We start from the raw sequence: 219,542 nt of genomic DNA on the forward strand, positions 1-219,542 counted from the left end.
GTAAATCAACGGGAACTTGATCACTAAGGTAATCAGGTTCAGGTAAAATAGTAATTTCGGTTTACCTGTAGAATAAGCTACTGTAGAAAGCGGGTACATCAGACAAGAAAATATCCCTGTAAAAACAAAGATCTTGATCAATGGAACTGTCGCATCCCATCCCGGGCCATAAATTAATGGGATCACGTTGGCTGACATTAAAAACAAGCCGGCCAGCAGCGGAATATTTACATAGGATAGAAAATCAACAATCTTCAGATAAGCGCCTTTCAGGTGTTCCAGATTTTCTTTCATTCTGGCCATGATCGGATAACAAATCTGTACAATAATCGGGCAGATCCTTGCCACCGGATAAATCGCAACCTGAGAAGCAATGGTATAATAACCTAGTTCTTTCACCCCTAATAAACCACCAATCAGGATGGTATCCATATTGCTGTTGGCAAAACCTAAAAGACTGTCCCCAATATTATAGATACCAAACATCAGGTGTTCTTTAATCTCCTTCAGCTTAAAATACCATACCGGTGAAAAATACACCCGGCCAATTACATTCTGAACGAGCATTTTAAGTGTCTGTCCGGCTAAAAGGCCAAAAACTAATGACTTGGCCTGAAATCCTTTATAGGCAAGTACTATCGTGATCGTGGTGGCCAATATCGAACATACAATTTCTGTTAAAGCCAGAGACTTGAATTTAAGTTCTTTTTCGAGCAGGATATTGTAAATCTGTCCAAGAAAAACGATAGGGAAATAAAAAGCAGAAATATGAAGGACTTCCAGCAACCGGGGCTCTTTATAATACATGACCAGCAGCGGTGCACCGCAGTAAATGATGACAAACATAGCGGCACCAATCATCAGGTTCAGGAAATAAATAGTAGATAAGACTTTGTTATCACTTTCCTGTTTATAAACGATAGAGTTGGAGAAACCAAAATGAGCGAAAATCCCTAAAAAAGTAATCACCAGCGTACTGATACTGACAATACCGAAAGAAGACGGCTCCAGCAACCGGGCCAAAATCGCTATCTGGACAAATTGAAGCACAGTGTTGACCACAGTTGAAATGGTTGTCCATTTTGCGCCGGAGATAGCTAATTTTTTATTACTCATAAGTTACTATTTATTCAGTACAAAAGATACCGTGTCCTTCATCAGTTTATATTTCAGATATGCCCAGTATAAAGGCTTAATATCTGCATAAGTTTTGGTCTTCACCTTATCCGGTCTGAAAAGACCAGGCTCATCCTCCGGATTATCATGCTCAAACAGTTCCTTATAATTTTTATAATAGAGTGCCTTGCCTTCATTTTTCAGGAAAGACCTGCACATTTTCATTTCTGTCACATCTCCGTTCGGTGCTTCGAAATACCTGCCGAATTTCTCCGTGAAACTTGCTCTTTTCAAATGCGGATGATCACTGTATACATGAAATTTAAGATGGTTGGTATACCATGGCCATAAACTAAATATCATTTTAGAAAAGCCCTTTTTATAAGGCTTTAAATAAGGATAGGGTGACCATGGAAAGGAGTAAAAACGGACAATATCCCATTGAGACTCCGTTTTCATGATTTCCAGCCCGTCTTTTAAGGCCGTAATAAAAGCAGCTTTAGGTACAAAATCCTCCTGTATATACAAAATATAAGGAGATTTCACCGCATCCATACCTTTGTTGATATTATTGCCCAGTCCCCTATTAACCGGGGTCGTGATTAAAGTAAAGCCCAATTGCTGCTGCATTTCTTTTAAACGATCCTGGTGCTCCATTTTACTGCCATCATCTGAAACAATAATCTGCTCAAAAGAGATGTCATGCCCGGCTATCGTTTTTAACAAACGCAGCAGAGATTCACTTCTGTTATAATGCGTAATGAGTAACGTAACACCAGAAATAAGCTGATTTGAATTCTTAGTCATTGAGCGCCTTATTAGAATAACAGTTTAATCTTTTCAAAGATATTATTTATCTTTTTCATATACCGGGTCGTTTCTCCGATAGGTTTAAAACCCTTCCATGCGGTTAAATTCAGGTAATGAAAGAATTCTTCCCGATAATTATAAGCGTAGGTTTTATAAATAGGCTTTCTATGAAAGTAATGGATCAGCTTGGGTTTTGGATCTGTACAAACTGAAAAGCAGTTCCACATCCGGTCAATCTCATGCCAGTTTCCGCACAAAGAAATATTCAGGCCATACTGATCACCCAAACCAGCGTATTTTTTATTTTTATTGATTGCATCAAAGGTCTTCTGCGTAATATCCTGCTCCAGCCAACGTTCTGTATTGATCAGCTGAAGACCTGCATTGAAGTATTTCTGAGTAGGATCAAGTCCTAATTCTTTATAATTTTCTATACCTTCTGCAATAGTTTTTTCATGATCACCGGCATTGTCATTGACCGCTCCGATCACCTTATCACCAATTTCAATATTCCACAAATTACTGATATCATCCAGCATAATCATATCTACATCCAAAAAGATGACCTTTTTGATCTCTTTAGGCATAAAATAAGGAATCAGCAGTCTGATATAGGTATTCAGCGGATATGAATTGTTAACCAGTGGCAGCTTAATCCCTTCAGGAATGATCTCACTCATTTTTAACCAGATCAGGTTAATCTTTTTTAAGACCAGTGATCCTGTAAGCTTGCTCTTATTTGTTTTAGAGATATGATCATCAACGATATAAATATCAACGATATGATCACTCAAATGATTCATTTCAATTGACTTCAATAAGGCCGCCATTAAGATGACATAGTGATTATCACAAGCCACTACAACAGATATGCGAGAATTAGTTTCCATAATTATTTGTGTCTTTTGAACCTGGTATTGAGATGAAGATCATAGTTGTACTTAATTTGTCTGTATACTAGTCTGACGAATGAAATTAATGGGTTTCCGCTTTGTCTCCAGTTACTTCTGGTCACTGTACTAGGCTCTGCCGAAGAATTCTCCTGCAGGAACAAACTATCGTACTGGTCATAAAACAATGCTCTTCCTTTATTTTGAATAAAAGATAAACACATTTCATATTCCGTTTTGTCAGACTTAATGCCCTCGGTATATTGTCCAAAACGCTCAAAAAATGATGAACGACGCAAATGAGGGTGGTCACTATAATTGTATATTTTATTTTTATCTGTAAACCAGGGCTTATAAACCATAGTAGAGAAACCTTTTTTATAAGGCTTTAAATAAGGATAAGGTCCGTAAGCGTAAAACCTGACCAGGTCCAGATCTGCTTCTGTATGCATCATGTCCATCGCATCCTTAAAATGTGCTGCAAAAACAGGCAGCGGAATAAAATCTTCCTGCACATACAAAGTATAAGGCGTTTTTACTTCCAACTGGCCTTTATTCAGGTTATTCCCTAATCCGCCATTGACTTTTGCTTTAATCAACCGGTAATCATACACCTGCGCCATCTTTTCCAGCTGGCCCAAATGAAAACTATCACTACAATCGTCAGAAACAATAATCTCCTTAAAACCAACCTGCTGCTCTTTAAAAGTACTCAGCAAACGTTCCAAAGAACTACTCCTGTTATAGTGGGTAATCAGCAGGGTAACATCATCAAACAGGTTTTCCTTCGCATTCACTGGCATCGTGGACATATATTAATTTCGCGTAATAAAATTATACTTAAATCTTTTAAGGTCTTCTTTGATTCTGGAAATTACAATATTATAAAAAGATCCGTTCTGGCTCAATGTTCTTACTCCTGTCCATACCCGGGCTTTTCTGGATTTTACCTGCTTGATTTTGCCGTAGCGCATCAAATCCATACAAAGTTGTCCATCTTCACCTCTCCTGTTGATCGTTATAAAGCCAATTTTGAGGCCAAATTCCTTCACATACCCCATACTGATCCCAAAAGTATTGAAATAAGGCTGTTTGATATGCCTGATTTCGGCCATGGCATCTTTTAATTTCTCCAATATCCTGAGTTTCCACCTCGGAAAACCAGGTTCTCCGATAAAAGAATACCTTCCATAAACGCAGACTACGTCTTTTTGTGTAAGCACATGCATCATCTCATTTATCCATACCTCAGGGTAAAAGCAGTCAGCATCAGCGGTTAAGATATATTTGCCTAAGGCATTTTCCTGTCCTTTTTGCCTGGCCGGCCCTGCACCTTGCGTCAGCTCATTAAAAGATTTCACATGCAGCTGATCGATCGTCTGCTGTGTTTTATCTTTTGAGTTATTATTCACCACAATAATCTCAAAAGGGATCTGAGTGACCATTTTAGACAAAGAAGCCACACAACGCAGGATATTTATCTCCTCATTCCATGCAATTACGACCACACTTACCAGCGGCGCTTTACTTTGTACTTTGTCAAGATCCTTGTTGATCGCCGAAAATACAGCAGGATCAATATCCTCATACTTCTCATAAGTATAAAGAAACTGATCTATCCAGACGGGATTATATTGTTGTTTCATAACGTTCGGCTTTGGAAAGGTAAACTCAGATTGATTTTACCTTTTCCCATATCTTATTTTCAAAATTATATACTTTGATTACTCTTGCCGGATTTCCAACCGCCACAGAATAATCAGGTATATCTTTAGTCACTACGCTCCCGGCACCTATGATTGCGTGTTTACCGATCGTAACCCCAGCTGTAATTACGCAGTTTGCGCCAATCCAGACTTCATCTTTGATCGTTATTTTTTTAGTAACCGTTTGCTGTTCACTTGGAGGAATATCAATTAATTCATACCCGTGATTCAGTCCTGAAATTACAATATTTTGCGCTAACATCACATGATTTCCAATCACGACCGGGCCAATAACTGTACAACCGATCCCAATTATAGTTTTAGTACCGATTACCACATCCCCAACACCATTATTAATCGTTGAAAAATCTTCAATCAGGCTGTAATTACCCAGTTCAAAATGATTGAAAGGAAAAACATCTATCCTGGTTCTGAATCTCACAATTGATCCTTTTCCTTTTTTATGTTTAAAAGGATTTATAAATAATCTAACCCATAATCTTGGCCTGAAATCGTTAGCAGGAATCAACATCCGGTGCGCTATCTTTTTCAGTACCGGATTTGCTTTTATTTTCGCGGATAATGACATTTATATTTTATATAACTTGATTAATAGCCTTATACAATTCACCTACACTGTTTTCCCAGGAATGCGAATGTGCAATTTTTACCCGGTATGCTGCTAATTCTTCCGTATTTTCCTGCAAGCCTTTTTCAATCAGTGTAACAAAACTATCTTTATTTTCGGCAAGATAAACCGTGTCTTCAAAAATCGTTACGGCCTCTGTATGGGTAGCAACCACAGGTTTCCCCATTGCAAGATACTCATCAATTTTCCTTGGATAGTTTCCTATTGTTACCTGGTTTACCAGTTGGGGATTAATACACAAATCAAATGCATTGATATATTGCGGTAAATCTTCAGGTTTCTGCGCACCCAGAAAATGGATGTTTGTAATTTCATGTAATTTACTACACCTAAATACATCATCCTCAGGCCCAACCAGGATGATATTCCAATCCGGTTTAGTCACTGCAATATGCGCAATCAATTCTATATCCAGACGGATACTTTGTAATGCACCCACATAGCCGATTTTAGGCCCTTTTAAACGCTCAATAGCAGGTATGGCAGGTAAAGCTGCGGAACTGGTAAAAATATCAAGCTCACAGCCCTGACCGATATAAAAAGAAACAGGGTTATATTGTTTACAGTAATTACTTAAGTAAGTGGAATTTGCAACGCACAGGTCGCTTTTTTTGATCAATGCAGGCTCAATTCTTGTCCCATGTTTTTTCCAGTAATCTACAGCCAGCATAAAATCTCTGGAATAATAAATACTTAACGAAGGATGCAGGAATTCTTTCAGGTAAAAACTCTTGAACATATCATTATCATTGAAGAGTATGATATCCTTAAACCCAAGTTTTGCCGTTGTTTTTAAAATTGATTTTGCAAAAAGCCTGTTATTGCGTTTATTTAACCAGTCGAAAAGGCTGAAATTATTAATCCAGTTGACAGATTCTATCAAGACATCCGGATATAAGGTCCATAAGTTATCAGCAACCGGAATCAGACCATTCGTTTCTCCTTTAATGACCGCTTTACGTTTGATAATTTTACTATCTTTTCTGTTGCGGAGTAAAGTTATTCTGTCCAGTGCAGAGTTCACATATAAAACACGGTTATGTTTAGCCAGTTCAATCGCTATATTTTTGCAATTGCTTCCAATATTAACATCCCATGGCTGCTGACCAACAATGACGATATCTCTTCCCGAAATGATTTCTTCCTGTGGTTGACTAATCATATAATTTATGAGGTAACATCATGTTTAGTAGCAACAGAGCGTTTATTAGCCTGCTTTGCGTGCACTAAAGATAACAATTGAAAAAATATAAACTTAGGAATGTTAATTAAGGATTTGTAAATTCTGGCATCCGTAGGATAACGCAGCAGTGCGATCAGGAAACCTGCCGCAAAAAATCCAAAAGCGATGAACCAGATCAAAGTATAAAAAGGGAAAATAAACAGATTGATAAAGGCGCAGCACATGGATAATAAGATGAACATAAACAACGGTGGCCTTAACAAAATCACGCCAAATAAAAACTGGTTCCAGTTTAATCCTTTAATACCTTTAAACAAGATGTCAAACCCATAGCCAAAATACTTAAACCAAGTATTGATCCATCTGGAACGCTGATTAACAAGTTGTGCAGAATTGGTAGTTTTTTCATCAAATACTATTGCATTTTCAGCAAATGCAATACGTTTTCCCTGCTTTAACAGCTGTGCTTGTAATACCTTATCAAATCCTGCCCCGGTAATATCCAGGTTTTCAAAACACGCTTTATATAAGTCTGTTTTGAAAGCCATTCCAGATCCGGCCAATGTAGCAGATGAACCCAGTTCAAATAAAATTTCCCCATCATAAAAATGATAATAGATATCTCTCGCTGCATCCAGACAGGCAAAAGTAGTATTCAGGTTTTTAGCCGCTCTTACGCCTTGCACAGCCTCAAATCCCTGGTCAAAAAACACATTTAATTCATTGATATATTCAGGATCTGTCAGGTTATCACTATCAATAATAGTCAGGATCTCATGCGCTCTCTTAAAATGGCTGATGGCATAAAGATGTGACCTGGTATTACTGGCCAAAACAGTCTCTGGTCTGAGTAAAATTACCTTTTCATTGTTAAAATGCAGGTTAGAGATGTCGCAGTTATCAGCCACGACGTAAATCAGGTAGTTTTTATAATTCAGCTGTAACAAAGAATCCACTACCGAGTGCAACAGCCCTGTTTGCTCATAAGCGGTCACAATAACCGCATAATCATAGTCTGTTTGATGCAGACTTTTCTTTCTTTCTTTTTTAAAGAGTTTATAAAACAGGAAAAGTACTATTGGAAGCACAAGATTGTAGCCAATAATGATTTGCAGAACTATCCAGAGCGTTATCTTCATGAGCAATCCTTTTTATTAATTATGTTCTTCTTTCGACTGCTGTTGCTGCTCAAAGTATTTTTTGGATTTATAAAATCCGTAAGCAAAGAAGAGTAAACCGGGAATAAGAAATATTTCAAATGGCATGACGGGTCTGATTAAATTGGTTTAACTACAATTAAGCTGTTGTTATCAAGGTTACTCGTATCAATTAATAAGTTCTCCTCTGCAATCTCTTTATCAAATTTCGGTCCCAGATAAACCAGCACAAACGAAATACAGACAATTAAAGACGAAGGCATATTATTGATGACCTCATTTCCATAACTGCAAAAGAAAATACCAGCACTGGCCGATAAGATTGCGATCAGCTTTACTCTCAATTTTTTATCCTGTATTTTCCAGATAATACCGCAGCATTTCCCCAGAATATACATCAGCATACTAAACCACAGCGTTAATCCTACAATGCCATACATAGCCCATATTTTAACCCAATAGCTATCCGGTTGTATGATGGAAAGGAATTTATCCTGATTATACTCCGAAAAGGCCCCTAAAACACCCAATCCACCACCAAAAGGACGCGAACTGAGGTATTCTCTCAAAATCCGCTGCGTATTGAAACGAACATTCAAAGACGGATCCTCAGGATCCAGGGAACTTCTGAAACGGTTAATTTCATAATAGTTACTCCCGATTGTCGTGTATTTCAAACCACCTAAAAAGACAGCCATGAACAAACCACCTAAAAACAATACCTTGAAGTTTTTAGTCAGAAATATCGCAAAAACAGCCGCGACAACCAAGGCAAAAAATGCCCCTCTTGTACCCGAAAGTAACATCGCATAGCCGTAAAAACCAGCAAGAGAGAATAAAGTAACTTTTTTCCAAAGCTTAGAAGAACCTAAAGCCAATACCACAGCCATCACCACAAATACAGCCTCAAATGCACCAAACTGTCCGGCATCATAAAAGGAGAATGCACGCAGTTTTCCGAAAATCAAATGGGTTGCCCCACCCGGTCCGTCGATAAACCGTTGTTCACCAGGAAATAAGCCAAAATGTATCTGTTTAATCCCGTTTAATGCCGCAACAAAGGCTAAACCAAGAATCAGTTTAATGAAAAGATCAAGATCGCTTTTCTTGTTAAAGACAATGAAACTCAAAGGGATAAGCAGTACCGGATATAAGGCAACAGACCGGATTTCCATCAGCCATCCCATTACACTTGCACCAGCAGGATTAATAACTTCAATCACACTGACAATAAACCAGATCAGGAATAACAAGCTCAGGTCATTGCGGATCACCAGCCAGTCTTCCTTTTTATAATAAATCAGGGAGGATAACCAGGTCAGGATCAGGAGCAGTTCAATCCCCATTCCATAAGACAGACCTCCTATTTCCCGCCCTAAAAAGCCTAATAAAAAACAATAAATGACTAAAGTTACCAGCCCCACCTTTGGATTTCTGAAAAGAAAGATCAGGTAAACAGTAAATACGGCCAGCAGCGCTAATACTACCGGAACTAATAATTCCAGTTTTGCGGTTGCAAAACTGGATATTCCCGCTATTAAAAGACCAAAAATTAAAAACTTTATTCTCGACTTCTTTAAAAACAGGTGATTAGAATCTCGCTGCATAATTAAATATCTACCACTAAATTAACCATCTATTCCGGCTAATTTTATTTTATTTATCACCCAGCCCATAAATCCAGGCTGTTTTTTAAGAAAAGCTATTAAATCTTTATCTGAATCAGTCAATGTTTTACCTGCTTCAAATACAGCTACGTTTTTCTCTGTAAATGAAAGCCATTCTTTGGCAAGGTTAATATTCAACAAGCTATTGACATCAATGATAATGATATCAAATTGTTTTTTAAGCACATCAAATCCAGCTCTCAGATTTCTTTCACTCTGGATTTCCAATAATGACCTGGTTTCATCTATCTTATTCAGACGGGTAATCATGTCATCAATCTGTATCTCTCTTTTAACCAAAAAGGTTTCAAAATTCTGACTGATCTGCAACTGTTTAGAATCTGACAATACAGGAGTTACCTGATCACCACCAATCAACAACACCTTTTTACCAGTCATTGCATAAGCATAAGCCAGGTTCGAAGCCAGGAATGTTTTTCCTTCCCCTACACCTAAACTTGTAATTCCCAGTACACGGCTATCTTCCTTCGCCATTTCATCACCAATCTCAAATCTTAATGATCTCAGTAAATCTTTATGGATCGTATAGTTATTATTCTTAGTATCATTCCAGATCGATTTGATATCTGTAACCTGCTCAGGGATATAATTCAGACTACCAAGTACGCGCATTTTAGTCGCTGCTTCCAACTGGTGAATCGTATTGATAGAATGGTCTGTTAAAAACAGCAATACTAAAAGAGAAAAACAAACTGCAAAAGTAGCAATACCCGATAAAGCGATATACACAATAGTTTTTGAAGCTTCGGCAGAACCAGGTAAACCAACTTGAGCAACCTGAAGTTTTAACCCTGTGTTTTGTTCTGTACGGCTTGTATTGGTACGTTCCAACGCTGCCATATAGTCTTTGGTCGCAATATCGGCATCACGCTCATAATTTTGTATCCCGGCATCAAAAGGAACCATCGTATTGTATTGTCCTTTCAATTTTGCCAGCTGTTTATCAATAGAGCTGATCGTATTTTTGATCTGTTCTGTTGAAATGTCCAGGTTATTTTTTTGCTGTATTAATCCTTGTTTTGCAATCTGCGGATCAACTACATTCTTATCAGAATTTCTTGCAGATTGTCTGGATATTAAAGTCTGCAAAGAATCTACTTTACGTTTATCAGACTGTCTGAAACTGTTATCTATATAACGGTCATTAGCAGCCTTTAATTCGCTTTTTAAATTCAGGATTGTATTGTTATCTTCTACTACAGTTCCACCCATGTACGGATCTCCTACCCCTCTGAGTTTACTGTTAATTGCAGAAAGTGCGCCCTGGTTTGCCTGAATATCACGGATCGCCTGTGCTTTCCTTTCCTCGTACTGAGAGATTTGTGAATAAACTGTAGCAGCCTGTTCATTCAGATTCAGTACGCCATTTTTCATTTTGAAGCCTTTTAAAGCTCCATTTTTAGCATTCATCTCTCTTTCCTTCTTTTTCAGTAAGGAATCAAGCACTGCTATAGAGTTATTCTGATTGTTATAAACATCAATACTATAATTACTGATAAATTCAGTAGCCAGTGTATTAACCAGGTAAGCAGATAATAGCGGATTCTCTGAAGTGAAATCGATATTTACAAAATCACTGTTATCAGGTCTGTAAATCATCATTTTTTTATTCAGCGCGGCCTCACCATATCCCATGGTCTGCAGGATATCATATAATTTGAACTTTCCTTTGTTATCATAAACGGTAACCGGGATCTTTTGCGTAAGTCTTTGCTTGTAAGTATCCAGTAATTCCAATTTCTGTGCAGCAGAAAGAGAATCCAGTTTAGGACTGTATTTTCTGAAAGTAGTTTTCGGATTTTCCAGGTCGTGAATGATCAGATTGTAAGAAAGAATACTCATAATCTTTCTCATTTTCATCTTCTCGATGATATTGCTGAACTGCTGACTTGTTTTAAAATAATCATTCTGTGTCTGCGAAGACAATTGCTTAGACTGATCTACCAGACCAGTAGAAATCTGAACCTGAGATTTATACTCTTTAGGAATATTTTTAGATAGAAAATAAGTGATAACAGCAGCGACTACAGGTACCAGTATCAGTATCCATATATATCTTTTGAGAAGCTTTAAAAATCTTTGAATGTCCATTTTCAGTAATAAACTTGAATTATTTTATTTAATGTCGGTAAGTTTGCTGCCAATTATCTCTTCCAATGCATCTTTAGCATTCAAAAAATTCACCTCAGTCTGTATTTTAGCAGAATTAGAATCTGACAATTGCACTCTGCTTCCATTATAAGCATCCAATGGAATCTCACCTTTTTCAAATCTGCGACGTTGATTTTCAGCTACCCCATTGTTATCCTGTGCAGTCTGAGTTTTAATTTTCAGCTCACTTAACATTTGAATATAGGTATAATATCTTTTTTTAACTTCATTTACTAACGCATAATCGTAATCAGCGGTTTGCAATTGAGCAACTTTATAGTCAGCTTTTGCACGTTTAACTAAAAACGGTTTCTGCAGGAAGGCACCCAGGTTTAAGCTGATACCATATTGAATACCATTTACAATATACGGATTTGCAGTCTCTCCAGGATTACTGATCGCTTGTTTATCACCCGGACGGTAAAAATAAGAAGCACTAAACATATCAAGGTAAGATATTTGAGCCACAGCTATACCCGTTTTAATTGCGTCTTCCTGTGCTTTAAGTATCTTACGTTTTGGATAGTTTTCTTTTGCAGCATGGATATATTTGTCCAGCATACCGTAATTGATGTCTCCGATAATCGAGTCCTGTGCAGATACGTGCAGGCATAGGAACGATAGTAAAAGAACTGTGAGAGCAGATACTTTTTTCATTTGATTATTATTTTAGTTGATTATTAATACGGTTGATTTATCTATTTATACTTTTTCTCTTTGAAACAAGGCAGGGAAGGTTCTCAGCATGATACTCATATCAAACCATACCGAATAATTCCTTGCATAAAAGTTATCCAGTTTTTTACGTTCTGTATCAGACATATCAGCTTTTCCTCTTTTGCTGATCTGCCATAGGCCAGTGAGACCTGAGGGGCCTAAAAACCGCATTGACCATTCATTCGAGGTTAACATCTCTGCCTCATATAAAGGCAAAGGTCTGTTCCCTACTAAAGACATATCCCCTTTCAGTACGTTCAATAACTGCGGAATCTCATCTATACTTGAACTTCTTAAGAAATTACCCAATTTAGTTACACGCGGGTCATTCTTAATTTTCACAAATGCATTGGTACCACTTCCATCATCAGCATACTGATTCAGCGCCGATAAATTTTTCAGTTCCTTATCTGCACCGGCTTTCATAGATCTGAATTTATAAAAGTCAAAGATCTTGTAACCTGTACCTACTCTTTTACTTTTATAAATCACAGGACCTTTGGAATCCAGTTTGATTAATAAAGCGACAAGCAGCAAAATCGGTGATAAAACCACCAATACTCCACCAGCAGCTACCACGTCAAAAATTCTTTTGGTAGTAGGTATTATATATTCTTTCTGTTTTTTAATTACGGAAAGCTGTTCAATGTTCGGCTTGATCAGTTTAAATTTGATTAAGAAATTCAACCTGTCTTTAAGGTCTTCCATTTGATAAGGAAGGAAATACAAATCGTGTATTTTAGCCTTGATTGCCCTGGCTCTTAACTTCACATCGTGCTGCTGTGCTAACAAGACAATGATCAATCCGCTGGTTAACGGATTATTCTTGATCTTTGCAATAATGGCAAAGACTGCTTCTTCTTCCTTTTCCCTGACCTCGATCATGATCACATCAGGTGTCGAGAACAACGATAAAGAACTTAAATATGCTTCTAGTTTAGAGGAATCATCCAGGCTGAAAACATTATACTCCTGCCCTAAAATTCCAGCCGATTCAGTTGAAAGTTCAGTACCGCAGTAAACTAATCTTATTCCTTTGTAATTATAATCCATTATTTCTTTAAATAGCAGTTGTTAATGTGGCTAAAACTCTGGCAATTTCCGTTTTTAAACTCTCCGGGTTAAATGGTTTTGGGAAATGTGCTTCTACTTTGAACGGCAAATTTGCAACAATTTTATCCAGATCTTCTGCTGCTGATAAAATTATAACAGGGATTTCCCGGTAATAACCACTGATCTTAATACTTTTCAGGAAAGAGGTACCATCGAAATGTGGCATGTGCAAATCCAGAATGATGATATCAGGAAAATTCCCTTCTTCCAACCATAAATGAGCCTTATATCCACTCTCCTTAGCGTGGACAGCGTATTGTTTTGACAGGATGAAGTTCAGTAATTTTAAGATACTTGGCTCATCGTCAACTATTAAAATTTGCTTTTTACCAAATGAGACATTTTCCATTTAAAGGGGAATTAAGATGTAGATTAATATTATTCAGAGATTTTTTATTTGACTAAATAACCGCGTTTTTGAATGTATCAAAAGCATTACAATTATTATGCAAGTTATACATCCTATCAACAATTACGAATTAAAATAAACATCAGTTTTATAATTTAATATGGATTGATAAAATAATTTCTAATTATCAATCCATATTGTATTTACATTCTATATTCCCAATATCTTGCCAAAATCAGCCACCAAATACAATTCATGATAGACTGTATTAAAAAAATCATAATTCAGGAATCAATCCCCCTTAATTTTTTTAACCTAAAGCCCGGATTATAAGCAATCAATCGATTCAACGCAATAAACAAATCCCAGTCATCCCCATTTGACAGGAACAATGTTTTATAAAGATCCCGCTTTTTTAATTTCCCCATTTCATCATAAAGATCCCGGGAGCACAATAATTAGGGGAATTATCTCAACTAACTGTAAAATTTATACCCCCGGTGCTCAAAATAGGGGAATTTCCAGGAATTAAAGCGTGCTGAATCTCAAAACAATATCTATTAATCTGATTTGTTAGCACATAATTTGCAGTTAATAAATAGATTACAAATAATTAACTTAATGATTACCCTGTTTTTATGAAATATATCTTTTTAAGCCTGGTTCTGTTCAGTACAATTTCTTTGACAGCTTCAGCACAAGACACTACCAGCGTAACAACTTCAGCAGTGCCTGCAAATGTTGCAGAAACAACGGTTCCAAAACCTGTAGTTAAACTGATCAAAACACCAGCTGCACTGGGCATCTCACCAAAAACACAAAAAAGGATTGCGGCTATTGCTAACCCGCCGATCAACCTTGCGCTTTTCGCAGTGGACAGACGGGATAAAAGCCAGGAAGGAAATTCTGATGTAATCATGATTATTACGATTGACCAGGTAACCAAAAAAATTAAAATGTCTTCTATCCTGCGGGACACTTATGTAAATATAGAAGGCAAGGGAATGGATAAAATCAATGCTGCATTTGCTATAGGAGGACCTCAGCTAGCTATTAAGACAATTAATCAGAATTTTGATATGGACATCCAGGATTATATCAATGTTGATTTTTTCGGAACGGCCAAAATGATTGATGCACTCGGTGGCGTAGAGATCAATGTTAAACCTGAAGAAATCCCTTACCTGAACAATTATCTGAAAGAGATTTCTATTATTGAGAATATCCCTCCGGTAAATGTCACCAATGCCGGTATTCAAGTATTAAATGGCAGACAAACCGTAGCCTATACCAGGATCAGAGCAGTTGGCCGCGGTGATTATGAAAGAACCGAAAGACAAAGAACAGTCCTGGTCGCGCTGTTTAACAAGATGAAAGGTGCAGGCCCGGCATTATATCCGGTATTTATGAATCAGATTTTACCAAATATGGAAACCAGTCTTTCAGGTATGAACCTATTGAAGATAGGCGGAGATATTCTGAATTCAAAAAGCAAAACTATTGAGCAAGCAAGATTTCCGCTGGATTCTTCGAGTAAAGGTATAAGAGTCAACAATATCTGGTACTTATCAGCCGACTTGAAAATTACGACAGCTGCCATTCATAATTTCATTTACAAGGGCGTTAGCCCCGCACGTTAATTCACTACTAATTAACACATTAAATAAAACAAATCAGCTTAACTTATTAAGCCAAGCAGTAATTCCGGCTCGTTAGTGGTGATAAAATCGATCTTGTTTTCCAATAAGGTTAGCATATCTTTTTTATCATTAACAGTCCACGCGTTGATTGTCATTCCCAGACTGTGGGCACGGTTAAACCAATCCCCGGCCTGGTAAATATTGAAGTCATAATCGGCTTGCTGGATATGATCTTTTTTTAAGGTTTCAACAGGAAGTTCATCATTGATTTCGGCCAGAAATGCAGTCTTTGCAGCTGGATGATGTTGTAATATCCGCAACAGTGCTTCATAGCTAAAACTAATGTATTCTACCCACGCTCCTGCCTGCATATTTTGCACCATTCCGAACACGGCATCAGTCAGTGCCAAAGTACGGGGAAGGTTCGCAGCAACTTTAATTTCCAGGATCAATTTCGTCTGATCTTGTTTCATACCTTCCTTCAGGTACGCTTCCAGAGTTGGAAGGTATTCCCCATTGTGTAGCGTTTTTTGCCTCAACTCTGCATAAGTGGAAGTTGCAATAGGGATCCCCTGAAAATCTTCGTCATGATTTACGACAATTAAATTATCTTTAGTGAGATGTACATCGAATTCAGATCCGTAACATTTTAACCTGATTGCCTCTTTTAAGGAAGCAACTGAATTCTCAGGCAGGTTATTCTTTTTAAAAGCACCCCGATGGGCAATTACTTTATTGTTGTTCCAGTTCATTGCGGGATCAGGCTCTTGTTCCCAAATAAAATTTATCCCGGTATTCGCTTGGTGTCATCCCTACTGTTTTTCTGAATACTTTTCTAAAAGCTTTAGGATCATTATATCCTGATTTATAAATTACTTCCGTCATCTGTTCAACGGTTTGCTCTAAAAGTTTTTTTGCGGCTTCAATACGGATCTGCTGCAAATATTCAATTAACGTAATTCCGGTAACCTGTTTAAAGCGCCTTACTATATTTCTCCTGCTTGCAGGGATATCTTTAATCATTTCTTCAATAGTCCCGGTATTATGATAAGCCATTTCTATTTTCTGCTGGGCCATGGCAACCAGATCGTCATTGTGTTTTCTGGAAATCTGAAAAGTATTGAAATAAGATTGTGTATGTCTGTCCATATCTATGGCAAATAGCTTTGCAATTTTAATGGCGATTGAGTTCCCGCAATGTATTTGTAACAGGTGCAACATCAGATGGAAACTGGAAGTTGCACCACCGCTTGTATATAACCTGCCGTCCTGGGTAACTGTTTTATCTGCCTGAAGGCTCACCTCAGGAAATGCGGCAGCAAAATCTGCACAAGCATCTACATGTGTCGTTGCAATCTTTCCATTGAGCAATCCTGTTGCGCCTAACAAGAAAGCACCAGTACAAAAACTGGCCAGCTCCGCCCCTGCTGCATATTGCTGATTTAACCAGGTAACTGCCGGATAGTTTTCAGCAATGGCATGCTGGATATCTTCATTGATAAAAGAAGGTATCAAAATCAGGTCTTGTTTGGGTGAGTTTTGAATAGCTATCGGCTCATAACCATAAAAATAGGTACCCGGATTACTCAACAAACTGTCGTCACTACAAAACAAATCAATTTGGAAAGGAGCAGGATGACCATCCTGAATATAAAGCTTATTGACTGTTTCAAAGACATCCAGTATAGCTGCTACGCTTAATAATCTGTATTGATTCGTTAGGAGAAGACCAAGTTTTATCATTTGATTATTTTTTTAATACCTAAATATAACATATAAAACCCAAATTCATTCATCCGCTTTCACTAAGGTTTGTTTGTTTTTCTTGTATACTGGAGAAGGTTATTACATTTGCAGAAGAAAAAATAAAAAATACTATGATAGCCCACCACGTTTTATTCTGGTTAAAAGCCGATACCACAGCAGATCAAAAAAATGCATTCAAAAAAGGTCTTGAATCTTTAGAAAAGATAGAAACCGTAACAAAAATTCATATTGGGGTTCCTGCATCTATTGACCGCGCAGTTGTGGATACAACTTATACCTTCTCAGAGATTGTATTCTTTGAAGACCTTGCTGGTCATGATGTTTACCAGGCTCACCCTATTCATATAGCCTTTTTAGATGAGTTCAGAGGCTTCTTCGAAAAGGTGATCATTTACGACGCTATCTAAGCATCAGTGAATTGCTTCTTCTTTAAAGATGCAAACGAGATATTTTCAACATACGCCTGCAAAATGATTCTCAGCTCAGGAGAATCATTTTGCAAGGTTACGCCGTTCTTTCTATGTTAAGTCTACAATAGGTCACTATTCAACGGGCAAATTAGTTTCATTCAGCACTGTCTTTCTCCAAAACGGATAATATATTACCGGATGGATCTTTAAACCAGGCTATTTTAGGACCACCGCCATGGAACACTCCCTGATCATCAGTTTCAAAGTCTTTTTCTTTGTAGATGATAAATCTGACTCCTTTTTTACGCAACTCATTCATCGCTTCCTGCAGGTTTTGAACGGGAAAATTAAGAACCGTAAAAGTTGCAGGGACATGATTAGGTTTGGCATAAACAAATACAGTTCCACCACCTGCAATATGCAGCACTAACTGTCCCATGGTCTGGGAAATCTCTAGTCCCAATATCTCCTTATAAAATTTCATCGCTTCGGATATCTCCTTTACAGAGAAACCACTGAATGCCTTAACATCTTTAAACATTGCCATAAGCTTAAGATTAAATTTATTGATAATTCATTAGTCTAAGATGAACATATTAACTGGATTATGCCGGGGTTGAACAGGGCAATTTAGGGGGGCGGCTGCGACATATTTAGTCCATTGCCTGCAAGTGAAGAAATGTGGTAAAGCAAAAGCAGTGCAGTCTATCGTTAAGTCAAATGGATCTATTACAACACAGGAAGAGAACAGGTAGAATAGTGTGTTAAACGACTTTAAAATGTTGTTACAATGAGGTTGGAATGACTGTGGTCATTTCAACAGGCTTTCAGACCTGCTTTCAACACGTATTCTATAAGCGAAAGCCATATTTTTTTTTATAGCCGGTTCCAGGCTTTGTAAGTCATAAAAATAAGAGTTCAGCAAAATGTTCAGTAAAGAATGACCTGATTGTTTTTTGTCTTGACAGCGCAGCCTGTATTCCGGCTGATTGCGGCCAGAACGGCTTCCAGAGATACATTTTTAATAGTCCCGGTCAACAGCCTGTTTTTTAAGCCTTTTCTACCAATGATAATATGACTGTTGTAGACTTCATTTAAAACTTCCACCATTTTCCATAATGGCACACCGTCAGCATTAAATCCGCCAGTCCGGTAATAAGTATACAGTTGATCAGTATTGTTTACTTTTATCAATTGAGATGAATTTTGTTTGATCAATACTTTCTCTCCGGCATTAAGCGTGTTCATTTGACCACCTTTGTTCACCTGAACTGTTCCTTTTTCAACAATGATCTCTATACTGCCTTTTCTGTTTTTCACATTAAAAGAAGCTCCGGCCACTTTGATCGTGGTACTGCTGATATGCATAACAAATGATTTTTCCTGTACTGGTGCAACCGTGAAGAAAGCCTCTCCTTTTGTTAACCATACCTGACGCTGCCCACCTCTGAATTTTTCGGGGTAACGCAATAAGCTGTGTTTATTCAGTACAATGACCGATCCATCAGTTAATGTATCTGCCTGCACTGTTCCTTTAGTCAGAAAAAGAAGTTCCTGTGTAGAAAACTGGCTGGAATACAACCATGCACCTGCGCCAAAGAACAGAAATACAGCTACTATTTTTAACCAGAACTGATAGCCCAAAAGGAACATTTTCTTCCTTTGCTGCAGCTCTTCTATTTCAAGTTTCAATTGATGTGAGGAAACCTGTGCCTCCCCTTCCCCTTCATCTTTCATATTTATAGCTGTAGGATTACTTGATACATATAGCCCACCAAAATTGATTGGTGATCAAACCTGCGATTTTTGCTAAGATAAAAGAATGAAGCTAAAATTCCGATGCTATTCCTCTGATAAATGATGATAGATGTTATTCAATTGATGGGTATGCCGCTGACTGTGGTAATTCACAAAATAAATAGCCTCAAACCGGGTTAAAAAACCATAACCGGGCAACTCAAAAGTCAGACATATTTTATCAAGTTCCATAGTTTCTATCAAATGCATCAAACTGCTTTTTATATTTTCCAATGTCCCCAGTTGCCTTTGTTTACTATAATCAATAGGCAACGGTAAGATAAAATCGGGAGATTTCATTTTAGTCTCAAAATTCAGGAAATCAGCCCTGATCTGTCCAACCTGCTGGTCTGGTTCCCGGTCGGCATCTTTGACAGGACCCTGCATAACTTCTATGAATCCTGTATTGGCCAGAATAAGATGTTGCGCCACTTGTCCCGCAGTCCAGCTCCCAGTAAAAGGAGTCTCATTTAACTGTTGCTCTTCGAACGAAGAGACGGCCTGTAATAGCGTAGTAAACGTACGGTCAGTGTCTAACAGAATTGTTTCCATAACTTATGCTTTAAATCCAGACTAAGATAAATAGATAATATGTATACTCTTGCTTGCCTAAAAAGTCAATTTCAGGGGGCATTTCAGACAAATACTACTTAATTGCATATCAATATCAGCTATAGTTATTCTTTTTATGCAATCTTTACAGCTGGAACCTCTTTTTATCAAAATGGATATAATTAAAAAGATCAATGAGATAGCTGTGAATTATTTTGAGGATAACAACTCAAAATTCGCAGCTGCCTTGGGAACAAACGAAGCTAACATCAGGAACTACAGGAGTAAAATCGTTCCTAAGGTAGATTTCATTGTGAAGTTATGCAATGATCTTGACATTAGTTTCGAATGGATGTTTAATGATTCGGGAGAAATGAAAAAGGTTAAAAAGGAGGCCGGTGTTTCTTTAGCCTATCCAATCTCTACTGGAAAAAATCCAGCAACAGCAGGAACATATCAACCCACAACAGCAGCAACTTATCCACCCACAACAGCAGCAACTTATCCACCTACAACAACAGCAACTTATCCACCCACCACAGGAATCAGTACCAATCTGCAACACCAACAGGGAATCCCGCTTTATGAAATGAACCCCGCAGGAAATTTGCTTGATTTTTTTAATCAGCCACCAAATATCATCGACCATATCTATATCCCCAAACTTCCAAAAAGTGATGGTGCACTTTATATTCTTGGAGAAAGCATGTACCCTGTTCTGAAAAGCGGCGATATTGTCATTTATAAAAGGGTAAATAACCTGAACGAAGGAATCTATTATGGTGAGATGTATTTGTTATCAATTAATATTGACGGAGATGACGCAACTATATTAAGATATGTCAATCATTCAGAAAAAGGAGAAGATTATATCAAACTAATCAGCCATAACAGCACACATGCTCCAAAAGACATCAGAATGGAATATGTTAAGGCAATGGCACTTATCAAAGCAAGTATCCGGATTAATACCATGATGTAATCATCAGTACTCTTACATGCTGCCCCAAGGCCAATGGCAGATTTGGTAATGTATCATAATTATGATACATTACTATGATTCATACTATTTTAATGAGACCAGCAGAAGACTTAATTTTGTCTTAGAAATTAAAAGATCTGCAAAATGGAAAATCAAAAAATATTTGTGATCAACGGAGGACAAGTTTTCGGACACTCCGGAGGTCGTTTTAACAACACAATTTTCAATGCGACATTAAACTTCTTTAAAAGTCAGCCTGGATTTGAAGTCAGGTCAACCGATATCAATGATGAATATGATCCAGCACAGGAAGTAGAAAACTATGTATGGGCCGATGTAGTCATTTACCATACGCCTATCTGGTGGTTTCAGGTACCCCATGGCTTAAAAAAATATATTGACGTTGTATTTACTGAAGGTCACCAGAAAGGGATTTACAGAAGTGACGGCCGCTCTTCGGCCAATCCAAACATTAATTATGGGACTGGTGGTTCTTTACATGGCAAAAAATACATGGTAACCTCTTCGTGGAATGCGCCAGCTACTGCTTTCACTTTGCCTGGCGAGTTTTTCGATCAGCGCAGTGTAGATAATGGCGTATTGTTTGGTTTTCACCGGATGAATGCTTTTACAGGCATGCAGCCATTAGCCGGTATCCATTTTCACGATGTAGAGAAGAATGCTGATATTATCAATGATATGAAATTATATCAGGAACATTTAACCAATACCTTCATTAATCAAAAACAAGAACATGAGTGTTTATCTAACAGCAATAATTAAAAGTACAACAGGAAACGCTGAGCAATTAAAAGCGATTTTAAAAACTTTGGTTTCAGGATCAAAAAATGAAGCTGCTTGTCTGCAGTATGATCTGCATCAGTCTGAAGAAGATCCGAATTTGTTTATTTTCCATGAAGAATGGGCAAGTCAGGAAGAATTGGATTTACACAATGTAACTCCTCATATTAAAAAATTCGCAGCAGATGCTGCACCAATATTAGATGGCGCACCCATCTTACACATCACTAAAAGAGTAGCTTAAACCCTGCTCCGACCAGTGATCATATTATATAATTATGGAATACAGAAAATTAGGAAATACAGAATTAAACTTATCAACAATTACCCACGGTGCTTTTGCGATTGGCGGAACCATGTGGGGTGGAAATGAAAAACAAGATTCAATTGATGCAATTCATGCTTCACTTGACCATGGAGTGACCAGTATCGACACGGCACCATTCTACGGGTTCGGGTTAAGCGAAGAGCTGATTGGTGAGGCCATCAAAGGAAGAGACCGCTCAAAAATCCAGTTGCTGAATAAATTCGGATTGGTTTGGGATGGTAGCAACAATGGCAAAGGAGAATTCTTTTTCGATGCAGGAGCAGATGGTAAAAGTATACCCGTTTATAAATATGCTTCCAAAAGTAATATCATTAAAGAAGTAGAGGAAGGTTTAAAACGTTTGGGTACTGATTACATCGACCTTTTACAGTTACACTGGCCCGATGCAACTACCCCGATTGATGAAACTATGGAAGCGCTTAATCAATTGATAGCACAAGGTAAAATCAGAGCAGCTGGTGTAAGTAATTACAGTCTTGATCAGTTAAAGGAAGCACAAAAAACTATCAGCCTTGCCTCAAACCAGGTTTCTTACAGTATGCTGAACAGAACAATTGAAAAAGAAATTGTTCCTTATACTGTAGAAAACAATATCGGTGTCATTGTATACAGCCCGCTGGAAAGAGGTTTGCTGACTGGTAAATATTTCAAAGATGCCAAACTGAAATCAAATGATCACCGTAACGGTTATTTTGGTCAGTTTGATCCTGAAAAAGTAAAAGCGCTTCTGCAAACCATTGCGCCTATTGCAGCTGGCAAAAATGCAACAGTTGCACAAGTAGTATTAAGATGGACTACCCTGCAGCCGGGCGTGAGCATTGTACTTGCAGGTTCAAGAAATGCTGCCCAGGCGATTGACAACGCAAGAACAATGGATATCACCTTAAATACTGATGAATTAAACAGCATTAATAAAGCAATTGAATTAGTCGGATAATACAAAAATATCTTCATCAGAAGCCGGTTCGAATGTTTATAAAAAGACAGGAACCGGCTTCTTTCGTTTGACTGATTATTATTTATATTTAAAGAAAACCTCTAATCAGACAATTATGAAGAATTTAAGCTTTATTTTCTCTTTTGTAGTGCTGTTATTGATTACCAGTGCTGCATCAGCTCAAAAAAACGACACCTACTTCGTAGGACAATGGAATATCTTAATTAAAGGACTTCCCAATGGTAATACCGATGTTTTGGTAAAGTTTGAGTTGAAAGATAGTCAGCTGGCTGGCAGTATCACGAGTATAGCAGATAAAAAAGAAATGCCTTTTAAAACGGTCACCTTAAAAGATTCTACGGTTACGGTTACATTTGACCATAGCAGCGGTCAGGTAGAAATGAACCTGCTCAAAAAAGATGACGATCATATAGTTGGTAACATCAACAATCAATTCGACCTTAGCGGCGTCAGAAAAAAAGAAGATTAAATTAAATGAGCTTATTAAAAGATATATATTCCGTTTCCTTTTACAATAAATTAGCCGACAGCCTGATTCAGCTAAATCCTGAATTCAATAAAAAAAGATTTATTGAACTGATCAATGTGGAAGGTTTTTCCGCTATGGAACTTAAGCAGCGCATGCACCATACCACATTGGTTATTCATCAATTCCTGCCTTCAGGGTATCCCGAAGCAATCCAGCATTTATCCTCTCTGATTGCTCACCTTAAAAAGCAGCAAACAGGAGAACAAATGCTGGCTTATATATTTTTGCCGGACTATATTGAAACGTACGGGCTGGAAGATTATGACACTTCTATTCCAGCTATCGAATCAGTTACACAGTTCATCAGTTGTGAGTTTGCAGTCAGACCATTTCTGGCTAAATATGGTCTGCAGATGATGCAACAAATGGAAAAATGGTCTTTACATGAAAACCATCATGTCAGACGGCTGGCCAGTGAAGGCAGCAGATCAAGATTACCCTGGGCAATGGCTGTACCCGGATTAAAAAAAGATCCGTTTATGATCCTCCCTATTCTGGAAAATCTAAAAAATGATCCATCAGAATACGTGCGCAGAAGTGTAGCTAATAGCCTGAATGACATTTCTAAAGATTATCCAGAAATTGTGATCGCTATTGCAGCCCGCTGGAAAGGACTGAGTAAAGAAACGGATGCAATCATTAAGCACGGTTGCCGCGGTTTATTGAAACAAGGCCATACCAAAATATTAGCACATTATGGATTGGAGAGTACCGCTATCGAATTAGTGAATTTTGAAATATTGACCGCAGTTGTACTGATTGGTGAAAGCCTTGAATTTACGATCTCTGTCAAGAACACAGCTACTGTTCAGCAGAAAATCCGCCTGGAATATGCAGTTTACTATAAAAGATTGAATGGGACTTCCTCTAAAAAGGTTTTCAAAATCAGTGAGCGTGAATTTCTGCCTGCAGAAATTGCTGTGATCAGCAGAAAACAAAGTTTTAAAATTATTACGACCAGAAAGTTTTATCCCGGTGCACAGCAGTTAGCTATTATTCTTAATGGCCGGGAAAGTGAACTAAAAGATTTTGAATTGAATTAGTTTTTATGGCACCTATTCACCAGGAAAAGCATCTGAAAAGTTCGGCGTTCATCTCTGATATTGTGATTGGGATGAGTGATGGTTTAACGGTGCCTTTTGCTTTAGCAGCGGGTTTAAGTGGCGCAGTGCAAAACAATGCAATCATCATTACCGCAGGGCTGGCCGAAATCGTTGCAGGTTGTATTGCCATGGGCCTTGGTGGGTATCTGGCTGGAAAAACAGAACAGGAACATTATGAGAGTGAAAAACTAAGAGAATATAACGAAGTTGAAAACTTCAGGGAACAGGAAATACAGGAAGTGAAAGAGATTTTTGCAGCATATGGTATTGACGAGCAAGGGCAAACGATCCTGGCCAATCAGTTAGCAAAGGATAAAACCAAATGGGTAGACTTCATGATGAAGTTTGAACTGGGTTTGGAAGAGCCAGATAGTAACAGGGCCAGAAACAGCGCCCTCACTATTGGCATTGCTTATTGCATAGGCGGATTATTACCGCTTTCCGCCTATTTTTTAACCTCAACACCTCATGATGGTTTGCTGCTTTCTGCAGTGATTACCACCTTTTGTTTATTCATTTTTGGTTACTTTAAAAGTAAAGTTACTGGTCAGCCACCATTAAAAGGTGCGATCAAAGTAACCGCAATCGGCCTTATTGCTGCTGCTGCTGCATTTAGCATCGCTAAACTAATATCTTAAGATTAAAAGACTTAAAATCAGTTGATTGATACAAACAAAAATTACACTAAATTGTTTTAGCTTAGAGTCATACCTCAGCCAGCAACCAAATCATAAACCTAATGATCAACTATGAAAACAAGACCTTTTATCCAACTTTACAAGGGGATTTTTATCCTTGTCATCTCAATTATTGCTTTCGGCTCCTGTAAAAAAATCACAGACGGCGCTGGTACATCAGGCGGTACACCGTCAGATGCAGATTATCTTAAAAACTTATTAGCCTATAAAAAAAGTGCACATCAACTATATCTGGGTTACCTGGTGGCTGATGGCAATGACCCAGCAGCTGCTTCTTCTATGTTAAATGTCCCAGATAGCGTAGATATTGTTGTCGCATTTGCCGGATGGGATAAAGATGCCTCACATTGGACTACTGTACAGGCAAAAGGGACAAAAATACTGACCTGTACTTTCCCTGGAAATGATGCCTATTATGATGGATCGGTGAAAGATACCACGACAACTCAAAAAACGACTTTATCAGCAAACAGTACTTATGATCACTGGGCCAAGGCCATGCATGACAAATTTATTAAAGGCATGGGATGGGACGGAATTGATGTCGACATTGAAACAGGTACTTTTGGTGGCGATGCACCAGCGAGTAATGCTAAAGCAGTATTAACTTCTGTAGCCAAATATTTTGGCCCTAATGCACAGGCTGGTAATCTGACTAAAGCGGGTGTAAAACCAATTTTTATTTATGATACTGACGTGGATGTTGCAGGTGGTAGTCTTGGATACAATACAATTTACACACCTTTCAAGAGCAACTATACCTATGTAAACTTTCAGTCTTATGTTGGTGGTAGCCGCCGCTGGAGCGGAAGCAAAACTTCAGATCTGACACCGTTGCTGACTGCATTTGATAAAACAAAACTGATTGTACTGACTAACGGGGATGAATTTAAATACCCAAATGGTACAGAAGACACTCCGGGTGGCGATGCCAAAGCAACGAAATGGCTGCTGGATATTGCTAACTGGACTAAAACAAACGGAACTGCCGGTGTAGGTACTTACCGCATGAGCAGAGATTACAACCATACCCCTGTTTTTAGCAGCACCCGTCAGGCGATTCAAATTATGAACCCGCATTTATAATAAAGAAATAATAGTCAAGGTTGCAGTCTGAGGTAAGAAATTCAATTAAAGGCAGGAAGATATAATGGCCACATCTTGCCTGCCTTTAACTTATTTATTCAATCTGCTAATTGGATTATACTGAAGAAACTCTGTTTCCGGTGCCAGGTAACCTGCTTTAACAGGCTCTTCTTTCATCAGATCTGTACTCAGATATTTTTTATTACTATCAGAAAATATAGTAACTACACAGCTATCCAGCCCTAATTCCTGTTGCAATCTGATTGCCCCGATCACATTTGCACCCGAAGAAATCCCTACGGCCAGCCCCAACTGACTGGCTAATTTTTGTGCCATTAAGATTGCGTCTCCATCATTTGCCTGTATAACCCGATCCAGTTCATCCAGTTTTACAATTGCAGGAATAAATTCATCAGAAATCCCCTGTATTCTATGACTCCCTACTTTGTAACCTGTGGTGAGTGTCGGAGATTCTGCGGGTTCAAGCGGATGGATTTTAATAGCCTTGTTTTTTTGCTTTAAATACTGTCCAACTCCCATAATAGTCCCCCCTGTCCCTACCCCTGCCACAAAAGCATCGGGTATTAAATTATTTAAGCTCAGCTGTTCCCAGATTTCGGCACCTGTAGTTTCCTCATGTGCTTTTGGATTATCTGTATTCTCAAATTGACGAGGCAAAAAAGTGTGGTCATTTGTTAAAGCCATAGTTTCAGCCAATTTGATACTGCCCAAAAATCCGCCTTCTTCTTTACTGACCAGTACCACTTCTGCACCCAGACTTTTGATAATATCAATCCGTTCTTTACTAAGCCATCCGGGCATAATGATTTTAACAGGATGTCCCATTGCTTTACCAATCGCAGCAAAAGCAATCCCGGTATTGCCACTGGTTGCTTCAATGATTTCATCACCGGGTTTGATCATGCCATTTTTGTAAGCATTATATAAAGTAAATAAGGCAATCCTGTCCTTGATACTTCCAGTCAGGTTATAGTGTTCACATTTCACATATAATTTCCCTGGTTTCCCTTGAAAAGTATAGTGTAATTCCAGCATCGGTGTATTCCCTACCAAGTGCCATAAATGCGCAAACTTACTTTCCAGCGCCGCTGTTAAACCATTTACTTTGCTTGTATTTACTGACATAACTTGGTTAAGATTATCTGATATTTCAGTAAAATTCAGTCATACCAACTTTAATAACAAGACATTTAAAAAAATCCGTAAATTTTATGGATAATAGAGAATAAAGTTTATATTTTTACGGATAAGCACTTTGATTCAGCACATTAACCGGTATTTTTTCACTCCTGATTTATAGCCAAAAATGCAAACAGATTTAGACCCGACAGACCTGGAAATTTTAAGGATTTTACAGCAGGATGCTACGCTGACTAATAAAGAGATCGCTTTTAAGTTGCACAAGTCCATTGCAACCGTACATGACAGAATAAAAAAGCTCAAAGAAAAAGGATATATCAAAAGAGTAGTAGCGATTCTGGACCGGCAAAAGATCAATAAAAGCCTGATTGCCTTTTCCCAGGTTTTACTGAAAGAACATACTGCGGAGTCTTTAGGTGAATTTGAGCAGGAAGTTGCGAAATTCAGCGAAGTAATGGAGTGCTTTCAAATGACCGGAGCCTTTGATTTTATCCTTCGCATTGCTACAAGTGATATGGATACTTATCATTTATTTTTAAGGAATAAACTAGCAAAACTATCAAATATCAGCACTGTTCAGAGCTTTTTCGTCCTCTCTGAGACTAAAAGTGAAACAGCCTATCCTTTGTAATTAAAATCTTATTCTTTAATCAACTGCTGCTGATCAACACGGTCTTCCACAGCATAAGGTAAATGATGTTTCTTTAATTTTCTGATCGGCAGGTAAGTAAAAAGAACAGAGAATACCGCTGCTGTTAATCCTAAGAGAACGGCCAGCACAGCTCCGTTATAATTATAAAGCTCAGGGAAGCCAAAATGCAGCACAAGCATCACTGCAAAAACAAAGGATACAGTACAAAAACCGTTAATACCTGCCATCTGAAAGATGAACTTAACTTTCTTGAAGCCTTCTGGCAAGATAATTTCTGAATGTCCTTTCTCTGAAAGTGTAATCGTCTTTTTCAGAATATCAAAAGTGATGATGAAGGGCAGAAAAAAGGCCATCGGCAAAATAAACCGGGCCAGGTTCTGCGCTCCATCAAATAAGTGGACAGCATTCAGGTCTGTAAAACTAAAATATGGAATGATCGTATTAAAAAACACATTCGGAATAATATAGTACAGTAAATTTTTACGCAAAAAACGCTTTAGCGTGACTTCATTTTTTTTTGTATCAGGTACAGACATATCAGGCAACGGATAATTGTTTTAAATCTTCAAATAACAGATTCATGGTGGCTGTTTTAACGAGCAGTGCTTCTTGTTCAGTCAAAAAAGTATCATTGGACATCAGTGTAAAATCCATTTTGTTTTTGAAAGTACTCGCAATCATCGTATTCGGATTCCTCCATGGAAAAGCCACTGTAGGGCTATGGATAGCCAGTACTTCAAAATTCTGATAGTTTTCTGCAATCCTGAGCCTGCCCATATTGGAAAGCGTGACATCATGTGTTCCATCTGTGGCTTTTAAAAACCTGACCATCCGGCTCACAATCGCATGAAAATACTCGCTCATCCAAAGCATTTCCGCAACTTTCAAAGCTTCTACTTTAGTATTCAGATCTGCTTTCAGCATTCTTGCTTTGCTCCAGAAATCTACCTCCGCATTCTTGTCGATCTCTAATTCGACAATAGGTGCAAAAGCAAACATAGTGTCATTTTTGATTTCAGGAATAAACTGCCTGATGTCTACCGGGCAGATTACTTTCCCATGTGCTTTTATACCTCTTACCTGCTCAAAGGCTTTCATGACTGCAATACACAAAGCTGCATGAACCGTAGTCCCCGCAGCTTTACTGCGTTCAACCAATTCAACAGTCTCCTGCTGATCCAGTCTCCAATGCAGCACGTAATTATTTCCGGCTGCAACTTTACGCTGAGTTGGCTTAAAATAGAAAAAGGCTTTACCCAGTAAAGAAAACAAGCGCGCCTTAAAAACCTTCGCCGGTGAAACCGAAAAAGAAGAAGACAAAAGCTCTTTTACGGATTGGAAAGAAGCATAGGGTTTAAGCTCCATACTGGGTTCATCCAGCAGAAATAATAATTCCTGCATCAACGTGACCAGCGTAGTCCCATCACAAATGCAGTGTGGCAGCACTAACAAAATATCCGAAACTTCCGCTGATTTTAACCAGACGACTCTGGCTAATGGCTCATTTTCACCATCAAATAATTTGTCCCATTCTGCTTTGGATTCATTGAGCCAGTCCTGTTCCCCTTTACGCTCAACAACCCTTATCGGGATTACTTTAAGCTGTTCATTCAAAATAAAATATGGGCCACCGACTTGTTGATCATCGATTTGCATCCTTAATAAAGGATGCTTATGTTGTATTTTATCAAGGGCTGCACGCAAATTTTCCGGCTCAATAGGCCCACGGATCTTTACTGTAAAAATGCAATTAACAGGGGTAAGTGCATCCACGTACATCACTCTTTCTCCAATGATCAATTTTCTTTTCATTTGTTATGCTGGTTGAAGCTGTGTTTTTAATTGTTCTTTGAGGATCGACATGATCCTTGTTTGTATAGCCTGACCTTCTGTATAAGGAATATATCCTTCACTGGCGACGAAGCAAAAGTCCATTTGCCCGCGGCAGGTAGATGTTAAGAGTGACGTTGTATTACCCAGAGGACCGATTGCAGTCGGTGCGTACATGGTTTCTATTTCAAATGTTTTATACTGATAAGGCATAGTTATCCTGCCCATATTAGAGAACATACAATCGTTACTTGATTTGCTGTGTTTTAAAAAGCGACTGAATTTATGGAGTACGGGATGTGCTTTTTCCAGTACCATCAGCATCAGGTATGGATCAATTTTTTTGAGCTTTTGCTTAATATCCTGATGTATAGCCCTCAGATTGCTCATAAAATCAAGCTCCGGATAAGAGCTGACAACGAACATAGAGCCAAAAGCAAAAATATTGTCCTTTTTTATATGCTGATTAATATTACGCAGATCAACTGGGCAGGAAATCTTATTATGTGATTTTTCTTTTCTTACCTCTTTAAAAGTCTGTAACAGCACTGCACATAAAAGCGTATTGACCGTTACCTTAGCACGTTTACAGAAACCGGAAAGTTGTGAGGTCATCTCTTCATCCATTTTCCAGTGAATCAAGTAATCCTTTTTTCTTTCTACAGCTTTTCTTCCCGCCGGCATCAGCCTTAAAGCTAGTACGGCAATATTACCGATCAGGTTCACTTTTATCTTTTCCTTTCTATTCTCCATAATCTCAGGCGGCACAATGTCCGCAAGTCCTTTAATGGGGTTTTCCTGACCAATATCGGCATCTCTATTATCTATTAATTCGAATAATGCAGTCAGAATAGTCATTATTGATCCGCCATCAATCAAACAGTGATGAAAGACCGTAAGCAGCTCAGAAACTCCATCTCCTTTTAACCATGACACGCGTAACATCGGTTCCAGTTCTGTTCTAAACGGAGTTTGCCATTGCCTGACTGTCTCCGCTTCCCAGTCATGATCACTGTACCTGGAAAGGATTTCTACTGGAATTTTAACTGGCTGTTCATTAGCTGTCGCAAAGTATGGGCGGTTATTTTTATCATAGGTAATTACTGCATTCAGCAAAGGATGTTTCTGTTGCAGTCTTAACAGTGCATAATGCAGGCTCGCAGCAGAAAATTCTCCGCGGATTTTAATTGGGAACACTCCGTTAAAAGGAGTTTTTCCATCACCAAGCATTAACCTTTCACCAAAAAGTAGTTTTCTTTTCATCTAATTTTATTTACTGTTCTTTTGTTAGATGAGTCTTTGATGATCAAAATATTTATTGCCCTGTGTGCCTAATACTTACTTTAACCATGTCGGGTTCATCGGCGCTTAATTATTCTTTTCGACTAATTGTTCCGCTTCAGCGAAATCTTCCAGCAACTGTACTGCTTTGTCATTCCCACCTGAAGCAATAAACGTTTCTTTTATTTTTAAAGCTGCGTTCCGGTATTGCGGATTTTCCAGCAATTCGAAAACAGCAATTTTCAAATCAGCAATTTTTAATCTTTTGTAACGGATACTAATTCCGCAGCCTGCATTCACAATAAGTTTAGCCGTATGAAAATGATCATAAGCAATAGGTGTGATCAGCATGGGTAAACCATTAATAAAAGTATCGTTGACGGTGTTGAAACCACCATGACAGATCACCGCATCCATATGCGGCATCAGTTCGGTTTGCGGAACAAAGCTGTTGACAATAAAATTATCAGGCCATACCTCGAAAATATCCGGATTCGTAGCTGCAATGATTGTGACTGGCTGATCTGCAAAAGCATCAATCAGTTTTTGGAAAAATGCAGCTCTGATATCTACTAATAAAGTTCCCAGGGACACGAATACCTTAGGTGTTTTTGCGGCTGCAAGTCTTTCCCAGTCAAAAGCAGCATGATTTGGCCTGCCTTTTACCGGGCCGACAAATTTCATATGCGGCGGGGTTTCTGTAAATCCTGCAAATGTCTGAGAGGTAAAAACAAGATTGAGTTTATGAGAATGAATAAAAATATCATCCCCATAGATACCGAGTTCTTCTTGCAGGCCTTTGATCAGCTGTTGTTGCCATTCAAATATTTTAGGGGCACTGGTCTGCGTATCTCCGATCACATCTGGTGGCACTGGTGTAGTGGTCACTGATGGAATACCTTTGATATGGGCACATAAAGCTCCTGCAAAAGTAATACAGTCATTTACAATTACGTCTGGTTTCCACTCGTCTACGAAATTCCCCAGACCTTTCATCATAATCTTTGCAAATGGAACATAAGTTTCTTCCAGTGCCAGTTTCATGACCTCCGGGCCAGAACAAGCTGGGCCATCATCCTGGCGCTTTAATATCCGGTCAATTTCTTCCTGATGCTCTGCAAGGTCTGCTTCAGGGTAAATAAAAGCTCCGCCTTCAGGGATATGTTTTGCAGCAAGTGGTGTAATTCCTATCCATTTCACTTCATGCCCGCGGGCAATTAAACTGGACCCTATGCTAAGGGTTGGGCTGATATGGCCAAAAAAAGGGGGTACGACAAATAAAAATCTAGACATAATTCCTGTTTTAATTATTTAATAAAAACAAAGGTTCATTGACACTAAACTGCTCTAGTAAAGTAGCGGCAGCTTCAGTACCACCAGCAGCTATAAATGAAGCTTTAATTTCTGCTGCTGCAGTTTTGAATGCTGCATCCTGCAATATTTGCTGAACAGTTTCCTGAAGATGTCTGGCTTTGAAACGGTTGAAATTCAAACGTAAACCTGCACCAACACGCACTACTCTTCCTGCCACGTGTGACTGGTCGTAGGCAATTGGAATAACAACCATCGGTAAACCATTCATCAGGGTTTCACAGACCGTATTGTGTCCGCCGTGGCAAACTACAGCATCCAGATGCGGCAGTAATTCCAGTTGCGGAACCATCCGCTGTACGATAAAGTTCTCCGGCCACAGGTCAAAAAGTGAGGGATCGGAAACGACCACTACGGTCACATCCTCAGTTTCAAAAGCTTCAATGACCTTCGCAAAAAAGTTCTTTTTATGCTCATGGTCAAAGGTGGTTCCGATACTGACTAATATTTTAGGCCTGTTATTTTTCTGCAATAAGTCCCAGTCAAAATAGGCATGGACGGGCTTGCGGTTAATGACCGGGCCCACGAAATGATAAGAGGCTGGTAATTCCAGTTCTCCAAAAAATTCTTTAGAAGTTAAAACCATCGTCAGAATACCTGAACAGGCTATAGAAGTAGATTTATCTATGCCCAGTTCTTTTTGCAAAGCCACAATCTGGTTTACTTCCCATTCATGAACTTTAGGCAGTTCGTCCATGATCTTGATGGCAGCGGGAGCGGTAACTGAGGTTGCATAAGGGATTTTGTGGTTTACTGCCGCAATAGCACCAGCAAACATCTGGTGATCGGTAATAACCAGGTCTGGTTTATATTTTTCCAGCCAGCTCACTATACCTTCATAGCTATGCCGGTTTAATGGAATTAATACTTCTTCGTATAAAAATTTGATACTATCAATTCCATAAACAATCTTTTTAGTGATTATATCAAGATACTTTTCGCTGTCCTGTTTCTCCTGATCACTTTCGTTATATTTAATCAATAATAACTCCCCTCTTTCAGGTAATTTTAAAGCCAGATCAGGGTCCAGTGTAATCCAGCCAACCTGATGTCCGCGTTGCAGTAAAACAGCTCCCATACTTAAAGTGGGATTGATATGGCCAGTTAACGGAGGAACAATAAATACAAATTTTGCCATAGTGCGCGTTTAAGGTTGAATTAGTTTATAAAAAACCCAGCTACAATGTTTGCAACCATTTCCGGTTTCTGAATCGGGATATTATGATCACCATCGAGCGGGATCAGATCGGATCTGCTGATCAGTTTATTCAGTTGTTTTCCTGCCTGTAAACAATTAGAACCTGATCCATATAATAAAAGCGTATCCTTTTCCAGTGCAATCATCTCCGGTGTGCTGAAAAATCCGCTTTCCAGAATCATATCTTCTTTGATAGTGGTTTGATAGAACAGGTATTCATACATCCGGTGGTTACGTTCCATTTGTCTTTTACCCATTTTCACCTTCGTCGTATCTGTAAAATTCTCTACATAGTGCTCCAGGAATTCTCTGCTGTAGTCATCAATAATGCCGCGGGTCTTTTCATCATTCGGATCAGGTGCTTCAATGACTACCAGTTTCCCTAATTTCTCTGGAAAACGCATCGCCATTTTTAAAGCAATGAGCCCTCCAAAACTATAACCTGCCAGATGCACTTTTTTGAGTTTCAATACATCCATTAGCGCACAGAGATCATCGGTCATGCTGTTCAGATCATAACCTTCCAGCACACGCTCACTCATTCCATGGCTTTTCAGATCGTACATCACCACATGGAAATGTGCTGCGAGTACCGGAGCGATATTAAAATAATAAACAGAAAGATTGCTGAACATGCCATGAATTAAAAGAACAGTTTCGGCCGCCCCTTTATTCAATTCCTGGATGTGCACTTCTCTTTGATTTACTTGGATGACTGGCATTCGTGTATATAATTAATGATCATTTCCAGGTTCAGGTTAATTAGCTGATCCAGATCCATTGCGGACAACCATCCTGTAAAGTCGATCTGTTCACCAAAGTGTGTTTTTATCTTTTCAGAGAAGGATACAATTTCTATACTGTCCATTTCAAGGTCTTTGGTAAAAGAACTTTGAGGGGTAATGTCCATTTCTTCCACAAATTCTTCCCCAATAACTTCTGTGATGAATTGTTTCATCAAGTCAAAGATTTCGTTGTTATTTAATTGCCGATTCGTTGCTATAGCGTCCATCCGATTATATAGTTATGGTGTTTAATGGTTTTTATAATTGTGTCTTTGATGCGTAATTCTTCACCTATGATCTCTTCTACGACATAGGCTTTTGGATTGCCTTGCAAGCCTTTGCCCAGGTACTTGCCATAAGCTTCTTTGGCAGTCCAGAAACGGGTTGCCCATTCTGCTTTGTCCCTGCCTTGCAGTAAGGCCATTTCTGTGCCGGCGAATGCAAGGTCAAAAAACCCTGCACTGCGTTCCTCAATACTTTCGATATCAATACCTACAGGTCTGCCCAGGCGGGCAACCCCCACGGCATCAGTTCCTTTATGTGCTAAAGAAACATGAATACCAGCAGTTTGACCACCGTGAGGGTAAGGTTTTTGCAGCTCGTCCGATTTAATTTCAAAGGTGATCGGATAGCAGGCATGCTGTTTTTCTTTGTTGAGCAGATCCCTGACGGCATCTTTTACGGCTACCCGGCTAATCATCCAGGTCTTTCTTTTATTAGGTAACAATGCGTTATGATACTTTTTCTCGTCCTGATTGAAATAGCGTTTCAGAATAAAGTCCCAGGAAACCACTCTGGAATAGGCATTATGAAACATAAAAATACCAGGTGCAATTTCTTTAGATAAGCGGTTGTGCAGTGGTGACATAGAAACACTCCACAAAGCGTCATCTATTTCCAGTCTCCTGTTTTGCCAGCCTGAGATTATTGCCCAAACCTGTTTATCACGCTTTATGATAAAATTACCTGTCGCAAATTCTTCATTTATATCGATGAGCACACAGGTACATTCAAACTCACCTTGCTGGTCATGCATATTTCCGAAAAACTCAATTTCCTGTATTTTCACTGGAAAGGCAATCCGGTCTTTGGTCAGGATCAGTTGCAACCACAAACCAAAAAGCTGGCCTGCATTATCCAGCAGCGAACCTTTTCCGGCACCACTTTCAATAATACCGGTAATCCCTTTTTCACCTACTGCTTTTAAATGTTTAATGCCCTGATAACCCGGTCCATGAAACATATGATTTTCATAGATCTGTTCTGCAGTCCGCTGGATGTCCAGGATTTTACCAATGTCAAAAGATTGATGCACAGGTGGTATACCCAGCTTTTCTGCCAGTAAAACTTCAGCATTTGCAAAACGCTCTAAGTTGAGGTATACCTTTTGCTGATCTTTCCATTCACCAGTAATGGTTTCCCGGAAAGGCTTGATCACATTCATCCACTGAAAAACTTTGATGTTCAATATTTTATGAACCTGTTCTCCAGGAGACTGTTCTTCTGCAATTTCTCCGAACAACTCAAAAATCATCGTCATCGGAATAACCGGATCCATGTCATCTACACAATGCCAGTCTTTAGGCTGTCTGAGTAAAGCATGGTCTTTCAGATAAGGACAGTTTTCGAGCGTAATATCTAATTGTTTGGAAAAAGGCATTCTGCTGAGTGGTGTTGCTAATACCTGAGGTGTCAGTGGCGTTGACACTTCAGGCGTAGCTATTACCGGTCTGGTTAACCGGTTCGTATCATTTGCAGGCTGTAAAACTCTGTCTTTAAACAATTGCTGTATTTCGGCCTGGATATTTGCCATTTCCAGTACATTTTCATTGAAAGCTTTCATAACCGGATCAGCTAGATCTTCCAATATCCCTTTGGCATATACCCCAGGATTTGGTTGTGCATGAACCGATGGTTTTACCGCGGCTGCCAATTCTTTCAGGGTATCCAGACCGGTAATAGTAGGTAAACCCAATTCTAATTTGATCCCCTTCCCTTTTAAAGCAGGGCTGGATTTAATTTGTCCGAGAAAGTTCAGCCCTGTCTCTTTACCTTCTACAAATAAAGCAGCAATTACACGTTGCAGTTGAGTGATTCCTGACCTGACAGGTACGTTAGAAGAAATCGTACTGAAGTTTTTTCCTTTCAGTGTATCATCAATAAAACCGACTAACCCACCCGATCCGATCTGTATAAATACTCTTGCACCCTGTTCATAAAGTTTTGCTGTCAATTCCCGGAAACGCACCGGTTTAATCAGGTGTTCTGCGCTCAATTGACGAATAGCTTCGAAGCCTTCCGGATAAAGTTGCAGCGTAGTTGCCGACCACAGTGGTGTGGTTGTTTTACGGAATTGCATGTCTTTCATTCCTTCCAGGATTACTTCTAGTTTATCTGCAATAAACGGAGAATGAAAACCAGACTGGAAAGGCAAAATCTGATGAAAAATCTGCGTTGCTTTCAATATAGGAGTTAGCTCTTCTAAAGCGTTTTTACTGCCACACAGAATAACCTGCTGTGGACAATTGTCGTTAGAAAGATAAACATCATTGATGTTGGCGATGATGGGTAAAAGCAGCTCTATTCCACATCCCACTGCGATAAATCTCGAATCTTTTAACTCAAAAGTTTCCGGATTCAGGACTTTAAGCAATTGTGAAACGGAACTTTCTTCAGCCAGTTCTGATGATCTTGCTGCCAGCCACTCGCCTAAGCTGTGCCCGGCGTTCATATCGGGTTTTACGCCTAACTGTTTAAGAGCAATATCCAGTACACTGCTTTTGTTCAGCGTTTTTAAGGCATCACTTAGTAAACCCTCCGCTTTAGCATGCTGAGTTTCTGCAATATTGAAATAATCAATTACGCTCGATACTTCACCACCTGCCAGACCATCCAGACCAGGAAATACAAAGGCTATTTTACCGCCATTGCTAATTAAAGGTTCGTTGGTATACCAAATATCTTGTTTATTACGCCAGGGATTATTTTTTGCGGCAATCTTAATTGCTTTTTTGATTCTTTCGGGGGTCGGATTGAAAAGTGCAATCCGATAATTTCCAATGCCAGCACTATAATCGTTGTTTTCCAAAGCATGAATCAACTCTTCATGTGTGGGGCGTGCCAGTAATAAGACTTCATCTTTTTTAGGTGCGTTAAATCCTTCCAAAACCACATGGGCATTAATCCCTCCAAAACCGAAGGCATTGACCCCCGCTATTTTAGGCAAACCGGATTTTTCCCAGCTTAATGGTTCCTGAACTGCTGAGAACTGTGTTTGAGCAAGTTGTGCTAAAGGATTTTCACAGTGTAATGTTGGCGGCAGGATATCATGGTATAAGGCTAAACAGGTTTTGATCAGCCCGGCAATTCCTGCTGCTGGCATGGCGTGGCCAATATTAGATTTCACGGTCCCGATTCCTGCTTTGGGTAGTTCAGCGTCATGGCCGAAAAACTGCGTCAGGGTTTCCAGTTCAGTTTTATCCCCTAAAGGTGTACCTGTTCCATGGGCTTCAATATAACCAATGTCTTTAGCGGACAATCCTGAATTGTCCCAGGCTTGTGTAATCGCTCTGAGCTGGCCTTTTACTGAAGGACTCATTACACTGGTACCGCTTCCGTCACTGCTTACACCTACCCCTTTGAGCACCGCATAGATCCTGTCTTTATCCTGAATAGCATCTTCTAATCGCTTTAAGACTACAAAGCCACAGCCTTCACCAATAATTAAACCATCAGCACCAGCATCAAAAGGTTTGATCATTTCTTGTTTAGAGAGTGCACCTAAATTGGAGAATATACTCCAGAAAGCCGCATTTTGCCCAACGTGTACGCCGCCAGCAATTACCATATTGCAGCGTCCGCTATTCAATTCCTGAATCGCATGGTCTATAGCAATCAGGGAGCTCGCGCATGCTGCATCCAAGGTAAACGCAACACCTCCAAGATTTAAACGGTTAGCAACGAGTGAGGCTACCAGATTTGGAATTAATCCCATCGCTGTATCCGGGCCGAAACGACCTTTACGTGCCTGGAATTCATGTTTTACTTTTTCTATTTCTGCGGTTCCCAGCTGTGGCAGCAAATCTTTCAGTACCGCAGCAATCTGTTCACCGGTTCTTACAATTTCAATAGCCCTTGTTGCACCGGGGCCTGCATAATTTCCTTTGCCAATGATAATCCCTGTATTTTCCAAGGAAGTATTTTTTTCAAATACACCTGCATCTTCCAGAGCACTATAAACCAAATCCAGCGTCAGTAAATGATCAGGTTCCGTGCCATTTACGGCTACAGGAAGAATACCAAAACGCTGTGGATCAAAGTTGTATTCAGGTATAAATCCACCCCTGTTGCAATAAAAACGATCTACTCCAGTTGAATCTTTATCGAAGTGCACCGGATCAATACGATCCGGTGGCACAACTTGAGTAGAATCAACCTTATTAATAATATTTTTCCAGAAGGTATCCAGATCTCCCGCTCCGGGGAAAATACAAGACATTCCAATCACAGCTACATCCGTTTTCTTCATTGAGTATTTCGTTTAAACAGATCAGCTACCAGTTATTTCCAGCCATAATTAATACCTGGCTTTCTTTTCCATATTTAAGTTCATTTAAGAACGTCTCCATACCGTCTTGCAATGGTATCAGGGCTATGCCTCTTCTTTCATATTCTTTTTCCAGTGTTGGAGAAACCATACCGGCTCCTTTCCACGGCCCCCAGTTGATAGCCAGTACCTTTCCATTAATCTTCTGTTTCAATGCCCAGGCGTATTTATCCATTACACTATTTGCAGCAGCGTAATCTGTTTGTCCGCGGTTCCCGTAAACAGAAGCGATACTTGAAAAAAGAATGACAAATTGAGTTTCAACTTTTAATTTTTCGGCAAGTACTCTTAAAGGAGTGACTTTGGTCTCAAATACGCGTTCAAAAGATTCTGATGTTTTACTGTGGAACAATTTATCTTCTAATAGACCTGCCCCATGTACCACGCCATCAATACGGCCATATTCTTTGTAGACGCTGTCTACAAAACGGCTCAGGCCTTCTTCATCACGCAGATCCATGGATTCATAAACCACTTTAGAGCCTCCGCTTTCGAGCATGGCAATGCTATGCAGGATTTGATTATTTTTATAAATCCGGGCCGTCTCCTGCTCTATTTCAGCTGGTTTTTTAAGTTCGCCCTGCTGAACCAGGAAGCTCCTGATTTCATCTTTTGTTTTTAAGGATGCAGCTACGCCCTGAACAGCTGATTTTGGATCAGCCGAACGGCCAACCAGGATATAGTTACAAGGGAAATCTTTTGCAAAGTGAATCATCAGCTCGGCTGTAATTCCCTGAGCGCCACCCAGAACCAGTACAACCGCATCCTTATCCAGCTGAATATGAGAATCTTCGAGTCCGGTAATCAATTCTGCAGGAATCAGTTCCATGATCTGTCTTTTTTGGTCATGGTAAATAATCTCCGATGGTTTATCAGGGTTTAAAATCTCATTCAGGGTAATGCTGGCAATAGCTTCACCAGACATTTTCGTTTCCAGGCTTACAATTCTGCACTTGGTATTTTCATACTCTCTGTCCAGACTTTTGAAGAATCCTGAATAGCCCTGGTAAAGTCTCAGCATTTCTACATCAGCAATTTCATTCAGGTGACTTTTGATGTCAGAAATCATATAAATCCATTTTACTGTTTCAAAATTCAGCTGTTTGATCATAGCAAAATGATCTATGATACTTGATTTCTTTTCTGTGGTAAACATATTCAGGATAATCAGTCCCTGGTAGCTTTCCAAATCATCACCTGATGATATCACATCTACCAAAGCACCGCTTTTTTTGAACAGGTTTTTAATCTTGATAGCTTGTCCATTACCGTCATCAGTGATGGCAAAACGCTGTCCTTTAAGGATAGCCGCTTCAATATCAGATACTGCTGCCGGGGTCAGTTCAAAACGTAATCTGGATAATTTTTCCAGACTCGAATTGTCTACTACGGTTTCTTCTATGATTTTTTTCGCTTCCGTAAGTACTTCATTGGTTTCTGAATCAATTTCAGAAATCCAGTTAACCAGTCCATTCAGTGTTTTAATGGCTGCTAGTTTCTCCATGATGTCATCGCCCTGCTCCTGTCCCTGGCTAAAACCAATTTTCAGTTTCAGTTCACCGATGATCTCCATTCTTTTGATGGAGTCAATACTTAAATCCGCTTCCAAATCAAGATCCATTCCCAGCATTTCTTCAGGGTAGCCTGTTTTTTCACTCACTACAGAGAGGATTGCTGCTCTGAGCTCTTCTGCTGAAAACTTAGGTTGATTACCTTTAACGGTAACTTCTATGTTGATGGTTGCAGATACATTAGTACTGGCTGGTGCTGCGTTTTCGGTGATCCAATTAACCAGCCCGTTTAAGGTCTTGATACCAGCTAGTTGCTCCATGACTGTATCTTCACTTTGCGTACTGCTGAAGCCTCCTAATTCGGTGCGCAGGGCACCTATAATTTCCAGACGTTTAATAGAGTCAATGCTCAGATCAGCTTCCAGATCCATCTCCATTCCCAGCATTTCCTGGGGATAACCTGTTTTCTCGCTTACAATCTGCAATAAGGCAAGTTTAACATCCTTTTGTTCTGCTGGCTGAAACGCTGCGGCTGCTGGTTGTTGTACAACTGCTTGCGGCGCTGCGGCTTCGTAATGAACAGCTTGTGGTACTGGTTGTGTAAAAACAGGCTGCGATAAAGCTACAGGATTAGCTAATCCATGATTAAAAGGAACATTTTGCCCTAAAAATGTAAGCATGACATCCCGCTGTGCCTGAATTAATAATTTCATACTGTTCAGATATTCCTGCATCATCAAATCACCGGCAGAGTGAGCGTTTTGTGAAGGTTCTGATCTTAATTCTGTGTTTTTCATTTGGATAGGTTGTATGATAGGTAACGCCCCGTTAGCTGGCAATTTTCCGTTTGAAGGGATTGCATGCTGGCCGTTAACGAACCAGACTGTAGGGCTTTTTTTATACAATGCCGGTTCATTAAGATTTAGTAATCTTGCGCCGCGGCCTTCAAATAATTTCTCGATATGGATGTTACGTCCGGTAGAGAGGTAACTGGCCAGCATTCCTAAAAGATGGGTCAGCTTATTCAAGCCGTTATCTTCAGCATGCATCAGAATTTCGTCTTTACCCAGGCAGGCTTTGGTGAGACCTGACAATACTTTACCCGGGCCAACTTCGATGAAAATTCTGGCTCCTGCAGCATACATTTCCTGCACCTGATCTACAAATTTCACTGGTTTGATCAGATGATCTGTCAGTCTTTCTTTAATCTGTGCGGCCTGCTCCGGATATTCTCTCGCCGTAGTATTAGACCATACCGGCAAATTCAAATCACTGAACTGCACATCTGCCAATACCTGCTGATAAAGTTCTTTTGATTTCACAACCAGCGGGCTATGAAATGCACAGGCAACTTCCAATGGTCTGAAAGATATTTTAGCAACTTTAAGTACTTCCATCAGCTGCTGAACTGCTGGCGTAGTTCCTGCCAGCACACATTGCAGTGGGGAGTTATAATTCACTGCATAGATATCAGTTAAACCTGAAATGATTTTCTGCAGTTCTTCTTGCTTAGCATTGACTGCAATCATTGCTCCGGTATCTTCGCCTTCAACAGCGTCCAGAATAGATTTTGCTCTTGCGGAACTTAATTGTACCAATTGATCTTCAGCAAATGCACCAGCAAAACATAGTGCTGGCAATTCTCCGTAACTGTGTCCGGCAACCATGTCAGGTACAATACCTAGTTCTCTCAGGAAGCTGGCGATAGCCAGGTTAACAATTCCCAGTATCGGTTGTGCCATACGGGTATCTTTAATAGCTTCTTTTTGTCCTTTGAGCAAAGCAGCATCAAATACTGCATTTGGAAACAGTACTTTTTCGTATTCAGGTAAGTCTTTTAATAAGCTGCGCATGGCCGGGAAGATGACAAAAAGATCTCTTGCCATATTAATCCGCTGACTGCCTTGTCCGGGGAACATAAAAGCTACTTTACCGTCTCTTTTTTTAGTGGCGTAAGTATCTTTACTTTCAATACCGGAAAGTGTAAGTTCCACCTTCATATTCAGATCTTCCTGACGATCTGCAACGATACAAAGTTGTATAGGTTTGCTATCGGCCATAGCCAGACTGTAGGCGATATCTTTTAAATCAACCTGCGCATTGCTGTCTAACAATGTTTTGACTGCTGTTAATTTATTTTTTGCTTCATCATAAGTGTCACCTCTGAAAACAAAAAGCTCTGAAGGCCACGTTTTCAAGGTCGGCAATGTTGTATTTACAGGGTTTTTATTCTCAATTACAGCGTGGAAATTAGTTCCTCCAAAGCCAAATGCACTGACACCCGCGTAACGTTTTTCTTCAGTCCACAATCCTGCTTCAGTATGGAAAGCAAAAGGACTGGTTTTTGCATTATAATAGCTATTCGGGTTTTTCAGATTGATAGTAGGTGGTTTAATTCCATGATAAACAGACAGCGATGCCTTAATCAGACCTGCAAGACCAGCAGCACATTTTGTGTGTCCGATCTGAGTTTTTACAGAGCCCAGGTGCGCTTGTCCGGCAACTGCGCCAGATTGGATAAATTTATCTGTCAATGCACTTAGTTCTGTGCGGTCACCCACTACAGTTCCTGTTCCATGAGCTTCAACCAGCCCAACTACTGAAGGAGTAATTCCTGCCTGGTCATAAGCACGTTCCAGTGCTTGTACCTGCCCATTTTTGCGCGGCGCAGTCAGGCCTAAACTTTTACCGTCACTTGAGCCGCCAACACCTTTGATAACTGAATAAATACGGTCGCCATCTCTCAAGGCATCTTCATGTCTTTTTAAAACAACCATAGCTATACCCTCACCCAGGGCAATTCCATCTGCTTCAGCATCGAAAGTTGCGCACCTGCCTTTACGTGAAAGTGCATGTGTGCTTGAAAACATCAGGTAATCATTGATCCCATTGTGTAAATCGGCTCCTCCTGCCAGTACCATATCAGACTTGCCCAAAAATAATTCCTGACAAGCTAAATCAACGGCCGCCAGAGAGGATGCACAGGCAGCATCTACGGTAAAGTTACGTCCACCCAGATTTAGCCTGTTGGCTACTCTTCCTGAAATTACGTTAGCCAGAATACCCGGGAAGGAGTCTTCCGTCATTTTAGGCAAAGCACGGTCAATTTCTTCAGGCATCTCTCCGAATACTTGTTTATAGAAACATCTGAATCCGTAGCTGTTTGCCAGATCGTTACCGCCTTCTGCACCAATGATTACAGATACATTTTCCTGGTCATAACCGCCATCCAGATAACCTGCATTTTCCATGGCTTGTTTAGCAACCATCAGCGTTAACAACTGGGTAGGCTCTATCGCTGCCAGTGATTGTGGCGGAATACCAAATTCAACCGGATCGAAATCTATTTTAGGAATAAAACCACCCCATTTAGAGTGTGACATATCGCCTGCTGTAGATTCCGGATCATAATATAATTCTTTGTTCCAGCGTTCGTCAGGAACTTCAGTTACACTGTCTTTCCCTAAAATAATATTACTCCAGTATTCTTCCAGATCTTTTGCTCCGGGGAAAATACAAGCCATCCCTACAATTGCAACATCCAGAGATTTACCTGTTTTTTCTGGTGGAACAGAAAGGGCCGCATTCAGCACATGCTGATAATTACCTTCTGCTACATCCTGATGCAGTTCAAGCAAGGAAACTACTTTATTTTGCAACGCGGCAATCTGGCCAATCATATACATACCCAGGGTAAGTTGTTCGGCTTCATTGATCGTAACCAGTTCATCTCCTCTGCGTTCTATTCCTTTGGCAGCAATTCTTAAACGACCTACATTCAGCGTTTCCAGTTTTGCCCATATTTCTTTTTTATCTATCCCTGATTGCTGAAGTTTGACCTTCTCTTCACTGAAGAAATCAGAGAATGGGGATTTAAGACATCTTGTTTCATGGCCAGGAGCTGTTTCCAATAATATTGTATCACTAGCTTGTACAGCCTGCTGCTGAAATTTCTCCTGAATAGCTCCAGTACTTACGGCTTCTTTGGTATACAAATATGCTGTACCCATCAGCACGCCCACTTTGACACCCCTTGCAGCAAGTGGGGCAGCCATAATAGAAATAAATGCGGTAGAGAAAGCATCATGAATACCTCCGGCAAAAAACACACTGATTTGTTCCGGGTTATCTTCTTTTAGTAAACGTTCAATTTGTTTTTCCCAAAGTACCATACTTGACAACGGGCCAACATGCCCCCCGCATTCGCGGCCTTCAAAAACAAACCTACGGGCTCCTTCTTTTAAGAACATGTCCAGCAGAGATGCCGAAGGCACATGAAGAAATGTTTTTATACCTGCTTTCTCCAGTGGTTTTGCCTGTGATGGACGACCTCCTGCAATTAAAACTACTGGCGGTTTCTCTTCCAGAATATATTGCATTTGCTCATCACGCAGTTCTTGCGGCGCAAAGCCAAGAATACCTACTCCCCAGGTCTTTTTACCTGCGAGCCTTTTAGTTTCCTTGATCAGGTTTTTTGCTGTTTCTCCTTTGAGTAAGGATAAAGCGATAAAAGATAAGGCCCCAGCACCAGATACGGCATCTGCAAATTGTGCTACATCGCTTACCCTTGTCATTGGACCTTGTGCAATGGGATAAGTCAGGTTAAGTTCTTTAGCTAATGGGTTCTCAGGACTGATTACGTTGAGTGATTTCGCTTGATTCAAATGTCCGTAAATAGCTTCTTTGATACCAAATACGAGTTTGCTTAGTTTTTTATACCTGCCAAAAAGATCTGCAGACAGCGTAATATCCTGCCCCAATGGGAGGTAGCTTTTTTCCAGATCGAAATCATTAAAATAAGCAGTAAGTTCTTTCGGGGTGATGTCCTGTGCGACAACAGGTGAGTTTGGACGTGATAACAACCGGTAATCGCCGAATAACCTGGTTTCTGTCCCACTTAATTTAGCACAAATATCTTTAATAGATTTAGGTGCGCCGCATTCTGGAAATAAGACCAGCTGACTATCGAGTATAATCCCGGCAGCTCCCTGAGCAACTAAAGCAGCAGCGGTATGTAGACCAACACCACCTTGTACCCAAACAGGAATGTCCTTGATTTCTTGTATCACACGTTGAAACAAAACGAAGGAGGATTCATGTCCAACTCGTCCTGCACCCTCATTTCCTTTCACAATAATTCCATCGGCAGCCGTAATTTTAGCTTGTCTTGCCGATGTCAGATCATAAACCTGGCGAATAAGCTTCACTCCTGCTTTACGCTGAAATTCTACGCCATCAGGAATTATAATCAGACTTACTTGTACAGGGAGTTCGATGGTTGTCAAATCAGAAGACGGAATAGATACTCCAAAATCTGTCACACCACTTTGCACTAATTTATTCAATGCCTGAATCGCTTCAGGTAACTGATAACCAAGATTTAGTACAGGAAATATTCCTGATTGATTTAAAGCAATTGCAAGTTCGGTATCTGGCTTCTCAAATGGGGTTATTCCGATTATCTTAAGATTTTCCATATTATTAGGTAGATAAAATATTAAACTTTATAGATATTATTCTGTCAAAAACTTCTATTACAAATTGATCCAGCATGTCAAAGAATCCGTCCCGCCTATCGCCCTAATAGTGACAATTAAGCCAATAAATTAGCTAAATCGAAAAAACTATAATCAAGGTGAGTCTTAATTCTTTCAATAGTACAAATTTACGACTCTGGTTATTGGTTTCTACCTCAGAAAGAGGAATGAACAAAAAGAATAAAACAGGTATTATTTATTCACAATATAATAACATGAAAGAAATAAAAACCGGAAAACCGGTAAAACAAAATGAAATGAAATAAAGCAAATAGCCGATAGTTAAAGTGGCTGAAAAGATTTTACCAGTGGTTGCAAGTATAAGTTCAAACCTTTACTAACTTGAAAAAAAAATATCTAACACACTATAAATGAGATATTTTAGAACAAAAATAGCCACTATAGAGTTATAGCAGCCATGTTTTTATGCTCAATACAATTTAAGCAATAGCGAATGTACACCCGGATTGGGTAAAGAAAAAGGTATTTTAAGATGATTTTATCTTTTATTTTTAGTTAATTTCAGACTTTACAGAATAATGAACAAGCTTTCGGAGCATAAGTTCTTAAACTGACGGTTCCCATCTGACTACGTCTCCCCACATGTCGTAAATATCTCCTTTTGAGATTCTTATATATTCAGCTTTTGCATTGTAAATCCCCTCTTGCCAGGTTTCATACTCCTCATCAATGACAGTTTGAAATAGCACCTGCTGGCCGTGTTGCGGCAGTGTGGTTTTGTCAAGTTTAACTTCCATGCTGTAAACATATAAACTTGTGATGACATTCCCTACAGGTTTAAGCGCATTCAAACATTCTGAAAATTATGTTGTTGTCTGTCAGCATCTAAAGAAATGGCGTATTTAGTTTATTTCATCCCCTGATTTGCAAACATTTATTTATCTACCTATTTAAAACAAACATTATGATTAAATCAGTTCACACATTAACTGATAAATCTCCTTTGGGATTTATCAGCCGTTTATCCTGGAGTGCAGTATTTGCCGGGGTATTTATTGCAATCGCAATTCAATTATTATTAACCTTATTAGGATTGAGCATTGGCTTTGGAAGCATTAATCCTGTAGAAGATGCCAAACCATTCAGTGGATTAGGGACAGGTGCATTGATCTGGTGGATCGTCACGATGCTTATCTCTTTGTTTGCAGGAGGTTGGGTAGCTGGCTGGTTCTCTAACCAGGTACAAAAAACAGATCTTATTTTACATGGTCTGATTACCTGGTGCCTGCTGACCTTTTTAAATATTTACTTAGTGACCTCTTCGGTAAGCAAAATTGTTGGCGGAGCAGGTTCAGTAATTACCAAAGGACTGTCGATGGCTGGTGAAGGAGTCAAGAGTGTTGCGCCAGAAGCAGGTGAGCTGATTAAAGATCAGCTGAATATAGATGGAGGCGCTCTGGAGAAAATGAAAAATGAGGCAGAATTATTGCTTAAACAGACTGGCAAGAAAGAATTGCAACCTGAAAACCTCAAAAACAAAGCAAACCAGGCAGCCGGTAAAGCAGAAAACACAGGTAAATCGGTGTTAGAAAATCCACAACAGGCCGGACAGAAGTTAGATTCATTATTTGCTAAGCTGTTTAGTTCTGGTGATGCTACATTTGAGGCAGCAGATCGTGATGCGCTGGTAAATATAGTCATGAACAGAACAGGAAAATCCAAAGTAGAGTCTGAGCAAATTGTTGACAATTGGGTAAGTACCATAAAAACAACAAAAGAAAAAATGAAACAGGCTAAGGACCAAGCGGTAGAGAAAGCAAAAGAGGTGGGTGACGATGTAGCATCAGGTCTTTCTAAATTCGCAATTTTCTCTTTCTTTGGCTTATTGCTAGGTGCGGTAAGTGCTAGTTTAGGTGCGGGTGCTGCTGCGCGTAAACGCGAAGCTGTTATTGTGCACACGGTTGATTAGTTTGTGCAGTCAGTTGATTCATAAAAAATCCCTTTCTGATTGTTGATCAGAGAGGGATTTTTTATTGTCTGTTCTATTTTACTAAGGATTAATCAGTTTAAAAAACTTAGGTACATCGTTTTGATTACTCGAAGTAAACGCCAAACTTTTATCTGCGTTGTATAGATAAATAGCAGGATATTGCTTAGGGTGGAATGCCATGATAAATACATGGTCACGATCCTGAACTACCTTTACATTTTTTTGCTGTAAAAATGGTTTCCCAAAATTGGTCATAAAGTAATCGATAGATCTGTACTCATCTTGTGAAATCATATAGACATTTACGTTTTTCAATTCCTTTATTCTTTTACTCATTTGCGCAACCACTTTCTGACAGTGTTCACAGGTCGCATCAAAAAAGATAATCAGTGACTTTTTCCCATTAGGGATATTGTAAGTAGAAAAAGGAGTATTATCTCTGTTGTAAAAGATAGCGTTAGGTATTTTTGAACCTATGTCCTGCGCTGAAGCAGAAAGAGAGAAAAAGATAACAGTAAGACAAGTTATTAATAATTTCATATGATGATTTAATTTTATACTCGCCACAAATATCGGTTTCCCAATTTTGCTTTATGTCAGCTCATTTACAGTTTTTAGAAACATAACCGTTATAAATGATCTCGCAAGGGAGGAAATTATAAAACAAAGCTGTCTGCTACTCATTTATTAATGAAGATGAAATGGGATTTGCTGCATATACTTAATCTTGTTCAAATCTCTTTTGTCCATACCAGGATAATAGATTGCACCAAAAGGTTGTTTCCTTCTGGGGTCATTATCAGGCACAAGCATCCTTGCTCCATGATCTCCCGAAATCACAATCGTTTTATTTCTCCAGTCCGGAATTCCATTTAACATTTCCAGTACTACTTTATTTCCGTAGTTGAGATAGGCTGTATATTGACTGGCTACCTTTGCAGGTGAAGAAGACTTAGTATCTAAAACCGGGTCTTTATTAAGCTGTCCATTTGCACCCCTGTAAAATGGTTCATGCGGTATTAATAAATGTGCCCAGATAAAAACTGGTTTGGCTCTTTTTTCACGAACCTTTAAATTAAAGGCACTAACTATTTTCTGATTGTACCGATCGGCAGGCATTTCTTCTTTAATCGCTTTATTTACCAAGATTGAAAAAACAGAACCTTCTATAAGCTGATCGATATAATTATCTGTAAAAAATCTCAGTAAATAAAATTTAGGATGCCCTCCGATGTTAAAAAAGTCAAGGTTAACAAATTCATAGCCCTTTTGCTGCAAGGATTTGATCCATAAGCTTTGATTTAAGCTATTCGTAGCATAGCTGTAATTTGGCATGGAAATACTATCATCAAGATTAAAAAGACTGTTAATTGAATGAACAGTTGCATCGCTGCGTGAGCAAAGCGTATCAAAAACAAAAAAACCTTTTGTTTCCAGAGAATCTACAAGATAACTATGAAATTTGAACTGAGTTTTCAAACTAGCAGGATCAGCATACTCATCAAGTAATATCCATATCAGATCCTTATTGTTCTTAATTTCAAAAGCGGGTAGTTTTCTGTTAGTCAAAGCAACAGTATGCTTTTTTTCCTGCTGATCAAGTCTTATCCCTGAAAGCAAAGTTAAACCGATGAGAATAAAAACAAAAACATTCAGAATGGGATTCAATTTCTTCAGTTTCCGTGAGCCCGTTTTCTTACTGATCAGACCTAGTATTAAACAAGGTATGATGATCAGAATGATGACATACTTCAGATGAAAAAACGATGGATCAATAAATTTACTCAGAAGATCTGAAACCCGGTCTATGAACAACACGATTATCCAGGAGAATATGAGCCACAATGTCCCATATTCATAAAGTCCCAGTTTTTCCTGGACAAACAGAATGACATAATTGATCAGACAATAAACTGCAAAAAAACAGATAAAAGTTAATGGCTCAAACGATGCAAAATAGAGCGTACTTTTATAAATGAGGAAAAACAAACCGAAACTATAAACAAATACTGCTCTGCTGAGCCAGTCTTCTATAATTTTTCCCATAAAAACAACTTTCTTAATGAGTTTTCAAATGGATGGCATGCTGCCAATTTAAAGTGCTGTTCAAACGAACTTATAAATTCTTTTTCTGTATAATATTCAAAAATATCTCCTTTATGCTGTAATAGCAGCTTGGATTTAGGATCTTCTTTTGGCACAAATTCAACAATTGCATACTGTGTGGTCATTTCAGAGAAAAGCCGTGCAACAAAAGGAATTGGCAAATTTCTGCTCAGACATAAATGATGAATTAAGGCAAGTGCCATTACCATCTCTCCTTTTAATCGCTTTAAAAGAGGTGATTTTTCATCATTATGCCAACCCAGACCTGGCGAAGGGTCTGCAAGATCTGCTAAAATTGAAGTGATATTGTTATCTTTTGTTTCAATATTGCTCTTATAAATCTCATCCACACAATAGATGTCGCTTTCTACTGCATAAACGGTTTTTGAAAACTGAGCAGCTAAACGAGAGAACTTACCTGTATTTGCACCCAGATCAATGGTCACACCGGGTCTTATTTCTGAAAGCCACCTGGTCATAATATCTACTTTAGCTACGATATATCTTTCGCTTTCAATGTCATTTTCATAGTAGTGATCCCATATACTATTTTTAAGTAAAGGTTGCTTCTTAGTGAGAATATTTTTAGCAATGGTATCAAAGAGAATCTTTAATTTCTCTTTATTCAGCCCCTGACTTGTCGTTCCTCTTTTACTTTTTTTATCATTGCTAAAGCGGGAATGTAAATGGATATGAATTAAACAGAAGGGATCAAACCGTGTTTTGAAGGGCAAATGACTACTCACAAAAGGAAGAGGCAGCCCGGTAATACTTCCTCTGTATAATTTTGACCACACTGGATCTTTATAATGCATAAGCAGAAATGGAGACAGCGATTCTTCACAAAACTGCCGGTAAGCTATCCATGGGTCTCCATCTTTATAGAAACTGAAAGACAGCGTATCAATTAATACACACTTATCATTGTGAAAAGTAAAATTATAGGGGGAGGCATCTTTTAGAATCATTCCATGTGCCAGCGAGAGCTGATTAATCCTGATGTATGCCAGTAACATTTGTTGCCATTGTGCATAAGACCACTCAAAGGGATAGGATATAAAAGCTAATTGCCGGGGAAATATTTTCTTATAATAACCTGGAAATTTATCATCCAGTAAAACCTCAGTATGGGGTATCATTAACTCCTGATCTATCAAAGTCTGATAGAGTCCTGATCTGGTCAGGTGATCAAATTCCATGGCATAATCAGGAGCAATATATCTATAATATCCATCCTCTAATTTAACGACAAAACCAGCAGGATCTTTATAGGAAATTGCTTGCAATAAACTCATTATTCTTTGCTTCCTTTCCTGGATTTAATGTTTCTGATGAAGTGTAAAACAAATAATTTCAATTTGCTCCCAAAAACAGATAGTGTAAGAATAGCTGACAAAATAGCTTGAAAGAACAGGCTCCCTGTCCCCGGGTCAATGTAAAGTAAATAACTGATCATAAGGTTATTATTTAGTAAATATCGTTTGAGACTTTATTTTTTTTTAAAGGTTTAATGTGTATTAAAAAAATTATGAAGCCTCATTTAAGAGTTGAAAACTACCTATTAATTGAGGCAATCAGATTGTTCAATTTATTCATTACCAGGAGGAAAAAAAATTATTTATCTGGTGCATTTTAAAATCGTTTTTGCTTCTTGAAAAATTCAAGGTCAATTTTTCGTGACGTTCACCTGGATGTTACCACTCCTAAAAAAAAACAGTACTTTAGGCCAGAATGTATCAGCAAATAAAATATTTAATTGACAAATTGATGACTAAAGGAGCCAAACCTTTAGCCGTTTTCTTATTGCTTTTAATTTGTTTATCTTCTTCGTGTACAATAAGAAAAGGTATTCAGTCTTTTTTTTCTGGTACAGTTTCTCAACGTACGGGTGCTCATAAATTAATGAAGAACTTACTAGCTAAGCCTGCTCAGTTAATTACCGGACAAGCTGATTGCCTGTCTGCGAATATGAATTCATCTGCTGATGAATTGAGTTTTAAACCAGCTTCTTTAAAGGCCAGCATGGGGATGCTTTTTGCATTTATTCTGCCGGGATTTATTCTTTCTCTTCCCCTTCCTTTAAAAAAATATACTGAGCTGCCAAGACCTGAGTCTCAGCTACGCTGGTCAGTAATCCCGCTGTTTCTGCAAAACAGCTTGTTGTTGATATAGAATTACATCCCCCTGTAATTTTTACCGTTCCGTCTGCGATCAGCCGGAAATACGGTTTCCTGATATCCTCAATTAGTTTCAACTATGATGAATTACAATCTTTATCTGATTGGCATATTTTCTATGCTGATTAGTGTAAGCACTTATGCACAGCAACCAACCGGGCTTACTTTAACCCACGCCTGGGAAATAGCTTATCAAAACTATTCCGGCCTTCTCGCAAAAAATGCAATGCTGGAGGAATCTCAGTATGCACAAAAAGAGATTCAAAGCCGCTCTTTACCACAAATACAGCTACAGCTGCAAAACTCTTATGGTACATTTGCAGGCAGTAATGGCGCATTTTTCCCGGTTCCTGGTGTATTTAATGTAAATGGTACCCAGGCTGGCCAGGAAAATACAACCACCTCAAATACATTCGGATCATTTCTAATGGACTGGAAGTTTTTTGAGTTCGGGAAACAACGCAAAACAATAGCCGCCGCTGGTTATAAAGTCCAGGAAGCTAAAAGTGACTATGATGCAGCCAAATTAGCATTGCAGGTAAAAGTAACCTCACTTTATGTAGGAATACTTTATGCAAATTCAAATCTTGGATGGGCAGACCAACAAGTAAAGAGAGTAAAAGAAATTCTTGATTTAACGGTAAGCCTTGCTGACGCTGGTTTGAAACCTGGTGCAGATACCGCATTGGCCGCATCCTCCTATTTACTGGCAAAAGCCTCAAAAAATGAATGGACTGGTAAGTATAATGCTGGCAAAATCAATTTTTCGGAGGTTGTACCTCTGGCAGAAATTAAATTACCGCAGCAATCTTTTATGCGTTATCAAGCGCTGCAAGTTTCTTCAGATTCCGTTTCATTGCATCACCCTTACTTACAGGTACTAGATAAACAGGTGAAGTATAATGAGGCTCAGGATGAGCTCTCTTCCAGGAAAACACTGCCTTCTTTTTCACTTTTAGGAGGTTTATCGGCCAGGGGAAGCGGCATCGCTGCGGATGGTAAAGTGAATAGGGATTTATCAGCGGGATATGCTAATTCTGCACGCAATTATCTTGTAGGTGTAGGATTAACGTGGAACCTCAGTAATATCTATACTGGTGTCCTGGAAAAGAGGAGGACAGCTCAGGTAGTGCAAGCTTCAAAATTCAGCTATGATTTGCAAAAACTGCAAATGAACAATGCTTTACAAGCGGTAAATAGCAGAATCAGACAGCAATTGAAACAGGTAGCCCATACCCGTCTCGCTCTGGAAAAAGCGCAGGAAGCTTACAATTTGTATCTGTCCAGGTATGAAAGCGGCCTTATTAATTTAACGGAACTGCTACAAATCCAGTCTTTATTACAACAGGTAGAGAAAAATGCTATTGAGGTTCAACAAGAGTTTTGGAGCCTGCTGATAAAAAAAGCCGAACTCTCAGGTGATTTTAGTGCACTGTCCAGTCAATTTTAATTATACAAATGAATATGATCCGTTTTGCATTAAAAAAACCATTAACAGTCATGGTCGCTGTATTGGCCATTGCTTATTTCTCTTTCACGGCAATCAAAAATATCAATGTCGACATTTTTCCTAAGGTCGAGTTGCCTGTCATTTATATTGCCATGCCTTATGGTGGGCTTAGTCCGGCCTATATGGATGGTTTTATGGCCAATGAATTTCAGAAAGTCCTGATTTTTGTTAGTGGGGTCAAAGGCATAGATTTTAAAAGTATACAAGGTTTTACCCTGATGAAAATCAATTTCTACCCGGGAACTGATATGGCACAGGCATCAGGAGAAGTAGCCGCACAGGTTTCCAGGGCAATGGGCTTTTTGCCTCCTGGCGCTGTCCCTCCACAGGTGGTGCGGTTTGATGGCAGTTCTCTTCCTATTGGGCAGTTAGTTTTTGAAAGTACGAAACGCTCTATTACAGAACTTCAAACGTTGGCCCTGACTAAAATAAGACCCATGTTCGTCGCTATTCCCGGGGTAACAGCTCCAGCCCCTTTTGGAGGAAATGTAAGAACAATGGTTGTTAAAGTCAATCCTGAACTCATGCAGTCTTATGGACTGTCTGCGGAGGAAGTAACTACAGCAATTGCCAAAAACAACTTTCCTTCGCCGGCAGGAAATATCAGAATTGGGGATCAAAACCTGATGAGCCCGGTAAACTCTATTGCAAATGGCCCGGAAGACTTCCTGAATATCCCTGTCAGAGTTGGTTCGGGGACAAATGTTTATGTGAAGGACATTGCAGTTGTAGAAGATGCCGCTGATATTACCACAGGTTATGCACTGATTAACGGGAAGCGGTCTGTTTACTTGCCAGTAATCAAAAAAGCGGATGCTTCTACGCTTAAAGTGGTAGAAAATTTAAAGGCATCCATTCCAATGTTAAAGGCCGCATTGCCAGAGGATGTGGATGTTAGATATGTTTTCGATCAGTCTGGTTATATAGAGAAGTCATTGGAGAATCTTGTGCATGAGGGAGTACTTGGTGCATTGTTAACAGGATTGATGGTTTTCTTGTTTTTAGGAGATTCCAGAGGGGCATTAATCGTGGTGCTCACCATTCCTATCGCTATTCTTTCTGCCGTAATTATGCTTTATCTGTTTGGACAGACCATCAATGTGATGACTCTGAGCGGCCTGGCGCTGGCTATAGGAATTCTGGTTGATGAGGCAACGGTAACCATTGAGAACATACATCAGCATTTTGAAATGGAGAAACCAAAACAGCGGGCTATACTGGATGCTTTACTTGAAATATCTGTTCCGAAAATATTGATCTTATTTTGTATCCTGGCTGTGCTTATCCCTTCTTTTTTAATGACAGGGATTCCAAAGGACATGTTTATGCCGCTTTCGCTGGCTGTTGCTTTTGCAATGATCGCTTCTTTTATTGCCTCGCAAACATTCGTTCCCATCTTAGCCAACTGGCTGATGAAACCTGAACAATTTCAACACCATAAAATCAGCTTGCATAAAAAGAAATTAACCAGGTTTGAAAAATTTAAACGCAGGTACTTGCTACTGATCAGATCTGGTCAAAATAAGACCGGGGCTGTAATTGGGAGTTATGCCCTGATTGTACTGCTGCTGATTGGCGCTGGTGGTTTTTATATCGGTACTGATATTCTGCCTGCGAGTAACAGTGGTGATCTGCAATTGCGTATTCTTGCTCCTGAAGGCAGCCGCCTTGAAGTGACAGAGGCGTATTTGAAAAAAGTTACGCAGCTGATCCATGAACAACTCCCTCCGGAAGCCGTTAAAATCAGCTCTGCATTTGTGGGCCTGCAACCCTCCGCTACAGCAATTAACCCTATTTTTCTATTTACTAGCGGCTCACATGAGGCTGTATTACAATTATCAATTGATCAACAGCTATTTAAAGGTTCAATTTCCGGACTTAAAGAAAAAATAAGAAAGGCCGTTCATCAGCAAATCCCGGTATTAAAGATTGGTTTTGAACCTATGGAACTTGTTGAAAAAATAATGAGCCAGGGGGCAATGAACCAAGTTCAGATTAAAGTGGCCGCGGGACAGATAAAGGGTGCAGAGAAATTTGCAAAGCAGCTTGAAGAGGGTTTGCTGAAAGTCCCTTTTTTGAGGGATGTACGTATAGCAGAACCAGTTAATTATCCTGGTGTGGAGATCAATGTTAACAGGGCTCTTGCTGCACAATTTGGCTTGACAATGGACGATGTAACCCGGACTTTGACTATCGCAACTTCTTCTTCGCGGTTTACCAACAAGAATCTCTGGGCCGATCCTAAATCAGGTTTGGTTTTCCAGGTTCAGGTACAAATTCCAGAAGCCGAGATGCATTCACTGGATAAACTTCGCTCTTTGCCTTTAAAATCAGGTCAGCCAAGGCCAGTGTTGGAAGATGTAGCCGAAATCAAGCTGGTTAAACTTCCTGGTCAGGTGAACCGTCAGGGGCCGAACAGGTATGTGACCTTACTGGCAAATATCCACCAAAATGATATGGGTGCAGCGTCAAAAGCAGTTGGGCAGGTGATTAAAGACGTTGGTACGCCACCAAGAGGTGTTATTGTTTCTACAGAAGGATTGGTGCAATTGCTGGAAGAAACACTTTCTGGTTTACAAACCGGGCTATTGGTAGCAATTGTCGTTATCTTTTTAATGCTCACTGCTTATTATCAGTCATTTGCAGTTTCAGGATTAATTTTATCTGTTGTCCCAGCCGTTATTGGGGGAAGCTTGATGTTATTGCTTTTATCTGGAAGTACCCTGAATCTTCAGTCTTATATGGGAATTATTATGTCTGTTGGGGTTTCTGTTTCTAATGCAGTATTAATGATTAACCAGGCAGAAACTAACCGGTTAAAACATGGCATGCAGGCCAGACAAGCTGTTTTTCTTGCTGCATCTTCCCGATTAAGGCCAATCATTATGACAACTATGGCCATGATTGCGGGAATGATCCCAATGGCGATTGGTATGGGAGAAGGCTCCGAGCAGGTTGCTCCACTGGGTCAGGCAGTTATTGGTGGTCTGATTCTGTCAACTTTAACCGCCCTGCTGGTTTTACCGCAGATATACACGCTGATCATGAAAAACAAAACCAGGAATAGTCCGACACTGGATCCTGATGATCCGGAAAATAAGAACCTATTGATTAACCCCGCTATTACACAGGCATAAAAGCCTTAATCAGATATTATATATGAAACTTAACAGTTATACCTTAACGATTTCAATAATGGCTTCTTTAATTTTTGCCAGTTGTTCTTCCGCTGACCAAAAAAAGGAGAAACAGCCACGAGCTCAAAAAGCGAAGACCGAAGCGATGCAATTTATTCACCCTGTTTCTGATCAGCCTTCTTATTCACTTTCTCTGCCTGGAGAACTTAAGCCTTATGAGGAAGTTGTCATTTATCCAAAAGTAAAGGGTTTTGTCAAAAAGATTTTTGTTGACAGAGGCAGCAAGGTTAAAAAAGGACAGCTAATAGCCATTCTGGAAGCACCTGAGCTCAGTCAGCATTATTTATCTGCCCGAGCAGATGAGAACAAATTTCATGAAGATTATTTATATAGTTTTCAAGCTTATGAACGCTTAAAGAAAGCAGCAACCAGAGCCGGAGCTGTTGCTGCGATAGAGCTGGACAAGGCAAGGAGCAAGTTCAGAAGTGATAGTGCTGCTTATGCAGCTGTAAAAGCTACCACAGGTGCTTCGGCACAATTGCAGCAGTATCTAAAAATCAGGGCTCCTTTTGATGGAACGGTTATCCATAAAAATATATCAACAGGGGCTTTAGTTGGCGATAATGCTCCTTTATTTTCAATTGCACAGACCAACCGCCTGAGACTTACTGTTGCTGTACCAGAAAAGCATGTACAGGCTGCAGGCAAAGACACGAAAATATCTTTTACGGTCAGCGATCATCCAGGTCGGCTCTTCTTCTCTGTCCTTTCCCGGAAAAGTGATTTACTACAGCAGGACTCCCGTTCTGTGACTGCAGAATTTGATGTATCAAATACGCAGCATATTTTAAACGGAGGTGAATATGCCCAGGTCAAGTTAACACTTAAAAGACCATATGCAACGCTCTGGGTACCCCTGAGCAGTATTGTAATGGCGCAATCAGGCATCTTTATTGTGAAAATAGAAAATAATAAGAGTAAAAGGATTAGCGTAACGCCTGGCACACGTAAAGGTGAGCTTCAAGAGGTATTTGGCCAGGTAAAGGAAGATGATCAGATTTTAGTTAAGGGTACAGAAGAGCTGGCCGACGGAACTGAGGTTAGCTTGAAATAAAAACAAACAGGGCTATAATTAGTTTATAGTCCTGTAAATAAAAATGAAGCCAATAGCTAAGTTAAATTTTGAATATTTTTATTCAAATTATGTAAATCTGGCAAAACAGATATGAGTTATATTTGTGCTATATGAAAATCCAGCGTTCCATCATGCTTAAGGCAGCCTTTCTGATCTTAGTATTCTTTTTGAATACGGTGGTAGGTTTTGCTTGCGCAATTGGGGCTGACATGGGATTTAACGGAATGCATCATCAGGAAAAGCCCGGCGTTCATCATCAGGTTGCCGGACAAAAGGAACATCATGCTGCTGCTAACCAAATTGCAGCGCACCAAAAAGACAATTGCTGCAAAGATGAAGTTTCAAAGCTGACAACTGCTGATAAAGAGGCACAATCTGTCCCTGGTTACAGTTTTCAACACTCAGTTTCAGCAATTTTTCCTGCACCTGTTTATTTTCAGGATAGTTTAAATTTTATTCCTGCAAATATTCCGAATACTTATTTTGCGAGGCATAGCCGTGCTCCCATTCCGGATGTACGTATTGCCATACAAAGTTTTCAGATTTGATTTTAAGGTTTTTTAATTTTTAACAGGCTTGTCCTGTTATTCTGATCATTCACCTTTAAAATCGATAAGAATGAAACCATCACGATTTTTCAAATTACACGACGAAATGAACCGAGCCTGCGGGCTCTTGAACACAAAAATCAAATCGATACTCGTGAAAAATATAAAATCATGATAGCTTCATAACCGAAGAAAACAAATATATACTAATGAAAAAGATATTTTATATGATTGCGCTTATAGCAGTAATCTTCATACACCCTGTTTCTGCACAGCAAAACACGGATCAATCTACCACATTGTTATCATCTTATTACAGTATTAAAGATGCACTTGTAGCAGACAACGCTAAATTAACTGCCAGCAAAGCGGCTGAATTTGTTAAAATACTGGCTAAAGACGAACTAAAAACAATTGATGCTGCTCAGCAAAAAGGTTTAGTAGCAGCTGCGGGTAAAATCGCTGCCAGCAATGCGTTGAATAGTCAGCGTGACTATTTTGCTGTTTTGTCTGCGCACATGATTTCAACGGCAAAAACATCAAAGCTATCCGCTGAGCCAATTTATGAACTTTATTGCCCAATGAAGAAAAGCAGCTGGTTAAGTAGTAAGCAAGCCATTCAAAACCCTTATTATGGAAGTACTATGCTAACCTGCGGTAAGGTAACAGAAACCATAAAATAACTTATATTTAATAACCTCTGACCTACTGAAGATCAGAGGTTTACAAAAGACTAAAAACATGAAAAATTTCTTGTTAAGCATAGCTATAGCCACTATTTTTTTAAGTGCCTGCACTAGCAACCCGAATCAAAAAACTGTACAGGACACTGCCCTTGCTAAAAAATCAGCAGTTCATGCTTCCTCTTCTCCGATTAACGAAGTAATTAATACCTATTTGCAGCTTAAAAATGCTTTGGCAACTGACAATGACCAGGCAGCTGCAGCAGCTGGTCAGACTTTAAAAACAGCAGTAGAAAAAATCACACCGTCTGCACTCAATCCCGCGCAGTCAAAAATCTTTAATGAGATTGCAGATGACCTTAAAGAACATGGGGAGCATATCGGGGCTAACGCCGGAAACATTAAACATCAGCGGGAACATTTCGAAATGTTAAGTCAGGAAATTTACGAACTAGCTAAAGCCGATGGAAAATCTGGTCAGAAGTTATATTATGACCACTGCCCGATGTATAATAATAAAAAGGGAGGAAATTGGATCAGCGAAACTAAAGAGATCAAGAATCCGTATCTGGGTAAAGAGATGGTTAGCTGCGGAAGCATCAAAGAAGAATTAAACTAGCCTGATGGACCGGGTTAAAGTCATACTGACGATCATGCTGATTTTCTTGATAGCGATACAATTTGTACCGGTGAGCAGCAATCAGGACAGCCAGCTAAAAAAAACAGGCTTTACAAAGATTTATCCTGTACCTGCTAAGGTACAGGCCATCTTAAAAAAGTCATGTGATGACTGTCATAGTAATTATACTCAATATCCCTGGTATGCAAATTTACAGCCGGTAAGCGGATGGATGGCATCACATATCAGTAAGGGTAAAAGAGAACTGAATTTCAGTGAATTCGGCAGTTATTCAAAATACAAACAAAAAAGTAAATTAAAGGCTATCACCAATAGTATTCAGGATGGAACTATGCCTTTAGCTAGTTATACCTTAATTCATAAAAATGCTAAGCTATCTCCGGCGGCTCAGACCTTAGTTATCAATTGGATGGAGCAAACGGAAGACAGTCTTTCCTTAACAAATCAGCAATGAAATCATTAATTATATATATACTATTCACAGGTTTCTTTGGTTTTGCATTCACGCAGGCCCAGGAGAAAAATCACCCGTCAAAGGTGGTTCGTTATGATCTTTATGTCAATGACACGACCGTTAATTACTCCGGGAAACCGAAAATGGCTATGGCGGTCAATGGAAGTATCCCCGGCCCCGCCCTTGTTTTCACAGAAGGTGATACTGCAGAAATATACGTGCATAACCTGATGGATATGGAAACCTCTATTCACTGGCATGGAGTATTCCTGCCTAATCACATGGATGGTGTCCCTTTCTTAACTCAAATGCCAATTAAAGCGCATACTACATTCTTGTATAAATTCCCTGTGATTCAGAATGGCACTTACTGGTATCATAGCCACACGATGCTGCAAGAACAGAGCGGGATGTACGGCGCATTAATCTTCAACAAGAGAAATGAACCTGCTATCCCTGCAATTCCGGTTGTGTTGAGTGACTGGACTGATATGAAACCCGAAGAAGTAGACCGCTCGCTCCACAATGCAAATGATTGGTTTGCTATACGTAAAGGAACTACACAAGGTTATGCAGAGGCGATACAAAAGGGCTATTTTAAAACTAAAGTTGCGAATGAATGGAAGCGGATGAATGCGATGGATGTAAGTGATGTGTACTATGAGAAATTTCTAACGAATGGAAAACATATCAATGAGCAACCTCAGTTTAAAGCCGGAGACAAGGTTAAACTCCGGATTGTTGGCGGTAGTTCATCTACTTATTTCTGGTTAACTTATGCAGGAGGTAAAATTACTGTTGTGGCTAATGATGGTAATGATGTTCAGCCTGTTGAAGTTGACCGGCTGATTATTGCTCCTTCTGAGACTTATGATGTAATTGTCTCTCTTGCTGAGGGAAAAAGTTATGAGTTCTTATCTACGGCCGAAGATCGTACTGGTTCTACTTCTTTGTGGCTGGGCAGTGGAATCAAAGTCGCTGCTAAACCTTTAGGAAAGTTAAAATACTTTGAAGGGATGAAAATGATGAACGGTATGATGAAGATGAATGGTGACATGGAGCCGATGGGTATGGAAATGAGCAATCAGCAAATGGACATGAACGCGGTCATGTATCCGGAAATAACAGGAGACAATTACGGAAAGAAAAAATCACCTGCCGCTAACCAGCCAATGGAAATGCCTGAAATGAAAGGGATGGATATGGGTCAAAAGACTGACCTGGTTACACTCAATTATGGCATGTTAAAAGCTATTGAAAAAACTACATTAAGAAAGGGGCCTGAGAAATTATTGCGTTTTGAGCTGACTGGAAACATGAACCGTTATGTCTGGACTATTGATAATAAAACAGTTTCTGAGTCCGATAAAATCCTGATTAAAAAAGGAGAAAATGTAAAGATCATTTTATACAATAATTCAATGATGCGCCATCCGATGCATTTGCATGGCCATGATTTCCGCGTCTTGAATGGACAAGGTGAATATGCACCTTTAAAGAACGTTCTTGATATTATGCCGATGGAAACCGATACGATCGAATTTGCGGCGACAGAAAGCGGAGACTGGTTTTTTCATTGCCATATATTATACCATATGATGAGTGGCATGGGCAGAATCTTTAGTTATGAGGATTCACCACCTAATTTACTGATCCCAGACCCTAAAGCTGCTATACAGAAATTGTATGCTGATGACAGAAAAATGCATCTGATGGCCAATATTGGTTTAGAAAGTAATGGTAGTGATGGTACAGCCCGGTTAGCGAATACCCGTTACAGTGTTTCTACGGAATGGAGATTGGGCTTAAAGGCAAGTCATGGATTTGAGAGTGAAACCTATTTCGGGCGGTATATAGGTAAAATGCAGTGGTTCATGCCTTTCATTGGTTTCGATTATCATTATAACAGCAGAGAGAATGATAGGGAGAAGAATATGCTTGGACAGTTGACCAATCAGAATAATAGAAAGGCATTTGTGATGGGTATGCAGTACACTTTACCTATGCTGGTAACTGCGGAAGCCAGATTAGATAGTAAAGGAAAATTGCGTTTTCAGTTGAAACGTGAAGATATTCCAATCACCAACAGGTTAAGGTTAAATCTATCCGGAAACACAGACAGAGAATATATGGCTGGTTTCAGGTACGCGATGACTAAATATTTCTCCTTATCTACACACTATGATAGTGATATGGGGTATGGTGGCGGAATAACGATAACCTATTAATAAATAAGGGGAGTGTAATCAATTACACTCCCCTTATTTATTAATAGGTACTTCTGTCTTTTCAACAGATCAAGCAATAAAGACGTTAAAAATTTCAATTTCACAGATAACATTTCTAATTTCACCATCTCAAAGCAATAAAAGATTTAAACAGACCAATATTAATCATGTATTCAAGTAAATGGAAGAAATAAGCTACAGAAATGCCACATTATCTGACCTGGAAACAATTGTAGCCATTTATAATTCAACAGTTTCTTCAAGAATGGTAACGGCTGACACCGAACCTGTAACTATAGAGAGTAAAATAAAATGGTTTGAACAACATACAGCAGATAAACATCCACTTTGGATAATTGAAAACAAAAATAAAGAGACTATTGGCTGGATAAGCTTACAAGCTTTTTATGGCAGACCTGCATATAATGGTACTGCAGAAATAAGTATTTACCTGGATGAGAATCAACGTGGCAAAGGAATGGGTAAAAGAACATTGGCCGATTCATTGAGTCGTTGCGCTGCGCTGGGAATAACTACTGTTTTAGGATTTATTTTTGCACACAATGAGCCTAGTTTAAGATTATTCAGACATTTTGGTTTTGAAGACTGGGGCACATTACCAAATATAGCTGTACTTGATGGCGAAGAGAAAAGTCTTAAAATATTAGGGAAAAGAACTTCAGCTTAATAAAAAGTAATTTTAAGAGCAAACAGGACGTGCCGGTTTATTGAGACGTCCTGTTTGTTCTTTTATTGAGCAAGAGAGAAACTGATCGGAATATTATACCTTACCCGAACCTTTCTTCCATTCTGAAAACCAGGGGTCCATACCGGGCTTGCTTTTAATACACGGATAGCTTCTTCATCAGTACCATACCCCAATTTCCTTTCTACCTTGATATCCGTCAGTTTACCGTTTGTTTCTACGATGAAAGACACGAAAACTTTACCCTGCACATTAGCTTCCTGAGCCGCTTCAGGAAACCTTATCGCCTTGGAGAGGTAAGTATAAAATTGAGCTATTCCTCCCGGAAAAGCAGGCTGAACCTCCAGATTTACAAAATCGTAAACCTTTGGATCGTCCTCAACAGCCGCTTGTTTTGCAAGTCCATCACCGGTTGGCCCTGTCACAACAACTTGTCCATCCGGATCACCAACAATGTCTTTCTGTCCCGGATTTGCATTCACAAGATCCTTAATCTGCACCGGATCTGTTTCAACCTCTTTGTCCACAACTATTGGCGGCGGGAATTTAACACTAGTCTCTTTAGCACGAGGCGGTACCACTGCAGCAGGTGGCGGAGTTTCATGCTTAACTACCGGAGGAGTAGCCTGAACGGTTACCACTCTGGTTATCTCCTGATGTTCATCTAATGTAGTATTGCCTTTAATCAAGCTAATAATCTTAGGGGATAAAAATAGCAGGATAAAAAGTGTTCCTGCAATAAAAAGTGCTTTAACTGTGTCAGAAGAACTTTGTCTGCGGAGCATATAAGCACCATAACTTTTGTTTTTCTGATCAAATACTACATCAAGCCACTCACTGCCAAATAAATCGATTTTTGAACCTAACATTGCTTTAAAATTTAGAGGTTAGCACTATACTATAAAATACTTCTTGCTCATTTATAATATGGATGCCGCTCCTTGTGTCTTTCCATAAGCTTAATCAATATTTCTTTTTTGGCTATAAAAATATTTTCAGACCACTGGATATTAAAATCATTCTATCTTTGGAAAAGATAAGTTCCATTTCGATGAAAAGCGCAATTAAAAATCTCTTAATACTGGGTTTTACCCTAATGTCAGCAGTCACCTTTGCACAAAACAAAATGCAAAGCCTGAATGAACTAATTAATCAAACAGATCCTGCCTGGCCCTTAGTTCAGAAGTGGATTGACTCTGCAAAGAATAAAGTTCAGGTGCTTGAATTTGATTCAGCTGAAGCAAAAAATGTATTGTTCAACACCCAGGTTTCCACCTACTCCACTTTGGGTGCAGTCATTTACAATAGCGGTGGAATTATGGTTGATGATGGCTGGTTAAGAATTCTGGGATCAGGAAGCAAAAAACTAAACCGGTCTGTTTCAGAATGGAACAAAGGAAAGACCATCCAGGAATATGGGGATAAACCAGCCTATCTTTTAGTAGCAGATGACGCTGCCGGTGGTTTTTTTGCGATAAACTATGGTGCATTTGGAGAAGACTTAAAGAATGTTTATTACCTGGCTCCTAACAGTTTAAAATGGGAACCGCTTGGTCTTGGTTATAGTGAATTTATCCGTTTCTGTTTTGACAGCGACTTGTCTGCGTTTTATAAAGGCTTAAGGTGGTCCACATGGAATCAATTCATTGCGAACCTGGATGGAAGTAAATCTTATAGTTTCCGCCCCTACTTATGGTCAGAAGAAGGAACAGATATAGAAAAATGCAAGCGGAAATTAGTCTCAACTGAAGATCTTTTTAAGTTTAATATGGAAAAACAAAAAGAACTGAGTGCTAAAGGCGCTACTGAATCGCAATAAAAACTATAAAAAGAAACTCAGCCTTGCTTTGCATAAGGTTTACCTTCAATTATAATTAAATAAATTAATATGCAATTTATATCAATAAGGTTTTCTGCCAACGAACCTGATTACAGCGCTTTTTCCAATATGATATTCTCCTTCATTTAAAAATGCTTCCGCTTCCTCCAAAATCAATGATTCATAATCTTCAAAATCAGCAGCTATTTCTGCTTTAGAGAACAGCATATCAATATCTTTGGGCCCGCCAACTTTAGGGTCTAGCGTGTTCAGTTCTAAATGCTTTTTACTGAAACCTTCCAGAATAATGATGCCTCCTGGTTTAAGATAGTTATCTAATTTTTTATGAAGCAGGGACTTCCTGTCAGCTGCAAAGTGTGCATAGATGAGTCCAATGGCATCAAATGATTCTTTTTCGAATCCAAGCTGTTCCAAATCTCCAACGATATACTCCATGGTGACGTGCTTCTCTTCAGCAAGTTTTAAAGCCTTTGATTTTCCTGCTGTACTCAGATCCAACGAAGTGACTTTTCCACCCAAGTTGAGCAGCAAATACTCCATTACGCCCTTCGCCGTCGGCAGGCATTAACATAGATCCGGGTTCAATTTTGTAAAGCCATTCTTTAAAAAACAAATTAGGGCCTTTTCCGTAAGCGTAATGCTCTTCCTGATAACGGTTATTCCATTTATTTTCAGCTTCTTCGTCTACAGACTTATTCATATATATTGATTTAAAACTTTCCGGTACTAAATTCTTGCTACAAAATTAACTTCTGATTTCATTCAGAAGACAGGACAAAAAAATAGTTTTACAGGATTTATTTTAAGTTATGTCTGAACAGTTGAGGCGAATACCCAGTATGTTTTTTAAAGAACCTGATGAAGTAGGAAACATCTTCATATCCTAAGTGACAGGCAATTTGATTGATTTGATTCGCTGTTGCCAGAAGATTTCTTTTAGCTTCCAATATCATATACGCATTAATGAGCGCTGAGCAAGTTTTGCCCAGCATTGACTTAGCGATTGAATTAAGCTGATAAGCAGAAAGATTTAGCATAGCTGCATATTGAGCTACTTGCTTATGTTCAAAAGCATGTCTTTCTAATAGTGCTGAGAATTTCTCCATTATTTCCTGCGAATAAAGGCTATGATGCGCTGAGATAACACTGGTTTGCTGTCTGACAAGCTCAATTAAGAAAATGTCCATGTTTGCTTTAATAACTTCCTGATAACGCTGTTCTTTACTGGCATATTCCTGAAGGATATCATTTAATATGATCTGAAGCTTTTGAAATTTATCAGGATTAAATTGATAACAATTGAGACTAGTTGCTTTTCTCAATAGCTGGCCTGATACTTTTTCGTTGGAGAAACAGAATTCATTCCCAAATTGTATCAGATAACCCGTACTTTCCGCTTTTAACTGGAATTGGTGCACCTGCCCCGGACGCATGAAGAACACCGAATGATCACAAACAGTATAAGCTGTGAAATCAATTTCATGATGACCAATACCTTTCTTTAAAATGAGAACATAAAAGAAGTCATGCCTGTGAAGTTCCTGTAGCATATCTTTTCCAGCAAGCACGTCACTGATATCCCTGATACTAAAGTTCCCGGATAAATCCGGTTCTTTTCTTGTTTCATTTATATGTCTGATTGGTATGGTTTCCATTTTAACGTAATTGACATCAAGTCAAATGTAATTACATTTTGTAAAACAATGCAGCTACACTTTTAAAGAAGACCTGATCTGGGAACCAGGGTAAGTATCAGCAAGTGTCGTCAGAAAATAGTCAAATAATTATAAAAGCAAGGAGTTATAGTACTGATCACAGGAAAAACAAATACATTTGAAAACATACTAACTAGTATCTTATGAAGAAGTCAGCGCAAACACGTTTCAGCATATTAGAAAAATCATTTGAATTGATTTATGTCAAAGGCTATCAATCAACCAGTATTGATGACATTCTTTCTTCTATGGAAGTAACTAAGGGTGCTTTTTTTTATCACTTTAAAAATAAGGAAGAAATGGGGCTGGCGTTAATTGCTGATATCCTCCATCCGCAGATGAAACACTTTTTGATAGACCCGCTGAATTCCTCAGAAGATCCGATAAAAAACATCTATCAAATGATAGCAAACCTGTTGAAAGATACAGTGAATTTCGATGTCAGATATGGCTGTCCAGCTGTTAACTTGATCGAGGAAATGAGCCCGCTGAATACTGCATTCCACAAACATTTAAAGGACATCGTAATCGAATGGACTGGCGCAATAGAAAAATGCCTCCTCAAAGGAAAAGAAAATGGAAAGATTGGCTTGATGGTAAACCCGGCAGATGCAGCTGCTTATATTGTATCGGGATATGCAGGGATTAGAAATATGGGCAAAATGTTGGGTACATCAGTCTACCAGGCTTACCTTAAACAGTTCAAACTATATCTTAACAGTTTAAACTAAAAAAATTTTGCCCTTTTAACATACCAACTAGTATGTTATACAATTCAATTATTCTTATGTTTTCAATTCTACTCCTTTTTCATTCCATCATCAGATGGCTGGTTTTAATCAGTCTAAGTGTCACCATTTACAGGTCAGCAACCTCCCTGTCAGCTAAAAAACAATTTACCAGGACAGATGACCTGTACAGGCATTGGACCGCAACAGTTGTCCATCTACAATTTATGCTCGGAATGGCTATGTATTTCAAAAGCCCTGCTGTAGCCCGTTTCAAAATAATTGGCATAGATACAGCCAGAGGAATTACTGAATCAACTTTTTTTGGGATCATACATATATCAATGATGATAGCAGCAGTGGTTCTTGTGACTTTAGGTTCAGCATTTGCCAAAAGGTATCAAGAGGATACCAAAAAATTCAACACGCTGCTTTTCTATTTTGGTATAGCACTATTGATCATTCTGGCTGCAATTCCATGGCCATTTTCACCACTGGCACAACGTCCATTCTTAAGAACCTTATAAAATATAATCACATGTTCAAACTATTCAAAACAAACATCGGTCGTTTAAGACTGATTGGACTACTAGAGGGTATATCTCTTTTAATTCTGGTGGGAATTGCGGTACCGCTAAAATATGGGCTCCATCAACCTGCACTTGTCAGTAAAATGGGCCCTGTACATGGTACTCTTTTCCTGTTGTTTGTCTTCAATACCTTTAGTGTTGCCATACAGCAGAAGTGGGACAAAACTACTACAGTTAAAATTCTTCTCTCCTGCCTCATTCCTTTTGGCACCTTTTATATAGATTATAAAATTTTAAGACCTGCCTATGAACAGGATATCAATATAAGTAAGGGTGTATGAGATCAAAGATCATTGTAGTGCTTACACTTGCCCTGCCCGTTTGTTATGTTTTATCCTGTAATAAGAATGCCAAAACCATAGCAAATAATCAGCAGGCATTTCCTCAATCCATCTCTTCATTGGAACTTTTTAAAGGCCGGCTGGATTCTCTTATACCTGCACAAGGTGTAGAAATTTATCAACTTTCCTCTACTCTGTTCACTGACTATGCGGAAAAACAACGTTTGATAAAAATCCCTTCAGGTAAGAAGCTGAGATTGAATGGTGATGGATTACCGGAATTCCCCGAAGGCACTATACTGGCGAAGACTTTTTTTTATCCACGTGCAAAGAGAGGAAAGACTATAGGGCGCCAACTCTTAGAAACCAGAATACTGCGTTTAAAAAACGGCAAATGGTCGGCGGGTACCTACAAATGGAATCAGGCTCAGAATGATGCCATATATGATCCTTCGGGCACTGACGTTAATCTAGAATGGGTAGACCGGAATAATGGTTCCCACCAGGTAAAGTATCATATACCATCCGCAAAGGAGTGCATTAGTTGTCATCAATCTTTTGATGAAATTGTTCCGATCGGCCCCAAAGGAATGAACTTAAACAGAGAGATCAGAATTGGGAAGAAAAAAATGAATCAATTGACCTATATGGAGGCGCAAGGAAAATTAACACCGGAAAAGAGCATCCACAAAATATCTCAACTACCAGATTATGAGGACAAAAATATTAATCTAGAACACCGGGCCAGAGCCTATATGGAAATCAACTGTGCACATTGCCATAACGCAGGCGGTATGGCTTACAGACAATCCATCTTGTTAAATTATCAGGTACCCTTAAAAGAATCAGGAATACCATTCAATAAGAACAACATTATTGATCGTATGGGTAATATGGGACAATTCCATATGCCAAAGTTGGGTACAACTGTCTTAGATAAGCAGGGTGTAGCGCTGATCAGAAAATATATAGCAAGCTTGAATTAATACAACAGCACTATTTGTTGTGATTATTTAACTAAAATTAATCTATTATCTATAAATTTTATTATATTTAATTTAAGCCTCTAGTAATTCGTGGCTGACTTAACAAAACTTAAAATAACTAGTATGAAAACTTTAAATGAAGTTCAAAAACTGTCAAGAAAAGACATGAGAGATGTTATGGGCGGAAGAAAACCAATTCCACCTACAGGTTGCCGTTGTTTTTGTTATGAAGGCAGTGTAAAAACACAGAACTCCTGCACTTCTTTTTGTCCGGACGGCACTATTCCAGGAATAGATTCTCTAGGAGATAACGGTGAAAGCTGCGGCAGTCCTGTTCATTAGTTGATTTGATTAACTAAAAGAATGCCTTCAGCAGATAGTTGACTGCCCCCAAAAAGTTAGATACTATTTGAGGCAGTCTATTGCCTGAAGGCATTCTTTTAGTGTTGATTATTCCGAGCTGATTTTTAAGTTTCTCCAATTCCCATCAGCACCATTTCCTACCCAGTAACCAATCATTTTTCCACCTGTACGGGTCAATGACTTCACTTTAAGAGCTGGCCGTTTACTGTTATTTACATAAACGCTGACCAACTCCCCGGCTACAATTATTTTTACATGAAACCATTGATTTGGATCAGGCGCAGGTAAAACCAGCTGTTCAAATTGATTAGGAAAACCAGTCCGAAGCTTTGGCCAGTCATATCCTGGCAGTGCAATGTACTGTACTGCATGAGACTTCCTGCCCAGATCGGTTGACCGGAAATTAAAAGGCCTGAAATAAACGGATTCATAAATACTATCATTTACTCCATGAAAGGCAATTCCCAGAAAACTGCCTTGAAACTCATCCTTTCCTTTAACATCAAATTCAATTACCCCTTTGTCAAATACCTGACCATTAATCCAGGCAATACCGGCACCCTCTGCTTTATTCAAGTGTACAACTCCGGATTTTCTGTCCAGACTAATTATCCTGTTGATCACTGTAAATTTCTTATTTAAATCCTGGGCCCTGGCAACTTTGAAGCCCCCCATTATGCAGCTCATCAGCAATAAAACAGCAGTTTGGTAAGTTCTTTTTTTCAAGAGACGAAGATGTCCTGATAAACTGGTTACTATTTTTGTCATAAATTATTATACTTTTAAATGAACAGATCCGGCAAATGTGAATAATAACTAAATAAAAGACGATTCAATGTCGCGCCAAGTACGCACAAACGCATGCAAGTTTATAATTGACTAAAATTAAAATGAATAACAGCCCGGAAATAATACCTATCAAAAAGTGTTTAGAACTAATAGAAAGCAAACTAAACCGTGGCAAAAGCAGTGAATGGACTAGCTATGATTTTGAAAAACTTAGCGATGATATCCAAAAAAACACAGGTATACTATTAAGTGTAACTACCCTAAAAAGATTATGGGGGAAATTAAAATATGGCAATATACCAACCACCACAACCTTAAATACATTAGCGAAATTTGCGGGGTATAGTGATTGGCGGGAATTCAAACAAAGAGCGGCTGTAGTGCATTTGTCAACTCCGGTTTCGGAAAACTTACCGTCAGAGACCACTGTAAAGAAAGCAAGTATAAAATGGAAGTATTGGTTGCCAGGCTTCTCCGTGTTACTACTTATAAGTTATGCAATATTTTTATCATCCACTAAAACCAAAGCTTCCGTTGATAATTCAAGCTATAAATTCAGCAGTGATAAAATCAAAACAACAGGTGTACCAAACTCGGTTATTTTTACTTACGATGCGGCGGCGGCTGGCGCAGATTCTGTATTTATTAGCCAATCGTGGGATATAACGCGGAAGATAGCGGTATCAAAGCAGCAAAATACTTTTTCTGCGATCTACTATAATCCAGGATATTACAGGGCAAAGCTGATTATTGGTAAACAGCTAGTAAAAGAGCATGATTTGATGATTTCATCAGACGGTTGGCTGGCCATGATCTATAATCATAAGGGTGTTCCATTATATTTCAAAAAAAATGAGGTACTAAAAGACAATAAGATAGAGGTTAACCAAGAAGTACTCTCCAGGTATAATGTTCCTTTACAGCCAATGTTGCCAGCCTTGCGCTTTTATAATGTAAGGGATATGGGAGATCTTAAGACTGATAATTTCAGGTTTGAGACTACACTAAAAAGTGATTTCCATCAGGGTAATGCCGCCTGTCAGCGCGTTGAAATACTGATTCTTTGTAAGGATGAAACGATCATTATTCCACTTTGTTCTAAAGGTTGTGCAGGTGATCTTTCTCTTTATGCAGCCGGTACCACAGTGGAGAGCAAGTCTGCAGATCTTTCAAAATTTGGCTGTAATCTGGATCAATGGGTACAACTGAAAGTAGAGAGTAAAAACAGGCATATGCGTTTTTTGATCAACGGCGAAGAGGCTTATTCACTTAATTTCTTCGGTAAGCCCGCTGCAATTGTCGGAGTCCAATACCGCTTCAATGGTACTGGTGCAGTGAAAAACACCAGGTTCAGCAATGGTGAAAAAACTATTGATTTGTAGAAGAATAAATTAAACACCAGCTATAATTGCTGATAGCTGGTGTTCTTTTTAAAGCTATTGAATAGAAGATTTAACTTTTAATAAAAGCTAAAAGATCTGCATTAATAGTTGCAGCTTCTGTTGTTGGCATTCCGTGAGGGAAACCTGGATAGGAAATAAGTTTTCCATTCTTTAAAAGCTTCACCGCTTTCGCCCCTGAAATAGGAAAAGGAACAATCTGATCATCCTCACCATGCAGAACAAGTACAGGGATGTCTACACTTTTAAGATCCTCAGTGAAATCTGTTTCTGAAAAAGCTTTAATACCATCATGATGCGCTTTTACTCCACCCATCATTCCCTGGCGCCACCAGTTATCTCTGACACCCTGGGATATTTTTGCGCCTTCACGATTATAGCCATAAAATGGAATCGTAAAATCCTGAAAATACTGTGCGCGCTGAGTTGCAGTTCCTTCACGGATCTCATCAAAAACAGCGGAAGGAACACCATCCGGATTATTTTCAGATTGTATCATTATTGGGGTAACAGCACTTATAAGTACTGCTTTTGCTACACGACCTTGCCCATACTTTGCTACGTACCGGATAACTTCACCGCCACCAGTGGAGTGGCCTATATGTATCGCATCTTTCAATTCCAGTGCTTGTGTAAGCTCGGCAACATCAGCCGCATAGGTATCCATATCGTGTCCGCCAGAAGCCTGACCTGATCTTCCATGTCCTCTGCGGTCATGCGCAATAACCCTGTATCCTTGTTTCAGGAAAAACATCATTTGTCCATCCCAATCATCACCGGATAAAGGCCATCCATGATGAAAAAAAAGTGGTTGCCCGGTTCCCCAGTCTTTGTAATAAATTTCAGTGCCGTCTTTTACTGTAATTTTACCCATTTCTTTTAATTTTAATTTCTGTATTTAATACAATTAAGAAGCTGTACTTGTTTGACCCTTTATTCATTATACAATCAGGATGTTACATAAAATACTTATCGCTGCGCTTTAAAATATGTAATTTGAATTTTCAAAACCTTGATTGCTTATGGGATACAACCGAAGACATTTTATAGGAAATAGTCTTGCGGTAACAACTGCACTACTTTTACCTGCATTGGATATATTCGGATCGTCCAAAATGGTCACCGATAAGCTGGAAAAAGGCTTTTCATTAAAGATTATGGCACCTTACTGGGGCTTTAACGGATCTGTAACCGATTTTTGTAAAAAAGCAAAAAACGATGGATATGATGGGATAGAAATTTTATGGCCGGCTGATTTCAGCAAGCAAAAAGAATTATTTACAGCCTTAAAAGAGCATCAGTTGGCTGCGGGCTTTCTATGCCGGGGAGACGAGCCAATTCCGGACAGCAATTTTACAACTTTTAAGAAGGTAATTATAGCAGCAGCTGAAAACAAATACCAGTCGCCACTATACCTCAATGTACATTCAGGAAAGGACTTTTTTACTTACGAGGAAAACAAACGGTTTATCGATTTCACGGTTAATTATTCAAAAAAGACGGGGGTTCCCATTTATCATGAAACCCACAGATCGCGTATGCTCTATTCAGCACCCGCAGCGCTCCCTTATTTACAAAAAAATCCTGAGTTGAGACTCACACTGGATATCTCTCATTGGTGTAATGTTAGTGAAAGCCTGCTTGAAGATCAGCCAGCTACCGTTGAACTGGCTATTTCCCGGACAGACCATATTCACTCCCGTGTTGGACATGCTGAAGGCCCTCAAGTCAGCGATCCCCGTGCCCCAGAATGGAAAGCTGAGGTGGCGGCTCATTTTGCCTGGTGGGATAAAGTTGTTGCCTTCAAAAAAGAACAAGGCAAAATGCTCACGATGTTAACTGAATTTGGCCCTCCTTCTTATATGCCAACAATTCCTTTTACGAATCGTCCTGTTGCCGATCAGTGGGAAATAAATGTGTATATGATGCAGGCCTGGAAAAAAAGGTACCTCTGAATCATACCAAAATAAAATAGGAATTTCATGTCACTATTAACCGTTGCAAAAACAACCCTGTCAGCCAATGAATATCTTTCAAACATTCTACGATGAACTAACCGGTTTCTTTGGTATTGGTGGTCTTATAAAGATGGTACAAACCGGAAATTACGGGTCGCTATCAACATTTGAAGGCATACAACATCTGCTCGCCCCTATTATACCTTTGTTATTATTACTAGAAATAATAAGAGCCTTTTTTTACAAACGTTTTAAAATAGATGAATACCGGATCCCATTTTTTGTATTTGTAGTCAATCGGTTTATATCCAGGTTTATCTCAATTGCTGCTGTAGCATTCTGTATTGGGATACTTGAAAAACACGCTATTTTCACCGCAACTTTTACCTGGTACTGGTTAATTTATGGTTATATCATCTGGGAATTTTCTCATTTTGTTTACCATGCTTTAGCACATAAAGTCAGAATTCTATGGTGCCTTCATTCTACACATCACGCACCACAGCAAATGAATCTGTCTGTCAATTTTGCCCATTTCTTTTTAGAAGCACCTTATGCAGATGTAGTCCGCACTTCAATTTGTATACTTTTAGGCGTTAACCCAGCCCTATTATTCTTCATTATGTTTATCGATGGGTTCTGGGGATCCTTTATACACATCGGAGAAAACGTGATTAAAGATGGAAGACTAGGGTTCTTAAATAAAATTTTGCTTACACCATCACATCACCGGGTACATCATGCAAAAAATCCATTATATATGGACACCAACTTCTGTAATCTTCTCAATATCTGGGACCATATTTTCCATACCTATCAAGATGAAAGAACAGATATCAGGATAGAATACGGCATCACCAGGGAGATGAACCCCAATAGTCTGTGGGATGTTTATTTCGGCGAATTTATTTGTTTAGGAAAAGATATTGTTGCAGCACCTGGTTTAAAAAATAAGATATTATATATCATAATGCCACCGGGCTGGAGTCATACAGGAGCTCATAAAACTGCCAAAATTGCAAGACAATCATTCATTGCAGAAGAACAGCAACTCAATCGCTCCCCATTGAAAATATAAGTACTGAGCTTCCTGACGATTGAACTTTGGACTTTTCAACAAAGCAGAAGTTCAAATTAACGCTCATCTTTGTATCCTGATTTCATTATTATGATAAAGGAAAATAATCAAACATTGGTTTTAGTAACAGGAGGTACAGGCTTCGTGGGTATTCACGCTATCCATCAGTTGTTGCAAAAAGGCTACCAGGTAAAAACTACAATTCGTTCTTTAGACCGTAAAAAAGAAATACTGGCCATGCTAAAAACAGCTGGCATTATTCAATTTGATAAGCTTAAATTTATAGAAGCAGATTTAACCAGAGATGCAAATTGGGATGAAGCAGTAAAAGACTGCGATTATGTTTTACACATTGCATCCCCTATTCATTTAAAAGTACCTAAAGACGAAAATGAAATGATAAAGCCTGCAGTAGAGGGAACATTTCGTGTATTGAAAGCCGCAAGAAATGCAGGTGTAAAACGCGTGGTCATGACTTCCAATTTTGGAGCTGTTGGCTATAGCAATAAAGACAATACTGCCCTGATTACAGAAGAGAGCTGGACAGATCCTGCTGAAAAAGGATTATCAGCTTACAATAAATCTAAAGTCTTAGCCGAACGTGCCGCCTGGAATTTCATCAAAACAGAAGGCCGCGGTTTAGAACTTGCGGTGATCAATCCAATGGGAATTTTTGGCCCTTCATTTAATGCTGATTTATCAAGCGGATATGAATTATTGAAAAGCATATTAGATGGTACTATGAAAACCATACCTGATTTGGTTTTAGGTATTGTGGACGTTCGTGATGTAGCAGACTTACACATTCGTGCGATGACAAATCCTGCAGCTAATGGACAACGTTTTATTGCACTGGCAGGCGGCACCATGTCTCTGCCGCAAATCTCTTTATTCTTGAAACGTGAGCTGCCAGAGGCTGCAAAAAATGCATCAACAAAAATATTACCGGACTGGCTTGTTCGCCTGGCTGCTATAGTCAGTCCGAAAGCAAGAGCTATTGCACCAATGCTGGGCATCAATCGCAATGCAAGCAACGAAAAAGCAAGGAAACTTTTAGGCTGGCAACCCAGAACCAATGAACAGGCGGTTCTGGCTGCAGCAGAAAGTTTATTAAAATATAACCTGAATAAAATTTAAATCTACAATGAAAATAATACTAACAGGGGCCACGGGAATGGCCGGACAGGGCGTTCTATTAGAATGTCTGCAAAATAATGCCATTACAGAAATATTGATGGTCAATAGAAAACATTTAGAAATTGTACATCCTAAACTAAAGGAACTGCTAGTCCCTGATTTTTTGAAAATAGAAGACTTTAGCAATTCGTTAAAAGGTTATGATGCCTGCTTTTTCTGTGCCGGTATCAGTTCATTAGGGATGAACGAAGAAAAATACACGCTAATCACCTACGATACAACCATGCAATTTGCGAAGACACTAGTAGCGATTAATCCGGCTATGGTTTTCAATTACATCACAGGTGCCAGTACTGACAGCACAGAAAAAAGCAAAACAATGTGGGCGCGGGTAAAAGGTAAAACTGAAAACGATCTGATGAAACTACCTTTTAAAGGTCAGTATAATTTCCGTCCCGGTGGTATGTCTCCTGTAAAAGGGCAAAAAAACGCCAAAATGCTTTATGTAGTTATTGTAAGTATCATCAAAGTTTTTTCACCTAAAAACATTATCAGCCTGAATGAATTGGGACAGGCCATGATTAATGCAGTACGCAATGGCTATGTTAAACAGGTTTTAGAAATCAGTGATATTAAAAAACTGGCCAAAGGATAGGTTAATGAAAAAAGTCTTTAAAATTTTAAAACGAACCATGCAGATGCTATTGATGCTGATCATATTGACAGCAATTATTACATTTTTCTATATGCGCCAGGCCAAATTCGGAAAATTACCAGCTGGCGGGCGCTTAACAAGGATTGAGAAATCAGCACACTATAAAGATGGCACCTTCCGGAATTTAATTGAAAGGCCAACACTAACGCAGGGACATTCCATATTGGGGGAATTGTATAAAACGCTTTTCATCAAATATCCTAACCGCAGCCCTGTTGATTCTCTCCCTTCGGTGAAAACTAATTTAAAGAACTTGTCCATTGACAGCAACCTGATTGTCTGGTTTGGACATTCTTCTTTTTACATGCAGCTTGATGGAAAAAGGTTTTTAGCAGATCCGGTATTCAGCGGGGCAGCCTCTCCTGTTTCGGGTTCAGTTAAAGCCTACAAGGGAAGTGACATTTATACAGCAGCCGACATGCCGCAAATTGATTATTTACTGATCTCTCACGATCACTACGATCATTTGGATTATGAAACTATTGTTGCTTTAAAAAGCAAGATAAAACATGTTGTCTGTGGATTGGGGGTTGGGGCACATTTTGAGCATTGGGGTTATTCTCCTGAACAAATTATCGAAAAAGACTGGTATGAAAAAGTAGAAGTAGCTCCTGGTTATACCATTTTCACAGAATCAACACATCATGACTGTGGCAGAGGATTTACACATAGTAAAGCATTGTGGGTATCTTTTTTGATCCAATCTCCAACACTTAAAGTCTATTATAGCGGTGATGGTGGTTATGATGATCGTTTTGCAGAAATCGGCAGGAAATATGGTGCAATAGACTGGGCAATTATGGAATGTGGACAATACAACCAGGCCTGGCAATCTGTACATGAATTACCGGAAGAAGTGGCAAACGCAACAGTACAATTAAATGCAAAAAACATGCTGCCAGTTCATCATTCTAAGTTTACATTGGCAAATCACCCCTGGAATGAACCCTTGAATAAAATAACGGAGTTTTCGAACCATAAACCTTACCGTCTGGCTACACCTATGATTGGGGAAGCTGTACATCTGAATGATCAGACACAAGTATTTACAAAATGGTGGAAGACTGTAAATTAACACCTTCTTGATTGGAACAATATGAAAATTACAGCAATAACATCCTGCTATCTGGGCCCGCAGATTTCACCAGAGCAATTTGTTCCGGAACACATTTTCATCTTTATGCTCAAAGGTAAAATGAATGGTTATGATGGTACTAAACACACAAAAATAGGCCCTGGAGAATGTTGTATGGTGCGTAAAAACAGGTTGGCAAGATATAATAAGCAAAAAGACCAGAATGAATTTGAAAAAGTTGTAGCCATATTCGATGAAGAATTTCTGAAGAAATATCAAAAGACATATGCGATTTCATCAGCCGGATACTTTGTCTCTGATGTTTTTATTCCACTGGATAGTACTTCTGCCATTACAGATTTCATCCTTAAACAGCTACCTGCATACGAAAGTCAGGAAGCAACAGTACATCGTACAGACGAGATCAGAGAAAAGCTCCTCCGGCTCTTGTTAGTTCTACAGCCAGAATTGGTCAACTTATTCTTTGACTTTGGAAAACCTGGCAGAATTGATCTGGAAGCTTATATGCAGCAGCACTACAAATTTAATGTCAGCCTTGAAAGATTAGCTTACCTTACAGGACGCAGCCTCTCTGCATTTAAAAGAGACTTTAAAGACATATTCAAGCAAACACCCAACCGCTGGCTTGTACAAAGACGATTGCAGGAAGCACACTTCCTGATTGAGAAAGAAAAAAAATCATCCAATGAAATTTATCTTGACCTGGGTTTTGAGGACTTGTCACATTTTTCATTCGCATTTAGGAAACATTTCGGTTATACCGCAACAGCACTCGCAATATAAAATCACTGCCAGGCTATAATAGTTTTCAGATATCATCTGGACTTCTTACACAATAATATTAGGGTTCTTAAACAAATTGAACTCAATTTTTGGAAGATCGCTTTAAAAAGGAAAATGAATATTTGCGGTTACAGGTAATCATAGATTGACTGGTTTATGGATTTATCAAAAGATTACATTGATATTAAGGCTATTAAAAATGGTCCTTTTAGATTTGGGCTTGAAGATCTGCCTTATTGTATTTCTATGCGACAGGTAGTTTAAAACTTGATTCACCTATGCTTTATAAGCGGAATTTTATAATTAAAAAACTCATAACAAACTCAGGATGAAAATGAAAACCTTTAAAATATATCAAGTAGATGCTTTCACCAAAGAGAGATTTAGAGGAAATCCGGCAGGGGTAGTTGTCAATGCCGACGGATTGAATGAGACTCAAATGCAGCAGATTGCAAGAGAATTAAACAATTCTGAGACAGCTTTTCTTTTCTCTCCTGACGACAATGATTCTGATGGCCTGATCAGATATTTTACGCCAACATCGGAGGTTCCGATTTGTGGACACGCTACAATTGCCGCGATGTATGCAAAAGCAATTGAGAACAATTTAGATTCTTGTATTTTAAGATTTAAAACCAAAGTTGGTACGCTTCCTTTCGAGATTGTTAAGGCGGACGAAGATTACCAGGTTATTATGACCCAGGGTAAATTCGAACTTAGTCCTGCGTTTGATACCAGGACAACTCAACAGATATTGGCTGCCTTAGGACTTGATCATTCGGATACTGATGAAAGATGTCCGGTGCAGATTGCATCCACAGGACATTCAAAGGTTATGATTGGGATAAAAAGCAGGCAAAAGCTAAATGAGCTGAACCCAGATTATAGTAGTTTGATTACACTAAGTAAACAGCTTAATTGCAATGGATATTTTGTATTCACATTTGACTCGGATGATAAGGACATATTCACACATGGAAGAATGTTTGCTCCAGCAATCGGAATCAATGAAGACCCGGTTACAGGTAATGCAAACGGGCCATTGGGTGGATATCTGATACAGAATAAACTTGTCGGTTTTCAGAAGAATTTATTTGAATTTAAAGGTAAACAAGGGGAAAAACTAAACAGGCCGGGGGTGATAAATGTCAGCGTTAGAATTGAGAACGATTTACCAGTACTGATTAAGATAAAAGGTAACGCTACCGTTGTCTTTAAAACCGAAATTGAAATATGATTATTAAAGGCAACTAACGTTATCTATCTTCTTCCTGCCAAAGGTGATAAAACTTGCAAGGGATAAAATCCAGACCCCAAGCCCACCATATAGCATGACCCAGTCAAAACCTTGTACGAGTGCTGCATGTACGACAGTTCCGGAAGGATCTAAAACAATTAATTGAGGAAAATCATGTTTAAGCGTATGAAAACTTCCAGAGGCTATTTTTTCAGCCAAAGCACGTAATGGCAGACTATAGAGCGCTTGATGAGCTAATGTAGTTTTCAAGTAAGACAAAATTCCCTCGACCAGAATAAATCCCATCAGTGCAATATTAACAGCTAATGTAATCAACCTGGCACTCATATCTATGCCAGATGCCATTCCTGCCCGATTGCTTGAAACAGATCCTGTAGTGGTATTGGTTACAGGTGTATTGGTTAAACCCAATCCAATACCAGCCAATAAAGAACCAGGGAGCATGGCAAACCAGCCGGGGTGCTGTGCCAAACTTCCATATCTCATCACAATAAATCCCAGGCCTATCGTAAACAGCCCTAAAGGAATAACAATACCCGGGCGATACCGAACTGAAAGACGTTCAGCCAGTGGAGGTATAATTAAAGTGGGGAGTGTATAGGCCAATAGAGAGAGGCCAACAGAGATCACATTGTAACCCAAACAGCCTTGAAAATAAATAGGCAGATAAATAATAAATGGCCAAAAGCTAAAGTTCATACCAATAGACCCAAAAATAGCGCCCGAAAAATTACGTATTTTAAATACTGAAAAATCGAACATGGGGTGGGTATTGTTCTTTTCGATCCACACAAAAATGATAAAGCTTATTGCTGTGGAAATAAGGATACAATTGGCAATCATACTTGTAAAACCAATATCAGTACCTTGTGTAATATAATAGGTTAAGCCGAAAACAGCCAGAGATAATGTAACCATTCCTAAAATATCGAGTCTCTTTGCCTGAGGATCTCTGGATTCTACCACATTGCCATATACAAGAATTGAAGCAAGAACAGCAATTGGTGTGTGTATCAGAAAAACCCATTTCCAGGATAGTAAACCGACAATACCACTGCCAATAATAGGTCCAAAGCCCAATCCAAGCCCAAGGATAATACCCCATATACCAAAAGCTTTACTACGTTCCTTTCCTTCTTGGAATTGGTACGAAAGAGCAGATATTTGACAAATTAGCATGGCCCCTCCGCTTATTCCCTGGAAAAAACGACTTATAATCAACACAGATGCATTTTGTGCCAGGCCACAAACTAAAGAAGCAATACCAAACAAGACCAAGGCAATTATGAGTATTCGTTTACGGCCATATTTATCAGCCAATGTTCCTGCTGCCATGAGTACTGTTGTACAACCAATTGTATAGCTATTCATTATCCATTGCATATCCTTAAGGTTAGCGCCTAATACTTTTTCAAGAGTAGGCAGTATGACTGGTACACTGGAAATTTCTAATGAAAACATTAGCGTAGCCATACAAATTGCGATTAGCGCAATGGTGTTTTTACTTAAGTAGTTTTGATTTTTCATTTTTACATCAATAATATTTAGCAAAAATAGACCGAATATTACACACATATCAGTACATTTTAATGATTAAAACGTACTTTTACAGTATGAAAAGAGAGAATATGCACCAATCTTTCGAAATTGTTTACCGCAAGGTGGATGAGTGTCCCGCCAGGGATTTACAGTTTAGCTTTTTCCAGATGGTATATGTTATCACCGGAAATGGATTTCTTCACGTAAATGGCAATTGTATAGCCTACCAGGCTGGCAACCTGATGTTAATGACGCCTAATGATTCTCATAACTTTGATATAGTTGATATCTCAGAGTTCTTACTGGTCAGAATCAATAGCGAATATGTTAAAGAATACAGTTCTAAAAACATAAACTGTATCGAATGCCTCTTATACTATGCTTCGCACTTGTCTGGCTGTATTTTAAAGCAGAAGGAGGATGAATTTCTCGTAAAGTCAATAGTCGGATGTCTGCTGCATGCCCTTAAACATAAGGACATTTATAATGAAGATTTAACTGCACATTATGTGAATGCATTAATTGTAATAGCCGTTCGAAATATTTCTAAGATGAAACCAGTGGGGATTAAGGAGAATGCAGATAAACGTATATTAGAAATCATCAATCATATACAATCCAATATTTTTTCGCCTCCAAGTTTAAAGGCATCATTCATAGCAGCAAAATTCGATATATCACCTACTTATTTAGGAAGCTACTTCAAACATCAATGTGGAGAAACTATTCAGCAATTTATTGCACACTATAGAATGCGTTTGATAGAACATCGGTTAAATTTTAGTGACAGGAGGATCAATGAGATTGTAAATGAATTCGGTTTTTCTGATGAAAGTCACCTGAATAAATTTTTCAAAAAACATAGAAGTATAAGTTTGACAGGATACCGAAAAACAAAAAAGCCTCCGATTTTGCAGTCCAAAAGTTAGACACTTTATGAGGGCACTGCAAAATCAGAGGTTTTCAGACCGTGTTCCATAAGCAGGAACAAAAAAACTAGCTTTGTTCGATTTCTTTTAAGCTAGCCATTTTCTTATAGGCCAAGAACTCTTTGATACCCGAAAAGTGCTCGCGAACGCGTTTATTTCCAAATTCGAATACTTTTTCCGCTAGTCCATCCAGGAAATCCCTGTCATGGGATACCAGGATCAAGGTACCATCAAAATCCTTAAGCGCATCCTTGATAATATCTTTAGTCTTCATGTCCAAATGGTTGGTTGGCTCATCCAGTATTAACACATTTACAGGTTCTAACAGCAACTTGATCATGGCTAAACGGGTTTTCTCTCCTCCAGAAAGCACCTTAACTTTTTTCGTAGTATCATCACCACTGAACATAAAGGCACCCAAAAGGTCTTTAATTTTTATAGAACCATCACTTAATGGAATCTGGTCAATGGTTTCGAATACTGTTAAGTTCCCGTCAAGCAACGCGGCCTGGTTTTGGGCAAAGTATCCAATCTTAGCATTGTGACCTACTTTTAAACTTCCTTCAAAATCAATCTCGCTCATAATGGCTTTGATCATGGTCGATTTACCTTCACCATTTTTACCGACAAAAGCAACTTTCTCTCCGCGCTCGATTACCATGGCTGCTTTTTCGAACACCACATGATCTCCGTAAGTTTTAGTTAAGTCTTCTACAATCACTGGATATTGACCAGAACGCGGTGAAGGTGGAAATTTCAATCGTAATGCTGAAGTATCTACTTCATCGATCTCAATAACTTCGAGCTTCTCGAGCATCTTTACACGCGATTGCACCTGCAGAGTTTTAGAGTAAGTTCCCCTGAACCTATCTATGAACTCCTGGTTATCTGCAATAAAACGTTGTTGTTCTTCGTAAGCTTTCAATTGGTGTACACGACGGTCAGCACGCAACTGGAGATAATGGCTATATTTTGCTTTATAATCGTATATTTTACCCATGGTGACCTCGATAGTACGATTGGTAATGTTATCTACAAAAGTACGATCGTGAGAGATGACCATGACCGCCTTTGCCGAGTTGATCAGGAAATCTTCCAACCATTGTATACTTTCGATATCCATGTGGTTGGTAGGCTCATCAAGCAAGATGAGATCAGGTTTCTTTAACAGAATTTTGGCTAATTCGATACGCATGCGCCATCCACCTGAAAATTCAGAGGTTTGGCGGGTAAAGTCCTTGCGCTCGAAGCCCAGCCCTTTCAATACCTTTTCTACCTCTGCATCATAATTGGTCTCTTCGATTGAATAAAATTTCTCGCTCAGTTCCGACATGCGTTCAATCAGCTTCATATAGTCGTCACTTTCGTAGTCGGTACGAATGGTAAGCTGCTCATTCACCTCATCAAGCTCTTTTTGCATTTGGTTTACTTCTTCAAAAGCTTTCATCGTTTCTTCAAAAACGGTAACCTTATCCTGGGTAAGCAAATGCTGTGGCAAATACGCTATTACCGCGTCCTTTGGACCGGTTACATTACCAGAAGTAGGTTTAGCCGCATTGGCAATGATCTTTAGAATGGTCGACTTGCCTGCACCATTTTTGCCCATCAGGGCAATCTTATCGTTCTCGTTTATCGAAAAGGTGACGTCACTGAACAGGACGGTTCCACCAAATGAAACGGAGATGTTATTTACATTAATCACAGTATGAGAATATTGAGTTACCGGCAAAGATAAGGGAAAGACATCGGATTCCAGAGATTCAAAGCGCAAATTCTGATCAGAATCGGAAGCCTGTGAATTGAACAACTTTCGGAATTCTAAGGGAGAATGATCTGTTTTACTTTTAAATAATTTGCTGAATGACTGAACATGTTCAAACTCCAGCGCTGAGAAGTAATTTCATAGCAGCTGTTGCGCCCAGAGTTTCAATGTCTTTTTTCTCTCTGGATGACTATTAATAACAATACCTTATGCCCATTTTTTAATAATTGTTTAGCTAATGAACTACCAATGTCTCCTAATGAACCTGTTAAGGTGATTTTCATTTTGTTTAGTGCTTAGTCTTATGGAACAAATTTAAGCAATGCCGGATCCATAGTATTGGAATAGTAATCGTAGATATTCATTCCATTGGGATCTGTACTATTGGCTATACGTGTTCCTTTTTTAACTACGATAAAGTTAGACTCATAGAATTTTTTACCATCTTTTGCAAGTTGGTTCTGCTGATAAAAAATAATCCATGCCTGATGAGCGGGTATATCCCACAGGAAAGATTCTCCGTCTCCTCTTGCTGCAACCTTTTGAAATTTTGGATACTTTGTTTTAAGATCAGCCATAATTCTCCTGCTTTCTTCCTGATCCACAGAACTGTATTTAAAACCCAAATAGTTAACCTCGCCATTAATATAGAAAAGTAACTTATTGTGGTTCTCAGAACCCGGATGCGTATAAGAACTGAGTTTTATCCCATCGATAGTATAATTATCCGGGTCATTATCGGTATATCCCCTTAAACCAAAGAATTTATCCCTACCGGTTTTCAATTGTTTATCACCTTTAAAAAGTTTCGATATATCCTGGTCAAATTTTAAGGATAACAGTTCAGTTTTTGACTGACAGGCGAGAAAGAACAGGGCAAAAGCAAAAATCAGAAGAACCCTGATACTTACCTTTAGCGCTGAATTTAATTTTAATATTATCATCTTAAGGGTTTTAGAATTTATTTAATAAAAGAATTACCTAATAGTACATCCGATATAAGATAAAAGATAACATAAAGCTAATTATCGATAATATACGCAAAAAGACAACACATCAGGTTAAATATAATAACCTGACTTGCCTGGTCTTCTGTAATACCTACAGATTAATTGGAGAAAGACCACAATTGAGTTCGGTGGGTGCCATACCGAACTTCTTCTTAAAGGAACGTGAGAAGTGTGACAGGCTTTCGAAGCCCAGGTCAAGATAAATGGCTGAAGGTTTTTGGTGTTTGGTTTCGATAAGATGTCTTGCTTCAGCCAACCGCTTATCCTGTAGCCAATGACGCGGTGGTAAGCCAAAAGTTTTTTGGAAATCACGTTTAAAAGATGCCAGGCTGCGACCGGTCAGTTGTGCAAATTTTTCGACAGGAACGTTGAAATGAAAGTTACTTAACATGAACCTTTTCAGATCAATTTTATAAGGTTCTGAAAAGTCGAATAAAAAGTTGCGAAGCCCAGGAAGGGCGAGTAGCAGCAATTTAACTCCTTCTTTCACTTTAAGGATGCCCATCGCGTCTGTCATGGTCGCTCCCGAACTACGTGCATACGGAACTATAGATTGAAAATACCCCTGCAGGAATTCGTTAGATGGAATTAAGATATTTGGCGGACCGATGTATTTACGGTCTGCTTCGAACTTTTCTTCTAATACGATTTTACGTAACAAATCTTCCTGCAATGATATGACGATTGTTTCATAATTCCCCCCGGGTAGTGGTGTTTTGGTAAGTGTACCCAGCTGATTTTTGCCGATCAGCAACATTTCGCCTCCGTTCATCGAAATTTTTTGCACAGAGGTTTCCAGGATAAACTGCCCTGAAACCTGAAATACTAAAGTATGGTAGTTCCATAAACATACTTTCTCCTTCCGCTCAGCAGAGAGGTAAGAATAGAAGATCACACCAGGGAGGATTTCTGCCGGACTTGTCATTTAGCGTTGTAAGTAAGTGCTGCCAGATATAGCGCCAATTGTAAATGTAGTGTTTAAGATACTCATTTCTTCTGGCGTAAATATAATATTCATCGCTGCGATATTTTCTGGCAAACGCGACCTGCGGCTCATGCTTACTAAAGACATCGTATGATCTCCTTGCTCCTTCACCCAGGCAATCGCAATTTGTGTTGGTGTAAAACCTTTGTTGCTGGCTAATTGCTTTAAGACTTCTACTTTTTCCAGGTTATTAATTAAATTTTCGCCTTGAAAACGAGAGAAATGGTTACGGTAATCTTTTGCTGGAAGTGGCGCTTTCATTTCACCTGTCAATAAGCCTTCGGCAGTATTAGCGAAGGCCACTATACCAATGCCTAATTCTTTTGCTGTTGGAAGCAGTTCACTTTCTATTTGACGGTCGGCCAGGGAGTAGCCGATCTCCAGCGCGCTTATGGGATGAGTGCCGTTAGCGTTACGAAGTTGCCCGGCTGTAATTTCCGATACGCCAATATAACGAACCTTACCTTCTTTAACCAGGTCGGCCACCGTTCCAATGATATCTTCTACCGGCACACTGTTGTCCATTCGGCTTGGCTGGTAGAGGTCAATGGTTTCAATACCTAAACGGGTCAGAGAGTAGTTTATGAAATTCTTGATAGCGATTGGCCGCAGATCCATCCCTATGGGCCGGCCATTGTGAAAGATGGCCCCGAATTTTACGCTGATGAAGGCATCGTCGCGTCTTCCTTTAATGGCTTTGCCTACCAGCATTTCATTATGACCGGCACCGTAGAAGTCTCCGGTATTCAAAAAATTAATACCACTATCCAAGGCTTCATGAATCGTAGCGATACTTTCTTTTTCCTCAGGTGCAGAGCCGCCCCAGATAGAAGACATACGCATACAGCCTAAGCCAAGTTTGGAAACGAACGGGCCATTATGACCCAACTGAATTTTTGTGATGTTTTTCATGATACAAAGATCAACCTTCAAAATACATAGTAGTTGTTTCCACGGCTCAAAGAGTTTGTCTGTATGGCTCAGTAAACTGATTATATTTCAATGTTTAATTGGTAATACTTAGATTTTAAGTGGATCAATTCATAAACTTATGGAGCAGGCTTTTTTAAGCATAAATTTTGACACGCTAAACAGAAAGTCTTTGCGATCACGGATGCGCTTATGCCTCTGGAAGTTGCGCTGAAAACTTTCAATTTGCATGGGAATGACTCAGGGGAAACAAGGCCGGGCTGTTCGTAAATAAATTCTAAATAGCTAAATAATAAATCTATGTCGGCCGGATACTGTCCGGGTACTGCCTGAGTACTGTCCGAGTACTCGTTAGGGTAAGAGCAGTGCTAAAGTAACGCGAGAGCATGGCAAGTCCAAGTCAAAACAACTAGTTGAAATGACTTAGAGTTGCTATGCTTAAAGGCTGTTTACAACCTGCTGTCACCCCGACCACCACTCAGGCACAACCAGATCATAACCGGATGAAGATTAATGAAATTATAATTTTCCCTTTGACTAACCCACGGACAACTGCGGACAATTGCAGACAGCTGCGGACAATTACGGACATTTTTTACGCATCAGGATAATCTTTAACGCTAATAGCCTACATTGGTGGAAAGGCATTTATTTATTATGGGAAGTTTAACGGGTAAATTTTCAAAGGGAATCCTGGGCGATTTCATTTTTAAAGCAGCAGTTTGGAGTACAGGTTGTTTCAAAAGTTCTGTAAGGGGCACAATGAAACAATCAATGGAAACCGAAAGGCATCAGAGACCTTTCGTCAAAGTAGCAAGCCTGGAAAATCAGGATCTTTCCTCCCCTGAGAATTCCGCTGAAGCGTTGACCGATCTCTGATCAAAGTAATCAGGAGCGTTTAATAAGGATAAATTGAACTATAAAATCAGGAAGTAATTAGCTGAGTAAAGAAGCGTAACCAGCTGCTTTGAACTCAGAAAATATCAAACCCAAAACTTGAAATTTAATCCCTGATCCACAAGTTGATGACTTGATCCCTTTTAAGTTTTGTATACCTGGTCTACACCGCTGGGAATTGAACAAAAGATTTATTTCCGTTCTGTAAACGGACATTAGAAAATTAATAATAACCAAAAAAGCCTTCGATGAAAATCGAAGGCTTTTGAGTCGTACCCAGTGCCGGAGTCGAACCGGCACGGTTTCCCACAGGTGTTTGAGACCAGCGCGTCTACCAATTCCGCCAACTGGGCATTGCTATTAAGCGGGATGCAAATCTATATATTCAAGCCAATATATCCAAGACTTATTTTCAAAATAATCCCTTCTTTTACGCTTTAACCTGACCCACAGGCTCTTCCTTTAACTTTTTATCTACATAAAAAGGTGCAAAAGGCAATAATGAAGCTAAAAACACTAAAATCGTCTTTCCAATTTTCCATTTATACTCCATCCAGCACATGATCACCATCACTACATAAAACATGAACAATACACCATGCGCCCATCCAGTATACTTTACAGCCAGTGGCATGTCCGCAAAGTACTTCAACGGCATTGCGATAAAAATCAGTGCGATATAGGAAATACCTTCAGCAACTGCTACTTTTCTAAAAAGGGATAAAGTGCTCATAAATTCATGATTTGTCCAAAAATAGAAAAACCGGGACAGCAATGCCCGGTTATCTTTATTTTTTACATTGGCGGGACACCTATCCCAGCTTAAGCAAGCTATCGTTGATCCTGTTCAAGTATTTCTTTCTGTAGTATAAATCCTTAATCGCAGCTAAAGAAGCCGCTTCAGCGTCCTTATTCTGCGTATCAAATACAGCTATCAGTCTGTCCAGCTCCTGCTGCATTCCTCCAGCAATAGTATCAATCTCTTTTTTGATTTCTTCCAGCTTTACCGCATCAGGTTCAAACTGCAAATCCATCAAAGCTTCATTCACATCCATCATTTCCATCAGAAAATCCTGAGGAAGAGAATAATTCTCCCCTTCTGCCAGCATCCCCTTTAATTCAAGAATATAATGAAGACGCTTCTGCGGATCATTCAATACCTGATAAGCCTTATTATTCAACGTTGAGAACTCTAAAACCTCCTCTTGCTTTTCGGCAGACTCATTGATATAGAAATCAGGATGGTACTTTTTACTCAATGCATAAAACTGCTGTTTCACCAGCTGAGCATCCGGATTAAAAGATACAGGCAGCTTATAAAACTCAAAATAGTCCATATAGCGCTACTGAATAAAGGCTTTGAAAATATCGTTTCCGAGCACAAAGACCATCAAACTCAACAAGATTACGAAACCTACCATCTGGGCACCTTCTAAAAACTTATCACTTACAGGTTTGCCTTTAATCATCTCCACAATCAGGAATACCACATGCCCACCATCAAGTGCTGGTATCGGCAATAAGTTCATGAATGCAAGAGCGATAGAAATTAATGCTGTAGAAGCCCAGAAATGTGACCAGATCCAAACACCACCATAAACCTTCTGTGCCAAGGCAACAGGGCCAGCAAAGGCTTTATTTGCCTTTATTTTACCCGTTAATACTTTCCAGATCCCTTTACCATTATCAGTGAAAGTAATCCAGGCCTGGTTTGCACCAATTGGTAAAGCTTCAAAGAAACCATAGTTAACTGTTTCCAATTTGATTTCGTTCGGATTGAAGCCCATTCCAATGGTACCAACACTGTCAGTACTGACCTCAAAATTAAGTTTTTCATTTCCGCGGTAAGCTTCAACAATCAATTTCTTGTTTTTTTCTTTTTTCAACTCTCTGCGGATATCAGCATCGAATTTCACAGGGACTCCGTTAACGGCAACAATACGGTCACCTTTTTTCATCCCTACTTTAAATGCAGAACGACCAGCAACCACTGTATCTACTACAGTACTTAGCAATGGCGTACGGCTGATAAACTCTTCCAGACCAAGATCTGCAACCTTATTTAAAAGATTATCAGGAACTTTGATATCTAAAGTTTTACCCTCACGCACAATCGTAAGATTCGTATTATCCAATAATACTTTTGAGCTGGTTAATTCATCAAAACGGATAACTTTTTTACCATTTACTGCGATAACATGGTCACCCTGTTTCAAACCGATCTCTCGTCCAATACTTCCAGGATTAATTCCATTTTTAACAGAACTGTTTGGAATAAAAGTCTCACCGAATTTAAAAGTAAGCATCCAGAAAATAAAGATACCTACAACAATGTTCACAAAAATACCTGCAAGCATCACGATTAAACGCTGCCATGCTGGTTTAGATCTGAATTCCCAGGGCTGAGGTGGCAAAGCCATCGCCTCTTTATCCATAGACTCGTCAATCATTCCGGCAATTTTAACATAACCACCCAATGGCAGCCAGCCAATACCATATTCTACATCACCACGTTTGATACTGAATAATTTTACACCCCATGCATCAAAAAACAGATAGAATTTCTCAACTTTAATACCAAAGGCACGTGCCGCAAGAAAATGTCCTAGTTCGTGCAAGATTACTAATATTGATAATCCCAATAACAATTGGGCAACCATAATTAATCCGTTCATATTTTATATAGTGTTTTTACTTTTGAATATTAGATCGCTAAATGTTTTTTTGTTACTAACTGACGGGCAAATATACGCGTATGCTGGTCAGTTTCTAAATAATTATTCAGGCTGGGTGCTTGAATAAAGGTCAGATCAGACATACATTGCTCAATGACATCGCTCATTTCGAGGAATCCAATGCGGTCATTTAAGAAGGCTTCAACAACCACTTCATTAGCCGCATTGATGATACAAGGCATATTACCACCTTTTTCCAGGGCCGTATAAGCAAGCTGAAGGTTACGGAAAGTATCCATATCAGGCTTATAGAAAGTCAACTCAGGATAATCCATGAAATTAAAACGGGGAAATTGGCTTTGTATTCTCTTCGGATAAGCCATCGCATAGTGAATTGGCAATTTCATGTCCGGAACCCCCATCTGAGCCTTCATTGATCCATCGTTAAACTGCACGATAGAATGCACTACAGATTGCGGATGCACAATAACATCTATCTGACTGATGTCCAGATCGAACAACCACTTGGCTTCAATCACTTCAAGGCCCTTGTTCATTAACGAAGCAGAGTCAATAGTGATCTTTGCGCCCATCACCCAGTTTGGATGTTTTAAAGCTTGTTCTTTCTTAACTTTAGCTACAAAATCCCGGTCTTTTCCTCTGAATGGTCCACCAGAAGCTGTGATGTATATTTTTTCTATCGAACTCAGTTCCTCCCCTACCAGGCATTGAAAAATTGCAGAATGCTCAGAATCTACCGGGATAATTGTTACTCCATTTTCATCTGCCAGTTGTGTAATCAGCTCTCCTGCCACCACTAAAGTTTCCTTATTAGCCAGGCCAATCTTTTTCTTCGCTTTAATGGCTGCAATAGTTGGTCTTAAGCCAACAGAGCCCATAATTGCAGTCAGTACAAAGTCGGCAGCTGTTAAAGAAGCCGCTTCGCACAAAGCATCTTCCCCGCAAAGAATATTCATTCCCTGACCAGAAAGTGCATTTTTCACCTCTGCATATTGGCTTTCATCACCGATCACAACCAATTGAGGTTTAAATTCCATTGCCTGCTGAATCAGTAAGGCAGCATTCGCGTTTGCCGTCAATGCACAAACCCGGTATAATTCAGGATTCGCACGAATCACGTCAAGGGCTTGGGTGCCTACAGATCCAGTGGACCCCAGTATAGCTATATTTTTCAAATCGTGTTTATCAAATTAATCAGGCTATCTGCAATCTTTCTATCATTAGACAGACGGGGAACTTTATTCTGCCCCCCCAGCTTACCTTGTGAACGCATATAAGTTACAAATGCGTCTTTTTGTAAGGTCCGAATAACCAGCGGCTGCAAAATTTTGCCTTCAATAAGGTCAAAGTAGTAAATATTTTTTTCTTGTAAAGCCTTATCTACTTTTTTACTAAAAGCAATCAGGTCTTCAGGAGCTTTGGAAAACTCAATAAACCATTCGTGGTAAGGCAGTTCTCCATCGCCAGGATTCACCTGAGGTGCCACAGTAAATTCTGTAATTCCAACGCCCTGTTCATTCGCCACACTCAATAATGCTTGTTCTACCTCTTCCCCGATTACATGTTCACCGAAAGCCGAGATAAAATGTTTAATCCTGCCGGTTACAAGAATTTTATAGGGGTTTTTAGAGACAAATTTAACAGTGTCGCCAATGCTGTAACCCCAAAGTCCCGCATTGGTATTCAATATCAAAGCATAGTTTTTATCCAGTTCTACTTCTTCCAGACTCAAACGGGCAGGGTTATCATTATAGTATTCATCCGCAGGAATAAATTCATAAAACATCCCGGCTTTAGCCAGTAGCAATAAACTTTTATCCAGCTGACTATCCTGATAAGCTATAAATCCTTCTGAAGCAGGATAAGTTTCTATTGAATCAATTTTTCTGCCAATACTAGTCTCAATTTTCGCACGGTAAGGTTCGTAATTTACCCCACCGTAAACAAACAACTGGAAGTTTTTAAAGATATCCTTGATCTGTTTACCATTAGATTTCTCTACCAAACGGTCAAAATACATCTGCACCCAGGGTGGTATCCCCGAAATCAAAGTCATATCCTGATGATATGTTTCTTTGACTATTGCGTCAACTTTTTCTTCCCAATCTTCAATACAATTGGTTTGATAAGAGGGTAATCTGTTTTTTTGCAAGTAAGCAGGTACAAGATTCGCTACAATACCTGATAAACGGCCTACTTTGATACCATTCTTCTCGGTCATGACAGGGCTGCCCTGTAAAAAAATCATTTTTCCATTTACAAAATCAGCATTGCCTGTTTCATGAATATAAGTTAGCAACGCATTACGTGCTGCTTTCAAATGCTCGGGCATTGATTCTTTAGAAATCGGAATATATTTTGCACCTGAAGTTGTACCGGATGTTTTTGCAAAGTAAGCAGGTTTACCTTTCCACATTACATCTTTCTCCCCGGCAACTACCCGGTCAATATAAGGCCGCAGTTCTTCGTAATCCCTGACTGGAACTTGTTTTTTAAAATCTTCGTAGTTCTTAATGGAAGAGAATTGATGGTCTTTGCCGAAAGCAGTATCCTGAGCAGCATCGATCAGCTGCCTGAAAGTTTCCTTTTGTGCAGCTACCGCATCTTTTTTCCATCGGGTTACCCCTTTTACAATAAAGGCTGCAAACGGTTTACTTAATGCCGCTTTTATTCCCATAAACTGGTTTTAAACTATGTTGTGAATAATATCATTTTCGTCCCCTTTATAAGCACCCATCATCATTCTATAAGCGATCGTTAAGGCTACACTTGATAAAGGAACAATAATAAATGAACTCAATATATTAACGAAAAATGCAATTACGGGCCACTGCAGGTAATTCAGGAATAAATACAAGACATGAAATCCACCGAGTACCAGCAATAACATTAATATTTTTGTAAAATTCCCTTTAGTGATCGCTAAACTGAATTTTAATGAACCAAAAGGAGGTTGGTTTTTATCGATAATAAAGAATGGGAAAAAGGAAATTCTTACCCAGGTGATAAATATAGCTACAATACCAACTGACACAGCGATATTCGTAATTACATTCATTTTTATTCCAGTATAAATGAAAGGAAACGCGACGAAAATCACTATAGCATAAACGCCGATAATGACCAGCATAAAATAAAGCATCCCAACAATAAAGCGGATGATTTGCTGACGGGTGGGCAGTGTGCTGACAATACTAACATCATGCTCCTCGTTATCAAGCAGATGAAAAATATATTTCAGCAGCGAAAGATTAATGGTAAAATACAATAAGGCGAAAAAGAACGCCATTAGTATACTTAACCCTTTATTCACGTCTTTCAGGAAAAATGCCATTAAACTTGATGCATTAGATGTGATGAACATCAGAAAGCATAAAGTAGCAATGGAAAAATAATTCCTTTTGGTTACTTCCCAGGCTTTGCGGATCACTACATTCACTATAAATGTGCTCTCCTTTAAAAAGTTTATCATTGTTTTTTAAGTACTATTCTTTTGAAAAAATCTTGTATAAATCCTAATCCGTAAGCTGTCAATTGTATGAATGAGGAAATAATACTCAAAAATGCAACTTTCAACGATTTATTTAGCACCAGGGAATGAAAAAATATCAGCATAAAGTATACCAGAAGAAATATATTCCCCAAATAAGCCAGAGGCGGATAAAAAAAATTCAATATTAACAGCGCAATGACCCCTAAAGTGAATACTGCCGGAAAAAAATGTACCAATTTCAGCTCGGAAGGAAAATGTTTATAGATATTGATCCTGGCACGGCCAAAAAAATGAATCTGCTTATAAAACTGGAACATACTCGTTCTTCTTTTATGAAAAACTTTCGCTCCGGGAATCAAACCAATCTTAAAACCATGCTGATGGATACGGATACTATATTCAATATCTTCTCCCAGCCTGGTTAGTTTAAATCCGCCAACTTTTTCCCATACTGCTCTGGAAACTCCCATATTAAAGCTTCTGGGATGAAATTGTCCTACATGTTTTTCGTTTCCACGGATTCCGCCAGTGGTAAAAACCGAAGTCATTCCATAACTGATTGCTTTTTGAACCGGGGTAAAGCTATCATGTGCCGCATCCGGGCCTCCATAAGCATCCAGATGATGGTCAGATAAATAATCCTTTACTGTTTCCAGGTAATCATGCGGGATAAGACAATCAGAGTCAAAGATGACAAAATAATCGCCTTTTGCTCTTTCAAAGCCATAATTACGGGCAAAGCCTTGTCCGCCATTTGGCTTGAAGAAATATTTAATATCCAGTTTATCCGCATACCTGTTTACAATTTCCTTTGCAGTGAGCGAAGAACCATCTTCAATCACCACAACTTCAAATTGCGTGTATGTTTGCAGACAAAGTGTGGCCAGAAGTTCGTCTATCTCCTGCGGCCGGTTATATAAAGGGATAATGATTGAAAAAAACATGCTTAAAGTATTTCTTTTTCTATCAGATAGTCGTTGCGTTCAGGTGCATTACGGGTAACCAGTTCAGCTACAAATCCAGTAAGAAAGAGTTGTGAACCTACAATAATGGCTACTAATGCAATATAAAATCCAGGCTGCTCAGTAACTTCTCTTTTGATAGGCAGGTTCATCGAGATATGATATAATTTCTCACCGATAATCCATAAGGCCATAATCGTACCGACCATAAAGCTCAATACGCCAAGCGAACCAAAAAAATGCATGGGTCTTTTACCAAATTTCCCAACAAAAAAGATCGACAGTAAGTCCAGGAAACCATTGATAAAACGGCTGAAACCAAATTTGGTTACCCCGTATTTGCGTGCACGGTGTTCTACAACCTGCTCTCCTATATTTTTAAATCCTGCCCATTTAGCAATGACGGGGATATAACGGTGCATTTCACCATAAACCTCTATCGTTTTCACTACATCAGAACGGTATGCTTTTAAGCCACAGTTGAAATCGTTCAGCTGTATGCCCGACATTTTACGGGTTGCAGCATTGAATAATTTAGTAGGAATAGTTTTGGTAATCGGGTCGTAGCGTTTCTTTTTCCATCCGGAGATGATATCGAATTTCTCTTCCTTTAGTCTGCGGTATAGTTCTGGAATTTCGTCAGGACTATCCTGTAAATCCGCGTCCATGGTAATAATCACATCGCCCTGCGAAGCTTCAAAAGCTACATTCAGTGCGGCAGATTTCCCATAGTTACGTCTGAACTTAATCGCTTTGACAGCCGGATAAGTCTTTTTCAATTCCTCAATTACTTGCCATGAGGTATCAGTACTGCCATCATCAACAAAAAGGATTTCGTAAGAAAAATTATTGTCAGCCATTACCCTGGCAATCCAGGCAGTCAGTTCGGGCAATGATTCGTCTTCGTTAAACAGGGGAATGACAACAGAAATGTCCATGCAGTATAAATTCAAGTAAAAATAACGTGCAAATTTTATCAATTAAAATGATAAAACCTGCACGTTTGCTATTTATCTTCTGTTTCAGGCTATGATCACCCAAGAAATTGCGGTTACAATCTACTAAACAGCAGGATTCTCTTTTTTCAATACCGCAGCACCAATAAGACTTAATATCAGTCCAAAAAGAGTATAAGTAATTGCAGCTCCAAAGCCTATAAATATAGCCAGATAAGGTTTCATCATTTCTACTCCCTTAACTGCTTTAGGATCGTCACCAGCTTTTTCAAGTGCCATCTCAACAGAGTGGTCTAAAGCCGAAGTATCCAATACTTTATAATATAAGACAAACAACAGAGCTATAAATAAACCCGAATAAGCTGCAACTTTAAAGCCGGCAGAAAATGCCTTGCCGAAACTCATATAACCGCCAAGCTCAGTTCTGTATTTAGTCTGCGCATACAAAATTGCCAGTATAAAAGGAACATAACTGCAGACCATACTAATAATCCGCGTAGGCACGCTGATGTGCTCATCCTGTGTGTCAATATTCAATAATTTGAATATAAATACCAGCGCCAATGTATACAGCGAGAAGGCAATAGCAGCCTGAAAAGCAATTTTATTCGGTTTAATCTCTATTTCTCTTAATTGTTGTTCCATAAAACAGCTTAGTTTTTTTCGTTAAAAACAGCAATTAAAGTATATACAGCAGTATCAAATTCCTTATTTGCACTGAATTGCTCTAAATCTTTAAATGCCTGCTCATTTGCTTTTGGCTGATTGAAGAAACTCATAAAAGGAACAAATAGTTCTTCCATTTCTTCTCCAAGCTCAATCATTCCTTTATGACTGATGATATCCTCAATACTGCTTTCTGCCAATTGCTGATTGCTGATCAGATCTTCATAAATATGGAACTCATCCTGGAATTCATCTTCCTCTACCAATAGGAATTCTCTTAAGAAATCTCCCAGTTCAGGTTTAATCTGCTCATCATGACACTCATTGATATATAGCAATAAGTTTAACAACTCAGTTCCACGGTCAATGGTATCTTCTTCGATATCTGCCCACTCATCGGTGTCCAGATAATCTTCTTCCAGCTTCTTAATATCGCTTGCAAAGAAGTTGATCATTAATAAATCAAAATAAACTTCTCTTAGCTCATCAAAAGCAGGGTATTCATCAAATACGCCATCAAATTCTTCTACCTTCTCTAAAAAGCCCAGGTCCTTATTGAAAACATCCAGTAAATCCTGTTGTAATGTCAAAGAATCATTACCTGAAAGTGCTGCAAATTTATCTAATGAGGCTACAAGAGCACTCTGTACTTTACTATCCATATACTTGAAATTGATTGTTGTTATAAACGAGTTGAACTTTTCCGGTCATTGTACGATCCAATAAAGGTGTATTTCTCGACTTCGAAAAGTTAGTGGTGCTATTGTATTCCCATTTTTCTGCCGGGTTGAATACTACGAAATTCGCATTTTCACCAGCCGCGATTACAGGAACAGGAAGTTTAAGTAATTTACGTGGATTAATAGAAAGCTTCTCTACAATCTGAGCAGCATCCAGACCCGCTCTCACCAATAAAGGCAATACTGTCTGTAAGGCTATGATTCCATAAGCTGCAATTTCAAATTCCACATCCTTAAACTCAGGCTCATGCGGGCGGTGCTGTGAAGAAATCGCATCAATAGTTCCGTCCTTCAGCCCGGCCATTAAGGCTTTAATATCTGCTCTGCCACGCAATGGTGGTTTAATCTTATAATTGCTATCGAAATCGTTCAGAAGTTCCTCTGTGAAGACTAAATGATGTGCAGCAACGTCACAGGAAATCTGCAAACCATCTTTCTTTGCTTTTTTAATCAGTGCAACGGAACCCGCAGTAGAAATACTGGTAATGTGTACCGGTGCCTGGTGGTAAGTAGCCAGGAAAATATCTCTTGAAATATGCATTTCTTCTGCGAGTGCAGGCATGCCTTTCATTCCAAGTAATACACTGGTCTTGCTTTCATTCACCTGCGATTTACCTGCGATTGCTTTATTTTCAGGATATACAATCAGTAAACCATCAATCCCTTTACAGTATTGCAGTGCACGGCTCATAAACCCATCGTCTGTGATTGGTTTATTTCCATCCGTAAAAGCGATTGCACCTGCATTTTTCATATCAAAAAGCTCAGCCAGCTCTTTTCCTTCCAAATCATGACTGATTGCCCCCAGCGGATAAACATCGACCAGGTTATTTTTAGCTTTATTGATAATATATTCAACTTCTCCTTTCGAGTGCACCACAGGTTTGGTATGCGGTAAAACGGCAAGACCAGTAAATCCTCCTGCCTGTGCCGCAGCGGTTGCTGTTTTAATATCTTCTTTAGTTTCAAAACCAGGATCTCCAATAGAACAGTTCAGGTCAAAAAATCCTGGCGCCAGAAAAGCACCCTGACCATTAATCACCTGCTCATTTTCCAATGGCTTTAAAGTACGCTCTATCTCTGCGATTTTTCCCTGTACCACACGAACATCACAGATTTTCTGATTGTGCTTGCTATTCGGATCGGTAACGGTTACGCCTGTGAGGAGAAGGTTCATGTCTTTTTATATTTTTAATTTGTTAAAAAATCGAATCAATAGGGCTTCAACGGCTAAAAAAACAGCACACAAAACTAGGCAAAGTTTCCATAACTCTGTGTGGTTATTTTCCACAGCTTTAAATGATAAATCATCCCCTGGTTTCGTTAAGTTTACTTTTTCAGCTCCAAAAATTGCCTGAAGCGCTTTATCATCAGCATAATGCAGATCTGATTCTGCACGGCTTTGGTTAAATGCATAAGTGCTGATTAATGCATCAGCTTTATACAATTCGTAAACTCCGGGCATTTTAATCTGGTCGGCAACATACAATAAAGTCTGACCAGGCACCTGCCTGATTTCCGGTATAACCTCCTGTTTTCCAGAAACTAAACGCAGTGATTGATTGGGGTTAAGGGTAATAGGTGCCGAGCTCAGGTAATTACTTTTTCCGACCGTATAATACAAAGGCTGCTCCTGGACACTGGTCAAAGCAATTTTGTAAAGTAAAGGAACAAATACCGGATGCTGAGGCAAATTACTATCCTTGATATCCAAAGAGGTAGCACACAAATACAATTGCCCTGATCCTGACCGGTATTTACTGAAAAATGGCTGATTTAGTGGTAGCCCCATTAAATCTTCCCTCCCGCTGCTATTATTCCCTGTATAAATAAAATGCTGGTTTACTTTGGGCAGGTCTAATTTGGCAGGTATCTCTTCAAACACATCATTAAATACCTTGTTTTTGAGTGCAATTGTATTCACAGTAACCGTATCCTTGCTTAAAGAAACGGTCTGCGGAACAGCTAGAGCTTGTAAAAAAGAAGAATAAACAGCCGCTCCGGCTTCCATATCAGGAAAAATAACAACTGTTCCCCCATTCTTCATATAAGTTTTAAGTTCTTGAGCCAGGCCACTTGACGGTGCTTTTAAACCAGCGAGTACGATCAGGTTATATTGATGAAAACCAGCATAAACTATAGTTGATTCAAGCATAGTATTCAGCTTAAAATAAGGATCTGCTCCAAAAAGTGCATTTATATATTTTCCGGAATTCTCTCCGCTTAGTTGTAAGACCTTCAATTCAGTACTGACTTTAAAAGTGAAAGCCAGGTTATCATCAAAAGTGACAGGGAAATCTTTAATGCTGACCACTCCTTTTTGCCATCCGGCAGATAAACCACTAAAGCTTAAAGTATCACGTACTGCTTTTCCTGCAGGAATGTTTAAAGTTGCTAATGCTTTTTGCTGATTGTTAACCGTCAGTTTCAAGGGAATTCCAGTACTGGCATCAGCAGAATAATTGCGTAGCTGCACTACAAATTTCTCCCGGTCACCAGGTTTATGTGCCGGAGATAAAGACCAGATACTATCTACAGCAACATTAGGAATGGTATTTGCATTTAACCTGATCAGGTTGAGCGAATTATTTTTTTCAGTATGAATAGCTGATTTCCCTGCAAACTGCTGCTGAAAATCGGAGATCACATAATTGTACTGATTTCTTTTTCCTGCAGCAGTTGAATTTTGTCTGTTAATGACCTGTTGTAAACTGCGCACTACAGGAGAAACTTTAACTTCATCAATCAAGTTTGCCAGTTCCTCTGCATTGACCTGACGCTGGTGCCTGCCTTCAAAATCATTAGTCGTTAATTGGAATTTATCATTCAGCTGGAATTGTTTAGCAAGTGTCTTTGCTTTACGTTTTGCTTCATCTAATAAAGAACCCTCTTTATTGACGGCTTCCATACTATAAGAATTATCAATATAGATATTCACGAGATTTCCATTTTCTGGAGAGCCTGCTGTTCCTGATGACCAGTATGGACGTGCAAAGGCAAGCACCAGAAAAATGACGGCAAGTATCCGGCAAGCCAGAATTAATAAGTTACGGAGTTTTTCGCGGGAAGAATGTTGTATGGTAACAGCCTTTAAGAAAGACACATTGCTAAAATATACCTTCTTAAATTTCCGAAAATTGAATAAATGAATAAGGATAGGTATAGCTACCGCCAGCAGTGAAAAAAGAAAACCTGGGTAGAGGAAATTCATTAAAAACCAAAGGTATAAATTTAATTACAATCATTCGGTAAAAAACAGAAAATTCAAAAGAATAGAATTTCAGCCTGCAAAAAACAAAGCTCCTTTTTCGTAAAGCAGAACTCTCATACACTAGTCAACTATACAGTGATACGGCCCGCTATAAAAGCAGGCCGTAAAGTATTCACTAATAAATTTTTACAGGTATTTTTTCATTGCGGCATACAATGCATCATCCAGGCCATAAACATCATTTCGATATTCTATTCTTCCGTTTTCGGCCCACGCAGTTTTATAATTGATAAATACAGATATATTTTTTCTGGTTCCAAACCATTTCGGTTTCAATTGAAATACATTTAAGGTATCTGCCTTTTTCGCCAGTTTTTTTCTGTAAATGCCCATTTTAGTAGTATCTACAGGTGGCAGGTTGACTTCCATCCTTAATTGATCATATTCAGCGCCGTTGTGTACCATTTTCTGTGCAAACTCCAAAGGTCTCTCTACGCGTACACAACCATGGCTGATTGCGCGGCTGGCTGAATTAAATGCTGATTTATTATTGGTATCATGCAAATAGATGCTGGCTCCGTTATCAAACATAAATTTGAACTTGCCTAATGCATTTCCTGAACCTGAACCTTGTTTGAACTGGAAAGGCAGATTTTCTCTGGAATATTTCTCCCATTGAATCGTATCTGTATCGTTAACGAGTTTCCCTTTATAATAAACCCTCATGTTATTATTTGATAAATAATAAGGATCTCTTCTGGCCTGGTTATAAATTTCATTCTTGGCGATGCTAACCGGGATGTTCCAGACAGGGTTTACCTCAATTGCACTGAATTTACTCAACAGGATTGGGGTCTGGTGATTTTTAGGTTTATCATCCAGCGAATGCGTCTTTGAATAGATTTTCTGCTTTTCTTCAAAAGCTTTTTCCCTTCTTGCTCCCACACAAACCTTCATATGCGTTACTGTATCCTGCTCTTTGAACCAGGTTAGTGAGAAATCAGGAATATTAACTTCCACATATTCCGAGCTTAAGCCTGGTATTTTCCATCTGGATCTTTCCATATTCACCTCAATAGCTTTAATGGCTACTGCATTGCGGGATGGATCTTTTTCAAGGTTAGCCAGTGCTGCCTGCAATACTTTATAGTTTTCACCAGCAGGCTGAATATCTTTTAATAACTTAACCAGACTTTTCGTCTCCAGAACTTTGTTCATCGCTGCGCTGTCTGGTCTGCTGGTCGTCACATAATATCTGTTTAATACTTTTTTTGGATTGACACTTCCATAACCAATAAAAGTATCATACTTCAGTAAAGAAGAAGCGGCATAAAGTTCCAGATCAGCTAGTACTGGGTATACTTCATTGATAGTTTTGAATTTATTAGCGGTTAATTCAGCTAAAGCCCGATCCAGATCTTTATGTCTGAATATTTCGGGATTAAATCCATGTACTCTACTATTTTCGAGATAACTTTTAAGGGTATCTAATTCCCCATTCCCATAAAAACGGGTAACCAGCAAATTTTTACGCTCATCATTTGCATAAAAATTACTAATTACTTTAGGATTACTTAATTTAGACTGTAAAGAATCAAAGTGACGGTTAAAAACTACATGATAAGCCGCAGTATCAAAATCTTTATAAAGTTTATTCTTGAAATGTTCTGATAAGATAACACCGATCTCCGGTGTGGTCTTAAACCAGTTGCAGGACGATAAAAAGAGGCAAAGGGGTAAAATAAGGGTTAATGCTTTTTTCAAAATGAGCGTTCTTTAATTAAATTCAGCTTTGTTATTCTGCTGTATACCCATCTCGATCAAATAAAATGCCATATATTTTTGATTTGTCAATTCTATCTATATATTTGTGCTACTCAGTGTGCAACGCATTATTGAATAGAGACATATATTATGAACAATATTTTGAACCATCACTCACATTTGTACCATCGCCAGTTATGGCGATAGATATGTAATGTTTTGTACTTCAAAACTTGTTTCCGAATTATTTTCCTGTTTCATTCAATAATTTCAATCAATTGAAAACACTTAAAATTGCTATCCAGAAATCTGGAAGGCTAAACGAAAAATCCGTAGAGATTCTTAAAAATTGTGGTCTATCATTCGAAAACTACAAAAGCTCCCTGATATCAACTGTTACCAATTTCCCTTTAGAAATTCTATTTCTGAGAGATGATGACATTCCTGAATATGTTCAGGATGGCATTGCAGACCTGGGTATTGTTGGTGAAAATGTAATCACAGAAGTGAACGCTGATGTTACCTATCTTCAAAAATTAGGCTTCGGAAAATGTACACTAAAAATTGCTGTTCCAAACGAAAGTGACATCACTGACGTAAGCGGACTCGAAGGCAAGGCGATCGCTACTTCTTACCCGGTAATCCTTCAGAAATATCTGGATGACAATAACGTAAATGCAGTTGTCCGTACCATTTCAGGATCGGTAGAAATTGGTCCTGGTCTTGGATTAAGTGATGCGATCTGCGACATCGTCTCTACAGGCGGAACGCTTAAAAGCAATGGCCTGAAACCTTTCGGTGAAGTGATGAAATCTGAAGCTGTACTGATTGCGAGTAAAGGCATGGAACTGAACGAAGATGTCATCGAATTACTGCAAAGAATCCGTTCGGTATTACGTGCCAAGGAAACAAAGTATGTAGTACTGAATGTTGCAAAATCAAATCTTGAAAAAGTAGTGAGCTTGCTTCCGGGAGTTAAAAGCCCTACGATTGTTCCTCTTTTCGAAGAAGACTGGGTAGCAGTCCACTCGGTTATCGCAGAACAGGATTTCTGGGAAAAGATCAACAGTCTGAAAGCTGCTGGTGCCGAAGGAATTGTGGTGATGCCAATTGAAAAGATCATCTCCTAAGCCACGCTTTTAATTCATATCAATCTTTTTAATGTTAACCATCATGTTAACACAAAATATAAGACATTGAACCCTGCATGAGCTTACAGCTACCAAACAACAATGCACAAGCTCATGCAAGCTTCATCACCATTGAAAAAAATATTTAACTGATGAAACTCTATAAGTATACTGATTTATCTGAACAGAATATTGAAGAACTCTGTTTGAGACAACTAGCTGACGATGCGAGTATTGCAGAAAGGGTAAAAGAGATCATTGCGCAGGTCAAAGCAGACGGAGATAAAGCACTAACAAGCTATGCTTTACAATTTGACAAAGTAAACCTGGAGCAGCTTTTCATCGAAAAGGAAGAGATTGGAAAAATCGCCTCCACTATTCCTGCTGATGCAAAATCTGCCATTGACACAGCTTATGCAAACATCAAAAAGTTCCATGCAGCGCAGCTTGATCAAGAAGCTAAGGTTGAAACTATGCCGGGAGTATCCTGCTGGCGTGAGTCCAGAGCAATAGAACGTGTGGGTTTGTATATTCCAGGTGGGACAGCAGTTTTACCCAGCACTTTTTTAATGCTTGCTACACCAGCAACTCTGGCAGGCTGTCAGGAAATTGTGGTTTGTTCCCCTCCGCAAAAAGATGGAAAAACCAATTGTTACCTGGCTTACTGTGCACAGCTTTTAGGCATAGAAAGAATCTATCTGGCGGGTGGTGCACAAGCGATCGCCGCAATGGCTTTCGGTACAGCTACCGTCCCTAAAGTTTACAAGATCTTTGGCCCTGGAAACCGTTATGTGACCCAGGCAAAACAGCAGGTACTGGCTTCAGGAATCACCGCGATTGACATGCCGGCAGGCCCTTCAGAAGTATTGGTTTTTGCTGATGAAACTGCCAACCCGGCTTTCGTCGCTTCCGATCTTTTAGCACAGGCAGAACATGGCATTGATAGTCAGGCCATACTGGTCTCTACATCAAAAACGCTCATTACTGAAACGCTGAGTCAAATTGAGATACAGCTCAATGATTTACCAAGAAAAGACATCGCTGCTCAGGCTATTGAAAATTCTTATGCGGTACTGGTAGCGGATAAAACACAAGCGATGGCTTTCAGTAACGCTTATGCGCCAGAACATTTGATTCTGGCTACGGATACCTTTCAGGAACTGATTCCGCAAATTATCAATGCGGGCTCTGTGTTTTTGGGGAACCTGACTCCTGAAAGTGCCGGAGATTATGCTTCAGGTACGAATCACACCTTACCAACCAGTGGTTTCGCTAAAGCTTATTCAGGTGTTTCAATTGATTCTTTTATTAAAAAAATCACTTTTCAGCAGATCAGTCCGGATGGATTAAAGGCCATTGGCCCGACTGTAGAAATCCTTGCGGCCGCAGAAGGGCTTCAAGCACACAAAAATGCAATCACTATTCGTTTAAAATCATCAGATGGATATTAAAAACCTACAACGCGAAAACATCAAAACCCTTCGCCCCTACTCTACAGCAAGAGACGAGTACAAAGGTCAGGCGAGTGTGTTTTTAGATGCCAATGAAAATAGTTATGGCTCACCATTACCAGAGAATTTCAACCGTTATCCTGATCCTTTACAATTGGATCTGAAGGATGCGCTGAGTAAAATAAAAGGTGTCCCGATTGAAAATACATTCCTGGGAAATGGCAGCGATGAGGCTATAGATCTTTTATTCCGGGCATTTTGTAACCCGGGAAAAGACAATGTGATTATTCTTCCGCCTACTTACGGAATGTATGAGGTTTCTGCAAATATCAATGATGTAGAAATCCGTAAGGTGAATTTATTGCCAAATTTCCAGTTAGATCTGGAAGGAATAGCAGAGGCAATTGATGCCAATACAAAGCTGATCTTTATCTGCTCTCCTAATAATCCTACTGGAAATTCTATTGTCCGTACAGATATCGAAACTATCCTGGCCAATTTTAATGGGCTGGTAGTGATTGATGAGGCTTATATCAATTTTGCAAAACAACGTACTTTCATACAAGAATTGACTGAATACCCGCACCTGGTAGTTTTACAGACTTTTTCGAAAGCTTGGGGACTGGCAGGATTACGCTTAGGTATGGCTTTTGCATCCAGCATTATCATTGATATTCTGAATAAAGTTAAGGCACCTTATAATATCAGTCAATCTACGCAAGACCTGGCTTTAGCTGCGCTGCAGAATATTGGACAGGTGAATGAGTGGATTAAAACGACAGTGACAGAAAGGGAACATTTAGCAAAATTATTGCTGGATTTACCGATGGTACAGAAAGTTTATCCTTCTGATGCAAACTTTATCCTGGTCGAGGTAGCTGATGCCAATGGTACTTATGATGCTTTGGTAGACCGTGGCATTATTGTCCGTAACCGGGCAAAAGTAACCCTTTGTGAGGGCTGTTTAAGAATTACTGTAGGTATACCTGCAGAAAATGAGATACTAATATCCGCTTTAAAATCGTTAACCAACTAACCATGAAGAAGATACTTTTCATAGACCGTGATGGCACACTGATCACTGAACCAGAAGATGAGCAAATAGATTCATTTTCAAAGCTTAAGTTTTATCCGAAATCTTTGTACTATATGGCTAAAATAGCTGCCGAACTGGACTTCGACTTAGTGATGGTAACCAATCAGGATGGTTTAGGAACTGATTCTCATCCTGAACCTAATTTCTGGCCGGTACACAACTTCATCCTGGATACTTTTGAAGGCGAAGGCGTAGTTTTTTCCGAGATTATCATTGATAAAACTTTTGCACATGAAAACGCACCTACGCGTAAACCAAATACAGGTTTGCTACAGCATTTTTTTACTGATGAATATGATCTGGCTGGTTCTTTTGTGATTGGCGACCGGATCAATGATGTCGTACTGGCTAAAAACCTGGGCGCAAAAGCCATCTGGTTAAGGAATAATGATTTGTTAGGATCGGCAGAAATGCTGGATAAAGCAGAGACATTAACTGAGGTAATAGCCCTGCAAACACAGAACTGGGTGGATATTTATACTTTCCTGAGCGCAGGCAGCAGACAATTTCACCATATCAGAAAGACCAATGAGACGGATATAGAGATAGAAATCAACCTGGACGGAACTGGAAAAGCGAAAATAGAAACCGGTTTAAATTTCTTTAACCATATGCTTGACCAAATTGCACGTCATGGAGGGATAGATTTAAATATCAGTGCTAAGGGTGATTTACATATTGATGAGCACCATACTGTTGAAGATACCGGAATTGCATTGGGTGAGGCTTTTGCCAAAGCTATAGGCAATAAACTGGGTTTGGAACGCTATGGTTTCTGTTTACCTATGGATGATTGTCTGGCACAGGTGGCTATCGATTTTGGAGGGAGGAACTGGATTGTTTGGGATGCAGAATTTAAAAGAGAAAAAGTAGGTGATGTACCAACCGAAATGTTTTACCACTTCTTCAAGTCTTTTAGTGACGCAGCGAAATGTAACCTCAATATTAAAGCTGAAGGCGACAATGAGCACCATAAAATTGAAGCGATCTTTAAGGCTTTCGCAAAAGCGATTAAAATGGCTATCAAAAGAGATGCGGAAAAATTAGTTTTACCGAGTACCAAAGGAATGTTATAAAATGATAGGAATCGTTAATTACGGTGCAGGAAATATCTTCTCTCTGACTTCTGCTTTAGCCAGACTGGGACTCAGTTATGGAATGATTAATACGGAACATGATTTTGAGCAGTATTCTCATATCATTATTCCCGGTGTAGGACATGCGGGGGCAGCGATGGAAAAACTGAACCAAACTGGACTGGTAGACTCCATCAGACAACTCAAAAAACCTGTTTTGGGTATTTGTGTGGGAATGCAATTACTTACTGCGCATTCGCAGGAAGGTAATGCGCAACTGATGAATATTATACCGCTGGAAACGAAACTATTTGATAAAGATCTGGGTATTAAAATTCCTCATATGGGATGGAATAATATAGAGATTAAAAACAATTTACTATTCGAAGGTGTTGAAAATCAGACACAATTTTACTTTGTGCATTCGTACTTTATTGAATATAACGCTATTTTTGAAATAGCAACAGCGACTTATGGTCTGCAATATGCTGCAGCTATACAAAAAGACAATTTTTACGGGGTGCAATTTCACCCTGAAAAGTCGGGCGCTGCAGGCGAACAATTATTATTGAACTTTTCTAACTTAAAACAATAAAATGTACATTATCCCCGCTATAGATATTTTAGATGGTAAAGTTGTCCGCCTCAGAGAAGGTGACTATAACCAGAAGACAGTATACGATGTATCAATTGCCGAAATGATTGAGACTTATAAGTCTAACGGAACTGAATTCATACATATTATTGACTTAAATGGTGCTAAAGGAGATTTCAGTAATCAAGCTGAACTTTTTGATATTATCAAAAAAACGGAAATGCGCGTACAATACGGCGGTGGTATCCGTACCATTGAACAGGTGACTAATTTGCTTGATGCAGGTATCCACCGGGTTATTGTTGGTACACAAGCGATTACCAATCCTGATTTTCTGGCCGATTTAAGCAAAGAAGTAGGTAAGAAATATGATTACGCAAACCGTATCGTCATTGCGATTGATGTACTGGATGAAGTAATCAAATATTCTGGATGGATGGAAAGCTCGCCTATCAAATTAATGGATTACGTTGATAAATGTTTGCAGTTAGGCTTTTTCAGATTCCTTTGTACTGATATTAACAAGGATGGTAAGTTGGGTGGTGCTGCTGTAGATTTGTATAAAAAATTACTGGAACATTCTCCGTTTATCAAATTGATCGCATCTGGCGGAATCAGCTCAATGGAAGATATTGAAGAACTGGCGAAGCTTGAAATCAGATCTTGCGTAGTTGGGAAGGCTATTTATGAAAACCGTATTTCTATCGAAGAGATTAAGGAGTGGAATCTTAAAGCCCTGACTTCTTTATAATCGATGTTAAGCAAACGTATCATTCCATGTCTGGATGTCAAAGATGGCCGGACCGTAAAAGGCGTTAATTTTGTGGATCTGAAGGATGCCGGAGATCCGGTAGAACTGGCCTGGCAATATGCTCAGCAAGGTGCAGATGAACTGGTATTCCTGGATATTACCGCTACCCATGAGCGTCGTAAAACGATGATCGAAATGGTGAAGTCGGTTGCCAGACAGCTCAACATCCCTTTTACCATTGGTGGAGGAATTACAGAGATTGCCGATGCAGAAGCTTTATTGAATGCCGGTGCTGATAAGATTAGTATCAATTCTGCAGCAGTTAAAAATCCACAGCTCATTGCAGATCTGGCTAAAGTATTTGGCGTGCAATTCGTAGTAGTTGCGGTAGATACTAAATTAGTAGCGGGCAGAAATATGGTGCATTTGAACGGAGGCCGGTTAATTACGGAGATCGAAACAGAACACTGGATTAAACAGGCAGAGGATTTGGGTGCAGGAGAAATCCTGTTGACTTCTATGGATCATGATGGTACTAAACAGGGTTTCGATTGTAAACTGCTGAATAGTATCAGTAAAATGATCAATATCCCTGTCATTGCTTCAGGCGGGGCTGGGAAAGTTGAACACTTCACAGAAGTTTTTACCACAACAGGTGTGGATGCGGCACTAGCTGCTTCGGTTTTTCATTTCGGTGAGATCCCTATCCCCCACTTGAAAAATGAATTAAAAAAATACAACATACCAGTTAGGTTATGACTATAGATTTTGAGAAAACCGATGGATTGGTTCCTGTAATCATTCAGGATATACAAACATTGGAAGTGTTAATGTTGGGTTATATGAACCAGGAAGCCTGGTCAAAAACACAACAGGAAGGGAAAGTAACATTTTATTCCCGCTCTAAAAGCCGTTTATGGACTAAAGGAGAAGAAAGTGGCAACTTTTTATATGTAAAAGAGACGCATATTGATTGTGATCAGGATACAATCCTGATTAAAGTTACCCCGGTAGGTCCAACGTGTCATACAGGAAGCAGAAGTTGCTTTAAAACTAACTTCAACCAGAATTTCATCTTTGAACTGGAAAAAATTATCCATGACAGATATGATCATCCTTCGGAAGAATCTTATGTCAGCAAATTACGCAAAAAAGGATTAAACAAGATTGCGCAAAAAGTTGGAGAAGAAGGTGTGGAAACTGTTATTGCAGCATTAAACGAAACAGATGTTGACTTTGTGAATGAGAGTTCTGATCTAATCTTCCACTTATTAGTCTTGTTGAGAGAGAAAGGTAAAACACTGGCCGATATCGGGGTAAACCTGGAAGGCAGACACCGTTAATTATGCTGAAACATTTAAGATCGCTTAGCGGCCATCAAAACCCTATTTATGCCTTAACCAATTCCAGCACAGCCGGCATTTTTTTTACGGGTGGAAATGATAAAGGTGTGGTAGAATGGTCATTGGAAAAGATGTCCTTTGTAAAGGTTTTAATGCCGGTAAAAACCTCTGTTTATAGTCTTCATCAATTTAATGACTTGCTTTTTGTTGGTCAGAGAAGTGGTGAGGTGAGTATATTCGACCTGAACAATCAAATAATTACAACTACTTTTCAAGCCCATGAAAAGCCTGTATTTGACCTGGTAACCATTCCGGCAAAACAGGAATTTTTAACCGCGAGTGAAGATGGGACTGTTGGGGTATGGTCATTGACTGACTTCTCTTTACTTTACCGGATCAGGGTTTCTGCGGATACAGTAAGAGCAATCGCAGTAAGTACGGATGGTTTACAGGCTGCTTTTGGTTGTAAAGATGGTGTTATCCGTATTTATGATTTGCATGATTATAGTTTGCTGCATATATTACAGGAGCATACTTTACCAGTCACTTCTGTTCAGTATTCGCCCGATGGCAAATACTTGATTTCGGGCGGAAGAGATGCACAGCTAAATTTCTGGTCATTGCCAGGTTATCAGTTGCAGCATACCATTCCAGCACACTTATTTAGCGTTTATGGAATTGCATTTCATCCTTCGTTACCTTATTTCGCCACAGTGAGCCAGGATAAGAGCATTAAATTATGGGGTAGTGATGATTTGAAGCTCTATAAAATTCTGAGTATTGAAAAAAACACCCATGGTCATACCCATTCTATCAATAAGCTAATCTGGAGCCTGGATGGTAAATACTTATTAACCACAGGTGACGATAAGTTAGTTATGGTGTGGGAATGGGATTTATAAATCTTTTAATAATCCTGAGTTTGTGACTATAACGTCCAAGTTCAGGATTATAAATCCCCTGATCATCGATAGGGTCAATTCTTACTTTGCCTGAAGCATGAATAATCTGATTTGCATTTAGCATAATACCTACATGTATGATTTTGCCCCCTGCATTATCAAAAAAGGCAAGATCTCCGGTTTGCGCTTGTGGTAAAAAGTTAACAACGTCCCCTTGCTCTGCCTGTTGAGAGGCATCTCTGTGAAGTGCAATCCCATATAGCGCAAAAACAGCCTGTACATATCCAGAACAATCAATACCGAAAAGTGTACGGCCTCCCCATAAATAAGGTGCATTCAGATAAAACAAGGCTGAACTGACAAGTTCCAAGCCAGTAGTTTGTCCTGATACAGTATGAGGCTCAAATAAGACCTGGAATTCTTCTTTACCCAATTTGCAGTATCCATTGCGATAAGCTGGCAGATTACTGGATGCAGCTAAGTAATATGTACTTCCATCGGCCGCAATTACGTGATTACTGACTGCTGCCGGCACTAATGCAGTCCGTTGTTTACAGGCCTCGTATTCGGCTTCGGTAAGCGTCCCGAGCTGTTTAAAGTCTATCCAGCCTTCGTAGCCATCATAGGCATTACGGATCCGCCACCAGGGTTCTGCTTTTTCCAATACCTCCACCTGATCTCCAAATAATAATTGCGTTGTTATTTCGGCCTGATCAGCTGATGATGCTCTGATTGGTGCTACGGCTACCCTGCAAATTGCGAATGTCTGTTCCATAATGAAATCTAGTACTCAAAAGTAAGAATAGTGATTTAGAAAACGACAGGATAAACATTTGATTGATTAATTTGTTATACAAGTATTACATACATTAACGCCAGATATTACATTCCTTAACGCCAGAAATTATGAACCTCCAAAAGATATTAATCGCAGTAGATAACAGCACCTGCTCAGAAAAGGCAGCGAAAACTGGCTACGAACTGGCTAAGACCTTTAATGCAGAAGTTGCCTTAGTCAATATCATTGAGCCGATGCCGGCAACAATCAATCAAGACCTTACTTTAGCGCCGGTTTTTTTGGAAAGTTATGATAACAGTGAAGAGAACAGCCATCAGCTGCTTAAAGAAATAGAAGATACTTATGGTAACGGTATTAAAACTACGTATTTAAGCGTAGTAGACACCGCAGCACATGGAATTATCCAGCAATCTGACGAATGGGGATCTGATCTGATTGTGATCGGAACTTACGGCAGAACGGGATTATATCACTTTTTAATGGGAAGTGTGGCTGAACACGTGGCCAGGAAATCTGCCTGCCCGGTATTGATTATTCCGAACAAAGCAGAAGTATAAAATCTATATAACAGAAAAAGACAAAAGGACGCCTGGGCGTCCTTTTGTCTTTTTCTGTTATATTCAATTAAAGAATTAGTTCTCCTGGTGCAACCAGGCCTTTTTCTTTAATAATTCTTCTTCTGTTTCACGGATATCTTCATCATCCACACAACAATCTACCGGGCACACTGCCGCACACTGAGGTTCGTCATGAAACCCTTTACATTCTGTACATTTATCTGAAACGATATAATATACTTCATCAGAAACTGCTTCCTGAGACGCACCAGCATCTACTTCCTGATCGCCAAAATCAATGATACCATTTAAGTTGGTTCCATCAGAAAATCTCCAGGCTGTGCCTGCGTCATAAATTGCATTATTTGGGCATTCAGGCTCACATGCTCCGCAATTAATACATTCGTCTGTTATTTTAATAGCCATGTCTTCGTATAAATCTATTTGCTAAAGTTACCTTTGCATTGCAAATATAACATTTATACTTTAAAATTACTTCAAACATGTCAATCCTTACCGCTGAAAAGTTAATTATTGCATTCCATAAACTAAGTGATTTCTTAAATCACCCGGGTGATGAATTTAGTAATACGATCGATTCAGCACCTAATCACAATGCCTGGTTTACTGTGGCTGAAGTGCGGAGATCTTTAGCTTCTTTTCAGGAAATGCTTAATCTGCCTGCTTTGGAAAAATGGTTTGAACAAATTAAGGTCAGCCAGCATCCCAAAAAAGTAGGCTTGATCCTGGCAGGAAATATTCCCCTGGTAGGTTTTCATGATATTTTGTCTGTCCTTGCGACAGGAAACATAGCTATTATTAAACTTTCTTCTGCTGATAGCCAGTTATTACCGGCTTTATTGAAACAGCTTATTGAGTTTGAACCTTTATTAGCTGATAGAATCATTTATGCAGAAAGATTGAAAGATTTTGACGCGATCATTGCAACAGGCAGCAACAATACTTCCCGGTACTTTGACTACTATTTCGGTAAAGTGCCTAATATTATCAGAAAAAACAGGAATAGTGTTGCGGTATTAGATGGTAAAGAAAGTATTGCTGAGATCGGGCAGTTAGGCCATGATATTTTTGATTACTTCGGACTGGGTTGCAGAAATGTGTCTAAAATCTATGTTCCTGAAGGTTATGAGATCAAAAACTTCTTTGAACCGCTGGAGCAGTATCAGGACATTATCAATCATTTCAAGTACAATAACAACTACGATTATAATAAATCTATTTACCTGGTCAATACAGTTCAGCATTTTGACAATGGCTTTTTGCTATTGAAAGAAGATGAAGGGTTATCTTCCCCTCTTGCTGTTTTATACTTTGAACACTATAAAAATCTGGATGAATTAAATGAAAAACTGAAAGGGATGCAGGATAATATCCAGTGTGTGGTCACTAATACGGCTCTAAAACTGGATGTGGATTCGGTAACTTTTGGCCAAAGTCAGCATCCTCAGTTATGGGATTATGCGGATAACGTGAATACAATTAACTTCCTGAATAAGTTATAAGTTTCCGCTACAAATTTAAACAGGCGCTCATTTTATCATTTTGAAACACTATTTTTGAACAAAATGTATGTAATCAAAGTAAAAGGTATTGCCAAAATCCCGGATTATGTCCAGCTGAGAGATGATAAATTCACTTTACTGGCTTATTTCAGGGTAGACCGGCCTGATAAATCTCTGGAAAAATTAGGTCTGGGTGACAAGTTGCCTTATATTATGGATATGGTAAAAGATTTACCATTTGGTCAGATTGCAAAATTAGATATTTAAGACATGGCAGGAAACGCAGTTATAAATTTAAAGAACGTAGATGTATTTCAACAAAAACACCTTGTACTCTCTGATGTTAATCTTAACATAGATAAAGGTGAATTTGTATTTCTGATCGGACAGACAGGATCTGGAAAGAGCAGTTTATTGAAAATCATTTACGGTGAACTTCATATCGGTAATGGTGAGGGGGAAATTGCAGGCTTCGACCTTAAAAAGCTGGCCGAGCGGGATGTTCCTTATCTGCGCAGAAAGTTAGGGATCGTATTCCAGGATTTCCAGTTGTTAACAGACCGTACAATTGAAAAGAATCTTGATTTTGTATTGAAAGCAACTGGCTGGAAAGACAAAAAGCTAATTGAAGAACGGATTAAAGATGTACTGGAAAAGGTAGGTCTGCGTTCAAAAATCAGAAAAATGCCACATGAGCTTTCTGGTGGTGAGCAGCAACGTGTGGTTATTGCACGTTCGTTATTAAATAATCCGGATATCATCCTTGCGGATGAGCCTACAGGAAATTTAGATCCTGAAACATCCGAAGAAATCGTATTGTTGCTGAAACAAATCAGCCAGAGCGGTACTGCTGTATTAATGGCTACGCATGATTATCATATCATCCGTACCCTGCCTTCACGTATTATTAAATGTGAAGCAGGTATCGTCCATGATGATGCAACAATCAACTAAGTGTCTGTTTCAAAAAACTGACCATTCCTGACAAAATAATTTCTTTTCAGCCATTCTGTACAGTGTTGTTCAAACAAAACTGACAGCATGGCTGATATACTTCATTGGCAAACCTTTTGAGTTTGCATCATAAAATTCTACTATACCATGTTTAGCAAGAAGAAAACAAACGATACAGAAAATCCTATTACGGAAAATACTGCTGAAGAGCAGTTAAACAAAGAGCTTACAGATGACGCAAATGCGGATACTATCACTGAACCTGTAGAGGAAATCTCTGCTGAAGAGCAATTAAAACTTGATAATGCAGCGTTGAATGATAAATATCTACGCCTTTTTGCTGAGTTTGATAATTTCAAAAGACGTACACAAAAAGAACGTGTTGAGCTTTTACAGACTGCTGGTAAGGATGTAATTATCTCTATGCTTCCTGTACTGGACGATTTTGACCGTGCAAATAAAGCGACTGAAAATGCTACTGATGTGGCTGCGATCCGTGAAGGGATTCAGTTGGTACATACTAAGCTGAAAAGCATTCTGAATCAGAAAGGATTAAAAGAAATGGAATGTGCGAATACTGTTTTTGACACAGACCTTCATGAAGCAATCACTAAAGTTCCTGCCCCAACTGAAGAGTTGAAAGGAAAAGTTATAGATGAATTAGAAAAAGGATACACTTTAAATGACAAAGTTATACGCTTTGCAAAAGTAGTTGTAGGTAGTTAATTATGAGTAAGAGAGATTATTACGATATCCTTGGTGTAAGCAAAGGTTCTTCTCCGGAAGAGATCAAGAAAGCTTATAGAAAGCTGGCTATAAAGTTCCATCCGGACAAAAATCCTGATGACCATACTGCTGAGGATAAATTTAAGGAAGCTGCTGAGGCTTACGAGATATTAAGCAACCCGGAGAAGAAACAACGCTATGACCATTATGGACATGCAGGTGTTGGCGGAGCTTCTGGTGGCGGTGGCGGCTATGGCGGCGGCGGCATGAACATGGAAGATATATTCAGCCAGTTTGGCGATATCTTTGGTGGCGGCGGTGGCGGTGGCAGTCCTTTCGATAGCTTTTTCGGCGGACAGCAACAACGCAGCAGTGGCAGACGCGTAGCTAAAGGCTCTAACCTTCGTATTAAAGTCAAACTTACCCTTGAAGAAATAGCGCATGGCGCAGAGAAAAAAATAAAGGTTAATAAACAGATTGTTTGTAAAACCTGTGATGGTTCGGGAGCTAAGGACAAATCATCTATCAGCACTTGTAAAACTTGTGGTGGCAGTGGTTCTGTTCGCAGAGTAACCAATACCATTTTAGGCCAGATGCAAACTACTTCTACCTGTCCGACTTGTAATGGTGCCGGCTCACAAATTACTTCTAAATGTACATCATGTCATGGTGAAGGAACAGTTCGTGGTGAGGAAACAATTACAATCAATATTCCTGCAGGTGTGAGTGACGGTATGCAATTGAGCATGAGCGGAAAAGGTAATGCAGCCCCTAATGGTGGTATTCCTGGTGATCTGATCATCCTGATTGAAGAAATCCCTCATGAAACCTTGAAACGTGAAGGAAACAATATCGTTTATGATTTACATTTAAGTATCATTGATGCTGCTTTAGGTTACAGTGCCGAAGTACCAACGATTGATGGTAAAGCTAAAATTAAAATCGAGCCCGGTACTCAAAGCGGAAAGTTATTGCGCCTGAAAGCTAAAGGTATTCCTGAAGTAAATTCTTATCACCGTGGTGATCAGATTATCCATGTGAATATCTGGACGCCTAAAGCCCTGAGCAGTGAAGAACGGAATATGCTGGAGAAACTACGTGAATCTCCAAATTTCAAACCTCAGCCAGGTAAAAATGACAAGAGCTTCTTTGAAAAAATGAAAGAGTATTTCGAATAATCGATTCTTGAATATAATTATAAAACAGGCTGTATCTGAATGGATACAGCCTGTTTTTTTATGTGAAAACTTTAGCCGGGAACCGTTGTTTAATTTAAAAAAGGGCTTATGGATGGAATAGCAATAGCAGATTGGAGGATTGGCTGCTCCGGATTTTATTATAAGGAATGGAAAGAAATATTCTATCCTTCCGGCCTTCCTCAAAAGGACTGGTTTAGCTATTATTGTCAACATTTTAATACGATAGAGATTAATTCTTCCTTTTACAAACAGCCTTCTTTAAAAAGCTTTAATACCTGGTACGAGACCAGTCCTGCTGATTTCTTATTTACGGTTAAAGCACCAAGGACAATTACGCATTACAATAAATTTAATGAGGTGGAAGGCCTGGTTACTGATTTTTATGAGGTAATTTCTTCTGGCCTGCGGGACAAATTGGGCTGTGTATTATTTCAAACTCCTCCTTCTTTCACTTATACTGAAGAAAGACTAGCCTTACTATTAAAAAATCTAAATCCGGTCTTTAAGAACGTAATTGAATTCAGGCATGTCAGCTGGTGGAATAATACGGTGATGGACGAGTTTAAAAAACATCACCTGACTTTCAGCGGACTAAGTTATCCTTCTGCCCTACCAGATGGGATTGTTCTATTTAATGATCCAGTTTATTACCGTTTTCATGGCAAGCCAGTCTTATACAAATCGCTGTATACCGGACAGGAAATAATTGCCTTTGCTAAATCAATAATGCCCGGGCCTAAACAAGTATTCGTATATTTCAACAATACCTGGGGCACATCGGCATTAACCAATGCAAAACAATTGATTGCATTGACAGATACAATACGCTGAATCTGTAACATTTTGCCTGATTTTAGTCTAAAGGATAACTAAGAACTAATAAAAGACTAAATGCTTAACGTAAATAATATTGTCAAACAATATGCTACGCATCTTGCACTGGACGACGTCAGTCTGGAAGTGGAGCAGGGAAAGATATTCGGGCTCCTGGGCCCCAACGGTGCAGGCAAAACATCACTCATCAGAATTATTACGCAGATTACAGCGCCAGATAGTGGTGAAGTCATCTTTAACGGCGAACGCCTGAATTCTTCTCATATTGCAAGGATAGGATATCTCCCGGAAGAGCGTGGTTTATATAAAAAAATGGAAATTGGTGAGCAGGTGTTGTACCTGGCCAAGCTCAAAGGTATGCGTACCACTGAAGCTACTAAAAAAGTCAGATACTGGTTTGAGAAACTGGAAATGGGAAGTTGGTGGAATAAAAAGGTAGAAGACCTGAGTAAGGGCATGCAGCAAAAGGTACAATTTGTAGCAACTGTATTACATGAACCTGAACTGATTATTCTGGATGAGCCTTTTTCTGGTTTTGATCCGGTCAATGCAGATATCATCAAGAATGAAATCCTGGAATTGAATAAGAAAGGAGCAACTTTTATTTTTTCTACGCACCGGATGGAATCTGTAGAGGAGTTATGTGATAGCATTGCATTGATTCACCGTTCTAAAAAGATACTGGATGGTTCGGTATCTGATATTAAGGAGCAGTACAGAAATAATACCTATTGGGTTGAGTATGATGGGGAGTATCCTGCGGAGCAGGCAACTGATCTGTTTAAAATACTTCATCAAGAGATACTGCCGGGAAAAACAAGGATTAAGGTTCAGATCAGCGCAGGTAAAACTGCCAATCAGCTTTTATCAGCCTTGCTGCCTGTAGTGAATATTCATCGCTTAGATGAAGTAATCCCTACAATGAACGATATTTTTATTGACCAGGTAAAACTAAAAGATTAACGCAATGAACAAGATTTTACTCATTATACAAAGAGAATACCTAAGCCGGGTCAGAAAGAAATCATTTATCGTCATGACGTTATTAACGCCGATCATTGTCGCAGGATTTTATGGAATGATCATCTATTTTTCTATACAAGGGGCTACCTCGGCCAATAACAGGATTGCAGTAGTAAATGACAATAAAACACTGACTGAAAAAGTCGCTTCTACTAAAAATACAACTTACGTTTATGTCCATAAATCATTGGCGCAAATGAAGGCTAGTCTTAAAGACGAAGACTATGACTACATTCTTTACCTGCCTGAGTTTAGCCTGGACAATCCTGCGGGAATACAACTTTTAGGAACTAAACAGGCTGGCTTTTCCATGAATGGAAAAGTTGTTGACGATGTGGAGAATACCATCAGAATCCAAAAGCTTAAGGAAAGTGGTATTGCGCAAGAAGACCTTGATAAATTAAAAGCTACTGTCAACATTGATAACAAGAAGATAAATCAAGCGGGACAGGAAGAAGATTCGAGTGCCGGTGCAACGACAGTTATTGGCTATGCATCCGGTATCTTGATGTTTACTTTTATTCTGATTTATGGCATTCAGGTAATGCGGGGCGTGATTGAAGAGAAAACAAGCAGGATTATTGAAGTGATGATTTCTTCTGTCAAACCTTTTCAGCTGATGATGGGAAAAATCATTGGTATTGCCTTGGTAGGATTGACACAGTTTGTACTTTGGATCTTATTGACAGTTACGATTTCAACCGTAGCGGTCCAAGCTTTTACAGGCAATAAAGAATTGCAGCAAAGTACTGTTTCTGCAGTACAATCAAAGACGGGAACTTCTATCGGAAAAAAGGTGGCAGACGATGGCCCGGTTGCTTATATCCAAAAGAGCATGGCAAATCTTGATCTGACAAAAATCCTGCTTGTTTTTGTATTCTTTTTTATTGGTGGCTATTTATTTTATAGCGCTCTTTATGCGGCAATTGGATCGGCTGTGGATAGTGAAACAGAGACACAGCAGTTTGTGATGCCAATTATGATGCCGCTTACTTTGAGTTATGCGCTATCTTTGAGCGTTGTGGTGAATGATCCTTATGGGCCTCTTGCTTTCTGGTTATCGATGATACCATTTACTTCTCCTATTGCAATGATGGTCAGGTTACCTTATGGTGTGCCCGACTGGCAGCTGGCTTTGTCTATGGGTTTATTGATTACTGGCTTTATAGGGACTGTATGGGTAGCTTCAAGAATATACAGAGTGGGCATATTAATGTACGGCAAAAAAACCAGTTTGAAAGAAATGTTAAAGTGGTTTAGTTACAAGAATTAAAAATTCAGCTACCAGAATTAAAAATTAACAAGAAAAGACAGGATTAACGAAACGGATGAAAGCAGCGGTTATTGATTTAGGAACGAACACTTTTCACTTAATTATAGCTGATCTTACACCTTTAGGTGTAGAGGTCATTTACAAAACTAATTTACCTGTCCAATTGGGCCAGGGAAGGATCAATGAGAACTTGATTATACCTGAAGCTTTTGAACGCGGAATAGAAGCACTAAAGGGCTTTAAAAAAGAAATAGACGCGCAACAGGTCACTATTGTCCGCGCAACTGCAACTTCTGCGGTACGCAGTGCTGGAAACGGAAAAGATTTTGTCATTGCCGCTCTTAGAATAGCCGGAATAGCTATTGAGGTGATTAGTGGGGAGGACGAGGCTGCTTATATATTTAATGGTGTAAAAGCAACAGGCGTAATCAATCAGCAGTCGTTGATTATGGATATTGGCGGAGGAAGTACGGAGTTCATTATTTGTAACCAGGATGGCCCCTTATGGAAGAAAAGTTATAATATAGGAGCCGCAAGATTATTACAGGCTTATTTCCATTCTGATCCGATTAGCAGTGAAGACCAGTCTGCGATACAAAAGCATCTTGATCAGGAGCTGGCAGATCTGCTGGCTGCCTGTCAAAAGTATCAGCCGCATGTTTTGGTGGGGTCTGCTGGTGCATTTGAGACTTTCGCAGCAATGTTGCTTGAAGGTATTGATCTGAAAACAATAAGTTCGGCTTCTTTTGACATTGAACAGTACCGAAGCCTTGCTGAAAGGCTGATTGCTTCTGCACATGCAGAAAGGGTTTTAATGCCAAACCTGATTCCACTCAGAGTGGATATGATTGTCATCGCCGCCATCCTGACCAATTATATGCTGGACCAAACAGGATTAAAAGCAATCAGCTTATCTACTTATGATTTGAAGATGGGTGTATTATACCGGATCTGGGCAGATCAGAAGTTTGAAAGTTCTAAGTAAAGCTTTTCTGTTGGTAGTCCCATTACATTGGTATAAGAGCCTTCAATACGTTCTACTGCGATAAAGCCCAGCCAGTCTTGTATGCCATAAGAGCCTGCTTTATCCAGTGGATTATAGTGCATGATATAATGTTCTATTTCTTCTGTGCTGAGGGTTCTGAAACGCACTTCTGTTTGATCAAAAAAGGTTTTAAGCTTGTCTTTATAAGCCAGGCTTACTCCTGTATAGACCTGATGACTGGTGCCTGATAGCTTTTCGAGCATAACTTTAGCATGTAATGCATCTGCCGGTTTACCTAAGATCTCTCCATTGCAGGCAACGATAGTATCGGCAGTAATGACCAGGCTTGTTAAACGTTCTTCCACAAATGCCATTGCTTTCTTCTCCGAGATGTAACAGGCAATTGCATCCGGGGAAAGCTGTTCAGGATAACTCTCGTCTACATCTTTTAATAACACCTTAAAATCAAGCCCCATTAATTGCATCAGTTCTTGTCTGCGAGGTGATTTGGAGGCTAGAATAAGGGGAGTCGTTTGCTTGTACATATGAATATATTTTGGGCAAAAATAATAAAAGCGGCCCAAAGCCGCTTTTATTATTTTCTTTATTTGAAAGCTGATATAAATTCAGCTATCGAATTTATATCACTATTGGTTCTCTGCTGGCTGACCGGTCCCCTGGCCTCCCATTCTGTTTTTCATTGCTGTTCTTCTTTCTTCCAGAAAAGTATCATAAGCTTTCTTTTGATCATCAGTTAATACTGCTTTAATCTTTTCATTGTTACTTTGCATCAGCGTCATCATTTTAGTACGCATAGCTTTTCTATCGTCACCAGCATCTTCGCGGGCTTTGTTCATCTGCGTATTCTGATCCAGCAATATATCATGAACTTTGGTTTGCTGATCAGCAGTCAAAGTTAATTTCTCAGTTAACTGCGCAGTAGACTTTGTTGCTCTTTCTTCTGGTGTTCCGTTACGGTTACCGCCTTGTGCATGTGCAAAAGTTATTACACTGAATAACATTCCGCAAATCATCAATAATTTCTTCATATCTATTCTTTTTTTAGAGATAGAGTCAAAAGTAAAAGGAAGGTTTAAAATTCTTGTGTAACTTATTTACTGGAATCGGCAGCAGAAGGATTGGCATCAAACCATTTCCCCTGTATTCTCAATACTTTTTCAATGACATCTCTCGCCGCTGTCTGACCACCTTTAAATGGGGAGATATATTCGGAGATTGCTTTGATATCTGAGCAGGCATCTGAAGGACAGGCAGGAATACCGACCAGCTTCATTACATTCAGGTCAGGAATATCATCTCCCATATACAGCACTTGTCTGGGTTTAATATTATAGATTTCCAGATAATCGTTGAAGATCTCAACTTTATCGGATACGCCTAAAAACACATCTGGTATCCCCAGACCTTCAAAGCGTTTTTCCATCGCCTGACCACGGCCTCCGGAAATGATACATACATGGAATCCTTTTTTAACGGCCAGCTGTAAAGCATAGCCGTCTTTAATATTGAAAGTACGCATGAGCTCTCCGGAATCGGTTGCTATAACATCACCGTTGGTTAAAACGCCATCGACATCAAAAACAAATGTGGTAATTCCTTTAAGTTTCTGCAGTAACATCTAGTCTTGGTTATCTCTCCATTCATAAACCCAGGCAGACTGGATTTGCTCCAGGTGACCTTCATTGCTTTCTTCTCTTGTACCTTTGAAATTAGGCAGGGAAAGAACCCAGTCCACTAATTCAGTAAACCTGATCCGGTAGATTTTAGATTCATTAAAATCATCTCCAAACTTTTCATATAATTCCTGAGCAATATCCTCGTGATCCTGCCAGTGAATAGGTAAAGCAAACTTATCCTGCATGTTTTCTTGTTTTATAATTTATTAATGGCCTAAAAATTCTGATTGGTTAGGAATAGTAACCTCGATATTTCCGTTGATCACTATACACTGGCAACCTAATCTGGAAGAGATCTTCGGACTTACTGCCCTGTCAATGAAATCTTCTTCTTTATCAGATATTTCCTGAATGTTATCCATTCCCTTAGTCACATATACATGACAGGTACTGCAACCGCAAACACCGCCGCAGTTATGTTGTAAATCTATTCCATTATCCAAACAGACTTCCAGCACTGATTCTCCGCCTGCAATTGGCAACTGAATTTGTGCTTTACCCTTTTCTTCAAAATTGACTGTTAATTGATAAATATTCATAATTGTTTTCAAAAATAAGCAGCAAAAACCGCAATCCTGTTATAGATCAGTTTTTTTAATGCTATTACTTAATGTTTGGTAGATTTTCTGCAATCCGGGCGTGCCGCTCAGTAAATCAAGATGTCTTTTTATAGTTTCCTGGTCATTTCGGATAGCCGGGCCGGTTTGTGCTTCAGCTGGCGCCGATGACTGCACTTTTTCGGCTGTTTCCAGGATTAATGGTTTCAATAAATCAAAATTCAGCTGATGCTGCTCCAGCAATTCACTGCTCAGTTGATAGAGGTGATTGGTGAAATTAGAAGCAAAAACGGCTGCAACATGTAAAATAGCGCGCTGCTGAGAGGTAACTACGGAGACCTTTGAGCTTAATAACTGAGCGATGATTTTAATCTTCTCTAAGGTATCTTCCCGATCTGCTTCAATACATAAGGGCACACGGGTCATATCTACTGCTTTTGATTTAGAGAAGGTTTGCAAAGGATATAATACACCGTAACCATTTTTTACTGCAGATAATACACGCATTGGGGTTGCCCCTGAGGTATGTACGACAACGCCCTTTACCTCTGTTAAGTGCGCCGCAACTGAAGCGATCGCACTATCTTTTACGGCAATCACATAACAATCAGCAGAACGATCCAGTTCGTCCCAGTTGCTGATTGGCGTTGCTTTAGTTAAAGCGGCAAGGATTTCTGCATTTCTGCTATCCTGACTCCAGACTTGAACAATATCAGCTCCGATAGCTTTGAAAGCGATTGCGAGATGCGTCGCCACATTTCCAGAGCCTATACAAACAATATTCATGGAGAGTCAGTTTAAATTTCCCTGGTAAAAATACTTTTAATTAAACCGATTTGATCTCTTTTTGTCTTCTGATGATAGAAATTACAAATCCAATCACCATGACAATTAAACCAACCCAATATAAATTGATATAAGGGAATTCGATAGATTTAAACACGACCCAGTCTTTGGATTGTTGTGGTTTTTCAAATACTTGCAACTCCACTTTTTTCTGATCAGGTAGTATTTTGGTAAATCTCAGTCTTAAACCTAATTCAGGAATATTACGTGCAAAATCGAATGTGTTATTTCCCTTAACCAGGAAGATTGGTTCAGTTTTATAAATCTTACCATTCAGGTTGATTTCCAACGGAAGCCCTACTGCAATATCGCCTTCTGCTAAAGCCAGGCTCTTTGCTGTTGGTTTGAAGTTAAGATCCTTCACAGTGATAATGCCACTGCTGGTATGCAAGGTATCACCCGTACTTACGGTAACTACCCTTGGTTTTTTATAATTCTGCTCATCACTCTGTGCATCACTATCTGCATGCGCATCCTTTTTATCAGGAGCACTGGTAATGTGCGTGTACACATCATAAGTCAGGTAATGTTTCGTATCCGGAGATGCAATCAGACCCATTTTCTCATTGATCTGAACACGTGGGTTCAAGTTGAAGTCTTCTTTAAGTTTGCCTGTTTTCTCATCAATCACTTTAAAGTTCAGCGTATAATAAGTATTAGGGGCTATCGTAGTGTCGTTTGTATAAGTTACTGTAAAACGTCCCATTTTTTTAGGTTCGTTTTTGTACAACACCATATTCTCACCTGGTTTTTCTACTTTTTCAAAGTCTTTTACCGGGATAAAGTTTGTTGCATTGATAGATACCGGTTTACTTGTTGCCGCAGCAACCAGTGCACCTACTAATAGCAAGGCAAAACCGATATGTGCAACTGCTGCTCCTACTAATTTACCTTTACCACTGAATCCTTGGGTTAGCACACGTGCATTGGATAAAATAGCGAACATGCAACTGAATGAAAGTAAAATATAAATCAGGTTGTTATAGACATTAGTGATATAAACAAACCCTGCTGTAACCACAATTGCAATGATCAGTGTAGCCACCAGACTGCTGTAGAATTTACGGGTATCGGTACGTTTGTATTTTAAGAATTGGGAGAAACCAGATATCATAGTAATCAGGATAGCAAACGGAGCCTGCCATTGATTGTAATACTTGATTGCATCAATTGGGGGTGCAAAATTAGTTCCGAAAGCTTTATTGAATACAGGAACAGAGGTAGAAAAAATAACCTGGATACAGGCAACAGTTACCACAAGCGCACCAATGAACATCCAGAATTCTCTTGAATAAGTTTCTTCGTCTTTATTGGTAATTGGCAATTCTTTCCAGCGTAAAACAATCAGAACTACCGGAATAGCCAGGAATACTACGTTGTAAAGGATCAGATGACCGAACATCCCCAAATCTGTGAACGAGTGTACTGAGGTTTCTCCAAGAATACCGCTTCTGGTTAAGAAAGAAGCGTATAATACCAGGATAAAACTTACCAGAACCAATGCGATAGAAGTAAAGAAAGCATGACCAGTATTTTTGAAAGCAATCATGACATGGACTGCGCCAATTAAGGTTAACCATGGAATTAATGATGCATTTTCAACCGGATCCCATGCCCAGAAGCCACCAAAGTTCAACGCTTCATAAGCCCAGAAAGAACCCATGATAATTCCTGTACCTAAAACCATTACAGCAAACAGCGCCCATGGCATAGCAGGTTTTACCCATTCTTTATATCTTTTTTGCCATAGACCAGTGATTACATAAGCAAAAGGAACAATCATACTCGCAAAACCAAGGAATAAGGTTGGCGGGTGAATTACCATCCAATAGTTCTGAAGAAGTGGGTTTAAGCCTCTTCCATCAGTAATGAATTTAAGATAGTTTTTATAGTTTTCAGCATCGGCAAATACAACCGGTGCCATGTCTTTCAGGTTTACAGCATCTCTTAACAGGATAAAAGGAGAACTTCCGATACGTTCACCGAAGATTTGAACGCCTAATAGCATGGAAGTTAAAAATACCTGTGAGAAAGCAACAACAGTCATTACCCCAGTTTCCCAGGTTCTTGCTTTCCAGATCAGGATTGTTCCTAAAATAGCTTGCCAGAATGCCCAAAGCCAGAAACTACCTTCCTGCCCTTCCCAGAATGCGGAAACGATATAATATACAGGGAGCGTTTTTGAAGAGTGAGAATAAACGTAATAGTATTCGTTGTAATGATTCAGGATCAGATAAAACAGTGTAACCCCAATTCCAATTACACTAAAGAGATTAGTTAAAAATGCTATTCTCCCCAAACGTTGCCAGGATTTATCTGCAAGGTCTTTATTGCGGGTCGCAAAGAAATAAGAAATCGTTGAAAGTAGTGCAGCGGCAAACGCTAAAACAATAAAAAACTGCCCAACTTTGCCGGGGAGGAGGGTTTCTCCTGTGAATTGTATGTCCATTAAAATTATTTGTATTGTTTAACCTGTCCGTCCTGCTTTATCTCTACTAGGTCGTTATTATATTTAGAGGGGCACTTCATTAATATTTTAGAGGCGTAAAAAGTGCCTTTATTCATCTTACCGATCAGTACGAGCTTTTCAGAACGTTCAAAGTCTTGTGGTTTGGTCCCACTATAAATAACTTTCTCAATATCACCTTTTTCATCTTTCATGTAGAAAGAGAAATGGTTAGCATCTTTTAAGGCGTCATAATAAGTTCCCTTTTCTTTTGCCCAATGGCCCATTACGTGAAACTCTCTGGAGTCTTTAGCCGCTTCTGTAAAGGTCGAATAGTTACTGGTATCAGCATTTAAGCTGACCAGGAAACAAACACAGATAGCAATTGTAATTAAGCCAATAATTGCACTTTTTTTCATGAGAATATATCGTTTTTTGTCAAAATTGATGTTTGCAGCTATACGTTATTAAAAAAATGTATTTGCTGCCTTTTCATGGTTAAAACATAAACTGGCTCCGCCAATTTAAACAGGACATAGCTTGCTTACACGAGCCTCCTCTCCTAACCCATTAAAAGAGTACACAAAGATAAAAAATATAAGTACCTAAAGCCCGTTACATGCCGGCTAATACTTTAGATGACAAAATATTGATAGTTGGCTGACAAATAAACGACATAATGCCAGAAAAAGTAATTGTACTGGCAGGCATTCTGCTACTTAAGGTACTCGTTCTTAATTAATTGAGGCAGTTCTTTTCTGACATGCATGACTTTTGGTTTAGAGACACTTCTGATGTAAGGATCCCATAAATTACGTTCATAATAATCCTGATGTGAACTTTCTGCGGGATAAAAGACCTGAAATGGTTCCAGTTCTGTAACAAAACTATCGGCATAGTATTTGGCTGCTTGCATCTCTGCCATAACTTTGGCAATTGTCTTTCTTTCTTCAACGCTGCGATAAAAAGCAATCGACCGGTAATCATTTCCTACATCCGGCCCCTGCCTGTTTAATTCAGTAGGGTCATGCGCGAGGAAAAAAGCATGAAGGAGTTGGGTATAAGAAATTACTGCTGGATTGTAATAAACCTGAACTGATTCTGCATGACCAGTATTTTTACTCAAAACGTCTTCATAGGCAGGATTTACAGTACTCCCCCCCGCATAACCACTGATGACTGTATTTACACCTTTCAACTGAATCATACTCTCCTGCATTGCCCAGAAACATCCTCCGGCAAAAGTGGCTACAGCCTCATTTGATTTACGTACAGGTAAAACGGCAAACCCGTTACTACTTGCTATTTGCTGCTTCCTGTCTGAGCAGGAAACAAAAAACAAACTGATCATTGCTAAACATATGGCTGTTCTCATAGCTGGATGATTATAAGAATCATTCCTCCATACTAATATACGAAAACCCGGTTGTGCAGATTTCAATCAGAATGTCATATAAACGGGAAACAAAAAATCCGCAACGTTTTACACGTTGCGGATCAAATATTAAGTTAGTCGCGGCTTATGGCCAGATACCTAAGTTCATGTAAGAAACAGCAATTTTGTCGATTGAACCAACAAAAGCAGCAGTTCTTAAAGTCTGGATACCAGGTTTAGTCACAAGAGTCTCTCTTATTTCATGGTAAGAATGAATCATTGTATCCTCTAATCCTGAATTTACTAATTCTAATTCAGAAGCACCTTTAACAATCATCAAACGGTGTTCAGCAGGGATACTCTGACCTGTCAGGCTTTCCAGTGTATTGATCAGATTAGCATTTGAGTTTTCTGCATAACGTTTCTCCATACGGCCAAAAGCCACGTGAGAAAGGTTTTTCAACCACTCAAAGTAAGAAACAGTTACACCACCTGCGTTACAGTACATATCAGGAATGATAATACCACCCATTTCAGTGAAGATTTCTTCAGCTTCAGGAGTACATGGTCCGTTTGCACCTTCAGCGATAATTTTCGCTTTGATGTTTCTGATGTTTTCTGCAGTGATTTGATTTTCTAATGCCGCAGGGACAAGGATATCACATGGTTGCTCTAATCCTTCCATAGAATTTTTAAATTCTTTGGCTCCAGGGAAACCTAAGATTGAACCTGTCAGTTTACGGTGTGCAAACACTTCATCAACATTCAGTCCGTTCTCATTATAAATAGCACCTTCAAACTCACAAAGGCCAACAATGGTAGCACCAAATTCAGTAAGGAATTTTGCAGAGTGATACCCTACGTTTCCTAATCCCTGAACGATAACTCTTTTATCATCCAAACCAGCTTTAAGACCGATTTTGTGCATGTCTTCTGTTACTCTTACACACTCTCTTACTGCATAAGCAACACCACGGCCGGTAGCTTCCTTACGTCCGCGGATACCATGTAAAGCAATTGGCTTACCGGTAACACAACCTAACGCATCCAGCTGACCTGGGTTCATTGTCATATATGTATCAGCAATCCAGCTCATTTCACGTTCTCCGGATCCATAATCGGGAGCAGGAACGTCAATACCAGGACCGATGAAATTCTTTTTAATCAATTCTGTAGTATAACGACGGGTGATGTTTTCCAACTCACCTGTTGTATAGTTTTTTGGCGTAATTTTAATTCCACCTTTTGCACCACCAAAAGGAACATTCACGATTGCACACTTATACGTCATTAGTGCCGCCAATGCCATTACCTCATCTTCATTAACCATTTCACTGTAACGAATCCCTCCTTTGGTAGGACTCATGTGGTGAGAGTGTTCAACACGCCATGCATCAATTACTTCGAATCCATTTCCTCTGCGGATTGGAAACTGGAAACGATAAACACTGTTACAAGCTTTAATTTGGGATAGTAAACCCTCTGGGTGACCGGTGAATTGTGCTGCGTTATCAAAGTTTTTACAGACATCTGTAAAAAAATTTGTCTCGTTTGCTGTAGTAGCCATTATTTGATTTTTATGAATTTGAATTATGTTCTTATTCTTATACCTGCAAAATTGCACTAAAAAAAACGATTAATACAAATTAATAATTGCTTAGTGTAAGTGAAACACCTCATTAAAAATCACTCAAAAACCTGTGTCAAAGGCTTTAAAATAATTTTTTACCTTAAGATTTTTTTTCTAGTTTTTTTAATCTGCGATCAATTGAGAACAGGAAAAAGATCAGTCCCAGTAAAATAACTGCCACGCAAACAACAACAACGTAAATTTTTTCTGATCCCGCAAGTGTATCGGTGATCGCAGAAGTCTGATCCTGTGCAAAGAGTTGCAGTGTAACCATTAACATCAGAACTGTAGTGATAAGTTTTTTCATCAGATTATATTTGTTTTTTTCGAAGTCTTTATTGTTTTTTAATTGAACTCAAGAGCACTTCGTGGTTTAACGGTTATGAAGCTATCATGATTTTATTTACATTTCGTTGTGCGATTTGAAAAATCATGCTGGTTTCATCAGATTATATTTTATACTGTTTTGTTTTTTTCTATAGCAGATACCCTGAAAAGTAAGGTATATATCCAGTAACCGATTAATATCCAGCCTAAACATGCAGGGTAAAAAACCATTCTCATATGGCTGTCAAGGTCATAAGCATTAAATCCAGGATTCCCTCCGTTACCCGGATGCAGTGAATCTGATAATCTTGGCAATACAAAAAGCAGTACTACCATCATCGGGAAGGCAAAAATATTATAGATTGCAGCAATCTTAGCTCTTTTCTGATCTTCATCAATTGCATTTCTCAGTACCAGGTATGCAAAATACAATAAGAGTGCAATCGCAGCAAAATTCTGTTTCACATCAAAGCTCCAGGCTTGTCCCCAGGTAAATTTAGCCCAGATAGCACCAGTGATAATACCAAGTATACCAAATAACACACCCGCATTTACACTTTGCACCGCTTTCATGTCATGCTCCTCGTTATTATTGCTCAGATATTTTATACTATGATATACAGAAACACTAAAAAGAACGATCATACTAAACCACATTGGAACATGGAAGTACAGATTTCTGATACTTTGATGCAATATAGGTAAAGCAGGAACTGAAGCCAGGAAGCCAGCTACTGTAGAATAAACTACCAGTACCGCTCCCAAAATTTTCCACCAGGATTTATACATTTATTTCAGATTTAAGGTCGCTTGTTAAACCAATTACAACTCAAAACGATCGGCTCAATTTTGCGAGTTCAAAGGTAACAAAGCTTTATATATTTTAGTTAATTTTTTAAATGCTCCACAGCCTTCTTAGTCCCGCCATAAGTATGGGAACAACATCAATGAAAACACGGCTACCAGCACATTGATAATCAAAAGAATCCCTATTTCATCCAGACTCACACTTCTGTCAAGTCCGTCAATTGCATTTTTACTCAGCTTGATTAATACAGTAATCACTGGTATAATTACCGGAAAACTTAAAATTGCCATCAACATTCCGCCATTGCCAGCTTTCGAAGCTATCGCCGAAATCATAGTAAAAATGGTCGAAAAGCTCAGACTTCCAAGAACCGTAGCGACCAGATAGAGCCCCATATCTTCTGGCACATAGTCAAATACAAGCGTATAAAAGCCCAAAGCAATCAACGTAAGCAGCAACATCAAAAAGATATTGTAAATAGTTTTGGAGATAATCAATGCCAGCGGACTTGCAATCGTATAGATATACAACTGCCTCCCCTTGCTCTCCTGAAGAAAACTCTTGGAAACCGCATTAATAGAAGCAAACAGCATGATGATCCAGAATAAAGCATTCCAGGTTACCCCTCTTAAAGAAACAAAAGAAAGAAAACAGACAAATACAGTAGATACGACATAAAGCACTACCCCATTTAATGCATACTTTGAGCGCCACTCCAGCAACAACTCTTTCCCAATTAAAAACTTAACTTCCTTTATTAACTGCATTCCGGCACAAATATAATTTTATGGATTGTTTTTTCACCGAAGGAGCGGCATTTACCGCTCAAATATTAATTATATTGTACTTCTATGATAAAAGGGAGAGTTTTAAACCTCTGAAAGCGGAACTTCCGGTATCTCCTGAATAATAATAACCTTCTTTCTTACCGTAATTAAAGGCAATACACCTGCTAAAATTACAAACCAACCCCATTTATACTTCACCATACCCGAAGCAAGGTTGATTAATTTCCTGAAATGTATAAAGCTAAAATAATCATGCGATTTAAACCAGACAGCCGATAGTGTTAAGATAACCATTAGTATAGCTGCCCAGCCGCAGGCCCTTATTAATCCCGTTTTATTAAAAAATGCACCTAAGAAAGCCATGACAACAATCAGATAAAAAACAGTTCCCAAAGATTGATCTATACCGAAATAGTTCCAGTTTCCAATAACAGGTACGTGTACCAGAGGGCACATCCCTCCTGCAGCGAGTAATAAGGCACCAATAACACCTTGAATCTTCATAAAAAAAGCGTATTTTAAATAAACAGCTACAAAAGTATCATCTATTTACTGAATTCGGTCTAAGATATTACACAAATACTTCTTTTGGCCCATGAAAAGTTAATTGTTCTTTCAATGGATATGGTAAAAACGAGAAAGGCCAGGTTTCCTGACATTGGCCACCTCTTCAGGTGAGCACCGACAGGAAACCTGGCCTTTCTCATTTTTTATAATTCTTACTTTCCTGGATCAATTCCCATTTTATCTGCAAAATGTGCACAATAATCTCTTAAATCTTCGATAATCAAAGTCTCGCCGGTTGCCTTTAAGAAACTATCACCCATGGTCTGCAAAGTCTCATAAAAGAACCTTTTCATCTCATCTACAGGCATATCCTTAGTCCAAAGATCTATCCGCATCGAATTCTTATAATTATGGTCCCACAGCGCTAACATCATAGATTTCACAGGAACTTTTTCCTGCGTTTCCGCGTCTGTAGATTCCCACATCAAATTTTCCGGGACATTATTATCATCAAGCTCAACCGTTATTTTAATTTCTGCTGTTTTCATTCCAATGTAATTCTTGTTTTCGTTTTCTATTAATTCAAACCTCTGCTAAATATTACCCTAAACTAACCCTTAGAATAACCATCAATACCACAGTGAAGATGATCAAAGCACACTCCACTATCCATAGTTTGCCGAGCAAAGGTATAAACTTCCGGAAAATCAGATCTGAAATGAAAGCAATAATTGCAGTTAAAACACAAAGACCTATTAATAATCCATTCACTCCCTTTTGTACAGGAAGCTGCTTATCCGGGCTAAAGAAAAGCAGTAAAGCAAATACAATACAACCCGAGCTCACAATATTTAAAGGCGTTAATTTCAAGGCTAGGTTTTTTTGAATTTTCTTTTCTTCCAGGCCGGAGTTTTATCCATCTTCTTTTTTGCAGAAGCCGCAGCGGCCGCAGCAATTGCAGCAGCATGTTTCTTCTCATGGAAAGCGCCCTTGAAATCAGGGTCATCTTTCCTTTTCTGATTATCGATTTCCCTGGCAATATACTGACGCTCTTCATATGGAGTCTCCTCTACAAAAACCTCTTTCGGAAGTTCCAGAACCGGGATAGTCTGACGCATCAGTTTCTCAATCTTTTTAACATAATACATTTCTGCTTCTGTACAGAAAGTAAGTGCATCTCCTTTTGCATAGGCTCTTCCGGTACGGCCTATACGGTGAACATAATCCTCAATAATAATTGGAACATCAAAGTTGATTACATGACTAACCTCAGCTACATCAATTCCACGGGAAGCAACATCCGTAGCTACCAGTACACGAATATTACCCTCTTTAAAACTATTAATCGAATTAATTCTTGTATTCTGACCCTTATTCGCATGGATTACCCTGACCTCGGCAGCACCATACCTGCGCTCAATAAAACTAAAAATATTATCAGCTACAGTTTTGGTCTTACAAAAGATAATCAGACGCTTAAAATCTATCTCATTCTTCAGTAAATGCTGTAAAAGGTTGATTTTGGTCTTGAAATTCGGAACCTCATATAAGCCCTGCGTAACAGTTTGTGCCGGAGTAGCCTGCTGGCCGACCTCAATAATCGTAGGGTTTTTCAGGAAATCACCAGCAATCTTATGAACAAGGTCACTCATGGTAGCCGAGAAAAGTAAATTCTGCCTTTTACGCGGTACAACTTCCAAAATCCTGTGAATAGAGCCAATAAAGCCCATATCCATCATTTTGTCTGCCTCATCCAATACCAGGAATTTCAGATATTGTGTATTAATATGTCCGGCAAGATAAATATCCAGGAAACGGCCCGGAGTAGCGATAATAATATCTACACCAGCTTTTACCTGTTCTATCTGCGTTTTCGGACCAATTCCCCCGAAAATAACTACGGAACGTAAATCTGTATATTTTGAAAATATTTTGACATGCTCAGCAATCTGCATCGCTAATTCGCGTGTTGGCGCAAGAATTAAAGCACGCGCTGCATCGCCCTGAGCATATTTAAGCTGCATTAATATAGGCAGCACATAAGCTGCCGTCTTTCCTGTTCCCGTCTCGGCAATCCCAAAAATATCTTGTCCCGATAAAACCGGTGCGATTGCTTTTTCTTGTATTGGAGTAGCAACCGTAAACCCTGCATCAGCGACAGCATTTAAAATCTGTCTGTTAAGGTTGAACTCTTCGAATGTTTTTGGCATTTTGCAAATATAATATAATTAATAGGAAGCTAATTAAGAGCTTCTTTAAATGTTATTTCTATAAATAAAGGGGGAAGGAGAAACTGACACTAATTTCTCACAGAATGGCTTATATTTTTTCATACGTTCCTTTTCTAAAAGGAACGTATGAAAAAATATAAGCCAGAAGTAATTGTCTATCTTAAAAACACGCAGACAGGTACCTCAAAAAATTATAAATTGAAAACTGGTTATGCTTCAACAGCAGCAACCTGTACTCTTGCCTTTAAATTTTTGAATTGGTAATCAGGAATTAAATCTCTTTTTTCATGTACCTGGGTAAATTCAAAAGATTCTTCAGTTTCTAAAGCTGTGATTGCATCCTTCGCTTTATTGTAAGAACATCTGAATAACTCACCAGAATCAGTTGCTTTTCCACTTTTCTCTACCAGGTAGTTTACTTTGTTTTCACTTAGTTTTTGCTGAATCTTACGTTCGCTTCTTCCTTGTGTAGTCGTTCTTGCATCAAATAAAAGAACCCAGTCATCAAAACCTGCATATCTGGTTTTAGGCATGTTTAAGCTTTTGATTCTGTCAATGATATTACTTGTAGAACCCACCTTAATCAAAGTTCCTTTTCTTGAACCAGCAATGTAAATAAAACCAGCTTCATGCTCTCTCAATAAAATTGCAATTTTTCCTGTTTCACATTGCGGACAATGACCCCCGATAGTTTTGAAATTATGATTATCATCTTTAGTACAACCAACAGTGTTGTATGCGAAGACGGTATTTGTCTCAGACATACGCTGCTTTAGCTCTTCTGTCATCCCCTCTCCTTGTGCGTCAAACAGCAAATCCGCTGGGATTTTGTGTTTTTTTATAAAGCTTTCCTGTGTCTTGGTTAATACGTGTTTAATAGTCATTTCCAAAATTAGTCATATTAATTGGTTTTAAATCAGTTAAGACTATAACTAGTATAAAAATAATCGTATATTTAACACTGCCTTTCACTTTGGCAATCGTAATGATGGCTAAAAATATTGCTTCAAAATTCTTAGATTTGGCAACATGAACACCATCCTTATAAAAGCCGCAACCTTAGTTAACGAAGGAAAAATTTATGTTGCGGACGTATTTATCAAAGACGGATTAATTGAAGAAATCAGTCCGGTAATAAACAGATCCGCCGATCAGGAAATCAATGCAGAGGGGTTACACCTTTTACCAGGTATGATTGACGACCAGGTCCATTTCAGAGAACCGGGTTTAACCCACAAAGCAGATATCTTTACCGAGAGCATGGCGGCAGTTGCCGGAGGGATTACCTCCTTCATGGAAATGCCGAATACAGTCCCGAATACACTTACACAAAGCCTGTTAGCTGACAAATATAAGATTGCTTCAGAAATGTCACTGGCCAACTATTCCTTTTTCATGGGTGCTTCCAACGATAACATCGAAGAAGTCCTGAAAACTGATCCGGCACAAGTATGTGGTATTAAAGTATTTATGGGTTCATCAACAGGAAATATGCTGGTTGACAATGAACAAGTGCTGGATAATATTTTTAGAGAAGCCCCAATGCTGGTTGCTACACACTGCGAAGATGAGCAGACTATCAGAACCAATATGGCTGCCTTCAAAGAAAAATACGGAGAAAATATTACCATAGACATGCATCCGCTGATCCGCAATGATGAAGCTTGTTATATTTCTTCGTCAATGGCTGTTTCTCTGGCTAAAAAACACAATACCAGATTACATATCCTGCACATTTCTACGGCAAAAGAAATCGCTTTATTCGATGCTGTAACCCCATTAAAGGATAAAAGGATTACTGCCGAAGCCTGCGTTCACCACCTTTGGTTCAGCGATCAGGATTACGCAACTAAAGGAAATCTGATTAAATGGAATCCAGCTGTTAAAACTGCAGCAGACCGTGATGCTATATTGAAAGGTGTATTAGATGGCCATATCGATGTGATTGCCACCGACCATGCCCCCCACACTATTGAAGAAAAAGCACAAACTTATCTGAAAGCCCCTGCTGGAGGTCCGCTGGTACAACATGCACTTTCTGCACTGCTGGAAATGTATCACCAGGGAAAGATTTCACTGGAGAAAATAGTGGAGAAAACTGCACATAACGTAGCCACCTGCTTTCAGATTGACAGAAGAGGATTTATCAGAGAAGGTTACTGGGCAGATTTAGTCCTTGTTGCACTAAATGATCCTGTTAAAGTAACTAAAGCCAATATTCTATATAAATGCGGCTGGTCTCCTTTTGAAGGACAAACTTTCAAAGCCGACATTACTCACACCTTTATCTCTGGAAACCTGGCTTACCAAAAAGGAAAGTTCATGACCAATGAAACTGGAAAAAGATTAACTTTCAACAGATAAATGAATTCCGGGATCAAGTCAAAAATACGCCGCCTGGTTATACTAAGTTGCATTGCTTTACTGATTTTCCTTTTAGGATTGAACAGTCAGCTGACAGAGACTATTTATTCCAGCGGCCTCTATCGGTTGACTTCGGTCGTTCAACGTTTCATCAGCTCACCGTTCCCTTTTGCGGTGGGCGATTTTCTTTATCTGCTTTTAATTCTTTATTGCCTCTGGTCTGTAGTTAAAGCGATCAGAAAAATAAAAGTCAGGATACCGGGACAGCAATTGCGATTTTTCTTCCCATTACAACTGGCTAACTTTATACTGATCTTGTATATAGTCTTTAAACTACTTTGGGGCCTGAACTATTCCAGACCTTCTATTTCTAGTCAATTAGGACTCAGTAATCAAAAATATACCACAAAAGACCTCGTGTTATTGGGTGACTTCCTGATTAACCGGGTGAATACCACTAAACAAAAAATAAAACAGACTGGTGCCCAGAAAGAATTCAATATTAAAGAACTGGAAAGCGGTTCTAAATCTGCTTACGATAAATTAGCGAAAACTAATTCACTGTTTACTTACAGCGTGCCAGCTGTTAAAGCCGTAATCCTGGAACAGACCATCACTAAATCAGGTATAGAAGGTTATTATGCTCCCCCATCGGGCGAAGCCAATGTCAATATGCTTATTCCTGCAATAGATTTACCCTTCATTACCTGTCATGAAATCTCTCACGAATTAGGTGTAGCGCGTGAAGATGAAGCTAACCTTGTAGGTTACCTCGTCAGCATTAATAGCTCCGACCTTAATTTCCAATACTCTGGTTACTATAACATCCTTCGGAACGTTCTTTTCGAGATCAGGATTAAATCACCCGAAGATTATGAAATCCTCTTTAAAAAAATAAACGAAGCTACGTTGGCAGATTTTAAGAACGAGCAGGAATTCTGGAGAAAATATAACTCTGAAATGTCAGGATAATTCGGTGTTGCCTTCGATAAATTCCTTAAAATTAATAACCAGAAAAAAGGTACAGACAGTTATCAGGATATCGTTTTATGGGTATTTAACCTGCATAAAAAGGAATTGCATAAAACATTACAACCCTAATACATTTAAAATCTTAAATTTGCCCTGATTATGGCAAAGATATCCATCAACCTGGCAACAGGTTCTTTACAAAAAGAAGAAATCATTGTAGGAATTGATTTAGGAACGACCAACAGTTTAGTTGCTTTTATTGATCCTGATAAGAACCCTAAAGTTATAAATGATACAGGAAAAGGGCTCTTGGTTCCTTCTATTGTACATTTTAATGCAGCAGGAGATACCTTGGTGGGTAATGAAGCTAAAGAATTTCTAATTACTGATCCGGCCAACACCATATTTTCGGTTAAACGTTTATTAGGCCGGTCTTATAAAGACATCGCTGGTCATCAGGACACCTTCTCTTACAAACTCATAGACGAAGGCAACGATTCGCTGGTTAAAATACAGGCTGGAGATAAATTCTACACCCCAATTGAACTGTCAGCAGAGATTTTAAAAGAACTTAAAGCCAGAGCAGAACATGCTTTAAAAACACCTGTTAACCGTGCTGTAATTACTGTTCCTGCTTATTTCAATGACAGCCAGCGACAAGCAACCAGAGATGCAGGCCGTTTAGCCGGACTGGATGTTTTAAGAATTGTCAATGAGCCTACCGCCGCAAGTTTAGCCTATGGAATAGGACTCGATCCGACTGAGCAGAAAACGATTGCTGTTTACGATTTAGGTGGCGGGACATTTGATGTTTCAATTCTTGCTATTCAGAACGGCATATTTGAAGTATTATCAACCAATGGAAATACTTTCCTTGGCGGAGATGATTTTGACCGCGCTATTGTTCATTACTGGATTGAGAAAAACAAACTCGATGCAGCAGCATTAACTGCAGATCCGGGATTAATGCAGACGCTTCGTTTAAAAGCCGAAGAAGCAAAAAAAGCACTCAGCACGCAAAATCTGTTTAATGAAAAACAAGGAGACATCTGGTATACGCTTGACAGACATACCTTTGAACAACTGATAAATGCAAAGGTTACGGAAACTTTAAACTCTTGTCAGCAAGCGCTGAAAGATGCTAAATTAACCATCAGCGCTATTGACGAAGTAGTTATGGTTGGCGGATCTACCCGCACACCTTATGTAAAAGCACAGGTTGCCGCATTCTTTGGCCGTCAGCCACACGATCAGATCAATCCTGATGAAGTAGTAGCCTTAGGTGCTGCGATACAAGCAGACATCCTTGCAGGTAACCGGTCAGACATTCTGCTGCTCGATGTTACGCCACTTTCTCTGGGTATTGAAACGATGGGTGGTTTAATGGATGTAATCATTGCGAGAAATGCGAAAGTTCCAACCAAAGCAGGCCGTCAGTACACCACTTCAATAGATGGTCAGGTCAACATTAAAATCTCTGTTTACCAGGGAGAACGTGATTTGGTTAAAGAAAACAGGAAATTAGCTGAATTCGATTTAAAGGGTATCCCGTCGATGCCGGCTGGAATGCCCAAAGTAGATATTAATTTCATCCTGAATGCCGATGGAATCTTAACTGTTCAGGCGGTTGAATTGCGTTCAGGCGTGAAACAGGAAATAGATATTACCCCTAGTTATGGCCTTACGGATGATACCGTAGAGAAAATGCTGATTGACAGTATCACGCATGCAGAAAGTGATGTTGCGCAAAGAATGCTGATCGAAGCCCGTGGCGAAGGAGAACAACTGGTTTATACTGCAGAGCGGTTTATTGATAAAAACGGCTTTGTTTTAACTCCTGAAGAACTGGAAAACACGAAGTTGTATATTACTGCTTTGAGAGCAGCCCTGACCGAAGGGAATAAAGACACTATCCTTAAAAAAGCTGATGAACTGAATGAATTTACCCGCCCTTTCGCAGAACGATTAATGGACATCGCTGTTTCTAAAGCGATGAAAGGAAAATCAATCGATTAAGTAAAACCGGCTGAAAGATTCATTACCACAATACGTCAGAATAGCATTAAATTTACGAAAATGAAAAGACCTTTCATTTTCGTGTTTTTTTCAGCACTTACCTTGCTCACCTGTTCCTGGGGCTTCTTCGCACATATGCGCATTAACCGGCTGGCTGTATTTACGCTTCCTACGGGGATGAACAGATTTTATAAATCCAATATACAGTATCTCTCCGATCATGCCGTAGATGCAGATAAAAGGCGTTATGCGGATACTGCTGAAGCTCCCCGGCATTACCTTGATATAGAAGTTTATGAAGTGGAAACCGATAGTATCCCCCGCAAATGGGATGATGCCGTCAAAAAGTATGGACTGCAAAAACTGGCTAAAAATGGCACATTACCCTGGCAGATCCAGCGTACCTATTATCAATTAGTCAAAGCTTTTAAAGACAGGGATTCTGTAAAAATACTGTTCCATTCTGCTTATTTAGGACATTATATCTCAGATGCGCATGTGCCGCTTCATACTACTGAAAACCATAATGGCCAGTTGACTAACCAACACGGCATCCATGCTTTCTGGGAAAGCCGTTTACCAGAATTGTTCTCCGGAAAATATAGTTTTTTAGTAGGCGGAGCACTTTATATTGATGACCCTTTAAAGGAAATCTGGAAAATCATCTCCCATACTCATCAGCTCGTTGATAGTGTTTTATGGATTGAGGCGCGTTTAAATCGTGATTTCCCAGCCTACCGGAAATACAGTTATTCTAAAAGAAATAAACAGGTGATGAAACAATATGCTGTGGAATATGCCGGGGCTTACCATACCCAAATGAATCAGATGGTCGCCAGGCAAATGCGGGCATCCATTCTCGCTACAGGTTCTTTTTGGTATTCTGCATGGATAGATGCAGGACAGCCAAAACTCGAAAAGATGATTAAAAGACTGCCTGATCCGGCGGCAGAGAAAGAAATAAAGGAGCTGAATATTAAATTCAGCTCCGGAAAAATTATGGGCAGAGAGAATTAGTTCTCTATGATATCTTTTGTTTTAAATCTTGATTTTACTGCTGCAAAGATTACAGGCGCAAACGTAACGACTGCGATGAAAAGGATTACGATAGAGAAGTTATCTCTGACAATCGGAATCTGTCCCAGTAAAAAGCCTGCGAAAAGTAAACTGGCAATCCAGCCTATTCCACCAATGATATTGTAATAAGTAAACCTGCCGAACGGCATTTTTGCTACACCAGCAACAAAAGGAGCTATAGTTCTGAAAATTGGCAGGAAACGGCTGAAAATTATCGCTTTACCACCATGTTTTTCAAAGAACATATGTGATTTATTATAATATTCCAGCTTTAAGATTTTATTTCCTTCCTTGAATACTTTTACGCCAAAGAAGCTACCCAGGCGGTAGTTCAGACTGTTACCCAATATAGCTGCAATAGCGAGGATAAGAAACATAATCCAGATATCAAGACCAGTGTTACCTTTAGCAATCAAAGCTCCTACTGCAAACAGCATAGAATCACCAGGTAAAAACGGTGTCACTACAAACCCGGTTTCGGCAAAAATAATTAGGAATAAAATTAGATAGGTCCAGGTCTGGTAATTGCTTACCAGCTTAACCAATTCTACATCCGTGTGCAGAATAAACTGTATCAGCTGATTGATGATGTCCATAGTGTATCATAGCAAACGTCATTATAGCATGTTTATTTCGCGTATAATGACGTTCAGATAAGTTATTTATATAAAATTAATTATAGTTGTTCAGCATAACCGGCATAACCAGCATCAGGACATCTTCGTTTTCGTCGTTGGTTTGAGGGATCAATAAGCCAGCACGGTTAGGCGTAGAAAGTTCTAAAGTCACTTCTTCACCAGAAAGATTGCTTAACATTTCGATCAGGAAACGTGCATTGAAACCAATTTCAAGATCTTCACCTTCATATTGACAGCTTAAACGCTCATGAGCCTCATTTGCAAAGTCAAGATCTTCAGAAGAGATATTTAATTCACTTCCGTTGATTTTTAACCTTACCTGGTGCGTTGTTTTATTTGCGAAAATAACTACGCGGCGTAAAGTATTCAGGAATAAAGCCCTGTCAATAATTAATTTATTAGGATTGTTAGCAGGAATTACTGCTTCATAATCAGGGTAACGCTCATCGATTAAACGACATACCAGGTTGATATTCTCAAATTTGAAGAATGCGCTGGTTGCGTTATAATCAACTGATACATTAATATCCGTTGAAGGTAAAGCTGCTTTTAATAAAGTCAGTGCTTTTTTAGGCAGGATGAACGAAGCTGTTTTATCTGCTTTGCTGTCCATACGTCTGTATCTTACCAATTTGTGTGCATCAGTAGCTACAAAAGTGATAAACTGATCAGATAACTGGCAGAAAACACCTGTCATTGCCGGACGCAGTTCGTCATTACTCACTGCAAAAATAGTTTTGGTAATTGCTTCTGTTAAAACTGAAGCTGGCAAGTTTACAGAAGAAGCATTTTCCACTACTGGAATTTTAGGGAAATCATCTCCATTTTCTCCGCTCAGTTTATACTTTCCGTCACCTGCACTAATTTCAATAGAAAATGTAGCATCATCAATATTGAAAGAGATTGGCTGATCAGGAAGCGTTTTCAAAGTATCTAATAAGATTCTTGAAGGTACAGCAACTTTTCCGCCCTCTTTTGATTCAACAGGTAAAGAAGTAGTCATACTGGTCTGCAAATCTGTAGCGGAAATCGTTAAACTTCCGTCTTTAATCTCGAAAAGGAAATTTTCCAGTATCGGCAAAACAGTACTGCTGCTTGAAGCACCATTAACCGTTTGTAAATGTTTTAATAGCGTTGATGTGGATACAATAAATCTCATAATATGATTATGTCAGTTCTCAAAAATATAAAAATTACCTTGCATACTTATACTTGCGGTAATAATGTTGAAAAATTGCGAACGATATTAACAGTAATAATGGCAATATAAGGTTAATAAACTGCCATTTAGTTTTTGATTGTCTGAGCAACTGTTTATCCAGCAGCCTGATCTTTACCTCTTTATTCCTTAATTCAATCAAATTATCGTCACTCGACAAATAATCTGCAACATTTAGCAGAAAAGCCTTGTTTCCAAAATTCCGCTGCGTGTACCTGTCAAAACCAAGTGGAAAAACTGAACCATCTCTGCTGCTTACCTGGTTCAGGAAAATATCACCATCACCAATCACCATCATTTTAGTCTTTTTACTTTGCGCAACAGCGCCAAAATTTTCCGTGATCCCTGCAGGAACCGACCGGTTTAAAAATACAGAAGGAAATACACCTTCCAATAATACCGCTGCATTTTGAACAGGGTTGGAATACAATTTCTGATCTGGTGCTTCAGCAACAATCCCTAATGACAAAAGTTTAGGCGTATTGTAAGTGATATGATAAGGAGAAGTACGAAGGATTGCTGTTTTGCGGATTCCCTTTACTCCAATGGTATCCACCGTACTCAGGAATTCTGTTTTTACCCCATCAATATTTCTAACGATATTGTTTGAGTTATCTGGAATCAATACCGGATAATAAATCCACGGAGCCATTTGAATATCCCGCCCCGATCCACCATTCATCGCAATAGGAATCTCTGCACAATTTAAATCAGCAACCAGGTTATAATTAACCCGCGCTCCATACATAAACAGCATATCATCCAGATTCAGTTTATTGTTAAAAGCCAGCTGTTCTCCTTTGCCTTGTAAACTATCCAGGCTGGCGCTCACCTGGTCTATACTCCAGACTACACTGCCACCATTCATCACAAAATAATTGATCTTATATTTTACGGCTTCTGAAAGCTCGCGCTGAGGCTTGGTTACAAAAAGAATTTTAAGTTTATCCAGTCCTTGTTTACTAATCTGATTCAAATCTACCCGCCCTACTTCATAATTATCAGACAAGGATTTCATCGCATCACTTAAATAAAGATCTGATGGTTCGCCATTTCCTTCCGTAAATCCTATCCGGGGATTCTCTCCTGTGCTTACTTTTTTGATTGCCGAGGTAAATACATATTCCAGGTTTTGAATGGAATTATTGATATTATCTTCATAATTACCTCCGGCATCAAGATTTTGAAGTAGTCGCACAGGAATTTGTCTTCCCCCAGCCTGTACAATAGCCATCGGGAATACCATTTTCTGCGTAAACCCTGCATCTTTTTTGATATTCAGGTTTGTAGGCTCAATACCAATATTGTAAAGCTGATGCAAAACAGTGTCTTGGTCTTCTATTGGTAATCCACCAATCGGATCCGTAAATACAACTTTGATTTTTACTGAAGAATTCGATTTGTAGTCATTCAGTAAATCTGCAGTAGCATGTTGTAAACGTTTAAAAGCGGCAGGTAGTTCTCCATCTAAAAAGACGGTAATGGTAATTTGTTGCTGTGCCTTATTTAAAACTGCTTTCGATTTTGGATTTAAGGTGAATCTTTTTTCCTTCGTAAAGTCAAAACGCGTGTAAAAGTAATTTGCCACGATGTTTAATACCACAAGTAAAACGGCGAAAAGTATTATTTTAATTTTCTTATTTACCATTTTCTACCTCCGATCACAATCCGGGTTAAGCCCAGAAATAGTAGAATAAAAGTGATAAAATAGACGACATCCCGTGTATCAAGTACTCCTCTGCTCATCGATTGAAAATGTGTATTGATACTCAGCCAGCCAAATATATCTTCCAATGCTGTGGAAGCAAAAATCTTTCCGAGTGAATCAAAACCACTATAAGCGATAAATGAGAATAAAACAGCAACTGCAAAAGCAATCACCTGATTTTTGGTTACCGATGAAGAAAAAATACCAATAGCTGCAAAAGTTGCACCCAATAGTAAAAGGCCAATATAGGAACCCGCAACCGCCCCACCATCAATATTACCTTTAGGCAGACCAAGCTGTACGATAGAATAGTAATATAATAAAGTTGGAATCAGCGCAAATAAAACCAGCGTGAGGCAGGCAAAATATTTAGCAAAGATAATTTGCCAATCGGTCAATGGCCTGCTGGCCAATAACACATAAGTTCCCTCTCTGCGTTCTTCCGCGAAGGAACGCATGGTGATTGCAGGAATCAGAAACATAAATAGAAATGGGGTCAGGCTGAAAAAGCCATTCAGTTCAGCGTAGCCATATTCAAGAATAGAAGTATCCGGAAAAAACCATAAAAGCAGGCCGGAAACTAATAGGAATACACCGATGGTGATGTAAGCCATTAATGAATTTAATAAACTGAATAATTCGCGTTTAAATACTGCGTACATGAAAAATGATAATGATGCCGAAGTTAGTAAATATCGGGGGAATGGAAAACAGATTACATTTTTGCCTAATTTAGTATCAGTTGAACATTGTTTTTTATTAAAAAATACAGACTATGGGAGAACGTGATAACCGTATCGATCTATACATTGATAACGCCGCCGTTTATGCACAGCCTATATTACACCATCTCAGGATGCTTGTACATGAGGCTTGTCCTGAAATTATAGAAAAAATAAAATGGGGCTGTCCGCATTTCGATTACAAAGGCCCGGTATGCCATATGGCTGCTTTCAAAAATCACTGTGCTTTCGGTTTTTGGAAAGGGGCCTTGCTCCCGGATCTGCATCATCTTGTGGGGGAAGATAAACAACATGCGATGGGTCATCTGGGGAAAATTGAAACTGTTGAGGACCTGCCTGGTGATGACGTTCTGATCACTTATATCCAAAATGCTGTAATTCTGAATAAAGAAGGAATTAAGTTACCAAAGAAAGAGACTGTCCCTAAAACAGAGTTACAGGTTCCTGATGACTTTATTGAAAGACTGGTACAGGTTCCTGCTGCCGGAGTTAATTTCGAGAAGTTCACTGCTTCAAAAAGGAAAGAGTATCTGGAATGGTTTAACGAAGCTAAAACTGAAGCAACAAGACATAAAAGGATGGATAATGCGATAGAATGGATCGCGGAGGGTAAATCCAGAAACTGGAAATATGACCGGTAAATAACAAGCTATATAACTTATTAAAAGCAATACCTTAATGTGAGAAAAGCGTCTTAAATTAAAATTTAAGACGCTTTTCTTATAAGAATCTAATTGTATAATCTTAAGAAAGAATTAAAGACCGAAGTTATAAGCTACTCTGAGGCCAAAAAATCCCAACGCACCATCTTGATTCCATGATTCATATCTTACACCTAAATCAAGTGATTTTTTATTGGCAAAAGGAAACTCAATACCAACACCTGGAGAATAAATAAAAGCAGTTCCGGATCCTTCTCCTGTTGCGAAAGCAGCACCCACTTCACCACCTGCGTAAATGTTATCGGCCACGAAGTATTTTACCCCAATTTTAACGGGGATAACACCTGCACTACCACCTTCTTCCCAACTATAAGTACCTGGATAATAGCTTGTCAAATAATCTTTCCCCTTGAATCTCAAATAACCGGCCGATGCTGTGAAATTTAATTTGTTAGCAATCGGGGTTTGGAATTGTAATGATCCACCATAACCAAATTTAACACCGTTACTTAAATCACCTACAGGAACAGCAAATTCAGCTCCTATACCTAACCTTGACCCTTTAACAGTTTGAGCACAAACATCCGAAAATGCAAATACCCCGGCGATAGCCGCTAATAGAAATAATCTTTTCATAATTTTTATTTAATTCTTTAGATATTAAAACTTCCGCAAGGTTAAATAAAAAATAAATATAACGCAAGTAAAATTAACTACAAACAATTTAAAATTTCACAAGAAAAACTATTTTTCAGTTTGAAGAATATAGTGACCTAAAAAAAACGCCTTAAAGTAAATTTAAGGCGTTTTGAATATCAGGCTTTTATAAAACGATTCGGCTATTTCTAATTATATTCCGAAGTTAAATGCTAGTCTCAAACCAACGAAACTTTTAACTGGTACAATTATTGAATTGTCTTTTCTATCACCTGACCATCCTTCATAACGTGCACCTAATTCGATAGTTGATTTGTCAGCAACAGGGAATTCAACACCTAGTCCTGGAGAATATACAAATGAAGTTCTTGAACCATCACTAGTTCCAATTGCCGCACCTAATTCACCACCTACATAAAAATTCTCAGCTAAGAAGTATCTTAATCCAGCTTTTAATGGAATTGCGTTGTATTTAGGGTACTTCAGATTTCCAACAAGCTCTTTACCTGTAAAATTCAAATATCCTGCACTACCTGTAAAATTCAGACTCTGAGCAATTGGAGTTTGAAACTGCAATGAACCACCAAATCCTAATTTATACAAATCGTTTGTACCGCCTGTAGGCAAAGCAAAATCAACACCTATACCTAATTTCTGACCTGACATTGCAGGGTCTTTTTTCTGAGCTGAAACGTTTGAGACTGCAAAAATTCCTGCTATAGCTGTTAGTAAAAATAACCTTTTCATGATTTCTAATTTAAGTTAGCGGATATAATCCTTACTGGATTAAACAAAAAGTCTGCCAAACCTAAATAAGTTTATTAAAAAGCTATATATCAAATAGTTAAAAGCCTGAACAATTCCTCTAAAGAGTCAGTTTTATGTTGGCTTTTCAGCTCAATTAATGAGGAATCTGCTACAATTTTTCCTTTATTGATAATTACAACCTGCTCACAAAGCGCTTCAACCTCCTGCATAATGTGCGTTGAAAGCACTACAGTCTTATCCCTGCCCAAATTTCTGATCAGTTCCCGGATATCAGTCAATTGATTAGGATCCAATCCCGTAGTAGGCTCATCCAGAATTAATAACTGAGGATCATGAATAATAGCCTGCGCTAACCCTACACGCTGTTTATAGCCCTTACTCAACATGGCAATCTTTTTATGCTGTTCCTCTCCCAGACCTACCCTTTCAATTACATCCCTTACTTTTGCCCCCGTTTGAGAAAACTGATAAGTATCCGCTACAAAAGTCAGAAACTCGCGCACATACATATCCGTATATAAAGGTGTATTTTCCGGTAAATAGCCTAGAATACGACGCATTTCCAAACTCTGAAGCTGCGAATCAAAACCACCCAGACTGGATTTTCCAGAAGTTGGCTTCAAATAGCCTGTCAACATACGCATCGTTGTAGACTTACCCGCACCATTTGGCCCTAGAAAACCAAGTATTTTACCCGGCGAAGCCTGGAAACTGATACTGTCTACTGCTTTTTGCTGACCGTATATTTTGGACAGTCCTTCTACCTTTATACTCAATGGGCTAATTTTAATTGTGATTGATAGCTGATAACTATCAATTCAAAAGTAATAATTCGTATTTAATATAAGGTAAAATTACCCTCCAAATTCTATATTTGCAGTATTATGGCCAAAACGAATAACGACGAACAATTTAAAAATGTGATCTCCCACGCCAAGGAATATGGTTTCGTATTTCAAAGCAGCGAAATTTATGATGGCTTAAGTGCCGTTTATGATTATGGTCAGTTAGGGGCTGAACTAAAAAACAATATCAAAACATATTGGTGGAAATCAATGGTTCAGATGCATGAAAATATCGTAGGAATTGATTCTGCAATTTTTATGCACCCGAAAGTATGGAAAGCCAGTGGTCACGTAGATGGGTTCAGTGATCCAATGATCGATAACAAGGATTCGAATAAACGTTACCGCGCAGACCAGTTATTAGAAGATAAAATTACCCGTTATGAAAAAGACGGTAAAACAGATAAAGCAGCAAAATTACAGGCTGATATGGATGAAGCCCTTAAAGCTGAAAACCTGCCACAGCTTAAAGTGCTGATCGAAGAACATGAAATTGCCTGCCCTGTAAGCGGAACAAAAAACTGGACTGATGTACGTCAGTTTAACCTGATGTTCAGTACACAGTTTGGTGCAATGGCCGAAGGTGCTGAAGAAGTTTATTTACGTCCTGAAACTGCACAAGGTATTTTTGTAAACTTCCTGAATGTTCAGAAATCAGGAAGAATGAAAATCCCTTTTGGTATTGCTCAAATCGGTAAAGCCTTCAGAAATGAAGTAATTGCACGTCAGTTCATCATGCGTATGCGTGAATTTGAACAAATGGAGATGCAATTCTTTGTACGTCCGGGTGAAGAAATGAAATGGTTTGAATACTGGAAAGAAGCACGTCTTAAATGGCATACTGCTTTAGGTACAGACCCTGCGAAATATAAATACCACGACCATGCTAAACTTGCCCACTATGCAAATGCAGCAACAGATATTGAATTTGAATTCCCATTTGGTTTCAAAGAAGTTGAAGGTATCCACAGCCGTACAGATTTCGATTTAACGCAGCACCAGGAGTTTTCTGGTAAGAAAATGCAATATTTCGACAATGACCTGAATGCAGAAGGTAAGCCATATGGTAACTACATCCCATACGTAATTGAAACTTCCATCGGTTTAGACCGTATGTTCTTATTGACTATGATCGGTGCTTTTGAAGAACAGGATCTAAGCGAAGGTGAAAAAACTGACAGCCGTATCGTTCTTCACTTACACCCTTGTCTTGCTCCAATTAAAGCAGCAATCTTACCATTAACTAAAAAAGATGGTTTGCCAGAGAAAGCGAAAACGATCATGGATAACCTGAAACTGGATTACAATGTCGTTTACGAAGAGAAAGATTCAATCGGAAAACGTTACCGCAGACAAGATGCCATCGGTACACCTTTCTGTATCACTATTGATCACCAGACATTGGAAGACGATACAGTAACTATTCGTCACCGTGACAGTATGGAGCAGCAAAGAATTGACATCAAAGATCTGGAAGAGTTAATTGCAAACAAAGTAAGCTGGAAAAACCTGTTGAGACAATCTTAACAAGATTACAGTATTAAATATAAGGGCCTGCTCAATAAAAGCAGGCCTTTTTATTTTCCCATTTCTCTAAACTGGTTTCATTATTGTTAGTCAGAGATAATTAAATTCATCTTCCTGACGTTTACCTTAACATGAAATTCATCTCTATAGCATTCCTTCTATTTTTTTTCAGCACCTATGCTATAAAAGCGCAGTCTTCTGCAAAAATCTGGACACCTGAAGAACTCGAAAATGCCAATACCGCTAAAAACACGAGTTACCTCAATGATGAAGAAAAGAAAATCATCTTTTATATGAACCTGGCACGTACTGACGGAGAAAAGTTTTTTAATACTTATTTCCAGGACTTTGTACAAGCCTATAACGTAGACATGCAGCAATACAGGAATTATGAGGAGCTGAAAGTCAATCGTAAAGACAAATACTACAGAGGTTTGGAAAAGGATCTGAAAACGATAAAGGGCCTGACCCTGTTCAGCCCGGATGAAACACTGACCTGGATTTCACAGCAACATGCCAAAGACATGAAAAAACACAACCTGGCCGGGCATAACTCCAGTGACGGCAGATCGGTATCAGACCGGATCTGGAAATATTATCCAGGAAGGGCCGTTTCAGAAAACCTTGCTTTTGGCTTCTCTAAAGGACTGGCAAATGTCTGCATGTTATTATTGGACAAGAATGTTCCGGATCTTGGACACCGGAAAACAATTTTAGGGACAAGTTATAATTTAAGTCTCGTTGGTGTCAATATCAGTTCACATCCAGGATACAAATATTGTGCAGTCATTGATTTTATTTCCGAACCTGCAACCCGTTAATATGAGCTGTTATTTTCGATATCGGATATCAATTCATAAATTGCCCCCCTATTATACATTTCTAAACCCACATGCGTAAAGCCGTACTCAGATTTATAGACTTTTTTTATCCTCCTTTTTCACGTTGGGTATCTCCTCACACTTTCAGATATATTATTTCTGGTGGAACGACTGCCGCAACAGGGATTATCGTTTATTATATAGTCTATAATTTTATTCTTCACCAGCAACACGTAGATCTGCCTTTTCCTCCAGGCATGATTACAGCTCCTGTTGCTGCCCTGATTATTGAGTCTGTTATTACTTTCATTATTGGGTTTTCTCTGAATAAATACCTGGTATTCACACAGTCAAAGCTAAAAGGACGAGTTCAGTTATTCCGATACGGTACTGTCGTAGCAACGAATATCCTGCTCAATTTTGCGATGCTGAAATTACTGGTAGAAACCTTTCACCTTTATCCAACAGTTGCCAAGATTATCTGTACAGTCATTCTTGCTGTATTTAGTTATTTTAGTCAAAAGCACTTTTCTTTCAAGGTAAAACAATAAATCATTTAGAAGTAAAAGGGTCACGGTTTTCTTGATAAATCGTATAGTCAACCTTATCTTTAGACAAACACAAATACAAAAGGCAATGAGCGATTTTAATGACTTTAACAACCCCCGGGTAGCCCAGCTCCCGAAGCATCTTAGGCAATTTATCGTAGATCAGAACTATGCTAAATATACGCCTGTTGATCAGGCGGTATGGCGTTATGTAATGCGTCAGAATTACAGTTATTTAAAAGATGTTGCCTATTATCCATATATCAAAGGTTTACAACGCGCGGGACTAAGCATTGAATATATCCCGGATTTGCAGACAATGAATGATAACCTGGGTAAATTAGGCTGGGGTGCAGTTACTGTAGATGGGTTCATTCCACCTGCGGCATTCATGGAATACCAGGCTTACCATGTACTGGTTATTGCTGCAGATATCCGCCAAATTAACCATATTGAATATACTCCAGCTCCGGATATTATCCATGAGTCGGCTGGTCATGCGCCTATTATAGCGGATGCTGATTACAATAGTTACCTGAGTTATATTGGCTCTATTGGGGCTAAGGCTATGTTTTCAGCAAAAGATTTTGAATTATACGAGGCTATCCGTGCTTTATCGATTTTGAAAGAAGCAGTAGATGTTCCAGAATTTGAGATTACTAAAGCTGAAGAGCAGCTACAGGAGATTTCAGCCAATATGGGTGAACCCTCAGAAATGGCTTTATTGAGCAGACTGCATTGGTGGACCGTAGAATACGGTTTAATCGGCAGTTTGACTGCTCCTAAAATATATGGCGCCGGCCTGCTTTCTTCGATTGGGGAAAGTTCAAGCTGTATGACAGAAAATGTTAAAAAACTTCCTTACACTATAGATACGCTTAATTATTCGTACGATATTACCAAAACACAGCCACAGCTTTTTGTTACAGAAACCTTTCAGAATCTGATTGATGTGCTAGAACAATTTGCCAATACAATGGCCTTTAGAAAAGGTGGTGCTGAAAGTATACGCAAAGCGATGGATTCTAAAAATCCGGCAACGGCAGTTTATAGTTCAGGTCTGCAGGTAACCGGTGTATTTAGTGATATGGGAATAAATGACGCTGGAGAACCTACTTTTATAAAAACTACAGGTCCATCTGCGCTTTCGGTAGCGAACACCCAAATGGATGGCCATGGCAAAGCTTACCATAAGGATGGTTTTTCATCGCCGGTAGGTAAGCTTAAAGATAAGTCTTTGCCGCTTGAAAACTTTGGCAGTGATGAGCTTTTCGCTTTTGGAATTATCGAAGGAAATACGACCGAGCTTATTTTTGAAAGTGGTATCCAGGTAAATGGGGTTGTCAAAGCTGTTTACAAACACGAAGGTCAGGTAATTCTGATTGCTTTTGAAGACTGTACAGTTAAAGAACAAAATGGAAATATTCTTTTCCAGCCAGAATGGGGCACTTATGATATGGCTGTCGGAAACACAATTGTTTCTGTATTTAATGGCGCTGCCGATAAAGATGCTTATGAGGAAATCACTTATATCAGTGAAAAACAAACTGAAAAGGTTGTTTACGATGAGGTTACGAATCAACTACACGCTATTTACAGGGCAGTAAGACAAATCAGAGAAGAAGGTACTGGTGAAGAGCGCTTACCTGCTTTATTTGAGAATTTAAAGACGGCTTATCCTCAGGATTGGCTTTGTGCTTTGGAGATCCTGGAAATAGCACACTATAACCAAACGGGTCATGACCTGGAACACGAAATAAGGGTTTACCTGGAAACCAAAGCATCTGCTGAACCACAACATCAAAAACTGATTCAGGATGGCTTACATGTAATAGAGAATCCTGTTACACAATTAATTACGGAAGAAGACTAAACATGAATATTGTATTAACAGGAGCAAGCAGCGGAATCGGTTTCGAAGCTGCTTTAGAATTTACGTTACAAACAGAAAATAAGGTAGTTTGTATTGCCAGATCTGCCGATAAACTGAGAAAATTATTAGAAATCGCCAAAGGTATCAATCCGGACTGCACTTTGTTGCCAGTTGAATTTGATATCGTAAACGATGATTACGCGGCTTTAGTCCCTTTTTTGAAAGAAAGACTAGGCACGGTGGATATTCTGATCAATAATGCGGGTGCATTGATTAATAAACCATTTTTAGAGCTTTCTGCAGAAGATTTAAATGAAATGTTTCAAAGTAATGTCACTGGTCATTTCAATATGATCCAGAATTTACTGCCATTGATGCATAGTGGAAGTCATATTGTGAATATAGGAAGTATGGGTGGTTTTCAGGGAAGTGTTAAATTCTCCGGACTTGCGGCATATTCTTCAAGTAAAGGTGCACTACATACGTTAACGGAGTGTTTGGCCTTTGAATTGGCTGATACCGGTATCAAGGTGAATTGCCTGGCTTTAGGGTCGGCACAAACGGAAATGCTGGAACAAGCTTTCCCAGGTTATCAATCTCCTGTAATGGCTTTTGAAATGGGTAAATATGTAGCTGATTTTGCAAAAACTGGTCATAAGTTTTTCAATGGAAAGGTACTACCTGTAGCAGTAACTACTCCTTAGTTTTTTAAGGGAATAAAAAAAGACCCCCGTTATATTTCTGACATCAGGCCTTTATAGAGGGAACTCACGTCGGAAATATAACGGGGTCTCTTTTTTTATTGCTTTGTGAATTATTTTAATAACTTAGCGGACGATATATGAAGAAAAGCCTGTTATTATTCTGCTTCGTAGTTCTTTTTGCCGCTTCCGGCAAGTCGCAGACAATTCCTGTTAAGTATCAGGAATTACTCAAAAAAATGGTTGCCAATAAGACCTCTGATCAATTGATCGGTTTTGCAAAAACACTCATCGGAATTCCTTACAGATATGCATCAAGTAACCCGGCTACCGGATTTGATTGCTCAGGTTTTGTGAGTTATGTATTTCATAACTTCGGGGTAAATGTTCCGCGTTCTTCTACCGAATTCAATCAGGCAGGAACTCCGGTTAAACTGGAAAATGCAAAGGTCGGTGATGTACTTATTTTCACCGGAACAAACCCAAGAAAGCGTGTGGTGGGACACGTTGGCATTATTGCAGACATTGAAGGAGATACGATTAAGTTCATCCATTCTACTTCTGGTAAAGCACATGGTGTAACCGTTACCACACTTAACCCTTATTACAAAAGCCGTCTGATGAGAGCAGTTAGTATTCTATAATAATCTACTATACTTTTAGCTTTCCAGCAAAACTACTTTCAAAGCATCAGGCACTTCGCCCCTGCTTAACATTTCTTTAGCGAGTTCATGTAATTCACGCTGACGGTTTACTCCATCGCCTATAGTAGCATCCAATACCTCTTTAACAGCAGGATGATTTCTGATCAGGTCAATTTCTTCTTCTGAAGGGACTTTTTCTATATTCCCCAGCATCCCAAGATCGTTACCACTCAATACATAAGAATTTCTTACACCATGAGGCAAAGCATCAATACCAATACCTAATGTGGTTAATGGTTTTGCAACTTTAAATAGATTATCTGCCGTTACCCGGCAATACCAATCTCCCCCTAAACGGGCTACCAGATCTATTTTCGCCTGATCAATTTTACCATCTTCATCCAGAATCTCTTCTTTGATGTGAATCAGTTTTATTTCAGCCAGGATCAGATTTCCGGCGCCAGGATTATCTCCAAGATGAATTACCTCAGTTACGATACATTCCATCTGAACAGGAGCTTCAGCAACACGTGGTGGCTTTACCAGTTGCGAAGGAAGCATGGTAAAACCAGCTTTTTCAAACTCATTAATCCCCTTTGCATATTCGGTACTCGCCAGGCTGGTTTGCTGAACCATTGGATAATTCACAATATTAATCACGCATTCTTTAACTTCCAGGATATTTTCAAGCGTATGTTTAGTGGTATTGTCACGTACCCTTCTCGCCGGTGAGAACACACACAGTGGTGGATTGGTGCTGAACATGTTGAAGAAACTAAAAGGGCTTAAGTTGATATTTCCTTCCTTATCAATCGTGGTAGCAAAGCATATAGGTCTTGGCGCAACTGCATATTGCAAGTAGTTTTGCAGTTGCGCCGGACTCAAATCTGAAGTTTTAACTGTCAGCATTATTTTTTAAGGGCTAGAATAGAAAAATCAGTATCCACTTTACGGATGGTATTGCTTAAACGGCCAAGACCAGTAATTTCCATCTCTACCACATCACCATCCTGTAACCACTGTGGTTTAAAGTTCGGATCATTGAACAAACCAGTACCATTCAATTCCAGGAAGCAACCAGTACCTACCGTACCTGAACCGATCACATCGCCTGGTAAAATATCCACACCATAAGCACAACGCTCAATAATTTCAGCAAATGTCCAGTCCATATCAGCTGTATTGCCTGCCGAAACTTGTTTTCCGTTCACTGTACATGTCATTTCCAGGTTATAGCTGTTACCAATATGACCTGCTTTAGGGGCAGTTTTATATTCTTCCAATTCATCCGGAGTCACTAACCATGGTCCAATAACCGTAGAAAAGTCTTTTCCTTTTGCCGGGCCCAGATTCAATAACATTTCTTCCATCTGCAACGTTCTGGCGCTCATGTCATTCATAATCATATATCCTGCGATATAAGCATCTGCTTCAGCAGCTTTGATATTTCTTCCTTTTTTACCAATAACCACTGCCACTTCCAGTTCAAAATCAAGTTTCTGGAAATGGTCAGGCATACATTCAATTTCTCCAGGTCCCTGAATTGCGTTATGGTTGGTAAAATAGAATATAGGGTACTGATCAAATTCTGGAATCATGTCTACTTTACGGTTTCTGCGTGCGGCAGCAACGTGCTGACGAAAAGCATAACCGTCTCTGCAAGAGCTTGGATGCGGAACTGGCGCTACAACTTCATAAAAAGCTTCTTCTTTAGGTTCGATTTCACCTGACTTAATTTTGGCATCAATCGCTAATGCGCGTTCCATCAGTACTTCGGAATCTTTTAAAAACTCGTTCATATCATTTGGGATCTGCTTATCGCATGAATTCAGATTATAGATATGTCCGCTGATGAAAACACCAAGGTGTTCTCTGTCTTCTGTTTTGTAGGATACTAATTTCATATAGTTTTATGTTTGGTAGCACAATGTATAGTACAGCGCTTCAAAGCTAGAGAATTTAGGCCACAATGAACAAAAGCCTGTGAAATAAATGACAATAGATTATATGGCATAAATTTGATAGCTAACAATATAATTCTTAATTTAGCCTTCGCAACAATGACAAAGCGCAAATTAAAATATCAGGATCGTATTGCCAGCCAAGTACTGGCCGGATTCAGGTATGCTATGCTCTCTAAGCTCATTTTTGCACAATACTCCATTTAAGCTTTTTTCTAAAGCTATCGCATATTAAACGTTCTCACGTTTTTTATTCATCCTACATTTCAACCAATTATAACCTATAGATATGCCTATTTATCATACCTTAGGAACCATTCCCCCTAAAAGACACACGGTTTTTAGAAAACCAGATGGTGAACTTTATGCAGAGGAACTGGTATCCACCGAAGGATTTTCGAGCCTGTATTCGCTTGTCTATCACTGTCATCCGCCAACGATCGTTAAAGCGCTCGGAGAACCTTATTCTGTAGAACCTAAAATTGCCAGGGAGAAACATTTAAAACATACCTCCCTGATCGGTTTTAACGTTGCTCCTGAAGACGATTATCTGAAAAGCAGAAAACCTGTACTGGTTAACAGCGACTTGCACATTTCTCTCGCTGCCCCAAGAAAATCCATGACCGATTATTTCTATAAAAACAGTCAGGCAGATGAAATAATTTTTATTCACCAGGGAACAGGAACGTTAAAAACAGGCTTTGGAAAGATTCGTTTTGCTTATGGTGATTACCTGGTTATACCCCGTGGTACTATCTACCAGATGGAATTTGATGATGAAAAGAACCGCTTATTTATCGTAGAAAGTTTCAGCCCGGTAAGGTCTCCAAAACGTTACAGAAATGAATATGGCCAGCTGATGGAACATTCTCCGTATTGCGAGCGTGATATCAGAAGACCAGCAGATCTGGAAACAATAGATGAATTCGGTGATTTTAAAGTATTGATCAAAAAACAAGGTTTAATGTACCCTTATACTTATGGTACACATCCTTTTGATTTTGTAGGCTGGGATGGTTTCCATTACCCATGGGCTTTCTCTATTCATGATTTCGAGCCGATTACCGGACGTCTTCATCAGCCGCCACCTGTGCATCAAACGTTTGAAGGTCATAATTTCGTGATCTGCTCTTTTGTACCGCGCAAATTTGATTACCATCCTTTATCTATTCCTGCCCCTTATAACCACAGTAATGTAGACAGTGATGAGGTGCTTTATTATGTAGATGGTGACTTTATGAGCAGAAAAAGTGTCGTTAAAGGTCAGATTACACTCCATCCGGGAGGTATTCCTCATGGACCACACCCTGGTACAGTAGAGAAATCAATCGGCAAAGAGAGTACAGAAGAACTTGCGGTTATGATTGATCCTTTCCGTCCATTAATGCTCACTGAGGATGCATTGGCGATTGAGGATGAGAATTACCACAAGAGCTGGCAAATCAATGTAGAATAATCAAAAACTAACTTATTATACCTGAATAATTTTTTTAATTAAATAAAAAGACAAAGACATGCAAACACTAGTTGTAGAAAAAGACACAGAAGTGCTTGATTTCCTGCCACTTAATGGTACAGACCATTTAGAGCTTTATGTAGGTAATGCAAAACAATCTGCACACTTTTATAAAACAGCCTTTGGGTTCGAGACTGTGGCGTATGCAGGCCCGGAAACCGGCCTGAGAGATAGAGCTTCCTATGTATTACAACAAGGAAAAATAAGGTTAGTCCTGACTACCCCTATGGGTTCGGAAGGCGTAATTGCAGAACATATTAAAACACATGGTGATGGGGTTAAGATACTTGCATTATGGGTAGATGACGCCTATAAATCGTATGAAGAGACTATCAAACGTGGTGCAGTTTCTTACCAGGAGCCACAAACTTTAACAGATGAATTTGGTGAAGTCCGTACTGCGGGTATCTATACTTATGGTGAAACTGTCCATCTATTTGTAGAACGCAAAAACTATACAGGCGCATTCATGCCTGGTTTTGTTGCTGTAGAAGGTGGTTATCAGCCAGGAAATACTGGTCTTTTATATATTGATCACTGTGTTGGAAATGTAGGCTGGAATAGAATGAACGAGGCTGTGAAGTGGTATGAAGATGTAATGGGCTTCAGAAATATCCTTTCATTTGATGATAAACAGATCAACACTGAATACTCTGCTTTAATGAGTAAAGTGATGAGCAACAAGAATGGTTACGTGAAATTCCCGATCAATGAGCCTGCTGAAGGTAAAAAGAAATCACAAATTGAAGAGTATCTGGAGTTTTACAATGGTGAAGGTGTTCAGCATATTGCTGTAGCTACGCATGATGTTATTCAAACTGTAAGAGCAATGAAAGCACGCGGGGTAGAGTTTTTGAGTCCGCCGCCAAAGGCTTATTATGATACTTTACTGGAACGTGTTGGTAAAATCGATGAAGACATCGCGCCTTTACAGGAACTGGGCATTTTGGTTGATCATGATGAAGAAGGTTATTTACTTCAGATTTTCACTAAACCTGTTCAGGACCGTCCAACTTTATTCTTCGAGATTATTCAGAGAAAAGGTGCGCAATCTTTTGGTGCAGGAAACTTTAAGGCTTTGTTTGAATCCTTAGAACGCGAACAGGAATTAAGAGGTAATCTTTAATTGATTACTCTTCAAATCGTATAAAAAACAGGTGTTATTGATTGGCCGCGTTCCGCTGTCTGAGGGGGTAGCGAACGTTAAGCCATCTTGTTAACACTTGTTTTTTATAAAAAGATGATTTTTTTGCATAGGGGTATTACCCCTTCTGCACGTTTGATCAGTCAGTACTTTAAACCCTTAATGAATTTTATTGGTTTAATTTTCAAACTTATTGAGCTTTAAATGGTTATGTATAACCTGTAAGCTTATTAATTCTATAGACTTATGACTATAGGGTGTGTTGTTTAGTTAATTATGTGGTGTGTTTAGCTAAATTGTTTACAAAAACCAGGTATAACCCGTGGGATGACCTTTAAGTCTCCCGCGGGATTTCCCTGGTAAAGTTGTTTTTTTCTACCCTTCCATTCGGAAAATTTAATTACTTTCGGGCTTCACCGGCAATCAGAAAGGCATGTTTAATATTACTATCCAGAGAATCCAAATTTTCACAGTGCATTTCCGGAAAGCATTTAAACTCTTTCAAAAGAATGATCCGCTAAGATTAGCTGGAGCAACCGCTTTTTTTGCCAATTTTGCTTTACCCCCCATTTTATTGATCCTGATTAGATTATTTGGTTTTTTCATTGACCGTAAGACCATGGTAAACCGGATTTTTGAGCGTCTTGGAACTATACTGGATGACAGCAGTACTCAGCAAATCAGACAGACGTTAAGAAATATCAGGGGAATGGATCATAAATGGTATGCTACACTGCTGAGTTTTGTATTTTTCCTTTTTGTTGCGACCACACTTTTTGCAGTCATCAAAAATTCCATGGATCAGATCTGGTCTATCGGGATGAAAGAGCATACAAGTTTTCTGTTTAAGCTTAAAATAAGGGCAAGATCTATGGTTATTATTCTGCTGGCAGGTTTACTATTCTCTATAGGCCTGCTCACAGACAGCGTCCAGGCCTTCATTGGTGTTTATATCAATACAGCCTCTCCTACTTTTGGAAGGGTATTCCTGATGCTCTTAAATCAATTGCTGTTTGTTGCGATAGTAACGACCTGGTTCAGCGTTTTATTCCGTTTTCTAACCAGCGGAAGACCGACCTGGAAATCTTCAATCAGGGGTGGTATTCTGACTGGTATCCTTTTCACATTTGGGAAATATATTCTACGTATTGCCTTGCCAATGAGTAACATCGGCAATATATATGGTGCATCCGGCTCAATTGTGCTGATCATGCTTTTTGTATTTTATTCTTCTTTCATTTTCTATTTCGGAGCTTGTTTTGTAAAAGTGCTGAGTGACGCCAAAGAAACTCCAATACGCCCCATTAAAGGAGCGTTTAATTATGAAATAAAAGAAGTTTTAAAGCCATCTTAAGTCAGTTCCTGCAAAGCAGTCCGCTCAAATCCCTGCATTTCAAATACAGCTAATTTGTTCAGAAGATTATAATGAAGTGTACCAAAAAAATTGATAATCCCATCTTTATTTTTGCCTTCAATACAAATGCTCTCTTTAGAAACCTCGGGGTGTTGTAAAAACTGTACAGCAATCACCTCTTCGTCCTTTATTTTAATATCGGCGATATCGATAGCATACTCTTTCATCAGCAATAAAAAGCTGGTTCCATTCAATAATAACTCTTTGATACTCATAGCGTAAGAATTTAAGGTTAGGGAAAATTATTCCAGCAAATTTAACGCCAAAAAAAAGGAGTAAACGCGATCCGTTTACTCCTTTTTCACACAGCTTAACTTTAAAGCTTTGCTAATCGTTTTACTATGGAAATTCAGTGCTTAAAAAAGTTTAAGTGCCAGTCCTAAAGTAAATAAGTTTAATCTCTGGCCGTCATAGTTTTGTTTCCCTAATTTGGTAATACCAGCTTCATATCTAAGGTCTACGCCTATTTTACCAATGTCTAAACCAGCACCAAACTGCCATGCAACAGCTTGTTTTTTGAAGTCACCACTAAAGATATTTGTTGTAGCAGCACCGAAAGATTGTTTATCATCTAAAATAAATGACACTACAGGCCCTGTATTTAAACGTAATCCAATACCAGCAGCACCGATTTTAGTACCAATCAATAAAGGTACGTCAAGACTTGTAAATTTAACCTTGTTTTCCTGACCAGCAAATGCAGGATCATTGCTCACCATTGTCGTGTTTTTACCTGACAAATAAAGCTCTGGTTGAAAATGTATGCCCGCTGCTCCGATTCTGGCCCACACACCTGCATAATAACCTGCTGAGTTATCACTGCTAAATGTATTGTGACTGCTTAATTTAGAAAGATTCGCTCCTCCTTTAACACCAAATTGAAAAGATGGCAGTATCTGGCCAAAAGCTACTGCGCTAAAGCAGATAAACAATGAGAATAGAACAATTTTTTTCATAAGTTTTTATTTGTTTGTTATTTTTAAAGGTAATCAAGCACAATAGGGCTTTTATACGGAGTAAAATTAGGAATATTTTTTTTGCAAACTAAATTACGTCAATTTAAATTAATCACACCTTATTTCATAGATTTGTTTATGCTCCCGAACCTTATGCTGCAATCAGTTTTCTAATGGATTTAGATTTTAACCTCTATGCATTAAGCCTGATTATTTCTGGCATCATTACCCTTCTCCTTTCCGGATATATCTTAAGCAATGAAAAAGGTACAGTACGTTGGGTAGGATATCTGATGTTGTCTAATTCAATCTGGTCTATGGCTTATGGTTTTGAGTTGTCCAGCAGAACATTAGAACACATGAAGATGCTCATTAATGTCGAATATGTGGGTATTGTAGCCGTTCCGTTTTACTGGTTTCTATTCTGCCTGGACCTGGCCGGAAAAGAAAAATGGTTGAAGAAAACAGGAAATCAATTGCTGATTACTGCTGTTCCTGTGCTGTACCTGCTTTTAGTATGGACTAATGACCTGCATCATTTGCATTATAAAAAGGTCAGTATTGACTATAGCGGAAGCTTCCCAATGCTTAAAATCGTTTCTGGAATTGCTTACTACTTTTTTGTCTGTTATTTTTATGCTTTGCTGATTGTAGGAAACTATTTTCTGATTAAAAAATTCAGACGTTCTGACCGGGTTTATAAAAAACAAAACAGAGTTATCTTAACCGCAGCTATGCTTCCCTGGATAGCGAATTTCTGTTATTTAATTGGCTTAAGGCCTATTCCAAACCTGGACATCACTCCTTTCGCTTTTCAAGTCTCTACTTTTTTGATCTTCATAGCCATCTATAGATTCAAATTATTAAATGTGCTGCCTGTTGCCAGAGAAAAAGTTCTGGAGCTCATGGGTGATGGATTCATGGTGCTGGATCACCGGAACCGGGTTATCGATTATAATTCCGCATTTAAAAAATATATCAGTGTCTACCATGCAGATAAAATTATTGGTAAAGACGTCAATGAATTGCTGCAATACCAGCCAGAACTTCTGGATTTACTCAATCAACAAGAATCCGGGAAAGTAGAATTACTGGTACATACAGCAAATGGCGTATTTGACCTGGAAGCTGATGTCTGTTTTCTGAATGAGAACAAGCTGAACAGAAATGCAACGATCATTAAGCTTCAGGATTTAACAAATGCCAGGCAGGAAGCTTTAAAATCTCAACGTCAGGCAGAAGAACTTCAAAAACTAAATCAGCTAAAAGACCGGATATTTTCTATTATGGCACATGACCTCAGAGGGCCATTACTCAATCTGGCTGAGGTCTTAAAAATGACTTCTGATGATACAATCAGCGCGGAAGAATTTAAAGAACTTTCCCCTACACTCACTAAAGACATCTCTTATACGACAGATTTATTGGAGAATATCCTGCACTGGTCAAGAAGTCAGTTAAAGGGATATGGAATTAACAAAGAACTTTTTGATCTGAAAAATCTGATTAACTCAGAAGTCAGTTATCATCTTAAAGCTGCTTCAGTAAAAAAGATAGAAATTATTCTGCAATTAGCAGATAATCTGGTTGCTTACGCCGATTTGCTAATGATGCAGATTGTGATTCGGAACCTGATTATTAATGCCATCAAATTCTGCCACGAAAATTGCCAGATCAATATTGTGGCCTCCTATATTAATGCAGAATATATAGGATTGCAAATTCAGGACAACGGTGTAGGTATTGCACTGGAGAACATTCAGAAGATCTTTAATGGAGAGAATTTCTCCAGCCGTGGCACACAGAATGAAAAAGGTACCGGAATTGGTTTAATGGTTTGCTGGGATTTTATGGAGCGAAATGAAGGAAGTATTGCTATCGAAAGCGAATTAGGTGCCGGAACTTTGTTCAATTTGCAAATCCCGAGACATCAGGCATAAAAAAGGGCCGTTTTAGAAAAAACAGCCCTTTTTATCACACAACAAATAGCTACACTAACCCTTCGTTGCATCATTGATGATTTGCTTTTCTTTAAGCACTTCAACATTATTCTTATTACCAAAGTTTTGGGTTTTATCAGCAAAATAAGCTAAGATCTCTACAATAGTATCCAGGTTATCAGCAACACGCTGATGCATATCTGGTAAATCTTTATCAAGTTTTTTATCTCCCAATTCAATATTATCTACTTCAATCTTCCCGATTTTTTGAATAATTGCTTGCTGCGAATGTTGTAAGTCTTCTAATTCTCTTACAATCTTCTCCATTAATTCAAACTTTTTTAAAGTATCCATATGACTAAATTTTATATTCTTCTGTAATTATTTACAATTAAGAGTAACCAATTACCTTGCCATAGATTTCAAATCTGCCTGAAAAACAACATAACCACAAGATAAACAACCAGATACCTGACTTTAAACCAAAAACCAGGTATCTGGTTATTAATTATTTATGAAGTAACCTTGCTACATACTTACCAATAATATCAAATTCAAGATTCACCGTATCCCCAGTATTTACCTCTTGTAAATTGGTATGTTCAAAAGTATAAGGGATAATAAATACAGAAAATTCATCGTCGGCAGAATTAACCACAGTCAAACTAATTCCGTTAATACAAACAGACCCTTTTTCAACAGTTACATTCCCTTTGCTGCTATCATATTTAAAACGGTATTCCCAGCTCCCATCCAGCTCTGCTCTGAGTATACATACCGCAGTCTGGTCAACATGCCCCTGTACAATATGCCCGTCCAGGCGACCGTTCATCTGCATACAACGCTCCAGATTAACTTTCATACCCTGCCTGAGGTGTTGCAGATTACTTTTCTCCAGCGTCTCCTGAATAGCTGTAACAGTATGGGTCGTATCATCCAATGCTACCACAGTTAAACATACGCCATTATGGGATACACTCTGGTCAATTTTCAATTCATTACTTAGTGCAGATTCAATTGTAAAATGAAGGTTTGTTCCTTCTTCTCTGATCTCTTTTACTGTACCTAGTGTTTCAATAATTCCTGTAAACATAAATTCTAATATTTTGTCCGGTTTTTAAGCCAGTTACCCGATGTTTTTTCTGCCGTCTTTATTATAGCAGAACTTGTTTTTTTCTTCAGGCTTTTCAACGCAACTATCGCCGCAATCAGGGCCTCATCTTCGTCTGTATTTTCCTTGTTTTCGGGATTGAAGTATTTACCTACGAAATGGGTATCAAAATTTCCGGAAGTAAATGCCTCATGCTCCATCACAAATTTACCAAAGTTCAAAGTAGTTTGAATGCCCGTAATGTCATATTCTGAAATCGCCCTGTGCATTCTTGCAATAGCTTCTTTGCGGTCTGCACCAAAAGTAATCAGCTTGGCAATCATAGGATCATAATATACAGGAATTTCCATCCCCTGTTCAAAGCCATCATCTACCCTCACCCCATTTCCTTTTGGTGTACGGTAAGTTTTCAGTACACCAATATCAGGAAGGAAATTATGCTGAGGATCTTCTGCATAAACTCTGAGTTCTATTGCATGGCCATTAATTTTTAAATCTTCCTGACTATAACTTAACCTTTCGCCTCTGGCTATTTTAATCTGCTCTTTAACCAGATCAAGTCCTGTAATAAGCTCTGTAACTGGATGTTCTACTTGTAAACGAGTATTCATTTCCAGAAAAAAGAAATCAAGATTCTCATCCAGAATAAATTCTACTGTACCTGCTCCCGTATAATTTACAGATCTGGCTACATCAACTGCACATTTACCCATTTCCGCCCTGATTTCAGGACTAAGTACGCTGGAAGGTGCTTCTTCAATCACCTTTTGATGTCTTCTCTGAATGGAACATTCCCTTTCAAATAAATGGACAATATTCCCATAGTTATCCCCCAGAACCTGTATTTCTATATGTCTGGGAGAGGATACATAACGTTCTATAAATACGGCACCATCACCAAATGCTGATTTCGCTTCACTGACTGCCAATTGCATCTGTTCTTCAAAAGCAGTAATTTCCTCTACAATCCGCATTCCTTTTCCACCACCACCTGCAGCAGCTTTGATCAGAATCGGAAAACCTACTTCCTGTGCTCTTCGCTTTGCTTCTTCAATATCCGTAATCGCCTCTTCGGTTCCCGGAACCATGGGGATCTGATATTTCAACGCAGCAGCTTTTGCAGATAATTTGTTTCCCATAATGGCCATTGCCTCAGGTGTGGGACCAATTAAAATCAAACCTGCATCCTTCACCATTCTGGCAAACTCAGCATTCTCTGATAAAAATCCATAACCCGGATGTATCGCTTCTGCACCTGTCAGCAAACAAGCGTCGATTATTTTCTGACCAACTAAATAAGACTGACTTGCCGGGGCAGGCCCTATAAAAATGGCCTCATCTGCATAACGCACATGCAAGGCTTCTCTGTCAGCCTCTGAAAATACAGCGACTGTCAAAATCCCCATTTCCTTTGCAGAGCGCATAATACGCAAAGCAATCTCACCCCTGTTGGCAATTAAAATCTTCTTCATAGCAATCTGTTTAGGATTTCTTTACTGGTTTCAGTTCTTTAATCAGCTGGACAGCCTGTGCGATCTGATTCGCACCGGTATTCAAATGAGTCACAAATCTTAAAGTATCAGGACCGGTAGCACCGCATAAAATCCCATTCTTCTTTAAACTGTCCAATACACTTGCTGTTGTATACTGCTCAGCTATTTTAAAAATTACAATATTTGTTTCAACAGGCATCACATTGGCTACAAAATCAGCAGCAGTCAGGGCATCTGCCAATAACTGTGCATGCAAATGATCTTCAGCAAGCCTGGTTATGTGGTGGTCTAAAGCGTAAATACCTGCAGCAGCAAGAAAACCCGCCTGGCGCATGCCACCACCAAATGCTTTACGGATTTTATTTGCCTTATGGATAGTTTCTTTAGTACCTAACAGAACAGAGCCTACTGGCGCGCCCAGTCCTTTGGAAAGACAGATTGAAATACCATCAAAATACTGTCCATAATCTTTTGCAGCATCGCCGGTTTTAACCAATGCATTAAAGATCCTTGCCCCATCTAAATGGAGTTTCAGCCCTTTTCTTTTACATAACTCCGCAATAGGTGCAATCTGTTCTAGCGTATAACAGGCTCCTCCCCCTTTATTCACCGTATTTTCCAGTACGACTAAGCTCGAGTTCGGATAATGAATATTGTCTTCATTAATTTCCGGACCAATCATTTCAGGGCTTAAAATCCCTCTTGGACCATTTAATAACCTCACTGAGGCTCCGGAATGAAATGCAATTCCCCCGCCCTCATACCGGTAAACATGTGCCGTCTGATCGCAAATCACTTCATCCATAGGCTGAGTGAAACATTTAATTGCAATTTGATTGGTCATAGTTCCCGAAGGGCAGAAAAGGCCTGCTTCCATATTAAAAAGCCTTGATAGTTTACTTTCAAGTGCAGCTACGGTTTCATCTTCTCCATATACATCATCACCAACTTTTGCGTTCATCATCGCAGCGATCATTTCTGGTGTGGGTATGGTTACAGTATCACTTCTAAAATCTATTTTATTTTGCATAGAAAAAACAGGACAGCACACAATTTAGTTTTTTGCGCTTCTTTTAATCCTTAAAGGTGAAATTATCACAATTACAGCTCACATCAAAGTATTTTTATTCGTGTGTTCGTTAAATACCACATAAAATTCTTTAATTGCTCTTTATGAGTGTTTTAAAATTGAATGATTGGGTATTTTAAAAGAATATTATGACATTTGTCCTCCCTAATAAAATATTAAAATTTGGAATTTAAAATAACTAGTGTAATTTTATCTTAGTGTTAATTTAACAATATCTTAATTACGAAGGCTTAATACCTGAATATTTGCGGTTTACGAAGAAGCATCGAGCGGAAGATATTTGAATTGGGAAGGCTAATAGCCAGCAAATAGAAGGAATAATAATAAAATTGAAAAATAACTTACAAGGATAAACGCAGGAATCAGAAAAAAAAACTGAAAATGGAAAAAAACATGTTTGAAGTGTCAGGAATATTTACTTTTACCCCAAAAAAAACAAATTAAGATGATAGTTATTGCAGATGGTGGTTCAACCAAAACCAATTGGTGCTTAATTAATGAAGCTGGTAGAAAAATTCATTTTAATACCGAAGGTTACAATCCGTATTTTTCCCGTACAGATTATATCGTTGAATCTTTAAAAAAATCTTTACCAGATCATTTAGAGGCAGATAAGCTAACAGAAGTATATTATTATGGCGCAGGTTGTTCAACTGACGCGAATAAAAAAATTGTAGCAGATGCTATGGGACAGGTTTTCCCTAATGCAATCATCTTTATTGGACATGATTTACTGGCTTCTTGCAGAGCATTACTGGGTGATGAGCCGGGTTTTGCCGCAATCTTAGGCACAGGTACAAATTCATGTCTTTATGATGGAAGTGATATCTCTTTAAACATTGACTCTTTAGGCTATTTCTTAGGAGATGAAGGTAGCGGATGTTATATTGGTAAACGTATCCTGGGTGATTATATGAAAGGCTACATGCCTAAAGGTTTGAGAGAAAGTTTTTATGATAATTTCGCTTTGACGAATGAAGATATCTTCGATCATATTTACAACAAACCTCTTCCAAATCGTTTTTGTGCAGGATTCAGTAAATTCTTATACGATTTCAAAGACAACTACGAGGATTATGCATTCTCTACAGTTGAATATGCTTTTACAGCATTCTTTGAAAATCTGGTTATTCACTATCCGAACTATAAAGAGTATACCTTGAACTGTGTAGGTTCAGTAGGTTACAGCTTCAGAGATATCCTGAGTATTGTTGCAGACAGATACGAAATGGGCGTAGGAAAAATTATCCGTTCTCCTATAGATGACCTTGTTGATTACCATATGCAACCAGCAAGAAGTTTGAAATAGAAAAAAAACAAGCGCTATAAAAAATCCCGGTTACTCATAACCGGGATTTTTTTTATTAAAATATGACGGAAAGAGATTTAAAAGGAGATTTCTTTTCCAAATAACTTCCCATATTTTCTTTTATCAAAACGATATAAGGTCGCTGCCCGGAAGGAAACCCCTTTTTGCTTCTCATTCAGATCTTTCAAGACATTAAAGCTCAGCATCTTTTTCCTGAAATTCCTTTTATCCAATTTCTTACCCAAAATCACTTCATACACATTTTGTAACTGTGTTAAAGTAAATTTCTCAGGAAGTAATTCAAAAGCAATTGGCTGATGTTTGATTCTTCTTTTTATTTTTTCAAGTCCCTGATCAAAGATTTTCTGATGGTCAAATGCCAGCGGAGGCAAATCTTTGACGTTAATCCAGTGTGCTTGTTTTGCATAATTACTGATCGGTTTAAGGGCTTTATCACCTCCCAATCGCAACATTGCATAATAAGCCACGGATATAATCCGTCCCTGAGGGTGACGGCCAACATCACCAAAAGTATAGAACTGCTCCATGTAAACATTCTCTATTCCTGTGAGTTCGTGCAAGATACGGGCCGCGGACTGATCCAGACTTTCGTTCTCATTAACAAGATACCCCGGAAGGGCCCACCAATCTTTAAAAGGTTCCTCGTTCCTTTCAATCAGCAGAACTTTTAATTCTCCTTCATCAAATCCGAACAAAACACAATCAATTGAGAAGGTGGAATTAAGCTGTGGTAAGACTTCTTTCAAAACATTAAATTTTTAAAAACTAAAGCAAATTAATATACTTGTTTGCGATTTACATAAAATAAATCAAAATAAATTACTTAGTGTAATATCTACACGGTATATTCGTAATATAAACAGATGAAACCAAATATCAAAAATATCGCTGTATTGACATCTGGGGGTGACGCTCCCGGAATGAACGCATGCATCAGAGCAGTAGTACGTACCGGTATTTACAATGGTATAAATATGTTTGGAGTTTTGCAAGGTTATCAAGGATTAATAACTAACAATATTATTCCTATGGATGCCCGTTCAGTAAGCAATATTATCCATTTAGGCGGAACAGTACTTAAAACAGCACGTTGTTTAGAGTTTAAAACCGACGAAGGAATGGATCTTGCCTACGAGAACCTTAAACTACACCAAATAGATGCACTTGTTGTGATTGGCGGAGATGGTACTTTTACCGGAGCCCGTCGTTTTGCACAAAGACATCATATCAATGTAATTGCCATTCCTGGTACGATCGACAATGATTTATACGGTTCTGATTTTACTTTGGGCTACGATACTGCGATTAACACAGTTATTGAAGCTATAGATAAAATCAGGGATACTGCAGATTCGCATGACCGTTTATTTTTTGTAGAAGTAATGGGCCGGGATTCGGGTTGTATCGCTTTAAGAAGTGCTATTGCCTGTGGAGCTGAAGCTGTATTACTGCCTGAGAAAGCAACGAGTCTTGATGAACTGATTAAACAATTAGAAGTCGGAGCAGCAACAAAAAAATCTTCCAGCATTGTAATTGTGTCTGAAGGGCATAAACAGGGTGGTGCTTACGACATTGCGAAACATGTTAAAGAAAAGTTCAATCATTATGACACAAAGGTCACTATATTAGGACACTTGCAACGCGGCGGAAGCCCGAGCAGTTTTGACAGGATTTTAGGAAGCCGTTTAGGTTATGCCGCTGTAAATGAGTTGCTGAAAGGCAGTACACAACAGATGGTAGGCTTACGAGGTAACGATATCAGGTTAACCAGCTTAGATGAAGCGTTGACAGAGCATAGTTTTAAATTAGAAAGTGATCTTTTGGAAATGACTAAAGTTTTATCAATTTAACATGATAGCGGTAGTATATAGTGGCTCAAAAACTGCCCTGTGGAAAATAGCTAAAGACGGTAAAACCATTGCAGAATGTAGTATGCCTGGTATAAATCCGTTTTTTGTAGATCAAAAATCGTTGTTGCAGCAGTTGAATAAGAAATCTATTTTAATCAACAATGCAGAACAGATTAAGAAGATCCATGTTTTTGCTGCCGGAGCAACTTCTTTAGACCGCCGGAATGAACTAGTGGCTTCTTTAAGGATATTCTTTAAACATAGCAAAATCACTGTTCAGGATGATTTATATGGTGCTGCTATCGCTGCTTGTTTTAATAAAAGCGGAGTTGTCGGTATCCTGGGAAGCGGCGCTAACTGCGCTTATTTTGACGGCACAAAACCTGAACCTAATAACTTCGGCCTGGGTTTTATCCTCAGTGATGAGGGTTCTGCTACCTACCTTGGCAAAATGATCCTGAAATATTATCTTCAGGAGAAGCTGCCAGCAGACCTGATGAAGAAATTCAGTAAAAAATATGACCTGAACAGGTCAGAAATACTGGATAAAGTATACAAGAAAACTATGGCTCAGCAGTTTCTGAGCTCTTTCCTGGACTTCTTTATAGAAAACAGGGAACATGAATATATTCAGCAGCTACTAGATAACGGATTTCAGCGTTATATAGATAGTTACCTGTTACCGACCATTAAACTTCATCCTGGGGAGGAAGTACATTTTGTAGGGATAGTGGCAGGGAACTTTCAAGACCGTTTGCGCGCTGTGGCAAAGAAAAATGGTTTTGAAATTACTACGATTACCAAAGAACCAATATATAATTTACTTAATTACTATTCAAATTAATAATAATGACAAAGATTGGAATAAACGGTTTTGGCCGTATCGGCAGATTAGTTTTTAGAGCTGCGTTAAAAAGAGGTCTGGACATCGTTGCAATAAATGATCTTGTAGAGCCAGATTACATGGCCTATATGTTGAAGTATGATTCTACGCATGGTCGTTTTGATGGAACTATCGAAGTAGTTGACGGACATTTAGTCGTTAACGGAAAAACTATCCGTATCACAGCTGAGAGAGACCCAGCTAACTTAAAATGGAATGAAGTAGGTGTTGAAACTGTTATTGAGTCTACAGGGTTATTCTTAACTCAGGCTGATGCAGAAAAACACCTTACTGCAGGTGCAAAAAGAGTTGTTCTTTCTGCTCCGGCTAAAGATGATTCAATCCCTACTTACGTAATGGGTGTAAATCATGATAAATTAACAGCAGATCAAACTGTTGTTTCTAATGCTTCTTGTACTACGAACTGCCTTGCACCAATTGCTAAGGTGTTAAATGACAACTGGGGTATTGCTGAAGGCTTAATGAGTACTGTACATGCAGTTACTGCTACACAAAAAACTGTTGATGGTCCTTCTGCGAAAGACTGGAGAGGTGGACGTGGTGGTTTCTCTAACATTATTCCTTCTGCTACAGGTGCTGCTAAAGCAGTAACTAAAGTTATTCCTGAATTAAAAGGTAAATTGACTGGTATGGCTTTCCGTGTTCCGGTTGCTGATGTATCAGTAGTAGATTTAACTGTACGTTTAGAAAGACCAGCTACTTACCAACAGATTAAAGATGCGATGAAAGCAGCTTCTGAAGGTGAATTAAAAGGTGTGTTAGGTTACACTGAGGATGAAGTAGTTTCTTCTGACTTTATTGGTGATGACCACGCTTCTATCTTTGATGCAAATGCAGGTATTGCATTGAATGACAACTTCGTAAAAGTTGTTTCATGGTATGATAACGAATGGGGCTATTCTTCAGCATTAGCTAAATTCGTAGAGTACTACGGAAACTTAAAATAATATCTGTTTATACAGATTCATAGGTAGTTAGAACAGGGATTTTCCGCAAGGAAGATCCCTTTCTGGTTTTAAGCATTAAACTCGTCCAGTGAATAAGGCATTTCTATGCACAAGAATCCTTGTTCCAGCAATAATTGTTCTATTTCGATCGTACATTTTAACGGACTTACAACCCTCAGAATTTTATCTACATCTTCTAAATCGAATGTCCAGTTCTTTTCTCCCAGAAAGGCATTGAGTGCTGGCCTTAAACAATCCAGATCATCTTTGCCCTGGACTGATGTTTTAAATATAATTACATTCATCATTTATAGTTAAATTAGTTCAGGATTCAGACAGCACTTGCAAATATTTCTTTCTATTGCACGGCAGAAACCTCTAAGCTAAAGATGAGGTAACAAATCAATTATCTAAAGGGGTTTGAGGCCGAAACGCACAAAATTGGCGGTGAACGGTCAAAAATAACCGGTAAACCCATACCTATTTTCTGGCCAGCCAATCCAGAAACGGAGGAGTCTTTTCCTTACTGATTGTGATTGGTTCTTTGAAAGAAACCGAAAGATTAACGACCAGCTTACGGGAAAAAAAATGAGCCGCGTCCTTTACAGCTTTCCGGTTGACCAGATATTGACGGTTTACTCTGAAGAAATCATCACCAGACAGCTTTTCCAGCTCTTCAAGTTTCTTATTCAGCACGTAGCTCTGCTGATCAAATGTTAACAGCCGCGTTTCTTCATTCGCGATGTAAAACAAGGCAATATGTGCTGTTTTAATGGGGATAATTTTGTCTTTATAAGCGACCAGTATAGACGATGTTTTTTGTGGTATCTTGTTCACAAAAAGGTCAAAGAGCGCATCGTATGATACACGCTGATCAGAAAAGCCTCTGCGTAAAGCGTGGTATTTATTCAAAGCTTGTGCAATAGACGCTGCTGTAAATGGCTTTAAAATGTAATCAATACCATTTGTTTTAAAGGCGTTTAAAGCATATTCATCATAAGCAGTACAAAAAATTATAGGCGCAGTGACATTTACAGCTTTAAAAATATCAAAGCTCACCCCATCCCCTAACTGAATATCACTAAAAATCAGGTCCGGCGCTGGTGCATTTTGAAAATAAGCCACAGCTTCTTTAACGGATTTCAGAAAAGTGACCAGCTGCGCATCCGGCTGCAACTTCAAAATCACATCCGCAAGATCCTCAGCCGTTAATTTTTCATCCTCTATAATTATGATCTTCATTCTCTAAAATTTTTAAACGCACTGAAAAGAATTTGCCATCATCTTTGATATCAATCTCATCGCCAGAGAGCAGCTTATACCGCTCTGCAAGATTTGCCAAACCACTCCCAGTAGAGTATTCTGTTACAGCTCTTAACTTCACATTGTTAAGCACTGTAATATAATCACCTTCCTGCCTGATCTCAATAACCAGCGGATCTTCATCAGTAAGCTCATTGTGCTTAATCGCATTTTCCAATAGCGGCTGTAAAGAAAAGACAGGTAAGAATCTATCTGATTTTGTAAGTGCGAAGGAGAATTGCAAAGCTTCACCGAAACGGACTTTCTGCATCTCCAGATAATCTATTCCTAGTTTCACTTCTTCATTTAAGGTGGCCAGTCCGCGTTGATTTCCAGACACCGATACCCTTAAAAAGTCTGACAACCGCAGCAGGTAATCCTCTGCCCCTTCCGGGCTTTTTTTGATCAGGGACTTCAAAATATTGAGTGCATTAAACAAAAAATGTGGTTGAATCTGTTGCTGTAACAATTGATAAGCTGCCTCTGAGCTGGCCGCATTTAAACGGGAATTTTCTATCTGCGCTTTATTATTGGCATCCTGTATAATAATAAAATTTTGCAGTAGCAGTAATATACTATTGACAAATAGACCCTGCAGTAAAATATAAAGATAGATGATATCCCCTTTAACCCTGACCACAATCATTTTTGCCGAGATTCCTTGTTGAACCAGGTAATTTTGAAGATTATACACCGTCCACATCACCAGTGTACTAATCAGGAAACTTGAAATATAAAACCAGATCGAACAATTCTGTCCCGTTGTATCACTCTCTGTTCTGAAAATCAGGAGCAAACAAGTATTCACGATACTGATCAGCATCAGCAGAAAGAAAGATATAAATGACCGGTATAATGCGCCTTGAACAGCCTCCCCTTCCATAAAAGCAGAGCTAAAAGAGAACAGGCAAATCACCAGAGAAATGCAACAGCTTACTTTTAATAGATTTTTGGTGGGAAGCGTCGTTTTCATTGAGGCAAATATAGTCAGGATAAAAAAAAGGTTTCTCATTTATTTTATGCGAAAATGCAGCTTTAGTTCAACTTGATAAAGCATATTCCCTCCGAAGCGGACAACATCATACCCGAAATTGATAAAACGCTTTAATATGGGTATATTTGCGGTATATTAAAAAAGCCTAGTCGTTGAGAAGATCGGTCTGCATTTTATTACTCGTTATCATTGCCTCACAATCCTTTAATAAATTGTGGGTAACGCTATCTTTTAAGATGAATGAGCGTTATATTTCAACGGTGCTTTGTGAGAATAAAAACAGGCCTGAAATGCATTGTAACGGCAGGTGTATTTTAGCTAAAAAACTAAAACTGGCCGAAGACAACGAACAAAAGCAAAGGAATCAGAATCAGGAAAACACAAACGTCTTATTTTTCTGCAAACTGAACAAACTTAAATTTACAGGTTTTCCTGCAGCAGCACAAAAAGATAATTTCAACCGGTTTTATCTCCATTTCAAGCCCTCCTCTTTTCATAACGATATCTTCAGACCACCACAGGTGGCTTTCGCTTAATCTTATTGGTATACCCTGTCTGTCTCTGTATCACGTGAATTAATCCCGTTGTCCGGATACGGGTTGCTATGCGCTGCATTTCAAACAGCAAGAAAGCCGGCTTTCTTCCGGTTATAGGTCCGAATTTATACAATGCTATAGGCCAGCCCAGATGCTGATCCTAAAGCAAAACCATTAAAAACACATGAAAATCAAGGTTTTCCTCTTTATATTTTTACTTTTCACCACCCATAAACTCGCTGCCCAATCCCTTTCAGGATCATTACATGGCAATATCATTACTTTTGACAACGAGCCTATTCCGGGCGCAAACGTTGTCTTTCAAAACACTAAACTCAAAACTGTAACCGATGCGCAAGGGAATTTCAACTTTAAGAACGTTCCAGCGGGAACCTATGTCTTAATTGTTTCTAACGTGGGCTATACTGCGACCAGACAAAACCTGGTTATTGAACCCGGTAAAAAACTGAAGTTTAATTTCCAGCTTTCAAAAAGCAGGCAGGAGCTGAATGAAGTTGCAGTTAGCGGAGTTAAAAACCGCTATAAAACTACAAACTCCAACACCTCTACCAGGATGGATATTCCATTGTTAACGACCCCCCAATCTGTACAGATCGTTTCCAATCAGGTAATTAGAGACCGCCAGGCCTTTACCTTAAATGAAATTTCCAACTCATTTACCGGCATGAAAGCCAATAACGGAAGCGGCTCTTTTAGCATCCGTGGTTTTACAGCCTACTCCCCCACTGATGCAAGTTTCCTATTATACAATGGCATCCGTGGTAATTTATTCCTGTGGAGTCAGCAGCCCTTATTGTATAACATTGAAAGTGTAGAACTACTGCGTGGACCATCAGGTGCATTATTTAGTGAAGGTTCGCCAGGTGGTGTCGTCAATTTCGTGACTAAAAAACCTCAGGTTAACCAACGGTATGAATTTGATGTCGCTATAGGCAGCTGGGATTTCAAGAGACTATCGGCCGATTTTACAGGTTCCTTGTCTAAAAACAAGAAATTGCTTTACCGCGCAATCATCGGATACGATAAATCAAAAAGCTTCAGGGACTATCAGGATAAAGAAAACATCTTCATCGCACCTTCGCTTACCTATTTGTTCTCTGCCCGTACTGATTTGAATTTAGAAATTAATTATGCACATCAAAAAACGAATCAGCAATATGATAATGGAACTTATATCCGGACCAATCCTGACGGAACTTTTGATTTCAATTATTACCCGGATAACCTGACCATACAAAGTCCAACCGATTATGGAAAAACTGACAATGTATCCGCTACACTGACCTTTAACCATCAATTCAGCGATAAATTAAAACTGACAGCAGTACACCGCGCAGTGAACAGCAAACTGGATTATACAGATCACATACCAGTAGGTAAAATAAGAAATGATTCGATCAGCCGTGGTTATCAGGATTGGGAAACCAGTCGCTTCAGCCTGCAGACGACAGCTTATTTAGCTTATCAAACCAATACGGGATCGCTTAACCACCATATCATTACAGGAGTTGATTATAACCGCTATGGCTGGACTAAAAATGATTATCAATATAAGCCCGCTACCCGCATTTCTATCTTCAACCCTGATTACAGCCTCGATCCACCTGCCGGATCTGTTAAAGCACAGGAATCAGACGATAATAAAAGAATTACTAACCTTATCGGAGTATATGTTCAAGATCAGCTCAGCATTGGTGAAAAGATCAAAGCATTGTTATCCATCCGCTATGATTCTTATAACGCAAAAGAGACCCCGCTTTCAGCCAGAGATAACAAACAAGGGGATGAACTGCAGGCTTCAGGATTGATTCCCCGTGCTGGGTTAGTCTATTTACCTGTAGCCAACATTTCAGTTTATGCCAGCTTTTTAAAGTCATTCAATCCACAAACGTCTAATAATGTATTATCTGGTGGGCCTTTCCCTACCCGCAGGGCGACACAATATGAAATTGGATATAAAGGTGATTTCTTTAACAATACACTCGCAACCAGCGTGGCCCTTTACCAAATCAACTATGCTAATATTCTCGCCTCGGCACCTACAGAAGAGAATTCTCATCGTCAGGAAGCCTTAAAAGGAACAAGAAGCAATGGAATAGAGTTGTCAGCCACGGGTACGATTCAGAATTTCAATATTATAGCCGGATATGCTTATAACGACCATGTGATTTTAAGTACAAGTACATTTGGTAAAAAGGGTGATCGCTTTAGCAATGCCCCAAAGCATATTGCCAATTTATGGCTTAAATATAATGTGTCAAAAGGTTTGGTTAAAGGAACTGGGATAGCTGCCGGCGCAAGGTATGTCAGTGACCAGGTAGGTCAGATTACGAATCAGAATTTTATATTCCCTTCTTATACGGTTTTTGATGCCGCGCTGAATTACCGCAGAGGAAAATACAATATCCAGCTGAATGCTTACAATTTAACAGATAAACGTTATTTCACGGGCAGCAGATCAAGCACCGTTACAGGTGGCTTAGGTGATCCACTGAATTATAGATTAGGCATAAGTTACCTGATTCAATGAAAAAGCTGAATCTCACACGGGTTGTGGTGTTTTCGATACACAGCTGGCTGGGCCTGGTTACTGGCTTATTCCTTCTTTTACTGGGAATAAGCGGGTCTGGCCTGGTATTTTTAAAAGAAATAGATCAGACAGTTCATGCCAGGCTGTTAACAGTAAAACCTACAGGGAAACGTTTGCCGCTGGATAGTTTTTACCAGACAATTACCCGCAGCTATCCCCATATCAAAGGAATAGCCTGGCTTAATCCGGGTGCTGCTCCAGACAGAGCTTATGAATTCAGATTATATCAGAACGATGGTAAAATCAGTACTTATGACCTGGGAATGGTCAGCATGGATCCTTACTCTGGAAAAGTATTAAGAGCAGGAAACCTGAAGGATTTCAATACTGGCCTGCTGCATTGGCTGATCCAGTTTCACTGGAGTTTCCAACTGGGCTTACCTGGACTGCTAATGGCCGCAGTATTTGGGATTACGATGCTGATTTCTATTTTAACTGGTCTGATCGTTTACAGGAAGTATATCTGGAAGGTGCTGACTTTCAGGGTCGGAATTAAGTGGAAAAACAGGAGTACCATAACTTCAGGTTTACACCGTATAGTTGGCGTATGGGCGCTGGCCTTTAACCTGATCATTTTTTTTACTGGATTCTGGATGAATATGTTTGCGTTTGACCAGCGCTACTGGCAAAAACAAATGACTCCCTGCCCTGCTAATACTTTAACAAAGCAGTCTTTAGAAAGCTTGTTAAATCAGGCTTATCAAAAAATGCCGGAATTAATTCCACTAAGTGTTTATTTACCCACGCAACCTGGCAGCGATTTCAAAGTCAGTGGCACTTTAAAGGAACAAAATCCGCTTTTTCAAGGTGGAAATTCCATTTCCTTTGATGCAGTTACCGGTCAGCAGACGGCGCTGAAAACTATAGGTGAAAAAAGCTTATGGGAGAAAACAGAGCTTACCTTTTTTCCTTTACACACGGGTAACTTCGGCGGCATCATTGTTAAATTGTTGTATGTATTGATAGGATTATTGCCCAGCTTATTATCAATTACCGGTTTTATGCTATGGTGGAGAAAGCAGAATTTCAAGTATTTCTCTCGTAGACGAAAGTATCCCTGACTCTTCCTTTCATCTCAAAATGTTTTTTGATCAGCTTGATCCTGAAAAACCCGCAATGCTTTAATACAGCCTGAGAGGCCAGGTTTAAAACATCACAAGTTGCATCAATAGTCTTTACACCTAATTCGGAAGCTACAAATTGAATCAAAGCATTTGTAGCTTCTTTAGCATATCCGGTTCTCCAGTATAATGGATTAATAATATAGCCTAAGTTTCCTTTATGGGCCTCCATTAAATCAAATCTGAAACCACAGCCTCCAATCAACCTGTTTTCTTCTTTTAATATAATGGCCAGTTCAAAGCTCATTCTGGGTACAGCTTCTTTCAACTTCAAAGCTTCCTCAATAAATTTTGAGGTATCAGCCTCCGTATTAGGCCCCCAGTTTTCGTAAACCAGGATTTTTTCCTGGCTTGCGTATTCATGGACGGCCTTCCAGTCTGCTGCTACATATTCTCTGAGTATTAACCTTTCCGTCTCTATCCAGATCTCCATGTGTCAGACCGTTTTTAATATCATCGCGCCTAAAGGTGCAATATTGATCGAAATAGAATAATCTCTTCCATTCGCAGAAAATGCTTCTGGTACAAAAGCAGCCGTATTAAGTTTACCACTACCAAAATATTCAGTAGCATCACTGTTAAAGATTTCTTTCCAGGATGCTTTAAATGGCAAACCTATTTTGTAATTCTGCCTGTATACAGGCGTCATATTTAAAATTACAATCAGTGTATCCTTTGCTTTATGCCCTTTACGTGTGTATACATAAATAGAGTGGTCGCTATCATCTGCACTGATCCATTCAAACCCTTCAGAAGAAAAATTAAAATCATACAGTCCCGGCTCTGTCCGGTATAGCTTATTAAGTGCTTTCACATAAGTCTGCATCCCCAAATGAGACTTATAGCGCAGCAAATCCCAGTCCAGCGAATTTGTAAAGTTCCATTCTCCGTTCTGTGCAAATTCATTGCCCATAAAAAGAAGTTTAGTTCCAGGCTGGGTAAACATATAAGCATATAAAAGACGCAGGTTTGCATGCTTTCTCCACTCATCACCCGGCATTTTATAAATCATAGATGACTTACCATGAACCACCTCATCATGAGAAAATGGAAGCATAAACTTCTCAGAAAACGCGTAAGTAATGCTGAAAGTAAGCTGATGGTGATTATACTTTCTGTCTATCGGGTCAGTTTTGAAATACTTCAGCGTATCATTCATCCAGCCCATCATCCACTTCATTCCAAAACCCAGACCTCCTTCAGCTACCGGATGTGTTACGCCCGGATAGGTGCTGCTTTCTTCGGCAATCGTATGTACGCCTTTAAAATTCGTATAAATGGATTCATTCAGGTCTTTTAGAAACTGGATAGCACCCAGATTTTCTGATCCGCCAAATTCATTGGTTGCTGCATCCCCAGCTTTCCGGGAGAAATCAAAATATAACATAGAAGCAACTGCATCTACACGTAAGCCATCTGCATGAAACTGATCCAGCCAGTACATCGCATTGCTAATCAGAAAAGACCTGACCTCATTTCTGTCGTAGTTAAAAATATATGATTTCCAGTCCGGATGAAAGCCTTTACGCATATCAGCATGCTCATATAAATGGGTTCCGTCAAAATGGAACAACCCATGCGCATCTCCGGGGAAATGTGAAGGTACCCAGTCCAGAATTACCGCAATGTCATTTTTGTGAAACTGCTCAATCAAATACATCAGTTCCTGAGGAGTTCCGTGTCTGGAACTGGCCGCAAAATATCCGGTAATCTGATAGCCCCAGGATGGATAATAAGGATATTCCATAATCGGCATCAGCTCGACATGGGTAAAGCCCATTTCCAGCACATACGGAACTAAGCTTTTCGCTATCTCTTTATAAGTTAAAATACGATCAGGCTCTGAAGGATCACGTTGCCACGAACCCAGATGGACTTCATAAACAGACATTGGTTTGTCCAGTGCATTTAATACAGGACGTTTTTTAAGCCATGTTTTATCTTTCCATGCGTACTCAGTATCCCAAACTACTGAAGCCGTCTGCGGCGGATGCTCCCAACGCGTGGCAAAAGGATCTCCCTTTTCGTAATCTTTACCGTCAAATCCTTTAATAAAATATTTATAGACTGTCCCTTTTCCTAATGCGGGAATAAAGCCTTCCCAGATCCCTGATTCATCCAGTCGTTTATATAAACGGTGCGAATTTGCCTGCCACTGGTTAAAATCTCCAGTTACATATACATCATGTGCATTAGGCGCCCATACTGAAAAATAAGTTCCTTCGGTATTCTTTACATTTAAAAGATGCGCTCCCATTTTTTCATACAAACGAAAGTGTTTACCTGAAATAAACAGAGCGACGTCAAAGTCTGTCAATAAACTAAAAATCCAGACCGGTGCAGCTGCAGATACGGCAATATTTTCTTTAACAGGTTTACCCTGATTCGCTTTAGCCATTATTTTAAGGGATTATATTTCGAATCTGTTTCAACTTAAACAGACTCATGGTTCAAAATGCTTCCTTCTGGAAAATGCCCGCTCTTATTCCTTGACAAACGGGCTTGAGCAAGCTATACAAGCCTGCTCAAGCCCGTTTCCTAATCTCCCTGATCTCCTTGAATTTGTATCACAGAGAAGTTTTTATTGCTCTTAAAACGTAAGCAGTTTCTATCGTCAGTAAAATAGTCTTTAATTTCCAATCCGTCTACAATGACTTTCTTAACTCCAAAAGGAATGCCAATTAAGTTATAATTATAAGTTTCATAGTTCGGCGTATACAAACCTTCCAGTTTCTGCTGGATCAGCAGGCGGCGGTCGTTTCCTTTAACCGTGAACTTTTTCTCCGAATAAATATCCTGCTCATACGCAAAAGTGTCCCCATGATCTTCAAAGAAGAATGAATTCACTTCATAGTTCGCATAGAAGATATTCAACAACACCTCGTCCACATGTTTTTCTCCCACGTACTGCATCACGGGATACTCTGGAATAACAGCTCCCGCTTTGATGAAAATAGGCATGCTTTCTAATGGTGCATCTACTAAATGTTCTTTTTCTCCGGCAAGTAATTCATGCGTCCAGATATTGTACCATTGTCCTTTTGGCAAATACACCGTCCTTGAAACGGCCCCTTGCTCTAAAATCGGGCAAACCAGGATTTTATCCCCATAGGCAAATTCATCTTGCCTGAAATGATTGCTCACATTTTCCTGCTCCAACATGACCAGAGGTCTCAGGATTGGGAAACCATAACGATGATGCTCCCAGAATACAGAGTAAAAATATGGCATTAAACGGTATCTCAATTCAATAAACTTACGGTTGATTGCTGTATAAGGCTCTCCAAAACTCCATGGTTCTCTTTCAGCCGTATCACCAGCAGAGTGTGCCCGCATAAATGGAGAAAATGTACCTAACTGAATCCATCTGGTAAATAATTCTCCATCCGGCTCTCCACTAAATCCTCCGATATCAGTTCCGCAAAAAGGAACTCCTGAAACGGACATCCGCTGGCATTGTATATTTCCTATTTTTAAATGTTCCCAGCTCGCTACATTATCACCTGTCCAGACGCAACCATAACGCTGCATCCCAGCATATCCCGCACGGGTAATTGTAAAAGGACGTTTATTACGCATCAGCTTCTTTAAGCCGTCATAAGTTGAACGTACCATTTGCATCCCGTAAACATTATGTGCCTTACGGTGTGAACCTCTATGCCCATCGTAATTATGACGTACATCGTTTGGAAAAGTTCCTGCACCGAATACCGCCGGCTCATTCATATCATTCCATACTCCAGCAACGCCCATATCTACGAGCTCTTTATATAATCCACCCCACCATTCTCTTACCGTCGGATTCGTGAAATCAGGGAACTGGCATCTGCCCGGCCAAACATGACCTTCCATAAAATAGTCATCACTTCTTCTGCAGAAATAGTTATTTTCTTTTCCTTCTTTAAAAACCCAGTAGTTATCATCTACTTTAATCCCAGGATCAATCATCACAACGGTTTTAAATCCATCGTCAGCTAGTTCCTTGATCATTTTCCTTGGATCAGGAAAATGCTTTTTATTCCAGGTAAAACAGCGGTAGCCATCCATATAGTCAATGTCGAAATAAATCGCATCACAAGGGATATCTCTGGAACGGAATCCATCTGCAATTTCTTTTACCTTCGTCTCCGGATAATAACTCCAGCGGCACTGATGATAACCTAAAGCCCATTTAGGGGGCATAGGATGTGTTCCTGTCAAAGTTTGATAACGTTTCACCACATCCATCATGTGTGGCCCGTGGATATAATAGTATTGTAATTCGCCACCATCCGACCAGAAACTGGTCTTATCATTGTCTTCTTTACCAAAGTCAAAATAAGAGCGGAAAGTATTGTCAAAGAAAATACCGTAAGCAGATTTTTGATGTACACCAGTATAAAACGGGATTGTTCTGTACAAAGGATCCTGATCCCATCCAAAAGAATAAGCATCCGTGTTCCAGTTTTGAAAATGCCGGCCCCGCAGGTTCATATTTCCCGATTTATCACCAAGGCCAAAAAAGTTCTCTTCCGGAAAACATTTTTTAGTCGCAAAAACATAATAACCACCAAAGTCTGCATTTTCTTCCCAGTGCATCGGAGAGGCGTCTTCACTCATCACCAACTGGGACAGATTCTCCGTAAATGAAATATGAAAATCCTCTTTCCTGATTTTACAAGTCACCGTATTGGTTGCAATTGCATAATAATCTTCTTCTTCATCGAACCTGAAAGTACTTACTTTCTGATCCACAACCGGAACAGCATACGAGAAGTCTTCCAGAAAAACACTGTGAGGTGCGAGCCTGACCCGTATAATTTCATTACTTACTACTCTTACCTCTACGCTGGCTTCTCCGTCTGAAAAGAAAAATTTATTCCCATCCTGACGAACTTCCTGAACTCTGGTCAGATATTTCTTAACTATCGGTTTTAAAGCTAATACAGGATTATTTAAATGTTGAATAGTGGATTCAACTATTTCCTTGATATTTTCGTTGTCCGTTATTTCATTTCCTTGCTCTTCGAATTCTTCCATAAAAAGGTTTTCGTAATCTGTTTGTGTGTATAAACTGTCTGATTGACCTAGCTAAAGTGTTAATTATTATGCCAAAACACAAGATTTTTCAGATATAATTCTAACAGAAATTTCACACGTCCAGATCAAAATAGCGTTTGCTGAATCTATTTAGCATTTTGTTGAACAAACCAGCGACCATCTTCAGCCGAAAATCACAAAGATGATTAAGATTAGCAATCAATCCAGTTTTATATTAAATTGCCATAGGATACCAAATTCTCTAACCGGTAATTCAATCAAATATGAAGAACAAATTTAAAGCATTCATTTGCGTCATTATACCTATACTGCTAGCCTTTGTGTTAAACACAAAATTTGGTCCCCTGCCCCCACTTTTAAAATTCCTTAATCCCTTTACTGGTTTCTGGCAGAATGCAGAGAAAATGACTGTTGCGAAAAATAGTGCAATTCGTCTTAAAGGGACCAAAGAGGCTGTGGAGGTCGTATTTGATGACCGTATGATCCCTCATATTTTTGCTAAAAATGACCATGATGTTTATTATACGCAGGGATATATCACGGCAATGAACCGTTTATGGCAAATGGATTTTCAGACACGCTTTGCAGCCGGCAGGCTCTCTGAAGTAGTAGGTGCTAAAGCAATTGAAGTTGATAGATATCAACGCCGGATGGGTATGGTTTACGGAGCCGAAAATTCTTTAAAAGGAATGATGGAAAACCCTAAATCAAAAGCTATGATTGATGCTTATACCGCTGGAATCAATGACTATATCCACTCCCTTTCCACTGCACAACTTCCTTTAGAGTATAAGATCCTGGATTTTACACCCGAAGACTGGACACCACTTAAATGCGCGTTGCTGCTGAAACAAATGTCTGCAGTGCTGGCTATGGGCTCAGATGAATTTTACATGACCAACATTATGAAAAAATATGGCCCTGAAGTAACTGCTGATTTATTTCCTGATTATCCTTTCCGTGAAGATCCGATTATTCCAGCAGGCACAAAATGGGATTTTAAACCACTGCAAGTTCCGCAAACTCCTGGCGGTTACAATGAAGCGACCACAGGTAAAGTAAAAACCAAGGTACTGGAAGATGGAATTGGCAGCAATAACTGGGCACTTTCTGGTGCAAAAACAGCCTCAGGATATCCTATTCTTGCCAATGATCCACACCTGAATTTAACATTACCCTCCATCTGGTACCAGATCCAGTTAAACGCACCTGGGCTTAATGCCTATGGAGTATCCCTTCCAGGCGCTCCGGGTATCACCATCGGTTTCAATAAAGATATTGCATGGGGCGTAACCAATGTTGCCGCAGACGTACTGGACTTCTATCAGATCAAATTCAAAGATGAAACGCACAAACAGTACAAATATAATAACGCGTGGAAGAACACTACAGTAAGATTGGAAACGATAAAAATCAGAGGTGCTAAAAACGAAATAGATACCGTTTTCTATACCCACCATGGCCCGGTTGTTTATTTTCAGAAACCTGAAAAGTTCAGTATGGCTAACAATGTGCCTACAGGTAATGCACTACGCTGGATCGCTCATGATAAATCAAATGAGCTGATGACTTTCTATTTACTGAACAGAGGTAAAAACTACAATGACTACCGGAAAGCACTCACTTATTATACCGCGCCTGCCCAAAACTTCATTTTTGCTTCTTCTGCGAATGATATTGCCATTACAGCAAATGGAAAATTCCCTTTGAAATGGAAAGATCAGGGCAAGTTTATCCTCGATGGATCTGATCCTGAGAATGACTGGCAGGGATGGATACCTTATGCACACAATCCGACCGTTAAAAATCCGGAAAGAAACTTTGTAAGCTCAGCAAACCAGTCCTCTACTGATCCATCCTATCCTTATTACATCAATTGGGAATTTGGCTCCTACGAACGCGGCAAGAGAATTAATGACAGGCTAAAAGCAATGACAAAAGCAACTGCCGATAGTATCCGGATTATGCAAAGCGACAGTTACAGTATTCTGGCGCAGGATCTGCTGCCAACACTGCTTTCAAAAATTGACCCTTCAAAACTCAATGCAACACAAAAAGAAGCATTGGAGATCACTGCTAAATGGGACAAATTCTTTACCGCAAAAGCAATTGGAGGAAGTATTTTCGACCTGTGGACTAAACGTTTATTTATTGATATCTGGGATGATGAATTTACGATTGCCTCGGTACCCATGCGTTACCCCTCCAAAGACCGGACTGTAGAATTGATTTTGAAAGACCCCGGTTCAAAATGGTTCGACAACGTAAATACCCCACAAAAGGAAACCCTGAATGACCTGGTTAATGAAGCTTTCAAATATACCTGCGATAGTCTGGAAAGAAAATACGGGCCGATTGGTAAAAGATGGCAATGGGCAAATGTGAAACAGACCCATGTACCTCATTTAGCCAACATACCGGGAATGGGCTCGGAAACACTCATGATCGGAGGAGCAAAAAGTACAATTAATGCTTTGAGTGAAAAAAATGGTCCTTCGTGGAGGATGATCGTTGAGCTTGGAAAAATTCCCAAAGGTCACGGCGTATATCCAGGTGGACAATCTGGTAATCCGGGTAGTTTTTTCTATGATGACATGCTCAATACCTGGGCAGATGGTAAATTATATGACCTCTATCTGATGCAATCAGCTGAAGATACTCAGGGCAAAGTTCTTTCTCGTTTAAAAATTTCTAAAAAATAGCACATGGTCTTTCTCGTTATACTTATCGCTTCTTTTTTATTACAAATGATTTTACCCTGGTGGATCATTGTAATCCTTTCCTTTGCTACCTGCGGGTTAATTGGTAAAACAGCAAAATTATCATTGTGGCAACCCTTCTTTGCAATTGCACTGTTATGGACAAGCATCGCTTTATATCAGAGCCTGCCGAATAATAACCTGCTGGTTTCGCGCGTGGCTGAGATGTTTGGTCTTCATGCCTGGTGGTTAGTCCTGTTAGTTTCAGCATTGTTAGGCGGTTTTGTAGCTGCGGTAAGCGGTTACTGTGGTTACCAGTTCAGAAAAGCAGTACTGGTTAAAAAAACGACCGCATAAAATTTATCTAATGATCTGTTTATGTATTTTTGCGGCGTGAAAGCTTTAATTCCTCAAATATTTTCAATCCGCGACGAACAACAGTTTAATGAAACTGCGCTGGCCGTGTTCAAACACCAGGCGGAGTTTTGTGTACCCTATCGTCAGTTTATCACTCACCTGAATATCAAACCTGAACAGATCACCCGGGTTGCCGGCATCCCTTATCTGCCGATCAGCTTTTTTAAAACCCATCGGGTAGTCAGTAATACTGATCCGGAGGAAATTGTTTTCAGCAGCTCTGGAACTACAGGAATGGTGCAAAGCAAACATATGGTGACCAACCTGAGTGTATACGAAAAAAGCTTTAACAAAGCATTTGAACAATTCTACGGTCCGGTTGCAGACACTTGTCTGCTGGCTTTGCTTCCTTCCTATCTGGAAAGAGATGGCTCTTCGCTCATCTATATGATTGATGCATTGCTGAATCAAAGTAAACATCCTGATAGTGGTTATTTCTTACATAACCACGAAGAGCTTTTCCAAAAGTTAACCGCCTTAAAAAATGCAGGTCAGCCAACACTGTTAATTGGTGTTACTTATGCCCTGCTCGACTTTCTTGAAACCCACCAATTAGACTTTCCCGAATTAATCGTGATGGAAACAGGCGGTATGAAAGGAAAAAGGAAAGAAATGGTCAGAGAAGAACTACACGAAATATTAAAAAGTGGATTTGGAGTTAATGCCATTCACAGTGAATATGGAATGACTGAACTGCTTTCACAAGCTTATTCTTCTGGAGAAGGTGTATTTGATTGTCCAAACTGGATGAAGATTGTGCTAAGGGATACGAATGATCCCCTAACACTCCTCAATTCTAATCAGACAGGAGGCATCAACATTATAGATCTTGCCAATATTAACTCCTGTTCGTTTATCGCTACACAGGATCTGGGCCGGTTATTGCCTGGCGGTTCCTTTGAAGTACTTGGCCGTTTCGACAATGCAGACATCAGAGGTTGTAACCTGCTGGTTCAGTAAACTATTCCGCGATTAACAGGAAATAGTTCTTTTTACCTTTCTGAACGATAATATATCTATCATTAATCAGGTTGCTGACAGTATAACTGGCAGTAACCTCTGCTACTTTTTCTTTATTAATACTCAATCCACCACCCTGGATAGTTTTCTTCACTTCTCCTTTAGATGGGAATACCGTAGTTTTCTCTGCCAGTAAAGTAGCTACATCAATACCTGACGCTAATTCTTCACGGCTAATTACAAACTGAGCCACACCTTCAAATATCTCCAGGATATGCGCAGGACTCAGGCTCTCTAAAAAGGACAAAGAACCATTACCGAACAAGAATTCTGAAGTTTTTACCGCTGTTTCTAAAGCAGCTTCCGAGTGTGTTCTGATGGTAATATCAGTAGCCAATGCTTTCTGCAAGATCCTCAAATGAGGTGCTGCATCATGTTCTGCTTCTAGTTTCTCCAATTCTTGCTGCGTCAGCAAAGTGAAGATACGTATCCATGATCTGGCATCCGAATCTGTAGCATTTAACCAGAACTGGTAATATTTGTAAGGAGAAGTCTTTTCAGGATCTAACCAGATCGCGCCGCTTTCCGTTTTTCCGAATTTAGTACCGTCCGACTTTTTGATCAGTTGTGTAGTCAATCCATAAGCGGTTCCCCTATCTTTTCTTCTGATAAATTCTGTTCCGGTCACAATATTGCCCCATTGATCAGAACCACCCATCTGGATCGTACAATTATTATTTTTCCATAAATAATAAAAATCATAACCCTGGATCAGCTGGTAACTGAATTCTGTAAAGGACATACCAGTATCACCTTCTAAACGTTTTTTCACGCTATCCTTCGCCATCATGTAGTTCACAGTGATGTGTTTACCTACATCTCTGATGAAATCAAGAAAACTGAATCCTTTAAACCAATCTGCATTGTTAACCATCACCGCACCATTACCTTCAGCGCTGAAGCTTAAGAATTGATTCAACTGTTTTTTAATTCCATCCAGATTATGAGCTAATGTCTCTTCAGTCAGTAAGTTTCTTTCCTCAGATTTACCTGACGGGTCGCCAACCATACCAGTAGCGCCACCAACAAGTGCATAAGGCTTATGCCCAGCGCGTTGAAAGTGGATTAATGTCATAATCTGTGTCAGGTGACCAACATGTAACGAATCAGCCGTAGGATCAAAACCTATATATCCTGAGCACATGCCTTCATTTAATTTATCTTCTGCATTGGGCATGATATCGTGTAACATGCCTCTCCATCTTAATTCATCAACAAAATTGGTCATCGCTTTATAATTTCGGCAAAGATAAGAAACCGTTTAAACTTAGCGGCTCCTAAAAGATCATCTTGGACAGATTCTTGTCAGGTATAAATAATTATGGGTTATTTGGGCCATTTTTCCAGCTCCCTGATAAAAAAATCCTATTTTGTAAAACGATGAACTTTCTTTCGCACTTTTATTTTGAACGGCAAAACTCCAATGATTATATGGTGATGGGAGTTGTGTTGCCAGACCTGATTAAAAATGCAGACAAAGACTGGAACCTCAATCCACAAAAAGACGAATACCTTTTCAGAGATGTGCCTGACTATGCATCCTTACTTAGCGGATGGAAAAGACACCTGGAAGTAGATCGTTTATTTCATTCGTCTGCATTTTTCAAGGAACAGACTGCTATACTCAAACAGCTGATCCTGCCAGCCTTACAAACCGGCCCTGTAAAGCCTTTTTTTTTAGCACATATTGGTCTGGAACTTATCCTTGATCACCTGCTTTTAACTCAGAAAAAAGTAGATACCGCTCTTTTTTATCAGCAACTAGCTGGTGCACACACCGAATCCTTAACCGGATTTTTAAAGTATGCAGGCTTAACGGATCAGCCACGTTTTGCTCACTTTCTGGATAACTTTATCTCCAATGAGTATCTGTTCAGCTATGAAAAAATTGAAAATATCACCTATGCACTGAACCGCATTTGTATGCGGTTATGGCTCAATCCATTTGCAGAAAAGCAACTTGAAATTCTGACACTGAAGCTTGAAGAGTTTAAGCAACAACTGGACAAGCAGGGTTTTCTGACCATATTCGATCAGATCGAGCAGGAACTGGCCGGACAATCCTTCTGATTACAAAAAAAACCATTAAAATAAACAAGCAAATCAGCCGATTTAGTAACTTCGCCTTATGTCGCAATCCACTATTAAAGACACTATGGACGCGTTGGTTCATGAACTTAACCAACACAGTTATAATTATTATGTACTCGCAATGCCAACTATTGCCGATTACGAGTTTGACAAGAAACTGGAAGAACTGGGGAAACTTGAAAAAGAACATCCCGAATTCGCAGATCCTGATTCTCCGACTTTAAAAGTTGGAGGTGATATCACTAAAAACTTCGTCACCGTTAAACACAGATGGCCAATGCTGTCTTTGGGTAACACCTATAATGAACAGGATTTGCGTGATTTCGACGAACGGATCAAAAAATCAATAGGTGATAACTTTGAGTATGTATGCGAATTGAAATTCGACGGACTTTCTATTAGCCTGACTTACCAGGATAACAAATTATTAAGAGCAGTTACCCGCGGAGACGGAACCAAAGGCGATGATGTCACTGCCAATGTAAAAACAATCAGTAATATCCCCCATCACTTAAAAAAAGCAGACACACCTGCATTATTTGAAATCAGGGGAGAGATATTAATGCACAGTGCAGCTTTTGAAAGACTGAATAAAGAAAGAGAAGAACTCGGAGAGATACCTTATGCAAATCCACGAAACTTTGCTTCAGGCACAATAAAGATGCAGGATCCTAAAGAAGTTGCCAAAAGACCTCTGGATGCATTCTTTTATTTCTTACATACTGAAAAAGAATACGCTAAAACACATTGGGAAAGCTTGCAGCAACTCAATAAATGGGGCTTCCATGTTTCAGAACATACTAAACTGAGCAGCAATATTGAAGAAGTACTCGAATTTATTCATTACTGGGAAAATGAACGTTTCAAACTCAGCTATGACATCGACGGTATCGTGATCAAAGTAAATAGCTTTACCCAGCAGCAGGAATTAGGATTTACAGCTAAATCTCCACGCTGGGCAATCTCTTATAAATATAAAGCACAAGAGGTAGAGACGATCCTGGAAAGCGTGAGTTACCAGGTGGGACGCACTGGAGCAGTAACTCCGGTAGCCAACTTAAAACCAGTACAACTTGCCGGAACAACGGTTAAGCGCGCTACTTTACATAATGCCAATGAAATTGAAAGATTGGATCTTCATGTTGGAGATAGTGTATTTGTAGAAAAAGGTGGTGAGATTATTCCAAAGATCATCGAGGTGAACCATGAAAAGAGAAAAGAAGGTTCACAACCCGTTATTTACCCGGTTACCTGTCCTGAATGCGGGACTACGCTGGTTCGTAAAGAGGGCGAAGTTGTTTTCTATTGCCTGAATGACGAAGGCTGCCGTCCGCAGATTGTGGGTAAAATCCAGCATTTCATTTCCAGAAAGGCGATGAACATTGATGGACTAGGTGATGAAACTATAGAATCTTTTTACCAGAGAGGTTTATTAAGTCATATCAGTGACTTATATACCTTAAAAGACAGAGCTGAAGAATTAAAAAACATAGAAAGATTCGGTGAACGTTCTATTGAAAACATGCTGAAAGGCATAGAATTGTCCAAGCAGGTGCCTTTTGAAAAAGTACTTTTTGGTTTAGGAATCAGGTATGTTGGTGAAACAGTTGCTAAGAAATTAGCGATTGGAACAGGAAACATTGACCGCTTAATTGCTGCCACGCTCGAAGAATTAACAGCAATCGATGAAATTGGCGGCCGTATTGCAGAAAGTATCCTGGAATACTTCAGTAAACAGGCTCATATTGATCAGATTAACCTGTTAAAAGCACATGGACTACAATTTGAGGCTATTCAGACTATAATAACACTGGATAGTGACAAATTAACTGGAAAAACATTCGTAATTTCGGGAGTTTTTGAACAATATAGCAGAGAAGAACTGAAAGACCTGATCGAAAACAATGGTGGAAAGATATTAAGTAGTATTTCTGCTAAATTGAATTACCTGCTTGCAGGTGATAATATGGGTCCTTCAAAATTAGAGAAAGCCCAAAAGTTGAATGTTCCCCTGATTTCGGAGAACGACTTATTAGAGATGTTGAATAAAGATTAAAAAAATGAACAAATTTCATGGAACGGGTGTAGCTCTGGTTACACCATTTAACGCAGACGGATCGGTAGATTACGACGGTTTGAAAAAACTGATCAACTACCAGATTGACGGGAAGGTAGAATACCTGGTATCATTGGGTACTACAGGTGAAACAGCAACACTCAATAAGGACGAAAAGAAGAAGATCTGGGCATTCACAGCAGAAATAAACAACGGCAGATTACCACTTATTGCCGGTATCGGCGGTAACAACACAGCAGAAGTTATTCAGGAAGTCAAAGAATTCGATGCTTCAGGTTACAACGCAATACTTTCGGCAAGCCCATACTATAATAAACCTACACAAGAAGGCATATATCAGCACTACAAAGCGATCAGTGAGTCTACAGACCTGGATGTATTGCTTTATAATGTTCCTGGCCGTACAGCAAGTAATGTTAGTGCAGAAACAACCTGCCGTTTAGCAGTAGATTGTAAAAATATAATCGGAACGAAAGAAGCTTCAGGAAGTTTTGATCAGTTCAATCAGATTATGAGAGATAAACCAGCAGATTTCTTACTGATTTCTGGTGATGATCCTGTGGCCTTGCCCATGATCTCCTTAGGCGCAGTGGGTGTAATTTCAGTAGTCGGAAATGCATTCCCTCTTTTATTCTCAGAAATGATCAGATTATCCCTGAAAGGTGATTTCAAAGCTGCTCAGGTTCTTCATCTGAAAGTAGTGGAGTTCACAAGGTTAGTTTTCGAAGAAGGTAATCCGGCAGGAATTAAGGCTGCTTTAAAATACTTCAACGTTTGTGGTGATCAGGTACGCTTACCATTAGTACCAGCATCCGGCCGCCTGGCCCAGCTGATCAGCACTCAAATCAAACAAATTAGTTTATAAGCTCCTCTTAAAACAAAAAACGCCCCGGTACTACCCGGGGCGCTATAAAATTCAAAACAAGAAATTGGTTTAAGCCTCTTTGTTTTTGGTCTCCTGAATCTCTAAACGAATAGCCTGAGCTATGTTTTTAAGATCCTGCATTCCTTTACGTACACGCGTTCCGGCAGCACTGTTGGCTTTGTTGTAAAACTTGTCTGCATCAGCTTCTAATGTGGTAACAAGCTTCTTTAACTCATCAAATTTTTTCATTTCTAATTACCTTTTGGTTTATTTTTTAGGGTTGATTAATACTCAATTACTAATGTAAGCGCTTTATTCTAATAAATGAAAGATTAATATCACAATTAGAACCTATAAAACCCTGTTTTTATCCACAAAAAGCATGGTTATTCACAAATTCATCAAAAAATAGAAGATATATCGTTGAAAAACAATAAGATACAAAATAAGGAAATAAAAAAAGGCCCTTTACATAACTGTAAAGGGCCTTTTTTTATTTATAGAAATCAGCTATTCCGGGCTGAATTTATTGTCATTGTAATAGCCACTTTTCAGCTTGTCAGCAACTTCACTGAAGGCTTCCAGCGTGCGCTCAACGTCTTCTAAAGTATGCATTGCAGTTGGTATTAGTCTAAGCTCAATTAAGCCCTTAGGAATAACCGGATACACTACAATAGAACAGAAGATGCTATAGTTCTCGCGAAGATCCATCGTCAATGCAGTAGCTTGTAACAATTCACCTTTTAAGAATACCGGAGTAACCATGGTATTTGTAATCCCTAAATCAAAGCCACGTGCTCTCAGCCCTTTTTGTAGTGTAGTTGCAATATTCCAAAGTTTTTCTCTCAGCTCAGGATTGTTTTTAAGCAGTTCTAAGCGCTTTAATAAACCAATTACCATTGGCATTGGTAATGCTTTCGCAAAAGTCTGAGAACGCATGTTATAACGGAAGAAATTAGTTATTTCTTCTGAAGAAGCAACAAAAGCACCGATTCCAGCCATTGATTTTGCAAATGTCCCGAAATAAATATCCACACCCTCAATACAATCCTGCTCTTCATGTGTTCCGGCACCAGTTTTACCCATCGTACCAAATCCATGTGCATCATCAATTAACAAGCGGAAATTGAAGTCCTTTTTCAATTCAATAATTTCCTTCAGTTTACCCTGTGCACCTGACATGCCAAAAACGCCTTCAGTAATCACAAGAATACCGCCACCAGAACTTTCTACCAATTTAGTAGCACGCTCCAATTGTTTGCGGGCACTCTCAATATCATTATGTTTATAAACAAAACGTTTACCTAAATGAAGACGCAAACCATCGATAATACAAGCATGGCATTCTCCATCATAAACAATTACGTCATTTCGATCTACCAGACAATCAATGATAGATAACATGCCCTGGTAACCGTAGTTTAAAAGGAATGCATCAGGCTTACCTACAAATTCTGCAAGCTCCTGCTCCAATTGCTCATGATATTTAGAGTTTCCAGACATCATTCTGGCTCCCATCGGGTAAGCCATACCAAAATCTGCTGCACCTTTTGAATCCGCTTCTCTTACTTCCGGGTGATTAGCTAATCCCAGATAATTATTTAAACTCCAAACCAAATGTTCTTTACCCCGAAAATTCATATGCGGTGCAATGGCTCCTTCTAACTTCGGAAAGGAAAAATATCCATGTGACCATTTTTGGTGTTGCCCAAGCGGGCCCATATGCTTTGCTATCTTTTCAAAAATATCCAATGTATCTGTCTTTAAGTTGTCTTATTATTTTATGCAAATTTAAGCTTTCTGGGGCTGAAATACAAGATTGCCCAAAAACCAGTAATCCCGCTGTCCAGCAATCCATTATTATGCCAAAAAAGCCTTAACAATTTAATTGCTAAGGCTTCTAATTTCGTTTTCTATACCAGTTGATTAATCAACGTTATCGTGAAGGAATGAATTGTTAGGCCTGATCTCAGTACTACCTTCTTCATCATTGCTTAATGTAAACCTTGATACCTGCGATTCCGAAGAATGTTGTACCTGTTGTAACTGGGTTTGTTTACGTTTATAAGCAGGCTCGTTTTCAAGCTCCTGCAATCCATTGGTTGTACGCAACTTCATGCTCAGATCTTTCAGCCTCATAATTCTTTCTTTAGATTTTTTCAGCTGATCTTCAATTGACTCATCACTTTTATCATCATCCAGACCAGGTACAACTACCTCTTCCTGCTGAACAGCAGCCGGTTCGTTATAATTTGATTTAGGTGCTTCAAAAACAAAATCAGTTTCCGATGTTTTCAGTTCAAAATCAGTTCCTGCTTCCTGTTTATTTTCAGCAGGTGTAGATTCTTCTTCTACTAAAGTATGTCTGATAATCCCGCTATCCGCATCATCTCTCCTGTTTCTGTTCCCGCTGTACATATCACCAAAAAGATCAGATTGTTTCAGATCATCTTTCAGTTTCATCACTGGCTCATTCGTATAAGCACCCGCTTTTGGCTCAATAAAAGAGTTAACAGGTTCTAATGGTTTTACCAGTGGAGCTTCTTCAGGAGTCAGCAAAGAAATTTTCTTTACGTTCTTTTTATCGTGTGCACGTTGTTCCGTAGTCTGGAAACCTGTAGCAATAATCGTTACAGAAAGTTTTTCACCCAGGTTTTCGTCAATACAGTTACCCCAGATCAGATCTGCAGTTAAACCAGCCTTATCCTGGATATAATCCGTGATAATAGCTACTTCATCCATAGTAACTTCCTTTAAACCAGAACTGATGTTCAGCAGGATATACCTCGCACCTTCAATCTCATTGTCTTTCAACAGTGGAGAAGCCAATGCACCTTCAACAGCACTCAAAGCACGATTTTCACCCTCACAGGCAAAACTACCCATGATAGAGACACCGCTGTCTTTCATTACTGTACGCACATCCTTGAAATCCACGTTGATATAGCCCGGAACCGTTATGATTTCGGCAATACCTTTTGCCGCAGTAGTCAAAATATCATCTGCCTGTGCGAAAGCGGAACCTAAAGTCAGGTTACCAAATATTTCACGTAAACGATCATTGGAAATAACCAGATAAGAATCCACGTATTTCTTCAGTTCATCCAGACCGTCTTCGGCCTGCATTTTACGTCTTTTACCTTCGAAAGAGAAAGGGGTTGTGATAATAGCAACAGTTAAAATGTCAAGTTCCTTCGCTGCCTGCGCAATGATGGGACTAGCACCCGTACCTGTTCCACCACCCATACCCGCAGTAATAAACAGCATTTTTGTAGTACTGCCTAACATGCTTTTGATATCGTCTATATTTTCAATAGCCGAATTTTTCCCCACTTCCGGAATTGAGCCTGCACCCATTCCTTCGGTTAAACTTGCACCCAACTGTACTTTATTCGGTATAGGGCTGAACTCCAATGCCTGGGCATCAGTGTTACAGATTATAAAGTCTACACCTGCAATTCCTTGACGGTACATATGGTTAACCGCATTACCACCACCGCCACCAACACCAATTACCTTGATGATTGATGACTTATCTTTTAACATTTCAAAATACATATATTTATGAATCAGTTACTTAAAAATTGGTTTTACCTGTTCATCTCTCATTGTAATATTAACACTTTTTCAACACACGTTTTCCACAAGTGTTTAAAATGTGGAAAAATCGTCTATTGTGGATAAATATTACGGTTTTATATAATCCTCATCGCTTACGTTCATGTCGTCTTTAATGAAATCCTTAGTTTTTGCTAACAATTTATCAAATAATCCACCTCCCGGGCGCTTCACTTTATCCTTTACAACTGCTGGTCTCTCGACATAAACACCAGGCTGCTTTAACTCTTCAATCAACTCTTCAGCTTTTTGAATACCTTTAATCAGCAAGCCAACACTGGTCGCGTACATCGGGCTTTTCAGGTCATCATAAATAGTTTTTGGCATATCCTCATATTTCGACAAATGTTCATTCGGATAACCTACACGACAATCCAGCCCTGTAACATATTCAACCAATTGAGAGAGGTGCTTTAATAACGCTCCACCACCGGTAATTACTACACCACCGATTAGTTTTTTCTCATAACCAGAAGATTTAATCTCATAATAAACATGCTCAATGATTTCTTCCATACGGGCCTGGATCACATAAGCAAGGTTTTTTACTGAAATTTCTTTAGGTTCTCTGCCACGCAGACCTGGTACACAAATAATTTCATTTTCTTTATTTTCTTCAGCTAAAGCAGAACCGAAACGTGTTTTCAACAATTCAGCCTGATTTCTCATCACTGAGCAACCTTCACGAATATCTTCAGTTACACTATTTCCACCGAAAGGAATAACCGCCGTATGACGGATAATACCTTCATGGAAAATAGCAATATCAGTAGTGCCACCACCTATATCCACTAAAGCAATTCCAGCTTCTTTTTCTTCATCACTTAAAACAGATTCAGAAGACGCAAGCGGCTCTAAAATCAGTTCCTGAGTTTGTAAACCAGCATTGGTTACACATCTCATAATATTTTTCACCGCAGTTACCTGGCCCGAAATGATATGGAAATTCGCTTCTAAACGAACACCCGCCATACCGATCGGATCTTTAACTCCTGGCTCATTATCGACAGTAAATTCCTGAGGCAGTACATGGATGATCTCTTCTCCCGGGGGCATAACCAGTTTGAACATATCATCAATTAACTTATCCAGATCTTTTTTACTGATCTCATTATTCAGTTCTCTTCTTGTCAGGATTCCACGGTGTTGTAAACTCTTGATATGCTGACCAGCAATACCAACATTTACCACACGTACTTCCACATTGGACTGACCGCTCGCCAATTCAACGGCCTGTGAAATACCCTGTACAGTTTTTTGTATGTTGGAAACCACACCACGGGTTACGCCCGCAGACTCTGCTTTCCCAATACCCAAAACCTCAATCTTGCCATGCTGTGTTCTGCGACCAACTATCACACAGATTTTTGTGGTACCGATGTCCAATCCCACTACAATAGGAGACTGAACGGTGGTTTTTTCTTTGCCCATAACTATATTTATTTGTCGAATTATATACTAATTATTATCACTGGTGTGTTTTGTTTCTTTTACTGGTTTTGTTGTCACTTTAGCTTTTGCTGGTTTAACTGCAGCAGGCTTAATGACGGCTTTTACTGGTTTATTTTCAGCTTTCACTGGCTTCTGCTCCGGTTTTACCCATTTTTTTCCGGGCTTCACCATCGGTTTGTCTGCAGTAGTTTTAGCTGGTTTATGTTCAGTTTTCACCGTTTTATGTTCCGGCTTCGCTGCTGAAACTTTTGCCGGCTGATGGATAACCTTTGCCGGTTTGTGGATCACCATCCCAGTTTTTGGTGAAGCTTTAACTACAGCCGGTACAATTGCTCTATCTCCTGACTCACTGTCCTGAAGTCCCTGAGGATTATTACGGAGCTCTGCAGCAACCTCAGCCCTCACCAGCGAATCCATTACTTTCCTTGCAGAAGCAATTGTTGGTTTTGCGGGCCTGGCTCTGCCGACAGACCCCAATATGGAATCCATGTTGTTCTTTTCACAAACAATCTGATTGGTGTATTTTATGTTTATGGTTTTATAAGTGTCCCAACCTACCTTTGGCATCGCCTCTTTGTAAAAGGTCATCAGATTGGTCATTTTCGTTTGAAGAGAATCTGCATTCCCTAAAATGATACGCTGGTTACCCACTCTTGGTATCAATTCAATATCATCTTTATCATTAACAAATATTTGTTCAATTTGTGAGTCCCACAACGTATCTTTTTTCAAAAATAATGCCGTTTTATACAAATCTGAAGCCATCTTAGTAATCAAGGTATCTACCCTGCCACTAAAATGCTCTAAAATCTTACCATTTGCCACGACCACGTTTGCCGTAAAGTTCGGAGACACAGGCATTTTAAGTCCATTTTTATCTATATAAAAATCCTGTCCGCTTGAACTGATAATTCTCAATAAAGGTTGTCTCTGACTAATTTCAATATGGATTACACCGTCCATATCTGCATAAACTGTAGACAATGCTATATAAGGATTTGACTTAATTTTTTCTTCAATTGCGTGCAGGTTAATCTCTTCCAGTTTACGTCCGATTAACTGGCCCTGGCTCTGTTTCAATATCGCATCAATTTCTTCTCTTTCGATAAAGTTATCTGCTCCAGGAATAAGAATTTTTATATTCGTTATATTAACTGTATGCTTTTTCACCGATACAAAGCTCATAAGGGTAACTATTCCGCCAAGACAAAAAATCCAGGCAAAACATTTAAAAACAAATTTCCAGTCAATCCTTTTAAACATCGGTCAAAATATTTTTTAACGGTTGAATCAAAGTATCAATATCTCCTGCTCCCACAGTAACCAATAACTCAGGTTGGTTTACCTTTACATATTTCAGTACTTCATCTTTCGAGTAAACCCCAGTGTTTTCAAGCGTTAATTTCGCCCTTAAAAACTCCGAACTAATCCCTTCCATCGGCAACTCTCTGGCAGGATAAATATCCAGCAGCAACAATTCATCAACTGTACTTAAAACTTCCGCAAAATCAGCTGCGAAGTCCCTTGTACGGCTAAAAAGATGCGGTTGAAATACAACAGTCATCTTCTTGTCCGGATAGAGTTGTCTGACCGCATGAAAACAAGCGCGCAGCTCTTCAGGATGATGTGCATAGTCATCAATATAAATATGCTTATCTGCTCTCACCACGTATTCAAAACGTCTTTTTACACCTTTAAAATTTGCAACCGCGGCTTTCACTTTAATCGGGTCAATTCCTAATTTTAGTGCCGCTGCCATCGCTACAGTGGCATTTTCTACATTATGTTTTCCAGGAAGCATCAATGGTATATCCGTAATGCTTACATTTTCATCCTGATAATCAAAAACAAAATTCCCCTCTTCTACCCTGATATTTGAGGCCCGGACAATAGCCCCTGTCTCACTCCCATAGGTTATCCCTTCAGCAATTGGTAATCCTTGTTTAAAGAACAAAGTACCTCCTGGCTTTAACTGTTTGGCAAATAACTGAAATGATTCCTCTAATTGTGCTGCATCTCCATAAATGTCCAGGTGATCTGCATCCATAGAAGTAATCACGGCAATATCCGGATGTAAGGTCAGGAAAGAACGATCATACTCGTCTGCTTCCACCACTACAACATTGTTGTCGCCCAGCAGAAAGTTACTTTGATAGTTCGTCGTAATTCCGCCTAAAAAAGCAGTACATCCATAACCAGTATCCGTCAGAATATGCGCAACAATTGAAGAAGTAGTTGTTTTACCGTGCGTACCCGCCACAGCAATACAAAACTGTCCTTTACTGATAATCCCCAATACCTGGGACCGCTTCTGTAAATTGAAACCGTTATCCCTGAAATAATTCAGCAATACCGAATCTTTCGGGATCGCCGGTGTATATACAATCAGCGTATCGGTCGCTGTCACTTCAAATCCTGAAGGCAATGAACTCAACTCATCCACATAAGAAATCAGAATGCCTTCTTCCTCCAGATGACTGGTCAAAACAGTTCTGGTTTTATCATATCCGCCTACCAGGCAGCCGCGTTTTTTAAAATACCGCGCAAGCGCACTCATTCCGATACCACCGGCACCAATAAAATAAACGCGTTTGATTAAATCCAGTTCCATCTATATATCCTTCTTTACTGCTAGTTTAAATACTTCTCTTGCAATCAACTCATCAGCTTGTGGCAACGCCATCTCCCCAATATTTACTGAAAGCTGCTCACAACGAACATCATCTTTTAATAATTCCAGTGCCTGTGACACCAAAGTATCTTCCGCAGAGCGGTCATTGATTAACAGGGCTGCATTTCTTTTCACTAATGCCATAGCATTTTTAGTCTGATGGTCTTCAGCCACATTAGGCGAAGGCACCAGGATTACTGGTTTTTTAATCAGGCAGAGTTCGGCAATTGTTCCTGCACCTGCTCTTGAAATAATCACATCAGCAGCTGCATAAGCCAGATCCATCTGGTTCAGAAATTCTAGTATCCGTACATTCGGGTGAAAACTTCCACCCAGACGTTCCATAATTCCTGCATAATAATATTTACCGGTTTGCCAGATTAACTGTACATCCTGGTCTATAAAATCCTGCAAATGCTTTTCAATACTTTTATTCAATGTCGCAGCACCAAGACTTCCGCCTGTTACTAAAACAGTTTTCTTCAGCGGATCCAGTTTCAGCAATTCCGATCCGTGGAAACGTTTATTGTAAATCTCGACTACATCTTTACGTACCGGATTACCCGTTTTCAAGATACGATCGGCCGGAAAAAACTGCTCCATTCCATCGAAAGCCACACATATCTTCGAAGCCTTTTTCCCTAGTCTTTTGTTGGTCATACCCGCATAAGAATTCTGCTCTTGTATGAGGTATGGAATATTTTTCCAGGAAGCCGCAAATAAAACCGGCCCCGAAGCATAACCACCAACCCCCACTACCACATCAGGCTTAAAGGTTGAAATCAACTTCAATGCTTTCTGCATACTGTCAACCAACTTAAAAGGTAAACTCAGATTTTTGAGTATTGATCCCCTTTGAATTCCGCTGATATTCAAGCCTACAATTTTGTACCCGGCAGCAGGAACCTTTTCCATTTCCATTCTGCCTGTCGCACCTACAAATAATATTTCACACTCAGGCTCTATGCGTTTGAGCGCATTTGCGATCGCAATGGCAGGAAAAATATGTCCGCCAGTGCCGCCTCCTGAAATGATTATTTTTGTTGGTCTCATTCTATATATTTTATGTCATTGCCGGTAACTCACCCACAATCACTTTATTTACTTTACTTGCTGGTTTAGCTAAATCTTCGCTTAACCCTTTTTTACCATTCTCTTCTACATCCCTGCTTACGCTCAGGATAATTCCAAAAGCGATACTCGTGAAGATCATCGAAGTACCACCCATGCTTACTAACGGCAAAGGGACACCAGTTACGGGTCCTAAACCTACGGCTACCGCCATATTTGCAAAAGCCTGTATCGTCAAACTAAAACTCAGTCCGGCGGCGAGCAGTGCCCCAAAGGCCTTTGGACTCTGCGTCACAATCCTGACGCATCGATAAAGCAGTACCAAGTACAGCACGATAATGATCAATGCCCCGAACAAACCATATTCCTCCACGATAATTGCGAAGATAAAATCCGAATATGGGTGAGGCAGGAAATTACGCTGGGTACTATTTCCCGGCCCTTTTCCAAAAATCCCACCAGATGCCAATGCAATCTTCGCCTGATCTGCCTGGTAAGTTTTATCTGAATGCTGAGCCTCCGGATGCAAATAAGAGTTCACACGTGATTTATAAGTCTCACGTCTTGGCCCAAGGAAAACGACAAACATCAGCAGTACAAAACCACCTGCACAAACCACCAGTATTTGTTTAATACTGATCCGGCCTATAATTAACAATAAGATACTTACTCCAAACAACATCAGCGCTGTTGATAAATTGGCTAATGCAATCAAAACAAAAACCACACAAACCGACCCCATAATCGGGATAAAGGAAGTCTTTACATCTTTGATATTTTCCTGCTTCTTGGTCAGCATCCTGGCCAGAAACGTAATCAGGGCTAATTTTGCTAAATCGGACGTTTGGAAAGTCAATCCGATAATAGGAATCTTAACCCACCTGGAAGCATCATTCAGGCTCGTTCCAAAAACCAGCGTATAAAACAACAGCGGAATCGTAATAATCATCAGGATCTTTGAAATCCCGGCATAGTATTGATAATCCACTAAATGCGCGATATAGATCATACCAATCCCCATCACCACAAAAATCAAGTGTTTGGTGAGCAGTATTTTCTCTACAGTTTTGCCCTGTTTATAAGCAAGTGTTCCAGTTGCACTATAAACCGCAAAAATAGAGATCAGAGACAACAGGATTATGATCAGCCATATCCAGCGGTCCCCTTTTGTTTTCTCTAAAAGCGCCTGTACTGTACCCATTGTTATAATTCTTTTACAGCCATTTTGAATTGGTTTCCACGGTCTTCATAATTCTTAAACAAATCAAAACTTGCACAAGCTGGTGACAACAACACGGTATTTCCTTTTGTTGCCAGGTGATAGGCTACCTGTACAGCTTCATTTGCAGAGAACGTATTGACAATAATTTCCACATCATCCTCAAAAGCTTCGTGAATACGTTTATTGTTTTTACCCAGGCAAACAATAGCTTTCACTTTTTGCTTCACCAGATCTTTCAGCATATCATAATCATTGCCCTTATCCACACCACCCATAATCAGGATCACGTCTGTATTTACACTTTCCAGCGCATACCAGGTAGAATTCACATTGGTAGCTTTTGAATCGTTGATATAATCCACACCCGAAATCTTGGCGACATGCTCCAACCGGTGTTCAATATTTTTAATATCTCCCATACTCTCCCTGATGGTCGCATTGCGGATTTCCAACACTTTAGCGACTATGCCCGAAGCCATAGAGTTGTAGATATTGTGCTTGCCTTGTAAAGCTAACTCTGAAATTGACATGGTTAAATGGTCTTTTGGATTTATATTGATATGAATATTGTTGCCTTCCAGATAAGCTCCGCCTTCTACCTTTTTACGAATAGAGAAAGGGCATTTCTGTGAATTCACCTTCGTGCTTTTTAAAGCTTTCAGGGTTTCTTCATCATCGGCACAAAAGATAAAATGATCTTCAGGTCTCTGATTCTGTACGATACGCATTTTTGAAGCTGCGTAATTTGTCATTTTGTAATCGTACCTGTCCAGATGGTCAGGCGTAATGTTTAAAAGTACAGCGATATCAGCTCTGAAATCATACATATCGTCCAGCATAAAGCTCGATATTTCCAGTACATACCAATCAAAATTCTCTGTAGCTACCTGTGCTGCAAAACTATGTCCTATGTTACCGGCAAGGCCTACATTCAAGCCCGCTTTTTTAAGGATATGGTAAGTTAGCATCGTTGTTGTTGTTTTACCATTTGATCCGGTAATACAAATAGTTTTTGCAGTCGTATATCTTCTAGCAAACTCAATCTCTGAGATCACCGGGATGTTTTTCTTTTTCAGTTCTTTGACAATAGACACAGAATCTGCAATTCCGGGGCTTTTGATCACCTCACTCGCATTGATGATCGAAGCAACAGTATGCTGTTTTTCTTCAAATGCGATATTCAGTTCTACCAATGTTTCTTTATAACGGTCGGCAATTGCCCCGAAATCCGAAACAAAAACATCAAAGCCCTGCTTCTGCGCCAGAATTGCTGCACCTACACCGCTTTCACCAGCTCCGAGTATGACGATCCTTTGCTTTTCCATTATCTCAGTTTTAAAGTGATTATGGTAATGATGGCTAATAATATTCCTACAATCCAGAAGCGCGTAACAATTTTCGCTTCATGGTATCCTTTTTTCTGATAATGATGGTGTAATGGCGACATCAGGAAGATCCGTTTACCTTCTCCAAAGCGCTTTTTAGTGTATTTAAAATAAGATACCTGGAGCATAACCGAAGTCACCTCGATCAGGAACACCCCGCATAAAATCGGGATCAGCAATTCTTTCCTGATCATAATTGCCAATGCAGCGATAATACCTCCAATGGCCAGACTTCCGGTATCCCCCATAAAAACCTGTGCAGGATAAGAATTGTACCATAAGAACCCGACACAAGCCCCAACAAATGCACCCGCAAAAATCATCAGCTCCCCGGAATTGGGGATATACAGGATATTCAGGTAATCCGCAATCACTGTATTACCCGAAACATAGGCTAGCAAGCCCAGAGTAATCCCTATAATCGCAGAAGTACCCGTTGCCAGGCCATCTATCCCATCCGTTAAATTCGCGCCATTAGAAACCGCCGTAATGATAATCACCACAAAAAGGATGAAAACAAACACTGCATATTTCTCATAACCAGGGCCTAAAAACTTAAGTACCTTAGCATAGTCAAACTCGTTATTTTTATAAAAAGGAATATTCGTAATCGTTGATTTTACATCCTGCGTGTAATAGAATTTCTCTCCTTTTTGTCTAAGGACCATCGGTGCCGTATTTTTGCTTACGCCGGTTTCATCCACAGTTTGTCTTACTACGATATTAGGGTTGAAATACATCGTCCAGCCAATGATTAAAGCTAATCCTACCTGTCCGACAATTTTAAACCTTCCAGCAAGGCCTTCTTTATTTTTCTTAAATACTTTAATATAATCATCCACAAAACCTACCGCGCCCATCCATACCGTCGTTACAATCATCAGTAACACATATACATTAGTCAGGTTGGCCAGTAACAAGGTCGGGATCAGGATACCCATCAGAATCATCACCCCACCCATTGTTGGTGTGCCTTGTTTCTGCATTTGCCCTTCCAGACCTAAATTCCTTACCGTTTCCCCCACCTGCATTTTGTGCAGATAGTTGATAATTCTTCTTCCGAAAACAGTGGTAATAATCAACGAAATGATAATCGCCAGTGAAGTACGGAAAGTAATATACTGGAACAACCTTAAGCCAGGAAATTCGTAATGTGCATTTAAATATTCAAATAGATAATATAGCATTAGCTGATTAAGTTTAATTGTTCCATTAACACTTCTTTATCATCAAAATGATACTTTACTCCATTGATATCCTGGTATTTTTCATGTCCTTTACCCGCAATCAGGATAATGTCACCTGGTCTGGCTAAATGACAAGCTGTTTTTATAGCTTCTTTACGATCAGCGATCGTTAATGTTTTTCTCCGGTTAGTCGGCGATACACCAACTTCCATATCAGCAAGAATCTGATGCGGATCTTCCGTTCTTGGATTATCTGAAGTCAGGATTACTTTATCACTCCAGTCACAAGCTACCTGAGCCATCACCGGACGTTTAGTTTTATCTCTGTCTCCACCACAACCAATCACAGTAATCACCTGCTCCGTACCTTTTCTGATGTCATGAATGGTACTCAATACATTCTGAACAGCATCAGGCGTATGCGCATAATCCACCAAACCAATAATCTGTTTTGAATTAGGTACTTCTTCGAATCTGCCTTCAGCACCAGTCAGGTTACTCAGCAACGTTAATACCTGAAGTTTATCCTGACCTAATAACATAGCCGTACCGTAAACAGCAGCCAGGTTATAAGCATTAAATGAACCTACCAATTTAAAAAACACATCAGTATGATCAATTTCAAGATTCAGACCACTGAACCTGTTTTCAATAATGCTTACTTTATAATCAGCCAGTTGCTTTAAAGCATAAGTTTTTTTAGAAGCCCTGGTATTCTGCAGCATGACCATCCCATTTTTATCATCGGAATTAGTCAGTGCAAAAGAACCTTTCGGAAGGGAATCAAAAAATGATTTTTTAGCTTTAATATAATTGTCAAACGTTTTATGAAAATCAAGATGATCGTGTGTGATATTTGAAAACACACCGCCTGCAAAAGTCAATCCCTCTATCCTGTGCTGCACCATCGCATGAGAACTCACTTCCATAAAGCAGTAAGTACAACCCAGCTCAACCATCTGTTTCAAGAGCTGGTTCAGCGCTAATGGATTTGGCGTAGTATGTGTAGCAGGAATTATTTTATCATTTACCTGATTTTGTACCGTAGAAATTAATCCGGTATGGAAACCAAGGCTTCTGAATAACTTAAATAAAATAGTAGCAATTGTTGTTTTACCATTTGTTCCGGTAATCCCAACCAGTTTCAACGAAGAAGAAGGGTTTCCGTAATAGTTGGAAGCCATAATGCCCAATGCAACCGAAGTATCCTCTACCACGATATAAGTCACCTCAGGATTGATCTCTGCTGGTGTCTGCTCACAAATAATAACTGTTGCTCCTGCAGCAATAGTCTGGTTAATAAAAGTATGTCCGTCTGACAAAGTTCCCTTTACTGCAAAAAATACAGCACCTTGCTGTACCTCACGTGAGTCAAACGTAAGCGCACTAATTACCCTGTTGGTTTTTCCAACCAGGTTATTAATCGCCACTCCATATAAAACATCCTGCAACTGCATCTTATTTCAATTCTAATTGTACCAATAATCCTCTTCCAATCTTCATCCCCGAAGGAATCGACTGGCTTATTACTTTTCCACTTCCCTTAACCTGTGTTTTTAAACCGGCGTTCCCTAAAAGATATAAAGCATCTTTTAAGCCCATTCCGCTTACATTAGGCATCATGCCTTTCACAGAACTATATTCTTGGTAAACAATCCCATTGCTGGTATCTATACTATTGAAATAGTCAGATTTGGCAGCATAAAGGGCTTTTATTCCCAGCGCATTGTATACACTTTTCACTGCTTTACTCTGTCCCGCTTTCGCTTCCGGACTTTTCGTATTTCCAACCAGATGGTCAGTCACATTGTTATACATCTGCACATCACTTGCGTAAATACGATCTGCAATTTCTTTAAATACCGGCCCGGCAACTGACCCACCGTAATACCCATTTTTTGGTCCGTTAATAGAAACCATAATCGAGTACTTAGGTTTATCGGCAGGGAAGTAACCACAAAAAGAAGCCTGATAACTTCTCTTGGCTTTATAACCTTTATTTCCATCAGCCACCTGTGCAGTACCTGTTTTTCCAGCTACCCGGTAAAACGGGGATCCCATCAGTTTACCAGTACCTTCAGTGACTACGCCTTCCAGCATCGCCTGTAATTTTTTCACTGTAGCCTCAGAACAAACTTTTTCACTGATCACCCTCGCATGATACTGCTCAATCGGATTTCCCAGTCTTCTGATCTCTTTTACAAAAATTGGTGCTATATATTTCCCATCATTTGCGATGGCATTATAAAACGTCAAAATTTGCAGTGGGGTAATCTGCATTTCATAACCATACGCCATCTGCGCCAAGGTCAAACCACTCCAGGACTTAAAAGATGGATTCTTAATGACCGGTTTTGTTTCCCCGGTAATTTGTAGTCCCAGTCTTTCATTCATATGGATCCGGTATAAATGATCTGTAAACTGCTTAGGATCATCTTTATAAGCGCTATAAACAAATTTAGCCACAGCCGTATTTGATGAAACTTCAAATGCTTTTTTAGCAGTTACCACTCCAACGCCCCCATGGGAATCTTTTATGTTATGATTATAAAGTCTATAAACTCCATTTCCAGTATCCACTGTTGTGTTCGTATCAATTTTTTTATCTTCCAGCAAAGCCATATAAGAGGCCAGCTTAAAAGTAGATCCCGGATCCTGGCTTCCACCAATCGCGTAATTGAACATCTCTTTGTAAACACCCTCACTCTCCCTGGTAAAATTCGCAACTGCTCTGACTTCACCAGTCTCTACTTCCATCAAAATCACAGTTCCATGATCTGCATCACTTTTGATCATTTGTTTCTCTAATGCACTCTGCGCCAGATCCTGCATATTGATATCAATCGTAGAAATAATATCAGATCCTTCTTTCGGTGCAATTTCAGCCTCATCATTAACTGGCATCCAAACACCACCAGCAATACGCTGTACTAATCTTTTACCACTTTCCCCATTAATATAATTGCCGTAAGCACCTTCCAGTCCTACGCCATTGGATACGTTTTCATTTTTATACCCGATCGTCCTCTTTGCCAGGTTTTGAAAAGGTAAAATTCTTTTATTCTGTTGAATAGCCATCAAACCACCACTATACTTTCCAATATTATACAATGGGAAAGTTCTCAATTCCTTGAGCTGCTGATAATTCACTTTACGCTTAATCAATAAATACCTGACACTGTCTGCTCTGGCAGTACGCAGCATACGGGAATATTCCTTTGGCGTTTTATCCACAAAAAACTGTGAAAGTTTCATAGCCAGAGAATCCACTTTAGCATAAAAAACTTTATTCTCACTAATTCCGCCAGCGTATAAATCCATTCTCAATTCATACTCTGGTACAGACGTAGCTAACAGGCTTCCATCATTAGAATAAATATTACCACGTGCAGCATCCACATTGATATACTTTGTAGAGAGACTATCGGCCATGGCACGCCATTTATGCCCCTCTACAAATTGTACATCGCATAATCTGATTAATACTGCCACGGCAAGCAGTACAATCAGTCCGAAGGACAGATAAACACGTAATAATATGTTAGCTCTAATGTTCATCATTACTTATGATAATTTTTTTAGGAGGCTCTGTTAGCTCCTTAATGCCTAACGTATCTACTTTTTTAGCTACTTCTGTTAACTTACTTTTGAACATTAAATCAGCTTTCAATGATTTATATTCCCAGCTCAGTTCTTTTACTTCTTTATTTAGTTTATCTATATCTCTTATATTTTTAACCGCCATATGGCTGTTTGCAATGTAAAGCATTGTCAACAGCGACAAAAAGATAAGAAAAGGCAACATGGCAGTAGCGGCTTCTTTAGTCACTACGCCATCCACAAAAAGCTTTTTAAAGAAAAGGTTAGCATTTTCAGATTCCTTCTTTTCTTTTTTAGGCTTTTTCAAGCGAATTACCGGTTCTTCTGGTAATTCCTCTTCGTCCTCTACCTCATCTGCTCTGAACTGGTTGTTCATATCTTAGATCCTTTCTCCAATTCTCAACTTTGCACTTCTGGACCTGCTGTTTCTTTCCAGCTCGTCCTGTTCGGCAATTACTGCTTTACGCGTAATTACTTTATATGGCTTTTCTTCATTGCCGAAGAAGTCCTTATCTGCTTCACCTCTGATCTTTCCTTTAGCAATAAAATTCTTTACCGGCCTGTCTTCCAGTGAATGGTAAGACATCACGACCAATCTGCCACCCGGACTTAATACCTCAGCAGTTTGTAATAAAAAGCTTTCCAGTACTTCGATCTCCGCGTTCACTTCGATCCGTAAAGCCTGAAATACCTGTGCCATGTATTTATTTTCTTTTCCCTTGGGGATGTGGGCTCCTGCTGCTGCTTTAAAATCAGCCAGGGTAACAATAGGTTGTCCTGCGCGGGATGTTACCACCGCTCTGGCCAATGATTTTGCATTTTTAACCTCACCGTAGATCCCAAATATTTTATGCAGTTTATCTTCGGTATAAGTATTTAAAACATCAGCAGCAGTAAGCTTGCCTTGTTTATCCATACGCATATCCAAAGAAGATTCGAAACGGGTAGAGAAGCCTCTTTCTGGCTCATTGAACTGGTGTGAAGAAACACCAAGATCAGCCAGAATACCATCTACCTGCTTATAACCTAACAAACGAAGATTATTTTTTAAGAAAGCGAAATTCTGATCAACAAATAAGAAGCGGGAATCGTCAATCTTGTTGCGCTGTGCATCAGGGTCCTGATCAAAAGCGATGAGTACACCGTCTTTGCCCAGTTTAGACAAGATTTCTCTTGAATGGCCACCTCCGCCAAAAGTAACATCCACATATACGCCATTAGGTTTGATATTTAACCCATCAATACATTCCTGCAAAAGTACTGGCACATGATAATTATTTTCCATCTTCCCCCCTGTTTTTATTTCCCATCACTTCTTCCGCCAGATTTGCAAAATCTTCCGGCTCACTATCCAGTAAATTGTCGTAGGCAGTTTTAGACCAAAGCTCTATTTTATCAAACTGACAAGACAAGATTACTTCGCCATCTATACCTGCAAATTCCAATAATGACTTCGGAAGATTGACTCTACCCGAAGCATCCAGCGTCAATTCTGTCGCGCCACGCGTAAAAAAACGAATAAATTCTCTCGTTTTCTTCTCATATTGGTTCAGTTTACTCAGCTCTTCCACTATTCCTTCCCACACTTTCTTAGGGTAGATCACCAAATGCTTTTCGAAACCTCTGTTTATCACAAGTCCCTCTTGTTCAACGTTTGGCAATTGTTTTTTCAGATTCGAAGGGACCATCATGCGGCCTTTCGTATCCAATTTACAATCAAATTCTCCAAGTAGTTGAACCATTTTAGTATCTACACTTTTTATGTAGTGTAAAAATAGACACTTCTACCACTTTTTACCACAATCTACCACAAAAAAGTTATCAACATAAATTATGCCCCACATTCTACCACTATATATGCAAAAAGGCCGCTTTAAAAAGCGGCCTTCAAAAAGGATCGTGATCCTGTGGAAATTTTATTGGTTTTAACCTTATCCGTTAATAGCCTTAACACCAGGTAGTTCTTTACCTTCCATGTACTCAAGCAATGCACCACCACCGGTAGAAACATAGCTCACTTCATCTTCCAGGTTGAATTTAGCAATTGCAGCAGCAGAGTCACCACCACCAATTAAAGAAAATGCACCATTTTCTTTGGTAGCTGCTACAACAGCATTGGCAACTGCGCGCGTACCTTGCTCAAAATTAGCCATTTCAAAAACGCCCATCGGGCCATTCCATAATAACGTTTTTGATTTTTTAATTACTTCAGAGAAAAGTTCAACTGATTTAGGGCCAATATCCAGTCCCATCCAGTCTGCAGGGATATGACCTGCATCAACATTTTTCTTTTCAGCGTTATTGTCAAATTTATCAGCGATAACAGTATCCAGAGGTAAAATGATATTAACACCTTTTGCTTTCGCTTTTTCCAGTAATTGCAAACAAAGTTCCATACGGTCAGCTTCCAATAAAGAAGTACCAATTTCACCACCTTGTGCTTTACTGAAAGTATAAGCCATACCACCACCAATAATCAGGTTATCTACTTTTTCAAGTAAGCTCTCAATTAAAAGGATTTTGTCCGATACTTTCGCGCCGCCCATAATCGCAGTGAAAGGCTTCTCTGCATGGTGGTTAATTTTCTCTGCATTTTTCAGCTCTTCAGCCATCAGGTAACCAAAGTATTTTTCTGTAGGGAAAAACTCAGCAATAATTGAAGTAGAAGCATGTGCACGGTGCGCTGTACCAAAAGCGTCATTTACATATACATCGCCTAATTTCGCAAGTTTAGCTGCAAAATCTTTATCTCCTTTTTCTTCTTCTTTGTAAAAACGAAGGTTTTCTAATAATAAAACCTGTCCCGGAACAAGGTTTCTTGCTGCATCAACAGCAGAAGCACCAATACAATCATCCGCAAATTTAACTTCAAGATCAAGCATTCTTGATAAATCACCTAAAATATGTTTCAGCGAAAATTGATTTTCAGGACCTCCTTTTGGGCGGCCCAGGTGTGACATTAAAATCACAGAACCACCATCATTCAAAATCTTAGTGATTGTTGGTAATGCAGCACGCATTCTTTTATCATCTGTGATGTTGAAATCCTTATCCAAAGGCACATTAAAATCTACCCTTACTAAAGCTTTCTTATCCTTGAAATCACATTGGTCAATTGTTTTCATCTTGTATCTAATTTTTAGGTGTTAAAAAAAGTCATGCGCGTCATCAACGATGAATCACGACTTTCACGTTATAAATTTATTTTTCGGCTATTTGGCTAAACATATCAAAATGCGGGCCGACTCCTGGAATTTCGAATTCCTCAGAAATGACTTCAAACCCTAGTCTGCTGTAAAAACCTACAGCGACAGTCCTTGCATTACACCAAATATAAGAAGCATGAACCGATCTCAGCTCATTGATTGCAAAATTTATTAGTGCTGCACCAAAACCACGCCCTGTATAAGCCGGATCGGTAGCCATGGCACGCAGTCTGAAGCCTCCGTCTCCTTTTTCTTTATAATTTTCGGGTATAAATGTACCGATAGAAACCAGCTTTTCATCTTCAAAACACCCCAGATGGAATCCATTTTCTATAGCATCACTGGCAAGACCACAATCCGCCAGGGGCCTGTTGCCCCATAAAACGGTGCTTCTAAGATGCAGTGTCTCTGCCGGAGAGATTCTTCTAATCATGACTTGCTGAAATTTTAAGCACCAGATCTACCAGCCTTGCGGAATAACCGGACTCGTTATCATACCAGCCCACCACTTTAACCAGATCTCCGACAATAGAGGTGAGTTGTGCATCAAAAATACAAGAATGCTGATTATCCAGAATATCTACAGATACAATCGGATCTTCTGTATATTCCAGTACCCTTTTCATTTCATTTTCTGCAGCCGATTTAAAAGCCGCATTAATTTCTTCTATTGTAGCTTTTTCTTTAAGGATGCAGGTAAAATCAGTCAATGAACCGTTTAATACCGGAACACGAATACCTGCTCCTCCAAGTTTGCCTTCCAGATGAGGGAAAATATTAGTAATTGCTTTTGCAGCCCCTGTACTGGTAGGAATAATCGAGGCAGAGGCAGCTCTTGCTCTTCTTAAATCTTTATGTGGTGCATCATGGAGGTTTTGATCACCAGTCATGGAATGTATCGTGGTAATATAACCGTCAAGAATCCCCCATTTATCATCGAGGATCTTTACCATTGGTGCTACATTGTTTGTGGTGCAGGAAGCGTTAGAAATAATTTCTGCACTTAAGTCAAGTACCGAATCATTAACTCCCAGTACGAACATAGGAATATCTTTATCTGCCGGGGCAGAGATGAGTACTTGTTTAGCGCCCGCCAGTAAATGTTTGCCTGCTCCTGTTCTGGTTGTAAATTTACCAGTAGATTCCAGTACGATGTCTATGTCTAAAGCTTTCCAGGGTAGATTCTCTGGCTGGGCTTCGCGGTAAACATTAATTCGTTTTCCGTTAATAATCAGCGCTTCTTCATCAAAAGTTACCTCTCCTTTGAAACCACGGTGAACGGTATCATATTTAAACAGGTGCGCTAAAGTTGCCGGATCACCAAGATCGTTTATAGCGACCACATTGATATTTTTTTCCAGGGCAGTCCGTAAAAATATACGTCCTATCCTGCCAAAACCATTAATTGCTAATTTCATTTCATTTTCAATTGACGGCACAAAACTAGCTATATTCTTTGGGCTTAACTTATGATATTTCATTGTTTTACATCTAGTTTATAGAGTAGCTGAATGATAAGGGTTTAAAATGAGTATCATGGCAGATTGTAAACTTTGACCCTAGTAAAACTATGCATGTATCCGTAAATTAATACAATGAAATAGTTAATTATGGAGCAGCCGAAAACCAGGGAAAGAGTAGGCGTGAATTAAAGTTTTTTTGATGTCTTTTTGATTTATAAAAGAATCTTTATTATGGCAAAAGCATGGTATTTATATGACGGGTCCGGTAATCCGACATTAAGCACTAGTTATACTCTTTATAATCCTGCTGATCTTAATGCCGTTGCACCTTGTCCTGATGGGTGCAGGCTCTGTGCAATTAAATCAAATACTGGCCCTGGTTTAAGACCTGTAACTCCATTGTCTAATAATGTACGGACTTATCTATCGAATTTTTTCATTGCCCAGGGAGTGCAACCCCTATATCCAAATGATCCATATGTTGTAGGTAAGGGCCCTTGCTAATCAGATAAGCTGAAATTCCGGAAAGATCAGGCATTAAAATAAATGGTTTTGATATATCTTATTTATTCTTTCCGGAATTTTCAATTGCTATAATGTTTTAGTTTTTCTATAGAAAAAAAACACATATACAACTGTAAATGAACTTATTAAAAAAAATATAATCATAAATTTTATTATTAATTTCATTCAAAATCTATTGATACACTCAACAAAGAATGAAAAGAATATCTCTGCTCTTAGTATTATTTTTTTTATGTTCAGCACTACAGGCACAGACCTGTGGCACACCAGGGCTGGACGGACCTGTAAATATTTCCAGTTCTATTAATACTTATTTCCCACCTCAAGGAGATATTACATTATCAGCAGGAGCAAAAAGTATCTCGCTCGGTCCAGTGCCTGCCAATGACGTTTACGGCAATAGTTTTGGAATTACTCCTATCAGTCCAGGAGATATGGTATTAATCATCCAAATGCAGGACGCAATAATAAATTTCACAAATGATGCTTTTTATGGCGCCAACAATGACAAATCAGGATATGACGGACTTGGCGGTACGGGATACACCAGTTTGGGCAACACCGGGAAATTTGAATATGTCATTGCTATTAATTCTGTTCCCCTTAGCGGAGGAATTTTAACCTTTAGAGGAATTGGTGCAGCAAAAGGGAGTGTTAATAGTTATATAAATGCTGCCGCTATCGCTGACCATGGAGCAAGGACGTTTCAAATAGTCCGGATTCCTCAGTATTCTAACCTTACTTTAACTAAAGACATTAAAACCCCACCTTTTAATGGGAAAGCAGGAGGAATAATTGCCTTCGACGTATCTGGAACAATGAACTTTAATGGGTTTCAGATAGACGCTTCCGCCAGAGGTTTTCGAGGAGGCTATGCGCCAGCGATTGGTGGAGGCAGGAATTTAACGGGGCTTTATGTTACCCTTTCCACAGATTATAATTCCTCAAGCAAAGGAGAAGGGATCGCAGGTACTCCCCGCTACATGTGGGACGGGTTTAATCAAGTCGATAATCAAGTCGAAGGATTACCCGCGGGTTCTTTTGGTAAAGGTGCCCCCGGCAATGCAGGTGGTGGTGGCAATGTACATAATGCCGGTGGTGGAGGTGGTGCAGGTGGTGGTGCAGGTGGGGTCGGTGGTAATGGACTTTTTCAATTGGATAATAATCCTGGCTCTTTTCCCAACGGCGGGCGGCCAGGATCTGTCAGTTATAATATACAAAATCCGGGGCCAGCCCGGTTGATCATGGGTGGTGGAGGTGGTGCCGGACATGCCGACAATGCAAGAGACGGAGTAAAAGGTGGAGTAGGTGGCGGGATTGTCCTGATCAACGTTGGCAGGATCACTGGCGCCGGCAAAATTCTCTCCAATGGAAGTAATGGAAAGATTGGCTCGATTGGGACGTCTCCTGATGGGGCCGGAGGTGGCGGTGCAGGAGGTACAGTATTCATTAAAGTAACTAATCCTGACCCTACAGCCATGCTTACCATTGAGGCTATTGGCGGTAATGGTGGTGATACCTATACAGATGGTTCTGGTAATGCCCATGGCCCCGGAGGAGGTGCCGGCGGCGGAGAAGTTTTCCATTCTCTACCTGCGACCTCCGTAAATGTGAACGTGGGCAAGGGTAAAGCAGGAGCTGTTGAAACAGGAGCTCATAATCATGCTGCCGACGGACAGGATGGACATGCAGTACCCTTTCTGATTTCAGCTCTTCCCGCTTATTTACAAGGTGGTGGAACTTTATGTTATCCTCAACTCAACACTGTAATAACAAAGACCAGCCCTGCGGGAATTCATTATCCCGGAGATTTAGTCAGCTATCAGATTAAAACAAATAATTATCCCAATGGAGGAAATGCAGGTGGCGTACAGGTTAAGGTACAACTTCCTCCTGGGTTTTTATATAGTTCAGCAACTGTAACTTATACCGGAGATGCAGCCGGACCAGTCAGTATCAGTAATCTTAGCAATGATGCAAACTTACCCTTATTTGGGGATTTCAACATTTCTCCGGGCGATACGGTGCTGATTACATTAACGGCCCGGATTGGTTGTGGTACTAGAGCTGGGGTTTATAAAATTAATGCTCAGGGACAGTATTTAGATCCTACGCGTACTATTGCTGATGCTAACCGCAGAATTTCCCCTTTGATAAACGCTTTTCCAGGAAGCAATACTTCTTATGAAACAGGAACGGCCGGAACTGTTCCCGGAAGTAATTACAGTAGTAAAACTTCTACCACAGGAGATATAACCATAGACGTACCTAATTTACACAATGAAATTAAAGTACCACCGACAACGGCATTTTGTACAGAGGGAATACCTGGCCTGATTGAGGGGAGTACGATTGTAGCAAGTGCAGATTCTTATATTTACCAATGGCAATTTTCTTCAGATGGAATTACTTACCAGGACATTATGGGAGCACTGGATAAAAATTACAAACCTGCATTAATTCAGCAAACTATGTACTACCGCAGGGCTATATCCTATCCAAGCTGTAACAGCTTAAAGTTAATTAGCAATATTGTGAAGTTGAATGTGATCGCGCCACTGGACGTTATAGATTTTGAAATGCCAGACATTTGTTTAAAAGACGCTTTGGCGAAGTTCACCAATAAAACGATAATTACTGATGGCGTAGAGACTGAACTTACTTATTTATGGGATTTTGGAGACCCAGGCTCGGCGAACCCAACATCTACAGCAAGAAATGGACAACATGTTTATACACATACAGGAGATTACAAAACACAATTGACCGTATTCAGAAATGGTGCCTGTGGCCGTACTATAACAAAAACATTCCGCGTAAACGGCAGTGCACCTAAAGCCAGCTTTACAGTGCAAAACAGTACAGCGCTTTGTAGTGGCAAAGAGGTTTTATTTGAAGATCACGCAACAGTTGATTTTGGTGAAATCACCCGCATTGACTGGTATTATGATGCAGAGAATAATACCACAGTTATAGAAACAGATAACAACCCCGGATTGAGGTTTACTACTCCAAAATTATACAAACATCTTTATCCCGTATTTCATACCCCAGCCACTAAAGTATTCAAGGTACGAATGGTGGCCTATTCCGGGATTTCCTGCATCGATGAGCAGACCATTCCGATTACTTTACATTCCGTACCTGAAGTCGTATTTGATATATTACCAACATCCGTATGCAGTTCATTTGCTCCATTTCAGCTGACCCAAGGCAGAGAGACTACTGGCTTATTACCTGGTACGGGTATTTATACAGGCGACGGAGTGAGTGTTTCAGGAATGTTTGACCCTATTGCAGCCGGTGTAGGAAAACATACTTTAACGTATTCGTTTACGCCCGATAATGGCTGCTCTTCAGCAGTAAAAACACAGGATATTATCGTTTTTGGTACCCCGACTGCAGACGCCGGAAAAGACCAGACCATTTTAGAAGGTGGAGAAGTACAATTGACAGCAGCGGTCACTGCTCCTGCTAATTTAGCCTTAAGCTATAAATGGAGTCCATCAACGAGTCTGGACAGAGATGATATACCTAATCCTGTGGCATCACCCTCCCGTGATATAACCTATCAATTAACGGTAACTACTCCCCAGGGATGTTCCGCGACAGATGATGTATTTGTACATGTGCTGCAGAATCCGGAAATCCCCAATACGTTCACGCCCAATGGGGACAGCATCAATGATGAATGGAATATCAAATATCTGAGCAGTTACCCGCAGGCCACCGTCAATGTGTTTAACAGATATGGTGGAAAAGTATATAGTGGAACTGGTACTACAAAGGGCTGGGATGGAAAATATAACGGGGAATATGTGCCGGTAGGCGTGTATTATTACGTAATAGATCCCAAAAATGGTAGAAAAATCATATCTGGTTCTTTAACCGTTTTAAGGTAACAGATGCCATTAAAAGCTTATAGATACGCCCTAAAATAAATAAAATATCATAAACAAGAAAAGCCTGTAGTTTCCTACAGGCTTTCTTTAAGATTTGGCACCGACCTACTCTCCCACGTGTTACCGCAGTACCATCGGCTCTGGTGGGCTTAACTTCTCTGTTCGGAATGGGAAGAGGTGGACACCACCGATATAGGCACCTAAATATTTTCGAACACTCCCTGCAATTGCAGTTCATGTTTTTATGTCTTATTGATGGCTCAAAGATAGCTAAAAATATCACTTTAACCCTATAAATAACAAATTATTCAATCTTAGCTTAACAATTTTTTTTTGTATATTTAATATAAGAATTTCTAACCAAATATACTTCTTGTCCCTAAGCTTAGCTTTCCCCCGGCTTTCACTGGGAGCGATCTGTCTTATAGTTTTCAAAAAGCATATTTTCTGGAAATTATAACCCGTATGACGATGATCCAAAGACGCTCCAGGAAAATTAGCTGTGCTAAGTTATTGCTTACCGGAGGCGTATTGTTATACCTGCTGTTTGTATTAACTCCTCCTGTTCATGCGCAAAGATTTGAGTTCAGCAGAAACCGTAAAAAACAGTCCATTCCTTTTGTATTAGTCAAAAATCTCATCATTATTCCTGTCTACATTAATGGAAAAGGCCCTTACAATTTTCTATTAGACACAGGTGTAGCACAAATGATTATTACAGACACCACTTTTCTGGATAATCTGGATCTTAAAAAAGCTCAGACCGTGAAGGTTCAAGGCTATGGATTCGGTGATAACATTGAGGCTGTTTTAACCAGAAATGTTGATGCCAAAGTAGGTAAAGCCACCATCAGAAGTATTCCTACAGCAATCTTTAAAAAGGACATCTTTGATTTATCAAATTATCTTGGAATTAAAATCTATGGCATCCTGGGTTACTATTTCTTTAACAGTTTTAAGGTAAAAATCAATTACTATACAAACAAGCTTACTTTTTATACTCCTGATGCTAAAATGGAGCTCAAAGGAACGAGGATCCCGATACAGATTACGGGTGGAAAACCTTATCTGAGCACACAAATAAAGACCGATGAGCTGGGCGATATAGACGTTGATCTGCTTATTGATAATGGCTCCAGCCATCCGTTGATGATGGAATCTTTGCATGATAAACCTTTTCCACTACCTGCAAAAACAATTTCTGCTAATCTTGGTGTTGGAATCAACGGAATCATCAATGGCTCCATGGGAAGGATTTCAGCTATTAAGCTTGGGACATATACCTTTAACGAAGTGCTGACAGGTTTTCCAGAATATAACATTGGACGTTCTACGATGGAAGGAAGAACAAGGAATGGTAGTCTGGGATCTGATATATTACGGCATTTCGTAGTTACTTTTGATTATATCGGTGGCTTTTTATACCTGAAGAAGAACAATAATGAGGTTCCAAAGTTCGAGCATGACATGTCTGGTCTTGAAATTTATGTGATACAAGGGGTTAAAGACCGGTATTATATCGGCAGAATTGAAGTTGGTTCACCGGCAGAGGAAGCCGGGCTACAAGTAAATGATGAAATTACTGCTATAAACTTTGCCAGTGTAGTACATTATAAGCTTAATGATCTGACAGAAATGCTGAAGGATCGTAATGGGAAACAGTTATTGATGGAAATATACAGAGGTGATGATAAACATGTTGTACTCCTTAGATTAAAAAAACGGATTTAGAGTTACGCGGCAGGCATTATTCCAGTTTGATCCTACATTGATATCACAGATAAAAAAGACTTTAAACAGATTCATCAAAAGCTACTGCGCTTGTTTACAAAAAGACTGTAAACCATAAACAGGATTTATAAAAAACCTCTTTAAACAAGAAAAGCCTGTAGTTTCCTACAGGCTTTCTTTAAGATTTGGCACCGACCTACTCTCCCACGTGTTACCGCAGTACC

The 219,542-nt window shown here is 39.2% G+C and carries 204 protein-coding genes, 1 tRNA gene and 1 rRNA gene (1 of these 206 only partly in view); 87 read left to right on the forward strand and 119 right to left on the reverse strand.

Translation table 11 applies throughout. The annotated features are described in order from the left end of the window. From ABIB30_RS15205 to ABIB30_RS15265, 13 genes are all read right to left on the reverse strand, one after another. Positions 1 to 1,116: the 5' portion of an MOP flippase family protein gene (locus ABIB30_RS15205; RefSeq protein WP_354303416.1), read on the reverse strand. The gene continues 321 nt to the left of window position 1, outside the view; the window shows 1,116 of its 1,437 coding nt (coding positions 1-1,116); its start codon is at positions 1,114 to 1,116; the stop codon falls past the left edge of the window. Positions 1,117 to 1,122: 6 nt separating this feature from the next. Further along, positions 1,123 to 1,923: a glycosyltransferase family 2 protein gene (locus tag ABIB30_RS15210; RefSeq protein ID WP_354303418.1), complete on the reverse strand. Its 801-nt coding sequence runs from the start codon at positions 1,921 to 1,923 to the stop codon at positions 1,123 to 1,125. An 11-nt stretch (positions 1,924 to 1,934) separates the two neighbouring features. Beyond that, complete coding sequence (locus tag ABIB30_RS15215; protein ID WP_354303420.1) at positions 1,935 to 2,816, reverse strand: glycosyltransferase family 8 protein; 882 nt, start codon at positions 2,814 to 2,816, stop codon at positions 1,935 to 1,937. Positions 2,817 to 2,818: 2 nt separating this feature from the next. Next, positions 2,819 to 3,628, reverse strand: coding sequence for a glycosyltransferase family 2 protein (locus ABIB30_RS15220; RefSeq protein ID WP_354303421.1), 810 nt, complete (start codon positions 3,626 to 3,628; stop codon positions 2,819 to 2,821). 3 nt (positions 3,629 to 3,631) lie between these two features. Then, on the reverse strand, positions 3,632 to 4,462 hold the full coding sequence (locus tag ABIB30_RS15225) for a glycosyltransferase family 2 protein (protein WP_354303422.1): 831 nt from the start codon (positions 4,460 to 4,462) through the stop codon (positions 3,632 to 3,634). A gap of 25 nt (positions 4,463 to 4,487) precedes the next feature. Further along, the gene (locus ABIB30_RS15230) at positions 4,488 to 5,111 is read right to left on the reverse strand and encodes an acyltransferase (protein WP_354303424.1); all 624 of its coding nucleotides are present in this window, start codon (positions 5,109 to 5,111) and stop codon (positions 4,488 to 4,490) included. A gap of 7 nt (positions 5,112 to 5,118) precedes the next feature. Further along, entirely contained in the window at positions 5,119 to 6,333 is a 1,215-nt protein-coding gene (locus ABIB30_RS15235; protein ID WP_354303426.1) for a glycosyltransferase, read from the reverse strand. A 5-nt stretch (positions 6,334 to 6,338) separates the two neighbouring features. Further along, entirely contained in the window at positions 6,339 to 7,493 is a 1,155-nt protein-coding gene (locus tag ABIB30_RS15240) for a glycosyltransferase (protein ID WP_354303428.1), read from the reverse strand. A 137-nt stretch (positions 7,494 to 7,630) separates the two neighbouring features. Beyond that, positions 7,631 to 9,118: an O-antigen ligase family protein gene (locus ABIB30_RS15245; RefSeq protein WP_354303430.1), complete on the reverse strand. Its 1,488-nt coding sequence runs from the start codon at positions 9,116 to 9,118 to the stop codon at positions 7,631 to 7,633. A gap of 21 nt (positions 9,119 to 9,139) precedes the next feature. Further along, on the reverse strand, positions 9,140 to 11,290 hold the full coding sequence (locus ABIB30_RS15250) for an exopolysaccharide transport family protein (protein ID WP_354303432.1): 2,151 nt from the start codon (positions 11,288 to 11,290) through the stop codon (positions 9,140 to 9,142). Positions 11,291 to 11,314: 24 nt separating this feature from the next. Beyond that, complete coding sequence (locus tag ABIB30_RS15255; RefSeq protein WP_354303433.1) at positions 11,315 to 12,007, reverse strand: TolC family protein; 693 nt, start codon at positions 12,005 to 12,007, stop codon at positions 11,315 to 11,317. A 45-nt stretch (positions 12,008 to 12,052) separates the two neighbouring features. After that, positions 12,053 to 13,120, reverse strand: a complete 1,068-nt coding sequence (locus ABIB30_RS15260) for a sugar transferase (protein WP_354303435.1) — start codon at positions 13,118 to 13,120, stop codon at positions 12,053 to 12,055. A 7-nt stretch (positions 13,121 to 13,127) separates the two neighbouring features. Then, on the reverse strand, positions 13,128 to 13,529 hold the full coding sequence (locus ABIB30_RS15265; protein WP_111635962.1) for a response regulator: 402 nt from the start codon (positions 13,527 to 13,529) through the stop codon (positions 13,128 to 13,130). A 638-nt stretch (positions 13,530 to 14,167) separates the two neighbouring features. Between ABIB30_RS15265 and ABIB30_RS15270 the strand changes: the two genes are divergently transcribed. Then, positions 14,168 to 15,169 (forward strand): LCP family protein, encoded by a 1,002-nt coding sequence (locus ABIB30_RS15270; protein ID WP_354303437.1) that lies wholly within the window; start codon positions 14,168 to 14,170, stop codon positions 15,167 to 15,169. 38 nt (positions 15,170 to 15,207) lie between these two features. On the opposite strand, the gene ABIB30_RS15275 is transcribed toward ABIB30_RS15270, so the two are convergent. Together ABIB30_RS15275 and ABIB30_RS15280 are read right to left on the reverse strand one after the other, a co-directional pair. Further along, the gene (locus tag ABIB30_RS15275; RefSeq protein WP_354303439.1) at positions 15,208 to 15,921 is read right to left on the reverse strand and encodes a glycerophosphodiester phosphodiesterase; all 714 of its coding nucleotides are present in this window, start codon (positions 15,919 to 15,921) and stop codon (positions 15,208 to 15,210) included. 7 nt (positions 15,922 to 15,928) lie between these two features. Continuing rightward, entirely contained in the window at positions 15,929 to 16,912 is a 984-nt protein-coding gene (locus ABIB30_RS15280; protein WP_354303440.1) for a GlxA family transcriptional regulator, read from the reverse strand. Positions 16,913 to 17,046: 134 nt separating this feature from the next. Here ABIB30_RS15280 and ABIB30_RS15285 point away from each other — a divergent pair, with 134 nt between their 5' ends. Next, positions 17,047 to 17,343, forward strand: coding sequence for a Dabb family protein (locus ABIB30_RS15285; protein WP_354303442.1), 297 nt, complete (start codon positions 17,047 to 17,049; stop codon positions 17,341 to 17,343). A 157-nt stretch (positions 17,344 to 17,500) separates the two neighbouring features. Here the strand turns inward: ABIB30_RS15285 and ABIB30_RS15290 are convergent, their stop codons facing one another. The 3 genes from ABIB30_RS15290 to ABIB30_RS15300 form a co-directional block, all read right to left on the reverse strand. Next, positions 17,501 to 17,893: a VOC family protein gene (locus tag ABIB30_RS15290; protein WP_354303443.1), complete on the reverse strand. Its 393-nt coding sequence runs from the start codon at positions 17,891 to 17,893 to the stop codon at positions 17,501 to 17,503. Positions 17,894 to 18,276: 383 nt separating this feature from the next. Continuing rightward, entirely contained in the window at positions 18,277 to 19,083 is an 807-nt protein-coding gene (locus tag ABIB30_RS15295; protein ID WP_354303445.1) for a FecR family protein, read from the reverse strand. A gap of 105 nt (positions 19,084 to 19,188) precedes the next feature. Then, positions 19,189 to 19,695 (reverse strand): DinB family protein, encoded by a 507-nt coding sequence (locus ABIB30_RS15300; RefSeq protein WP_354303447.1) that lies wholly within the window; start codon positions 19,693 to 19,695, stop codon positions 19,189 to 19,191. 172 nt (positions 19,696 to 19,867) lie between these two features. Here ABIB30_RS15300 and ABIB30_RS15305 point away from each other — a divergent pair, with 172 nt between their 5' ends. From ABIB30_RS15305 to ABIB30_RS15340, 8 genes are all read left to right on the forward strand, one after another. Further along, on the forward strand, positions 19,868 to 20,677 hold the full coding sequence (locus tag ABIB30_RS15305) for a S24 family peptidase (RefSeq protein ID WP_354303449.1): 810 nt from the start codon (positions 19,868 to 19,870) through the stop codon (positions 20,675 to 20,677). Between the two features lie 144 nt (positions 20,678 to 20,821). After that, the gene (locus tag ABIB30_RS15310; RefSeq protein WP_354303451.1) at positions 20,822 to 21,460 is read left to right on the forward strand and encodes an NAD(P)H-dependent oxidoreductase; all 639 of its coding nucleotides are present in this window, start codon (positions 20,822 to 20,824) and stop codon (positions 21,458 to 21,460) included. Continuing rightward, entirely contained in the window at positions 21,432 to 21,722 is a 291-nt protein-coding gene (locus ABIB30_RS15315) for a putative quinol monooxygenase (RefSeq protein ID WP_354303453.1), read from the forward strand. Before ABIB30_RS15310 ends, ABIB30_RS15315 begins: the two co-directional genes overlap by 29 nt. A gap of 34 nt (positions 21,723 to 21,756) precedes the next feature. Then, positions 21,757 to 22,743, forward strand: coding sequence for an aldo/keto reductase (locus ABIB30_RS15320; protein WP_354303455.1), 987 nt, complete (start codon positions 21,757 to 21,759; stop codon positions 22,741 to 22,743). Between the two features lie 115 nt (positions 22,744 to 22,858). Further along, positions 22,859 to 23,233: a hypothetical protein gene (locus ABIB30_RS15325; RefSeq protein ID WP_354303457.1), complete on the forward strand. Its 375-nt coding sequence runs from the start codon at positions 22,859 to 22,861 to the stop codon at positions 23,231 to 23,233. A 5-nt stretch (positions 23,234 to 23,238) separates the two neighbouring features. Next, a complete protein-coding gene (locus ABIB30_RS15330) occupies positions 23,239 to 24,336 on the forward strand; it encodes a DNA alkylation repair protein (protein WP_354303459.1) in 1,098 nt (365 codons plus the stop codon). A 5-nt stretch (positions 24,337 to 24,341) separates the two neighbouring features. Beyond that, positions 24,342 to 25,034 carry a VIT1/CCC1 transporter family protein gene (locus ABIB30_RS15335; protein ID WP_354303461.1) on the forward strand — a complete coding sequence of 231 codons (693 nt, stop codon included), beginning with the start codon at positions 24,342 to 24,344 and terminating at the stop codon, positions 25,032 to 25,034. 111 nt (positions 25,035 to 25,145) lie between these two features. Next, the gene (locus ABIB30_RS15340) at positions 25,146 to 26,180 is read left to right on the forward strand and encodes a glycoside hydrolase family 18 (protein ID WP_354303462.1); all 1,035 of its coding nucleotides are present in this window, start codon (positions 25,146 to 25,148) and stop codon (positions 26,178 to 26,180) included. A 90-nt stretch (positions 26,181 to 26,270) separates the two neighbouring features. Here the strand turns inward: ABIB30_RS15340 and ABIB30_RS15345 are convergent, their stop codons facing one another. Further along, positions 26,271 to 27,326, reverse strand: a complete 1,056-nt coding sequence (locus ABIB30_RS15345; protein WP_354303464.1) for a PLP-dependent cysteine synthase family protein — start codon at positions 27,324 to 27,326, stop codon at positions 26,271 to 26,273. A 181-nt stretch (positions 27,327 to 27,507) separates the two neighbouring features. Between ABIB30_RS15345 and ABIB30_RS15350 the strand changes: the two genes are divergently transcribed. Then, positions 27,508 to 27,972: an Lrp/AsnC family transcriptional regulator gene (locus ABIB30_RS15350; protein WP_354303466.1), complete on the forward strand. Its 465-nt coding sequence runs from the start codon at positions 27,508 to 27,510 to the stop codon at positions 27,970 to 27,972. 8 nt (positions 27,973 to 27,980) lie between these two features. Here ABIB30_RS15350 and ABIB30_RS15355 read toward each other — a convergent pair whose 3' ends face one another. The 10 genes from ABIB30_RS15355 to ABIB30_RS15400 form a co-directional block, all read right to left on the reverse strand. Beyond that, the gene (locus ABIB30_RS15355; RefSeq protein WP_354303468.1) at positions 27,981 to 28,481 is read right to left on the reverse strand and encodes a hypothetical protein; all 501 of its coding nucleotides are present in this window, start codon (positions 28,479 to 28,481) and stop codon (positions 27,981 to 27,983) included. A 49-nt stretch (positions 28,482 to 28,530) separates the two neighbouring features. After that, on the reverse strand, positions 28,531 to 29,805 hold the full coding sequence (locus ABIB30_RS15360; protein WP_354303470.1) for a condensation domain-containing protein: 1,275 nt from the start codon (positions 29,803 to 29,805) through the stop codon (positions 28,531 to 28,533). A gap of 3 nt (positions 29,806 to 29,808) precedes the next feature. Continuing rightward, positions 29,809 to 31,086, reverse strand: a complete 1,278-nt coding sequence (locus tag ABIB30_RS15365) for a condensation domain-containing protein (RefSeq protein WP_354303472.1) — start codon at positions 31,084 to 31,086, stop codon at positions 29,809 to 29,811. A 105-nt stretch (positions 31,087 to 31,191) separates the two neighbouring features. Next, positions 31,192 to 32,397, reverse strand: a complete 1,206-nt coding sequence (locus tag ABIB30_RS15370) for a glycosyltransferase (protein WP_354303474.1) — start codon at positions 32,395 to 32,397, stop codon at positions 31,192 to 31,194. 10 nt (positions 32,398 to 32,407) lie between these two features. Continuing rightward, positions 32,408 to 33,613 carry a glycosyltransferase gene (locus ABIB30_RS15375; protein ID WP_354303476.1) on the reverse strand — a complete coding sequence of 402 codons (1,206 nt, stop codon included), beginning with the start codon at positions 33,611 to 33,613 and terminating at the stop codon, positions 32,408 to 32,410. Positions 33,614 to 33,633: 20 nt separating this feature from the next. Further along, complete coding sequence (locus tag ABIB30_RS15380; RefSeq protein ID WP_354303478.1) at positions 33,634 to 34,395, reverse strand: alpha/beta fold hydrolase; 762 nt, start codon at positions 34,393 to 34,395, stop codon at positions 33,634 to 33,636. After that, the gene (locus tag ABIB30_RS15385; protein WP_068395266.1) at positions 34,377 to 34,685 is read right to left on the reverse strand and encodes an acyl carrier protein; all 309 of its coding nucleotides are present in this window, start codon (positions 34,683 to 34,685) and stop codon (positions 34,377 to 34,379) included. The genes ABIB30_RS15380 and ABIB30_RS15385 overlap by 19 nt, the downstream gene beginning before the upstream one ends. Beyond that, complete coding sequence (locus ABIB30_RS15390) at positions 34,673 to 38,986, reverse strand: type I polyketide synthase (RefSeq protein ID WP_354303480.1); 4,314 nt, start codon at positions 38,984 to 38,986, stop codon at positions 34,673 to 34,675. Before ABIB30_RS15390 ends, ABIB30_RS15385 begins: the two co-directional genes overlap by 13 nt. 25 nt (positions 38,987 to 39,011) lie before the next feature. Further along, positions 39,012 to 46,052: an SDR family NAD(P)-dependent oxidoreductase gene (locus ABIB30_RS15395; RefSeq protein WP_354303481.1), complete on the reverse strand. Its 7,041-nt coding sequence runs from the start codon at positions 46,050 to 46,052 to the stop codon at positions 39,012 to 39,014. A 626-nt stretch (positions 46,053 to 46,678) separates the two neighbouring features. Then, the gene (locus ABIB30_RS15400; RefSeq protein ID WP_354303483.1) at positions 46,679 to 46,924 is read right to left on the reverse strand and encodes a hypothetical protein; all 246 of its coding nucleotides are present in this window, start codon (positions 46,922 to 46,924) and stop codon (positions 46,679 to 46,681) included. A gap of 113 nt (positions 46,925 to 47,037) precedes the next feature. Here ABIB30_RS15400 and ABIB30_RS15405 point away from each other — a divergent pair, with 113 nt between their 5' ends. Then, positions 47,038 to 48,042, forward strand: a complete 1,005-nt coding sequence (locus ABIB30_RS15405) for a hypothetical protein (protein WP_354303485.1) — start codon at positions 47,038 to 47,040, stop codon at positions 48,040 to 48,042. An 81-nt stretch (positions 48,043 to 48,123) separates the two neighbouring features. Here ABIB30_RS15405 and ABIB30_RS15410 read toward each other — a convergent pair whose 3' ends face one another. The 3 genes from ABIB30_RS15410 to ABIB30_RS15420 all read right to left on the reverse strand — a co-directional run bounded on the left by ABIB30_RS15410 (position 48,124) and on the right by ABIB30_RS15420 (position 51,464). Continuing rightward, complete coding sequence (locus tag ABIB30_RS15410; protein WP_354303487.1) at positions 48,124 to 48,603, reverse strand: peroxiredoxin family protein; 480 nt, start codon at positions 48,601 to 48,603, stop codon at positions 48,124 to 48,126. A 147-nt stretch (positions 48,604 to 48,750) separates the two neighbouring features. Next, a complete protein-coding gene (locus ABIB30_RS15415; protein WP_354303489.1) occupies positions 48,751 to 50,109 on the reverse strand; it encodes a sulfatase-like hydrolase/transferase in 1,359 nt (452 codons plus the stop codon). Next, positions 50,094 to 51,464 carry a hypothetical protein gene (locus ABIB30_RS15420; RefSeq protein WP_354303491.1) on the reverse strand — a complete coding sequence of 457 codons (1,371 nt, stop codon included), beginning with the start codon at positions 51,462 to 51,464 and terminating at the stop codon, positions 50,094 to 50,096. Before ABIB30_RS15420 ends, ABIB30_RS15415 begins: the two co-directional genes overlap by 16 nt. A 607-nt stretch (positions 51,465 to 52,071) precedes the next feature. Here ABIB30_RS15420 and ABIB30_RS15425 point away from each other — a divergent pair. The 10 genes from ABIB30_RS15425 (at position 52,072) to ABIB30_RS15470 (ending at position 63,369) form a co-directional block, all read left to right on the forward strand. Then, positions 52,072 to 52,341: a hypothetical protein gene (locus ABIB30_RS15425; RefSeq protein ID WP_354303493.1), complete on the forward strand. Its 270-nt coding sequence runs from the start codon at positions 52,072 to 52,074 to the stop codon at positions 52,339 to 52,341. An 84-nt stretch (positions 52,342 to 52,425) separates the two neighbouring features. Continuing rightward, positions 52,426 to 53,796: a TolC family protein gene (locus ABIB30_RS15430; protein ID WP_354303495.1), complete on the forward strand. Its 1,371-nt coding sequence runs from the start codon at positions 52,426 to 52,428 to the stop codon at positions 53,794 to 53,796. 8 nt (positions 53,797 to 53,804) lie between these two features. Further along, entirely contained in the window at positions 53,805 to 56,993 is a 3,189-nt protein-coding gene (locus ABIB30_RS15435; RefSeq protein WP_354303497.1) for an efflux RND transporter permease subunit, read from the forward strand. Positions 56,994 to 57,015: 22 nt separating this feature from the next. Next, positions 57,016 to 58,107, forward strand: a complete 1,092-nt coding sequence (locus ABIB30_RS15440; RefSeq protein WP_354303499.1) for an efflux RND transporter periplasmic adaptor subunit — start codon at positions 57,016 to 57,018, stop codon at positions 58,105 to 58,107. 131 nt (positions 58,108 to 58,238) lie between these two features. Then, on the forward strand, positions 58,239 to 58,676 hold the full coding sequence (locus tag ABIB30_RS15445) for a hypothetical protein (protein ID WP_354303501.1): 438 nt from the start codon (positions 58,239 to 58,241) through the stop codon (positions 58,674 to 58,676). Positions 58,677 to 58,885: 209 nt separating this feature from the next. Next, positions 58,886 to 59,359: a DUF3347 domain-containing protein gene (locus tag ABIB30_RS15450; RefSeq protein ID WP_354303503.1), complete on the forward strand. Its 474-nt coding sequence runs from the start codon at positions 58,886 to 58,888 to the stop codon at positions 59,357 to 59,359. A gap of 58 nt (positions 59,360 to 59,417) precedes the next feature. Continuing rightward, positions 59,418 to 59,978, forward strand: a complete 561-nt coding sequence (locus ABIB30_RS15455) for a DUF3347 domain-containing protein (protein ID WP_354303505.1) — start codon at positions 59,418 to 59,420, stop codon at positions 59,976 to 59,978. A gap of 4 nt (positions 59,979 to 59,982) precedes the next feature. Further along, on the forward strand, positions 59,983 to 60,453 hold the full coding sequence (locus ABIB30_RS15460) for a heme-binding domain-containing protein (RefSeq protein WP_354303507.1): 471 nt from the start codon (positions 59,983 to 59,985) through the stop codon (positions 60,451 to 60,453). Beyond that, entirely contained in the window at positions 60,450 to 62,681 is a 2,232-nt protein-coding gene (locus ABIB30_RS15465) for a multicopper oxidase domain-containing protein (RefSeq protein ID WP_354303509.1), read from the forward strand. Before ABIB30_RS15460 ends, ABIB30_RS15465 begins: the two co-directional genes overlap by 4 nt. A gap of 181 nt (positions 62,682 to 62,862) precedes the next feature. Then, positions 62,863 to 63,369: a GNAT family N-acetyltransferase gene (locus tag ABIB30_RS15470; protein ID WP_354303511.1), complete on the forward strand. Its 507-nt coding sequence runs from the start codon at positions 62,863 to 62,865 to the stop codon at positions 63,367 to 63,369. 62 nt (positions 63,370 to 63,431) lie between these two features. Here the strand turns inward: ABIB30_RS15470 and ABIB30_RS15475 are convergent, their stop codons facing one another. Continuing rightward, on the reverse strand, positions 63,432 to 64,256 hold the full coding sequence (locus ABIB30_RS15475; RefSeq protein WP_354303512.1) for an energy transducer TonB: 825 nt from the start codon (positions 64,254 to 64,256) through the stop codon (positions 63,432 to 63,434). A 227-nt stretch (positions 64,257 to 64,483) separates the two neighbouring features. On the opposite strand from ABIB30_RS15475, the gene ABIB30_RS15480 reads away from it, so the two are divergent. Beyond that, positions 64,484 to 65,206, forward strand: a complete 723-nt coding sequence (locus ABIB30_RS15480; RefSeq protein WP_354303514.1) for a DUF2625 domain-containing protein — start codon at positions 64,484 to 64,486, stop codon at positions 65,204 to 65,206. 81 nt (positions 65,207 to 65,287) lie between these two features. Here the strand turns inward: ABIB30_RS15480 and ABIB30_RS15485 are convergent, their stop codons facing one another. The 3 genes from ABIB30_RS15485 to ABIB30_RS15495 form a co-directional block, all read right to left on the reverse strand. Further along, the gene (locus ABIB30_RS15485; RefSeq protein WP_354303516.1) at positions 65,288 to 65,725 is read right to left on the reverse strand and encodes a methyltransferase domain-containing protein; all 438 of its coding nucleotides are present in this window, start codon (positions 65,723 to 65,725) and stop codon (positions 65,288 to 65,290) included. Beyond that, a complete protein-coding gene (locus tag ABIB30_RS15490) occupies positions 65,679 to 65,927 on the reverse strand; it encodes a hypothetical protein (protein ID WP_354303518.1) in 249 nt (82 codons plus the stop codon). The genes ABIB30_RS15485 and ABIB30_RS15490 overlap by 47 nt, the downstream gene beginning before the upstream one ends. Before the next feature lie 97 nt (positions 65,928 to 66,024). Continuing rightward, positions 66,025 to 66,882: a helix-turn-helix domain-containing protein gene (locus ABIB30_RS15495; protein ID WP_354303520.1), complete on the reverse strand. Its 858-nt coding sequence runs from the start codon at positions 66,880 to 66,882 to the stop codon at positions 66,025 to 66,027. 203 nt (positions 66,883 to 67,085) lie between these two features. On the opposite strand from ABIB30_RS15495, the gene ABIB30_RS15500 reads away from it, so the two are divergent. The 5 genes from ABIB30_RS15500 to ABIB30_RS15520 all read left to right on the forward strand — a co-directional run bounded on the left by ABIB30_RS15500 (position 67,086) and on the right by ABIB30_RS15520 (position 69,869). Then, positions 67,086 to 67,673, forward strand: coding sequence for a TetR family transcriptional regulator (locus ABIB30_RS15500; protein ID WP_354303522.1), 588 nt, complete (start codon positions 67,086 to 67,088; stop codon positions 67,671 to 67,673). A 56-nt stretch (positions 67,674 to 67,729) separates the two neighbouring features. Continuing rightward, on the forward strand, positions 67,730 to 68,197 hold the full coding sequence (locus ABIB30_RS15505) for a hypothetical protein (protein ID WP_354303524.1): 468 nt from the start codon (positions 67,730 to 67,732) through the stop codon (positions 68,195 to 68,197). An 11-nt stretch (positions 68,198 to 68,208) separates the two neighbouring features. Beyond that, complete coding sequence (locus ABIB30_RS15510) at positions 68,209 to 68,541, forward strand: DUF3817 domain-containing protein (protein WP_354303526.1); 333 nt, start codon at positions 68,209 to 68,211, stop codon at positions 68,539 to 68,541. Continuing rightward, a complete protein-coding gene (locus ABIB30_RS15515) occupies positions 68,538 to 69,527 on the forward strand; it encodes a hypothetical protein (protein ID WP_354303528.1) in 990 nt (329 codons plus the stop codon). Before ABIB30_RS15510 ends, ABIB30_RS15515 begins: the two co-directional genes overlap by 4 nt. Before the next feature lie 90 nt (positions 69,528 to 69,617). After that, positions 69,618 to 69,869 carry a TIGR04149 family rSAM-modified RiPP gene (locus ABIB30_RS15520; protein ID WP_354303530.1) on the forward strand — a complete coding sequence of 84 codons (252 nt, stop codon included), beginning with the start codon at positions 69,618 to 69,620 and terminating at the stop codon, positions 69,867 to 69,869. Positions 69,870 to 69,977: 108 nt separating this feature from the next. On the opposite strand, the gene ABIB30_RS15525 is transcribed toward ABIB30_RS15520, so the two are convergent. Continuing rightward, the gene (locus ABIB30_RS15525; RefSeq protein WP_354303533.1) at positions 69,978 to 70,658 is read right to left on the reverse strand and encodes a hypothetical protein; all 681 of its coding nucleotides are present in this window, start codon (positions 70,656 to 70,658) and stop codon (positions 69,978 to 69,980) included. Positions 70,659 to 70,780: 122 nt separating this feature from the next. Here ABIB30_RS15525 and ABIB30_RS15530 point away from each other — a divergent pair, with 122 nt between their 5' ends. Then, the gene (locus tag ABIB30_RS15530; RefSeq protein ID WP_354303535.1) at positions 70,781 to 72,061 is read left to right on the forward strand and encodes a hypothetical protein; all 1,281 of its coding nucleotides are present in this window, start codon (positions 70,781 to 70,783) and stop codon (positions 72,059 to 72,061) included. Positions 72,062 to 72,131: 70 nt separating this feature from the next. Here ABIB30_RS15530 and ABIB30_RS15535 read toward each other — a convergent pair whose 3' ends face one another. Then, on the reverse strand, positions 72,132 to 72,953 hold the full coding sequence (locus ABIB30_RS15535; protein ID WP_354303536.1) for an alpha/beta fold hydrolase: 822 nt from the start codon (positions 72,951 to 72,953) through the stop codon (positions 72,132 to 72,134). Positions 72,954 to 73,101: 148 nt separating this feature from the next. On the opposite strand from ABIB30_RS15535, the gene ABIB30_RS15540 reads away from it, so the two are divergent. From ABIB30_RS15540 to ABIB30_RS15570, 7 genes are all read left to right on the forward strand, one after another. After that, positions 73,102 to 74,034 (forward strand): sugar phosphate isomerase/epimerase family protein, encoded by a 933-nt coding sequence (locus tag ABIB30_RS15540; RefSeq protein WP_354303538.1) that lies wholly within the window; start codon positions 73,102 to 73,104, stop codon positions 74,032 to 74,034. A 67-nt stretch (positions 74,035 to 74,101) separates the two neighbouring features. Next, positions 74,102 to 75,115, forward strand: a complete 1,014-nt coding sequence (locus tag ABIB30_RS15545) for a sterol desaturase family protein (RefSeq protein ID WP_354303539.1) — start codon at positions 74,102 to 74,104, stop codon at positions 75,113 to 75,115. A gap of 90 nt (positions 75,116 to 75,205) precedes the next feature. Continuing rightward, positions 75,206 to 76,252 (forward strand): SDR family oxidoreductase, encoded by a 1,047-nt coding sequence (locus ABIB30_RS15550; protein WP_354303541.1) that lies wholly within the window; start codon positions 75,206 to 75,208, stop codon positions 76,250 to 76,252. A gap of 7 nt (positions 76,253 to 76,259) precedes the next feature. Further along, positions 76,260 to 76,907, forward strand: coding sequence for a Rossmann-fold NAD(P)-binding domain-containing protein (locus ABIB30_RS15555; protein ID WP_354303543.1), 648 nt, complete (start codon positions 76,260 to 76,262; stop codon positions 76,905 to 76,907). Between the two features lie 37 nt (positions 76,908 to 76,944). Beyond that, positions 76,945 to 78,042: an MBL fold metallo-hydrolase gene (locus ABIB30_RS15560; RefSeq protein WP_354303545.1), complete on the forward strand. Its 1,098-nt coding sequence runs from the start codon at positions 76,945 to 76,947 to the stop codon at positions 78,040 to 78,042. Between the two features lie 21 nt (positions 78,043 to 78,063). After that, positions 78,064 to 78,846: a helix-turn-helix domain-containing protein gene (locus ABIB30_RS15565; protein WP_354303547.1), complete on the forward strand. Its 783-nt coding sequence runs from the start codon at positions 78,064 to 78,066 to the stop codon at positions 78,844 to 78,846. A gap of 328 nt (positions 78,847 to 79,174) precedes the next feature. Then, the gene (locus ABIB30_RS15570; protein WP_354303549.1) at positions 79,175 to 80,083 is read left to right on the forward strand and encodes a PhzF family isomerase; all 909 of its coding nucleotides are present in this window, start codon (positions 79,175 to 79,177) and stop codon (positions 80,081 to 80,083) included. 3 nt (positions 80,084 to 80,086) lie between these two features. On the opposite strand, the gene ABIB30_RS15575 is transcribed toward ABIB30_RS15570, so the two are convergent. Then, a complete protein-coding gene (locus ABIB30_RS15575) occupies positions 80,087 to 81,631 on the reverse strand; it encodes an MFS transporter (protein ID WP_354303551.1) in 1,545 nt (514 codons plus the stop codon). An 86-nt stretch (positions 81,632 to 81,717) separates the two neighbouring features. Between ABIB30_RS15575 and ABIB30_RS15580 the strand changes: the two genes are divergently transcribed. Then, positions 81,718 to 82,572: a helix-turn-helix domain-containing protein gene (locus tag ABIB30_RS15580; protein ID WP_354303553.1), complete on the forward strand. Its 855-nt coding sequence runs from the start codon at positions 81,718 to 81,720 to the stop codon at positions 82,570 to 82,572. 67 nt (positions 82,573 to 82,639) lie between these two features. Here ABIB30_RS15580 and ABIB30_RS15585 read toward each other — a convergent pair whose 3' ends face one another. From ABIB30_RS15585 to ABIB30_RS15600, 4 genes are all read right to left on the reverse strand, one after another. Continuing rightward, positions 82,640 to 84,274, reverse strand: a complete 1,635-nt coding sequence (locus tag ABIB30_RS15585) for an ABC-F family ATP-binding cassette domain-containing protein (RefSeq protein WP_354303741.1) — start codon at positions 84,272 to 84,274, stop codon at positions 82,640 to 82,642. 362 nt (positions 84,275 to 84,636) lie between these two features. Further along, positions 84,637 to 85,278, reverse strand: a complete 642-nt coding sequence (locus ABIB30_RS15590) for a hypothetical protein (protein ID WP_354303555.1) — start codon at positions 85,276 to 85,278, stop codon at positions 84,637 to 84,639. A gap of 157 nt (positions 85,279 to 85,435) precedes the next feature. Further along, entirely contained in the window at positions 85,436 to 86,269 is an 834-nt protein-coding gene (locus tag ABIB30_RS15595) for a helix-turn-helix domain-containing protein (protein ID WP_354303557.1), read from the reverse strand. Beyond that, entirely contained in the window at positions 86,270 to 87,241 is a 972-nt protein-coding gene (locus tag ABIB30_RS15600; RefSeq protein ID WP_354303559.1) for an aldo/keto reductase, read from the reverse strand. A 675-nt stretch (positions 87,242 to 87,916) separates the two neighbouring features. Between ABIB30_RS15600 and ABIB30_RS15605 the strand changes: the two genes are divergently transcribed. Continuing rightward, entirely contained in the window at positions 87,917 to 88,138 is a 222-nt protein-coding gene (locus ABIB30_RS15605) for a hypothetical protein (RefSeq protein ID WP_354303561.1), read from the forward strand. A gap of 291 nt (positions 88,139 to 88,429) precedes the next feature. On the opposite strand, the gene ABIB30_RS15610 is transcribed toward ABIB30_RS15605, so the two are convergent. The 14 genes from ABIB30_RS15610 to ABIB30_RS15675 all read right to left on the reverse strand — a co-directional run bounded on the left by ABIB30_RS15610 (position 88,430) and on the right by ABIB30_RS15675 (position 102,644). Further along, positions 88,430 to 88,509, reverse strand: a tRNA-Leu gene (locus ABIB30_RS15610). A 77-nt stretch (positions 88,510 to 88,586) separates the two neighbouring features. Next, positions 88,587 to 88,889, reverse strand: a complete 303-nt coding sequence (locus ABIB30_RS15615; protein WP_354303563.1) for a DUF3817 domain-containing protein — start codon at positions 88,887 to 88,889, stop codon at positions 88,587 to 88,589. Between the two features lie 79 nt (positions 88,890 to 88,968). Next, positions 88,969 to 89,493: a Fe-S protein assembly co-chaperone HscB gene (gene hscB, locus ABIB30_RS15620; protein WP_354303564.1), complete on the reverse strand. Its 525-nt coding sequence runs from the start codon at positions 89,491 to 89,493 to the stop codon at positions 88,969 to 88,971. A 6-nt stretch (positions 89,494 to 89,499) separates the two neighbouring features. Continuing rightward, positions 89,500 to 90,831: an RIP metalloprotease RseP gene (rseP, locus tag ABIB30_RS15625; protein ID WP_354303566.1), complete on the reverse strand. Its 1,332-nt coding sequence runs from the start codon at positions 90,829 to 90,831 to the stop codon at positions 89,500 to 89,502. A gap of 29 nt (positions 90,832 to 90,860) precedes the next feature. Further along, positions 90,861 to 92,027: a 1-deoxy-D-xylulose-5-phosphate reductoisomerase gene (locus tag ABIB30_RS15630; protein WP_354303568.1), complete on the reverse strand. Its 1,167-nt coding sequence runs from the start codon at positions 92,025 to 92,027 to the stop codon at positions 90,861 to 90,863. Next, positions 92,024 to 93,529 (reverse strand): GH3 auxin-responsive promoter family protein, encoded by a 1,506-nt coding sequence (locus ABIB30_RS15635; protein WP_354303570.1) that lies wholly within the window; start codon positions 93,527 to 93,529, stop codon positions 92,024 to 92,026. The genes ABIB30_RS15630 and ABIB30_RS15635 overlap by 4 nt, the downstream gene beginning before the upstream one ends. A gap of 9 nt (positions 93,530 to 93,538) precedes the next feature. Beyond that, positions 93,539 to 94,324 (reverse strand): hypothetical protein, encoded by a 786-nt coding sequence (locus ABIB30_RS15640; protein WP_354303572.1) that lies wholly within the window; start codon positions 94,322 to 94,324, stop codon positions 93,539 to 93,541. Beyond that, positions 94,321 to 95,289 carry a glycosyltransferase family 2 protein gene (locus tag ABIB30_RS15645; protein WP_354303574.1) on the reverse strand — a complete coding sequence of 323 codons (969 nt, stop codon included), beginning with the start codon at positions 95,287 to 95,289 and terminating at the stop codon, positions 94,321 to 94,323. Before ABIB30_RS15645 ends, ABIB30_RS15640 begins: the two co-directional genes overlap by 4 nt. 2 nt (positions 95,290 to 95,291) lie before the next feature. Continuing rightward, on the reverse strand, positions 95,292 to 96,245 hold the full coding sequence (locus tag ABIB30_RS15650; RefSeq protein WP_354303575.1) for a glycosyltransferase family 2 protein: 954 nt from the start codon (positions 96,243 to 96,245) through the stop codon (positions 95,292 to 95,294). A 123-nt stretch (positions 96,246 to 96,368) separates the two neighbouring features. Further along, on the reverse strand, positions 96,369 to 96,908 hold the full coding sequence (locus tag ABIB30_RS15655) for a DUF4199 domain-containing protein (protein ID WP_354303577.1): 540 nt from the start codon (positions 96,906 to 96,908) through the stop codon (positions 96,369 to 96,371). 8 nt (positions 96,909 to 96,916) lie between these two features. Continuing rightward, entirely contained in the window at positions 96,917 to 97,591 is a 675-nt protein-coding gene (locus tag ABIB30_RS15660; protein ID WP_068395201.1) for a hypothetical protein, read from the reverse strand. Further along, positions 97,584 to 98,846 (reverse strand): dihydroorotase, encoded by a 1,263-nt coding sequence (locus ABIB30_RS15665; protein ID WP_354303579.1) that lies wholly within the window; start codon positions 98,844 to 98,846, stop codon positions 97,584 to 97,586. The genes ABIB30_RS15660 and ABIB30_RS15665 overlap by 8 nt, the downstream gene beginning before the upstream one ends. 6 nt (positions 98,847 to 98,852) lie before the next feature. Then, entirely contained in the window at positions 98,853 to 100,880 is a 2,028-nt protein-coding gene (locus ABIB30_RS15670) for a BatA domain-containing protein (RefSeq protein WP_354303581.1), read from the reverse strand. A 186-nt stretch (positions 100,881 to 101,066) separates the two neighbouring features. Then, positions 101,067 to 102,644 carry a L,D-transpeptidase family protein gene (locus ABIB30_RS15675; protein ID WP_354303583.1) on the reverse strand — a complete coding sequence of 526 codons (1,578 nt, stop codon included), beginning with the start codon at positions 102,642 to 102,644 and terminating at the stop codon, positions 101,067 to 101,069. 278 nt (positions 102,645 to 102,922) lie between these two features. On the opposite strand from ABIB30_RS15675, the gene hisG reads away from it, so the two are divergent. The 9 genes from hisG to ABIB30_RS15720 all read left to right on the forward strand — a co-directional run bounded on the left by hisG (position 102,923) and on the right by ABIB30_RS15720 (position 110,988). After that, positions 102,923 to 103,774, forward strand: coding sequence for an ATP phosphoribosyltransferase (hisG, locus tag ABIB30_RS15680; protein ID WP_183891054.1), 852 nt, complete (start codon positions 102,923 to 102,925; stop codon positions 103,772 to 103,774). Between the two features lie 152 nt (positions 103,775 to 103,926). Further along, positions 103,927 to 105,225: a histidinol dehydrogenase gene (gene hisD, locus ABIB30_RS15685; protein ID WP_354303585.1), complete on the forward strand. Its 1,299-nt coding sequence runs from the start codon at positions 103,927 to 103,929 to the stop codon at positions 105,223 to 105,225. Beyond that, on the forward strand, positions 105,215 to 106,261 hold the full coding sequence (gene hisC, locus ABIB30_RS15690; protein WP_354303587.1) for a histidinol-phosphate transaminase: 1,047 nt from the start codon (positions 105,215 to 105,217) through the stop codon (positions 106,259 to 106,261). The genes hisD and hisC overlap by 11 nt, the downstream gene beginning before the upstream one ends. Before the next feature lie 2 nt (positions 106,262 to 106,263). Then, positions 106,264 to 107,397: a bifunctional histidinol-phosphatase/imidazoleglycerol-phosphate dehydratase HisB gene (gene hisB / locus ABIB30_RS15695; protein WP_354303589.1), complete on the forward strand. Its 1,134-nt coding sequence runs from the start codon at positions 106,264 to 106,266 to the stop codon at positions 107,395 to 107,397. 1 nt (position 107,398) lies between these two features. Beyond that, positions 107,399 to 107,992 (forward strand): imidazole glycerol phosphate synthase subunit HisH, encoded by a 594-nt coding sequence (gene hisH, locus ABIB30_RS15700; RefSeq protein ID WP_354303590.1) that lies wholly within the window; start codon positions 107,399 to 107,401, stop codon positions 107,990 to 107,992. Position 107,993: 1 nt separating this feature from the next. Beyond that, positions 107,994 to 108,743, forward strand: coding sequence for a 1-(5-phosphoribosyl)-5-[(5-phosphoribosylamino)methylideneamino]imidazole-4-carboxamide isomerase (gene hisA, locus ABIB30_RS15705; protein ID WP_354303591.1), 750 nt, complete (start codon positions 107,994 to 107,996; stop codon positions 108,741 to 108,743). Positions 108,744 to 108,746: 3 nt separating this feature from the next. Then, positions 108,747 to 109,502, forward strand: coding sequence for an imidazole glycerol phosphate synthase subunit HisF (hisF, locus tag ABIB30_RS15710; protein ID WP_354303593.1), 756 nt, complete (start codon positions 108,747 to 108,749; stop codon positions 109,500 to 109,502). After that, positions 109,499 to 110,086 carry a bifunctional phosphoribosyl-AMP cyclohydrolase/phosphoribosyl-ATP diphosphatase HisIE gene (hisIE, locus tag ABIB30_RS15715; protein WP_354303595.1) on the forward strand — a complete coding sequence of 196 codons (588 nt, stop codon included), beginning with the start codon at positions 109,499 to 109,501 and terminating at the stop codon, positions 110,084 to 110,086. The genes hisF and hisIE overlap by 4 nt, the downstream gene beginning before the upstream one ends. 2 nt (positions 110,087 to 110,088) lie before the next feature. Beyond that, on the forward strand, positions 110,089 to 110,988 hold the full coding sequence (locus ABIB30_RS15720) for a WD40 repeat domain-containing protein (RefSeq protein WP_354303597.1): 900 nt from the start codon (positions 110,089 to 110,091) through the stop codon (positions 110,986 to 110,988). Here ABIB30_RS15720 and ABIB30_RS15725 read toward each other — a convergent pair. Next, positions 110,963 to 111,763, reverse strand: a complete 801-nt coding sequence (locus ABIB30_RS15725) for a C40 family peptidase (protein WP_354303599.1) — start codon at positions 111,761 to 111,763, stop codon at positions 110,963 to 110,965. The genes ABIB30_RS15720 and ABIB30_RS15725 overlap by 26 nt on opposite strands. A 131-nt stretch (positions 111,764 to 111,894) precedes the next feature. Here ABIB30_RS15725 and ABIB30_RS15730 point away from each other — a divergent pair, with 131 nt between their 5' ends. After that, entirely contained in the window at positions 111,895 to 112,344 is a 450-nt protein-coding gene (locus tag ABIB30_RS15730) for a universal stress protein (RefSeq protein WP_183869471.1), read from the forward strand. Positions 112,345 to 112,419: 75 nt separating this feature from the next. On the opposite strand, the gene ABIB30_RS15735 is transcribed toward ABIB30_RS15730, so the two are convergent. Continuing rightward, on the reverse strand, positions 112,420 to 112,770 hold the full coding sequence (locus tag ABIB30_RS15735; RefSeq protein WP_111633719.1) for a 4Fe-4S dicluster domain-containing protein: 351 nt from the start codon (positions 112,768 to 112,770) through the stop codon (positions 112,420 to 112,422). 77 nt (positions 112,771 to 112,847) lie between these two features. Here ABIB30_RS15735 and ABIB30_RS15740 point away from each other — a divergent pair, with 77 nt between their 5' ends. The 9 genes from ABIB30_RS15740 (at position 112,848) to ABIB30_RS15780 (ending at position 120,861) form a co-directional block, all read left to right on the forward strand. Next, positions 112,848 to 113,867, forward strand: a complete 1,020-nt coding sequence (locus ABIB30_RS15740; RefSeq protein ID WP_354303602.1) for an acyl-CoA reductase — start codon at positions 112,848 to 112,850, stop codon at positions 113,865 to 113,867. A gap of 63 nt (positions 113,868 to 113,930) precedes the next feature. After that, positions 113,931 to 114,134: a fructose-6-phosphate aldolase gene (locus tag ABIB30_RS15745; protein ID WP_068395172.1), complete on the forward strand. Its 204-nt coding sequence runs from the start codon at positions 113,931 to 113,933 to the stop codon at positions 114,132 to 114,134. 3 nt (positions 114,135 to 114,137) lie between these two features. Next, positions 114,138 to 114,821, forward strand: coding sequence for a cell division ATP-binding protein FtsE (locus ABIB30_RS15750; RefSeq protein WP_068395170.1), 684 nt, complete (start codon positions 114,138 to 114,140; stop codon positions 114,819 to 114,821). A 147-nt stretch (positions 114,822 to 114,968) separates the two neighbouring features. Continuing rightward, positions 114,969 to 115,547, forward strand: coding sequence for a nucleotide exchange factor GrpE (locus ABIB30_RS15755; protein ID WP_111633717.1), 579 nt, complete (start codon positions 114,969 to 114,971; stop codon positions 115,545 to 115,547). Positions 115,548 to 115,549: 2 nt separating this feature from the next. Continuing rightward, on the forward strand, positions 115,550 to 116,725 hold the full coding sequence (gene dnaJ, locus ABIB30_RS15760; RefSeq protein WP_183869476.1) for a molecular chaperone DnaJ: 1,176 nt from the start codon (positions 115,550 to 115,552) through the stop codon (positions 116,723 to 116,725). 108 nt (positions 116,726 to 116,833) lie between these two features. Further along, positions 116,834 to 117,577 carry a DUF72 domain-containing protein gene (locus ABIB30_RS15765; RefSeq protein ID WP_354303605.1) on the forward strand — a complete coding sequence of 248 codons (744 nt, stop codon included), beginning with the start codon at positions 116,834 to 116,836 and terminating at the stop codon, positions 117,575 to 117,577. Between the two features lie 60 nt (positions 117,578 to 117,637). After that, positions 117,638 to 118,543: an ABC transporter ATP-binding protein gene (locus ABIB30_RS15770; protein ID WP_354303607.1), complete on the forward strand. Its 906-nt coding sequence runs from the start codon at positions 117,638 to 117,640 to the stop codon at positions 118,541 to 118,543. A 4-nt stretch (positions 118,544 to 118,547) separates the two neighbouring features. After that, on the forward strand, positions 118,548 to 119,876 hold the full coding sequence (locus ABIB30_RS15775; protein WP_354303609.1) for an ABC transporter permease: 1,329 nt from the start codon (positions 118,548 to 118,550) through the stop codon (positions 119,874 to 119,876). 55 nt (positions 119,877 to 119,931) lie between these two features. Further along, positions 119,932 to 120,861: a Ppx/GppA phosphatase family protein gene (locus ABIB30_RS15780; RefSeq protein WP_354303611.1), complete on the forward strand. Its 930-nt coding sequence runs from the start codon at positions 119,932 to 119,934 to the stop codon at positions 120,859 to 120,861. On the opposite strand, the gene ABIB30_RS15785 is transcribed toward ABIB30_RS15780, so the two are convergent. From ABIB30_RS15785 to ABIB30_RS15870, 18 genes are all read right to left on the reverse strand, one after another. Beyond that, on the reverse strand, positions 120,837 to 121,406 hold the full coding sequence (locus tag ABIB30_RS15785) for a Maf family protein (protein ID WP_354303613.1): 570 nt from the start codon (positions 121,404 to 121,406) through the stop codon (positions 120,837 to 120,839). The two genes, ABIB30_RS15780 and ABIB30_RS15785, sit on opposite strands and share 25 nt — an antisense overlap. Before the next feature lie 102 nt (positions 121,407 to 121,508). Then, entirely contained in the window at positions 121,509 to 121,910 is a 402-nt protein-coding gene (locus ABIB30_RS15790; RefSeq protein ID WP_354303614.1) for a DUF4890 domain-containing protein, read from the reverse strand. Between the two features lie 62 nt (positions 121,911 to 121,972). Beyond that, positions 121,973 to 122,500 carry a KdsC family phosphatase gene (locus ABIB30_RS15795; RefSeq protein ID WP_354303616.1) on the reverse strand — a complete coding sequence of 176 codons (528 nt, stop codon included), beginning with the start codon at positions 122,498 to 122,500 and terminating at the stop codon, positions 121,973 to 121,975. Next, a complete protein-coding gene (gene iscX / locus ABIB30_RS15800; RefSeq protein ID WP_183869483.1) occupies positions 122,501 to 122,743 on the reverse strand; it encodes a Fe-S cluster assembly protein IscX in 243 nt (80 codons plus the stop codon). It lies immediately after the preceding gene. Positions 122,744 to 122,764: 21 nt separating this feature from the next. After that, complete coding sequence (locus ABIB30_RS15805) at positions 122,765 to 123,097, reverse strand: 2Fe-2S iron-sulfur cluster-binding protein (RefSeq protein ID WP_068395147.1); 333 nt, start codon at positions 123,095 to 123,097, stop codon at positions 122,765 to 122,767. Positions 123,098 to 123,136: 39 nt separating this feature from the next. Beyond that, positions 123,137 to 123,901, reverse strand: a complete 765-nt coding sequence (locus tag ABIB30_RS15810; RefSeq protein ID WP_354303618.1) for a Rossmann-like and DUF2520 domain-containing protein — start codon at positions 123,899 to 123,901, stop codon at positions 123,137 to 123,139. Between the two features lie 40 nt (positions 123,902 to 123,941). Further along, complete coding sequence (locus tag ABIB30_RS15815) at positions 123,942 to 126,410, reverse strand: heme lyase CcmF/NrfE family subunit (protein ID WP_354303620.1); 2,469 nt, start codon at positions 126,408 to 126,410, stop codon at positions 123,942 to 123,944. Positions 126,411 to 126,415: 5 nt separating this feature from the next. Continuing rightward, entirely contained in the window at positions 126,416 to 126,826 is a 411-nt protein-coding gene (locus ABIB30_RS15820; RefSeq protein ID WP_068395141.1) for a cytochrome c maturation protein CcmE domain-containing protein, read from the reverse strand. A gap of 296 nt (positions 126,827 to 127,122) precedes the next feature. Then, positions 127,123 to 127,782, reverse strand: coding sequence for a peptide-methionine (S)-S-oxide reductase MsrA (gene msrA, locus ABIB30_RS15825; RefSeq protein WP_354303622.1), 660 nt, complete (start codon positions 127,780 to 127,782; stop codon positions 127,123 to 127,125). A gap of 145 nt (positions 127,783 to 127,927) precedes the next feature. Further along, a complete protein-coding gene (locus tag ABIB30_RS15830; protein ID WP_068395140.1) occupies positions 127,928 to 129,349 on the reverse strand; it encodes a Glu/Leu/Phe/Val family dehydrogenase in 1,422 nt (473 codons plus the stop codon). Between the two features lie 163 nt (positions 129,350 to 129,512). After that, on the reverse strand, positions 129,513 to 129,719 hold the full coding sequence (locus ABIB30_RS15835; RefSeq protein ID WP_068395138.1) for a CcmD family protein: 207 nt from the start codon (positions 129,717 to 129,719) through the stop codon (positions 129,513 to 129,515). A 149-nt stretch (positions 129,720 to 129,868) separates the two neighbouring features. Beyond that, complete coding sequence (ccsA, locus tag ABIB30_RS15840) at positions 129,869 to 130,528, reverse strand: cytochrome c biogenesis protein CcsA (protein WP_354303624.1); 660 nt, start codon at positions 130,526 to 130,528, stop codon at positions 129,869 to 129,871. A gap of 126 nt (positions 130,529 to 130,654) precedes the next feature. After that, positions 130,655 to 131,314: a heme exporter protein CcmB gene (locus ABIB30_RS15845; RefSeq protein WP_111633702.1), complete on the reverse strand. Its 660-nt coding sequence runs from the start codon at positions 131,312 to 131,314 to the stop codon at positions 130,655 to 130,657. Positions 131,315 to 131,416: 102 nt separating this feature from the next. Next, on the reverse strand, positions 131,417 to 131,839 hold the full coding sequence (locus tag ABIB30_RS15850) for a hypothetical protein (protein ID WP_354303627.1): 423 nt from the start codon (positions 131,837 to 131,839) through the stop codon (positions 131,417 to 131,419). A 215-nt stretch (positions 131,840 to 132,054) separates the two neighbouring features. Then, positions 132,055 to 132,390 carry a gliding motility protein GldC gene (gene gldC / locus ABIB30_RS15855; RefSeq protein ID WP_068395129.1) on the reverse strand — a complete coding sequence of 112 codons (336 nt, stop codon included), beginning with the start codon at positions 132,388 to 132,390 and terminating at the stop codon, positions 132,055 to 132,057. Positions 132,391 to 132,442: 52 nt separating this feature from the next. Next, positions 132,443 to 132,712 carry a hypothetical protein gene (locus ABIB30_RS15860; RefSeq protein WP_232324669.1) on the reverse strand — a complete coding sequence of 90 codons (270 nt, stop codon included), beginning with the start codon at positions 132,710 to 132,712 and terminating at the stop codon, positions 132,443 to 132,445. Between the two features lie 2 nt (positions 132,713 to 132,714). Then, positions 132,715 to 134,052, reverse strand: coding sequence for a DEAD/DEAH box helicase (locus ABIB30_RS15865; RefSeq protein WP_183869493.1), 1,338 nt, complete (start codon positions 134,050 to 134,052; stop codon positions 132,715 to 132,717). Positions 134,053 to 134,282: 230 nt separating this feature from the next. After that, positions 134,283 to 134,957 carry a GIY-YIG nuclease family protein gene (locus tag ABIB30_RS15870; RefSeq protein ID WP_111633697.1) on the reverse strand — a complete coding sequence of 225 codons (675 nt, stop codon included), beginning with the start codon at positions 134,955 to 134,957 and terminating at the stop codon, positions 134,283 to 134,285. Between the two features lie 145 nt (positions 134,958 to 135,102). Here ABIB30_RS15870 and ABIB30_RS15875 point away from each other — a divergent pair, with 145 nt between their 5' ends. The 4 genes from ABIB30_RS15875 (at position 135,103) to ABIB30_RS15890 (ending at position 140,442) form a co-directional block, all read left to right on the forward strand. Next, the gene (locus ABIB30_RS15875; protein ID WP_354303630.1) at positions 135,103 to 136,437 is read left to right on the forward strand and encodes a dihydroorotase; all 1,335 of its coding nucleotides are present in this window, start codon (positions 135,103 to 135,105) and stop codon (positions 136,435 to 136,437) included. After that, positions 136,438 to 137,409, forward strand: coding sequence for a DUF3810 domain-containing protein (locus ABIB30_RS15880; protein WP_354303632.1), 972 nt, complete (start codon positions 136,438 to 136,440; stop codon positions 137,407 to 137,409). A gap of 159 nt (positions 137,410 to 137,568) precedes the next feature. After that, complete coding sequence (gene dnaK / locus ABIB30_RS15885; protein ID WP_354303634.1) at positions 137,569 to 139,425, forward strand: molecular chaperone DnaK; 1,857 nt, start codon at positions 137,569 to 137,571, stop codon at positions 139,423 to 139,425. A 60-nt stretch (positions 139,426 to 139,485) separates the two neighbouring features. Next, complete coding sequence (locus tag ABIB30_RS15890; RefSeq protein WP_354303636.1) at positions 139,486 to 140,442, forward strand: zinc dependent phospholipase C family protein; 957 nt, start codon at positions 139,486 to 139,488, stop codon at positions 140,440 to 140,442. Here the strand turns inward: ABIB30_RS15890 and ABIB30_RS15895 are convergent. The 4 genes from ABIB30_RS15895 to gldF all read right to left on the reverse strand — a co-directional run bounded on the left by ABIB30_RS15895 (position 140,439) and on the right by gldF (position 144,729). Next, positions 140,439 to 141,098, reverse strand: a complete 660-nt coding sequence (locus ABIB30_RS15895) for a VTT domain-containing protein (protein ID WP_354303637.1) — start codon at positions 141,096 to 141,098, stop codon at positions 140,439 to 140,441. The two genes, ABIB30_RS15890 and ABIB30_RS15895, sit on opposite strands and share 4 nt — an antisense overlap. A gap of 76 nt (positions 141,099 to 141,174) precedes the next feature. Further along, positions 141,175 to 142,299 carry a DNA polymerase III subunit beta gene (dnaN, locus tag ABIB30_RS15900; protein WP_068395112.1) on the reverse strand — a complete coding sequence of 375 codons (1,125 nt, stop codon included), beginning with the start codon at positions 142,297 to 142,299 and terminating at the stop codon, positions 141,175 to 141,177. A gap of 34 nt (positions 142,300 to 142,333) precedes the next feature. Beyond that, entirely contained in the window at positions 142,334 to 144,007 is a 1,674-nt protein-coding gene (gene gldG, locus ABIB30_RS15905; protein ID WP_354303639.1) for a gliding motility-associated ABC transporter substrate-binding protein GldG, read from the reverse strand. Then, positions 144,001 to 144,729 carry a gliding motility-associated ABC transporter permease subunit GldF gene (gldF, locus tag ABIB30_RS15910; RefSeq protein ID WP_354303641.1) on the reverse strand — a complete coding sequence of 243 codons (729 nt, stop codon included), beginning with the start codon at positions 144,727 to 144,729 and terminating at the stop codon, positions 144,001 to 144,003. Before gldF ends, gldG begins: the two co-directional genes overlap by 7 nt. 113 nt (positions 144,730 to 144,842) lie before the next feature. Between gldF and ABIB30_RS15915 the strand changes: the two genes are divergently transcribed. After that, positions 144,843 to 145,451, forward strand: a complete 609-nt coding sequence (locus ABIB30_RS15915; protein ID WP_354303643.1) for a YdeI/OmpD-associated family protein — start codon at positions 144,843 to 144,845, stop codon at positions 145,449 to 145,451. 114 nt (positions 145,452 to 145,565) lie between these two features. Here ABIB30_RS15915 and ABIB30_RS15920 read toward each other — a convergent pair whose 3' ends face one another. The 3 genes from ABIB30_RS15920 to ABIB30_RS15930 all read right to left on the reverse strand — a co-directional run bounded on the left by ABIB30_RS15920 (position 145,566) and on the right by ABIB30_RS15930 (position 147,673). Then, positions 145,566 to 146,108: an outer membrane beta-barrel protein gene (locus tag ABIB30_RS15920; RefSeq protein ID WP_354303645.1), complete on the reverse strand. Its 543-nt coding sequence runs from the start codon at positions 146,106 to 146,108 to the stop codon at positions 145,566 to 145,568. 213 nt (positions 146,109 to 146,321) lie between these two features. Further along, positions 146,322 to 146,876: an outer membrane beta-barrel protein gene (locus ABIB30_RS15925; protein WP_354303646.1), complete on the reverse strand. Its 555-nt coding sequence runs from the start codon at positions 146,874 to 146,876 to the stop codon at positions 146,322 to 146,324. An 89-nt stretch (positions 146,877 to 146,965) separates the two neighbouring features. Continuing rightward, the gene (locus ABIB30_RS15930; protein WP_354303648.1) at positions 146,966 to 147,673 is read right to left on the reverse strand and encodes an ATP-binding cassette domain-containing protein; all 708 of its coding nucleotides are present in this window, start codon (positions 147,671 to 147,673) and stop codon (positions 146,966 to 146,968) included. A 108-nt stretch (positions 147,674 to 147,781) separates the two neighbouring features. Between ABIB30_RS15930 and ABIB30_RS15935 the strand changes: the two genes are divergently transcribed. The 6 genes from ABIB30_RS15935 (at position 147,782) to ABIB30_RS15960 (ending at position 153,856) form a co-directional block, all read left to right on the forward strand. After that, positions 147,782 to 149,269 (forward strand): glycine--tRNA ligase, encoded by a 1,488-nt coding sequence (locus ABIB30_RS15935; protein WP_354303650.1) that lies wholly within the window; start codon positions 147,782 to 147,784, stop codon positions 149,267 to 149,269. A gap of 131 nt (positions 149,270 to 149,400) precedes the next feature. Then, entirely contained in the window at positions 149,401 to 150,090 is a 690-nt protein-coding gene (locus ABIB30_RS15940) for a CAP domain-containing protein (protein WP_354303652.1), read from the forward strand. A gap of 71 nt (positions 150,091 to 150,161) precedes the next feature. Continuing rightward, entirely contained in the window at positions 150,162 to 150,641 is a 480-nt protein-coding gene (locus ABIB30_RS15945) for a GtrA family protein (protein ID WP_354303654.1), read from the forward strand. Positions 150,642 to 150,726: 85 nt separating this feature from the next. Then, a complete protein-coding gene (locus ABIB30_RS15950) occupies positions 150,727 to 152,511 on the forward strand; it encodes an aromatic amino acid hydroxylase (protein WP_354303656.1) in 1,785 nt (594 codons plus the stop codon). 2 nt (positions 152,512 to 152,513) lie between these two features. Next, positions 152,514 to 153,215 carry an SDR family oxidoreductase gene (locus ABIB30_RS15955; RefSeq protein ID WP_354303658.1) on the forward strand — a complete coding sequence of 234 codons (702 nt, stop codon included), beginning with the start codon at positions 152,514 to 152,516 and terminating at the stop codon, positions 153,213 to 153,215. A 137-nt stretch (positions 153,216 to 153,352) separates the two neighbouring features. Continuing rightward, complete coding sequence (locus ABIB30_RS15960) at positions 153,353 to 153,856, forward strand: C40 family peptidase (RefSeq protein WP_183869511.1); 504 nt, start codon at positions 153,353 to 153,355, stop codon at positions 153,854 to 153,856. Between the two features lie 15 nt (positions 153,857 to 153,871). On the opposite strand, the gene ABIB30_RS15965 is transcribed toward ABIB30_RS15960, so the two are convergent. Together ABIB30_RS15965 and ABIB30_RS15970 are read right to left on the reverse strand one after the other, a co-directional pair. Continuing rightward, positions 153,872 to 154,765 carry a flavin reductase family protein gene (locus tag ABIB30_RS15965; protein ID WP_354303661.1) on the reverse strand — a complete coding sequence of 298 codons (894 nt, stop codon included), beginning with the start codon at positions 154,763 to 154,765 and terminating at the stop codon, positions 153,872 to 153,874. Continuing rightward, positions 154,765 to 155,760, reverse strand: coding sequence for a fumarylacetoacetate hydrolase family protein (locus ABIB30_RS15970; protein ID WP_354303663.1), 996 nt, complete (start codon positions 155,758 to 155,760; stop codon positions 154,765 to 154,767). The genes ABIB30_RS15965 and ABIB30_RS15970 overlap by 1 nt, the downstream gene beginning before the upstream one ends. 346 nt (positions 155,761 to 156,106) lie before the next feature. Between ABIB30_RS15970 and ABIB30_RS15975 the strand changes: the two genes are divergently transcribed. From ABIB30_RS15975 to ABIB30_RS15985, 3 genes are all read left to right on the forward strand, one after another. After that, on the forward strand, positions 156,107 to 157,273 hold the full coding sequence (locus ABIB30_RS15975) for a homogentisate 1,2-dioxygenase (RefSeq protein WP_354303665.1): 1,167 nt from the start codon (positions 156,107 to 156,109) through the stop codon (positions 157,271 to 157,273). A gap of 58 nt (positions 157,274 to 157,331) precedes the next feature. Then, positions 157,332 to 158,459 (forward strand): 4-hydroxyphenylpyruvate dioxygenase, encoded by a 1,128-nt coding sequence (gene hppD, locus ABIB30_RS15980; protein WP_354303667.1) that lies wholly within the window; start codon positions 157,332 to 157,334, stop codon positions 158,457 to 158,459. Positions 158,460 to 158,910: 451 nt separating this feature from the next. Then, a complete protein-coding gene (locus ABIB30_RS15985) occupies positions 158,911 to 159,831 on the forward strand; it encodes a YihY/virulence factor BrkB family protein (RefSeq protein ID WP_354303669.1) in 921 nt (306 codons plus the stop codon). Here ABIB30_RS15985 and ABIB30_RS15990 read toward each other — a convergent pair. Then, positions 159,828 to 160,106: a hypothetical protein gene (locus ABIB30_RS15990; protein WP_354303671.1), complete on the reverse strand. Its 279-nt coding sequence runs from the start codon at positions 160,104 to 160,106 to the stop codon at positions 159,828 to 159,830. The genes ABIB30_RS15985 and ABIB30_RS15990 overlap by 4 nt on opposite strands. A gap of 141 nt (positions 160,107 to 160,247) precedes the next feature. Beyond that, positions 160,248 to 160,847 (reverse strand): porin family protein, encoded by a 600-nt coding sequence (locus ABIB30_RS15995; protein ID WP_354303673.1) that lies wholly within the window; start codon positions 160,845 to 160,847, stop codon positions 160,248 to 160,250. Between the two features lie 173 nt (positions 160,848 to 161,020). On the opposite strand from ABIB30_RS15995, the gene ABIB30_RS16000 reads away from it, so the two are divergent. Beyond that, positions 161,021 to 162,787: a sensor histidine kinase gene (locus ABIB30_RS16000; protein ID WP_354303675.1), complete on the forward strand. Its 1,767-nt coding sequence runs from the start codon at positions 161,021 to 161,023 to the stop codon at positions 162,785 to 162,787. A 54-nt stretch (positions 162,788 to 162,841) separates the two neighbouring features. Here ABIB30_RS16000 and ABIB30_RS16005 read toward each other — a convergent pair whose 3' ends face one another. The 4 genes from ABIB30_RS16005 to ABIB30_RS16020 all read right to left on the reverse strand — a co-directional run bounded on the left by ABIB30_RS16005 (position 162,842) and on the right by ABIB30_RS16020 (position 166,421). Next, positions 162,842 to 163,141, reverse strand: a complete 300-nt coding sequence (locus tag ABIB30_RS16005; RefSeq protein WP_111633672.1) for a hypothetical protein — start codon at positions 163,139 to 163,141, stop codon at positions 162,842 to 162,844. Between the two features lie 154 nt (positions 163,142 to 163,295). Next, entirely contained in the window at positions 163,296 to 163,880 is a 585-nt protein-coding gene (locus tag ABIB30_RS16010) for a riboflavin synthase (RefSeq protein WP_354303676.1), read from the reverse strand. Positions 163,881 to 163,885: 5 nt separating this feature from the next. Then, positions 163,886 to 165,370: an acetyl-CoA carboxylase biotin carboxylase subunit gene (gene accC / locus ABIB30_RS16015; RefSeq protein ID WP_354303678.1), complete on the reverse strand. Its 1,485-nt coding sequence runs from the start codon at positions 165,368 to 165,370 to the stop codon at positions 163,886 to 163,888. A gap of 10 nt (positions 165,371 to 165,380) precedes the next feature. Next, positions 165,381 to 166,421, reverse strand: a complete 1,041-nt coding sequence (locus ABIB30_RS16020; protein ID WP_354303680.1) for a threonine aldolase family protein — start codon at positions 166,419 to 166,421, stop codon at positions 165,381 to 165,383. Between the two features lie 505 nt (positions 166,422 to 166,926). Here ABIB30_RS16020 and ABIB30_RS16025 point away from each other — a divergent pair. After that, positions 166,927 to 167,790, forward strand: coding sequence for an N-acetylglucosamine kinase (locus ABIB30_RS16025; protein WP_068395067.1), 864 nt, complete (start codon positions 166,927 to 166,929; stop codon positions 167,788 to 167,790). A 77-nt stretch (positions 167,791 to 167,867) separates the two neighbouring features. Here the strand turns inward: ABIB30_RS16025 and ABIB30_RS16030 are convergent, their stop codons facing one another. After that, the gene (locus ABIB30_RS16030; RefSeq protein ID WP_068395066.1) at positions 167,868 to 168,557 is read right to left on the reverse strand and encodes an NUDIX hydrolase; all 690 of its coding nucleotides are present in this window, start codon (positions 168,555 to 168,557) and stop codon (positions 167,868 to 167,870) included. Between the two features lie 117 nt (positions 168,558 to 168,674). On the opposite strand from ABIB30_RS16030, the gene pfkA reads away from it, so the two are divergent. From pfkA to gap (ABIB30_RS16045), 3 genes are read left to right on the forward strand one after another with little or no spacing between them, the layout of a single operon-like run. Further along, positions 168,675 to 169,661, forward strand: coding sequence for a 6-phosphofructokinase (gene pfkA / locus ABIB30_RS16035; RefSeq protein WP_354303683.1), 987 nt, complete (start codon positions 168,675 to 168,677; stop codon positions 169,659 to 169,661). A gap of 1 nt (position 169,662) precedes the next feature. Continuing rightward, positions 169,663 to 170,505, forward strand: coding sequence for a hypothetical protein (locus ABIB30_RS16040; protein ID WP_354303685.1), 843 nt, complete (start codon positions 169,663 to 169,665; stop codon positions 170,503 to 170,505). Positions 170,506 to 170,510: 5 nt separating this feature from the next. Next, positions 170,511 to 171,512 carry a type I glyceraldehyde-3-phosphate dehydrogenase gene (gene gap / locus ABIB30_RS16045; RefSeq protein WP_068395060.1) on the forward strand — a complete coding sequence of 334 codons (1,002 nt, stop codon included), beginning with the start codon at positions 170,511 to 170,513 and terminating at the stop codon, positions 171,510 to 171,512. A 68-nt stretch (positions 171,513 to 171,580) separates the two neighbouring features. On the opposite strand, the gene ABIB30_RS16050 is transcribed toward gap (ABIB30_RS16045), so the two are convergent. The 3 genes from ABIB30_RS16050 to ABIB30_RS16060 all read right to left on the reverse strand — a co-directional run bounded on the left by ABIB30_RS16050 (position 171,581) and on the right by ABIB30_RS16060 (position 173,826). Then, on the reverse strand, positions 171,581 to 171,820 hold the full coding sequence (locus tag ABIB30_RS16050; RefSeq protein WP_354303688.1) for a hypothetical protein: 240 nt from the start codon (positions 171,818 to 171,820) through the stop codon (positions 171,581 to 171,583). Positions 171,821 to 171,992: 172 nt separating this feature from the next. Further along, the gene (locus ABIB30_RS16055; protein WP_354303690.1) at positions 171,993 to 172,754 is read right to left on the reverse strand and encodes a LytR/AlgR family response regulator transcription factor; all 762 of its coding nucleotides are present in this window, start codon (positions 172,752 to 172,754) and stop codon (positions 171,993 to 171,995) included. Continuing rightward, entirely contained in the window at positions 172,729 to 173,826 is a 1,098-nt protein-coding gene (locus tag ABIB30_RS16060; RefSeq protein WP_354303692.1) for a sensor histidine kinase, read from the reverse strand. Before ABIB30_RS16060 ends, ABIB30_RS16055 begins: the two co-directional genes overlap by 26 nt. Before the next feature lie 134 nt (positions 173,827 to 173,960). Between ABIB30_RS16060 and ABIB30_RS16065 the strand changes: the two genes are divergently transcribed. The 3 genes from ABIB30_RS16065 (at position 173,961) to ABIB30_RS16075 (ending at position 178,016) form a co-directional block, all read left to right on the forward strand. Further along, positions 173,961 to 174,344, forward strand: a complete 384-nt coding sequence (locus tag ABIB30_RS16065) for a hypothetical protein (protein WP_354303693.1) — start codon at positions 173,961 to 173,963, stop codon at positions 174,342 to 174,344. Between the two features lie 184 nt (positions 174,345 to 174,528). Continuing rightward, positions 174,529 to 176,895 carry a TonB-dependent siderophore receptor gene (locus ABIB30_RS16070; protein ID WP_354303695.1) on the forward strand — a complete coding sequence of 789 codons (2,367 nt, stop codon included), beginning with the start codon at positions 174,529 to 174,531 and terminating at the stop codon, positions 176,893 to 176,895. Then, positions 176,892 to 178,016, forward strand: coding sequence for a PepSY-associated TM helix domain-containing protein (locus ABIB30_RS16075; protein ID WP_354303697.1), 1,125 nt, complete (start codon positions 176,892 to 176,894; stop codon positions 178,014 to 178,016). The genes ABIB30_RS16070 and ABIB30_RS16075 overlap by 4 nt, the downstream gene beginning before the upstream one ends. On the opposite strand, the gene ABIB30_RS16080 is transcribed toward ABIB30_RS16075, so the two are convergent. The 3 genes from ABIB30_RS16080 to ABIB30_RS16090 all read right to left on the reverse strand — a co-directional run bounded on the left by ABIB30_RS16080 (position 177,982) and on the right by ABIB30_RS16090 (position 183,095). Continuing rightward, complete coding sequence (locus tag ABIB30_RS16080; RefSeq protein ID WP_354303699.1) at positions 177,982 to 178,509, reverse strand: GNAT family N-acetyltransferase; 528 nt, start codon at positions 178,507 to 178,509, stop codon at positions 177,982 to 177,984. The genes ABIB30_RS16075 and ABIB30_RS16080 overlap by 35 nt on opposite strands. A gap of 3 nt (positions 178,510 to 178,512) precedes the next feature. After that, positions 178,513 to 180,474, reverse strand: coding sequence for a 1,4-alpha-glucan branching protein GlgB (gene glgB, locus ABIB30_RS16085; protein WP_354303701.1), 1,962 nt, complete (start codon positions 180,472 to 180,474; stop codon positions 178,513 to 178,515). Between the two features lie 140 nt (positions 180,475 to 180,614). Further along, a complete protein-coding gene (locus ABIB30_RS16090; RefSeq protein WP_354303703.1) occupies positions 180,615 to 183,095 on the reverse strand; it encodes a glycoside hydrolase family 31 protein in 2,481 nt (826 codons plus the stop codon). Positions 183,096 to 183,379: 284 nt separating this feature from the next. On the opposite strand from ABIB30_RS16090, the gene ABIB30_RS16095 reads away from it, so the two are divergent. From ABIB30_RS16095 to ABIB30_RS16105, 3 genes are read left to right on the forward strand one after another with little or no spacing between them, the layout of a single operon-like run. Further along, complete coding sequence (locus ABIB30_RS16095) at positions 183,380 to 185,818, forward strand: penicillin acylase family protein (RefSeq protein ID WP_354303704.1); 2,439 nt, start codon at positions 183,380 to 183,382, stop codon at positions 185,816 to 185,818. 3 nt (positions 185,819 to 185,821) lie between these two features. Then, positions 185,822 to 186,172 carry a hypothetical protein gene (locus ABIB30_RS16100; protein ID WP_354303706.1) on the forward strand — a complete coding sequence of 117 codons (351 nt, stop codon included), beginning with the start codon at positions 185,822 to 185,824 and terminating at the stop codon, positions 186,170 to 186,172. 21 nt (positions 186,173 to 186,193) lie between these two features. Continuing rightward, complete coding sequence (locus ABIB30_RS16105; protein WP_354303708.1) at positions 186,194 to 187,192, forward strand: LuxE/PaaK family acyltransferase; 999 nt, start codon at positions 186,194 to 186,196, stop codon at positions 187,190 to 187,192. Position 187,193: 1 nt separating this feature from the next. On the opposite strand, the gene tyrS is transcribed toward ABIB30_RS16105, so the two are convergent. After that, complete coding sequence (tyrS, locus tag ABIB30_RS16110) at positions 187,194 to 188,480, reverse strand: tyrosine--tRNA ligase (RefSeq protein ID WP_354303710.1); 1,287 nt, start codon at positions 188,478 to 188,480, stop codon at positions 187,194 to 187,196. A gap of 152 nt (positions 188,481 to 188,632) precedes the next feature. Between tyrS and ABIB30_RS16115 the strand changes: the two genes are divergently transcribed. The 3 genes from ABIB30_RS16115 to dapA are packed head-to-tail and all read left to right on the forward strand — an operon-like array spanning position 188,633 to position 192,285. Next, positions 188,633 to 189,322 (forward strand): ACP phosphodiesterase, encoded by a 690-nt coding sequence (locus ABIB30_RS16115; protein WP_354303712.1) that lies wholly within the window; start codon positions 188,633 to 188,635, stop codon positions 189,320 to 189,322. A gap of 58 nt (positions 189,323 to 189,380) precedes the next feature. Continuing rightward, on the forward strand, positions 189,381 to 191,399 hold the full coding sequence (gene ligA, locus ABIB30_RS16120; RefSeq protein WP_354303714.1) for an NAD-dependent DNA ligase LigA: 2,019 nt from the start codon (positions 189,381 to 189,383) through the stop codon (positions 191,397 to 191,399). A gap of 4 nt (positions 191,400 to 191,403) precedes the next feature. Further along, entirely contained in the window at positions 191,404 to 192,285 is an 882-nt protein-coding gene (gene dapA, locus ABIB30_RS16125) for a 4-hydroxy-tetrahydrodipicolinate synthase (RefSeq protein WP_354303716.1), read from the forward strand. A 69-nt stretch (positions 192,286 to 192,354) separates the two neighbouring features. Here dapA and ABIB30_RS16130 read toward each other — a convergent pair whose 3' ends face one another. The 18 genes from ABIB30_RS16130 to gap (ABIB30_RS16215) form a co-directional block, all read right to left on the reverse strand. Further along, the gene (locus ABIB30_RS16130) at positions 192,355 to 192,534 is read right to left on the reverse strand and encodes a BF3379 family histone-like protein (protein WP_068395023.1); all 180 of its coding nucleotides are present in this window, start codon (positions 192,532 to 192,534) and stop codon (positions 192,355 to 192,357) included. 261 nt (positions 192,535 to 192,795) lie between these two features. Then, on the reverse strand, positions 192,796 to 194,037 hold the full coding sequence (locus ABIB30_RS16135) for an aminotransferase class I/II-fold pyridoxal phosphate-dependent enzyme (RefSeq protein WP_068395021.1): 1,242 nt from the start codon (positions 194,035 to 194,037) through the stop codon (positions 192,796 to 192,798). A gap of 174 nt (positions 194,038 to 194,211) precedes the next feature. Continuing rightward, on the reverse strand, positions 194,212 to 195,843 hold the full coding sequence (ftsZ, locus tag ABIB30_RS16140; protein WP_354303718.1) for a cell division protein FtsZ: 1,632 nt from the start codon (positions 195,841 to 195,843) through the stop codon (positions 194,212 to 194,214). A 129-nt stretch (positions 195,844 to 195,972) separates the two neighbouring features. After that, positions 195,973 to 197,334: a cell division protein FtsA gene (gene ftsA / locus ABIB30_RS16145; protein WP_068395018.1), complete on the reverse strand. Its 1,362-nt coding sequence runs from the start codon at positions 197,332 to 197,334 to the stop codon at positions 195,973 to 195,975. Positions 197,335 to 197,361: 27 nt separating this feature from the next. Beyond that, positions 197,362 to 198,618, reverse strand: coding sequence for a POTRA-like domain-containing protein (locus tag ABIB30_RS16150; RefSeq protein ID WP_354303720.1), 1,257 nt, complete (start codon positions 198,616 to 198,618; stop codon positions 197,362 to 197,364). Then, complete coding sequence (gene murC / locus ABIB30_RS16155; protein WP_354303722.1) at positions 198,611 to 199,966, reverse strand: UDP-N-acetylmuramate--L-alanine ligase; 1,356 nt, start codon at positions 199,964 to 199,966, stop codon at positions 198,611 to 198,613. The genes ABIB30_RS16150 and murC overlap by 8 nt, the downstream gene beginning before the upstream one ends. Beyond that, positions 199,967 to 201,079: an undecaprenyldiphospho-muramoylpentapeptide beta-N-acetylglucosaminyltransferase gene (gene murG, locus ABIB30_RS16160; protein WP_354303723.1), complete on the reverse strand. Its 1,113-nt coding sequence runs from the start codon at positions 201,077 to 201,079 to the stop codon at positions 199,967 to 199,969. A 10-nt stretch (positions 201,080 to 201,089) separates the two neighbouring features. Then, positions 201,090 to 202,298 carry an FtsW/RodA/SpoVE family cell cycle protein gene (locus ABIB30_RS16165; RefSeq protein ID WP_354303725.1) on the reverse strand — a complete coding sequence of 403 codons (1,209 nt, stop codon included), beginning with the start codon at positions 202,296 to 202,298 and terminating at the stop codon, positions 201,090 to 201,092. A gap of 2 nt (positions 202,299 to 202,300) precedes the next feature. Then, the gene (gene murD, locus ABIB30_RS16170; protein ID WP_354303726.1) at positions 202,301 to 203,644 is read right to left on the reverse strand and encodes a UDP-N-acetylmuramoyl-L-alanine--D-glutamate ligase; all 1,344 of its coding nucleotides are present in this window, start codon (positions 203,642 to 203,644) and stop codon (positions 202,301 to 202,303) included. Then, a complete protein-coding gene (mraY, locus tag ABIB30_RS16175) occupies positions 203,644 to 204,891 on the reverse strand; it encodes a phospho-N-acetylmuramoyl-pentapeptide-transferase (RefSeq protein ID WP_354303728.1) in 1,248 nt (415 codons plus the stop codon). The genes murD and mraY overlap by 1 nt, the downstream gene beginning before the upstream one ends. Next, entirely contained in the window at positions 204,891 to 206,348 is a 1,458-nt protein-coding gene (locus tag ABIB30_RS16180) for a UDP-N-acetylmuramoyl-L-alanyl-D-glutamate--2,6-diaminopimelate ligase (RefSeq protein WP_354303730.1), read from the reverse strand. The genes mraY and ABIB30_RS16180 overlap by 1 nt, the downstream gene beginning before the upstream one ends. A gap of 1 nt (position 206,349) precedes the next feature. Next, the gene (locus ABIB30_RS16185) at positions 206,350 to 208,449 is read right to left on the reverse strand and encodes a PASTA domain-containing penicillin-binding protein (RefSeq protein WP_354303743.1); all 2,100 of its coding nucleotides are present in this window, start codon (positions 208,447 to 208,449) and stop codon (positions 206,350 to 206,352) included. After that, positions 208,439 to 208,867 (reverse strand): FtsL-like putative cell division protein, encoded by a 429-nt coding sequence (locus tag ABIB30_RS16190; protein ID WP_183869550.1) that lies wholly within the window; start codon positions 208,865 to 208,867, stop codon positions 208,439 to 208,441. Before ABIB30_RS16190 ends, ABIB30_RS16185 begins: the two co-directional genes overlap by 11 nt. 3 nt (positions 208,868 to 208,870) lie before the next feature. After that, positions 208,871 to 209,776 carry a 16S rRNA (cytosine(1402)-N(4))-methyltransferase RsmH gene (gene rsmH / locus ABIB30_RS16195; RefSeq protein WP_354303732.1) on the reverse strand — a complete coding sequence of 302 codons (906 nt, stop codon included), beginning with the start codon at positions 209,774 to 209,776 and terminating at the stop codon, positions 208,871 to 208,873. After that, the gene (gene mraZ / locus ABIB30_RS16200) at positions 209,766 to 210,233 is read right to left on the reverse strand and encodes a division/cell wall cluster transcriptional repressor MraZ (protein ID WP_041883311.1); all 468 of its coding nucleotides are present in this window, start codon (positions 210,231 to 210,233) and stop codon (positions 209,766 to 209,768) included. The genes rsmH and mraZ overlap by 11 nt, the downstream gene beginning before the upstream one ends. A 189-nt stretch (positions 210,234 to 210,422) precedes the next feature. After that, positions 210,423 to 211,616 (reverse strand): phosphoglycerate kinase, encoded by a 1,194-nt coding sequence (locus ABIB30_RS16205; protein ID WP_111633639.1) that lies wholly within the window; start codon positions 211,614 to 211,616, stop codon positions 210,423 to 210,425. A gap of 76 nt (positions 211,617 to 211,692) precedes the next feature. Beyond that, positions 211,693 to 212,130, reverse strand: coding sequence for a GNAT family N-acetyltransferase (locus ABIB30_RS16210; RefSeq protein ID WP_354303735.1), 438 nt, complete (start codon positions 212,128 to 212,130; stop codon positions 211,693 to 211,695). After that, positions 212,123 to 213,115, reverse strand: coding sequence for a type I glyceraldehyde-3-phosphate dehydrogenase (gene gap / locus ABIB30_RS16215; protein ID WP_354303745.1), 993 nt, complete (start codon positions 213,113 to 213,115; stop codon positions 212,123 to 212,125). The genes ABIB30_RS16210 and gap (ABIB30_RS16215) overlap by 8 nt, the downstream gene beginning before the upstream one ends. Before the next feature lie 764 nt (positions 213,116 to 213,879). Here gap (ABIB30_RS16215) and ABIB30_RS16220 point away from each other — a divergent pair. Then, positions 213,880 to 217,587: a T9SS type B sorting domain-containing protein gene (locus tag ABIB30_RS16220; RefSeq protein ID WP_354303737.1), complete on the forward strand. Its 3,708-nt coding sequence runs from the start codon at positions 213,880 to 213,882 to the stop codon at positions 217,585 to 217,587. Positions 217,588 to 217,679: 92 nt separating this feature from the next. Here the strand turns inward: ABIB30_RS16220 and rrf are convergent. Continuing rightward, positions 217,680 to 217,791 (reverse strand): 5S ribosomal RNA (rrf, locus tag ABIB30_RS16225). Between the two features lie 267 nt (positions 217,792 to 218,058). Here rrf and ABIB30_RS16230 point away from each other — a divergent pair. Further along, positions 218,059 to 219,318, forward strand: coding sequence for an aspartyl protease family protein (locus ABIB30_RS16230; RefSeq protein WP_354303739.1), 1,260 nt, complete (start codon positions 218,059 to 218,061; stop codon positions 219,316 to 219,318). Positions 219,319 to 219,542: the final 224 nt, after the last annotated feature.

The organism is Pedobacter sp. UYP1 (assembly GCF_040547305.1).
Classification (GTDB): domain Bacteria; phylum Bacteroidota; class Bacteroidia; order Sphingobacteriales; family Sphingobacteriaceae; genus Pedobacter.

Coding starts and splice junctions, on each gene's coding strand:
- ABIB30_RS15210 (WP_354303418.1), bottom strand. CDS start 1,923: ATGACTAAGAATTCAAATCAGCTTATTTCTGGTGTTACGTTACTCATT.
- ABIB30_RS15215 (WP_354303420.1), bottom strand. CDS start 2,816: ATGGAAACTAATTCTCGCATATCTGTTGTAGTGGCTTGTGATAATCAC.
- ABIB30_RS15220 (WP_354303421.1), bottom strand. CDS start 3,628: ATGTCCACGATGCCAGTGAATGCGAAGGAAAACCTGTTTGATGATGTT.
- ABIB30_RS15225 (WP_354303422.1), bottom strand. CDS start 4,462: ATGAAACAACAATATAATCCCGTCTGGATAGATCAGTTTCTTTATACT.
- ABIB30_RS15230 (WP_354303424.1), bottom strand. CDS start 5,111: ATGTCATTATCCGCGAAAATAAAAGCAAATCCGGTACTGAAAAAGATA.
- ABIB30_RS15235 (WP_354303426.1), bottom strand. CDS start 6,333: ATGATTAGTCAACCACAGGAAGAAATCATTTCGGGAAGAGATATCGTC.
- ABIB30_RS15240 (WP_354303428.1), bottom strand. CDS start 7,493: ATGAAGATAACGCTCTGGATAGTTCTGCAAATCATTATTGGCTACAAT.
- ABIB30_RS15245 (WP_354303430.1), bottom strand. CDS start 9,118: ATGCAGCGAGATTCTAATCACCTGTTTTTAAAGAAGTCGAGAATAAAG.
- ABIB30_RS15250 (WP_354303432.1), bottom strand. CDS start 11,290: ATGGACATTCAAAGATTTTTAAAGCTTCTCAAAAGATATATATGGATA.
- ABIB30_RS15255 (WP_354303433.1), bottom strand. CDS start 12,007: ATGAAAAAAGTATCTGCTCTCACAGTTCTTTTACTATCGTTCCTATGC.
- ABIB30_RS15260 (WP_354303435.1), bottom strand. CDS start 13,120: ATGGATTATAATTACAAAGGAATAAGATTAGTTTACTGCGGTACTGAA.
- ABIB30_RS15265 (WP_111635962.1), bottom strand. CDS start 13,529: ATGGAAAATGTCTCATTTGGTAAAAAGCAAATTTTAATAGTTGACGAT.
- ABIB30_RS15270 (WP_354303437.1), top strand. CDS start 14,168: ATGAAATATATCTTTTTAAGCCTGGTTCTGTTCAGTACAATTTCTTTG.
- ABIB30_RS15275 (WP_354303439.1), bottom strand. CDS start 15,921: ATGAACTGGAACAACAATAAAGTAATTGCCCATCGGGGTGCTTTTAAA.
- ABIB30_RS15280 (WP_354303440.1), bottom strand. CDS start 16,912: ATGATAAAACTTGGTCTTCTCCTAACGAATCAATACAGATTATTAAGC.
- ABIB30_RS15285 (WP_354303442.1), top strand. CDS start 17,047: ATGATAGCCCACCACGTTTTATTCTGGTTAAAAGCCGATACCACAGCA.
- ABIB30_RS15290 (WP_354303443.1), bottom strand. CDS start 17,893: ATGGCAATGTTTAAAGATGTTAAGGCATTCAGTGGTTTCTCTGTAAAG.
- ABIB30_RS15295 (WP_354303445.1), bottom strand. CDS start 19,083: ATGAAAGATGAAGGGGAAGGGGAGGCACAGGTTTCCTCACATCAATTG.
- ABIB30_RS15300 (WP_354303447.1), bottom strand. CDS start 19,695: ATGGAAACAATTCTGTTAGACACTGACCGTACGTTTACTACGCTATTA.
- ABIB30_RS15305 (WP_354303449.1), top strand. CDS start 19,868: ATGGATATAATTAAAAAGATCAATGAGATAGCTGTGAATTATTTTGAG.
- ABIB30_RS15310 (WP_354303451.1), top strand. CDS start 20,822: ATGGAAAATCAAAAAATATTTGTGATCAACGGAGGACAAGTTTTCGGA.
- ABIB30_RS15315 (WP_354303453.1), top strand. CDS start 21,432: ATGAGTGTTTATCTAACAGCAATAATTAAAAGTACAACAGGAAACGCT.
- ABIB30_RS15320 (WP_354303455.1), top strand. CDS start 21,757: ATGGAATACAGAAAATTAGGAAATACAGAATTAAACTTATCAACAATT.
- ABIB30_RS15325 (WP_354303457.1), top strand. CDS start 22,859: ATGAAGAATTTAAGCTTTATTTTCTCTTTTGTAGTGCTGTTATTGATT.
- ABIB30_RS15330 (WP_354303459.1), top strand. CDS start 23,239: ATGAGCTTATTAAAAGATATATATTCCGTTTCCTTTTACAATAAATTA.
- ABIB30_RS15335 (WP_354303461.1), top strand. CDS start 24,342: ATGGCACCTATTCACCAGGAAAAGCATCTGAAAAGTTCGGCGTTCATC.
- ABIB30_RS15340 (WP_354303462.1), top strand. CDS start 25,146: ATGAAAACAAGACCTTTTATCCAACTTTACAAGGGGATTTTTATCCTT.
- ABIB30_RS15345 (WP_354303464.1), bottom strand. CDS start 27,326: ATGTCAGTAAATACAAGCAAAGTAAATGGTTTAACAGCGGCGCTGGAA.
- ABIB30_RS15350 (WP_354303466.1), top strand. CDS start 27,508: ATGCAAACAGATTTAGACCCGACAGACCTGGAAATTTTAAGGATTTTA.
- ABIB30_RS15360 (WP_354303470.1), bottom strand. CDS start 29,805: ATGAAAAGAAAATTGATCATTGGAGAAAGAGTGATGTACGTGGATGCA.
- ABIB30_RS15365 (WP_354303472.1), bottom strand. CDS start 31,086: ATGAAAAGAAAACTACTTTTTGGTGAAAGGTTAATGCTTGGTGATGGA.
- ABIB30_RS15370 (WP_354303474.1), bottom strand. CDS start 32,397: ATGTCTAGATTTTTATTTGTCGTACCCCCTTTTTTTGGCCATATCAGC.
- ABIB30_RS15375 (WP_354303476.1), bottom strand. CDS start 33,613: ATGGCAAAATTTGTATTTATTGTTCCTCCGTTAACTGGCCATATCAAT.
- ABIB30_RS15380 (WP_354303478.1), bottom strand. CDS start 34,395: ATGCCAGTCATCCAAGTAAATCAAAGAGAAGTGCACATCCAGGAATTG.
- ABIB30_RS15385 (WP_068395266.1), bottom strand. CDS start 34,685: ATGGACGCTATAGCAACGAATCGGCAATTAAATAACAACGAAATCTTT.
- ABIB30_RS15390 (WP_354303480.1), bottom strand. CDS start 38,986: ATGAAGAAAACGGATGTAGCTGTGATTGGAATGTCTTGTATTTTCCCC.
- ABIB30_RS15395 (WP_354303481.1), bottom strand. CDS start 46,052: ATGGAAAATCTTAAGATAATCGGAATAACCCCATTTGAGAAGCCAGAT.
- ABIB30_RS15405 (WP_354303485.1), top strand. CDS start 47,038: ATGATTAAATCAGTTCACACATTAACTGATAAATCTCCTTTGGGATTT.
- ABIB30_RS15410 (WP_354303487.1), bottom strand. CDS start 48,603: ATGAAATTATTAATAACTTGTCTTACTGTTATCTTTTTCTCTCTTTCT.
- ABIB30_RS15415 (WP_354303489.1), bottom strand. CDS start 50,109: ATGGGAAAAATTATAGAAGACTGGCTCAGCAGAGCAGTATTTGTTTAT.
- ABIB30_RS15420 (WP_354303491.1), bottom strand. CDS start 51,464: ATGAGTTTATTGCAAGCAATTTCCTATAAAGATCCTGCTGGTTTTGTC.
- ABIB30_RS15425 (WP_354303493.1), top strand. CDS start 52,072: ATGAAGAACTTACTAGCTAAGCCTGCTCAGTTAATTACCGGACAAGCT.
- ABIB30_RS15430 (WP_354303495.1), top strand. CDS start 52,426: ATGATGAATTACAATCTTTATCTGATTGGCATATTTTCTATGCTGATT.
- ABIB30_RS15435 (WP_354303497.1), top strand. CDS start 53,805: ATGAATATGATCCGTTTTGCATTAAAAAAACCATTAACAGTCATGGTC.
- ABIB30_RS15440 (WP_354303499.1), top strand. CDS start 57,016: ATGAAACTTAACAGTTATACCTTAACGATTTCAATAATGGCTTCTTTA.
- ABIB30_RS15445 (WP_354303501.1), top strand. CDS start 58,239: ATGAAAATCCAGCGTTCCATCATGCTTAAGGCAGCCTTTCTGATCTTA.
- ABIB30_RS15450 (WP_354303503.1), top strand. CDS start 58,886: ATGAAAAAGATATTTTATATGATTGCGCTTATAGCAGTAATCTTCATA.
- ABIB30_RS15455 (WP_354303505.1), top strand. CDS start 59,418: ATGAAAAATTTCTTGTTAAGCATAGCTATAGCCACTATTTTTTTAAGT.
- ABIB30_RS15460 (WP_354303507.1), top strand. CDS start 59,983: ATGGACCGGGTTAAAGTCATACTGACGATCATGCTGATTTTCTTGATA.
- ABIB30_RS15465 (WP_354303509.1), top strand. CDS start 60,450: ATGAAATCATTAATTATATATATACTATTCACAGGTTTCTTTGGTTTT.
- ABIB30_RS15470 (WP_354303511.1), top strand. CDS start 62,863: ATGGAAGAAATAAGCTACAGAAATGCCACATTATCTGACCTGGAAACA.
- ABIB30_RS15475 (WP_354303512.1), bottom strand. CDS start 64,256: ATGTTAGGTTCAAAAATCGATTTATTTGGCAGTGAGTGGCTTGATGTA.
- ABIB30_RS15480 (WP_354303514.1), top strand. CDS start 64,484: ATGTCAGCAGTCACCTTTGCACAAAACAAAATGCAAAGCCTGAATGAA.
- ABIB30_RS15490 (WP_354303518.1), bottom strand. CDS start 65,927: ATGAATAAGTCTGTAGACGAAGAAGCTGAAAATAAATGGAATAACCGT.
- ABIB30_RS15495 (WP_354303520.1), bottom strand. CDS start 66,882: ATGGAAACCATACCAATCAGACATATAAATGAAACAAGAAAAGAACCG.
- ABIB30_RS15500 (WP_354303522.1), top strand. CDS start 67,086: ATGAAGAAGTCAGCGCAAACACGTTTCAGCATATTAGAAAAATCATTT.
- ABIB30_RS15505 (WP_354303524.1), top strand. CDS start 67,730: ATGTTTTCAATTCTACTCCTTTTTCATTCCATCATCAGATGGCTGGTT.
- ABIB30_RS15510 (WP_354303526.1), top strand. CDS start 68,209: ATGTTCAAACTATTCAAAACAAACATCGGTCGTTTAAGACTGATTGGA.
- ABIB30_RS15515 (WP_354303528.1), top strand. CDS start 68,538: ATGAGATCAAAGATCATTGTAGTGCTTACACTTGCCCTGCCCGTTTGT.
- ABIB30_RS15525 (WP_354303533.1), bottom strand. CDS start 70,658: ATGACAAAAATAGTAACCAGTTTATCAGGACATCTTCGTCTCTTGAAA.
- ABIB30_RS15530 (WP_354303535.1), top strand. CDS start 70,781: ATGAATAACAGCCCGGAAATAATACCTATCAAAAAGTGTTTAGAACTA.
- ABIB30_RS15535 (WP_354303536.1), bottom strand. CDS start 72,953: ATGGGTAAAATTACAGTAAAAGACGGCACTGAAATTTATTACAAAGAC.
- ABIB30_RS15540 (WP_354303538.1), top strand. CDS start 73,102: ATGGGATACAACCGAAGACATTTTATAGGAAATAGTCTTGCGGTAACA.
- ABIB30_RS15545 (WP_354303539.1), top strand. CDS start 74,102: ATGAATATCTTTCAAACATTCTACGATGAACTAACCGGTTTCTTTGGT.
- ABIB30_RS15550 (WP_354303541.1), top strand. CDS start 75,206: ATGATAAAGGAAAATAATCAAACATTGGTTTTAGTAACAGGAGGTACA.
- ABIB30_RS15555 (WP_354303543.1), top strand. CDS start 76,260: ATGAAAATAATACTAACAGGGGCCACGGGAATGGCCGGACAGGGCGTT.
- ABIB30_RS15560 (WP_354303545.1), top strand. CDS start 76,945: ATGCAGATGCTATTGATGCTGATCATATTGACAGCAATTATTACATTT.
- ABIB30_RS15565 (WP_354303547.1), top strand. CDS start 78,064: ATGAAAATTACAGCAATAACATCCTGCTATCTGGGCCCGCAGATTTCA.
- ABIB30_RS15570 (WP_354303549.1), top strand. CDS start 79,175: ATGAAAATGAAAACCTTTAAAATATATCAAGTAGATGCTTTCACCAAA.
- ABIB30_RS15575 (WP_354303551.1), bottom strand. CDS start 81,631: ATGAAAAATCAAAACTACTTAAGTAAAAACACCATTGCGCTAATCGCA.
- ABIB30_RS15580 (WP_354303553.1), top strand. CDS start 81,718: ATGAAAAGAGAGAATATGCACCAATCTTTCGAAATTGTTTACCGCAAG.
- ABIB30_RS15590 (WP_354303555.1), bottom strand. CDS start 85,278: ATGATAATATTAAAATTAAATTCAGCGCTAAAGGTAAGTATCAGGGTT.
- ABIB30_RS15595 (WP_354303557.1), bottom strand. CDS start 86,269: ATGACAAGTCCGGCAGAAATCCTCCCTGGTGTGATCTTCTATTCTTAC.
- ABIB30_RS15600 (WP_354303559.1), bottom strand. CDS start 87,241: ATGAAAAACATCACAAAAATTCAGTTGGGTCATAATGGCCCGTTCGTT.
- ABIB30_RS15605 (WP_354303561.1), top strand. CDS start 87,917: ATGGGAAGTTTAACGGGTAAATTTTCAAAGGGAATCCTGGGCGATTTC.
- ABIB30_RS15615 (WP_354303563.1), bottom strand. CDS start 88,889: ATGAGCACTTTATCCCTTTTTAGAAAAGTAGCAGTTGCTGAAGGTATT.
- hscB (WP_354303564.1), bottom strand. CDS start 89,493: ATGGACTATTTTGAGTTTTATAAGCTGCCTGTATCTTTTAATCCGGAT.
- rseP (WP_354303566.1), bottom strand. CDS start 90,831: ATGAACGGATTAATTATGGTTGCCCAATTGTTATTGGGATTATCAATA.
- ABIB30_RS15635 (WP_354303570.1), bottom strand. CDS start 93,529: ATGGGAATAAAAGCGGCATTAAGTAAACCGTTTGCAGCCTTTATTGTA.
- ABIB30_RS15640 (WP_354303572.1), bottom strand. CDS start 94,324: ATGATAAACTTTTTAAAGGAGAGCACATTTATAGTGAATGTAGTGATC.
- ABIB30_RS15645 (WP_354303574.1), bottom strand. CDS start 95,289: ATGTTTTTTTCAATCATTATCCCTTTATATAACCGGCCGCAGGAGATA.
- ABIB30_RS15650 (WP_354303575.1), bottom strand. CDS start 96,245: ATGGACATTTCTGTTGTCATTCCCCTGTTTAACGAAGACGAATCATTG.
- ABIB30_RS15655 (WP_354303577.1), bottom strand. CDS start 96,908: ATGGAACAACAATTAAGAGAAATAGAGATTAAACCGAATAAAATTGCT.
- ABIB30_RS15660 (WP_068395201.1), bottom strand. CDS start 97,591: ATGGATAGTAAAGTACAGAGTGCTCTTGTAGCCTCATTAGATAAATTT.
- ABIB30_RS15665 (WP_354303579.1), bottom strand. CDS start 98,846: ATGAACCTTCTCCTCACAGGCGTAACCGTTACCGATCCGAATAGCAAG.
- ABIB30_RS15670 (WP_354303581.1), bottom strand. CDS start 100,880: ATGAATTTCCTCTACCCAGGTTTTCTTTTTTCACTGCTGGCGGTAGCT.
- hisD (WP_354303585.1), top strand. CDS start 103,927: ATGAAACTCTATAAGTATACTGATTTATCTGAACAGAATATTGAAGAA.
- hisC (WP_354303587.1), top strand. CDS start 105,215: ATGGATATTAAAAACCTACAACGCGAAAACATCAAAACCCTTCGCCCC.
- hisB (WP_354303589.1), top strand. CDS start 106,264: ATGAAGAAGATACTTTTCATAGACCGTGATGGCACACTGATCACTGAA.
- hisH (WP_354303590.1), top strand. CDS start 107,399: ATGATAGGAATCGTTAATTACGGTGCAGGAAATATCTTCTCTCTGACT.
- hisA (WP_354303591.1), top strand. CDS start 107,994: ATGTACATTATCCCCGCTATAGATATTTTAGATGGTAAAGTTGTCCGC.
- hisF (WP_354303593.1), top strand. CDS start 108,747: ATGTTAAGCAAACGTATCATTCCATGTCTGGATGTCAAAGATGGCCGG.
- hisIE (WP_354303595.1), top strand. CDS start 109,499: ATGACTATAGATTTTGAGAAAACCGATGGATTGGTTCCTGTAATCATT.
- ABIB30_RS15720 (WP_354303597.1), top strand. CDS start 110,089: ATGCTGAAACATTTAAGATCGCTTAGCGGCCATCAAAACCCTATTTAT.
- ABIB30_RS15725 (WP_354303599.1), bottom strand. CDS start 111,763: ATGGAACAGACATTCGCAATTTGCAGGGTAGCCGTAGCACCAATCAGA.
- ABIB30_RS15730 (WP_183869471.1), top strand. CDS start 111,895: ATGAACCTCCAAAAGATATTAATCGCAGTAGATAACAGCACCTGCTCA.
- ABIB30_RS15735 (WP_111633719.1), bottom strand. CDS start 112,770: ATGGCTATTAAAATAACAGACGAATGTATTAATTGCGGAGCATGTGAG.
- ABIB30_RS15740 (WP_354303602.1), top strand. CDS start 112,848: ATGTCAATCCTTACCGCTGAAAAGTTAATTATTGCATTCCATAAACTA.
- ABIB30_RS15745 (WP_068395172.1), top strand. CDS start 113,931: ATGTATGTAATCAAAGTAAAAGGTATTGCCAAAATCCCGGATTATGTC.
- ABIB30_RS15750 (WP_068395170.1), top strand. CDS start 114,138: ATGGCAGGAAACGCAGTTATAAATTTAAAGAACGTAGATGTATTTCAA.
- ABIB30_RS15755 (WP_111633717.1), top strand. CDS start 114,969: ATGTTTAGCAAGAAGAAAACAAACGATACAGAAAATCCTATTACGGAA.
- dnaJ (WP_183869476.1), top strand. CDS start 115,550: ATGAGTAAGAGAGATTATTACGATATCCTTGGTGTAAGCAAAGGTTCT.
- ABIB30_RS15765 (WP_354303605.1), top strand. CDS start 116,834: ATGGATGGAATAGCAATAGCAGATTGGAGGATTGGCTGCTCCGGATTT.
- ABIB30_RS15770 (WP_354303607.1), top strand. CDS start 117,638: ATGCTTAACGTAAATAATATTGTCAAACAATATGCTACGCATCTTGCA.
- ABIB30_RS15775 (WP_354303609.1), top strand. CDS start 118,548: ATGAACAAGATTTTACTCATTATACAAAGAGAATACCTAAGCCGGGTC.
- ABIB30_RS15780 (WP_354303611.1), top strand. CDS start 119,932: ATGAAAGCAGCGGTTATTGATTTAGGAACGAACACTTTTCACTTAATT.
- ABIB30_RS15785 (WP_354303613.1), bottom strand. CDS start 121,406: ATGTACAAGCAAACGACTCCCCTTATTCTAGCCTCCAAATCACCTCGC.
- ABIB30_RS15790 (WP_354303614.1), bottom strand. CDS start 121,910: ATGAAGAAATTATTGATGATTTGCGGAATGTTATTCAGTGTAATAACT.
- ABIB30_RS15795 (WP_354303616.1), bottom strand. CDS start 122,500: ATGTTACTGCAGAAACTTAAAGGAATTACCACATTTGTTTTTGATGTC.
- iscX (WP_183869483.1), bottom strand. CDS start 122,743: ATGCAGGATAAGTTTGCTTTACCTATTCACTGGCAGGATCACGAGGAT.
- ABIB30_RS15805 (WP_068395147.1), bottom strand. CDS start 123,097: ATGAATATTTATCAATTAACAGTCAATTTTGAAGAAAAGGGTAAAGCA.
- ABIB30_RS15810 (WP_354303618.1), bottom strand. CDS start 123,901: ATGAATATTGTTTGTATAGGCTCTGGAAATGTGGCGACGCATCTCGCA.
- ABIB30_RS15815 (WP_354303620.1), bottom strand. CDS start 126,410: ATGGACATACAATTCACAGGAGAAACCCTCCTCCCCGGCAAAGTTGGG.
- ABIB30_RS15820 (WP_068395141.1), bottom strand. CDS start 126,826: ATGAAAAAAAGTGCAATTATTGGCTTAATTACAATTGCTATCTGTGTT.
- msrA (WP_354303622.1), bottom strand. CDS start 127,782: ATGAGAACAGCCATATGTTTAGCAATGATCAGTTTGTTTTTTGTTTCC.
- ABIB30_RS15830 (WP_068395140.1), bottom strand. CDS start 129,349: ATGGCTACTACAGCAAACGAGACAAATTTTTTTACAGATGTCTGTAAA.
- ABIB30_RS15835 (WP_068395138.1), bottom strand. CDS start 129,719: ATGAAAAAACTTATCACTACAGTTCTGATGTTAATGGTTACACTGCAA.
- ccsA (WP_354303624.1), bottom strand. CDS start 130,528: ATGTATAAATCCTGGTGGAAAATTTTGGGAGCGGTACTGGTAGTTTAT.
- ABIB30_RS15845 (WP_111633702.1), bottom strand. CDS start 131,314: ATGCAGTTAATAAAGGAAGTTAAGTTTTTAATTGGGAAAGAGTTGTTG.
- ABIB30_RS15850 (WP_354303627.1), bottom strand. CDS start 131,839: ATGAAGATTCAAGGTGTTATTGGTGCCTTATTACTCGCTGCAGGAGGG.
- gldC (WP_068395129.1), bottom strand. CDS start 132,390: ATGAAAACAGCAGAAATTAAAATAACGGTTGAGCTTGATGATAATAAT.
- ABIB30_RS15865 (WP_183869493.1), bottom strand. CDS start 134,052: ATGCCAAAAACATTCGAAGAGTTCAACCTTAACAGACAGATTTTAAAT.
- ABIB30_RS15870 (WP_111633697.1), bottom strand. CDS start 134,957: ATGACTATTAAACACGTATTAACCAAGACACAGGAAAGCTTTATAAAA.
- ABIB30_RS15875 (WP_354303630.1), top strand. CDS start 135,103: ATGAACACCATCCTTATAAAAGCCGCAACCTTAGTTAACGAAGGAAAA.
- ABIB30_RS15880 (WP_354303632.1), top strand. CDS start 136,438: ATGAATTCCGGGATCAAGTCAAAAATACGCCGCCTGGTTATACTAAGT.
- dnaK (WP_354303634.1), top strand. CDS start 137,569: ATGGCAAAGATATCCATCAACCTGGCAACAGGTTCTTTACAAAAAGAA.
- ABIB30_RS15890 (WP_354303636.1), top strand. CDS start 139,486: ATGAAAAGACCTTTCATTTTCGTGTTTTTTTCAGCACTTACCTTGCTC.
- ABIB30_RS15895 (WP_354303637.1), bottom strand. CDS start 141,098: ATGGACATCATCAATCAGCTGATACAGTTTATTCTGCACACGGATGTA.
- dnaN (WP_068395112.1), bottom strand. CDS start 142,299: ATGAGATTTATTGTATCCACATCAACGCTATTAAAACATTTACAAACG.
- gldG (WP_354303639.1), bottom strand. CDS start 144,007: ATGGTAAATAAGAAAATTAAAATAATACTTTTCGCCGTTTTACTTGTG.
- gldF (WP_354303641.1), bottom strand. CDS start 144,729: ATGTACGCAGTATTTAAACGCGAATTATTCAGTTTATTAAATTCATTA.
- ABIB30_RS15915 (WP_354303643.1), top strand. CDS start 144,843: ATGGGAGAACGTGATAACCGTATCGATCTATACATTGATAACGCCGCC.
- ABIB30_RS15920 (WP_354303645.1), bottom strand. CDS start 146,108: ATGAAAAGATTATTTCTATTAGCGGCTATCGCCGGGGTATTTGCATTT.
- ABIB30_RS15925 (WP_354303646.1), bottom strand. CDS start 146,876: ATGAAAAGGTTATTTTTACTAACAGCTATAGCAGGAATTTTTGCAGTC.
- ABIB30_RS15935 (WP_354303650.1), top strand. CDS start 147,782: ATGGCCAAAACGAATAACGACGAACAATTTAAAAATGTGATCTCCCAC.
- ABIB30_RS15940 (WP_354303652.1), top strand. CDS start 149,401: ATGAAATTCATCTCTATAGCATTCCTTCTATTTTTTTTCAGCACCTAT.
- ABIB30_RS15945 (WP_354303654.1), top strand. CDS start 150,162: ATGCGTAAAGCCGTACTCAGATTTATAGACTTTTTTTATCCTCCTTTT.
- ABIB30_RS15950 (WP_354303656.1), top strand. CDS start 150,727: ATGAGCGATTTTAATGACTTTAACAACCCCCGGGTAGCCCAGCTCCCG.
- ABIB30_RS15955 (WP_354303658.1), top strand. CDS start 152,514: ATGAATATTGTATTAACAGGAGCAAGCAGCGGAATCGGTTTCGAAGCT.
- ABIB30_RS15960 (WP_183869511.1), top strand. CDS start 153,353: ATGAAGAAAAGCCTGTTATTATTCTGCTTCGTAGTTCTTTTTGCCGCT.
- ABIB30_RS15965 (WP_354303661.1), bottom strand. CDS start 154,765: ATGCTGACAGTTAAAACTTCAGATTTGAGTCCGGCGCAACTGCAAAAC.
- ABIB30_RS15970 (WP_354303663.1), bottom strand. CDS start 155,760: ATGAAATTAGTATCCTACAAAACAGAAGACAGAGAACACCTTGGTGTT.
- ABIB30_RS15975 (WP_354303665.1), top strand. CDS start 156,107: ATGCCTATTTATCATACCTTAGGAACCATTCCCCCTAAAAGACACACG.
- hppD (WP_354303667.1), top strand. CDS start 157,332: ATGCAAACACTAGTTGTAGAAAAAGACACAGAAGTGCTTGATTTCCTG.
- ABIB30_RS15985 (WP_354303669.1), top strand. CDS start 158,911: ATGTTTAATATTACTATCCAGAGAATCCAAATTTTCACAGTGCATTTC.
- ABIB30_RS15990 (WP_354303671.1), bottom strand. CDS start 160,106: ATGAGTATCAAAGAGTTATTATTGAATGGAACCAGCTTTTTATTGCTG.
- ABIB30_RS15995 (WP_354303673.1), bottom strand. CDS start 160,847: ATGAAAAAAATTGTTCTATTCTCATTGTTTATCTGCTTTAGCGCAGTA.
- ABIB30_RS16000 (WP_354303675.1), top strand. CDS start 161,021: ATGGATTTAGATTTTAACCTCTATGCATTAAGCCTGATTATTTCTGGC.
- ABIB30_RS16005 (WP_111633672.1), bottom strand. CDS start 163,141: ATGGATACTTTAAAAAAGTTTGAATTAATGGAGAAGATTGTAAGAGAA.
- ABIB30_RS16010 (WP_354303676.1), bottom strand. CDS start 163,880: ATGTTTACAGGAATTATTGAAACACTAGGTACAGTAAAAGAGATCAGA.
- accC (WP_354303678.1), bottom strand. CDS start 165,370: ATGAAGAAGATTTTAATTGCCAACAGGGGTGAGATTGCTTTGCGTATT.
- ABIB30_RS16020 (WP_354303680.1), bottom strand. CDS start 166,421: ATGCAAAATAAAATAGATTTTAGAAGTGATACTGTAACCATACCCACA.
- ABIB30_RS16025 (WP_068395067.1), top strand. CDS start 166,927: ATGATAGTTATTGCAGATGGTGGTTCAACCAAAACCAATTGGTGCTTA.
- pfkA (WP_354303683.1), top strand. CDS start 168,675: ATGAAACCAAATATCAAAAATATCGCTGTATTGACATCTGGGGGTGAC.
- ABIB30_RS16040 (WP_354303685.1), top strand. CDS start 169,663: ATGATAGCGGTAGTATATAGTGGCTCAAAAACTGCCCTGTGGAAAATA.
- gap (WP_068395060.1), top strand. CDS start 170,511: ATGACAAAGATTGGAATAAACGGTTTTGGCCGTATCGGCAGATTAGTT.
- ABIB30_RS16050 (WP_354303688.1), bottom strand. CDS start 171,820: ATGATGAATGTAATTATATTTAAAACATCAGTCCAGGGCAAAGATGAT.
- ABIB30_RS16055 (WP_354303690.1), bottom strand. CDS start 172,754: ATGAAGATCATAATTATAGAGGATGAAAAATTAACGGCTGAGGATCTT.
- ABIB30_RS16060 (WP_354303692.1), bottom strand. CDS start 173,826: ATGAGAAACCTTTTTTTTATCCTGACTATATTTGCCTCAATGAAAACG.
- ABIB30_RS16070 (WP_354303695.1), top strand. CDS start 174,529: ATGAAAATCAAGGTTTTCCTCTTTATATTTTTACTTTTCACCACCCAT.
- ABIB30_RS16075 (WP_354303697.1), top strand. CDS start 176,892: ATGAAAAAGCTGAATCTCACACGGGTTGTGGTGTTTTCGATACACAGC.
- ABIB30_RS16080 (WP_354303699.1), bottom strand. CDS start 178,509: ATGGAGATCTGGATAGAGACGGAAAGGTTAATACTCAGAGAATATGTA.
- glgB (WP_354303701.1), bottom strand. CDS start 180,474: ATGGCTAAAGCGAATCAGGGTAAACCTGTTAAAGAAAATATTGCCGTA.
- ABIB30_RS16090 (WP_354303703.1), bottom strand. CDS start 183,095: ATGGAAGAATTCGAAGAGCAAGGAAATGAAATAACGGACAACGAAAAT.
- ABIB30_RS16095 (WP_354303704.1), top strand. CDS start 183,380: ATGAAGAACAAATTTAAAGCATTCATTTGCGTCATTATACCTATACTG.
- ABIB30_RS16100 (WP_354303706.1), top strand. CDS start 185,822: ATGGTCTTTCTCGTTATACTTATCGCTTCTTTTTTATTACAAATGATT.
- ABIB30_RS16105 (WP_354303708.1), top strand. CDS start 186,194: ATGTATTTTTGCGGCGTGAAAGCTTTAATTCCTCAAATATTTTCAATC.
- tyrS (WP_354303710.1), bottom strand. CDS start 188,480: ATGACCAATTTTGTTGATGAATTAAGATGGAGAGGCATGTTACACGAT.
- ABIB30_RS16115 (WP_354303712.1), top strand. CDS start 188,633: ATGAACTTTCTTTCGCACTTTTATTTTGAACGGCAAAACTCCAATGAT.
- ligA (WP_354303714.1), top strand. CDS start 189,381: ATGTCGCAATCCACTATTAAAGACACTATGGACGCGTTGGTTCATGAA.
- dapA (WP_354303716.1), top strand. CDS start 191,404: ATGAACAAATTTCATGGAACGGGTGTAGCTCTGGTTACACCATTTAAC.
- ABIB30_RS16130 (WP_068395023.1), bottom strand. CDS start 192,534: ATGAAAAAATTTGATGAGTTAAAGAAGCTTGTTACCACATTAGAAGCT.
- ftsZ (WP_354303718.1), bottom strand. CDS start 195,843: ATGTATTTTGAAATGTTAAAAGATAAGTCATCAATCATCAAGGTAATT.
- ftsA (WP_068395018.1), bottom strand. CDS start 197,334: ATGGGCAAAGAAAAAACCACCGTTCAGTCTCCTATTGTAGTGGGATTG.
- ABIB30_RS16150 (WP_354303720.1), bottom strand. CDS start 198,618: ATGTTTAAAAGGATTGACTGGAAATTTGTTTTTAAATGTTTTGCCTGG.
- murC (WP_354303722.1), bottom strand. CDS start 199,966: ATGGAACTGGATTTAATCAAACGCGTTTATTTTATTGGTGCCGGTGGT.
- murG (WP_354303723.1), bottom strand. CDS start 201,079: ATGAGACCAACAAAAATAATCATTTCAGGAGGCGGCACTGGCGGACAT.
- ABIB30_RS16165 (WP_354303725.1), bottom strand. CDS start 202,298: ATGGGTACAGTACAGGCGCTTTTAGAGAAAACAAAAGGGGACCGCTGG.
- murD (WP_354303726.1), bottom strand. CDS start 203,644: ATGGAAAAGCAAAGGATCGTCATACTCGGAGCTGGTGAAAGCGGTGTA.
- mraY (WP_354303728.1), bottom strand. CDS start 204,891: ATGCTATATTATCTATTTGAATATTTAAATGCACATTACGAATTTCCT.
- ABIB30_RS16180 (WP_354303730.1), bottom strand. CDS start 206,348: ATGCAGTTGCAGGATGTTTTATATGGAGTGGCGATTAATAACCTGGTT.
- ABIB30_RS16185 (WP_354303743.1), bottom strand. CDS start 208,449: ATGAACATTAGAGCTAACATATTATTACGTGTTTATCTGTCCTTCGGA.
- ABIB30_RS16190 (WP_183869550.1), bottom strand. CDS start 208,867: ATGAACAACCAGTTCAGAGCAGATGAGGTAGAGGACGAAGAGGAATTA.
- rsmH (WP_354303732.1), bottom strand. CDS start 209,776: ATGGAAAATAATTATCATGTGCCAGTACTTTTGCAGGAATGTATTGAT.
- mraZ (WP_041883311.1), bottom strand. CDS start 210,233: ATGGTTCAACTACTTGGAGAATTTGATTGTAAATTGGATACGAAAGGC.
- ABIB30_RS16205 (WP_111633639.1), bottom strand. CDS start 211,616: ATGAAAACAATTGACCAATGTGATTTCAAGGATAAGAAAGCTTTAGTA.
- ABIB30_RS16210 (WP_354303735.1), bottom strand. CDS start 212,130: ATGATTAGAAGAATCTCTCCGGCAGAGACACTGCATCTTAGAAGCACC.
- gap (WP_354303745.1), bottom strand. CDS start 213,115: ATGAAATTAGCAATTAATGGTTTTGGCAGGATAGGACGTATATTTTTA.
- ABIB30_RS16220 (WP_354303737.1), top strand. CDS start 213,880: ATGAAAAGAATATCTCTGCTCTTAGTATTATTTTTTTTATGTTCAGCA.
- ABIB30_RS16230 (WP_354303739.1), top strand. CDS start 218,059: ATGATCCAAAGACGCTCCAGGAAAATTAGCTGTGCTAAGTTATTGCTT.